This window comes from Streptomyces sp. NPDC104226, from assembly GCF_055584085.1.
On sequence record NZ_JBVJMS010000001.1, the window covers coordinates 396,139 to 618,384 of the forward strand.

The window sequence follows — 222,246 nt, forward strand, 5'->3', positions numbered from 1 at the left end:
GGGACGCTTCGCCCGCGGCGGGCCGGACCACCCGGTCGGCGGCGGAGCGCCACGGCTCCGTCGATCCCGGCATGGAACTCTTCGAGGACTTCCACACCCTCGCCCCCCTGCTGGAGCAGCTGGACGAACGCGACCGGCTCATCCTGCAGATGCGCTTCGGGCAGGAGAAGACCCAGGCGGAGATCGGCGCCGCGCTCGGCGTCTCCCAGATGCAGGTCTCCCGCATCCTGTCCCGCACGCTGGCACGGCTGCGCGACGGCATGCTCGCGGTGTAGGAACGGACCATGAACCCCCCATCGGGCGCGGAGGCGGGAGCGGGCGCGCGAGCGCCGCTCACCGCCCGTCCATGGCAGGAACGGGCCGGGGCGCGTCTGAGCGGCAGCTGCGACCTCGACACCCGGCCGTGCCTGTCCGCCGCGCTCGGCGCCGTGACCGCGGTTCCCGGACCCGTCGTCCACCTCGACCTCTCCGCCGTGGTCTTCCTGGACACGACCGCGGTCGCCGCCCTCGTACGGGCCGCGGCCGCCCTCGGCGGGCAGGGGCGGCGCCTGCTCCTCCACGACCCGCCGTACTCGCTCCGCAGGGTCGTGGAGATGTTCCCGGAGGAATGCGCCGCGCTGGAGGTCGCAGCATGATCACTGTTCCTGCGCCCGCCGAGCCCGGGGCCTTCGTCCACCCCGCCCTCTTCTACGAGGACCTCGACGCGTACGTGTCCAGGGTGGGCGGCTTCGTGCGCACCGCCGTGTCGGCCGGTGAACCGGTGCTCGTCGCGGTACCGGGCCCGCACCTGGACGCCCTGCGCGAGAGCCTCGGCGACAGCGCGTCCGCGGTCACCTGGACGGACATGGGCGAACTGGGGCGCAATCCCGGCCGCATCCTGGCCGGCCTGCAGGATTTCGCCGACCTGCACGTCAGCCGGGCGGTCCGGATCGTCGGAGAGCCGATCTGGCCCGGCCGCTCCCCCGCCGAGGTCCTGGAGGCCACCCGGCACGAGGCCCTCATCAACGCGGCCTTCGCCGGCCGGCCCGCCACGGTCCTGTGCCCGTACGACGTACGGGGGCTCGCGCCCGACGTGCTGGCCGGTGCCCGGCGCACGCACCCCACCGTCATCGAGGGGGGCCTGGACCTGCCGAGCCCGGCGTACACCGACGCCGTGCGGGTCTCGGCGGACTGCGACCTGCCGCTGTCCGAACCCGAGGGCGAGCCGCCCCGGTTCGCGTACGCCCACGGCGGACTGGCCGAGGTGCGCGAGTACGCCGACGCCTGGGCCCGCGGGACCGCTCTGGGCGCGGCCCGCCGCGGCGACCTGGTGCTGGCCGTCAGCGAGGCCGCGGCCAACTCCCTGTCCCACGGGGGCGGGAAGGGCATGCTGCGCCTGTGGACCAGCGGCGGTGCACGGGCGGAGGTCGTCGCCGAGATCCGTGACGGCGGCCGTCTGGCCGACCCCCTGGCGGGCCGCCGCCGCCCCTCCCTCGCTTCGGCGAACGGCGGCCGCGGCCTGTGGATGATCCACCAGCTCTGCGATCTCGTCGAGATCCGGGCCGTGGACGACGGCTTCACCCTGCGGCTCCACATGGCAACGCCCTGACACCCGAGGTCACCTACACTCGTGGGCGGGCCCAGGTGTCCTCGGGCCGCTCGGGGGCATACGAACAGTCCGGGACCCGACCACGACCTCGTCGTGCGGTCCCGGGAGCAGCGAACGAAGCAGCGTCGGCACGGGGGTGCGAGAGCACGGTGGAGACCATCGGACCGAAGACGGGAGACCCAGTGAACGGCGGCCTTCCCGGCGGCCTTCCCGGCGGAGGCCAAAGGCGTCGCCTCGCACTGGCGGGCGTCGGGGGCGCGGTGGCCAAGGGACGCGACTTCACGCGCCGGGCCCTGCACGACTGGGGCTGGGACGGAACGGAGACGGCCGAGGACGCCCTGCTCCTCGTGTCCGAGCTGCTGACCAACGCCTCCCTGCACGCGGACGGCTGCCGGGAGCTCGTGCTCACGTCCGGCGCATCGCTGCGCATCGAGGTCTTCGACGGTACGACGGACCTGCCCCTGCTCCACCCGGCCCCGCGGCGCGGCATGCCCGGCGGGCACGGTCTGCACATCGTGGAGCGCCTGTCCGACAGCTGGGGCACGCAGCCGCACGAGCACGGCAAGGCCGTCTGGGCCGAGATCGCGGCCTCCCGGCTGGTGTCCGGCAAGCCCGCACCGCGCTGACGGAGCCGGACCCGCCCCCGGGCCGGCTCCCGGCCCGCTCCTGCCGCCGGGCGGCCCCCGGCCGTCCCGCGAGGGAGGGCGTCGATCGGGCATCCGGGGGCAGGAGCGCGTCATGACCTCTCATCAGTTCACCTCCCTGTCCTTCGCCCCGGCGATCGGCCCGTCCTGGGTGCACCTGCTCGTCATCGCCTTCGCGCTGATCGTCCTCGTGCACACCCTCGTCCGGCACCGGTAGGAGCACGTCCGTACGGTCGTGACCGCCCCGTACGGGTGCTGCCCGCCGGGGAGTTCCCTCAGTGGGAGCGCCCGCCGGCCGTGCCGTGCACCGGCCGAGCCGGGTCCACCAGGATGCGGGGCAGGGCGCCAGGGTGCTTCTCCGCCAGCCAGGCGATCAGCTGCTCCCGTACGGCGCAGCGCACCGTCCACAGGTCGTCGGCGTCCTTGGCCGTGACGATGGCCCGCACCACGATGGTGGAAGGCGTCGTCTCCGTGACGGCGAGGTCCCAGCCCCGGCCGTCCCACTGCGGGCAGGCGTGCAGGATCTCGTGGACCTTGTCCCGCAGGAGGTCCACGGGTGCGCCGTGGTCGCAGTGGAGGAAGACCGTGCCGGTCATCTGGACTCCGCCGCGCGACCAGTTCTCGAACGGCCTGGTGGTGAAGTAGGAGACCGGCATGGTGATGCGGCGTTCGTCCCAGGTCCGTACGGCGAGGAACGTGAGGGTGATCTCCTCGACCACTCCCCACTCGCCCGCGACCACGACCGTGTCGCCTATGCGCACCATGTCGCCGAAGGCGATCTGGAAGCCGGCGAAGAGGTTGCCGAGGGTGGACTGGGCCGCCACGCCCGCCACGATGCCGATGATCCCGGCGGAGGCGAGGAGAGAGGTGCCGAGCGCGCGGAAGCTCGGGAAGGTGAGCAGCATCGCGGCGCCCGCGATCACCGCCACGACGACCGTCACGACCCTCGTGATCAGCGTCACCTGGGTACGGACCCGGCGTACGCGGGCCGGGTCGCGGGTGCCGGTGGCGTAGCGGGCGTACCCCGACTCGACGGCGGCGGAGGCCACGGCCACGATCAGCCAGGCCCCGGCGCCGATCAGGGCGAGCGAGAGGATCCGGCCCGTGGCGGCCGCGTTGTCCCGCAGCGGAGGCCACGCCGTGTGCCGGCGGGCGCCCTGGAGCAGTGCGGCGAGCAGGACGATCTGCAGGGCGTGGCGGCAGCGGCGCAGCAGGTTCCACAAGGGCGTTTCGGGGTGACGTGCGCCGGCGCGGCGGAGCAGTCGGTCGACGGCCCAGCCGGCCGCGGCGGTGAGCAGGATCGAGGCCCCCAGGAGGGCCAGGAGGCGAAGGGCGCTGTTCATGTGTCCCCAGTGGGTGGAAGCGGCACGGACATCCCCGCGCCTGCCCCACGGCAGGGACCTGACACGGGGAGGCCGGCCGCCCGGCTGGGGCGGGGGTCAGTTGCCGCGCTGGAAGGCCTTGCGCCAGCCCGCGCGGCTCGGCTTCGCGATCGGCTTCGTCGGCGGCTTCGCGAGCGGCGTCGGCGCGGGCGTGGGGGTGGGGGCGGGGGTGGGGGCGGGCGCCTGGGTGCCTTGCCGGGGGCGGCGGTGCCACCAGTGCCTGCGGCGGGGGTGCACGGCCCGGCCCAGGCGGCGGCCGATCAGCAGGTAGCCGAGGAGGGCTCCGGTGGTGTTGAGGATGACGTCGTCGATGTCGAAGACACGTCCCGTGACGAGGGCGCCCTGGATCAGCTCCACCAGCGTCATGAGACACACCGTCACCGCGGCGACCCGCAGCAGCCCTCGGGCCGGGGGCATGAGGACGGGCAGGAGCACACCGAACGGCAGGCCGAGCAGCAGGTTCCCGCCCAACTGGCGCACTGCCTGGGCCGTGGACGCGCCGTCCAGGTAGGCGTTGATCGAGTGGCCGGGCCGGACGTTGCTGTGCACCAGGTCCACCGAGGCGACCGAAGGTTCCAGCGTGAGCCGTGCCAGCACCACGCTGAACAGCACGGTCCCGACGAAGGCGGCCACCATGGCCAGCGCCCGGACGACCGGGTGCGCCGGACGGGGTCGTTGCCGGACGGCCGCCACGGGCCCGGTCTCGGGGCTCTCATCGCGCCGCAGCGCTTGTCTCCATGTCATGGCGGCTCGTCTGCCCTGCGCACGGTCCGGTACGCGCCCGGCGGGAGGGCCGGATTCGGACCGGCCCGTCGTCTCAACGTCGTTGCTACACAGGCGAATGAAGGCCCGGAGCCCGGGCAGGCGAGTCCGGGCGGGGCGCCGTCGGCGCCGCGTACGACATCGGAAGAGAGGGCCGGCCGGCACTGCCCCGCCGCCCCCCGTCTGGCGAAGGAGATGTTTCGCGTGACTGAGCATGTGTGGACCTACAGGTCGACCGCGGGCCACCTGACCGGCACCGATCTGATCGGCTACACGGTCGAGGCGACCGACGGCAGCATCGGCAAGGTCGACAAGCACTCCGACGAGGTCGGTGACGCCTACCTGGTCGTGGACACAGGGATCTGGATCTTCGGCAAGGAAGTGCTGCTCCCGGCGAGCACCGTGATCATCGTCGATGCGAACCGGGAGACGATCTACGTCGACGGCACCAAGGAGCAGATCAAGAACGCCCCGGAGTTCCACCGCGAGAAGCACCTGGACGACGTCGGGTACCGCGAGGAGATCGGGACCTACTACTCCATCGGCGGCTTCGGCGGCCGCATCATCTGACCCGTGGGCGGACCGGCGCGGAGCTCTCCTCGTGACCGGTCGGGGCACACGGCTCTGGGCCATACGGAGCAACGGGGGCGTGTTCCCTCCGGGCCGCCGGTCATCCACCGCCCGGGCGGTGGATAGTCGGTCGGGGCAGTCGGGGCGGTCGGCCGCACGGGCTGCCGACCCCGCGCCCGGGCGACAGAGGGAGAGAGTGGATCCGATGGTGAAGAAGGCATTGCTGACGTACGCATTGGCGGCCGGAGTGCTGATCGGGCCGCTGAGCACGGCCGGCTGGGCGGCCGACGGGCTCTCCGCCGGTCACGGCCAGGGCAGGTCCGGCCCCGTGGGCGTGGTCGAAACGCGCGCACCGCTCAACGTCCGCGAGAAGCCGACCGTGTACTCGGACGTGGTGAAGAAGCTGCATCCGAACGAGCGGGTGCTCCTGGTGTGCCAGAAGCGCGGGGGCTGGGTGGACGGCAACCCGGTCTGGTACCGCCTCCACGGCTCGAAGGGCTGGGTCTCGGCCCGCTACGTCCACAACCTCCAGCCGGTCCGCCCCTGCTGAGAGCGCGCCACGTGGTGACATGACGCGAAGGGAGCGGCCCCCTTGACCGGGGGGCCGCTCCCTTCGCGTCACGGGCGCCGGGGCTCAACCGCGCCGTGCCCGGCGGCTGCGACGGGCCACCAGGGCCGCCGCCAGTACTCCGACGCCGGTGATCCACGCGGTCCGGTGGCTCCGTACCGTGGTCGCGGCCCGCACGGCCTTGCCCCGTGCGGAGTCGAGCTTTCCGTCCTCCACGAGGCGGCCGAGCTCCTTCCGGGTCCGGACGGCCTGTCGGCGGAGCGCCTGTGCGCCGGGGAGGGTCTTCATTGCGTGCAATCCGGTCGTCGTCATCGCGGTTCCCTTCCTTCGAGTACTCCGCCCGCCCGCGGGCCGGCCGGGTGACGTGCGCCCCTGCGGCGTCTGCCTGTCGGGCGTGCTGCGCGGATACCCCGCAACGCGCCTACCACACAGCCGAGTTGCTCCGGAACGGGAGGGCCGTCAGGCCGACAGGTCGAGTTCGTAGACCTGGCCGATCAGATCGGCGCCGAAACTGTGGTGCGGCTCCTCCTCCACGAGCCGGAAGCCGGCGGACAGGTAGATCCCGCGTGCGGCCGCGAGGACGTCGTTGGTCCACAGCCGGATCCGCTCGTATCCCGCCTCGCGGGCGAAGTCCACGCACTGCGCGACCAGGCGCGAGCCCAGGCGGTGACCACGGGCGGCGGGGTCGACCAGGAGGATCCGCAGTTTGGCGGTGCGCGCGGCGCCCTCGCCGCCTTCCGCGCCTTCCGCGCCCTCGGCATCCTCGGCGTCTTCGTGGGCCACGCAGAACACGCTGCCGACCCGGCGCCCGTCCAGTTCGGCGATCCAGGCCGCCTCGCGGGCGGGATCGTGGCCGGCGGCGTAATCCGCGGCGATCCGTGCGACCAGGGCCTCGAAGCTGATGTCCCAGCCGAATTCCTTCGCGTACTGCTCACCGTGGGCCATCACCACCCAGCCGAGATCGCCCGGCTCCCCCAGCGGCCGGATCACCGCACGGACCTCGTTCATGGGGAACCTCTCTCCGAATCCTCGCACTGAAACGACTGTTTCAGTAAAGCATAATGTCCGGGTGACCCCTTCCGACCGCGCCGACTCCGCCCGCAAGCAGCAGCTCCTGGAGCTGGCCTACGCCCACGTGCTCGACCACGGGCTGGCGGACATGTCCCTGCGCCCCCTGGCCGAGGCGATCGGCAGCAGTCCGCGCGTACTCCTCTTCCTGTTCGGCAGCAAGGACGCGCTGGTGCAGGCGCTGCTCGCGCGGGCCCGGCAGGACGAGACGGACATGCTCGAAGCCGTGCACCGGGCCCGGCCGGAACACGGGCTCGCGCGCACGGGAGAGCTGGTGTGGGGCTGGCTCGCCGATCCTGGACACCGCAAGCTCCTCACCCTCTGGGTCGAGGGCTATGCGCGCTCGCTGGGCGGCGGCACCGGGCCCTGGGCGGGGTTCGCGGAGCGGACGATCGCCGACTGGCTGGAGGTCTTCGCCGCCGCCCAGCCGCCGGCCCGGCGCGACACGCCCGAGGGCCTCGCCGAGCGCACCCTGCTGCTCTCGGTCCTGCGCGGGGCACTGCTGGACCTCCTGGCCAGCCGGGACGCGCAGCGCACCACGGCGGCGGTGACCGCCCATCTGCGCACTCTCGACGCCCGTGCAGAGGACGCGCCGGCGGAGCGGGGCGGGCCCGGGGACCGGTCCGCCGACGGGGCCGACAGGACCGATCGCGCCGCCCGGACGGTCGCGGCGCCGCCGGCGGCCGTCTACGCCGCCCTCCTCGACCGCGCGTCCCTCGAAGCCTGGCTCCCGCCGGACGGGATGAGCGGGCGGATCGAGCGGTGGGACCCGCGGCCGGGCGGCGGGTTCCGGATGGTCCTCACCTACCTCGACCACCTCGACGCCGCCCTCGATCCCGCCGAGGGCCCCGGCAAGACCTCGGACGCGACCGACGTCGTCGACGTCTGGTTCACCGGCCTGATGCCCTCGGAACGCGTGGTGCAGCAGGCCGTGTTCGATTCCGACGACCCCTCGTACGCCGGCACCATGACGATGACCTGGCACCTCGCCGCCGCCGACGGGGGCACCGAGGTGACCGTCACCGCCACCGGCGTTCCGCCCGGCATCGACCAGGCGGACCACGAGGCGGGCATCGCCTCCTCACTGGCCCACCTGGCGTCGTACCTCGAGACGGCCCCGTGAAGCGACGCGGTGGCGTACCCCGCTAGTTGCTCACCGAGGTGGGGGCGGTTTCGGTCGTGGGCCCCGCCTGGTCCCGCAGTTCGAGCTGCTGCGGCCGGAGGGCGGGAATGAGGGCGGCAATGGCCCCGGACAGCAGGGCGAAGCCGCCACCCATGAGCAGGCCGGTGCGGAAGCCCGCCTCGGAGGTGAAGGTGAATCCGCCCGCCGTGGTGGTCATCCGGGCCAGGACGACACCGACGACGGCGGCTCCGACGGAGGTGCCCAGGGAGCGCATGAGGGCGTTGAAGCCGTTGGCGGCGCCGGTTTCCGTCAGGGGCACTGCACTCATGATCAGGGCGGGCATGGCTCCGTAGGCGAGGGCGACACCGCTGTTGATGACCATGACGGCGGCCATCAGTCCGACGGCCGTTCCGGAGAAGAGCAGCGCGACGCCGTAACCGGCGGCCAGGACGAGCGCTCCGCAGACGAGGGTGAGCTTCGGGCCGTGGAGGTTGGTGAGCTTGCCCCCGAGGGGGGACACGGCCATCATCATCAGCCCGCCGGGCAGCATCCACATGCCGGCCGCCAGCATGGACTGGCCCAGGCCGTAGCCGGTGGCGGCGGGGAACTGCAGCAGTTGCGGGATGACCAGCATGCTCGCGTACATGCCGAAGCCGATGGAGACGGAGGCGAGGTTGGTCAGCAGAACGCGCGGGCGGACCGTGGTGCGCAGGTCGACCAGCGGGTCGGTGGTCCGCCATTCGAACCACCCCCAGGCGGCCAGGACCACGACCGCGGTGGCGATCAGGCCGAGGGTGGTGGCGGATCCCCAGCCCCAGTCGGCGCCCTTGGACACGAACAGCAGCAGGGACACCAGGCCGGCCGCGAGGCCCAGCGCACCGATCACGTCGAAGCGCTGCCCCTTGGCGGCGGCCGGGACGTCGGGAATGAAGGCCACGATCATGACGGCGACGCAGCCGGCGAGCGCCGCGGACCCCCAGAACAGGAAGCGCCAGCTCGTGTACTGGGCGACGGCAGCGGAGAGCGGGAGGCCGATGCCGCCGCCGATTCCCATGGAGGCGCTCACGAGGGCGATGGAGGAACTGAGCTTCTCGGCGGGGAGGATGTCGCGGAGCAGGGCGATGCCCAGCGGGATCATGCCCATGCCGACGCCCTGCAGGCCCCGCCCGATGATCATCTGGACGACGCCGCCGGCCAGTGCGCACACCACCGAGCCGATGATCAGCGGTATGCAACAGGCCAGGAGCATGCGGCGCTTGCCGAGCATGTCGCCGAGGCGCCCGCTGATGGGTACGCACACGCCCGCGACCAGGAGGGTGGCCGTGACGACCCACGCGGAGTTGGAGTGGGAGGTGTGGAGGATGTTCGGCAGGTCGGCCAGCAGCGGCGTGACCAGCGTCTGCATGACGGCTGCGGCGATGCCCGCGAGTGCGAGCGTCGCGATCACCTTGCCGGTGCGGGGGGCGGCCGTGGGCGGCTGTTGCATGTGAGAGGTCCTAGCTGGTGTCGTGCCGGGGGTCGGCGCACCCCATATTCAGTAGTCAACTATCAGTTCGCCGCGGGCGACGTGTCAACCGGATCTGAGCGTCGACTATCAGTTGTATTGTCGGCAGCGTGCCGACCGACAGCCCCAAACCCCTGCGCGCCGACGCCGTGCGCAACATCGAGAAGATCGTGCGAGCGGCACGCGACGTGTACGCCGAGCTCGGACCCGATGCGCCGCTCGACGAGATCGCACGGCGGGCCGGCGTGGGCATCGCCACGCTCTTCCGCCGCTTCCCCGACAAGGCCGCCCTGCTCCGGGCCGTGATCGACCAGCAGTTCACCCAGGACGTGCTGCCCGTCATCGACCGCGGACTGGCCGACGAGGATCCTCGCCACGGCCTGACCGTCGTACTCGAGGCCGCCTTGGCCTCGGCGGCCGACGAGCACCACGTCCTGACCGCCGCCCGCAAGGCAGGCGTACTCTCCGCCGAGGTCAGCGCCCGGTTCTTCGATGCGCTCGACCCGCTGGTGGTACGGGGGCAGCAGGCCGGCGTGATCCGCGGGGACCTGGTGCCCGACGACCTGAAGAGGATCATGAGCATGCTGGTCAGCGTGCTGTGGACCATGGACCCCGCCGAGGAGGGCTGGCGCCGCTACGTGGCCCTGGTCATGGACGGACTGGGCCCGGCGGCGGCAAGCCCGCTCCCCCACCCGGCTCCCCCGCTCCTGCGCCGCCCGCAGGAGTGACCCCCTCCGGGCCGCAGACGGCCCGGATCAGTTCGTGCGGCGTGCGGCCCAGACGGTGCGCTCGGTCCGGACGGCGAGGTCCTCGCGGCGCAGGATGCTCTCGGGGCCGTCGGTGTCGAGCAGCCGGTCGAGTGCGGCGAGGTCCTCGGGCGGGAGGACCTCGGCGATGCTGCCGCGCAGGCGCTGCAGGCTGCCGAGGGCGTACGCGCCGACCGCCTCGCTGCGGGCGCCGTCGATGTTCACGTCGATCACCCGGTCGCCGTCGAGGAGGAATCCGGCCGCGGCGAGCTTGGGTCCCCAGTCGGCGCCCCGGTGGGGTACGTGCTCGGCGTGGTAGCTCTCGCTCGCGGTGTGGCAGCGCTCTTCCAGTCCGGGCCTGCCTTCGGGGGCGCCCTCGGGCAGGAAGCGGGGGAAGCCCGCCAGCTCGACGACGGCGAACAGCCCGCCGGGGGCGAGCAGTTCGCGGACCGTGCGCAGGGCCCGGTCCGGGTCGGCCATGTGGTGCATCGAGGCCGAGGCCCACACCAGGTCGGGCGCGCCGAGGTCGGGCCACTCGGCTTCGTCGAGGTCGGCCTGCACGGTGCGGACCCGGCCCTCGACGCCGCGGGCGCAGGCCTTCTCCCGCAGGCGCTGCAGGTGTCCGGCCGAGGAGTCGACGGCCGTGACGTGCGCTTCGGGGAACCGGTCGAGCAGGGCGAAGGTACCGGCTCCCGTGCCGCAGCCCAGATCCACGATGTGGCGAGGGGGCTCGGCCAGGGGCAGCCACGTGGTGATGTCGGCGATGTGCTCGGCGAGGACCTCCGCGTCCAGGTCGAGGATCTCCGCCTGGGCCTCGAGGTCCTGGCGGGTGTGGCCGTGATCACGGCCGTGCCCGGCATGGCCGTGGGGGGCATGCCCCTGGCTGCCGTGCCCGTGTCCGCCGTGACCGTGCTCGTCGTGCGTGTGTCCTGCGGGGCCGTGCCCGTCGTGGGCCTGCCCGTCGTGGCCGTGTCCGGTGTGGGCGATGCCCGGCTGGGGGGTGTGCTGTGCGTGGGTCATAGTTCCACGGTAGGAGGCTCATGCTCTTGCCGCATCGAGTCTTGCGGTTAAGGCAAGAAGATGGCCTCATCGCCCCCGGGACGCGCAAGACGGCCTAGCCCTGAGCAGGGCCTTCGCCGCCCCCGCCGCCTCCCGCGTCGCCGGCGGTGCCGTCCCGCTGGTGGCCGCGGCGGGCGTCGCGGTCGAAGATGCCCAGGATCTCGCACGGTCCCCCCTCGGCACCGATCGCGTGCGGCAGCATCGTGGGGAACTCCGCCGACTGGTTGGCCTCGATGCGGAAGCGGCGGTGCCCCAGCAGGAGGATCGCGGTGCCCGACAGGACCACGAGCCATTCCCGCCCGGGGTGCGCGCGCATGCGGGACGGGTTGTCCGGCGGCGGCTCGGTCATGCGCTGGCGGATGACCGTCATACCGGGCTCGCCCTTGATCGGCCAGCGCATCTGCCCGCGGGCGGCGTCGATCATCGGGCTGGTGACGACGTCGTCGGTCGCGGTCTCCACCAGTTGGTCCAAGGTGGTGTCGAGCGCGCGGGCCAGCGTGACGAGACTGTCCAGTGCCAGACGGCGCTGACCGTTCTCGATGCGGCTGAGCGTGGACTGACTGAGCCGCGCCCGCACGGCCAGTTCCTCCAGGGACCAGCCCTGCGCCACCCGCAGTGCGCGGATGCGCTTGCGCACGAGGCTGTCCAGGTCATCGTCTTCTTGCGTCATAGGCAACATTGTATGCCCGTGTTGCAAGTCGCGGTTAGCGTCGTGTGCAGACGGCCGGCCCAGGACCACCGGGCCGGCACGAAGGAAATCCGGGAAGGAAACCGAGGACATGACCGCGATGACTACCGCATACGCGACCGACGCGCTGCCGGACGGAACCGTCGACGCCGTGGTGATCGGCGGCGGCGCCGCCGGTCTGAACGGTGCGCTGATGCTCGCCCGCTCCCGCCGCTCCGTCGTCGTGATCGACAGCGGCACCCCGCGCAACGCGCCCGCCGGGGGCGTGCACGGCCTCTTCGCCCTGGACGGCACCCCGCCGGCGGAGCTGTACGGGCGGGGCCGCGAGGACGTACGCCGCTACGGCGGCCTCGTCGTCTCCGGGGAGGTCTCCGCCGCCGAGCACGCCGCCCCCTCCCCCGACGGCGACCTGCGCTTCACCGTCACCCTGGCCGACGGCCGGACCCTGACGGCGCGCCGCCTGCTGGTGGCCACCGGTCTGCGCGACGTACTGCCCGAGCTGCCCGGGCTGGCGGAGCACTGGGGCCACAGCGTGGTGCACTGCCCGTACTGTCACGGCTGGGAGGTGCGCGACGAGCCGATCGGGGTCCTCGCCACCGGCCCCGCATCGATCCACCACGCCCTGCTGTTCCGTCAGCTCACCGACGACCTCGTCTATTTCACGCACGGCACCGAGCTCGACGAGGAGACCCGTACGCGCTTCTCCGCACGCGGCATCCAGGTCGTCGACGGCCCGGTCGCCGAGGTCGTGGGGGACGGCGACGGCGGCATCGGCAGTGTCCGTCTCGCGGACGGCCGGGTCGTCGCCCGCCGCGTCCTCGCGGTGGCGACCACGCTCGTGGCCCGGACCGAGGGCCTGGCGGGCCTGGGTCTGCCGGTGGAGGACCTGCCCGGCGGCGGCCGCCGATTCGTCTCCGGCGCGGCCGGCGCCACCGACGTGCCGGGGGTGTGGGTGGCCGGCAACGTCACCGACCCGATCGCCCAGGTGGGAGCCTCGGCCGCGGCCGGGGCGCTGGCGGGTGCCCACATCAACGCCCTCCTCGCCGTCGCCGACACCGACGCGGCGGTCGCGGCGGCCGCCACCACCGTCTGACGCGGAGCGGGCCCCGCTCCGCCCCCTCCCCCACACCTCCCCACCGGCAGCGCCGGACCCGGCCCGGCGCTGCCTTCCGCATGCCCTTTTCCGAGAGGAAGCCATGAGTACGCACCAGCCAGCAGGGGCGGCAGCCCCCGACGCGCCCGGAGCCGTCCACAGTGAGGACGCCCCGGACCCGCGCCGTCTGCGCATCATCCTGATCACCGTGTGCATCGCGTTGATGGCCGTCATCGCCTCGGTCTCCGGGCTGAACGTCGCCCAGCCCGATCTCGCCGTCGAGTTCGGCGCCTCGCAGAGCACCGTCCTGTGGATCATCAACCTCTACACCCTGACCCTGGCCGCGCTCCTGCTCCCGCTGGGAGCGCTCGGGGACCGGCTGGGGCGCAAGCCCACCCTGATCGCCGGCCTGACCGTCTTCGGCATCGCGAGCGCCCTCGCCGGGCTGGCCCCGTCGGCCGAGGTCATGCTCGCCGCCCGCCTGCTCAGCGGTGTGGGCGCCGCGATGATCATGCCCGTCACCCTCGCCGTGATCACCTCCACCTTCCCCGAGGAGCAGCGCGGCCGGGCGATCGGCGTGTGGACCGGCGTCGCCGGAGGCGGCGGCATCCTCGGCATGTTCCTCTCCGCCGCGCTCGTCGACGTGGCCGACTGGCGCTACCTCTTCGTCCTGCCCTTGGTGCTGGTCGTCGTGGCCCTCGCCCTGGCGCTGCGATCGGTCCCCGACTCCCGCGAGGCACCGAGCCACTCCTTCGACACCGTCGGCGCAGTGACCTCCGTCGTCGCCGCGGTCGGCCTCATCTTCGCTCTGCAGGAAGGGCCGGAGCGCGGCTGGTCGGATCCCGCCACCCTGACCGGCCTCACGGCCGGGCTCCTCGCCGCCGTGGCCTTCGTGGCCTGGGAACTGCGGCTGCGGGACGCCGCGCTGCTCGACGTACGGCTGTTCCGCGAGCGCGGACTGGCCGGCGGCTCCCTCACCCTGCTCACGGTCTTCGGCGTGCAGGCGGGCATCTTCGTGGTGCTCTTCCCCTTCCTGCAGGCCGTTCTGGGCTGGTCGGGCATCAGGTCCACACTGGCGCTCATGCCCATGGCCGTGGCCATGATGGCGGCCTCCGGCCTGGCTCCCCGGCTGACTCCGCGCATCGGTGCGCGGGCGACCATGGCGACCGGCATCCTGCTGGCGGGCACCGGTCTCGCCCTCATGGCGGGCATCGTCTCCGTCGACGGCGGCTACCCGTCGGTCCTTCCCGGCATGCTCGCCATGGGCGTCGGCATGGGCCTGGCGATGACGCCCTCGACCGAGGCCATCACCGGCTCCCTGCCCCGGGAGCGCCAGGGCGTCGCCTCCGCGCTCAACGACGTCACCCGCGAGTTCGGCACCGCCCTGGGTGTGGCCCTGCTCGGAGCGCTGCTGTCGGCCGGCTACCGCGGCGCCGTCGACGGGCGGCTCGACGGGATCCCCCAGGGCGCCGCCGACGCCGCGAGGGAGGGCGTCGCCAACGCCGTCGCGGCCGCGGGCGGTGCGGGGCCCCGGGCACAGGCCCTCGTCGACGCCGCCCGGCAGTCCTTCGTCGAGGGCTGGCAGCAGGCCATGTGGGCGGGGGTGGCCGTCATGGGCGTCCTGTTCCTCTACGTCCTCACCCGCGGCCCGGAGAAGCCGGTTCCGGCACCCGCGCGGGAGTCGGTGGCAAAGGCGGAGTCGCACTCGAACTCGAACTCGGACCCCGACGTCCTTTCCGCGAGGTGACGAGCAGATATATCCCTCTATGTCATCATCCCTTGCATGAGTGAAGTCGAGATCCTCCCGCTGCAACTGCCCCACCTCGATGCCGTTCTCGACCTCGGCTACCGGTCCTTCGACGTGCAGGCGATGCCCTACACCTCCTGGTCCCTGTCCTCGGTGGCCGCTCACTGGGACGCGCAGCCGGACGCCTGCTGGATCGCCCGCGACGAGGAGGGGCTGCTCGGATTCGTCCTCGGGTCGCTGTCCTACGACGAGCGGGAGGACTGGGGCTACCTGGAGTGGATCGCGCTGGAGGAACGCGCCCGGGGCCGGGGCGTGGCGAGCTCCCTGGTCGAGCACTGCTGCGCCGCGCTCTTCGCGGCGGGGGCGTCACGGATCATCACCGACGTGGAGAGCGGCAACGCGGCCTCGGCGGCGATGATGCGGCGCAACGGGTTCGCCGAGAAGGTCACGGTCACCCTCTTCGTGCGCCCGAACCCGCGGGAACACACCGCCACGGCCTCGCACTCCTCCCAGGATCCGGCCCGTTCCCGGCTCCGCCGCGCCGCCCGGGCGAGCGGCGGCGCCAAGGCACCGTAGACGTGCAGACGTCCAGACATGCAGAGACGCACCCCGTCACGGGCCGACGCCCGGCGCGTGCGCGCCCCGACGTGCGCCTGCGCGCCTCCGCACGCCCCCGCAGCAGGGATGACCGCGGACCGGAGCCGACCCGAACATGAACTGCCCCATCATCCGGGGCAACTCGGCCATCACGGGGGAACCATGGGACGACGCTGGCTGGTTACGGGATGCTCCTCGGGGCTCGGACACGCACTGGCCACCGCGGCGGCCCGGGCCGGCGACGAACTGGCCGTCACCGCCCGCAAGACCGCCGACCTGGAGGATCTGGCCGCGGCCTGGCCCGGTCGCATCGTCCCGGTCCCGCTCGAACTGCGGGACGGGGCTTCCTGCGAGGAGGCCGTCCGCACCGCGGTGGAACGCCTGGGCGGCATCGACATCCTCGTCAACAACGCCGCCGTGGGTCTGTTCGGTGCGGTCGAGGAGGTCTCGGACGCCGAACTCCGCGATCAGCTGGAGACCCTGGTCGTCGGCCCCTGGCGGCTCGCGCGGCTCGTCCTGCCGCTGATGCGGGCCCAGGGGCACGGCCACATCCTCAACGTCTCGTCCGTGGTGGGCCGGATCGCCTTCCCCGGTCTGGCGGCCTACACCGCCGGGAAGCACGCCCTCGAGGGCATGAGCCGGACGCTCGCCATGGAGGCGGCCCCCCACAACATCCGCGTCACCGTCGTCGAACCGGGCATGTTCGCGACGCGTTACGGCACCTCCATGGCCGAGGCCGCCCATCGGGTGCCCGCCTACGACGTCACCAACCGCGAGATGCTCGAAGGGGCCCGGGGCCTCGCGGACAGCCCCGAGACCGGACGGCCCGAGTACTTCGCCGCGCGGGTCCTGGACATCGTCGGCGCCGAGGGCCCCACGCCGCTGCGGATCCCCGTCGGTGACGACGCATACGGCTACATCGACGCCTCGGAGGAGGTGGACCGTGCCGATCACGCCGCGGCCCGGCTCCTCGTACAGGGCCCGGCCGAGGGCTGACGGCCACCGCGGGCCGGGGCGTACGGACGTCGCCCGCCTCCGGAGGGTCTAGTGCAAGCCAGAATCGTCTGAAACTCGCCCATCTCATCGGAAACCGAGGCGAGGGACGGTTCGTTCGAGCATGTGCCAGAACCCTCAAGGAGCCCTGAGCGAGCGGTAATTCAGGGCTCCACCCAAGGAGTCATACCGTGCGCTTCCTTTTCACGGGCCCCGCCTCGGTGGGCCATCTGTTCCCGATGGTGCCGACCGCCCAGGCCCTTCAGGCCGCCGGGCACCAGGTGCTGTTCGCGGTCTCGGCCCCGTACGACCAGATGCGGCAGGCCGGTCTGCCCACCGTCGAGATCGGTGACGGCTCGACGCTGCTGGACGCCTTCAAGCGGGCCCAGAACGGCTCGGACCTCCAGTTCGTCTCGGACGGCAACAGCCCCGACGACACCGAGCGGCTCGCCGCGGCCGGTTTCGCCGAGCACGGCCGGGTCACCATCGACGACCTGCTGGCCCTGGCCGGCTCCTGGCGGCCGGACGTCATCGTCCACGCCGCCTTCCAGGCCGCCGCGCCCCTGGTCTCCGCCGCCCTCGGCATACCGGCCGTGGTCCACAACTTCGGCGTGATGTCCGGCTTCGGCATGGTCGGCCGGCTCGGCGGACTGCTGGCGGACGAGTACGCGGCCCGCGGGGTGGACGGTCCGGCCACCCACACCGTCCTCGACGTCATACCCGCCTCCCTGGGCGGGGACGGCACGGGCTGGCGCGTCCGCTACGTACCGCACAACGGCGGCGGCTCCGTTCCGCGCGATCTCGTGGCCCGCGGCGCGCGGCCCCGGATCGCCATCACCCTGGGCACCGTGGTGACCGCGTTCGCGGGCGTCAACCCGGTGGCCCGGGTCGTCTCCGAGGCCGCGTCCGTCGACGCCGAGTTCCTGCTCGCCGTCGGCGACACCGACTTGGGCCCGCTGGGCACGCTTCCGGACAATGTCCGGGTGCTGCCCTGGGTGCCCCTGGCGCAGCTGCTCGACACGGCGGACGCGATCGTGCACCACGGCGGCTCCGGCACCATGCTCACCGCGGCCGCCCGGGGCGTCCCGCAGCTGATCCTCCCGCAGGGCGCGGACCACTTCATCAACGCCGACGCCGCCACCGCCCTGGGCTTCTCCCTCCGTGCGACCAGCGCCGAGGTGGACGCCGCCCTGCTCGGCCGCCTGCTCGCCGACGAGGCCCTGCGCAAGGGGGCCGCCGCCACGCAGGCCGAGATCGACGCGCTGCCCTCGCCCACCGACCTCGTCGCCTCCTTCGAGGCCATCCGCTAGCACAGGAGCGGCGCGCGGACGGGCGCCTCACCGGCCCGGTCCCGGCCCGAGCCGGGGCCGGGGCCGGGGCCGGGGCCGGGGCCGATGGCGTCAGGGCTTCATCTCGTACGCCCCCGCCAGGGACTCCACCCGGGCCCACACGCGGGCCGAGCGGTCCGCGTCCACGGCCGGGCGGCGGACCGCGTCCAGGGCCCAGGCCTGCTGCTCCGCGGTGGCGGAGTCCTTGCCGTGCAGTTCGACGGCGTGCGCCGAGAAGTCCCGTACGAGGACTCCGAACAGCTCGTCGAGCACGTCCTCGTCCAGACCGGTCAGGCGGGCCTGTTCCAGGACGAGCTGGCCGTGCACGACCAGGGCGAAGAGCTGGCCGACCGCCAGCAGGAGGTCCAGGTCGCGGCTCTGCTGCTCGTCGGGGGCCGCCGTCTCGACGAACGCGCAGAGGGCGTCGGCCTGTGCGCGGAACACGGCGACGTTGGGCACGGCGGCGTACGCGTCGTAGGCGGGGCGCCAGTCGTGGAACCGTACGGATCCCAGGCCCCGGGCCGGGCCCTGGCGGAAGAGGAACGCGTCGTCGGCCGCGTCGAGGCGGGTCGGGACGGGGGCGTAGTCGGCCGGTTCCAGCAGGTGGTTGCGCATGAACTTGAGGATGAGCGCCAGGTTGACGTGGACCGTGCCCTCCAGCTTGGGCAGGCCGCGGATCTCGACGGCCGCCTGGGCGAAGTAGGTGTCCTTCTCGAAGCCCTTGGCCGCGATGACGTCCCACATCAGGTCGATGACCTTCTCGCCCTCCGTGGTCACCTTCATCTTGGTCATCGGGTTGAAGAGGAGGTAGCGGCGGTCGTCGGGGCCCGCGGAGCGGAAGTAGTCGACGGCGCGGTCGCTGAACAGCTTCATCCCGACGAGGCGGACGTACGCGTCGGCCAGCTCGCGGCGCACGTGCGGGAAGGCGGTGACGGGGCGGCCGTAGAGGATGCGGCCCTGGGCATGGGTGACGGCCTCGTACATCGCGTGCTCGCAGATGCCGATCGAGGCGGTGCAGAGGTTGAACTTGCCGACGTTGACCGTGTTGAGGGCGGCGTCGAAGGCGGCGCGGCCGGTGTGTAGGACGTCCTCGGCGCCGACCGGGTAGTCCGTGAGGCGGAACTCGCTGACGTACTTGGAGGAGTCGACCACGTTCTTCACCACCTCGTACGCGGGGTGGCGGCTGTCGGCGGCGAAGAAGACGTAGCCGTCCGGGCCCTCGACGTCGGTGCGGCGGCCGAAGACGGAGACGAGTCCGGCGGCGTTGCCGTTGCCGACGTAGTACTTCGAGCCGGTGGCCCGGAAGCCGCCCGCCCCATCGGACTCCAGCAGCATGTCGGTGTTGTAGATGTCCGCGCCGTGGGTCTTCTCGGACAGGCCGAACGCGAACACCTCGCCCGCGTCGAGGAGCTGTGCGGCGCGCTCGCGGGCGGCGGCGTTGTCGCTCTGCCAGACGGGGCCGAGGCCGAGGATGGTGACCTGCCACGCGTACCAGTAGTCGAGCCCGTAGAAGCCGAGGATCTCGTTGAGGGCGGCGATGCGCGCGGTGTCCCAGCGCTTGTCGGACCCGTCCCGGCCGGCGCCGGCGGCCGGCTCCGGGGTCAGGAAGGTCGCGAAGAGGCCCTCCTTCGCCGAGAACGCAAGGAAGTCCCCCAGCCAGGCGCGGGTGCGGTAGTCCTCGATCAGCCGGCGCTTGCCGCGCTCCTCGAACCAGTCGACGGTCGCGCGCAGCAGGCGGCGGGTCTCGGGGTCGAAGTGCGCGGGGTCGTAGGTGCGCGGGTTGAACAGCAGCTGGTCGCTCATGGGCGTTCGCCTTCCGGTCGGAGGATGAGGGGTGACGAAGGAGAAGAAACGGAGGAGAAGAGGGGACGGGAGACTGCTCGCGGGCGCCGGGTCAGGGGGAGGCCAGGCGGTGGAGGGTGGCCAGTACGTCTTCCAGCCAGGCGAGCTGCATGCGCTCGTAGGCGATGCCGCCGCGGAGCACGACGTGCTGGAGCTCCCGCCCGGCGTCGGCGGGGTCCGGAGCCGGGGCCTGCGGTCCGGTGAAGTCGCGGAGCTCGCCCGCCAGGTAGTGCGTGAGCCGGTCGGCGTGCGTGCGGTGGTGCCGCTCGACCTCGCGGATCAGGGCGGCCGGATCGTCGAAGGCCGCGCCGCGGATCTTCACGGCGAGCTCGTGGCGGACGGTGTCGGCCTGGATGGGCTCGTGGAGCCAGGCCGAGAGGGCCGCGCGGCCGGCCGCGGTCACGGAGTACTCCTTCTTGTCCGGCCGGGTCCGCTGCGGCACGTCGCGGACGTCGAGCCGTCCGTCGCCCTCCATGCGGCTGAGCACGCGGTAGATCTGCTGGTGGGTCGCGGTCCAGAAGTAGCCGATGGACCGGTCGAACCGGCGGGCCAGCTCATATCCGGACCCCGGCTGCTCCAGCAGGGAGACGAGGATCGCGTGCTCAAGTGCCATGCGCTGATCTTTGTATGCAACTCGTTGCATAGACAAGCGCCGCCGCGAGGGTGAGACACGGCTCACCCGCGCGCTCGGTTAGGGTCGGCGGGACAGCGCATCGCACCGCGAACCGACGCACCACCATGAGGAGCAACCGTGAGCCAGCCGGCGTCCACCGCCCTGCAGCAGGAGATCGCCCGGGAGCTCCTGGTGGCCGAAAACTTCGAGGCCGAGCGGGAGATCGAGCGCCGGGTGGCGTTCCTCACCGAGCGGCTCACGTCCACGGGCCTGCGCTCCCTGGTGCTCGGGATCAGCGGCGGGGTGGACTCCACCACGGCCGGCAGGCTCTGCCAGCTCGCCGTGGAGCGGGCCCGGGCGGCCGGCCACGAGGCGACCTTCTACGCCATGCGCCTGCCCTACGGGGTCCAGGCCGACGAGCACGACGCACAGCTCGCCCTCGGTTTCATCAACGCCGACCGGGTGCTGACCGTGGACGTGAAGCCGGCGAGCGACGCCGCGCTGGCCGCCTCCCTGGCCGGCGGGACCGTCTTCCGGGACGCCCACCACCAGGACTTCGTCCAGGGCAACATCAAGGCCCGCCAGCGCATGATCGCCCAGTACGCGGTGGCCGGCGCGCACGACGGCCTGGTCGTCGGCACCGACCACGCCGCCGAGGCGGTCTCCGGCTTCTTCACGAAGTTCGGCGACGGCGCGGCCGACGTGGTGCCGCTGACCGGGCTGACCAAGCGCCGGGTGCGGGCCTGCGCCGACGCCCTGGGCGCACCGGCCGAGCTGGTCTGGAAGACGCCGACGGCGGACCTGGAGACCCTCGACCCGGGCAAGGCCGACGAGGACGCGCTGGGTGTCACGTACGACGAGATCGACGACTTCCTGGAGGGCAAGCCGGTCGGGGAGCGTGCCTTCGAGACGATCGTGCGCCGCTACCGGCTGACCGAGCACAAGCGGCAGCTGCCGATCGCCCCGTAGGGGCGTCCGCGTCGGGGCGGCGGGCGTGAAGTCCGCCTCCTCCGGGTACTGGTCGGTCACGGCGAGCACCGCCTCGCCCGGCAGCGCCCCGGCGCTGCCGTTCCCACCCGAGGAGTCCCCGTGGCCGTCCTCAGTACGATCCTCGTCATCCTCGGCGCCTGGTGCGCCGCCAGCGTGGCGACTGCCGCCCTGTACACGGCTCTGCGCCGCCTCCACGTCCGCCGGCAGCGGGCGGCCGCGGCGGCCGCACCCGCTGCCGCGCCGACGGTACGGGGCTCCGTGCCGGGCGCCCGGACGGGACGGCCGGACCGCACCGGCAGCCCCGGCCGCCCTGTCAGCCCCGGCCGGGCCCACCGGCACCGCAGGCTCCCCCGCCTCCACCGGCACCACCGCCCCGCTCACCCGTCCGGCCGTTCCGGCGGGGGCCGGCGGATCCCACCACCGGATCTCCAGGCGGGCTGAACATCACGATCCGTGTTTCGCTGACTGCATGACGTCCGCCAGCGGAACCCCATCCGGCCCGATGTCCGACGCCGCAGCCCGGCCCGCCGGCGACGGCGCACCGTCGGCTCCGCCCGACCCCCGGCGCTGGTGGGCGCTGGCCGTCATCGGACTGGCCCAGCTGATGGTCGTCCTCGACGCGACGATCGTGAACATCGCGCTCCCCTCCGCCCAGCGCGATCTGGGGATGTCGGACGGCAACCGGCAGTGGGTGATCACCGCCTACGCGCTGGCCTTTGGCGGACTGCTCCTGCTCGGCGGGCGCATCGCGGACCTCATCGGCCGCAGGCGGGCCTTCGTCATCGGCCTGAGCGGTTTCGCCGTCGCCTCCGCCCTGGGCGGTGCGGCGAGCGGACCGGGCATGCTCTTCGCGGCCCGGGCGCTGCAGGGCGTCTTCGCGGCGCTGCTCGCGCCGTGCGCCCTGTCGCTGCTGGCCACCACCTTCGACACCCCCAGGGAACGCGCCAAGGCCTTCGGCGTGTTCGCCGCGATCGCCAGCGGCGGCGGGGCCGTGGGCCTGATCTCCGGAGGCCTGCTCACCGAGTACCTGAACTGGCGCTGGTGCCTCTACGTCAACGTGGCCATCGCCGCGATCGCGATCGTCGGTGCCTTCGCCGTCCTGCGGGCCACGGGGCGTACGGGCGCGAAGCTCGACGTCCCGGGAGCGGTCCTCGGGTGCGGCGGACTGGTGGCCATCGTCTACGGGCTGAGCGAGGCGGAACCGCGCGGCTGGTCCGACGGCCTGGTCGTCGGCCTCCTGGTCGGCGGGTCGGCGCTGCTCGCCGCGTTCGCCTGGTGGCAGGCGCGGGCGAGCGACCCCATGCTCCCGCCGCACATCATCGGGGACCGGACGCGGGCCGGCTGCCTCGTCACCATGGCGCTGGCGACCATCGCCCTGTTCGCCCTGTTCCTGTTCATGACCTACTACTTCCAGCTCGTCCTCGGCTACTCCCCCGTCAGGACCGGGCTGGCCTTCCTCCCCATGACCCTGGCGATCATCACCGGTGCGACGCAGGTCTCCGCACGCTTCCTCGACCGGCTCGCCCCCCGCGCGCTCATCGTCCCGGGGCTGCTCCTGGCCACCCTGGCCCTGGCCCTGCTCACGCGGCTGACGGTCGACTCCTCGTACGCGACCGACGTGCTCCCGGCGATGCTGGTCCTCGGGTTCGGGATGGGCCTGGTCTTCATGCCCGTGATGTCGACGGCCACCCAGGGCGTGGCGCGGAAGGACTCCGGGGTCACCTCGGCGACGGTCAACACCGCCCAGCAGGTGGGCGGGGCGATCGGGACGGCGCTCCTCAACACCATCGCGAGCACGGCCGCCACGGCTTACGTCGCCTCGCACCTCGCGGGACCGGCGCACGGCGCCCCCTCCTCCCCGGCGCAGCGGCTGATCGAGGCCCAGGGCGTGGTGCACGGCTTCGGCGTCGCGCTCTGGTGGGCGGCCGGCATCATGCTGCTGGGCGCGGCCGCGGCGGCCGTCCTGGTCACCGCCCCGGCGTCGGCCCGCCGCGACCCCCGGGGCCCGGCGGCCGCCGCCCCGACGCGCTGACGCGCTGACGGGGCTGACGGGGCCGACGCGGTTTACGTGCCCTGCCGTTCGGCGGGCGGGAGCAGGGTCACGGCGATGCCCGCGAGCACGGCCGCGAGGCCCGCTTCGAAGCCCGCGTCCTGATCGCGGAACATCTCCGGGCCCGCCTCGGCCGTGAGCGGGTACCCGGCGAGCCGGTCGGCGCGGGCCTCCAGGTCGTAGCCCTCGCCGCCCGTGCCGGGCAGCGGGCCCATCGACTGTTCCTCGATCACGTACCCGATGGTGTAGCTGTACGCGGTGAACCAGGCCCGGGCGGCACCCGCGGCCGTGAAACCGCCCGCGACGAGCGTCCGCAGATGGGCCTCCATCGGAGCGGCGTAGCTCATGTCGGTGAAGTGCGTGCCGCTGTAGACCTTGGCTCCGTCCCGGTAGCGCAGCAGGTGCTCCCTCAGTCCCCGCATCGCCTTTTCCAGCGCCTGTGACCAGTCGCCGGGCGGACTGGTCGCGTCCAGGTCGGCCGTCATCCTGCGGAACATCTCGGTGGCCATCTCGTCGAGCAGCGCCTGTTTGTCCTTGAAGTGCCAGTACAGGGCGGGTGCCTTGACGTCCAGCTCCTTGGCGATGGCCCGCAGGGTGAGCCCCTCCAGGCCCACGTCTCCGAGCAGCCGCAGGGCCGTGGAGGCCACCGTCGCGCGGTCGAGCCGGGCCCGTTCGGGCTTTGCTTCTCGTTCTTCTCTCACCACCTTGACAACTTAACAGCGTTAAGCGCAGTCTCGTACCCATGACCGCACTTAACAGCGTTAAGGAAATCGGGGCTCCCGACGTGCTCGTCGTCGGCGCGGGCCCCACCGGACTGACCCTGGCCCTGGACCTCGCCCGCCGCGGCGTCCACGCCCTGGTCGTCGAGCAGGCCGACACCCTGTTCCCCGGCTCCCGGGGCAAGGGGCTGCAGCCGCGGACCCTGGAGGTCTTCGACGACCTCGGCGTGGGGGAAGCGGTCCGCGAGGCGAGCGCCCACGCACCCATCGGGCAGATCTGGCAGGACGGCCGGCCCGTGGGCGAGCACGACATGCTCGGCGACAGCGGAGTCGGCGGCCCCACGGACACCGAGCCGCATCCGCGCGCCCGGCTGCTGCCCCAGTGGCGCACCCAGGAGATCCTGTTCGAGCGCCTCACCGGACTGGGCGGCCGGGTCCGCTTCGGTACCGCACTGACCGGCTTCGACCAGGACGCCGACGGGGTCACCGCGCATCTGTCGGACGGCAGTACGCTGCGCGCCGCCTACCTGGTCGCCGCCGACGGCGGCCGCTCGACCGTCCGCAAGGCCCTGGACATCGGCATGACCGGCGAGACCGTGGATCCCGCCCCCATGGTGGTGGCCGACGTCCGGCTGCGCCCCGGGGCACTGGACCGCGAGCACTGGCACCTGTTCCCGGGCCCGGACGGCGGTTACGCCGCGCTGTGCCCGCTGCCCGGAACCGACGAGTACCAGTTCGTCGCGCGGACGGATGACCCCGACATCGCCGACATCCCCGCCGCGGTCGCCGCCCGGACCCACCTCGGCGCGCAGGACGTCACCGAGGTCCGGTGGGCCTCCGACTTCAGGCCGCGGGCCGCCCTGGCCGACCGCTTCCGTGCCGGCCGGGCGCTGCTGGCGGGCGACGCGGCGCACGTGCACTCCCCCGCGGGCGGCCAGGGCCTCAACACCAGCGTGCAGGACGCCTACAACCTCGGCTGGAAGCTCGGACAGGTCCTGCGGCACGGCGCGGACCCCGCACTCCTGGACACCTACGAGCAGGAGCGCCTGCCCGTCGCCGCGCACGTCCTGGGCCTGTCCACGCGGATCCACCGCGGCCAGGAGGAACGCGGCGGCGCCACCCGCCAGCTCGGCCTGGGCTACCGGGGCGGCCCGCTCTCCGAGGGAGCCGCGGGCGCCCTGGAAGCCGGGGACCGCGCCCCCGACGGCCCGCTGCCGGACGGCCGCAGGCTCTTCGACCTGTTCCGGGGACCGCACTTCACCCTGCTCGCCGTCGGCACCGACACCGAACTGCCGCCCGTGGGAACGGAGTTCCTGCAGGTCCACCGGATCGGACCGTACGAGCCGTACGGCAAGGGGCTCTTCCTCGTCCGGCCCGACGGGTACGTCGGCTGGGCGGGCGAGGACGCGACCGGACTGCCCCGCTACCTCACCCGCCTGACCCGCCCCGGCTCCCCGGCGGCGGGGAGCTGAGGCGGATCCCCCGTCAGCGCAGAGTGGGGATCACATCGTTCGTCTCGTCGGCTTCCACGGGCCCTGTGGTGCGCCGGCCGAGTGCCTCCGGGGGCGTCTCGTCCGCGCAGACGGTGCCCCGTGCGGGCAGGGCCAGGGTGGCCAGGTAGTCGTTGACGAGGGCGCTGACGCACGCGCTCCGGTTGTAGGCGGTGTGCCCCTCGGCGGAGAAGGTCAGGAGCCGGCCGGCGTCCAGCGTGCCGGCCAGGGCCACGGCGTCCCGGTACGGGGTGTCCGGGTCCCCGGTCGTGCCGAGGACCAGGATCGGGGCGGAGCCGGCCGCCCGGTAGGAGCCCTCGTAGCGGCTGGGGCGTTCCGCCTGCCACTGCGCGCAGGCGGGCGCGTGGTTGTGGTCGTAGGTGGGCGGTCCCAGGCCGATGGGCGGGCCGAGCAGGGGCGAGGAGGCGGCCTCCGCGCCGACCAGGGCGCCAAGGAGGAGCTTGCCGGTCGGGTAGACGCGGTCGGCGCACTCGACGGCCAGGTTGACGTTGAGGAAGTCGAAGGACGCGGGTGAGGGGGGTGACAGCAGGAAGGAGGTCTTGCGGGCCAGGGCCAGGGCCAGGGCCTCACCCAGGTAGGGCCAGATCTCCTTGCCCGAGTTGATGTTGAACATCAGGCGGTAGGCGAGGGTGTAGCCGGTGGCCGGGCGTCCGCTCGCGGTGATGACGGGATCGGCGTCGAGGTCCCGCTTGAGCTGTTCGAAGGCCTGGCGGGGTGCGCCGTCACCGAATCCGCAGGCGGTGGCGTTCTGTGCGCACCAGTCGAGGAACCGGCCGACCGCCGTGTCCAGGGCGGTGAACTGCGCGGCGTCGTAGGCGTACGGCACGTCGGCGTAGCGGCGCGGGTCGTAGGCCCCGTCCAGGACCATGGCACGCACCCGCCGGGGGAACTGCGCGGCGTACACGGTACCGACGTAGCTGCCGAAGGAACGGCCGTAGAAGGTGAGCGTCTCCTCGCCGAGGGCCTGCCGCAGCAGGTCGAGGTCCTTGGCGTTCGAGCCGGTGCCGACGAACGGCACGAGGCCGCCCGAGCGTTCGCGGCAGGCGGCGGCGAACTCCCGGCCCTGCCGGACGGCGGTCTGCAGCGCGCCCGGTCCCGGGACACCGCGCGCGGCGTCGACGGCGGCCGAGTACTCCGCGTCGTTCCAGCACTCGACCTGGCCGCTGCGTGCCACGCCCCGCATGTCGTACCCGACGACGTCGAAGCCGTCGCGGAGGGCGGCGGGGAGTGCGGCGTAGCTGTTGCGGGCGAAGTCCACGCCCGAGTTGCCGGGACCCCCGGGGTGCAGCACCAGCACGCCGGTGCGGTGGGCCGGGTCGGCGGCGAGCCGGCGGGTGACGGCCAGCGGGATCGTGGCTCCGGTGGGCCTGCGGTAGTCGAGCGGTACCCGGGCGGTCGCGCACTCGAAGCCGTCGTCCTCTCCGCCGGAGCAGGGCCCCCAGGACAGGACGGGTACGGGCGGGGCGGGCACGGCGGTGGCCGTGGCGGCCCCCGGCCCGGCTCCGAGCAGCGCGGTGACGGCGATCAGGACGAGGGCTATCCCCCACACCACTCGCTTGCGCGCCTCATCGGCCAGGCCGTCTCTTTCGGATCTTGTCGGTCGAGCCCGCGGCGTCTGGTGCCGTGCCTGGGCGTGCCGCCGGGGCGCTCGCGTACTGGGCGTACGCGGTCGCCCCGGCAGTGCGGCCAGGTGCGGTACCAGACGCCGCGGGCCCGGCAAGATCCGAAAGAGACGGCCTAAACGGGTCTGCATGCAGTGCACTCCCTTGATGGCTGTTCGACGGCAGGGGCGGCCGGGTCCGGGGGGGGAAGGGTGTGTGGGCGCCCGCGCTCGGCTGAGCGGCAGGTTCAGGTTCGCATCCGTGGGGCGGGCGGGATAGACGGCGTCCTCGACGGGATGCGGAACGCGCGGCCCCGGCAAGCGGGTTCGGCCCGGCGGTGACCCCGTCCGGCTGGACCGACCGGATGACCGCGGGCCCGGGCCGCCGGTTCACGGGATTCGTGGGGACCACGCGGGAGCGGCCGCTGTCGGGCTGGGCCGGTTCCCGTGTTCCACACCGGACGGAGCCCCTCGGCGGCGGCGCTCCCCTGAGCGAGACCGGCCCGGTACGCCGGCTCCCACTGCGCCAGATCCCGCAGGTCCGGTCCGAACGCCCGCACAGCGTCCGGGGCGGGTCCGAGGGTCATCACGGTCCGGTCCCCTGCGGACTCCGGCCGCCCTTCACGCGGCCCACCGGGGAACAGGTGCGCGCCATGGGTGCTACAACGACCAGCGTGCGCGCCCCGGCCGCGAGGTCGGCGTTCGTCCCGGCACGCAGGGCGCCGTCCATGGACCGCCGCCCTCCGCCGGCGACGGCCGGTTCGGCTCCGGGGAAAGCGCTGCGCGCGGCCACGGCCTGCACCAGCGGAACACCGCTCGTACGGCCCCACACCACGGCCTCGCCGGTGGCCGCGTCCACCCCGGTGATCAGCAACCGTCGGTCCGGCCCGTCGGCAGCGCCGCGCCCCTCACCCGCGCGTCTCACCACCGGCGTCCGCCGTGTGGATCCGCTCACACACGGCGCGCCCCCTCGCCCCGGCCGCCCCGCACGATCCGCCCCCGGTCGCCGACTCCTCGTCAGGTCCGAGGTCCGGGCCTCTCACGGCGCCCACCTGCGCCTCGACCGTACGCGGCAGCGCCGCGACCCGCCCCGGACCGGCGGGCGGGGGACGGGATTTCACCCCAGACCTATCCGGACAAAACGCATTGATTGGGTTGATCAATCCGAGATGGCTCATACCACCTGATTTTCGACCCGACGGTGTGTCAGGCGCACGCGCGGAAGGCATAATCGGGCCCGGTCGTCTCCGAAAAGCGGTGGGGCCAACGGGGCAAGGACCCACCCCGCAGCCCATGTTCCGCACCCGACCGACCGAGCCCCGAGGCGTTGCAGATGTCCCTGGCCAGCCGCACCCGCATCGCGGGCCTGCTCGCCTCGCTCACCGTCGGCGCCGTCGGCGTGACCACCTGGGCCTACGGGTACGGGACGACGCCGGAGTCGGCGGGCCCCGAGGCGGCGCGCCGCCCGAGCGTGACCGAGGGCACGGTCCTCCAGGTCGTCGCACATCCCGACGACGACCTCTACTTCATGAATCCCGACCTGAGCCGTTCCATATCGACGGGCATCAAGGTCACCACCGTCTACCTCACCTCCGGCGAGTCCGACGGCCGCAACGAGGCGCACAGCCCCCACCTGCAGGACCCCGCGGGCCCGGCCGACCACGCCGCGTACGCGGAGGCCCGGCAGAACGGCATACGGGCCGCCTACGCGCAGATGGCCACCGGTGACCGCACCAGCGCCTGGCAGCGCCGCTCCATACCCACGGCCGGGGGCGGGAGCGCCGAGGTGGACGTCCTCATGGCGCGGCCCGAGGTCAATCTGGTGTGGATGCAGTTGCGCGAAGCCCGCACCATCTCCGGGGACAGCCCGGACAGCCTGCGCGGACTGTGGGACGGCCGGGTCCCCGCCCTGGAGGCCCAGCTCAGCTCGGGGACGCCGGTCGAGCCCGGGTTCTCGTACGACAGGGACCAGGTCGTGGAGGCCATCGCGGGGGTCCTCGCCCAGTACCGGCCGACCACCATACGGACCCAGGACCCGACTCCCGGCCGGGTGCGCGGCGGCGTCTTCTTCGATCACCAGGACCACATATACGGGGCCCGCTTCGTGCAGGCCGCCACCGAGCGCTACGCGAAGTCCACGGACCGGCCGCACTTCTCGGTCCAGAACTATGTGAGCTACCCCAACAGCTCCCTGCCCCCGGTGCTGGACCCGCAGGCCGCCGAGGAGAAGCTCGGCTACCTCAAGACCTACGCCTGGTCCGACCACGAGAACTGGTGCGGCAGCCCCGCCGGGTGCGGCGACCGCAAGACCGCGACCCGGCCCGCCGGCTCCGGCTGGAACCGGACCATCCGCTACGGCCGGGGCGATGGCACTTCCTGGATGACCGAGGGCGTGTCCGGCCGGCTGTGGGCCTTCGGCGTGCTGGACGGGCGGATGGCCTACTGGTCGCGCGGCGGCCCCAACGCCCCGTGGCAGGGGCCCCGGTTCCTCGACGGAACCGGAATGGACACGGGAGCGACTGCGGTCCGGCTCCCCGACGGCAGGGTCGCGGTCTTCGGCACCCGCACCACGCTGGGCGCCACAGCCCAGGAGTACCGGCGCGAGCTCGTGTACTCCGTCCAGGCGGCGCCCGACGGCGCCTTCGGCCCGTTGCTGTCGCTGGGCACCCCGGACACGGAGGACCTCTCCGGCACCTCGGCGATCAGCACTCCGGCGGTGGCTCTGGACGGTACCGGCCGGATGACCGTCTACGTACGCGATTCCCAGCGCACCCTGCGCGCCAGCACCCAGTCGGCGCCCGACGGCACCTTCGGAGCATGGGAGTCCCTGGGCGGCTCCGGCCTGCGGGGCGACCCGGTCACCGCGACGGACGCGGCCGGCCGCCGCCACGTGTACGCGGCCACGGGCCAGAGCGTGCTGGCCTGGGTCCAGCAGACCCCGGACGCCCCGCTCGGCGCTCCCGTCCCCACCGGGCTGCCGGCGATCACCGGACCGCTCTCGGCGGGCCCCAAGGGCGCCGGTGTCGCCCTGTACTTCCGCCGCCCCGGTACGGGTACCGTCGCCACGAGCCTGGCCACCGCCGGCGGAACCGCACCGGAGTTCTCCCCGGTCACCGAGGTGGGCGGCGAGGGAGGCTACGGCTCCGTCGGTGTCGCGGGAGGACTGCTCGCGGGCCGCGCGGGCGCGGGCACGGTCGGCGTGGCGAACACGGACGGCGGACCGTCCTGGTACGAGTCCCAGATGCACTACACCGGCGCCCCGGCGGCCCTGACCGCGCAGGACGGCACGGCCGTCGGCGCCGTACTCGGCCTGGACGCCGCTCTGCACGTCACGACCGCTCCCCCCGGCGGCTCCGAGCCCCTCGGCAGCCGTCCCGCCTCCTCGCCCTGGTACCCGGCCGTCCCGCCTGCGGCAGGCGGCGCGGGCTACCGCGCGAGCTCCGGGTGGCAGCGCTGAGCGGTGCGGGCGAGGATGGCGGCGGATCGCGCCGGGTCCGGCAGGGGCCGGCATCCGACACCGACCCACCCCACTCGACCTGCGATCGGGGCTCCCATGACGACCGCATGCAGCGCGGCTGAGCACGGATGACCGGTCCCGCCTCCGCCACGGCGCACCGCGCCGGGAGGGCCGGGCGGACCGGGCGGGCCGCTCGGGTCCGCGAGCTCCTTCGCGCCGAAGGGCCGGCCGCCGCCCGGATCGTGGTCACCGTTGCCGTGGCCTGGCAGGTCGCGCTGTGGCTGGGCGCCGACCAGCCGCCGGTGTTCGCGGCGATGGTCCCGCTCGTGGCGCTGCGCGGCGATCCGATGACGGCCCTGGGCACCTCGCTGCAGCGGATCCTGGGTGTGGTCGCGGGCGTGCTGATCGCGATCGCCGTCCTGAACCTGTGGCAGCCCTCCCCCCTCACCCTGGCCCTGGTGGTCGCCCTGGGCCTGGGCGTCGGCATGGTCCTGCGGGCCGGCGGCACGAGCAACATCCAGGTCGCTCTGTCATCGCTGCTGGTCTTCGCCAACACCTCCCCCGACGCCTACGCTCTCGACCGCATCTGGGAGACCGCGGCGGGTGCGGCGGTCACCATCCTCCTCGCTCCGCTGCTGTGGCCGCCCGACCCCCAGCGCATCCTGGCGGCCGTCGCCGGCGACTGCTCCGCGCGCCTGAGCCGTTCCCTCACCGGTACCGCGGCAGTGCTGGGCGGCGGTCCGGCCGCCGCCCGCGACAATCTCGCCCGGGTGCACGCCCACGTCGAAGCGGTGCACACGGGCGCAGCGCGCGCCCGCGAGGCCGAACGCTCCCTGCGGTTCAACCCCTTGCGCCGCCACCAGCGCGCCGCCGTACGCCTACGGGCCGAGCGCATCGCCACCGCCGACGGACTCGCCGTGCACGTGGCGACCCTGGCCGGTGAGGTGGACGCGTTCACCTGCCGCGACGAGCTCGCTCCCGAGCTCGCGCGGGCCCGGCTCCGGGTTCCCGAACTGGCCTCGCTCACCGCGCGGGCCGTCGAGGACGCCTTGGCGGGGGACGATCCCGCGGCCGCGGTGGCCGCCGCCCGCGACGGGCTGGCCGCCTACGCCCGCGCGGATCCCCGGCCCGTCGCCGTCGCCCTGCGCCGGCCCTTGCACCGGGTCCTGGACGTGCTGGAGCCCCGCCCACAGGATCTCAAAGGCTGACTTATGAATGGACACCCATAGCAATCTTCCCCTTATGATCACTCCATGAAGACCATCGGGTTGATCGGCGGTATGAGCTGGGAGTCGACCGCGGAGTACTACCGGATCCTCAACGAGCGGACCCGCGAACTCCTCGGCGGACTCCACTCCGCGCGCTGCGTGCTCTACTCCGTCGACTTCGCGGAGATCGAGCGGTTGCAGGTCCAGGGCCGCTGGGAGGAAGCCGGCGAGGTACTGGCCGGGGCCGCCCGGTCACTGGAAGCGGCGGGCGCCGACCTCCTGCTGATCTGCACCAACACCATGCACAAGGTCGCGGACCCGGTCGAAGCCGCCGTCTCCGTGCCGCTCCTGCACCTCGCGGACACCACCGCAGCCGCCGTCCGCACCGCCGGACTGCGCCGGGTGGGGCTCCTGGGCACCGCCTTCACGATGGAACAGGACTTCTATCGCGGCCGCCTGGCCGCGGGCGGGCTCGACGTGCTCGTCCCCGGCCCCGAGGGACGTGCGCTCGTCCACCGGGTGATCTACGAGGAGCTCTGCCTCGGCGTGGTCCGCGAGGAATCGCGCGCCGCGTACCGCCGGGTCGTCGAGGACCTCGTCGCCGAAGGCGCCGAGGGAGTCGTCCTGGGGTGCACGGAGATCGAGCTGCTCATCGGCCCCGCGGACAGCCCCGTACCGCTCTTCCCCACCGCCCGGCTGCACGCCGAGGCGGCGGTGGACGCGGCCCTCGCCCCCTGAGGCCCGTCAGGCGGGGACGAAGACGTCCTCGCGTGCGTCGTCGAGGATGAACCCGTTGTCGAAGCGCACCCGGACGGTCACCCGGAGCGGCTCCGCACGGTAGGCCTCCCACGCGGGCTCCAGGCCGGCGACCTTCTCCTCCAGCTGCTTCTTGCTCTCCGCCGGCATGCCCGCGCCGTAGGCGTCGAGGAGCGACTTGAGCCGCTCGTACTCGCGCGCATCGTCGGTCTGGAGGTCGTGCTCGACCACCCGCACCACGGTGCCCTCGGTGCCCGCCGCCAACGACAGCGAACCGGCGACGGCGGCCCCCTCGGAACCCGGAGGATCCTCCGTCATCGCGACCCAGTCGGTCAGCCGGGTGTCGGCCGCCAGCCTCACCCGGCGGCCCTCGTTCAGCGTCATCGGTCCTTCAACTCCCCGCTCGGTACGTGCCGTGCCATTATCCGTCCCGGTCCGCGCGGCCCTGCCGGCCGGCGGGCGTTTGTACGAACGATCTTGGGCGGGCAGCATGACCCGTCGACGGGGCGCCGCGGCCGACGGAGGCGCGCGGCGACCGGACGTGGAAGGGACACACCGATGATCCGGCTGACGCAGAGCCCCATGACCTGGGTGGCGACCGGGGACAGCATCACCCAGGCCGTGCTGCACACCCATGGAGCGCGCGGCTGGGTCGAGCACGTGCACGAGCGGATCCGGTGGCAGCTGAACCGGCCCACCGACATCGTGGTCAACACCGGGGTCTCCGGATGGGGTGCGTCCGACGTGCTCGCGCTCCACGACCACCTCATCGGCCGGTTCGACCCGGACGTGCTCTCCGTGTCCCTCGGCACCAACGACTGCATCGACGGCGAGGAGGGACTCCCCGCGTTCCACGAGGCGATGCGCCGCATCATCGCGGGAGCCGCTCCGCGGACGCAGGTCGTCCTGCACACCCCGGTGCTGGTCGGGCTGGCGGGCCGGGAGCGGCGCGCGTCCCTCCCCGCGTACTGCCAAGCCGTACGGGAGATCGCGAAGGACACCGGCGCGCTGCTCGTCGACCACGAGGCCCACTGGCTGGAGCACCACGGCACGTCGGACCCGATCTCCTGGCTGGACGACGCCGCCCACCCCAACGCGGTCGGCCATCTGCGGATGGCGAACCACACCCTGCGCACGCTGGGACTGGGAGAGCTGAACCCCCTCTAGCCAGCCCGCTGGGAGAGGCGGAGCGGCGATGCGGTAGCCCACGCCGGGGGTCGTCGTGATGATCGGGGGGCCGCCCAGTTTGCGGCGCAGGCGGCCCACGGTGACCGCGACCGTGTTGGTGAACGGGTCGGCGTTCTCGTCCCACACCTGTTCGAGCAGGTCTTCGGCGCTTAGCGCCTGTGGAGGCGGTTCCCGGTGGCGGCGCGGGAGCGGTGGGCTCCCGCGCCGTCGTCGTGCGTGCCGGCCGCCCCGGCCGCCGGCTACCGGCGGACGGTCCAGGCGGCGGTGGAGCGCAGCGTGCGGGCGATCTCCGGGTCGCGGACCGAGGGGGTCCGGTCCTCGGCGGTGATCGACAGGGTGTGGGTGCGGAGGTCGTGGAGCCGCAGCTCGGCGACCGTCACCTCGGTCCGGCCCGCCAGTCGCTTGACCTCCCGGCCGTCGAGGTACCAGCGCACCGCGAGCTGGCGGCCGTCACTGCCGGTGAGGCGGGGTACGGCCGCCTTCGCGGTGTGCCGGGTCCGCAGGGTGCGGTCCGTCGGGGTGAGCGGGGTGACGGTCCGCGCGTGCTGGTGGAAGCCAGCGATCATCGCCTCGACCCCGGGCAGGTTGAAGGGTTTGCCCAGGACCCGCATCAACGAGTTGTCGGTGGGCCGGTAGAGCCCGGTGACGAAGTATCCGCCGCCCTCGTAGGCGCCGACGGTGCCGCCGTCCGGGGAGGGCTCGCCCAGCCAGCGGTGCCACTTGGCCCGCCGGGCGGCCATCCGGTCGGCGGACAGCTTGGAGGTGTTGGACTCGGCGGGCTCGGGCCCGGTGTACGTCTCGTAGTCCGGAACACCGGGGTAGAAGTACTCGTCGGCGAGTTTGCCGAGCGAGTGGCCCGTCTCGTGGATGGCGACCTGGCCGGACTTGGCGTTGTCCGCCGAGGCGGTGGAGATGCCCTCGTAGCCGAGGGTGGCGCTGGGCTCGTTGTAGCCGGCGCCGCCGTACTTGGCGCTGTTGGCCAGGACGATGACCAGGTCGGCCTCCGGCGCCTTGGCCACGTAGGAGTCCACCTTGGGCTGGTCTATGCACAGGAGCCGCTCGATCTCCTCGCACCAGAAGTACGCGCCGAGGGCCGTGTCGCGGACGGTGGCCCGGTCGGGGTCGCCGGAGACGCCCGACTCCCGGGAGACGGCGTCGACCGTCCAGACGTTGAAGAGGTTGCGGTACGTGGCGTACGGCTCCACGGCCGTCAGTTCGGCCCATTTCGCCTGGGCGTCGGTGTGGAACTTCGCCAGCTCGGCCGCCGTGTAGCCGTCGCCCACCACGACCACGTCCAGCCGGTCGGCGGTGGGGCCGTTGTCGACGAGCTTGGCCACCTCGCCGTCCGCCGCGCGCTCCGCTTCGGAGAGCCGGGCGCCCGTCCCGGCCGCCCGGTCGCCCCGTGCGGGCACGCGGGTGTGGCCCGATCCGGCGTCATCGCCCTGCTCCGGGCCCGGAATCTCCACCACCAGCCGGGGCGCCACGGAGGCGTCGGCCGCGCGGACGGGACCGGCGGCCAGCAGTGCGGCGGTCGCACAGGCCGCCGCGACGGCTGCCCGCAGGACCGCCCGGGGAGCGGCCGGGCGTCTGACGTGGTGCATGAAGTCCTCCTGTGGCGACGGGAGTTAAACCTGGATGTAAGCAGATTGAATCGGTTGCTTAAATTAGGCGGCGCACGACGGGTGCGCAATCCCCTGCCGCCCCTGAATACTGGGCAGTTCGAGCAACCAGGGGGATCCCATGGACGAACCGGCCGAGATCGGCCGCAGGGTTCAGCGCATGCGCATCGAACTCGGCCTGACACAGCGCAAGTTGGCGGAGCCCGCCTACACCCCGGCCTACGTCTCCACGCTGGAGGCGGGCAAGGTGCGCCCCTCCGAGGCCGCCCTGCGCCACCTGGCCGGGCGACTGGGCACCTCCTACGAGGAACTGGCCACCGGACGCCCCGCCGGACTCGCCACCGAACTGCGCCTGGCCCTCACCGACGCGCAGCAGATCCTGGCCTCCGGCGCCGCCGACGAGGCCGCCGTCCACTACCGGCGACTGCTCGCCGAAGCGGAGGACCTCGGGCTCGCCGACGAACGGGTCGGGGCGCTGCTCGGACTCGGCGACTGCGCCCTGGAGACGGGTGAACTGGCCCAAGCCATAAGCCACTTCGAGGCGGCCGAACGACTTCTCGCCGACGAGCCGCTCCCCCGCCGGGCCCGCCCGATCCGCGGCCGCGCCGTGGCGCACCTGCTCGCCGGGGAACTGCGCTACGCCTGCTACCTGCTCGAATCCACCATCGACGAGCTGGGGTCGAGCGGGCTGGCCGACCCGGAGGCGCTGGTCCTGCTCTACGCCGCGGTCATCGGGCCGTACATCGACATGGGCGCCCACGCCCGGGCCGCCCACGCCGCCGAACTAGCCCTGGCGCTGGCCCCCCGGGTCACCGACCCGGCCCTGGTGGCGGGCATGCACCGGCAGGTCGCGCGGACCTTCCTGACGGAGGGGCGCGTGGCCGATGCCGACGCCTCCCTGGCCAAGGCCCAGGCGATCTACGGGCAGCTACAGCTGCGGACCGATCTGGCGCACTGCCACTGGATGCGCGGCTACGTCCACGCCCAGAACGGGGACCTGCCCTCCGCCGAGCGGGAACTGCGCACGGCCCGGGACATGCTCTCGGCCGGGCGGGCGGCCCTGTACACCGCGCAGGTGGAGGTCGAGCTGGCCGACGTACTGCGCCGGCTCGGCCGGTACGAGGAAGCCGCCGGGCTGCTCTCGGCACTGCTGGACCTCGGCGACAGCCACGGCGCGGTCCATGCGGGCGGGGCGCACCGGCTCCTCGGCCTCATGGCGGAGGAGCGGGGCGCGTACGACTCCGCCGAGGAGCACTACGTGCAGGCCCTGGCGCTGCTGGAGCGCAGCGGAGCGACGGGCGACCTCGCGGACCTGTGCCGGCTCCTGGGCGATCTGCTGCGCCGGGCCGGCCGCACCGAGGCGGCCCTGGACGCCTACCGCACGGGCCTGGGCCACCGCGCGGCTCCGGGGACGACCACCCTCGGCCCGGCACCGGCGGCGCCGGCGTTCCCGGCGCCGCGGTAGCGGGCCAGGCCGTCTCTAGAGATCGATCCAGTAGCGCCGCTTGGGGCCGACCAGGGTCTCGCGGACGTCCTCCAGCACGCCGCCGTTGCCCTCGATCGTGCGGATCGAGGCCTGGTTCTGCGGATCGCAGGTGAGCAGCACCCGGTCGATCCCCAGCAGCCGGGCCTCGTGCTTGACCTCGCCCAGGGCCCAGGTCGCCAGTCCGCGGCGGCGGGCCGAGGGGCGCACGCCGTAGCCGATGTGGCCTCCCGCATCGAGCAGGAATCCGTTCAGGTAGTGCCGCAGGTCGATGGCGCCCAGGTACTCGTCCCCCTCGGCGATCCACCAGTACGTGGCGTGGACGCGTCCGGGTTCGAGCGGCACCGTGCGGTCCCCGTAGCCCCGCAGCCGCCGCGTCCAGGCGGCGAAGCCCTCCGGGCTGTCGACGTCGTCGTCTGCGACGAGCCCCGCGCCGTCCATGTGGGCGTCGGGCCCCCATTCCTCCTGCGCGGCGAGCCAGGAATCGTGCAGACGGGGGGTGGGCGTGATCAGCTCGGGCATGTCCGGACGATAACAGTCCGCCGGAACCGGCAGCTTTTAGGCAATCGGCATCGATTATATTGGGTTCATGACCGAAATGCCCCGTGATGTGGATGTCCAGCGGGTCCACCAGGCCCTGGCCGTGCCGTCGCGCCTTCGCCTGATGGCCCTGCTGCGGGAGGCGGACGGCCTGCTGGGCGTCGATGACATGGCCGCCGCCACGGGGCTTTCGGTCGCCACCGTCCGCCATCACCTGGCCGCCCTGTCCGAGGCGGGCCTGGTCTCGGCCACCGCCTCGGCCGGGCCGGGACGGGGCCGCCCTCGGCTGCGGTACGCGGCCACCCGGCCCGATCCCCGGGAGGAGGCGGCGGACACCCCCTTCCGGGAGCTCGCCCAGGCCCTGGCCGAGGCGGTCGGAGGCGGCCCCGGTGCTTCGCGCGAGGCCGGCCTCGACTGGGGGCGCCGACTGGCGGGGAGCGGGCCCGCGGCCGAGCGGGTGTTCGCCGCGGCCGCCCGGATGGGCTTCGCACCCCGGGACGGAGCGGGGCCCGACCCCGACACCCGCCGGGTACTGCTGGACGCGTGCCCGTACCGGGAGCTGGCCCGGTCCCGGCCCGAGGTCGTGTGCGCCGTCCACCAGGGCGTCCTGGACGGCCTGCTGGAGGCCAGCGGGAGCACGGTCCGGCTCTTGCCGTTCATCGGCCCCGACCTGTGCGCGGCGGACCTGCGCCCGGCCTGACCAGGGCCCGGTCCTCCCGACTCAGGACTCAGGCGCGGGCGCTCTTGCGACGGCGGTACTCGTCGGTCGGCACGCCGCCCACGCCCCAGTCCTCCAGGGAGACTTCCTCGATGAGGACGAACGTGGTGGCCGGGTCCTTGTCGAGGACCTCGACCAGCAGGTCGGTGACTCCTGCGATGATCTCGGCCTTCTGCGACGCGGTGGCGCCTTCACGGGTGATCTTGACATTGACGTACGGCACGGGGATTCCTCTTCTCTGGACGGGACGGGACGGGACGGGACGGGACGGAACGGGCAGGGGCGTCAGATGCGGCGGCCGGTGACGTGGCCGCCGTCCACCCGCAGGGCGTGGCCGGTCACGAACCCGGCGCCCGCGAGGTAGAGCACGGCGTCCGAGATCTCGGCGACCTCGCCGACCCGGTCCTGCAGGGCGAGGCCGCCGAAGGAGTCCACGTCGGCGCCCGCGTGCAGGGGGGTGCGGATGATGCCCGGCGCGACCAGGTTGACGCTGATCCCGTCGGCGGCGAGCTCCGCCGCGAGGCTCGTCGTCAGCGCGTGCACACCGGCCTTGCTGACCACGGGCGCGGTGGCCGGGAAGCCCGCCAGCGCGTGGTCCACCAGGACGGTGCCGATGTTGACGATGCTGCCGCCCCGGCCCTGGGCCCGCAGGGCCCGTACGACCGCCTGCGTGGTGAGGTAGGTGCCCTTGAGGTTCCCCGTCAGATAGCCGTCGAGCTCTTCCTCCGTCACGTCGGTGAAGGGCTTCGGCTCGAAGGTGCCGGCGTTGTTGACGAGGACGTCGATCCGCCCGAACCGTTCCAGCGCCGTGCGGACGAGCGCTTCACCGGTCTCCCGGGCGGCGGTGCTGCCCGGGACGCAGGCGGTGCGCTCCGGATGGCCGAGGCCGGCGGCGGCCTTGGCGAGACGGTCGGCATCGCGGCCGTTGAGGACGACGTTCGCGCCGGCCGCCAGGAAGGCGCGGGCGATGTCGAGGCCCATCCCGCTGGAGGAGCCGGTGACGAGGGCGGTCGTGGTGCCGGTGACGCCGGCCGTGGTGCTGCTGGTGACGCTCATGGAAGGTGTCCCTTTCGTGGGCGGCGACGGGGGAGTTCCGGTGGCCGACACCAGGAACCTAGGAGCCCTCGATCCATAACACCACGACGGAATATGGAGCATGTGATAATCCAGCGTTATGGATGTGGACTTGCGCGACCTGGAACTGCTCGAGGCCACGGCCGAGGCCGGCTCGCTGACCGCCGCCGCCGAGCTCCTCTACGTCAGCCAGCCGGCACTGAGCCAGCGGCTCACCCGGCTGGAGGCCCGTCTCGGCATGCCGCTCTTCGACCGGAAGGGCCGCCGACTGGTCCCGAACGCCGCCGGCCGCCGGCTCCTCGTCGCCGCCCGCCACGTCCTCGGCGAACTCGAATCGGCCTCGCGCGACCTGCGGGAGCTACGCGACGGGCGGGACCGGCGCGTGCGGTTCGCCGCGCAGTGCAGCACGACCTTCCCGTGGCTGCCTCCCGTCCTGCGCGCCTTCCGGGCCCGCGAGCCGGACATCGAGGTCCGGATCGAGACCGTCGCGGACGACGCCCCCATCCCGGCTCTGCTCGCCGACCTGGTCGACGTGGCTCTGGTGACCAAGCCGGACTTGCAGATGGACCGGGTGTCCCTGACCAGGCTGTTCGAGGACGAGATGGTGGCGGTGGTGCCCGCCGGGCACCCGTGGGCGTCCCGCGCACACGTGACCGCCCGCGACTTCGACGGCAAGGACCTGGTCCTCTACGACTTCTACGACCAGAAGCGCATCCCGTCGATGCCGCTGCCGATCCCCGCCGGGGCGCGGCCGGCCCGCATCACCACGATGCCCGTGGTGACCGACCTGGTGATCGAGATGGTGGCGGGCGGCCAGGGCCTGGCCGTCCTGCCCAACTGGGTGGCCTCCCCCTACACGGCCTCGCACGGTCTGGCCCTGGTCCGCATGGGTGCGAAGCCGCTGACCCGCACGTGGTTCGTCGCCACCCGGACCGGCGTCCGCCCGCCCCATCTGGAGGCGTTCGTCGAGGAACTCGTCGGCCGCCTCGAAGCTCCGCGCACGGACTGAGGAGGATCAGCCGGCGGCCCGGCCCCGGAGGGAACGGCGCATCAGGAGCCCGTAGACGGAGGCCGACACGATGATCCCGGCGGGCAGGGAGAGGTCCACGCCGCCCAGGGCCCGGGCGACGGGGCCCGTGTACAGGGTGTCCACACAGAGGACGGACGCCCCGATGCCCGCCGTCAGGGCCAGTGCGCCCGCCCAGTTGACGCCTCCGGTGTACCAGAAGGGGCTGCCCGGGGTTTCGTCGGTGAGCGCGGGGCCGTCGTAGCGCCCGCCGCGCAGCAGGATGTCGGTGGCGTAGACGGCGGTGCTGGGCCCGAGCACGACGACGGTCAGCTGGAGGAGGTTGGCGACCGTGTCGAGGAAGTCGGAGACGAGGAGCGCGTACAAGGTCACCGCGACGCCGAGCGCTCCGTCGACGAGGACCCCGAGGGAGCGCCGGACTCGGACGCCGGCGGCCTGCAGGGCGAGGCCGGAACTGTAGACGGTCATGGCGTTGTTGGCGATCGTGCCGAGCACGATCGCCGCCAGGAACACGGGTGAGAACCAGGAGGGGAGGATGCCCTCCAGCCCGGCCTGCGGTTCGGCCATGTCCACGACGGTGGCGGCGAGGGCGCCCAGCGAGGTGAGGAGGACTCCGGGCAGGAACCCGCCGAGCGCGGTCCAGCCCGCCACCGCCAGCGGGGAGGCCGTGCGCGGCAGGTAGCGGGAGAAGTCCGCGCTGTTGGTGTACGAGAGCGGTCCCGAGGCGATGAGTGTGAGACCGGCCGCGAGGGTGGCCCACAGGTCGACGCCGGTCAGGGGTTCCGCGGCCTGGTGGCCGAGGTCGGCGCGGGTGCAGACGTAGCCGGCGACGACGGCGAACGTGACCGTGAGGGCGATCGCGATCGGCGGGTAGAGCTTCACCATGGTGGCGTGTCCGTAGACGCCGATGGCCAGGGTGAGGGCGGCGATGACCACCACGACGGCCACCTTGACACCGCTGTCGGCGTCGATGCCGGCCTTCTCCACGAGGACGAAGGCGGCGGCCGCGGCGGCGGCCAGGTTGAGGGCGATGTAGCAGATGCAGAGCAGCCAGCCGTTGACGGCGATGTTCACCCGGTTCCCGCGGATGCCGTACATCGCCCGGGCGACCACCTCGCTCGGTGTGCCCGAGGCCGGTCCCGAGACGGCGAGCAGGCCGATCGGGGCCCAGAACAGGCTGCCCGCCACGATGACCGCGACGGCCTGACCCAGGCTCAGGCCCATGAGGACCAGGGCGCCGCCGACCACCATGCTCAGGTAGTTCACGTTCGCCGCCGCCCAGACGGCGAACAGCTCGCGGGCCCGCCCGTGGCGTTCCCGGTCGGGCACGTGGTCGATGCCGTGGGCCTCGATGCGGCCGGGCCGGTCCGTCTCCGCGACCGAGCCCGCGCCCGCGCCCTCACCCGAGCCCGCGCCCTCACCCGAGCCCGCGCCCGCGCCCGTACCGGTGCCGGTGTCCCTGGATGCCATGGAGCCCTCCGTCTGCGGTCGTACCCACCTGCGATCTTCACGCACCCGGGGCGGGACGGCGTACGGCGACATCAGCGCACTCGGGCGCTCACAAGGCAGTTGTGGACGGCAGGTACGGTTTCGGCATGGACGATCACGCAACGAATTCGACATCCGACGCTGCGATCCTGTCAGAATTGATCAAGGACACCGCGCGGGCACACCTGCTGAAGCTGGGCGGTGCAGGACTGTCCCCGGACTCGGTCGCCCAGGACTGCGGTCGCGCCGCCGACGAGGTACGGGCGCTCTTCCCGCACCGGGACGACCTGCTGACCGCGCTCGTCATCGATGCCTACGACGCGTCCGGCGCGGCCATGGAGCAGGCCGACGAGGCCGCCGCCGGCGCGGGCGCACCGGCGGGGGCGAGGCTCCTCGCGGTCACGCGTGCGCTGCGGACGTGGTCCTTCGACCACCCCGCCGAGTTCACCCTGATCTACGGATCGCCCGTCCCCGGTTACCACGCCCCGCAGGACACCGTCCTGCCCGCCTCCCGCACGCCCGGAGTCCTCGCCCGCATCGTGGGCGCGGCCCTGGAGGGCGGCGAACTCACCCCGCCCCGGCGGACGGTGCCCGGGCCGCCGCTGCTGCTGCCGGCTGCCGTGGAGGCCTTCGGCGGCTTGCCCCCGGCACCGTACTCGGACGTCATCGAGCGCGGGATCGTGCTGTGGAGCAGCCTGATCGGCCTCCTGGTGTTCCAGGTCTTCAGCCGCACCCACGACAGCGTCCGGGACGAGGCCGCGTTCTTCGACTACGCCGTCGCCGTGACGGCCGAAGGCATCGGACTCGTGGTCCCTCTGGACGGGGACGCCCGCTAACGGCTTTGGCCAGGGTTTTTGCGGGAGTTACCGTAGCCCTTCATTCGAGGGGGAAACGCGATGTCGCATCACGCTGGGTGGGGTCACCACCCGGGTCAGCCCGTACCGCCGCAGTGGGGAGGTGGCTGGATGCCGCCTCCCGCGCCCCAGCCGGGCGTCATACCGCTGCGGCCGCTCGCCACGGGCGAGGTGCTGAGCGGTGCCTTCGCGACCTTCCGGCGGTACTGGAAGCCCCTGATCGGCGTCATGGCCGTCGTCCAGGGGATCGGGATCCTGCTGGTCGCCGCGACCCTCGCCGTCACCTTCGCGGCCGCCTTCGACCGGTTCTCCGCCGTCTTCGATCTCGCCCCGGGGGAAGACCCCCGGGGCTCGGACGTGGCGGCCCTCTTCCTGTCCTTCGTACCGGCGGCCGTGGTGCTGCTGATCGCGATGACGGTGGGCGCCGCGCTGTTCAGCGCCCTGTGCCCCGGGTTGGTCCAGGAAGCGGTGCTCGGCCGCGCCGTGACCTTCGGCTCGCTCTGGCGCCGCAGTTGGTCACGGCTGCCGTCGGTGCTCGGCACCGTGCTGCTCACGTCACTGGCCGCGGGCGGGCCGATGCTCGTGCTGTACGCGATCTGCATCCCGCTGATCGTCACGTCCACGGACCTGGACGGCTCCGGTCCGCCGGCCGCCTTCGGCCTGCTCATGCTGGGCCTGCTGCTGTGCGTGCCCTTCTCGGTCTGGCTCATGGTCCGCTTCAGCCTCGCGCCCGCGGCGGCGGTGTGCGAGGGGCTGGGCCCCGTCGCGGCCCTGCGGCGTTCTTCGCACCTGGTCCGTGACAGCTGGTGGAGGGTGTGCGGGATTTCGCTGCTCGGTTACGTCGTGGCGACGGCCGTGGGGTACGCCATCCAGATGCCGTTCGGCTTCGTCGGCATGTTCGGCCTCTTCCCGACCCTGCCGGGGGCGGACGATCCCACACCGGAACTCGGCACCCTGCTCGTCGGATTCGCGGTCTACACCGGGGCCATGCTGCTCGGCGGCGTCATCAGCGCGCTGTTCCAGTTCAGCTTCCCGCAGTTGGTCATCGCCCTGCTCTACGTCGACCAGCGGATGCGCAAGGAGGAGCTCGCGGCGGCGCTCACCGCCACCGCGTTCCCCGCGCCGGCTGCGGCTCCGTAGACCCCGGCGGGCTCACGCCTACAATGCTCGAATGATCTTCATTGTGGTCAAATTCCCCGTCAAGTCCGAGTACGTCGACCAGTGGCCCGAGCTGGTCTCGGAGTTCACGCAGGCCACCCGCGGCGAGGCGGGCAACCTGTGGTTCGAGTGGTCCCGCAGTCTGGAAGAGCCGGACACCTACGTCCTGGTCGAGGCGTTCCAGGACGACGCCGCCGAAGCGCACGTCACCTCCGCGCACTTCCGCAAGGCGCTGGAGACCATGCGCCCCCTGGTCACCCGGACGCCGGAGATCGTCAGCACCACCATCGAGGGCGCGACCGGCTGGAGCCGGATGGGCGAACTCCAGGTCGACTGACGCCGGACCGGCGCCACTTCACACCCGGCCCCTCCCCCGGCCCGCTCCCCCGCGGGTCGGCGGAGGGCGCATGTTGATTTTTCCCTCGGCCGCGGAGAACCGAACGGCCCCGTCCGGCGTGATACCCCACACCACACGCATGGGCATGGACACGAACGCGGGGGAACACGGGTGGGATTCACGAGGAAGGCCCGATCTGCGGCGCTCGCCGCAGCGGTGACGGGGACGCTGATCGCGGGGACGGTGTCGGTCGGCGTGACACCGGCGCTGGCCGCAGGCACCACCGCCCGGGACGGCAAGGGGGGTTCGGCCGAGGGCCGGGCGAAGAAGGAGTCGAAACCGTCGGCGACGGTGACCCTGATCACCGGAGACCGGGTCGTCGTCAAGGGCGACGGCAGCGTCGAGCAGGTGCTCCGCGGCGCGGGCCGTGAGGGGACCGCCTTCTCGGTGCGCCGCGAGGGCGCGCGCACGTACGTCATCCCGCAGGACGCCCTGCGGCTGGTCGCCGACGGGGTGCTCGACCGCAGGCTGTTCGAGGTCGCCGGGCTGGTCAGGGACGGGTACGACGACGCGCACCGCAGCACGCTGCCCCTGATCGCCGGCTACCGGAGCGACGCCTCGGGGGCCAGGACCTTCGGGGCCTCCGGGGACACGCTCGCGGCGGTCGCCCGTGACCGTCGCGAGCTGCCCGCGGTGGCGGGCGAGGCGTTCAACGCGCCGAAGACCGAGGCCGCGGCCCTGTGGACCGCGGTCACCGGCCGCAAGGACGCCCGGACGCTGGGCTCCGCGCCCGTACCGCCCGTCGCCCACCTGTGGCTGGACGGCAAGGTGAGCGCGACCCTGGACAAGAGCGTGCCCCAGATAGGCGCGCCCGCCATGTGGAAGGCGGGCTTCACCGGCAAGGGCATCAAGGTGGCGGTCCTGGACACGGGGGTCGACGAGACCCACCCGGACCTCAAGGGCGTCGAGACGCTGCAGAAGAACTTCAGCAGCTCGCCCGACTCCAAGGACCGGTACGGGCACGGTACGCACGTGGCCTCCACGATCGCCGGGTCGGGCGCACGGTCGGGCGGCCTGTACAAGGGCGTGGCACCCGGTGTGCAGCTCCTGGACGGCAAGGTCCTGGACGACGACGGCTTCGGCTCCGACTCCGAGATCATCAGCGGTATGCAGTGGGCCGTGGACCAGGGCGCGGCCGTGGTCAACATGAGCCTGGGCGCTCCCGACGAGCCCGGCGTCGACCCCAAGGAGGAGGCGGTCGCCCGGCTGTCCGGCAAGGCTCTGTTCGTCGTGGCCGCCGGGAACGAGGGCGACAAGCCCCGCACGCTGCGCTCGCCCGGCAGCGCCACGGCGGCGCTCACCGTCGGCGCGGTGGACAAGCAGGACCAGCTCGCGGAGTTCTCCAGCCGCGGTCCGACCGCCGATGGACTGGCCAAGCCGGACATCACCGCCCCGGGCGTCGACATCACCGCCGCCGCGACCACGCAGGGCACCTACCCCGGGCCCCCCGAGGGCTACGTCGCCATGTCGGGCACCTCGATGGCCACCCCGCACGTCGCGGGGGCCGCGGCCCTGGTCAAGCAGCAGCACCCGGACTGGAACGGGGACCGGATCAAGGCCCTGCTGACCGCCTCGGCCACACCCAACCCCAAGTACAACGCCTACCAACAGGGTGCGGGCCGCGTCGACCTGGTCCGGGCCGGCAAGGCCGTCGTCACCGCCGATCCCGGTTCCCTCGCCTTCGGTACGCAGCTGTGGCCGCACGCCGACGACAAGCCTGTGTCCAAGTCCCTCACGTACCGCAACCTCGGGACCAAGCCGGTCACGCTGAAGCTGAGCACGGCCGGCACCGACCCGTCGGGCCGGCCGGCTCCGGCCGGGATGTTCACCGTGAAGGACGCCCAGCTCACCGTCCCCGCCGGGGGTACCGCGACGACCACCGTCACCGCCGACACCCGCAAGGGCACGGTCGACGGCGCCTTCGGCGGCACCGTGCTGGCCTCCGGGGACGGGCAGCAGGTGCGCACCGGCCTCGTGGTCGAGCGCGAGGTGGAGTCCTACGACGTCACGCTGAAGCACCTGGACGTCAAGGGCGGGGCCCCGGCGACGTACTACACCACGGTCACCAAGCTCGGCGCCGGAACGGAGGGCCGCTTCGAGGTCCCGTACGACCAGAGCGGCACGGTCGTCCAGCGGCTGCCCAAGGGCGAGTACCTGCTGGAAGGCGTTCTCTGGGGCCCGGACTCCACCTTGGGCTTCTTCGTCCAGCCGATGCTGAAGCTCACCGGGAAGACCACGGTCACCTTCGATTCCCGCAAGGCCAAGCCGTTCGCCGTCACCCCGCCGGATCCCACCGCGAAGCTGGTGAGCGCCTACGCCGGGTTCTACGACGAGGCCGCGATGGTGTCCGACATGTGGGCCACGGACGGGTTCACGAAGATCCTCACCCAGCACCTGGGCCCGGCCGCGCCCACGCTCCGGGCGCAGTACAACGGCCTGTGGAAGACGCCGGGGGCGGCGGGCAGGAACATCGACCACCGGCTGGCCTTCAACCGTTCGGGCACCTGGTTCACCGGGCTCGACCGCAAGCTCACCAAGGCCGACGTCGCCGAGGTCAGACTCGGATTCGGCGCCTCGGTCACCGGAGCCAAGGGGATGATCTACGCGACCCCGACGGACTCCACCGGCTACACCTCCGGGGTGCAGGACCCCGCCGAGCAGAGCCTGCCGCTGGCGAGCACCCAGTACGTCACCACCGAAGGCGGGGTGCGCTGGTCCTGGGTCGCCTCGCAGATCAACCCCCAGGGCGAGCCGAGCATGATCTACACGCATGACGTCGGGTCGTACCAGCCGGGCCGCCGGTACACGCTGAACTTCAACACCGGCGTGGTCGGCCCCAACCTGGCGGCCGGGAGGGAGCAGGCGGCGACACGGACCGGTGACTACGTGGACTTCAACGTCGGGCTCTTCAACGACGGCGGCGGCCACCCGGGCTCGTCCGTGACCACCGGCGGCTTCACCCGGCTGGAGTCCGGCGGCCGGGTCATCGCCGAGACCGATCCGAACGGCTGGCTGAGCGCCGAGGTCCCGGCAGGCAAGGCGACGTACCGGCTGACCAAGGAGGCGACCCGGTCCCCGAAGGACACGGCGACCAGCACCAAGGTGAACGCGATCTGGACGTTCGCCTCGGCCCGTCCGGCCACGGACGGGGCCGTGGCGCTGCCGCTGTCCACGGTGCGGCTCGCGCCGAGTCTGAGCCTGCGCGGAACGGCGCCCGCGGGCGGCGCGCTGAAGGTGCCGCTGCGACTGGCCGGCCCGGCCGCCGGGGAGGGACAGGTCGCCGCGCTGGCGGTCAGGGTCTCCTTCGACGGGGGCGCCACCTGGCGGCTCCTCCCGGTGGCGACGGACGCGGACGGGGCGCGTTCGGTGACCGTGCAGCACCCGGCGGCGGCCAAGGCCGTGTCGTTCCGGGTGGACCTGAAGGACAAGGCCGGCAACTCCGTGCGGCAGACGATCACCAACGCCTACCTGCTCGCTCCCTGAGCCTGCCGTACACCGCTCCGGCCCGGCCCCGCATCGCGCGGGTGCCGGGCCGGACCGGTTCCGGGTCGCGTGCGGCGCGGAGCCCGGGGCGTCGTTTGACCCGGGGGTGTGCCGCTCGCTTTGATTGCAGCGGTCGCAGCGAGTAGATTCGTACGCTTGTTCGCTAAACCGGGTGCGCGAGAGAGCGAGGGCTGCACCGATCATGCCGATCACGAGGACCGGACGGTCGCTGGGACGGCAGTTCGGGTGGCTCTGGGCGGCGTACACGGTCAGCACGCTCGGCACCTGGCTCGCCTTCGACGCCTTCGCCCTGATCGCGATCCTCGCCCTGCACGCCGGGCCCGCCGAGGTGTCCGCGCTGGCGGCCGCGGGACCGGCCGTCGCCGCGGTGGTGGCGCTGCCGCTCGGCCCCTGGGTGGAGTTCCGCCGCAAGCGGCCGGTGATGATCGCCATGGACCTGATCCGGTTCGCGGCACTGATGAGCGTGCCCGCGGCGTACGCGCTCGGGCTGCTCGGCCTCACCCAGCTCCTGGTCGTCGCGGTCGTCGTCGGCGCCGCGGACATCGCCTTCACGGCGGCCAGTGGCGCCTGCCTGAAGGCGCTCGTCCGGCCGGAGGACCTGATCGTCGCGAACGGCCGCTTCGAATCCACCACCTGGACCGCGACCATGCTCGGCCCCCCGGTCGGCGGCGTCGCGATCGCCGCGTTCGGACCGGTGATGACGGTGGTGGGCAACGCGGTGAGCTACCTGCTCTCGGCGGCGGGGATCCGCGCGATCGGCGGCCAGGAGCCGCGCCCCGCCGCAGCGGCATCGCCCGCGGGAGGACCGGCGCGCCCGCGCTTCCGCGACCTGTTCGAAGGCTGGAGGTACATCCTGGCCGACCCCGTGCTGCGCCCGCTCTTCGCGAACACCATCCTGGTCAACGGCCTGATCATGGCGACCGCACCGCTGCTCGCCGTCCTCATGCTCGGCCCGCTCGGTTTCTCGCCCTGGCAGTACGGGCTCGCCTTCGCCGTGCCCTGCGCCGGGGGCCTGCTCGGCTCACGGCTGGCCCCGCGGCTCGTCGAGCGGTTCGGGCAGCACCGGGTCATGATCACCGCCGGGTGGCTGCGGGCGTGCTGGCTGCCCTGGCTGGCCTTCGTCCACTCCGGGCCCGGCGGGCTCGTGCTCGTCATGGCCGTCGAGTTCGGACTGATCACCTGCATGGGCGTGTTCAACCCGGTGTTCGCCACCCTCCGGCTCACCCGGACACCGACCGACCGGGTCGCCCGCGTCCTGTCCGCCTGGTCGGTGACCAGCAAGGCGTCCATCGCCGCACTGACCGCCCTGTGGGGCCTGCTGGCCGCCTTCACCGGACCCCGCACCGCCCTCGCGGCCGCCGGTGTCCTGGCCATGGCCACCCCGCTGCTGCTCCCCCGGCGCGATCGCACGTCCCGGGGGAAGCAGCGCGAGCCGCTGGGCTGAAGCCGGGCCACCGGCGTCAGGGCAGGGTGGAGGTGCCCGGTTCGGGCAGCCAGTCGCGGGCCGGGTCGTACTCCAGCCAGCGGCTGCGCCCGGCCTCCGCGGCGAAGGCTTCCAGCAGGGTGTCCAGCAACGGGTGCCCGGCGCCTTCACGGCGCCCGCCGTCTCCGTGCCCGACGTCTCCGTGCCCGACGTCTCCGTGCTCGCCGCCTCCGCCCCCGCCGTCCCCGCGCCACAGGAGCGACCAGGCGTAGAGCGGTGTGGGGTCCACCAGCGGAACGGACCTGATGCCCGGGATCCGCGGGAGCGGCACGTCGGCCGGCATCAGCGCGAAGCGGCGCGCGTCCCCGGACAGTCCGGCCAGGAAGTGCTCCGCTCCCAGGTTCGGGCCCTCGGCGTGCTCGCGGACGCCGAACCGCTCGGCGAAGCGGTGCAGGAAGTCGAGCCGGTCGAGGGCGCCGGGGGTCCACAGCACGCTCTCCGCCAGACGACCGGGCCGGAGCGAGGCTTCTCCCGCCAGGGGATGGTCCGCACCGAGGACCACGTCCACCGGCTCCAGCCGCACCAGACGGTGCGTCAGCCCTTCGGGCAGGGGCGGGTGGACCCGGCCGAACGCCGCGTCGACGTCCCCGTGGAGGAGGGCTGCGGCCACCGCGGGCAGATCGCGTCCGTGCCCCAGCTCCATGGCCGGTCCGGGGGCGTGCGCGGCCACCTGGGCCAGGGTCCGCATCGGTGCGTAGAGGTGGCCCCATACGTCGACCCGTAGCGGCCGCCGTTCGCCGCGTACGGCGGCCACGGCCCGTTCGGCGGCGGCCAGGGCCCGCCGGGCCGGGTCCAGGAAGCGCCGGCCGGCCTCGGTGAGCCGTACGCCGTGGCCGCCCCGGTGGAACAGCTCGGCGCCGAGCCCGGATTCCAGGCGGGCGATCCGCTTCGACAGGGCCTGCTGGGAAATCGACAGGGTCGCGGCCGCGCGTCCGAAGTGCAGCTCCTGGGCGGTCAGTACGAAGGCACGCACCTGTGCGAGGTCCAGATCCACGGCCCTCACCTTAGGCGACAACCTTTGATTGTCGCCCGGTCCCGGGGGTTGTTGGACGGTGCGCGAGTGCCGCCGCTTCCATGATCCGCATGAAGAGACTGATTCCCACGGGCGATCCGGCACGGCCGGTGGAGTTCGCCGACGTCGCGCAGCCCGTCCCGGCCGCGGACGAGGCCCTGGTCCGGGTGGAGGCGTTCGCGCCGAACCGCGGCGAGACCTTTCTGCTGGAGAACCCGCGGCCGGGGCTGCTTCCCGGGAAGGACGTCGCGGGGCTCGTGGTACAGGCGGCGGCCGACGGGTCCGGGCCGCCGGTCGGCGCCCGCGTCGTCGGCCATCCGCCGCTGGGCGGCTGGGCGGAGTACGTCGCCGTGCCCACGCACTCCCTGGCCGTGCTCCCGGACGGCATCGACGCCGTCCGGGCCGCGGCCCTGCCGCTGGCCGGGATCACGGCCCTCCGGCTGCTGCGCACGGCCGGCAGCGTGGCGGGCCGGCGCATCCTGCTCACCGGTGCGGCGGGCGGGGTGGGCCACTACCTGACCGAACTCGCCGCCGCCTCGGGCGCGGACGTCACCGCCGTGACCGCCACCGCCGCGCGCGGCGAGGGACTGCTCGAACGGGGCGCGACCGCCGTCGTGCGCGAGGTGACGGAAGCACGGGGGCCGTTCGACCTGGTGCTGGAGTCCACCGGCGGCACCGCCCTGCCGCAGGCGCTGGCCGCACTGGCCGCCGGAGGCACGCTGATCTGGTTCGGCCAGGCGAGCCGGACACCGGTCACGCTCGACTTCTTCGACTTCTTCGCGGGTCCGGCAGGCGCCTCGATCCGGCACTTCCAGTACGCCGGCGCCCCCTACGGCGAGGACCTGGCGACGCTGGTCCGCCTGGTGGACCGCGGGCGGCTGCGGCCGGAGATCGGCCGCGTCGACGACTGGGAACGGACCCCCCGGACCCTGGTGGACCTGCGGGAGCGCCGGATCCGCGGCAAGGCCGTCCTGACGACGGGAGCGGCACGATGAGCACACGGTCCACCGGCCTCGCGACCGCGTCCGCCTTCGCCGCCGCCCAGTTCACCCGGGCCACCGGGGCCGGGCTCGATCCCCACGCGTACCTGCGCGCCACGGACGGGGCCGACTCCGTCGGTGCATGGAGCGAGGCGCTGATCCGTACCGCCCGGGAGTACGTGGCGCGCGCACGGGAGGCGACTGCCGTCACCGCCGTCACTGCCGTCTCTGCCGTCTCCGCGGGCGAGTACGAGCAGGCGGCGGCACGGTGGTTCCACTTCGCCACCCTGGCTCCGCACGCGGGCGGCGCCGCGCACCACGCGGCCGCCGCCGCGGAGGCGGACGCCGCCATGGGCCGCGCCCTGGCCCTGCTGGAGCCCGGCGCCCGTCGGCTGGAGGGTCCCGCCTTCACCGGATGGCTGCGCGGCCCCGCCGACGCACCGTCCACGGTGATCGTGGTCCCCGGACTCGACTCCGGCAAGGAGGAATTCCACCGGGTCACCGCGGCCCTGCTGCGCAGGGGTTCGGCCGTGTTCACCATGGACGGCCCGGGGCAGGGCGCACTCGCGGCCTCCACGACCCTGCGCCCCGACTACGACCGGGTGATCGCCCAGGTCATCGACGCCCTCGGCGTCGAGCGCGTCGGCTTGATCGGCCTCAGCCTGGGCGGCTACTACGTCGCACGCAGCGCGGCCCTCGAACCCCGCGTGGCAGCCGCGGCAGTGGTGAGCGGCCCCCACCGCCTCGACTGGGACGCCCTGCCGCCGCCCTTGCGGGACCTGCTCGCCCAGCGTGCCGGAGGGACCGGCGCGGCACGCGCGTTCACCGCCGAGGTCGACCTGTCGACCCTGGCGTCGCGCATCGCGTGCCCCCTCCTGGTGGTCGACGGCGGCGAGGACCGGGTCCCCGGCGTCACCGCCGGCTCGGAACTGGCCCGCCGGGCACCGAAGGGCGAGCACCTCCTGGTTCCCCCGGGCGACCACCTTCTCGGCAACGCCCGGCCCGACTGGCTCCCCACCACGACGGACTGGCTCACCACAGCCCTCGCCGCCCCCGCGAAAGCCCCGTAGCACGGGCCCGCCCGGCCGGGGCGTGAAGGCTCCGGCCGGGCGGGTGGTGTGCGGTGTACGGGGTCGGGAGACGGTCAGGAGATGGTGAGGAAGCGGGCCGCGCTCGGTACTCCCTTGGCGTCGAGGGCGAAGAGCATGTAGTTCCCCGGCAGGACCACGCCCGGGTCGGCGGGGATGGACACCGTGTGGGTGCCGGTTCCCGTGGCCGTGGACGCGAGGGGGACCCGTCGCTGGTCGTTGTCGGTGGAGTGGGTCGCTGCCGCCGCACGCATCAGGACGAAGGATGCCGCCGGGGTGCCGGTGGCGGTGGTGAGCGTCAGGGTGGTGCCCGGGGAGGTTCGGGCGGGGACGTTCCCCGTGATCTCGGGGCGGGGTTTCGCGGATCCGTCCGGGTTGAGCAGGTACGGCGGGGTGAAGACGGCTCCGTCGGCGTGGTTGGTGGCGCAGTCGCCGCACAGGCCTCCGCCGCCGGAGAAGACCCGGCCGTCCGGCAACAGGTTCGCCACGCTGTGGTAGTTGCGCGGAACGGCCATCGTGGCGAGCGGGGTGAAGGCACCGGTCGCGGGGTCCCACAGTTCGGGGGTGAGGACCGAGGTCGCATCGCTGAACGGGACCGGGTAGCTCTGTCCGCCGAAGACGATCACCTTGCCGTCGGGCAGGACCACGCTGTTGGCGAAGGCCCTCGCGTACGCCATGTCTCCCGTACGGGCGGTTTCGACCTGGCTGCCGGCGATGCTCACGGTGTAGGCGCGGTTCGTGGCGGGGGTGTTCTGGTAGGCGGGCGAGCCGCCCAGGGTGAGCAGTTTGCCGATGTCGTAGGCGACGGCGTTGCCCGTCATGGCGTCGGCGCTGTCGGCCCGGGTGCCGGCAGAGGTGATGCTGCCCGTCCCGGTCGTGGTGATCCAGTTCATCTGCTTGCTCGGCCCGAGCTGCAGCACCTTGCCGCCCGAAGTGGCGTGCAGCCACATGTGGTTGTCGGCGCGGTAGGGTCCGGCCGGGTCGGCCGTGGAGGCCTGGAGTGCGGGGACTCCCGGGAGTCCGCGCCAGGTCCGGGTGAGCGGCGACCAGACCTCACCCGCCTTGTCTCCCGCGGGCCCGCTCCAGGATCCGCCCAGGACGAAGGCCTCGCCGGTGGAGAGGAGCGTCATGGCCTGGTAGCCGCGGGGGATGTTCATGGCGGCGGTGGCCGACCAGGTGTCGGTGGCGGGGTCGTAGATGCTGGCCTTCTCCGCGTTGCTGCCCCCGGTGACCAGCACGCGGCCGTCGGCCAGCATGGCTATGCCGGGACAGAACATGTCGTGCCCGGTGTTGTCGATGCGGCGCTGGGTGACCTTGCCGGTCTTCAGGTCGAGGATCGCGGTCTGGGTGTAGCCGTTGCTGCCGCCGAAGCGGTCCACCGCGTACGCCGACCAGGCCAGCAGCTTGTCGCCCGGGAGCACGGCCGTGGCCACGGGGACCAGGGGGAAGCCGGTGATCCGGCCCCAGGATCCGTGGACGGCGGGGGCGGCCGGCCCGCTCAGGCGGATCTCGGCGGCGGAGGTCCACGGACCGCGGGCGCCGGCCTCGGTGGTCACGGTCAGCCGCACGAACCGGGCGTTCGCGGTACGGGTGAAGGTGGCGGTCTTGACGGTGTCGTCGTCGCGCCAGGTCCCCGCGGCCACCGGAGCGCCGAAGGCGGTTCCGTCGGTGCTGGTGGTGACGGTGTACGCGCCCGCCCGGCCGTTGGTGCCGTTCGTGCGGGGGTGGTAGACGAGTGCGGAGACGGCGGCCGTGCGGTGCATGTCGATGGTGATGCTGTGCGGGAGCGGAGCCGGGGTGCCCGACCACCGGCTGTGCCAGATGGTGCCGGTGTCCCCGTCGAGGACCTGCGAGGCACGGCCGTTCTCCCGGGCCGTCTCCTCGTCGCTCGCCACCGCCGTCCAACCGGTCCGTGCCAGGTCGACGGTGGCTTCCGGGGTGCCGGGGTCGCCGAGCAGGTTGATCTCGGCGGCGGAGGTCCACGGGCCGCGGGCGCCGGCCTCGGTGAGCGCCGTCAGCCGGACGAACCGGGCCCCCTGCGGAGCGAACCCGAGCGTCTTGGCGCTCCCGTCGTCCGCGAGCGTGCCGCCCGCGACCGGGGCCGGCCAGTTCACCCCGTCCGCGCTGAGGCTGAGGCTGTACTCACCGACGCGCCCGTTGACCCCGTTGGTGCGCGGGGTGTAGACGAGCGCCGATACGACCGCCGTGCGGTGCATGTCGATGGTGATGCTGTGCGGGAGCGGAGCCGGGGTGCCCGACCACCGGCTGTGCCAGATGGTGGCGGTGTCCCCGTCGAGGACCTGCGAGGCACGGCCGTTCTCCCGGGCCGTCTCCTCGTCGCTCGCCACCGCCGTCCACCCGGTCCGGTCGAGGACGGGGGCCGTCGGCTCCATCGCGTTGGCCGGTGCGATGCCGTGGTGCGGCGACTGCTTCGCCGCCTGATCGCCGAAGGGCGCGGGGGACGGCACGGACGCGGATCGGGGATCCGGACCCCGGCCGGCCGCGGCCTGGCTCGCGACCCCGAGCCACGGCGTGAAGCCGATCAGCAGCGCGCCGAGGCCGAAGGCGATGAGCAGACGGGATCGGCGTAGTGCGCGGGGTAGGGCGAGGAAGCGCCTGGACTGCAATCTGACCTCCTGGGGCGAACCGGTATGCCCCATGGAAGATAGGTCAGCTGGGCGACAACTCACCCAAACGAGCGAAGAGTTGACGCAAAACCGCAGCCTTCCCAGGACACCCGCTAGACCGGCACGGTGTCGCCGGCGGCGAACGGGCCGCCGTGACCGGGGACGATCAGGTCCGCCGCGGCGAGCACCCGCAGCCGGGAGGCGCGCAGCACCTCGCGGTCCGGGGCCACCGGGTCGTCGGCGGGGCCCTGCGCGTGCCACCACAGATCGCCCGCGAAGGCCACCACACCCTCATCGGTCCCGGCCAGCAGGGTGATGTCCTCGTGGCTGTGCCCCGGCGTGCGGATCAGGCGCAGGGAGGGGGTGAGTTCGTACCCCTCGGCGTCCCGGTTCGTCCACTGGTCGCCCTGGTACTCGACCTTGTGGTCGTGCACCCGGGCCCCGCCGAACAGGCCCACGTTCATGGTGTTGTCGGGGTGGTGGTGGCTGAGCACCACGTCGGTGATGTCCTCGGGGCCCAGCCCCAGTTCCGCGAGCGGACCGAGGATGTCCGCGTGGCTCGCCACCATGCCCGGGTCGAAGACGAAGTGCCGGCCGGCATCCGATACGTAGGAGACGGTGGCGGCGACCCCGGGGCCGGTGGAGCCGACGTAGCCGGTGGTCAGGACCTTGTAGACGGCGCTGCGGCCGAGCGGTGCGTCGGTGCCGGTCGCGGTGCCGGTCGCGAAGTCCGTCGTGGTGTTCGTCGTGGTCGCGGTGTTCGTCGTGTTCGTCATGGCTGCAATCCTGCCGAGGCGGACGGGGGCGTACGAGTGGCACACCTGCCAGTGATCGCAGGATTCGTGCCAGGGGTGGCAGACTGCCCCCGTGCCCCCTTTCGCGACCGTCGCCGCGTACGTCCCGCCCGGTGTCGGCATGCTCGCCGTCGGGATCGTCTCCGAGGTCTTCGGCCCGCACGGGCAGGGCCTGCCCGGCTTCGACTTCGCCCTGTGCGCCGAGCGGCCCGGGCCGGTCCCCACCGACATCGGGGTGCCGCTGGCGATCGAGCACGGGCTCGACCGGCTGGCCGCCGCGGACCTGGTGATCGCCCTGCCGGGGGCGGGTTTCCGTACGCCGCCAGGTCCCGCGGTGCTCGGGGCGCTGGTCTGCGCGTATGAGGGCGGCTCCGTGCTCGCGGCCCACTGCGTCGGCACGTTCGCGCTCGCCGAGGCCGGGCTGCTCGACGGGCTGCGGGCCACCACGCACTGGCGGTTCGCCGAGCTGCTGGCCCGCCGCCATCCGGACGTCGCCGTCGAAGCGGACGCCCTGTACATCGACGAGGGGAGGATCGTCACGGGCGCCGGAGCCGCCGCCGGCTTCGATCTGTGCCTGCACCTGCTGCGCCGGGAGCACGGGGCCGCGATGGCCAACGGCGTGGCCCGGGACATGGTGCTGCCCTCGCACCGCGACGGCGGGCAGGCCCAGTACCTGGCCGCCCCCGTCCCCGAGGACTGCCGGGACGAGCGGCTCTCCGAGGTGCTCGCCTGGGCCCGTGACCACCTCCACGAGCCGCTTCCCGTCACGGAGCTGGCCCGCCGCGCCATGATGAGCAAGCGCTCCTTCGCCCGCCGGTTCACCGCCGCGACGGGCACCACCCCGCACGCCTGGCTGCGGAACCTCCGGCTGAGCAGTGCGGAGGAGCTCCTGGAGAGCACGGACCTGCCCGTCGAGGAGATCGCCCGCCGGGTGGGCTACGGCAGCGCAGCGGTCCTGCGGGAACAGTTCGTACGGCGCAGGGGTGTCCCGCCCCGCTCCTACCGCCGCTCCTTCACGAGCACGCCCTGACCGTTGCCGCGGGGCCCCTCTCGGCGGTAGGGCCCTGTCCTATGATCGTTCCCGTGACCTCCGCACTGATCCTCATCGACCTGATGCCCCGCATCATCGGCATGCCGGTCGCCCCGCACTCCGGTGACGAGGTACTGGCCCGCTGCCTCCGGCTGGCCGAGGCCTTCAGGGCGAACGGGCGCCCCGTGGTGCTCGTCCGGGTGGACCGGCCCGGCGTCGCCGAGCAGCCGCCGGGCAGTGGCTTCGCCGACGGTCTGGTGCGGCCGGGCGACGTACTGATCGTGAAGCACACCGTCGGGGCCTTCCAGGACACCGGCCTGGACGAGCGGCTGCGCGGCTTGGGCGTGGACACGCTGGTGCTCGGCGGACTGGTCACCACGATGGGGGTCGAGTCCACGGCGCGGGCCGCGAGCGACCTCGGCTACGAGCTGGAGTTCGTGGCCGACGCCATGTCCGGTTTCGCCGCCGACGAGCACGCGTTCGCGGTGGAGCGGATCTTCCCCAGGTTCGGCGACGTGCACAACACGGCGGATTACACCTGATCACGATGAAGGACCGGACCTGCCGAAGCACCGACCCAAGCGCGGCCCGAAGCACTGTGCGCAGCCTCCCGTGAACGAGGTGAGCGAACGGACCGGGCCCGCGACCGTCCGCGTGTTCATCGCCCTCGCCCCGCCCGACGACGCGAAGCAGGAACTCGAGCGCGAGCTGGGACCCGCGTACGCCGCGTACCCGCACATGCGGTGGAACCGCATCGAGGACTGGCACATCACCCTGGCGTTCCTCGGCGAGCTGCCCGTCGAGGCGGTCCCGCTCCTGCGGCCGCCGCTCGCGGAGCTCGCGGCGGCGCGCGGTCCCGTACGCCTGGCCCTGCGCGGGGGCGGCCACTTCGGTGAGCGGGTGCTCTGGAGCGGGATCGACGGGGATCTCGACGGGCTGCACCGGCTCGCCGCCGATGTCCGCACCGTGGTCAAGGAGTGCGGCATCCCCTTCGAAGACCGGCCGCTGCGACCCCATCTGACGCTGGCCCGCGCCCGCCGGAACGACGCCGACTCGGCGGTGGAGGCCGCCGCGGGACTCGCCGGGTTCTCCGGCCGCCACTGGCGGACGGAGCGCCTGCACCTGGTCGGCAGCAACATCGGCCGCGGTCCGGGGCCGATCCACTACCGCGACATCGAGGCGTGGAACCTCCGCGGCGGGGAGCAGCCCGGAGCGGACCACTGGGAGGACTGAGCGAGAGGCGGGCGGCCTCCGCTCGCGACCGCAAAGAAAATTCCCTTGACGCAAAGCTACTTAGCGCTAAGCTACTTCCTGGCAATCTAATCAGGGGGAGATCGACGTGATCAAGGGCATGCGCGAGGAACGGGTGGCGGGCGAACGGTCGCTGCTCCTCGGAGTGGGAATCAGCGCGATCGGGATCGGGATGTACATCCCCTTCTCGCTCGTCTTCTTCCACCACGTCACCGGCCTCTCCTTCGCCCTCGTCGGCATCGTGCTGACGGTGACCGGCCTGGCGGGGCTCGCGGTCATGCCGCTCGCCGGTTCGGCCGTCGACCGCTTCGGAGCCAGGAAGGTCAACCTGCTGCTCTACGCGGTACGGGCCCTGGGCTTCGCCCTCTACCCGTTCGCCGGGTCGCTCCCCGCCTTCGCCGCCGTCGCGCTGATCACGGCCCTCGCCGACCGCTCCTTCCCCATCGTGCAGCAGTCGCTCATCGGGGAAGTGGCCCGGGGCGGCGCACGCGACCGCCTCCAGGCCTCCATCCGGGCCCTGCAGAACGCGGGCATGGGCGCCGGCGCCCTGGTCGTCTCCGGGGTCCTGGCCCTGTGGGGCACGGAGGGGTTCACGTACACCGCCTGGGGCAACGCGGTCGCCTTCGCGCTCGCCGGACTGCTCGTCAGCCGTGTGCGGCCGGTACGGGACCTCGTGAACGGCGAGCCCGGCACGGGCGGCGGCGCACCCGCCTCGGCAAAGCGTCCGCCCGCGGGCTACCGGATGGTGATCGCCGACCGGCCCTTCCTCGGCCTGACCGCCACCAACTTCCTGACCGCGCTCGGGTACTCGGCCCTGTCCGTCCTCTTCCCCCTCTACATCACCACCTGGCTGCACGGGCCCGATTCCCTGACCGGTGCGGCCTTCACCGTCAACACCGCCCTCTGCGCCGGGATCGGCGTCCTGATCGCCGGCCGGGTCCGCCGCTCCGGAGCCCGGCGCACCCGCTCCGCGGCCCTCGGGGCACTGCTCTTCGCCGCGGCCTTCGTGGGGCAGATCGTGCTCGGCACGGTCCGGCCCGGCCAGACGGCGACCCTGGTCGCCCTGCTGGTGATCGTGGTGGTCTACACGGTCGGCGAACTGGTCCACAGCCCCTCGGGCGGCGCCCTGTCGGTCTCCGCCGCGCCCGAGGCCGTACGCGGCCGCTACCTCGCCACCTACCAGCTGTCGTACTCCCTGGCCACCGCGCTGGCCCCGTCCCTCTTCACGGGGCTGCTCGCACTCGACGGCCGCCTGCCCTGGGCGTTCCTGACGGTCGCCGCGCTGGGCGCCGCGCTCGCCCTGACCCGGCTGGAGCGCCACCTCCCGGCGGAGGCGGTCTACGCAGTCCCGCCGGCGCCGGCCTCAACTCCGGCCCCCGCGGCCTCCACCCGCGAGCCGGCCACCACGGCCTCCGCCTGAGGGAACCCCGCAGCCCGCCCGGTCACGGCCTTCCCCGGGAAGCCGCGCTCAGGCGGGCTGCCACAGTTCGATCCGGTTGCCCTCTGGATCGGTGACCCAGCCGAACCGGCCGACCCCGTCCATGTCCTGGGTCTCCGGGGCCACGTCCGCTCCCTTGGCGCGCAGCTGCGCGAGCATCGCGTCCAGGTCGCGGACGCGGAAGTTGAGCATGGTCTGCTGGGCGGGGGACCCGAAGTAGTCGGTCCCGGACTCGAACGGCGCGAACACCGTCGGCCCGGCCGCCTGACGCCACAGACCGTGCTCGTCCGAGTCCAGCCCGAGGCAGTCCCGGTACCAGGCGCCCAGGGCCCCCGGATCCGCGGCCCGCACGAAATACCCACCGATCCCCTGCACACGTTCCATGCCGCGATCCTGCCAGGGTCCCCCGCGCACAGGACCGCGAAAACGCCGAGTTTCCCGAAAGGCAGGTCCCACCCGTGCGACCGGACATCACGCTGACGGCTGCGGCGACAGCCACCTCCCCCGCCCTCCACCTTCGCCCCTGGCGGGCGCAGGACGTTGCCGCCCTCGTCGAGATCCACCGGGACCTGGGCCGGTGGGCGGGGACCCGGCTGGAGAGCGAGGACGACGGGCTGCGGTGGGTGCGGGACCAGGAGCGGCAGTGGGCCGGGGGTTCGCGGTTCGGCTTCGCCGTCCTGCGCGACGTGCCCGGCGGTCCGCAGCCGCGGTTGGTGGGCAGCGTGGCGGTGAAGGAGGTCTTCCCCGGCAAGGCTTCCGCCGAGGTCGGGTACTGGACCTCGGCTCCGGCCCGCGGGCAGGGGGTCGCTCCCCGGGCCCTGGAGGTGGTCACCGCCTGGGCCTTCGATGCTTTCCGGAGCCGGGGGCTGGAGCGGCTCGAACTCCTCCACCAGGTGGACAACGCGGCGTCCTGCCGGGTCGCGGAGAAGGCCGGCTACGGGTTCGAGGCCGTCCTCCCGGCCCTGCCGCCCGACTACCCGCTCGACGGTCACCTGCACGTGCGGCGCCCCGCGCACTGAGTGGGCTCAGCCGTGGGCGGGTCCGGCCGTCAGGGTGGCGTGGAAGCGGTAGCGGTCGGCTCGGTAGACGACGCGGTTGTACTCGCAGGGCCTGCCGTGCTGGTCGTAGGTGAGCTGCTCGATGTGGAGTACGGGAGCCCCCTCGGGCAGGTCGAGGAAGGGGGCCGTGTCCGGGGTGACGAGCGAGGAGTGGACGGTGTAGCTCGCGCGGGTGGGGACGATGCCGCGTGCGGTGAGCTCCGCGTACAGCGAAGCGGTGGTGTAGTCGGCGTCGCCGATGCCCGGGGCGCGCTCGGCCGGGACGAGGGTGACGGAGCGGCACATGACAGCGTCGTCGAAGAGCCGCACCCGGTCCAGCTCGAAGACCTCCGCCCCGGGCAGTACGTGGAGGGTGTCCGCCTCCTCGAAGTCCGCCGGGCGCAGCCTCGCCGCGAACACGCGCGCGGTCGGGGTGAACCCGAGCCGGCGGCCGTACTCCTTGAGCCCGCCGATCAGTTCCGAGGTGTGCTCGAACGCCGGGACCGCCGCCGCGCCGGCCGCGACGTGCCAGCCCGCCCGTTCCGCCGACCCGACCCGGCCCTCTTCCTGGAGCGCGTGCAGCGCTTTGCGGAGCGTGACGCGGCTGACGCCGAGGCGCTCGCAGAGGTGGCGCTCCGAGGGGAGGCGCGTACCGGGGGCGAGGCTCCCTGCGGCGAGGGCGTCGGCGAGCGCGTCGCGCGCCTGCACGTGGACGGGGCTCGACCCGTCCCGGAGGACGGGCCGCAGGTCGAGGGGCTGGTTCACCCCTCCAGTATCACCGCGGCAGACCGTAGCCGAACCAGAAACAGACCAGAGGGACTAGTCCCCTGACGGGACGATCCAGTCGTGGGGCCCGTAACCGCGGGACCTTCGACCGAGTTCGCGACTCTTCAGCGTGGTCTACTTTTGGTCTATATCTGGTTCATACACCACGGGAAGGAGCGCACGGGATGAGTGACCACGCGCCGCGGATCAGTCTGGCCACGGGCAAGCTGACCGCCCCGTCCCGGCAGCAGTGGATCGTCGAGACGGCATGCCGGGAGGGCTACGTCTCCCTCGAACGGCTCCTCCGCGACCTGGAGGTCAGCGCGATGACCCTCCACCGCGACCTGCGCCTCCTGGACTCCCGGGGCCATGTGCGCCGGGTCCGCGGCGGCGCGGTCGCCCCCTGGGTGACCCCGGGCTGACGAAGACGAACGCCGCCCGCGGCCCCCTCGGGACCACGGGCGGCGCATCACGCCCTGCTGCCGGCAGCGGCAGCGTCGGCGGCGACTAGTCGGTGCCGAATTCCATCGCGGCACGGTCCAGCAGCTCGTCGTCGCCGGAGGTCTCGCCGCGCGAGGCGATGGCCTCCGCTCCACCCTCGGGCATGGCGCCGATCAGGCCGGAGCCGGGCGCCTCGACGGCGCCGATCAGGGCGGGGTGCGTGGTGCCGACGATGCCGAGGCCCGCGTACTGCTCCAGCTTCGCGCGGGAGTCGGCGATGTCGAGGTTGCGCATGGTGAGCTGGCCGATGCGGTCCACCGGGCCGAACGCCGAGTCCTCGGTGCGCTCCATGGAGAGCTTGTCCGGGTGGTAGCTGAACGCCGGGCCCGTGGTGTTCATGATCGAGTAGTCCTCGCCGCGGCGCAGGCGCAGCGTCACCTCTCCGGTGATCGCCGCACCGACCCAGCGCTGCAGGGATTCGCGGATCATCAGCGCCTGCGGGTCCAGCCAGCGGCCCTCGTACATGAGGCGACCGAGGCGGCGGCCCTCGTTGTGGTACTGGGCGACCGTGTCCTCGTTGTGGATCGCGTTCACGAGGCGCTCGTACGCGGCGTGCAGCAGGGCCAGGCCCGGAGCCTCGTAGATGCCGCGGCTCTTGGCCTCGATGATGCGGTTCTCAATCTGGTCCGACATGCCCAGGCCGTGGCGGCCGCCGATGGCGTTCGCCTCCATGACCAGGTCGACGGCGGAGGCGAACTCCTTGCCGTTGATCGTGACGGGGCGGCCCTGCTCGAAGCCGATGGTCACGTCCTCGGTGGCGATCTCGACCGAGGGGTCCCAGAACCGGACGCCCATGATCGGGTCCACGGTCTCCACACCGGTGTCGAGGTGCTCGAGGGTCTTCGCCTCGTGGGTGGCGCCCCAGATGTTGGCGTCGGTGGAGTAGGCCTTCTCGGTGCTGTCGCGGTAGGGCAGCTCGTGGGCGAGCAGCCACTCCGACATCTCCTTGCGGCCGCCGAGCTCGGTCACGAAGTCCGCGTCGAGCCAGGGCTTGTAGATGCGCAGGTGCGGGTTGGCGAGCAGGCCGTAGCGGTAGAACCGCTCGATGTCATTGCCCTTGAAGGTCGACCCGTCGCCCCAGATCTGGACGTCGTCCTCCAGCATCGCGCGGACCAGCAGCGTGCCGGTGACGGCGCGGCCGAGCGGCGTGGTGTTGAAGTAGGCGCGGCCGCCGGAGCGGATGTGGAACGCGCCGCAGGCGAGAGCGGCCAGGCCCTCTTCCACGAGCGCCGCACGGCAGTCGACCAGGCGCGCGATCTCGGCACCGTACGCCGTGGCCCGCGCGGGCACCGACGCGATGTCGGGCTCGTCGTACTGGCCGATGTCGGCGGTGTAGGTGCAGGGGACGGCACCCTTGTCGCGCATCCAGGCGACGGCGACGGAGGTGTCGAGGCCTCCGGAGAAGGCGATTCCGACGCGCTCGCCGGTGGGCAGGGAGGTGAGAACCTTTGACATGGGATGAGTATGCGCGATGATGCATGATCATGCAAAATGCGGGGCCTACGACGCTCCGGGCACCGGGCGGGCGTGCGGTCATTCTGACGCGCTGCCGCCCGGGCGGCGAGTCCGGCGGAGCCCCCTGGGACCGCCCCGCCGGACCACGGCGCGAGGTGGTTCAGCCTCACGCCGACGGGGCGAACGGGCCCCCGGCGGCGAAGGCGTGGCGGGCGAAGTTCTCGGCGATGCGCACGTGACCCGCGGAGTCGGGGTGCAGGTCGTCCGGCAGTGGCAGCTCGGCGTGGTCCGAAGCCCCGTAGAGCTCGCGGCCGTCGAGGTAGTGCAGGTGCGGGTCCTCGGCCGCCCGCTGCGCGACGATGGCGGCGAGGGCCTCGCGGATGACGCCCAGCGCCAGGCGCCCGGCGGCCCGTTCGGCCGGGTCGCCCAGCGCCTTGAACCGCAGGGTCCCGGTGCTGAAGTCGGGGGCGAGGGGGCCCGGGGTGTCCTCCTGGATCGGGCACAGGATGGGTGACACCACGAGGAGCGGCGTCGTCGGATGGCCCTCGCGGAGGGTGTCCAGGAAGCCGTGGACCGCGGGGGCGAAGGCGCGCATCCGCATCACGTCCAGATTGACGATGTTGATGCCGACCTTGACGCTGATCAGGTCGGCGAGGGTGTCGCGCATGGCGCGGGCCGTGAAGGGGTCCAGCAGGGCGCTCCCGGAGAAGCCCATGTTGCGCAGGTCCACCGCACCCTGCGCCGCGGCCAGCGCCGGCCACGTGCCGGTGGGGCGCTCGGCGTTCGAGCCGTGGCTGATCGAGCTGCCGTGGTGCAGCCACACCCTGCGGCCGTCGTCCGGCGCCGGGGTGACGGGGGCGTCGGTGCGCAGCGCGATGAGCTCGGTGACCTCCGTGTGCGGCAGCCAGATCTCGACGTCCTTGTCCCGCGCGGGGAGATCCGCGAAGCGGGCGGTGCCGGGCGGCCCCTCTGCGAGTTCGACCGCCTGGGTGGCCAGGTCCTGGGTGCGGACCCGGCCGCCGGGCACGGTGGCCCGGGCCGTGAGCACGCCGTCGACCACGAGGTCGTACGAGCCGTCCGGCGGGACCGGGAAGCCCCGGTAGGCCCGCTTCGTCGGCAGGGCGTCCAGCTCGATGACGGTGGCGCGGGTACGGAAGGCCAGGCGCACGCCGGACGGTCGGGCCTCGGCCGTGGCCAGCTGGTCGTCGGGGATCTGCGGGCGGACCCGGGCGGGCAGCCGGTGGGGCAGCAGCCCGTGCGCGGTGCGTTCCACGTCGGCCGCGCCGCGCAGGAGGTCCTCGGTGACCGGGGTGGTGACGGATGGGGTGGCAGGTGTGTTCATCGCCTCGGCCTCGTGATCGGGGGATTGCGGGTCTCGGGGTGCGCCCCCGTGCCGGCGTGCCGGCGCAGGATGTCGCTCAGGACGTCGGCCAGTTGCGCAGCATCGCGTCGAGCGAGTCCACGATCCGGTCCCAGGACTCCTGCGGGTCCACGGCGGTGTGATTGAAGCCGCCGCCCAGCTCCAGGCTGACGTAGCCGTGGAAGACGCTGCCGAGCATCCGGACCGCGTGCGTCTGGTCGGGTTCCGTCAGGTCGTAGCCGCGCAGGATCGCCCGCGTCATCTGGGCGTGCCGGACGCCCGCGCTGGCGGCGGCCGTCTCGGGGTCGAGCCGGAGCCGGGCGGCGTCGTAGCGGCCGGGGTGCTGCCGGGCGTAGTCCCGGTAGGCGTCCGCGAAGGCGGCGAGGGCGTCCTTGCCGGCCCGTCCGGCCAGGGCGGCCGCGACCCGGTCGGCCAGCTCCTCCAGGGCGAAGAGCGCGATCCGGGTCTTGAGGTCCTGGGAGTTCTTCAGGTGCGAGTAGAGGCTCGCGACCTTGACGTCGAACCGTCGGGCGAGCGCCGAGACGGTCACCTGCTCGAAGCCGACCTCGTCGGCGAGCTCCGCCCCCGCCCGGGTCAGCCGCTCGGCGGTCAGTCCTGCTCGAACCATCATGTGCCTCCTAGCTGGCGATAGTCATTATGTATTTGCCTAAAACTTTTAGGCAAATTAGCCTGCCGCTCATGAAGCCGTTGACCGAGCAAGAGATCCGTTCCGCCTTCGTGAACTGCACCAAGGGCGAGGCCAAGCGCCTGTCCGTTCCCCGCGACCTGGCCGACCGCCCCTGGGCCGACCTGGACTTCCTGGGCTGGTGGGACCCCAAGGCCCCCGAGCGCGCCTACCTCGTCACCGAGCTGGACGGCCGCCCGGTCGCCCTCGCGCTGCGCTCCTCCGGCGTCGCCTCCTCCCAGGCGCGGCGCAGCATGTGCTCGCTGTGCCTGACCACCCACACCGGGGGCGTCTCCCTGATGGTCGCGCCGAAGGCGGGCAAGGCCGGGCAGCAGGGCAACACGGTGGGCGCGTACATCTGCGGGGACCTCGCCTGCTCGCTCTACGTACGGGGCAAGAAGGACGCGGGCCCGGACGGGCGGCTCCACGAGTCGCTCACCCTGGAGGAGAAGATCGAGCGGACGGTCGCGAACCTCGCCGGGTTCATCGCCAACGTCACGGCCTCCCAGAGCGTCACGGCTACGGCCTGAAGCGCGGCCTGGAGTACGGCCTGAAGCACCGCTCCCCCGCTCCGTTACTCCGTACGAGCCCTCTTCGGTGCCCGTTCGGCCCCATGGGCCGAGTTCATGATCATCGGGCTGGCCGGAAATCGTTTTGATGCTGCCATCCGGCCGAAGGCGATCTGGGAGGGCTGCGTGGCGCGCATGCTGTCATCGACACACCGTGGAGGACTCCGGCGACGGGGCAGGACGTGGAGCGTCGCCGGGGCGGTGGTCGGGGCGGTCTTCGTCGTCGCCGCCGCGCCACAGGCGGCGACGCGGTCCGGTGACGGACAGCAGGGCGGCGGCGCACCGGCGGGCTCCGTCGAGCTGCTGGTCGGCCGGGTGCTGGACGACGGGGGCCGGCGGTGCTCTATGGACGCCTTCCGGGCCGGCCTGTGCGGCGGACTGGAGCAGCAGCTGGTCCGGGCCACGGCCAGCGGAGCCGGTTCCGTGGTCCGTGATCCCTCGTCGCGCGGCGCGGCCCGGGCAGCGGCGCACACCGTCGTGCTGCCCACCGACGCGGCCGGCCCCCTGGAGATCGCCCTCGCCGGACCGGGCCTGCTCACCTACGTCACCGTCCACGACGGCCACGGCCGCTACGTGGGCGGCGCCCTGGGCGCCCACGGGCACCACTGGAGCAACACCGAGCCGCTGCGGGCCGGTGAGACCTACACCGTCCGGGTCGGCGCCCAGGACGCGGCGGGTACCCCGGTCGGCGTGACCATGGCGTTCCGGACCTCGGCGACGGCGTCGGCGACGGACGACCGGCTCACTGCCGAGTTCGGGCCCCGGCCCGGAACGTACGGGGCCGGACAGATCGTGACGGCCTCGCTGAGCCACCCCGTCCCGGCCACCGACCCGGCGGCGCGGGCCCGGCTGGAGCGGGCCCTGCAGGTCACCTCGGAACCGGCGGTGGAGGGGTCATGGCACTGGGTCGACGACTCGACCCTGCACTACCGGCCCCGTACCTACTGGCCCGCCCACGCCGTGGTGAACGTGGTCAGCGGTCTCGACGGGGTGGAGGTCGGGGAACGGCAGTACGGCGGTTCCTCGGAGTCCCTGCGGTTCACCGTCGGGGACCGGATCGAGGCGGTCACCGACGCCGCCGAGCACGAGATGACCGTACGGCGCAACGGCCGGACCGTGCGGACCATCCCGGTGACCACCGGCAAGGCGGGCTTCCTGACGCGCACCGGCATCAAGGTCGTGCTCGGCAAGGAGCGCAAGGTGCGCATGCGCGGGGACACGGTGGGCATCAAGCGCGGGACGAGCGAGTTCTACGACCTGCCGGTCTTCTACGCGACGCGGGTGACGTGGAGCGGGGAGTACGTGCACGCCGCGCCCTGGTCGGTCGACGCGCAGGGCGAGGAGAACGTCAGCCACGGCTGCACCGGAATGAGCACCGCCGACGCGGCCTGGTTCTTCGACACCGTGCGGGAAGGGGACGTGGTCTCGGTGGTCAACAGCGGCGGTGAGCCGATGGCACCCTTCGCCAACGGGTTCGGGGACTGGAACCTCGACTGGGACGACTGGCTGGCCGGCAGCGCACTGGGCGCGGCCACCGATGCCCCGCTCGCGAACGCCGCCGCGCTCGCGTCGGCGCACGGCCCGTCCCGGCTGTCCCCCCTCACCTGACGGCGCCCTCCCGACGGGGCTGCAGGCCATGCAGGACCCCCCAGGCCTCGGCCGGCGGGGGTCCTGCATGGCCTTCGCCTTGAAAGGATCACTTCAACGCGATCACGGCAGCGAGCAGGGAGCCGAACCCCACGACCACGCCGGCAACGGTCCAGAACAGGGTGCTTCGCCACCAGCGCGAGTTGAGCCGTCCGCCGGACCCGCCACCCTCAGAACCCTGAATCGAGGGGCTGCCTGGCGGCAGAGTGGTCCCGCCGGAGCTGGTCAAGGTGACCGGGGAATTGTCCCCGACCCGAATGTTGAACACCTGGACGTGACCCAGCTTGGCCAGATCCGATACGCGCTGCTCGTCGGCCTGCACGTGACCCTCCCCGAGACGGTTGGTGGCCGTCTGCTTCGGGAGGGGCCGCCTGCAACGAGGGCAGCAACCTCAACGAAGACAGACGGAGCTGCCTACAGACACAGCCCCGCCACTGTGCGCCGACGTATGCGTCAGCTGTCGTTGAGGTCGCAGAACATCACAACCAAGTATTGCCAGCGGGTCCCAGCGGTAGCTGGGTTCGAACGTGCACGAAAAAGCACGCTCGAGCAGAGAGGGACAGTGCGCCATCCCTCGACGCTCCCCTTACCACTCGGGGAGAGAGTACAACGAGCGCCCCCTTGGTCCAACTCTCCAGCTCAGAGCCCCAGTTACATCCCACGAAACATGACCAGAAGAAGGGTTCGGGTGGCCCCAACACGGTGCCCCGGCCCGCCGGGGTGGCTCAGGGGCCCGTGCGGCGGGCTGCGGCGTACGCCGTGAGGGCGGCCGCGAGGTGGCGGGCCCCCGCGGGGTCGGTGGCGTCGTGGCCGGTGAGCAGCCGGATGCGGCCCAGCCGGTAGGTCAGGGTGTTGCGGTGCACGGTGAGGGCTTCGGCGGCCTCGGCGCGCCGGTAGCCGGACGCGATGAACTCCCGCAGCGTGGCGATCAGATGGGGCTGGCCGTCCAGGGGTGCCAGGACACGGGCCAGGGCGTCGCGGGCGGGGCCGGGCTGCACGAGCTGGTACTCGACGGCGAGGTCGGCCAGCCGGTAGAGACCCGGCGGGCGCCCCAGGTCCTCGGCCAGGGAGAGCACTTCGGAGGCCTCGGCCTGGGCGCGCGGGATCGAGCCGTGGTCCTCGGCGACGGCGGCCGCCGCCGTGCACCGCAGTTCGGCAGCCGTGTCGAGCCGGGCGAGCAGCCGCCGGGTCGCGCCGTCCGGCCCGGAAGGGAGGGGAGGGCCTGGCGGGCCTGACGGGCCGGGAGGGGCGGCCGGGACCAGGAGGACGCCGCCTTCGCCCTTGAAGGTGGCCAGCACCTCGGGGTTGCCGTCCAGTTCGGAACGCAGGGCGCGCAGGATCCGGTTGGTCGCGCCGCCGGGTGCCTCGGGCAGCCGCAGGACGACCACCTCGTACCGTTCGGCGAGGGTACGGCCGTACCGTTCGGCCGCGCGGCGTGCCGGGCGGCCCGCGAGCAGGACTCCGGCGAGGTTCCGGCCGTGTTCGCGCTGTTCCCAGTCGAGGTCGGCCTGTTCGCGCAGGTAGGCCTCAGCGACCTTGGGCATGACCTCACCGAGGAACGCCAGCAGGCCCGTGACCAGGGCGTACGGATCGGCCACGGGGTCCGGGCCGGCCACGGCGAGCTCCCAGGCCCGGCGGGCGCCGAGCGGGTAGACCCGTAGCACCGCCTCCAGGGGGACCCCGTCCCGGGCCCGTTCGGCGCCCCAGGCGACGGGGGCGGCCAGCTCTGCTTCGGTGGGTGCCCGTCCTTCGGCGACCGTGGTGAAGAACAGGTTCAGTACGGCTTCGGTGTTCGCGACGAGGTCTCCGCCGAGGACGCTGTCGGGCAGCAGCCGGTAGGCGGGGATGTCGGCGGTCAGCCGGGCGACGGTCTCGGCCGCCATCTCCGGTATCCGGGGCAGCAGCGCGGCGGCGAGCTCCCTAGCGGCCGCGGCTTCCCCGTCCGCCGGCCCTCCCTCCGATCCGTCCGCCGACCCGCCCGATGCAACGCCAGATGTCCCGCCCGCGTCGTCCATCCCCGCATTGTCACCGCGCACAAACGCGGGAGGAAGCATTCTGCGCGTACCGCCAGGGGACAGGGGCGGCTCGCCGGAGCATTCTGTGCAGTCCGACCAGTGCTGACTTCTGGTCAGCCCCTCCGTCAGACCCCCGTCAGGAGATGTCGTATGGCTCGCCGTACCCGTGCGTCGCGCACCCGCACCCTGCTCGCCAGGGCCGCCCTCCCGCTGGCCCTCCTGCTCGGCGCCGCCTTCCCGGCGAACGCCGCCACCGAGGGCGTCACGGGAGGCGGGGTCAACGACTTCTCCTGCCGGCCGAGCGCCGCGCACCCCGAGCCCGTGGTGCTCCTCCACGGCACCTTCGCCACCTGGTACGAGGACCTCAACTTCCTCCAGCTCGACCTCGCCGCCCGCGGCTACTGCACCTTCGCCCTGACCTACGGCGCCTACGACGGCTTCCCGCTGGTCGGCGGCCTCAAGCCGGTGGCCGTCTCGAACCTGGAGATCAAGGAGTACGTGGAGAAGGTGCGCGGCGCGACCGGCGCGGACAAGGTCTCCGTCGTCGGCCACTCCGAGGGCGGGCTGCAGGCCCTCTACCTCGCCAAGATGCAGGGCATCCAGCCCCACATCAAGGCGGTCGTGGCCATCGCTCCCCCGACCCACGGCACGAACGCCGCCGGACTGCTGGACCTGGGCGACAAGCTGATCGGCCGGGCGACCATGGAGAAGATCGTGACCACGGTCGGCATCCCGGTGCTCGCCGACGAGGTCCCCGGCGGTCCCGCGATCCTGGCGCTGAACGACGGTCCGGTGGCCCAGCCCGGGATCGCGTACACCATCATCACCTCCCGCTACGACGAGCTGGTGACCCCTACCGAGACGGCGTTCGTCCGCGAGCCGGGGGTCAGGAACCAGTACGTGCAGGACTTCTGCCCCTTCGACCCGGTGGGCCACATCGGCGAGGCCTACGACCTGAACGTCTGGCACATGGTCCGCAACGCCCTCGACCCGCGCCGGGCCACCCCGATCCTGGTGTGCGCGGTCGGCTCGCCCGGCTAGGGGGTGTTTTAGGGAAGCGGTCCGCCCCGGGCCGTGAGCCACAGGGAGTACCACTCCTCGTGGCCCAGGTCCGGGGCGCGCAGCGCGGCGTCGCGGCAGGCCCGGATGCGCTCGGGGCGGCCGGTGCCGATCACGGGGGCGATCCGGGCCGGGTGGCGTTGCAGCCACCACAGCAGGATCGCCTCCGGCGTCGTGTCCTTCGCCTTGGCCAGCGCGCGCAGGTGCTCGGCGGTCGCGTGCTCCCCGACGCTCGACTCCCGTCCGGTGAAGCGCCCTTGGGCCAGGGCCCCGTAGGCCTGGAGGCGGACCGCGTTCGCCGTGCAGTACTCGACGGTGCCGGCCGGGAAGCCGACGGCCGCCGCGGCCGGGGTGTTCACGAGGACCCCGTCCTCGAGCCAGTCCCGCCGGTGCAGGCTCATCTCCAGCTGGTTGGCGACCAGCGGGAAGTCGAGGTGGCGTTGCAGGTGGGAGCACTGGGCGGCGTTCATGTTGGACACGCCGAACTGCCGCACGAGGCCCTGGCGGTGCAGCGAGGTGAGTGCCTCGGCGATGTCCGCCGGGTCGGCCAGCGGGTCGGGCCGGTGCAGGAGCAGGACGTCGATCACGTCGGTGCGCAGCCGGGTGAGGCTCTCCTCGACGCGGCGCAGGATGCTCGCGCCCCGCAGGTCGTAGATGCCGGGGCGGTCGCCTTCGGCGAGCCGGATCCCGCACTTGGTCTGCAGGGTGATGCGTTCGCGCAGGCCGGGAGTGCGGGCGAGCACTTCGCCGAAGACTCCTTCCGCCTTTCCGTGGCGGTAGATGTCCGCGTGGTCGAACATCGTGATCCCGCTGTCGAGGGCGGCCTCGATCACCGCCTCCGCCTCGTCGATGTCCTCGGCCCGGTACGGGCCGGGCTCCCAGCTCCCGCCGAGAGCCATGCAGCCGTAGATCAGCCGGGTGTCGCCTGTCACTGGTGCCGTGATCGCCATGCGGTCACCCTACGAGGCGGAGGCCTTCCACAGCACCCGCTTGCCGTCCACGATCACCAGCTCTCCGGAGGGACGCAGGAGCAGGCGCGCGCCGGGGTGGCCGCTGGTCCCGCTGGACCAGACGGCGGCGCCGTCGGCGTCGCGCACGAGCAGTTCGCCGTCCTGGGTGAGCACGGCGTCGTGCCCGACGCCACCCGTGTACGCGCGCCAGGTGCGGGTGCCCGCGGTGTCGAGCAGGGCGAGGTCGCCCGTGGCGTCGAGGGTCAGCCGGGCCTTCCCCCCGTCGAGGACGTCGCCGGGGCGCAGGACGGAGCCGGTGTGGAACTCGATGGAGGCGTCGAGCTCCCCCTTGGCCAGGCCGCGCAGGACGGGGAGGGAGGGGCTGAAGGCGTAGACCGAGCCCTCGGTGCGCACGAACCGGCCGAAGTAGAGGGTGTTGGCCCGGCTGCCGGTGCCGTCCGCCGAGGGGGTTTCGAAGGCGATGGGCGAGTCGGGGCCGATCACCGGGTCGCAGCCGGTGCGCGGGTTGCGGCCGGCGGGGAACTCGGGGTCGTTGATCCACTTGCGCATCACCAGCTCGAACTGTCCCACCAGGTCCGACTGGTGGCAGACGAAGACCAGCCCGCGCGGGGCCTGCGGACCGTGCTCCTCGCCGAGTTCGGGCTTGTAGACGGCGCCGTACGGGATTCCGCGCCGCATCAGGCGCCGCGCGTCGAGCTCCGCCTGGGTCACGGGGGGACGGCCCGGGGTGAGGACGAGGCCGCCGCGGGGGTTCCCCTTGCGGATGTGCGCGAACAGCGGCATCTGCCAGCCCTGCGGGTCCTGGCTGTAGTCGAGTCCGATGTCGGGGTGCTTGCCCGGCACGGGCAGTTCCTCTGCCGCGGGGCACAGGGCGACCGGCATGCCGCCCGGCCAGCGGCCCATCAGGCGGGCCCCGAGCCATTCCCGGCCGGCGTCGGCGGGAGCGGCTCCGGCGCGCTGGAGTTCGGCGAGGCGCAGGGCGACCTGGGTCCACCAGCCGGGCACGTCCTGCGCGAGGCGGCGTACCACCTGGAAGGCGCCGCCGGTGGCCCAGGCGGGCAGGCCCGTGGGGCGCTTGTTCACCCGCTCGGGACCCACGACGAACTCGCCGGCGGGGATCAGCCGGGTTCCGGGCTTGCCCAGCACGCTGGCGGGATCGGCGGGATCGGGCTCGTCGAAGCCCCGTACGCCGGGCTGGCTGATGCAGTCGAGGAAGCCGAAGTGCTCGTGCCCGCGCAGCGCGCCGGGGAGAGTGGCTCCGTCCTGGCGGAACAGGACCGTTCCGCCGGCCTCGGCCATGCCCGCGTGGTGCTCGGCGACGGCGACGGCGAGGCGTTCGGGCTGGTCGGCGGCGAGCGTGAGGACGGCGTGCACCGCGCGGCCGGGCTCCTCGGCGCCGAACAGCCAGGACTGCGGGGCGCTGGTGCCGGTGTCGCCGATCTGCTGCGCGCGGGCGGCGGACCCCTGGGTGAAGGCCTCGGCGCTGGAGCCGGGCGGAGCGGCGGGGAAGGGTTCCTTGCCCGCGAACAGGCGCAGCCCCGGATGGGTCAGGCCGATCCCGGTCCACAGGGTGGCCATGGAGGCGGGGTCGATGCCGCCGCTGCGTCGGCGGGCCCGGCTGAATGCCTGGTTGAAGCGGCCCACTTCCTCGGTGGTGGAGATCGACGGCAGCAGCCCGGTCAGCCAGTGCCTGGCCTTGTCGGCGTCGCCGAAGTGGAGGAACAGGAAGCAGGCGTGGTCCTTGCGGAACCCGGCGAGGATGTCGCCCTGCGCGGTGCGGTCGGTGCGCAGCGGAAGGGCCGCGGGGGCGGTGTCCCGCCGCGCGGGCTCCGCGGCCGGGGTCTCGGCGGCCCGGGCCGCGGGCGCGAGGCCCGTGGTCAGACCGGCGGCGGCGAGGGCCGCCGCCTGGACGACGGTCCTGCGGGCGGGTCCGGCGTGGGGGCAGCCCGGGGGCGGCGACGGGACGAGGGCCATCGGCTTGCTCCAAGTGGCGAGGGGGCGAGGGGAAAGAGGTACGGAGAGCGGCCGGGGTCAGCGCGCCGGCGCCGGGGGCGCTACGGAGCCGCTCGTGGTGACCTCGAAGCGGGTGCCGTGGCCGGCGGGGCCGGCGGGCACCCTGCCGAGGGCGCGGCCGGGCTTCCCGTTCCCGTGCCCGTAGTGGCGAAGGCCGAGGAGCGGGCCTGCGATCACGGCGCGGGCGACTCCGGGACGGGACATGGGCGCCCTTACGTGGGGAGAAGGGGGAAGCGGGAGGAGGGAATCGGAGAAGAGGGGTGGGTGTCTCGAACTCCGCGGGCCGTCATGAGGGCCGTCCGGGGCAGGGCCTCGGGGAAGGCGGTCCGCCCTGGCTGAGCGCCGCCCGGACCGGGCGCCGTGCGAACGGCCGCGCGGCGTCCTTCGCGAAGAGGGCGGCGCGCGGGAGGGAGAGGGCGGCGGCGACAGCCATGGGGACGGGGACTCCTCAGTGCGGGGGCCGACGGGCAGCACGTGCTGCCAGTGATCAACACACTCGGTGATCAACGCCGTGCGCGCGCGCCGGGGCCACCGATGGGGTGACGGATCCCTGGCGGACCGTCACCCGGACGCATCAGGGCGGGGGCTGTCGCCCCGTCGGGGGGCGCAGGGCCGGGGCACGGCACTCGGGGCGCGACGCAGGACCGTGCAGGACAGAGCCCCGGGGCAGAGGACTCCGGACGCGACGCAGGACCGCGCAGGAGGGAGGGCCAGGGCAGAGGACTCGGGACCCGACGCAGGACCGCGCAGGAGGGAGGACCGAGGCAGAGGACTCGGGACGCGACGGAGGGCCGAGGGGAGGACGCGTACGAAGGGAAGGGCCTGGCGGGGCGAGAGCCCGGCGCGGCGAGAGCCCGGCGCGGCGAGAGCCCGGCGTGGCGAGGGCCCGGTCAGGCCTCGGCCGTGAGCGTTCGCCGGTAGGTCAGCCCGGGGCTGCCGTTCAGGACGGTCTCCCCCACCACCGTGAACCCGGTCCGCCGGAGGACCGCCGCCGATGCCGGGTTGTCCAGGGCCGCGGACGCGGTGAGGACGCCGAGCCCGTACTCCGCGGCGGCGATCCGGCAGACCTCCCGGACGGACGCGGTGGCCGCGCCGCGGCCCGCCGCCCGTTCGCCGATCCGGTAGCCGAGGTCGGCGGCGCCGTCCGCCAGGTCCACCAGGTTGACGCGTCCGATCAGCTCCCCGGCACCGTCCAGCACCACGTGGAACCGGCACGCGCCCGTGTCCTGTTCCGCGAGCAGGGCCCGGTGCCGGTCGGCGAACTCCGCGAAGTACGCGTCCCCCCGGTCGGGTACGGAGCGGGCGAAGTACGTCCGGTTGTCCCGCTCGAAGGCCAGCAGGGCGTCTTCGTGATCGGCCCGCAGGCGTTCGAGTCGCAGCATGCCGGGCAGGATATACGGGCTGCTCGGACGGGTGCCGAGAGTTTCGGGGGCCTCCCGCGGGCCTCGCGGGGACATCGCGAAGGGGCGGTGGGGGCCGAAATCCGCGGCTGCTGTCCGGGTGTTGTGCGAGCGTAGGGGCGACCGGTCCTGTCCGGGGGGGCGGGGACGACAACCGAGCAAGGGGTGGGGAATGAAGGCAGGAACAGTCACCACGGGCATCGCGGCCGCCGTGGTCGTGACGGCGGGCCTGACCGGCTGTACGGCCGGGGCCTCCGTGGGCAAGAAGGCGGCGGATTCGGCGGAGACGCTGGTCGCGCGGCTGACGAAGGTCTCCGACGAGGCCTCCAAGGCGGGCTCGGCCGAGGTCGAGATGAGCGTGACGATGCCCGACACGGGCGGCAAGCCGGTCCAGGTCAACGGCACCTACTCCTGGGGCAACGGCCTGGCGATGGAGGCCGAGATGCCGGCCGCGGACCTGCAGATGCAGGACCTGGTCGCCGACGGCACGATCACGTACCGGCTGGTGCAGGGGGCGTACTACTACGGCATCGACCCGGCGCCGAGCGGCCCCTTCGCGGGCAAGACCTGGCTGAAGCTCGAGGCCTCGGCCGTGCTCGGCGAGCAGGGCGCCGCCGGGATGAGCGCGGGCAACAACGACCCGACGGCCGGGCTGAAGTCGCTCAAGTGGGCCAGCAACGTCACCGAGGTCGGCCGGGAGGACGTCAACGGGAAGAGCTCCGTCCACTACCGTGCCACGGTTCCGGTGGACAAGATGGGCGACTCCAAAGCGGTCTTCGGCGCCGTGGGCGGGGGCGGTGCGACCGAGCTCGTCTCGGACATCTGGGTCGACGACAAGGGCATGCCCTCGCGGCTGAACCAGGTCTTCGGGAACGTCACCGTCGACATCGACTTCCTGTCCTTCGGCGTGGCCAAGGACATCGCGATCCCCCCGGCCGCCGACACGGCCGACCTCACCGAGGCCGTCAAGAACGGCGGCGCGGCGCAGGGCTGAGGCGCCCCGGGGCCCGGCACGCGGTGCGTGCCGGGCGGTCCGTTTCCTACACTGGGCCTGCCCCGGCGCATCGCCCCCACGCCACCCCGCAGGTACGAAGGACTCCCCCATGGAAGCCGAGACGGCGAACGCCACCGACGCCTACGGCATCCCGGTCATCCCCGCTTCCTCCGACGCCGTCCGGCGCAAACGCCGGGCGATCGTGGACGCGGCCGCCGCGGAGTTCCTCGCCGAGGGGTACGCGGCCGCCTCCATGGACGCGATCACCGGCCGCTCGGGGGTCTCCAAGGCGACGCTCTACAAGCATTTCGGCACCAAGGAGCGGCTGTTCCTCGCCACCATCGGCGGCATCCTGCGCGAGACCTGCGCCGGACTCGAACCGGACGGCTCCGCCCTCGTGGAGGCCGCCGATCTGCGCGCCGCCCTGATCGCCGTCACCGGCGACTGGGCCGCGGTCCTGCTGCGGCCCGACGTCATGGCGCTGCGCCGTCTGGTGATCGGGGAGATCGGCCGCTTCCCCCAGCTGGGCCGGCTCTGGTACCAGGTCACGTACGACATGTTCAACGGCCCCCTCGTCGAGGCCCTCGCCGAACTCGGCCGGCGCGGAAGGCTCCACGTCGTCGACCCCGAGCTCGCCGTCCGGCAGCTCGTGGCCGCCACCGTCGGCGTCCCGCAACTGGTGCACACCTTCGCCCCCGGCACCGAGACCGACCGGGCGGAGCTGACCCGCGTCGTCACCTCGGGGGTCGACCTCTTCCTGGCCCGCTACGCCCCTCCCCGAGGGGCGTCGACAGGGTGAAGTTCCGCGGAATTTAGCCCCGGTGACGGATGCTGCGCCACGGACGGTCACCGGTCGCGTACAGACTGCTTCCGAGCGTGCGGGAGTTGGCCCGCCGGCGGATCGGGGGCGGGCCTGATGGAAGAGTTCGGCAGGCGCCGGTTCCTGGCCCGGGCAGCGGGAGCCGCCGGGGCCTTCGGCGTCAAGGCGCTCACCGGTACCGCGGCGGCCGCGACCGGCGCGGCCGAGGATGCCGCGAGCACGGCCGGGTACGTGGACGTGCAGCTGCTCCACATCACCGATCTGCACGGCTACCTCTCCGCCGCCCCGGCCCGGGATTCCGTCATCACCGGCGCCGGCGGCCGTACGTACGAGGTCGGCGGGGTCGCCTTCATGGCCACCCATCTGGCCCGGTTGCGGGCCGGACGGGCCAACTCCTTCTTCTTCGCGCCGGGCGACCTGTTCTCCGGCTGGGACTATCCCGCCTTCACCCTCGCCGACGAGCCGACCATCGAGGCCCTGAACCGGCTCGGCCTGGACTTCGCGACCGCCGGGAACCACGAGTTCGACCGCACGCCCGGCTTCCTGCGCCGGCACATGGAAGAGGGGATCCCCTACGACGGGGCGGGCGTGACCAACACGTTCCCCGACTCCGGCGGGGCACCCTTCCACGGCGCCGACTTCCGCTACTACAGCGCCAACGCCGTGTCCGCGACGACCGGGGAGACGATGCTGCCCCCGTACCACGTCGAGTACGTGGACGCGCCGGGCGGGCGGCGGCTGCCCATCGGGTTCATCCACCTGACGGTCGTCGGCACCGAGACCTTCGGGAACTCCTTCCAGCCGGGCCTGGCCACCGTGGACCAGCTGAGCTCCGCCAACCTCTGCGCCGCCCGGCTCAAGGCACACGGGGTGGGCGCCATCGTCCTGAGCATGCACGACGGGGCGGTGGCGGGCAGCGACTTCGATTCCGGCAGCGAACCCAGCGGTCCGGCCTACGAGCTGGCGCTGCGCGTGTCCCCCGACATCGACGCGATCGTCACCGGCCACTGGCACTGCGCCTTCAACATGATGCTCCCGGGCCCCGACGGACGGCCGAGGCCCTTCGTCGAGGCCGGCTGCCACGGGCAGATCATCGGCGAGATCAATCTGCGGCTCGACGCGGACACCGGTACGGTCGTGCGCGCGCTCACCAGCTCCGTCAACCACCCCAACACCCGTGACGTGGAACCCGATCCGGTGCTCAAGGAGGTCGTCGACCACTGGACCGGCTTCGCGCAGCGGCACGGGGCGCGCGTCATCGGACGCCAGCGCGCCTCCTTCCGCCGCCGGCTCTCCCCGGCCGGGGAGTCCACCATGGGCAACCTCGTCGCCGACTGGGCGCTGTGGGCGGCCCGTCAGGAGCCCGACTCCTTCGACACGAGCCCCCGGCCCGCGCGCTCGGGCGCGGACCTGGCGCTCATCGCGGTCGCCCCGCGCGTGGGCCGCAGCGTGATCAACACCGATCTGCTCGCCGGGCCCGCCCTGGACGATCCGGTCAGCTTCGACCGGGCCTGGCGCGCCGTCGGCTACGGGTGCCCGCTGGTCAGCGTCGAGGTGAGCGGACGCCGGCTCCACGACGCCCTGGAACAGCAGTGGGCGCTGGACGCCTCCGGTGTGCTCACGTACGCCCCGCTCGCGGTGTCGGACAACGTCCGGTACTCCTTCGACGCGGCGGGGCCCGTCGGGGACCGGGTGACGCCGGGCGACGTGCTCGTCGACGGCGCTCCGCTGCGGCCGGAGGCCTCGTACCGGGTCGTGACCACCTCGTACACGCTCACCGGTCAGGACGGCTACCCGGCCCTCGGCGACCACCGGGAGCCCGCCCGTCACCGGCGGGACACGGACAGCTTCCCGGCGTACGTCGCGGCGATCGGCACCCTGGAGGCCGTCTCCACGGGCCGGGTCTCCGTGAAGCCCTCCCCGCTCTCGGATCCCCCGGGCCGCGAGGGGCTGCTCGTGACCCCGGCCGATCCGGTACCGGGAGTGCCCGCGCCCGTCGCGGCGGAGGAGGAGGCCGCACGGGACGCCGGGCGCCGGCCGGTCTGCTGAGCGGGCGCCGCCAGGCGGCTCGGGCTCCGCTCCGTCAGGGGCCGAGCGGGAGCGTGGCGACCAGGCGGGCCCCCTTCGGGGAATCCCGGACGGCGAGGGTGCCCCCGAGGCGCAGGGCGATGTCGCGGGCGATGGCCAGGCCCAGGCCGGTGCCGCCCTCGTCGCGGGCGCGGGCGTCGTCGAGCCGGGTGAAGCGTTCGAAGACCCGTTCGCGGTCGGCGGGTGCGATGCCCGCGCCGTCGTCGGTGACTTCGAGGACGGCCTCGCCCCGGGACGCGTCCTCGCGTAGGACGACGGTGACGTGCTGCTCGGCGTGCCGGCCGGCGTTGTCCAGCAGGTTGGTGACGAGCCGCGACAGCCAGATCGTGCTGCCGCGGACCTCGATCCCGGGGGCGATGTCCGCCCGGACGGGGACCCGCTCTCCCCTGCGCGTACGGGCCGCTTCGCGGACCACCTCGGTGAGGTCGACGGCGGCGGCCGGCGGCGGCTCCGAGGTGTCCAGGCGGGCCAGCAGGAGCAGGTCGGCCGCCAGGTCCTGGAGCCGTACGGTGTCCTCCAGGGCTCCGCTGACCAGCTCGCCCCACAGCTCGGGATCCGGGTGGGCCTGCGCGACCTCCAACTGGGTGCGGAGCACGGTGATCGGGCTGCGCAGTTCGTGCGAGGCGTCCGCGATGAAGCGGCGCTGGCGGATGCCGGCGGCCTCCAGCCGGTCCAGGGTGGCGTTCATGGTGACGGCGAGCCGGGCCACCTCGTCGCGGGTGGCCGGAACGGGCACGCGGCGGTGCAGTTCGCGGTCGCCGATCTCGGCGACTTCGGCGCGGATGGCCTCGACGGGGCGCAACGCCCAGCCGGTGACCCGCCAGGTGATCAGGGCCACGACCAGGACGAGCAGCGGGACCACGACGGCCAGCACCGCCACGATGGTCTCGTCGGCGGTGTCGGCGTCCCGCAGCGAGGTCCCCGCGTAGACGGTGACCAGGCCGTTCGCGGTGACGGTGGTGACCTGCACGACGCGCTGGCGGTGTTCCTGCCGGACCCGGCCGCCCTTCCAGGTGCCGCGGACGGTCCCGGGTGCGACGGGCGGTTCGGGGACGAGGGCGGGGCGGCCGCGCAGGTTGGGGCTGGCCGCGATGACGCGGCCCCGCGCGTCGACGACCTGGACGAAGTCCGTGCCGCGCCCCGGGGGCGGTACGGGCTCCAGCCGGCCGGTGGCCGCCAGCGCGGCCACCTGGACGGCCTGCCGTTCGACATCGGCCTCGGCGCTCATGGTCAGGTTGGTCTCCAGGGCGCCGAGCAGGGCGAAGGAGGCCAGACCGAGGGCAAGGGCCACCACGGCGGACGCACCGAGGGTGGCCTGGGCACGGACGGACCGCGGACGGAGCCGTGACACGGCCCGGCGCAGCCGGCGGGCGAGGGACAGGCCGGGCTCAGCCACCGTCGGCCGCCAACCGGTATCCGGCGCCCCGGACGGTCTCCACCGCTGCCCGGCCGAAGGGCGCGTCTATCTTCCGGCGCAGGGCGCTGACGTGGACCTCCACGACGTTGAGGTCCCCTTCGTAGGCGGTGTCCCAGACGTGGTCGAGGATGTCCCGTTTGGGTACGACCTCTCCCGCCCGGCGCGCCAGGTGCAGCAGGACGGCGAACTCGCGCGCGGTGAGCCGGGCTTCGACGCCGCCGCGCGTGCAGCGCTGCCGGGCGGGGTCGACGTGGAGGTCGCCGAACTCCATGACCTGCGGGCTGCGGCGGCCGGTGCGCCGGATCAGGGCCCGCAGGCGGGCCACGAGGACCACGTAGGAGAAGGGCTTGGAGAGGAAGTCGTCGGCCCCGGTGTCGAGCGCCTCGGCCTCGTCGTACTCGCCGTCCTTGGCGGTGAGCATGAGGATGCCGGACTCGCAGCCGGCCGCGCGCAGCCGGGCGCAGACCCGGTAGCCGTTCAGGCCGGGCAGCATGATGTCGAGCACGATGGCGTCGTAGTCGTGTTCGCCGGCCATCCACAGGCCTTGCGGGCCGTCGTGTGCCGTGTCCACGGTGAAGCCCTCGGCCCGCAGACCACGTTGCAGGGCGGCGGCCAGCCGCCGCTCGTCCTCGACCACCAGTACGCGCATGGGGCAAGGTTCTCAGGTCGCGCCTCCGGCTTGCTGAAGGGTTCTTCAGCTCGCTTCAGCGGGGCTTCAGCATCCTGCTCGCAGGATCGGCCGAGCCGGGCACGCCGCCCGGAGAACGCGAGGAGCTTTCAGATGACTCAGTCCAGTCCGCAGCCGCCAGAATTCCCCCCGGCCGCCGTTCCCGGGGAGGGCGGCGGCGAGGGCGGGGGCACCGGCGACCCGGCCGGCAAGGCGGCGGGTCGCGGCGCCCGGACCGCACGCTTCACCCGGTTCGTCCGTGCGGGCCGGGGACGCTGGGTGGCGCTCGGGCTCGTGGTGGTGGCGGCGTCCGCGGGTGTGGGGGCGGTGGGGGCGGTGGCCGTGACGGACCACGAGCACGACGTCCGCCGCACGCGCGCGGAGCGGCTGTGGGACCGGTTCGACGTCGAGCGGGAGAGGGGCGGCGAGATGACGGCTCCGCTGCCCGCTCGCCCCGGGAAGCCGGGCGAGCCCGGCCTGCGGGGGCACAAGGGCGAGCGGGGCGTCGTCCCGCCGGGCGGACCGGGGATGCCCGGGGCGGCCGAGGGCGAGGAGGGGGTCGTCGTGGAAGGGCCCGGCCGGGCCCCCGTACCGCTGCCTGCACTGCCGGCTGCCCGGGCCCTGGAGAAGGCGGAGGCCGCCGTGCCCGGCGGCAAGGCCGAGGCGCTGCGCGTGATCGCCCAGGAGGGCGGCGGGAGCGCCTGGCGCGTGGTGGTCCTCGGCTCCGACGGGATCCGGCACGCCGTGACCCTGGCCGGCGCCGACGGCACGGTCACGAGCAACACGGTCGCGGGGAAGGGCGCAGGGGCGTCCCGCTGAGCTCCTGCGGGCTCCGCCCGCGCGGTCCCGTACCGCGGATACGGCGGTACGGGACACGGGACCGGCCGGCGCGACGGCCGGCCGGCCGGAGGGATGGCCGGACAGCCGGGCGGCCGGACGGAGGGATGGCCGGCGCGACGGCCCGACCTCGGGACCGGCGAACGGACGGACCACCGGACGGCCGCCGGTGAAGCTCCGTGGTGAAGCTCCGTCAGGAGGAAAGGCCCAGCAGCCGGGTCGCCGTCTCCCGCATCTCGATCTTGCGGATCTTGCCCGTCACCGTCATGGGGAACTCCTCCACGACGTGGACGTAGCGCGGGATCTTGAAGTGGGCCAGCCGGCCCTCGCAGTACGCGCGCACGGCCTCCGCGGTCAGCGGCTCGGCCCCCTCGCGCATCCGCACCCACGCCATCAGCTCCTCCCCGTACTTGGGGTCGGGCACGCCGATGACCTGGACGTCCAGGACGTCGGGGTGGGCGTGCAGGAACTCCTCGATCTCGCGCGGGTACAGGTTCTCCCCGCCGCGGATCACCATGTCCTTGATCCGCCCGGTGATGCTCAGGTACCCGTCCCCGTCCATGACGGCGAGGTCTCCCGTGTGCATCCAGCGGGCCGCGTCGACGGCCTCGGCGGTGCGCTCGGGCTCGGCCCAGTAGCCGAGCATGACGGAGTAGCCCCGGGTGCACAGTTCGCCCGGTTCGCCGCGCGGGACGGTCCGGCCGGTGGCCGGGTCGACGACCTTGACCTCCAGGTGCGGTCCGACCCGGCCCACGGTCGAGACGCGGCGCTCCACGGAGTCGTCCACGCGGGTCTGGGTGGAGACCGGCGAGGTCTCCGTCATGCCGTAGCAGATGGACACCTCCCGCATGCCCATCCGGTCGATGACCTCCTTCATCACCTCGACCGGGCAGGGCGAGCCCGCCATGATGCCCGTGCGCAGGCTGGAGAGGTCGTAGGTCTCGAAGTCCGGGTGTGCCAGCTCGGCGATGAACATGGTGGGGACCCCGTAGAGCGAGGTGCAGGACTCCGCCTGGACGGCGGCCAGCGTGGCGCCCGGGTCGAAGGCGGGCGCGGGGATGACCATGGCCGCGCCGTGGCTGGTGCAGGCGAGGTTCCCCATGACCATGCCGAAGCAGTGGTAGAAGGGCACCGGGATGCAGACCCGGTCCTGCTCGGTGTAGTGGCACAGCTCGCCCACGAAGTAGGCGTTGTTGAGGATGTTGTGGTGCGAGAGGGTCGCCCCCTTGGGGAAGCCCGTGGTCCCCGAGGTGTACTGGATGTTGACCGGGTCGTCGGGGCTCAGCGCGGCCTGGGCGCGCAGCAGTTCCGTCCGGTCGGCGCGGCGCCCGCGTTCGGCGAGGGAGTTCCACAGCGGCCCGTCGAGCAGGGCGGTGAATTCCAGGTCCGGACAGCGCGGCCCGACCTCCTCGATCATGGCCGCGTAGTCGGAGGTCTTGAACCGTTCCGCCGCCACCAGCAGCCGGATCCCGGACTGGCGCAGGACGTACTCCAGCTCGTGGGAACGGTAGGCCGGGTTCACGGTGACGAGGATCGCGCCGATCCTGGCGGTGGCGTACTGCACCATCGTCCACTCGGGGCGGTTGGGGGCCCAGATGCCGACCCGGTCCCCCTTGACGATCCCGAGGTCCAGCAGGCCGAGCGCGAGATCGTCCACGTCCGCGGCGAACTCCGCGTACGTCCACCGGCGCCCCGAGGCCATGTCGACGAGGGCATCGCGGCCGGGGAACCTGCGGACGGCGCGGTCCAGGTTCTCGCCGATGGTGTCGCCCAGCAGCGGCACCTCGCCGGCCCCGGAGGCGTAACTCGGCTCGACGGACGACGCGGACGACGCGGACCCCTCCGACGACTCCGACGACTCCGACGATGCAGACGCGAACGGCACGGACGGCACATGGACCCCCTGGGCTCGGTGGCGGGCACCGGGGCCCCGTTGCCCCGACGCACCCCCTCATGATCCACGCGGCCCGCGGCCGGGACCAGACCCGACGGCGCGCGATGCGGCCGCCCCGATTGGCCGCGCCCCCGGGCCGGGACTTCCATCGAAGGGTGAGCAACTCCGCGGCGCCGCCGCCCGTGCCACCGGTCGGGCGGATCGACCTGCACGCCCACCTCTGGACCCCTGCCCATGTCGCGTACTGCCACGGGCCCGCCCTGGTCGCGGCGGCGGCCTCCTTCGGCGCGGGCCGCCTCGTGCTCGGCACGGACTTCCCCTACGAGGACGGGGAGGTGTTCGTGCGGGCGGTCTCCTGCGTCGCCGGGTCGGGGCTGCCCCCGGCGGACGCCGCCGCGATCCTCGACACGAACGCGGCGGCGCTGCTCGGCGGGCCGTGAACCCCGCTGCCGGTGAACCGGGCCCCGGTGGACCCGGCCACCCGCCTGGGAGGTTCCGTACGCCCTACGCCCGCGCCGGGAGGGCGAGCAGGACCAGCGGGCTGGTCGTCGGCTGCGCCGATCCCCCGGCGGGCTCCAGCGTCAGCCCGACCGCCGTGGCCTTGCCCAGGTCGCCGTCCAGCACGGCCGCCCCGTCCCCGGTGAGGAAGCCGGCCGGGCGCATCGTTCCGCGGTCGGCCAGCCAGAGCTGGTACGTGCGCCCCTTCCCGGCGGCCGGCAGCCGGTCGGCGAGGAACACGGCCCGGTCCCGGGCGGCGGAGCTGATCACCGTCGCGGCGGCTCCGCTGCTGGTGCGGCCGTGGACGGTACGGGCGTCCGGGGCGGTGACCACGGCCCGCAGCTCCTGGCTGCGCGCCTCGGCCTGCCGGGCCTCCTGCCGGGCCCGGTCCGCCTGCCCGCTCTCGTGGAGCGCGGCGCCGCCGAAGAGGGCCGCCCCGATCAGGGACGCGGCGACGACGAAGGCCCCTGCCTTGCGCGGGAGCCGGTCGAGGAAGCCCGCCGCCCGGCGGACGCCGACCCGTGGAGGGAGCTGGCGGACGGTCTCGATGCGGGCGAGCACGTCCGCCTTCATCTGCGGCGGGGGCACGAGGGCCACGGCGGCGGCCAGCCGGCCGGCCGTCGCGGAGAACTCCGCGACGTCCCCGGAGCACGGCGCACAGCGGCCCAAGTGCCGGGAGAAGGCTTCGTGTTCACCCGGTCCGAGCGCGTCCAGTACGTAGGCCGCGGTGAGGGTGTGCAGTTCTTCGTCGTGCTTCACGTGGTCACCCCCATGCAGTCGCGCAGGCGGATCAGTCCGTCGCGCATCCGGGTCTTGATCGTGGGAAGAGGAGTCTGGAGGGTCTCGGCGACCTCACGGTAGGTCAGCCCCTGGTAATAGGCGAGGGTGACGGCCTGGCGCTGGAGCTCGGTCAGCCTCCGCAGGCAGCGGTTGACCTGATCGCGTTCCAGCCGGCTCTCCACCTGTTCGCTCACCTCGTCGAAGGGCCGTTCCTGGCCGCGTACGCCCACGTCGTGCTCGCGGGTGGCCGAGGCCTGGGCGGAGCGGACCCGGTCGACCGCCCGGCGGTGGGCGATCGTGGCCACCCAGGCCATGACGCTGCCCTGCTCGGGGCGGTAGCGGGCGGCCTGGCGCCACACGTCGATCATCACCTCCTGGGCGACCTCCTCCGACTGTGCGCGGTCGCGCACCACCTTGACCGCGATGCCGAATACGGTGCCGGCCACGGAGTCGTACAGGGCGGAGAAGGCGTCCTGGTCCCCCTGCGCGACGCGCGCCATCAGCTCCGCGAGTTCGGCCGCGGCCGATCCGGGTCCGGCGCCAGTGCCGGGGCTTGCGCCGTGCCCGTCCGGGCCCGGTCCGGGGAAGCGCAGCCTGTCGGGGCTCACCTGAGCGGCTCCCCTGTACGGCCGTGCCCGGGCGGGCACGGCGGCGCCGCGAGTGGTTCTCGCCGGTCCATCCATCGCATGAACGATCCTTCGTGGCAGGCACACCCGTTCCCCGTCCGCCGGGGTCGCGGTGCGCGCCGGGTCCTTGCTGTCTCACCTTGTCTTCGGAGCCGGTCCGCGTACGGATTGGCCGACATACACGCGAAAGCGAATCCGTTCGGGGGAACCGGCCCTCCAGGAGCAAACCGCGCCGGGGGTCCGGGCCGAAGGAGGGTCGCGGGCCCGGTCCAGGGCCCGTCGCTCGGCGGGTCATGGGGCTGATGGGCCCCGGAATCCGCCGCCGCACAGCCAGCAAGGAGATCTGTCGTGTCGCGTGTCCTCAAGAGTGCCGCACTCGCCCTCGCCTCGGGTGCCCTTCTCGTGGGCGGGGCCTCCGCCGCCTCCGCCGACGCCGGAGCCCAGGGCCTCGCCGCCCACTCCCCCGGGGTCGCCTCGGGCAATCTGATCCAGATCCCCATCCACATCCCGATCAACGTCTGCGGCAACTCGGTCAGCGTGATCGGGCTGCTCAACCCCGCGTTCGGCAACACCTGCGTCAACGCCTGACCCGGGCCCCGGACCGCAAGTCTCCGGCCCGCCGCCGCCGGCAACGGGGCGGCGGCGGGCCGGTGGTCCTCCGGACCGGCGGGGAGTGGGTCGCCACTCTTGAGCGCCGCCGGTGCCCTGGAGGACCCGCGCGGGCGGCGGCTGTCGGCGCTGCCGCCCGCGTGCGGGGGTCGCACCAGGATTCAGCCCCTGGGCCCCTCGCCGGCACCCCCCGCAACACCCGCGCAAAGGTCAACACACCAACCGATGTTCACGTGATCGGATGACCGACCCATCCGGGAGGGAGCCTGCGCCGAATGAGGTTCGTGAGCATCAACCGAAGGACAGTCGAACGCGGCGCCCTCGCCGCGGCGAGCGGTCTGCTTGCGGGATACGCGGCCCTGGCCGCCGCCGAGCTGACCGCGTCCCTGGTCCGGCCGCAGGCGGGACCGGTCACGGTGATCGGCGGAGCGGCCATCGACCGCACTCCGGCGGCGCTCAAGGACTTCGCCATCCGTACCTTCGGCGAGAACGACAAGCTGGTCCTCCAGCTCGGCATCCTCGCCACCGTCGCTCTGCTGGCGGCCCTGCTCGGGGTGGTGGCCCTGCGCCACCGCCGTACGGGCGCGGCCGGGGTACTGGCCTTCGGCGTCATCGGCGCGGCGGCGGCCCTCGGCCGGCCCGACGCGGCCGGGGCGGGCGACGTACTGCCTTCGCTGCTGGGGGCGGCGGCCGGGGCGCTGGTGCTGTACCTGCTGGTGGGCAAGGTGGGCGGCGCCGCCGCCCGGCCCGCCGGTGCGGACGTCGACGACACCGGCACCACTGCGCCCGCCGGATGGAACCGGCGGGGCTTCCTCCTGGCGGCCGGTGTCACGGCGGTCGCGTCCACCGGCGCGGGCGCCCTCGGCCGGGCCCTGACCGGAAGGCGCGGCCAGGGCGCCACCGCCTCCCGCGCCACCGTGCGCCTGCCCGCTCCCGCTTCGCCCGCCGCGCCGATCCCGGCCGGGGCGGCCCTGCGGATTCCCGGGGTCAGCGCCTTCACCACACCGAACAAGGAGTTCTACCGTGTCGACACCGCACTCGTGGTACCCAAGGTCGACGCCGACACCTGGCGGCTGCGCATCCACGGCAAGGGCGTCTCCCGCCCGCGCTCCTACTCCTACTCCGAACTCCTCCAACGCCCGCTGATCGAACGGGACATCACCCTCACCTGCGTCTCGAACGAGGTGGGCGGCCCGTACGCCGGCTCCGCGCGCTGGCTCGGCGTACGCCTGTCGGACCTGTTGCATGAGGCGGGTGTTCAGGCACCCTCGCGCGGCGGGCGGGCCGACCAGCTCATCGCACGCTCGGTGGACGGGATGACGCTGGGCACCCCCGTCGAGGAGGTCATGGACGGCCGGGACGCGATGCTGGCCGTCGGCATGAACGGCGAACCGCTTCCCTTCGAGCACGGCTTCCCGGTCCGGATGGTCGTACCCGGTCTGTACGGCTACGTCTCCGCCTGCAAGTGGATCCGGGAGATCGAGCTCACCACCTTCGACTCCTACGACCCCTACTGGGTCAAGCGCGGCTGGGCCCGGCGGGCGCCGATCAAGACGCAGGCCCGGATCGACACCCCCAAGCCCTTCGCCCGGATCCCGGCCGGGACCGTCACGGTCGCCGGGGTGGCGTGGGCCCAGCACCGCGGCATCGAGCGGGTCGAGGTCCAGGTCGACGACGGGCCGTGGCAGGAGGCCTCGCTCGCGGCGCAGGCCACCACCGACACCTGGCGCCAGTGGTCGTTCGACTGGAAGGCCCCCTCGGGCGGCCACCGCCTGACCGTCCGCGCCACGGACGGCCGGGGCGAGGTCCAGACCGAGGTGCGGACCCGCACCATCCCGGACGGCGCGAGCGGCCGGCACGGCGTCTTCGTCACGGTCGGCTGACCGAAGCGCCCTCGATTCCACACCATTTCACGACTTTCACCCTTTCCCCTTTCCTCATTCCGCAAGCACCAACCCCATCCCTGGAGAACACCATGAGCACCCTTCGTTTCCGCCGTACCGCCCTCGCCGTCGCCACCGCAGCCGTACTGCCCTTCGCGCTGGCCGCCTGCTCCGATTCCGACTCCGGCAAGGACTCGGCCTCCGGTGCCAACTCCGCGGCGAGCGCCGACACCTCCTCCCCGGCCGCGGACGCCTCGGCGCCGATGACCGCGGACGGGCCCTTCGGTGCCGCGTGCGCCGGTGTCCCGAAGGAGGGCGCGGGCAGCTTCGACGGCATGGCCAAGGACCCGGTCGCGACCGCCGCGTCCAACAACCCTGCACTGTCCACCCTGGTGGCGGCCGTCAAGCAGGCCGGGCTCGTCGACACGCTCAACAACGCCAAGGACATCACGGTCTTCGCGCCGACCAACGACGCCTTCGCCAAGATCCCGAAGGCCGACCTCGACAAGGTCCTCGCCGACAAGGCCACCCTCACCAAGATCCTCACGTACCACGTGGTCGGCGAGAAGCTGACGCCGAAGCAGCTGGAGAACGGCTCCTTCACCACGCTGGAGACCGGAAAGGTGACCACCGCCGGCTCGGGCGAGTCCTACAAGGTCAACGGCACGTCCAACGTGGTCTGCGGCAACGTCCCGACCGCGAACGCCACCGTCTACATCGTGGACACGGTCCTGATGCCCAAGTAGCCGTGGCAGCGAACCGGTGACCCGCACGGGCGCCGGTCGTTGTAGAAGCGGTCAGCGAAGTGGCCCCGGGAGCCCCGGACCCGCACTCAGGGTCCGGGGCTCCATGCTGCGTTTACCGGCCCATCACTTGGTCGGCACATGCGGCCACGGATTGGACAAGTGGTCGATGTTACTAACACCATGGCCCCGCAAGTCCGCGGCTGCGCAGGGGGGCAAACCGCTCGTTTTCCAGTCCCTCCGCACAAACCGCTCGTCCCCACCACACCCCTGGAGAGACTGCGCCATGAGCTTCGGCGACCCGAACAACCCCTACGGCCAGCAGCAGCCGCCGCAGGGTCAGCCCGGCTACGGCTACCCCCAGGGCCAGCCCGGCTACCCGCAGCAGGCGCCGCAGGGTGTCCCCCCGCAGTACGGGTACCCGCAGCAGCCCGTCGGCGGCGTCCCCCCGCAGCAGCCGTACGGCGCCTACCCGCAGGCCGGCATGCCGCCCATGCCGGGCACCGGAATGCCGCCGCTGGCGCACTGGGGCCTGCGCCTCGGCGCGACCCTCCTCGACGGACTGATCATCGCCGGCCCGATGTACGCCCTCGGTTTCATCGACCTCGCCATGAGCGACGACGCGGGCGCCTCCGGCCCGGGCGTCTTCTTCCTCATCGGCTGGCTGTACGCCGTCGGCATGGGCATCTTCCAGCTCTACAAGGAAGGCTCCACCGGCCAGTCGATCGGCAAGAAGATCGTCGGAATCAGCGTGCGCCGCGAGGCCGACGGCAACGTCCTCGGCTTCGGCATGGCCTTCGTCCGCAAGCTGGCGCACATCCTCGACGGCATCCCCTGTTACATCGGCTACCTGTGGCCGCTGTGGGACGCCAAGAAGCAGACCTTCGCCGACAAGGTGTGCAGCACCGTCGTCATCGTGGTCCCCAAGGGCTGACACGCCCTGATCAGGCCCGCCGTCGGGGCCCGTCCGGTTTCCGGGCGGGCCCCGACGCGTTCGCGCTAGGGCTTGGGGAGCGTGCAGCCGGGGCGGTTCAGGTCGATCGTGTTGCCGGGGCCCACGCAGGGGACGACGATGTAGGTCTGCTGGGCGTAGTTGATGCCCCGCCGGACCGTCACGGCTCCGCTCTCGGACACCTCGCACGGGTTGTTCACCGTGCAGGACCCGCCGTCCTCGTTGCCCGTGTTGTTGACGGCGACCACCTTGCCGGTCGTCGTGTCGATGACCGGGGAGCCGGAGGTGCCGCCGATGGTGTTGCAGGACGAGGTGTAGCGCAGGGAGTCCTTCCAGGTCCACTCCCCTTCCTTGAGCCGGTAGGCGAACCCGTCGACGTTGCAGCTGTAGGTCCGCTTCCAGTACCCGGACACCACCTTGATCGCGGTGCCCTGCACCGGGTGGGCGTCGTTCAGGGTGAGCGCGCTGATGCCGTACTGGCTGCTGATCTGCGCGTAGGTCTTGGTCAGCTGGTAGATCGATATGTCCGTGTCGGTCATCGTGGCGTACGAGATCTTGCTCGCGCGCAGCGTCGCGACCTTGGAGCCCGAGGCGTTCAGCAGCGAGAAGGAGCGGCTGGACGCCTTGTCCTTGACGACCTGTCCTGCCGCCGGCATGCCGGACTCCAGACAGTGGCCGTTGGACAGGACGAGCGCGGGGTCGGACGGCAGCGAGTTCGGCACGCGGACGACGGAGCCGGAGCAGTTGCTGAGCGCGACCGTGCCGGCGAAGTTGACCGCGACGGCGGGTGCGACCGTGTCCCGGGGTGCCTGGGCCACGGCCGGCGAGGCCGCCGCTCCGGCGAGGAGCAGGGCGAACGCGGCGCCGGCGAGAGGCTTGTTCATGTGGGGGTTCCCCTCTGGGTTGACAATGCGACCGAAGATCTTCCGGTTGTCATGCGCATTGTTAGGACCCGGGGGTCAACTCACAAGAGGGCCTTGGCAGTTCAGGCTATTCGAGGAAACGGCCGTAATCGGCCTTGCAACTCCGGGCCGGCGGTGAGCGGGCGGCCGGGAGAGGGGGCGCGCGAGCTCCGCGATCCCCGCGTCCCCGATCGGCGTGCGATCGACCGCGGGAACGGGTTCCTGCCACGGCTGCGGCGCGGGGATCCGCGGCCCGGGGTCGCCGAGAAACGGCCGGAGTGATCTTCGCGGCGCGATGCGTTCGTGGGCACCGGGCATCGCGTCCGTCCACCGAATGCCGTCCGCCGGATGCCGCCTGACCTGCCCGTCGTCGCCGTCCGGTCTAGTGTGGGAAGGGCCCCGTCCCCCGAGACCAGCAGATGAGGCCGGCAACTGTGTCGACGTCGAGCTGTGACATCCCCGGTACCCCGTGCTGGGTCAGCCTCCTGGCCCGGGATCTCGATTCCGCCCAGCGGTTCTACGGCGCCGTGCTGGGCTGGGACTTCCGTCCGACCCATCTCGGGGACGGCATCGTCGTCGCCTTCCGCTACGGGGCCCCCGTCGCGGGCATCGGCGCGCTCACCGGGAATTCCGGCGTGCCCGTGGTGTGGACGCCGTACTTCGCCGTCGAGGACGCGGACGCGACGGCGGCACGGATCCGTGAGCGCGGCGCGACCATGGCGGTCGGCCCGCTGGCCTTCGGCACCGGACGGGCCGCCCTGGCGGCAGACCCCGCCGGGGCCGTCTTCGGCTTCTGGGACGGCGAGGCCGTCCCCGACTGGTCGATGGGCCGCGGAAGCGCCCCTGCCTGGCTGGAACTGCGGACCCGGGACGCCTTCGCGGCCGCCATCTTCTACGGAGAGGTGCTGGACTGGGACAGCGAGCGACCGGGCAGCTGCACCGTCTCCTACGAACACGACCACGTCGTCCTGCGCCACGGCCACGACACGGTGGCCCGCATCAGCGGCGGCGCCCTGGAAGAGGCCCCGGACCCCCAGGTGCGCCCCCGCTGGCACGTCCACTTCCACGTGCCCGACCTGGAGAGCGCGATCGATGCCGCCCTCGGCCTCGGCGCCCGGGCCGCCTCACCCGTGGAGACCTCCGCCGCGAGCCGGTGGATGGTCCTCTCCGATCCCGAGGGCGCGCTCTTCACCTTGGTCACGCCTCAGGACGGCTTGGTCACGCCTCAGGACGGCCCCACCTGACCGGCTGAGCGGGGCGCCGCGGCCGCGGAGCCCCGGCCGCGTGACGGCTGGGGGGGATGCCATCACGCGGCTCGGGTCCGCTGGGGGCCCCGCACCGCTCACCGCCGCGGGCCCCTGTCCCTCCTTCTGGCCCGTCTCCGGGGTTCCAAACGGTCGGATCTCGGATTTCTTCCGGGCCCGGCGGGACGCCGCCGGGAGCGCTCTCAGCGATCGCGGCGGTACGGGTTACCCTGCTGTCCGACAGGGCCGGGGCTCCCAGGACCCGGGCCGCCGGCCCCGGACACGCACGAGGAGCGCCCGTGACCGAACAGGTTCCCGCCGGCCGGCCCACCCTGGAAGCGGTGGCGGCGCGCGCCGGGGTCTCCAGGGCCACCGCCTCCCGGGTCGTCAACGGCGGCGACGGCGTCCGTGCGCACTTGGTGGACAAGGTCCGCGCGGCCGTCCTGGACCTCGGCTACGTGCCCAACCACGCGGCCCGCACCCTGGTCACCCGGCGCACCGGCGCGGTCGCCGTGATCATCGCCGAGCCGGAGATCCGGATCTTCTCCGACCCCTTCTTCTCCCGGCAGATCCGCGGCATCAGCAAGGAACTGACCGCACACGACACACAGTTGGTGCTGCTCCTGGTCGAGGACCGCGGGGACTACGACCGGATCGAGCGGTACCTGGCGGGAGGTCACGTCGACGGCGCGCTCGCGTTCTCGCTGCACACCGACGACCCGCTGCCCGCGATCACCCGCCGCATCGGCATGCCCACCGTCTACGGAGGGCGGCCCGGCTGGACCGGGCAGGCCGACGGCGCCGCGCCCTACGGTCCGCTGTCGTACGTCGACGCCGACAACCGCGGGGGCGCGCGCGAGGCCGTACGGTACCTGCTGTCCCGGGGGCGGCGGCAGATCGCGCACATCGCCGGGCCGCTGGACCAGACCTCGGCGACCGACCGGCTCGACGGGTACCGGGACGTGCTGCTCGACGCGGATCCGGCGCTGGTCGCCGAGGGTGACTTCACCCCGGCGGGCGGGGCGCGGGCGATGACGGAACTGCTGGAGCGCTGCCCGGACCTCGACGCGGTGTTCGCCGCGAACGACCTGATGGCGACGGGCGCCCTGGGCGTGCTGCGCGAGCGGGGCCGGTCCGTGCCGGGGGACGTGGCGCTGGTCGGCTTCGACGATGCCGAGCTGGTGGCGGAGAGCGCCGATCCGCCGCTGACGACCGTGCGCCAGGACATCGAGGGCATGGGGCGCCTGATGGTCCGGCTGCTGCTGCGGTCCCTGGATCCGGCTCAGGGGGCGCACCGGGTGCCGGGATCCGTGATCACGCCGACCTCGCTGGTACTGCGCGGCTCGGCCTGAGGGGCGGCGGCATGGTGGCGGGCCCCGCACCCGGGTGGGTGCGGGGCCCGAGGCCTGCCGGTGGCGCAGGTCGCTCCGTACGGGCTAGCCCGTACGGGAGGCGCCCGGACGCTCCCAGCGGTAGAACTCCTGGGCCATGGCGTCCTTGGGGCTGCGCCAGGTCTCCGGGTTGTGCGGGCTGACGTAGGCGGTGAGCCGGTCGCTGAGCTCCCGGAACTCCGGGTGGCCGGTCACTTCGGCGATGGCCGGGCCGGGGGGCCGGTCCGACTCGATGAAGTGCATGTACACGTCGCCGAACTGGAACAGGCTGCGGCGGGTGACCCCGACGAGGTGCGGCAGCTCGCCCGCGTCCGAGGCGGCGAAGAGCTCGGCGATGTCGGGGGCGGACTGCGGCGCCATGCGGGCCACGATGAGAGCGCGGTGCATCCGGTGTGCTGCCTTTCGTCTCAGACGCGGTCGGCCGCGGGCGTGCGGCTCTCGCGTTCACGCTGTTCGATCTTGTCCCGGATCAGCTGCAGCTGGACCTTGGAGTTGCGGTTGATGTTCTCGGTCATCCAGGCGTCGTCGACGGGAGCCTGCGGCTTCATCGCGAAGTCCTGGGTCCACACCATCCGGGTGCCGCCGGGGACTTCGAAGTACTGCCAGTGGATGTTCATGTGCTCGAACGGGCCGGTCTCGACGCGGCGGGCGCGCACGGTGCGGGTGACGGGGTCGGGGGTGCGTTCGGAGACCCAGCTCCACACGGTGCCGTTCTCGTCGGGGTGCATGGTCAGGCGGAAGCGGGTGGTGGGCCCGTCCTCCTCCAGGACCTCCAGCGAGGCGTACTCGCTGAACAGTCCGGGCCAGCTGGGGAGATCGTTGGTCATCGACCAGACGGTCTCCATCGGCGCCTTGACGACGATTTCGTTCTCGGTGTGTCCTGCCATCTCAAGCTCCGGTCATCAGGCTGGTGTTGACGAGGTCGAGGAACTCTTTGGGGGTCTTGCAGCGGTCCGCGTCGGTGGGCAGGGCCCGGCCGCGCTGGTTCTCCAGCAGCCCGACGATGCCGAGCAGGCCCAGCGAGTCGAGGCCGTACTCGTCGAACAGGGAGTCCGGGCGGTTCTTCATGTCGGCCGGGTCCACGGTGATGCCGGCCCCGGACTTCATCAGGGCGGCCAGCTCCTCGACGGTCAGTCGTTCGGACATGAGCGGCTCCTTCTGTCTCTAGGAGGGGATCTTGATGACGAGCGCGGCGTTGGAGCCCATGAGGCCCCGGCTCAGTACGAGCGCGGTGCGCAGCTGCGCCGGGCGGGCGCTGCCGGTCACCACGTCGAGGTCGTGGCACACGTCGAACACGTTCGGCGTGGGCGGGACGATGCCGTGCTCCAGGGCGAGGACCGCGGCGGCGGTGTCGAGGGAGGGGGCCGCGCAGTAGGCCCGGCCCGTCCCGGTCTTGGGTGCCGTGACCGGCACGCTGCGCCCGTGTGCTCCGAGGGCGGAGACGATCGCGGCCGCCTCGGCCCGGTCGGCTTCCGGGGTGCCGAGCGCGTCGGCGAAGACCACGTCGATCTCCTCGGGGGCGCAGCCCGCGTCCAGCAGGGCGCCCTTGATCGCGTGGGCCAGGCCTTCGGCGGAGGCCTCGGCCCGTTCGGGGTGGTGCGGGCCGGTGAAGGTCGCCGCGTGCCCGGCCAGCAGGGCCCGGACGGAGGCGCCGCGGCGCAGGGCCGTCTGCTCCTCCTCCACGAGGAACATCGCGCCGCCCTCGGCGGGGACGAAGCCGCAGGCCTTCTCGGTGAAGGGCCGGTAGGCCCGCTCCGGGTCCTCGTGGGTGCTCAGGGACTCGTAGCCGAGCTGGCAGACGATGGAGTACGGGGCAAGGGGCGCCTCGGTGGCTCCGACCAGCATGGCCTTGCTGCCCTGGTGGATGGCCCGGGCGGCGTGCGCGAAGGCGTCGAGGCCGCCCGCCTCGTCGGCTGCGACGACCCCGCAGGGGCCCTTGAGGCCCCTGCGGATGGAGATCTGCCCGGTGCTGGCCGCGTAGAACCAGGCGATCGACTGGTAGGGGCCCACGTAGCGCGGTCCCTGACCCCAGAGGTGCTGCAGCTCGCGCTGGCCGAACTCGCCGCCGCCCGATCCGGCGGCGGTGACCACGCCGACGGAGAAGGGGTCGTCCTCGTAGTCGGCCCGGCCGAGCCGGCCGTCCTCCAGGGCGAGGTCGGCCGCGGCGAGGGCGTGGTGAGTGTAGCGGTCGGTCTGGACGAGGTAGCGCTCCTCGACCATGGAGGCCGCGTCGAAGCCCCGTACCTCACCGGCCACGCGCAGCGGGAGGTGCTCGCAGCCCTCCCGGGTGACGCGGCCCAGGACCGAGGCGCCCGACTCGGTCGCCTTCCAGAAGGCCTCGGCGCCGATGCCGTTGGGCGCGACGACTCCGATGCCCGTGATGACCGTACGGACGCTCACGAGACCACCTCCTCCTTGGGGCGGGTCATGACGACCGCGGACTGGAAGCCGCCGAACCCGCTGCCTACGGAGAGCACGTTGCGCAGGGTGCGTTCGCGGGCGACGCGCGGCACGTAGTCCAGGTCGCATTCGGGGTCGGGGGTCTCGTAGTTGGCCGTGGGAGGGACGACCTGGTGGGTCATCGCCAGGACGCAGGCGGCCAGTTCGATCGCCCCGATGGCGCCGAGCGAGTGCCCCACCATGGACTTGATGGAGGTCATCGGCGTCTTGTAGGCGTGGTCTCCCAGGACCTTCTTGACCGCCGCGGTCTCGTGGCGGTCGTTCTGCTTGGTTCCGGAGCCGTGCGCGTTGACGTAGTCGATGTCACGGGCGTCGGTGCGGGCCTGGGCGAGGGCGGTTTCGATGGCGCGGGCCATCTCCAGGCCTTCGGTGGTCAGCCCCGTCATGTGGTGGGCGTTGCCGAAGGTGGCGTAGCCGCCTATCTCGCAGTAGATGGTCGCGCCGCGGGCGCGGGCGTGTTCCAGCTCTTCCAGGACGAGGACGGCGCCGCCTTCGCCGAGGACGAAGCCGTCGCGGTCCGCGTCGAAGGGCCGTGAGGCGTGGGCGGGGTCGTCGTTGTTGGGCGAGGTGGCCTTGATGGCGTCGAAGCAGGCCACGGTGATCGGCGAGACGGGTGAGTCGGAGGCGCCCGCGATGCAGACGTCCATCTTGCCCTCGGCGATGGAGTGGAAGGCGTAGCCGATGGCGTCCAGTCCGGAGGTGCAGCCGGTGGAGACGGTCTGGACCGGTCCGCGTGCTCCCGTCTTCTCCGCCACGGCGGAGGCCAGGGTGGCGGGGGTGAAGGCGCGGTGCAGGTGGGCGCCGGCGAGCCGGTGGTCCACGTCCCACCAGTCGCCCTTCTGGCTGACGGCCACGTAGTCGTGCTCCAGGCGGGTGGTGCCGCCCACGGCGGTGCCGAGGGAGACTCCGGTGCGCCAGGCTTCGTCCGTGGTGAGGTCGAGTCCGGCGTCGCGCACCGCCTCGGCCGCGGCGACCAGCGCGAACTGGATGTACCGGTCCGCGCGGGCCGCCTCGTCGGCGCCGAGGCCGTGTGCGGCGGGGTCGAAGTCGACCTCCGCGGCTATCCGGGAGCGGAAGCCGGTCGGGTCGAAGAGGGTGATGCCGCGGGTCGCCGTACGCCCGTTGGACAGCAGCTCCCAGAAGGCGGGGGCGCCGATCCCACCGGGGGCGACGACGCCGACCCCGGTGACGGCCACGCGTCGGCGGGTCACGAGACCGCTCCCGCGCGGTCCGGGGGCCGCTCCCAGGCGGAGCCCTCCGGGTTCACCGCCTCCTCCGTGTCCACGTGCCCGAGCTTCGGGTCGGGGGCGAGCGGTCCGAGGTGGAAGACCATGCGGGCCTCGGTTCCGCCGACGTTGCGGAAGCGGTGGCGCACGTTCATCGGGACGAGGAGCCCCTGGTCGGTGAGGAGCGGGTGGGCCTCGCCGTCGAGGTCGACCTCCAGCTCGCCGGCGACCACGTACACGAACTCCTCGGAGTACGGGTGGTAGTGCTCGGCGATGTGCTCGCCCGGCGCCATGACGGCCAGGCCCATGAAGCCGCTGGTGCAGCCCACCGAGGTGGGGGTGAGGACGGCCCTCAGGTCGCCGCCGCGCCGCGTGTTGGGCTGCGTCTCGCTGAGGTCCACGATGTGCGGTGGGCGTTGTCTGGTCATGGCGGGGGTTCCTCCTGGCAGTGGGGGCCTGGACGGGGCTGGTGGGTGGGGGTCCGGGGTGCCGCTCGGGTGCCGGGGGCCGCTCGGGGGCCGGCTCCCGGCGCGGTCAGCTCTCGGCGGGTGCCCTGCGGTCGGTGACCGGGGTCATGGTGTGGCGGACGACGGAGTCGGGGGACCCGTCCGGGGTGGGGAGCATCAGGCGGGCGAGGACGGCCGCCTTGCGCGGTCCGCGGACGCCGAAGGCCGTTTCCAGCCCGGCGCCGTGCGGGCTGCGCACGTCGATGAGGCGTACGACGGTGTCGTCGCGCTGGAAGATGCTGCTGCTCACGGTGGCGGGGTCCGCCCGGTGGGCGGCCTCCTCGTCCTGCCGTGCCAGGAACCGGGCGAGCGCGGGTCCGCAGCCGGGCTTGGCCGGGTAGAACAGCGCGTGCCGGCGTACGTCGGGTCCGTCCGCGGCGCCGGCCTCCCGCGCGGCGACGTGGTGGACGGCGGGGAGCGCGGCCCGCATGAAGAACATCCGGGCGGACTCGGGGTCGCCGAGGTCGCGGTCCTGCTCCAGGTAGGGGTTGATGGCCTCTTCGACGGCCCGTACCTCGGGCTGTTCGGAGACGTGCCGCAGGGCCGCCATCAGGTCGCCGCGGACCTCCACCGTACGCACGACCCGGTTGCCGTGCATGAAGAGGGAGGTCCGCAGGAGCCGGGTGTGCGAGTCCACCTGCGCCGCCGGGGAGGCGTAGCTGGACAGCAGCGCCGCGACCTCCTTCTCGCTCCCGGGCTTGACCGTGAAGGTCAGGGCGTGGCGCACGACGCCGGCTCCGAGGCGGGGGGTCTCCTGCAGTCGCGCGCCGACGGAGCGGCGGTCGTCCTGGTAGCCGCGGCCGGTCTCGCGCAGGACGGTGTACTTGAGCGGGCGCATGGCGCGGGCGCAGGCGCCGAGCGGGCGCACCTGCTCGGCGTGGTGCTCGCTGTTGACCCAGGCGAGGTACTGCGGGGCGCTCTCCCACTCGCTGGTGATGAGCCACTGGGAGGGGTTCTCGAAGGACTGGCAGAGCTGGTCGCTGATGTGGCCCGGTTCGGACGCGATGTCGTGGCGCAGCTGCTCGTAGGCCTCGAAGAACCGCTGCTGGGCTCCTTCGTGGAGGTCCATCAGCAGGACGACGCGGAGCATGGAGCCGTCGAAGGCTGACTGTGACACCCGTTCGGACAGGGTGGTCGTCATCTGCTCACTCCTTCGTGAGGGCCCTGGGTGAGGGCGGGGATGTTCATCGCGTACGGACCCTCGTCCGTCTTCGGTGGTGGCGCCGGGGCCCGGCGGTCGTCGTGGGGGACGGCCGGGGCGTCTCGGGTGAACCGCTGTCGCTCATCGTCATCCGGGTGGGGACGTACCGCTACATCTCCGGATCAAGCGGGTGACAACCGGCGTATCTCCTGGGCTTGGCGGCCGATCAGGGGCATAAAGAGGACATTCCACCCACACAGAAACTCAGGAGCCGCAGCTGATGGAAGACACCGCAGATGTTCGCGTACCGGTTCTCGTCGTGGGCGGCTCCCTCGTGGGTCTGTCCACCTCGCTGTTCCTGAGCCGTCACGGCATCAGGCACCTGGTCGTGGAGAAGCACGCCGGGACCTCCGACCACCCCCGCGGCCGGGGCATCAACGCCCGGACCATGGAGTTGTTCAGGGTCGCCGGGGTGGAGGGACCCATCCGGCAGGCCGCGTCCGCGCTGGAGAACAACAACGGCATCCTGCAGACGCAGTCACTGCTGGGCGGCGACCACAAGTGGCTGGTCAAGGCGATCGACCCGGCCGGCGCGCTGAGCAAGTTCAGCCCGAGCGCCTGGTGCGTGTGCAGCCAGAACAACATCGAGCCGATCCTGGCCGCGCAGAGCCGCTCCCAGTGCGGCGACGTGCGGTTCTCGACCGAGCTGATGAGCTTCGACCAGGACGAGACCGGGGTGAACGCCCTGGTCAAGGACCGGGAGACCGGTGAGCACATCACCGTGCGCGCCGACTTCCTGATCGCCGCGGACGGCCCGCGCAGCCCCGTGCGCGAGCAGTTGCGCATCCCGCAGACGGGCAGCGGCGAGCTGTTCCACAACGTCAGCGTCACCTTCCGCTCGCGCCGGCTGATCGAGGTGCTGGGCGACCTGCGGTTCATCGTCTGCTACCTGATGAAGCCGGGTGCGGACGGGGCGCTGCTGCCGGTCGACAACGACACCCAGTGGGTCTTCCACCTCCCGTGGCACCCGGACCGGGGCGAGACCCTGGAGGACTTCACCGAGGAGCGGTGCGCGGAGCAGATCCGGGCCGCGGTCGGCGTGCCGGACCTGGACGTGGAGATCGGCGGCAAGGCGCCCTGGCACGCGGCCGAGCGGATCGCCGAGCGGTACTCGTCCGGCCGGGTGTTCCTGGCCGGGGACGCGGCCCACGAGATGTCCCCCACCGGCGCCTTCGGTTCCAACACCGGCATCCAGGACGCGCACAACCTGGCCTGGAAGATCGCCGCGGTCCTGAACGGGTCGGCGGGCCTCGGCCTGCTGGAGACCTACCAGGCCGAGCGGCATCCGGTGGCCCTGGCCACCGCGGCGCGGGCCTCGGCCCGTTCGGCCGAGCACAGCCACCCGGGGTACGCGCCGCCGCCCACCGCGGGCGGCGGACCGGGCAGCGGGGTCATGCCGACGGCGATGGCGTACCGGTACCCGAGCGGGGCGTTCCTCGGCAGCCCGCCGGACCGGCCGGTCATCCCGGAGGGGATGCGGATGAAGGGCGACCCGGGCACCCGGGCTCCGCACATGTGGCTGAAGCGGGCCGACGGCGAGCGGGTCTCGACGCTGGACCTGTACGAGCGCTCGTTCGTCCTGCTCTGCGGGGCGGGCTCGCCGTGGCGCGAGGCGGCCGGGCGGGTGGCCGAGCGGCTGTCCGCGAAGCTGGACGCCTACTCCATCGGGTCCGCCCCCGGGGCGGACCTGGTCCAGGAGGCCGGTGCCGACTGGACCGAGGTGCACGAGCTGTCGGAGGCGGGCGCCCTGCTGGTGCGGCCGGACGGGTTCGTCGCCTGGCGCTCCGAGGGGGCCGTGTCCGATCCCGAGGCCGCGCTGTCCGAGGCCCTGTCCACGGTGCTGCGCCGGTCCTGAGCCGCCCGTACACCGAGTGGTCCCCCTGCCGCCGGCCCGTGAGCGGGCCGGGGGCAGGGGCGTTCGTGGGTGCTGCCGGTCCGCGTCAGGCGCAGGCCCAGCAGCCCGCCCAGCAGCCGGAGCCGTGGTGTGCGGGGCGCCGTCGACGGGCGGTCTCGGCGTGGGCCGTTCGCGTTCCGGCGGAGTTGCGGCGGGCGAAGCAGGCGACGACCACCGCGATCGCGGCGAGCTCCTCCGGGGCCGCCACGCCCTTCTCCACGCGGATCAGGCTGGCCATCTGGGCCATCGGGGCTGTCTGGGCTATCGGAGCGTCCTTCAGCATCGGCTCGGCCTCTCGCACAGGCGGGACAGCAGGGCCCCCCTCGCGGAGTCCACGGACTCCGGATGCCGCCGACGCTAGCGGGGCGCGACACGCCCGGCACGCCGGGCAGTTGCGCGAAGGCCCAGGTCGCGGCCGCGCCGACCGGGTGACACCGGGGTGCGCGCGAGCGCGCGGCGATTGGGCCGTCCGAGTGGCGGGCCCCCGGAAATCCGGGTGCAGTCCGTTCAGGGGGCGACCTAGGCTGGGCCAATGAGTACCCGTACCTTCCGCATCACCGTCCGTGGGTCGTTCGACGGCCTCACCGAGGAGCAGCGCGCCGCGCTCCTCGCGGACGCGGCCCGGCACGACATGCTGACGGCCGAGTTCACTCCCGAGGGGCACCTCACGTACGACGTGGCGGCCCGGCCCTTCTTCACCTTCCGGTTCCTGGCCGAGGGCAAGGCCGAGGAGGACATCCTGGACGCGACCGCCCACGCCGAGCTCGCCGCGGAGACCTGGCTGACGGAGCACGGGTACGGGTTCAAGCGGATGAGTTCGCAGGCCCAGGACCTCTCGCTGGCTCCCTTGAGCAAGCGGCAGCGGCAGGCGGCCGCGCGCGAGGAGTCCTGAGCGGGAGCTCCCCCGTACGGCCGCCCGTGGGGAACGCGGCGGGCCGGCTCAGCGGGCCGTGCACTTCTTCCAGGCGAAGTGGTACACGCTGTTGATGCTGCCGTCGGTGGAGTCGAGCGCCATGTAGCTGGTCGTCGACGGGTCCGAGGTGCCGACTTCGGCGCGCAGTTCGGTGTTGATGTTGAAGTTGCGCAGTTCGCCGCAGGGTGCGAAGACCAGGGCCTCGATGCCCGTGGTGTCGGTGGCCTGCCAGTTGTCGTCGAGCCTGCCCTGGAACTTGTGGGTGCGGTAGTCGGTCTGCTTCATGCCCTGGAAGTAGTAGCTGGCCTTCTGGGTGCCGATCGCGCCCTGCTGGAGGCTGCCGAATCCCCGGTAGTCGACCTGGGCGACGGCGTAGGTGTATCCCTGCGGGACGTGGACGAGCAGGGAGAGCAGGCAGTTCTTGCGGCCGTCGGTCGCGGCGCTGTTGCCGCCCGCCATGGCCAGGTACTCGCTGTAGGTGACGGTGAAGGCCGAGTTGTCCTCGGCCACGGCGACGGTGGCGCTGCCCGGACGGCAGCCCGAGCCGTTGACCGTGGCGACGTCGACGGTCACCCGGTCTTCCGGCGCGGCGGGGGCCGCCGGGCCGCCCGCCGCCCCGGCGGCGGAGGCGGGCAGGAGGGCGAGGAGGCTGCCGGTCACGAGGGCGGCGCCGAGCGCGGTGCGCAGTGTTCTGATCATCCGGCCATGGAAGCGGTCCGTATCCCGCCGATCGGGGAACGGGTGCGCGGTCTCACTCCGATGGCCGGGCCCTTTCACCGGAGAAACGTTCGGGCAGTTCTTCGGTAAGGGCCGATCGGCTCATCGGCGGGGCGGCGAGCACGGAGGGTGCGCCGATTCATCCCGGTATTTCCTATGATGAGCGCCCTACGGAACCGCCCGCGCCGAGGAGCCCCCATGCGCCGCCTGCACCGGTCCGCCCTGCTCTCCGCGACCGCGGCCGTCTGCGCCCTGGTCCTCGCGGCCGCACCACCCGCCGCCGGAGCGCCGGGACACGGAACGGACGGCGGTACCGATCCGGCCGAGGCCGCCGTGATCGGCGCTGGCCACGCGCGCGCCCACGCCGAGCTGCGCCGCGCGGCCCAGGGGGCCGTGGAGTATCCGCAGTCCCGGCGGAACGCGAGCCTGGCCTCGCTCACCGCCTCGCAGAGCGAGGCCAACTCCGCTTTCCGGGCGGCGGTTTCGGGTCGGTTCGCCGAGTACTTCCCCTCCCCCGACTTCGGGGTGCACGTCGCTCAGCTGCCCACCGGCAAGGTGCTGCTCTTCTCCTTCTCGCGGGTGGAGACCGACCCGACCAAGGAGACCGGGCCCACGGACCGGATCGGCCCCTCGAACGCGGGCCGCGCCTACCTGTGGGATCCGGCGAAGGGGACCGGCGAGCGGGCGTTCAAGAAGGTCACCCCGCCCGTCGTGCTGATGCCCGACGGGACGCACGCCCCGCGCCCGGCCCCGTTCTTCTGTGCCGGGCACTCCTTCCTGCCCAACGGGATGCTGGGGGTGTTCGGCGGCAACACGGGGGGCAAGGACGGCAGCGGAGCGAAGCTGTCCTTCGTCTTCGACCCGTGGACCGAGGGCTGGTACCGCAACCGCGACATGGCGGTGGGCCGCTGGTACCCGTCGGTGGTGACCGGCGCGGACGGCCGCCAGGTCATCATGTCGGGCCAGTCGGAGCGCGGTACGGGGACGCCCACCCCGGTGGTGGAGCGGTTCCCCGCGCCGGGGCAGCCGGTGCCCTGGCGCCCGTACGACATCCCGCTGGACCTCTCCGTGGAGCGGATGCGCTCCGACGCACCCTTCCGCAACGACTACCCGCACCTGTTCTCGCTGCGCGACGGCATGATCTACGGGCTGGGGCGCGACGCCGACCAGCAGTGGCTCTTCGACCCACGCGCGCAGACCCGTACGGACCTGCCCAGGCGGCCCGCCGACTTCCGGGGCTACGGCTCCGCCGTGCCGCTGCCGGCGGGGTTCCGGGGGCCCGACTCGGTGCTGGTGCTGGGCGGAGATCCGCTGGACCCGAACACCTACCGGCTGTCGGGCGGCGCCTGGACCACGCAGGAGCCGCGCGCCTTCGGCCGGACCCAGGACGACACGCTGATCCTTCCGGACGGCACGCTGCTGACGGTCAACGGGGCGAAGGACACCCGGGACTACGGGTTCGGGCCGTTCAACCCGAAGGCCGACCTGAAGTTCCGCCAGACCGAACTGCGGGGTGCGGACGGCCGGTGGCGGCTGGGGCCGGCCCAGCGGCTGCCGCGGGGCTACCACTCCAACGCCCTGGTGCTGCCGGACGGCCGGGTCATGGTCACCGGGGACGAGCTCCAGCAGATCGCCAACGACCCGGACATCAAGGACGGCATGGACGGCTCGATCGAGATCTACGAGCCCGCCTACCTGCACCGGGGAGCCCGGCCCGTACTGGACCGGGTACCGGCGGGCGAGATCGCCCATGACGCGGAGTTCTCCGTGGAGAGCTCGACGGCCGCCGGTGTGCGGCGGGCCGTGCTGCTGGCGCCGACCACCGTCACCCACGCGGTGAACACCAGCCAGCGCCATCTGGAGCTGCGGATGACCGGCGTCCGCGGCCGCACGATCGGGCTGCGGGCGCCGGCCACTTCGGCCGACGCCCCGCCCGGGTACTACATGCTGTTCCTCCTCGACGCGAAGGGTGTCCCCGGCACGGCGAAGTGGGTCAAGCTCGGCAAGCGGTGAACCCGCCCGCCGTCAGCCCCAGTTGATCAGGAACTGCGATCCCGGCTCGATCAGGACGTCGCCCTGGGCCGATCCGGTGATGGTGACGTTGGTCAGGGTGGCGTTGCCGCGGGCTCCGCCCATGGCCAGGATGCCGGAGCCGTTGTTGGACTTGCTGATGGTGACGTTCGAGATCTTGACGTCGGACATGACCCCTCCGCCGGTCTTGAACTGGATGCCGTCGTAGGTGGAGTCGTGGATGTCGGTGTCACGGATGACGACGCCCGGGATGGGCAGGTTCGACGGGAACAGGGTGATCGCGCCGAACTCCTGGTCCTCGTTCCAGAAGGCTCCGCCGGTGCGGAAGAGGCCGTTGCCCGCGATCAGGGTCTGCCCGGAGAAGGGCAGCGGGTCGTGGTCGGTCGCCAGCATGATGCCGGGGTAGTTCATGGTGTCGTAGATCAGGTTGTTCTCGATGGTGTTGCCGTAACCGCCGTAGATGGCAATGCCGTTGGCGCGCCAGGGCAGCTGGATGGTGTTGTTGCGGAAGTGGTTGTCGTGGCCGATGTCGACGGACTGGTCCTTCACGTACTTGCTGGACCACACCGCGAGGGCGTCGTCACCGGTCGTGCGGAAGGAGGAGTTGAAGACGGTGGAGTTGCGCGTGCCGTTGGCGAAGTTGATGCCGTCGGCGTAGGTGTCGCGGATCCGCATGCCGTTGAACTCGATGCCGTCGCCGGGTCCCCACAGGGCCGGGATGTTGTCGTAGTCGCGGCCGACCCAGACACCGACGTTGGCGTGCTCGATCCACACGTTGGTGATCTTCGTGTTCTTGCCGAAGCGCCCGTTGAGGCCCACGCCGCCCTCGGCGTTGCCGTCGCCGCCGCGGATCCGGCCCGAGCCGAAGATGGCGATGTCGGAGATCTGCGTGTTGTCGTCGATCTCGAAGCCGAAGTTGCCCTCGTGCGGGTGGTTGATGCCGCCCGCGTTCTGCGGCTCGGTCAGCGTGTAGAGCTGGGAGTGCCACATGCCCGCGCCGCGGATGGAGACGTTGCTGATGCCCACCTGGTTGAACTGGCCCCGGTTCAGCGGGTCGTCGGTGAGGATCTTCTGCTCCTGGCGCCACTGGCCCTGCGGGATCCAGACGCAGGCGATCTGCCCGTTCTGGTCCGCCGTCACGGCCTTCTGGATGGCGAGCGTGTCGTCGATGCCGTCGTTCGGGATCGCGCCGTAGTCGGTGATCGAGGTGCACTCGGCGGGCTTGGGCGCCGCCGGGGCCACCTGCTCCAGGTCGATCAGGTCGATGACGTAGTACGAGGCCGTGTCGCCCGCGTCGCGCTGGAGCCGGAAGGTGGTGCCGGGCGGGTAGCTCTGCGCGAGCAGGGCGTGGGACTCGTCGAAGAGCCTGCGGGCGTCACCGCCGGGGGTGTTGGTCAGACCCTCGGGGCTGTCGGTGCTGCCGTAGAGCCAGCTGTGCTTCGAGGAGAGGTTCAGCTTCTGGGCGAAGCTGCCGTTGACGTACAGGCTGATCGTGGCGTCGGCGCCGCCGCCGTTCGGGGCGTCGGGGATCGAGTTGCGCACGACGATGGAGTTGGCCTGGTTGGTGGAGGTGAACTGGACGTACTGGCCGGTCGAGGAGAGGCGTACGGACTCGCGGCCCGAGGACTCGGTGGCGAAGTTCGTGTGCCCGAAGGTGCGCTTGGCGTCGCTCTGCAGCAGGGTGCCGGTGTAACTGCCGGCCTCCGCCTCGTACTCGGTGTACGGGAGCGCGGCCCCGCGGCCGACGACCACGGCGCGGGAGGTGCTGTTGTTGGTCTCGTTGGTCTCGGCGACGAGGCCGGTCCCGTCGGCGGTGGCGGTGAGGGTGGCTCCGCCGCTGACCGCCGTCCAGGTCCCGTTGATCGGCACGTTGACGGTCTCACCGGCGGCGATCGCCGGCGTGGGGCCGTTGAGGGTGGTGGCCCCGGCGACCAGCCGGGTGATGGTGCCCGCACTCACCCCGGTGGTGCCCCGGTTGCGCACGGCGACGGTGAAGGAGACCGGGGCGCCCACGGCCGGGTTGGCCGGGTTCGTGGTGATGGAGAGGGCTTCCAGGTCGGGGCCCGGTGCCTGGCCGACGACGAGCTTCGCGGCGGCCGTGCGGCTGTTGTTGGTGTCGTTCTGCTCGGGGACGGTTCCGGCCGGGTCGACGACGGCGGAGACGGTGTAGCTGCCCATCGGGCGCTTGCCGACGGAGACCGGGACGGTGGCCGAGGCTCCGGCGGCGAGGGCGCCGACGGGGGCGCTGCCGGCGACCGCGCCTTCGAGGCTGACGTTGACGGTGGTGGCCGGGGAGGCGACCGTACCGGCGTTGCGGACGGTCGTGTTGACCGTGACGGCGTCGCTCTCGGAGGGCGCGGCCGGGGACCAGGCGAGGTCCGTGACCGTCAGGTCCGGGTTCGGGGCGGCGGCGCCGATGACCTGGAACTCGGCGGCCTGGCCGCCGCCTGCCCCGGTGTTGCCGGAGAACTTCAGCTGGACGTCGGCGAGGCGGCCGGTGACGGGGACGGTCACGGTGTTCTGGTTGCCGCCCGGGCTGAAGGCGTAGTCGGCGCGGGCCTTCAGGGTGGTGAACCCGCTCGCCGACTGTTCGCGGCCCAGGACCTCGAAGCTCTGGGTGCGGTTGCCCCAGGCGGGGTCGGGGTTGAGCTTGAGGACCACTCCGGTGACGTCGGCGTTGGAGCCGAGCTTCACGGTCAGCGTGGACTGCTGGGCGCCCGCCTCCCAGTAGCTGGTGACGCTGTCGTCGTTGGCGTTGGCCGCGACGAACGACTGGGTGGTGGAGGAGGCCTCGATGGGCCTGCCCTTGGCGAGGTTCACGCCGACGGGGGGCGGAGTACCCGGGTCCCCGGGATCGCCCGGATCACCGCTGCCGTTGGCGGAGTACACCTCCAGCTCGGATATCTGCGCGGCCTGCCAGCCGGTGTTGGAGCTGACGCTGACCCGCACGTAGCGGACCGTCGCCGCGGTGAACCCGATGGTCACCGTGTTGGACTGGGCGGGGCTGAACACCCGCCCCGCCGAGGCGGACAGGGTGGTGAAGGTGTTCCCGTCGGTGCTGCCCTGGACGGTCAGCGTCTCGGTGCGCGCCTCCCACGGGGCGGGCAGCTTCAGCACCACCTGGTCGACGGCGACGCTGCTGCCGAGGTCCACCTGCACCCACGTCGGGAAGGTGCCCGAGGGGCCCTCCCAGTACGAGCCCTGGTTGCCGTCGGTGACCCCCGGGGCCCCGTACCCGCCGAGGGATCCGCTCGCACTGACCGACTTGCCCAGGGCGATGTTGGGTCCGCCCGCGGCGGCCGCGAAGGTGACGGGCAGGAGTCCGACCGACACCAGTCCCGCGACCACCGAGCCGGCCACCATCAGCCGGCCGCTTTGCTTCCATCTCATGCTGTCCTCTGTTCCATGAGGGGACCCGGCCCGACGCAACCGCGCCTGCCGCAAACTTGCGTAGCGTTATTAATTTTTTGAGTGATCTGATCGCTGTTATGCGGCCATGGCGCCACAGGTTTCTAGCAGATGACGACTTTGTCAACGCTTTGCGCACAGAGGGGAGTTCGGAAGGGGCCTCGGATCACCCTCCGGGGCAGCCGCGCTCAGGCGGCCGAAGGCGCCGTCCAGGGCGCGCCGCGGCTACGGACACGTGCTCAGGGCCTGCTCGCAGCAGGTCCGCAGCCGTTCCGCAGCCTTCGGGCGTGGACGTGCAGAGCCTCGGGGCAGAGTCGGCGGGGGGCCTGCGGGTTGCAGTCTTCTTGCGTTCGCGCCCCCCAGGGCCGACACCCTCTAGGACAGGGTGAGGCGGACCACCGCCGTGTGGCCGGCGCTCCGCAGGGCGGTCTCGGCCGGGCCCGTGACCAGGGCGGCGTCGTACGGGCCCAGTTCCGCGGAGCCCGGCAGCTCGGCCGTCCCCTCCAGTGCCACGATCAGCAGGCTCTCGCCGGGCCGGACGGTGAGCGCGAGGCCCCCCCGTACGACGGCGGTGTCGGCGCCGACCACTCCCCTGCGGTACATCACGTTGAAGTTCACCACCGGCCCGGCCAGCAGACGGCAGCCGGTCGGCTCGTCCCCGGGGAAGCGCTGGGGGACGTACCGCCGGTCCACGAGGCGTCGTACGCCGCCGATCTCCAGGTCCATGCCGGCGCCCTCCGCGAGGGTGAGCGTGCGGTCGACGCCGGGAAAGACGGAGAAGGCGCCGTCCCCCGTGACCTCCGCGAGGCTCACCCGCCAGCCGAAGTCGTCCATCCCGGAGCCCTCGGGTCCGGCGGCGATCTCGCGGGTCACTCCCCCGCCGTTCTTCCACGGGGCGGCCGGACGGCCGGCCGCCCGCAGGATCCGGATCGGTTCTTCGCTGGTCATGGCACCCTTCCGGGCCGGGGAGATCCTCACCGGGCCCGGTCGAGCCTATCCGGGCGACCGGGACCCGCGACGGTGCGGGGACGCCCGGCCCGCGAACGGACGAAGCCGCCCCCGGTTCCCACCGCGTGTGCGGCGGGAACCGGGGGCGGCCCGTCGGAAGCGTCGCTCCGTCGATGCGGTGCGTGCGGACCGGTCAGGCGTCGGCCTTCACGGCGGCGGCCGCCGCAGGCGCGGCGCCGGTCGAGGCGGTCACCGGCGCGGCTCCGCCCGTGGCGGCCGTCCGCGGCCCGTGGGTCCCGCGCAGGCCGATCCCGCTGATGAGAGCGACCAGGCCGAAGGCCACCGCACCGATGACGAAGGTGAGGGTGAAGCCGGATTCGGCCGGCAGCGCGGGAACTCCCGCCGGGAGGTGCTCGATCGTCTTCGAGGCCAGGATGGTGGTCACGATCGCGCTGCCGATCGCACTGCCCGTGGAGCGGGAGATCGAGTTGATGCCGTTGGCGATGCCGCTCTGGTGGTGCGGGACGCTCGCCATGATCACGGCGGGCATGGCCGCGTAGCCGAAGCTGACGGCCGCGCCGACGACGAGGCCGGCGCCGATCACCGAGAAGGTGTGGCCGTGGTCCAGGGCCAGCCAGCCGAAGCCGGCGGCGCCGAGGGCGGCGGCCACCGCCAGTGCGGCGCGCGGGCCGCGGTGGCGGACCAGCTGGCCGCCGACCGGCGAGGCGAGGAGGGAGACGATCGCGCCGGGCAGCAGGAACTGCACGGAGGCGCGCAGGATGGAGGCGTCGAAGCCGTAGCCGGTCAGGGCCTCGGGCATCTGGACGAGGTAGGAGACGCCCAGGAAGTTCGCGAACATGCCGAAGCCGACGAGGATGCCGGCCAGGTTGGCCATCAGGACCGGGCGGTGGACGAACATCTTCATGTCGACCAGCGGTTCGCTGACCTTGAGCTCGGTGAACACCCAGACGGCGGTCATGACGACGGCGCCCGCGAAGCTGCCCAGCGTGCGGCCGGAGGCCCAGCCCCATTCGTGGCCCTGGGAGATCGGCAGCAGGAGGAGGAGCAGGGCGATGCCCAGGGTGAGCGCGCCGAGGAAGTCCGTACGTCCCCCGGTCTTGTGCTTGGTCGCCGGGACCAGGAAGACGACGGCGAGCAGCGCGAGCACGGCGAAGCCGGTGGCCATCCAGAAGGCGTTGCGGTAGTCGGCGTCGCTGCCGGAGGTCAGCAGGCCGGTGGCGACGAGCGCGAGGCCGCTGCCGAACGCGAGGGTGCCGCTGACCAGGGCCATCGCTCCGGGGAGCTTCTGGGGGCGGACCTCCTCGCGCAGCACGGAGAGGGCCAGCGGGAAGATCGCGGTGGCGGCGCCCTGCAGGACGCGGCCGAGGAGGAGCAGGGGCAGCGAGGACGCCAGCGCCGCGATGACGGAGCCCGCGACCATGACGCCCAGTACGGCCACCAGCGTCGGCTTCTTGCCGTGCTGGTCGCCGAAGCGGCCCAGCAGCGGGGTGAAGACGGCGGCGGACAGCAGGGTGGCGGTGGTCACCCAGCTGACGTTGGCGGTGGTGGTGCCGAGATCGCTGCGGATCAGCCCCAGGATCGGGACCGGCAGCGTCTGCATCATCGACACGACCATGGCGGCCAGGCTCAGGGCGAAGACGATGACCGTCTCGTTCCGGTGGCCGCCGGCCCGGGTGGTGGCGGAGGTGGTGGTGCTCATGGCAGGGAAGACCTTCTCAGTGCTTCAGATCGCAGATGTTTGACGTCATCAAGTACTTCGACTCCAGCAGACGGTAGACCTCAATAGTTAAGGTGGTCAAGTAAAAGGTTGATAATGTGAAACACCTTGAGTACGCTCCGGGGCATGAGCGCCACCACCCCCCACGCCGTCCCGACCAAGCTGGAGCTGCTGGAGCTTCTCGCCGCGATCGGCACCGCCCAGTGGCGTGACTTCGCGGGGGCCGCGGCCCACCACGGCCTCACCTCCACCCAGGCGAAGGTCCTCGCCCAGCTGAACGGCCCCCTCCCGATGCGCGGCCTCGCCACCCTCCTGGTGTGCGACGCCTCGAACGTGACCGGCATCGTGGACCGGCTGGAGGCCCGCGAGCTGGTGCGCCGCGAGCCCGATCCCGCGGACCGGCGCGTCAAGAACGTCGTGGCCACGGACGCGGGCCGCGAGGTGATCCGCCGGGTTCGCGAGGAGATGCAGGCCACGCACGGCGCCCTCGACGTCCTGGACGACACCGAGCGCGCGACCCTCCACGCCCTGCTGGAGCGACTGCGCCCGACCCTGGAAAAGGACGCCTGAGACCGTCCCGGACCAGCTCCGGACCAGCTCCGGAGCCGACTCGCGGCCACTCCGCACGAACCCGTTGGCCAGGGGAAACGCCACCTGACAGACTGCAACGGCTTCAGAACGATCCAGGAGGACGCATGCCAGAAGAATCGGACACCCCGCAGAACGAATCGCCGGCCGAGGCGGCCAAGCGGAAGTTCAAGGAGGCCCTGGAGCGGAACGCCGCCAATGCCCAGTCGCAGCAGGCGCACCAGAGCCGGGCGAAGATCCAGGGCGCCGGCGGCAACCCGGGGGGCAAGAACAAGAAGGTCCGCCGCAAGACCGGCTGACCGCGGCGGCGCCGCATCGCCGCGGCACCGCCCCGCCGGCCCCGCCCGGGCCCGGGACCTGCACCAAGGTCCGGCTCCGGTCGGGGGCGGCACCTCCGCTCCGCGCACGGGGCGCGAGCCCGGGGCGCACGCGCACGTACGCACTCGGGGCCATGAGATCCGCCCGCCCGTCCGCGTTCGGTCAATCGGCCGACACGGGACCGCACCCCCGGAGTGCAAGGTTGAGCCACTCGGGTGATGGGTGATAACCCCCGGTGTCCACGGCAGTTGAGCAGCTCGTCCCGCCGAGGGCAGCTATCTCATGCGACAGTGCGACAGAAGAAGGATCTCCCACATGCTCAAGAAGTTCATGGCCACCGCAGCAGCCACCGCCGCCGTTCTGGGTGCCGGTGCCGCCGTAGCCTCCCCGGCGATGGCGATCGGCAACGACAACGGCGTCAACACGGTCAACGGCAACGAGTCCTCCCAGCTCTACGGCAACCAGGAGACCTCCGGCTCCATGAGCCCGCAGATGGCCGCGATCCAGGGCTCCCTGAACAAGCTCTGCGTCGGCCTGCCCGCGAAGGTCAACGCGCAGTCGATCCTGGCCCTGATCAACGTCGGCGTCCAGGACATCCCGATCGCGTCCAACCCGCAGAACCAGCAGTGCGCCGAGAACTCCACCCAGGCCAAGGGTGACGAGACGGCCTCGCACATCCTGGACAACATCCCGGTCCTCTCCGGCAACGTCTCCGCCGGTAGCTGACCCTCAACGGAGCGCCGGTGCACTGCCCTTCGGGGCGGCGCACCGGCGCTTCGTTTTGGTCTAGACCTTGACAGGTCCAGACCACCCTCGCTTCAGTGGGCGCAGGTGTCCGTAGCCCGTTGCCTCCCCACGGCAACTCCCCCCACTGAAGGAGAACTTCCGTGAAGCGCACCCTGCGCCGCCGCGCCCTCTCGCTGGCCGCCACCGCGGCCGTCACCCTCGGCCTCGCGATCGCCCTCCCCTCCTCCCCCGCCGCCGCGGCCCCCGCGTGCGCCGGCGCGTGGGCGTCCTCCACCGTCTACACCGGCGGCACGAGCGCCTCGTACGGGGGCCACAACTGGCAGGCCAAATGGTGGACCCAGGGCGAGACCCCCGGCACCACCGGCCAGTGGGGCGTCTGGTCGGACCAGGGCGTCTGCGGGGGCGGCGGGACCCCGGACCCGGACCCGACCAACCCCAACCCCTCCGGATTCGTGGTCAGCGAGGCCCAGTTCAACCAGATGTTCCCGAACCGGAACCCCTTCTACACCTACAACGGCCTGGTAGCGGCCCTGTCGGCCTACCCCGGCTTCGCCACCACCGGTGACGACACCGTCAAGCGGCGCGAAGCGGCGGCCTTCCTGGCCAACGTCTCGCACGAGACCGGCGGACTGGTGCACATAGTCGAGCAGAACACCGCCAACTACCCGCACTACTGCGACGCGAACCAGCCCTACGGCTGTCCCGCCGGGCAGGCCGCCTACTACGGGCGCGGGCCCATCCAGTTGAGCTGGAACTTCAACTACAAGGCGGCCGGCGACGCCCTGGGCATCAACCTCCTGGCCAACCCCTACCTGGTGGAGCAGGACCCGGCCGTCGCGATGAAGACGGCGCTCTGGTACTGGAACACCCAGAACGGTCCGGGCACCATGACCGCCCACTCCGCCATGGTGAACGGCGCCGGCTTCGGCGAGACCATCCGTTCCATCAACGGCGCCCTGGAGTGCAACGGCGGCAACCCGGCGCAGGTGCAGAGCCGCGTGAACAAGTACCAGAGCTTCACCCAGATCCTCGGCGTGACCCCGGGGAACAACCTGAGCTGCTGAGGCGGCTCTTCGCCCCGCCCGCTGCGGTCAGCCCAGCCGCAGCGTGGTGGCCAGCTGGGCCCGGGACCGGACGTCCAGCTTCTGGTAGATCCGGGTCAGCCGGGCCTCCACGGTCTTCACGCTGACGAAGAGCTTCGCGGCCGCCTCCTGGTTGCTGGCGCCCTGGGCCACCAGCACCGCGAGGCGGGTCTCCGCCTCCGTGAGGACCGCCAGGGGCCGGGCTCCGCCGCCGCCCTCGTTCCCGGACGAGGACGGCGACGGCTCCCGCGCCAGCTCGGCCCACGGGGTGGCGCCGGCCCGGGCGAAGGCCTCGGCCGCCGCCGCCAGTGCGGCGCGGGCGGGTGCGCGCCGCCGGCGGCGGCGTTCCACCCGGGCCAGGGCCAGCAGCGTACGGGCCCGTTCCAGGGGCAGTTCGAGGTGCTCGAAGCGCTGCGCGGTGTCCTCCAGCAGGGCCACCGCCGCATCGGCGTCGCCCTGCGCCGACAGGCACAGGCCCCGGGCCCGGTCGAGGGCTGCGATCACGCTGGTGCGGCCGAGCGCGAGGGCCGTCGTACGCACCCCGGCCTGGAGATCGGCAGCCTCCTCGGGCACGTCGGCGAGTATCAGGGCCTCGGCGAGCTCGCCGTGCCAGCGCAGGATCGAGGGGTCGACCACCTGCTGGGCGGCCTCCAGTTCGGCCACGCGGCGCAGGGTGGTGACGGCCTTCGCGGCCTCGCCCGTGGCCAGTTCGACCAGGCCGAGCACGTACAGGCCCCGGGAGAGGAAGACCTGGTCGTGCTCCTCCTCGGAGGCCTGGATGCCGCGCCGGGCGTATCCGGCGGCCCGCGCGAAACCCCCGCCCATGGCCTCGGCCAGGGCGGCCAGGTACCAGGCGGGGCCGGGCGAGAGGCCGGCCTCCACGGTCAGTTCCAGGGCGTCACGGGCGTGCGCGGTGGCGGCCGCGCACCTGCCCCGGCGCAGTTCCACCTCGGTGAGGCTGCGCAGCACCTCGAAGACGTCCTCGGCGGAGCCGGTGCGGCGGACGGCGGGCAGCAGCACGAGCAGCTGGCGCCGGGCGTCGGCGTTCCGGTCGTCGAAGAGGGCGTGGCGGACCGCGAGGTACTGCGGGGCGTTGCGCATGCCGAGGGGTACCTCGGGTGCGGGCAGGGCGAGTGCCTCGGCGAGGATCTCCTCGGCGTCCCGGTCCCCGAGGATGCGGCCCATGCGGGCCCGTACGGTCAGCGCCATGGCTTCGGCGACCTGGTCCCCGCCGCTGCGGGCCAGTGCGCCGGCCTCGGCGGCGGCGTCGCGGGAGCGGACGGGGTCGCCGTCGCTGAGGTTGTGCTTCCAGGCGGTCCGCAGCCGCACGGCGGCCTGGAGGGCGGGGTCGCCCTCGGCGTCGGCCATGGCGTACGCGAAGGTCTCGTCGAGGGCTCCGAGTGCCTGACCGGCGGCGTCGATGACGGCAAGGCGGGCACGCACCCGGTCGCCCGGCGAGGCGTCGCGGGCGAGCACGGCGCGCGTGGCGCGGCGGGCCAGGTCGGCGCGGCCGGCCCAGCCCGCGTCCTCGGCGGCGGCGACCAGCCGGGCGAGCTCTTCCCCGGGCAGGTGGTAGGGGGTGCGGTCGGCCGCGAGCAGACCGAGTTCGGCGGCCAGCGCCCGCTGGCCACGGCGCCTGCAGGACGCGGCGGCCTCGGTGACCTCGGCGGCGAGCGCCTGGTCGGGGGCGTCCACGGCCAGCGCGCGGTGCCGTACGGCCTGGACGGGGTCGTCGACGGCGGCGGCCAGTGCCGCGTGCCCGGCGGCGCGTTCGGGCCAGCCCGCGTCGGCGGCCAGTGCGGTCGGCAGGGCCCCGGCCATGAACCGGACCGTCCCGTCCTCTTCCACGGTGACCAGCGCGGCCCGCTCGGCCACCGCGAGCTCGGCCTCGGCGGCCAGCCGGCCGGCCCGGCGCAGCAGCGCGGTGGTGGGGCGTGCGGCGAGGGCGGCGTAGAGCAGGGTGCGCCGGGCCTGGGCGGGCACGACGCCGAGGAGCCGGCGGGCCACCTCGCGGGCCTGCCCGGAGACGGGCAGCGGATCGGCGTGGTGGGCGGCGCCGTCGCGGGACCCGGCGGCTTCGGCGACGGAGCGGCCGAGCGCCAGGGCGAGGCGCGGGTTGCCTCCGCTGGCCTGGTGGATCCGGCCGGCGAGGCGGGCCGGAAGGCCCCGGCGCATCAGCAGCTCGGCGATCTCGTCGGTGCCGAGCGGGGGCACCCGTATCTGCGGGGCGTCCGGTCCGCAGAGGGGCTCGGAGAGCGGCGTCCCGCCCTGGACGCATTCGGCGGCGAGGACCCGGACCCGGGGCGGGGTCAGGCCCAGGGCGAAGCGGAGCAGGTCGGAGCTCTCCGCGTCCAGCCACTGGGCGTTGTCGAGCGCGAGCAGGACGGGACCGCGGGCGGCGAGGGTGCGCAGCACCTCGACGACGGCGAGGCGCAGGGCGACGTGGTCGCGGCCGACGCGAGGCGCGTCGGTTTCCCGCCGCAGGAGGGCGATGGCGGTGCGCTGCGGTCCGGAGAGGCATTCCAGCGCGGCGGCCGGGACGGAGGCGAGGAGGGCGGCGGCAGCGGCCTCGGGTATCCACCGGTCGGCGGCTCCGGGGGCGAGATGGAGCACGGTCTCGTGGCGCAGCGCGGCGGCCTCGGTGAGGGCGCGCAGCACCTCGGTCTTTCCGGAGCCTGCGGGTCCGGTGAGCAGGGCGCGTCCGTGCGTGGTCAGCGCGCGGTCGACCGCCTTGATCAGTTCACCGTGTCCCACGGTCGTGTCGGCGTTCCCCGTCGCCACCACCACGCACAGCCACCAGCCTCTCGCTTGCCCGTTCTCTGTGCCCTTCCTGTGAGACGCGACAATACGAGGTCGGATGACCGGCTGGCCGGGATTGTGACGCAGAATTCAGTCACCTGACAGGAAAACCCGCCCGGCCTGCCGATACGCGGTGTATCAGCAGGTCGGACGGGCTGTTGGTCCGTACTATCGTGCCGTCAGGCCGAGTTGGACCGCGGTGGGGATCCGGCCCGGGGCCGGACGCGGCGGGCTCGGCTCAGCGGGCCCGGATCAGAAGGTCAGGCTCCAGGAGTCGATCTTGCCGGTGTCGCCGCCGGCGTTGTCGTTGACCCGCAGCTTCCAGGTGCCGTTCGCGACCTCGGAGGAGGCGTTCACGGTGTAGACCTGGTTGATGTTGTCGGCGCTGCCGCCGGTCCGGTTGTGGACCGTGTAGACGGTGCCGTCCGGGGCGACCAGGTCGACCTTCAGGTCACCGATGTAGGTGTGGACGATGTTGACGGCGACCTTGAGGGTGGCCGGGGCGTTGCCGGTGACACCGGTGACGGTGACCGGGCTCTCCACGGTGGTGTTGTCACCGATCGCGAAGTCCGTGGTGTTCTCGAAGCCCGGGGTGGGCGGGGTCGAGGTCACGGCCGCCACGGCCGCGGCGGCGTCGGCGAGGCCGGTGCCGCAGCCGCCGGTGCAGGTGCCGGCCAGCGGGCGGGCGTTCGTCTTGATCGCGGACTCGATCTGGGCCGGGGTCAGCGCGGAGTTCGCCGACTTCAGCAGGGCGGCGAGGCCCGCGACGTGCGGGGCGGCCATGCTGGTGCCCTGGTAGGGCTCGTAGTTCTCGGCGCCGGGGGTGGTGGCGCCGGTGTTCAGGGTGGACCAGATGCCGTTCTCGGGCGTGGTGATGGTGCCGGGCGTGTCGGTGGCGCGGCGGGTCTCACCGCCCGGGGCGGCGACGTCGATGATCGCGCCGTAGTTCGAGTAGAACGAGCGGTCGCCGGTGCGGTTGCTGGCGGCGACGTTGATCACGTTGTTGCAGCTGGCGGGCGAGAAGCCGGCCGCGTCGGCGTTGCTGTTGCCGGCGGCGACGACGACGGTCGTGCCGCGGCCGACGGCGGCGTTGATGGCGTTCTGGTACGTGGCCGTGCAGGCGCCCGAGCCGCCGAGGCTCATGTTGATGACCTTGGCCGGGGTCGCGTTGGCCGGGACGCCCGAGACGGTACCGCCGGAGGCCCAGGTGATGGCGTCGACGATGTCCGAGGTGGCACCGCCGCACTTGCCGAGCACGCGGACGGGCTGGATCTTCGCACCGTACGCGATGCCCGCGACGCCCTTGGAGTTGCTCGTGGCGGCGGCGATGGTGCCGGCGACGTGGGTGCCGTGCCAGGAGGAGTCACTGGCCTTGGAGCCGACGCCGCACTCGCCGGCCGCGCTCCAGTCACCCTGGTCGGCGGGGTTGTTGTCACGGCCGTTGCCGTCACGGGCGGCGGTGGAGCTGGAGATGAAGTCGTAGCCGGCGACCACGTTGGCGGCGAGGTCGGAGTGGGCGACGTAGCCGGTGTCGATCACGGCCACGGTGACGCCCGAGCCGGTGGTCGTGTCCCAGGCCGCCGGGACGTTCATGCCGGCGGTGGGCTCGAAGAGGTCCCACTGCTTCGCGTACTCGGTGTCGTTGGGGGTGACGGCGAGGGCGTAGGCGCGGGAGTCGGCCTCGACGTAGGCCACGTCGGGGTCGGCGCGGAACTGGGCCATGACGGCGGCGGCGTCGGCCGGGGTGCCGAGGGAGACGAGGGCGGCTCCGGTGCCGAGGCGGCGGTCGAACTTCGCCTTCTTCGAGGCCTTCTTGCCCTTGGCCTCCGCGTCCGCGGCGGCGGCCGTGTTGGAGCCGGCCTCTGCGGCCGAGGACTTGTAGCCGACGATGAGGTTCTCGACGGGGGCCACGGCGGTGGGGGCGCCGGCAGCCGGGAGGGTCGAGGCGGGGGCGGGATCCGCGGCGGTCAGCGCCAGGGAGGTGGTGGCGGAGCCGGCGAGCAGGGTGACGGACATCGCCACCACGGATATGAGCCTGCGTCGTCTGGATGCGTGCACGGTGTTCCCTTTCGCGGGCCGCCACGGAGCGCACCGGGCGGCCGGTTGGTGCAGTGTGGGAGGTTGACCGGCGGCGGCGGGACCGGAACGGGCTGGTCAAACCCGCCCGGCCACCGCTGCTGCACACCACGTGGTCGCCCGCCGCAGCGTCGGGGCTGGGCAACGGTGGCACCGGCGACGTCCGGCCTCGCAGCTTCACGCCATGTGGGGTGGGCGCGGGGGCTGTTCGGACGGGGAGGATCGCCGGTGGGCAGACAGTAGGCAAAGCGGGGATGAACGCGATACGGGGAAAACCCTTGTCACCACCCTGCCGGGCCCCCCGTAGGGTGGCCGGACCCCGACGGGGCCCCGGTGGAGGGGCGTTCGGGGCTGGGAGATGAGGAGGTGCGGGCGTGGGAGAGCTTTATCCGCCGGTCGAGCCCTACGACAAGGGGATGCTCGACGTCGGCGACGGGAACGTCATCTACTGGGAGGTGTGCGGCAATCCGGACGGAAAGCCGGCCCTCGTGGTCCACGGTGGTCCGGGGTCGGGGTGCAATGAGGCAGCCCGTCGGCTGTTCGATCCGGCACGCTACCGGGTCGTCCTGTTCGACCAGCGCGGCTGCGGCCGCAGCACCCCGCACGCGAGCGATCCGGCGACCGACATGCGGTACAACACCACCGGGCACCTGGTCGCCGACATGGAGCGGCTGCGCGAGCACCTCGGCATCGGCCGCTGGCTGCTGTACGGCGGCTCGTGGGGCTCCACCCTGATCCTGGCCTACGCCGAGCGGCACCCGGCGCACGTCTCGGAGATCGTCATCGCGGCCGTCACCACCACGCGGCGCTCGGAGATCGACTGGCTGTACCGCGGCGTCGGCCGGTACTTCCCCGAGCAGTGGGAGCGGTTCGTCGCCGGATCCGGTGGCACACCGCGTGACGGCGACCTCGTCGGGGCCTACGCCCGCCTGGCGGCCGATCCCGACGCGGAGGTACGGGCGAAGGCCACGGCCGACTGGTGCGCCTGGGAGGACGCGGTGCTGTCCGGGGAGACGAAGGGCGCCTCCCAGCCGTACACCGGCCGGCCGCCGGCGGCCCGCGTCGCCCTCGTCCGCATCTGCTCGCACTACTTCTCGCACGGAGCCTGGCTGGAGGAGGGCGAGCTGCTGCGCGGGGCCCACCGGCTGGCCGGCATCCCGGGCGTCCTGATCCACGGGCGCCTCGACATGGCCAGCCCCCTCGGCACGGCCTGGGAGCTGTCCCGTGCCTGGCCCGGCGTGGAGCTGACCGTGGTGGAGGAGGCCGGACACATGGGCGGAGCGGCCACCCTCGGCCATGTGCTCGGGGCCCTCGACCGGTTCGCGACCGCCGGCTGAGAGCCCTCGGACCGGGCCGGGCCGTCCGGCCTGCCGGGCTCGGGAGCCGGGCAGGCCGGGCGCAGGCTCAGGCGCCGAGCGGGCCCGCCGGTGGGTTCAGCCTGCGGAAGTAGGTCCAGCTGGTCTCGTTCGGCTCCGTCCACTTCTCGGGGGCGTGCGCGAACTCGGGGTGGTGGGCGGCCACGTACGCGCGGGTCCGCTCCGGGACCTCCGCGTAGGAGGCGAGTTTGCGGCCCCGGCAGTGGAAGGTGAGCCCGCCGGGGCGCTGCCCCTGTTCCATCCAGGGCAGCCAGGGCGACATCCGGGTCCAGGTCATGGTGGACGGGACGCTGGGCTCGGCGGTGGCGAGCACCGAGGCGGGGGCGAAGAACTGGAAGAGCTCCAGGGCGCGGTAGGTGTCGTCCGCCGAGTTCGCGGGGTACTGCGCGACGGGCAGCGGGGAGGGGTAGGCGAGCGGGATCTCCAGGCTGAAGCAGACCTCGTCGCCCAGTGCGGTCATGGGGACGGGGAACGGTCGCCACTTCTGGTTCGCCGGGTCGTTCCAGACGTGGACCACGGGCTTGTCCTCCCAGGTCTCCAGGATCTCCCGGGTCAGCGGGTCCAGGTAGAACGCGGCCTCGCGGGTGAGGAGCTGGTAGGTCCCCGGCGCCTCGTCCTCCACCAGCCGGGCCACGTTGAGGCCTTCGAAGCCGAAGAGGCGCCGGTAGGGCTCTCCCGGGGCCCAGGCGTGGACGTCGCCGGTCCACCAGAAGGTGACCTCGGATCCGTCGAGGGAGACGCGGGTACGGGCGAATGCCTGCAAGAGGTCTTCGGGTGTCATACCGGGCCACTCTGCGCGGTCGGCCGGTACCGGGCAAGCACCGGACCGGCCATGCGTGGCGGAACCGCCGCGGTCGGCGCCGGACAGCGGGTAGCGGGGCCAGCCGTGGCACCCGCCTTGCGGAAATCCCTTTCCGCTGCCCGGCCTTGTCGATCTAGCATGCGGCCCATGCCATCGACCGTTCGACTCCTGATCCTCATCACCACCCTCCCGGGCCGCGGCCGGGAGCAGATCGAGGCCTACGAGCGCCTCGCGCCGGCCGTACGGGCCGAGGAGGGTTGCATCCGCTACGACATGCACCAAGTGAGCGGCGATCCGGACCGGTTCGCCCTCGTGGAGGAATGGTCCTCCCGGGAGGCCCTCGCCGCGCACGACGTCACCCCGCACATGATCGAGGCGGACGCGGCGAGCCCGGCGTTCCGCGCGGGCCCCGCAGAGGTGATCGAGCTCGACGCGGCGCCGCTGGCCTGACCGTCCCGTGGAGGCCCGGTTGACGGGGACGGGGGTGGGCGGCAACCGTGACCCGCATGGGGAACGAACGCCGACTGCTCACGCTGCTGATATGTCTGGTGCTGGGCTCCGGGCTGACCGCCGCCGTGCTGGGGGCCGCGCGCACCGGCGGGCCCGGCGCACCGGCGACCGGAGCCGGTCCCGTGCCCGGCGACTTCGTGGACTTCCGGGAGGTCCCGGCCGGACCGGCCGAGGCCCCCGCCGCAGGTCCGCAGGCCTCCGCGGGCCGGGTGTCGGTGGATTGCGGCCGCAACGCGGAGGGCCACTACAACGAGGACAACCTCGTCGTCTCCCCGGGACTGCGCTCCGGCGCCCACCACACGCACGGCTACGTCGGGAACCTGTCCACAAACGCCTTCTCCACCGACGCCTCCCTGGACGCGGCCGCCACCAGCTGTGCGGGCGGGGACCGTTCCACGTACTACTGGCCGGTGCTGCGCCGCACCGACCGGCCGGGCGACCGGCCGCACGAGGGAACCGCGGGCCACGGGAACGCGGGCGCGATCCTCCCCGAGGCCGCGGTGTCGGTGGAGTTCCTCGGCAGTCCGGTGAGCAAGGTGGTGGCGATGCCCCGGTTCCTGCACGCGGTGACCGGCGACGCGGTGGCCCTCACCGCGGACTCCGACGCGGAAGTGCGGGCCCGCTGGGGCTGCTCGGGCTCCCCCGACCGGTCCACCACCCGCTACCCGCGCTGCCCGCGGGGCGAGCGGCTCACCCGTACGCTCGTCTTCCCCAGCTGCTGGAACGGCCTGGACACCACCGCGCCGGGACACCGCGCGCACCTGCGCTTCCCGGCAGCGAACGGAGTCTGTCCGCAGGACACCTTCCCCGTACCGCGCCTGCGGATCTCCCTCGCCTACGACGTGCCCGCGGGGGCGCCCATCGCCCTCGACTCCTTCCCCGAGCAGCGGCACAGCCCCCGGACGGACCACGCGATGTTCGTGAACGTGATGACCGGCCCGCGGATGGACGAGATCGTGGACTGCCTCAACCAGGGCCGCACCTGCCGGACCTGAGCGGCGCCGGCCGAGCGGCGGCGCACGCCCCACGGACCCCGGGGTGCCGCAGGTGACGCAGGTGACGCAGGTCACGTGAACCCGGTGCCCGTGCGCGGCGTGTTGTGACCGCACCACGCAAGCGAGGAAGACGGAGAGGGTGAGATGGCCGGACCACTGTGGCCCCGCACTCGGCGGGGCTCGACCGACGAGGCACTGATCAAGTCCGTGTACGAAGAGCACGGTCACGCCCTGCTCGCGTACGTGACCCGGCTGACCGGGGACCGGGCAGCGGCCGAGGACATCGTCCAGGAGACCCTGATCAGGGCCTGGCGCCACTCCGAGGTCCTGGTGAACGGGAAGGGCTCCGTACGCGGCTGGCTGCTCACGGTGGCCCGCAACATCGTCACCGACCGGTACCGGGCGAAGGCGGCCCGGCCGCCGGAGGTGTCCGGATCGCCGGCGCACCCGCCGGTGGAGGCGGACCACGCCGACGCGGTCGTGGACGCGATGACCGTACTGGGCGCCCTGGACCGGCTGTCGCCGGAACACCGGGACGTGCTGACGGAGTTGTACTACCGGCAGCAGAGCGTCGCCGAGGCGGCCGACGCCCTCGGCATCCCGGCCGGCACGGTGAAATCGCGCTCGCACTACGCGCTCAAGGCGCTCAGAGAAGTCTTCAGGGACAGCACGGGCGGCCCGTCACCGCGGCCCGGCGGACTGCAGGAGGTGGTGGCATGAACGGGCAGCGGCACGAGGAGGAACTGCTCGGCCCGTACGTTCTCGGCGTCCTGGACGACGCGGAGGTCCGCCGGGTCGAGGAACACGTGGACGGCTGCGTGCAGTGCCGTCAGGAGGTGACGGCTTTGCGCGAGATGGAGACGGCGCTGGGCGAGGTGCCCCCCGAGGCGTTCCTCGACGGTCCGCCGCAGGGCGGGGACCTGCTGCTCCAGCGCACTCTGCGCCAGATGCGCCAGGAGGTGGACGGGGCGCGCCGGCGCCGGACCGCGTTCGCGGGACTGGCGGTGGCGGCCTCGCTGACCGCGGTCTTCTGGGCCGGTACGCAGCTGGGCGGCGGGAACGCCGAGGTCGAGGCCCGGCCGCTGCCGACGGTCTCGGCCCAGCCGTCTCCCCCGGTGGCGGGGACCAAGGTGGCCTCCGCGACGGATGCGGGCACGGGCGCGCGGATGACCGTACAGGTGACGCCCGCGGCCAAGTGGGTGAGGGTGCACGCCGCGGTGTCGGGCATTCCGGCGGGCGAGCGCTGCCGGATCGTGGTGGTCTCCCGGGACGGCACGCGCACCACCGCGGGCGGCTGGGTGGTGGGCACCGCGGAGCACGGCGAGGGCAAGGGCGCGGCGCTGGACGGCTCAGCGGCGGTGGATCCGGCGGACGTCCGGGCGGTCCTGGTGGAGAACGAGTCGGGCACGGCGTTCGTCTCGGTGCCCATGTCCGCGTGACGCCGCCCCGCCGAACGTGACGGAGCCCGGGAGCATGTCCAGCTCCCGGGCTCCAGCTTGCCACCCATTTGCGCACACCGACGGCGTTTAAGAGTCGCGGGTCATATTGAGATCGACGTGTTCTGCCTTTGAACTACAGCGGCACGAGAGAGCCGCCGAGGGGACTTGAACCCCCATCCGTCGATGTTCGCCCGCGCCCGGTCGATCCGGTGTTCGGCGGCGAATACTGAGACTGGAGCGAGAATCTGAGTTTGACGGGGCCGCCTCTGCCGGACTTGGGCCACCCCCGCACGTGTGCGGGGGGAGGGATTCGAACCCCCACCTGACACCCCATGATCAGCTTCAACATCAGTTTCAGCTTGCGCTCATCGCGCACCCCCCGCTCGCGACGGGGGGCGAATGTAGGGGCTACCCGAAGAGGTAGCCGAATACCGCGTCGCCGATCCGCTGGTCGGTGACCTCGGTGTTGTTCGCCTCTTCCCGGGCGAACTTGACGGACTGCTGGAGCTTCTCGACCCGGTCGAGGAGCTCGTTGACCCGGCGGGCGGGCAGCGCTCCGGAGAACTTCACGGTGGTCCAGTAGCCGACCGCCACGTCCTCGTAGTACACCTCGACCTGCGCCGGGTGCTTCTCCGTGGCCTCGGCCTTCACGTGGTTGCGCGGGACCTTCTTCGTGCGGATGGTCCGCACCGCGTCCGTCTTCCACGCATCGGTCGAGGGGTCCAGGCTCCAGGACTCGGAGGCGTCGAGCACCGGCAGCTTGCGTACGAAGGTGTGCAGGTCGGTGAGCTGCTTCTCCAGGAACAGCAGGTACGGGACGGGCACCTGCGGCAGCAGGACCCGGCCGTCGACCACCACGTCCGCGGCCGCGGACCGGTTCGCCCAGTCCTTCGTCGCGGTCACGTCGAAGAGCCGGGTGAGCGTCGAGGCGGTGGCCCGCAGGGCGTCCTCGGCCTTGATCTGGACCCGGGTGGACTCGGGCGGGAGCTGCTCGCCCTCCTCGTCCTTGGGCTGGTAGGTCCGGGAGATGCCGGCGAGCAGGGCGGGCTTCTGCACGTCCTGATGAGCCTGGGTGAGCTCCTGGAGGGCCTTGGACTTGACGCCCTTTTCGACTGCGATGATCTGATTCAGCTTCGGCACACGCCGAACTTAACAACCGTCTCCCGTCAGCACATCCGATTAAACGGCTGCCCCGCCCGCTCTCGGTTCGAGGGGGCGGGGCGGTCGCGGATCAGGCCAGGCGGACCGGGAGGTCGAAGAGGTCGTTCTGGGTGAGGATCGGCTTGTTGCGGAGTTCGGTCGCGGGGACCGCCAGGGTGAGGTCGGGGAAGCGGGCGTAGAGGGCCGGCAGGGCGACCAGGGCTTCCAGGCGGGAGAGGGCCGCGCCGGGGCAGACGTGGGGGCCGTGGCCGAAGGAGATGTGCCGGTTCGGTGTGCGGGCCGCGTCGAACTCGCCCGCCGTCTCGCCGAACTGGGCCTCGTCGCGGCCCAGGGCGCCGAAGGAGACGATCAGCCCCTCGCCCTTGGGCAGGATCCGGTCACCGACCTCCACGTCCTCGGTGGCGAAGCGGATCAGGACGTGCGAGGTGGGGCTGGACCAGCGCAGGGTCTCCTCGATCACGTTCTCCCAGGAGACCTCGCCCTTGAGGACCAGGTCGCGCTGCTCGGGGTGGGTCTCCAGGGCGACGACCGCGTTGACGATCAGGCTGATGGTGGTCTCGTGGCCGGCGGCGACGATCAGCTGAAGGGTGTTGGTGATCTCCTCGGTGCTGAGGTGGTCGCCGTCCTCCGAGGCCTCGATGAGGGCGCTGGTGAGGTCGTCGCCCGGGTTCTCGCGCTTGGACTCGACGATGCGGGAGAACAGCGCGCCGAGGTCCGCCATCATCTGCGGCACCTCCTCGGGCAGCGTCTGCGTCGAGAAGAACTTCTCGAACAGGGCCTTCAGCCGCGGGTGTTCCTCGGCGTCGACGCCCATCAGGTCGCTGATGACGTTCATCGGCAGCGGGTACGCGAACTGCGCCTTGAGGTCGACCGTCTCGCCGGCCGGCAGCGCGGCCAGCTTGTCGAGCATCCCGGTGGTGAGCGCCTCGATGCCGGCGCGCAGCTTCTCGACCCGGCGTACGGTCAGGGCCTGCGCGACCAGGGTGCGCAGCCGGCGGTGGTCCTCGCCGTCCACGGTGAGCATGGAGCGGCCGGGGTTGGCGAGGCCGATCAGCGGCCAGTCCATCGGGATCTCACCGCGCTGCCAGGCGCCCCACACGTCGATGTCCTTGACGATCCGGGGATCGGTGAGCAGCTTGCGCGCCTCGGCGTGGTGCGTGACGGCGTACACGGTCACGTCGCCCGGGAGGACGACCTGGACCAGGGGGCCGGCGGCGCGCAGTGCGGCGCTCTCGGCGTCGAGGTCGGCGACGAAGGGGTCCAGGGCGATGGCCGCGGGGCCGCTGTGGTCGATCGGGCACGTCATCGGGTGGCTCCAAGGGCGGGGGTCGGGGTGTAGGTCACGGGCAGGGTGGTGAGGCCGCGCAGCCAGGGCGAGGGGCGGCGGGTCAGGTCCGCGGCGGGGACGGCGAGGTCCACGTCGGGCAGCCGGTCGAGGAGCACCTCGATGCCGGTGCGGGCGATGACCTCGGCGACCTCCTGGGCGGGGAAGGGGCAGCGGTGTTCGCCGTGCCCGAAGGAGAAGAAGGCGTTGTTGCCGCCGGTCAGCTCTCCGGCGTCGGTGCGCACGTGCGGGTCCCCGTTGGCTGCGCCGATGCCGAGCAGGACGAGGTCTCCGCTGCGGATGCGCTGTCCGCCGAGGTGGGTGTCGCGGGAGGTCCAGCGGCCGGCCACGTTCTGGGTGGGGGTGTCCTCCCACAGCACCTCGTTCATGGCTTCGCCGACGCTGTGCCGGCCGCCGGCGAGGGAGGCGGCGAAGCGGTCGTCGGTGAGCATGAGGCGCAGGGAGTTGCCGATCCAGTCGGCGGTGGGCTGGTGGCCCGCGGCCATCATGACCATGAGGTCCTGGGCGACCTCCTCCACGGTGAACCCGGTCCGGTTGGCGAGCATCCGGGAGACCACGTCGGGCCCGGGTTCGGTGAGCTTGGCGGAGAGCAGGGCGAACATCGACTCGGCGAGGTGGCGCTGGCCTTCCAGGGCGCCCTCCCGCCCGTTGATCATCTCGTTCATGGCGTGGACGAGGCCGGGGCCCTGGGCGTCGGAGAACCCGTAGAGGCGGGCGAGGACGCGCAGCGGGAGCAGCATGGCGTACTCGCCGACGATGTCGCAGGAGCCCTTGCCGCAGAGTTCGTCGATGAGCTCGTCGGCGAACCGCTCGGCGTGCCCCTTGAGTTCGAAGGGGTCGACTGCTTCGAGGGCTTCGGAGATGACGGCGGCCCGCTCGCGGTGGCGTTCGCCGACGGTGTAGAGGATCGAGGGCTGGCGCCGGCCGATCATCGGGAGCAGCGGCCAGTCGGCGGGGATGTGCTCCCACTGGTTCCACAGTTCGGAGTCCCGGGAGAAGAGCACGGGGTCGCTGGTGACCTGGTGCAGTTCGCGGTAGCCGAGGACCAGCCAGGCCGGTACGTCTCCGTCGAGGACGACCGGGGCGACGGCGCCGTGGTCGCGGCGCATCTCCCGGTACAGCTCGGCGGGGTCGGTCTGGAACCGGGGGCCGCCGAGGTAGACGGGCTGGTGCTCGGGGGCGGCGGGGCAGGTCACGGGGTGGGCTCCGGGGTCTGGGACAGGGGGCTCGGCTGGAGGCTCGGCCGGTTGCTCGACAGCGCGGCCGTCTGGAGGTGCTGGACGAGGGAGATCAGGACCTGCTTGCTGGACTCCCGGGAGCGGGCGTCGCAGAACACCAGGGGGATGCCGTCCGGCAGGTCCAGGGCGGCGCGGATCTGCTCCGGGGTGTGCTCGGGGCCGCCGAAGTCGTTGCAGGCCACGACGAAGGGCGTGCCGTGGTGTTCGAGCCGGTCGATGGCGTACCAGGAGTCCGCCAGGCGCCGGGTGTCGACGAGGACCACGGCGCCGAGGGTGCCGGAGAACAGCCGGTCCCACAGGAACCAGAACCGCTCCTGGCCGGGGGCGCCGAACAGGTAGAGCACGTTGCGGGCATCGAGGGTGATGCGCCCGAAGTCGAAGGCCACGGTGGTGGCGCTCTTCCCGGCGATCCCGTCGGTGTCGTCCACGGCCTCGCCGGCCTTGGTCATGGTCTCTTCGGTGTTCAGCGGGCGGATCTCGCTGACCGAGCGGACCATCGTGGTCTTGCCCACGCCGAAGCCGCCCACGATGACGATCTTCAGTCCGTTGTCGGCCGTGCTGCGCAGTGCCTGGCGGGGCCGGTGCGTTTCGGCCCCCACGGGCGCGCTCGCCGGTGACGCGGGTTCGGGGATCGTCGCGTCAGAGATTGCGGAGTCCAACGAGCACCTGCTCCAGGATGTCGGGGTCGGTAAAGCTGTACGCCGAGTTCGCCGTACGCGGGTGCCGGGCGCGGATCCGTCCGGTGGCGAGCAGGTCGGCCAGCAGGATCCGGGTGATCGACACCGGTAGTGCGAGCTCGGCCGCGATCTCCACGACGGCCGTCGGGAACTGGCACATCCGCAGGATCGCCGCGTGCTCGGACTGCATGCCGGGCGCCGGATCGCTTTCGGAGACGACCAGGGTGACCAGGTCGAAGACGTCCGAGCCGGAGCGGCTGCGGCCACCGGTGAGGGTGTAGAGCCGGTCCGGCGAATCGTCCCGGCCCGGCCGCGGCCGGCTCATCCCCGGGGCCTGGCGACGAGGTGTTCGCCGAGCTGCTCGACCAGCTCGGACATGTTGTGGCCGACGAGTCCGGCGTCGGCGTCCTCGCCCGCCACGAGCGCGAGGTGCGCCCCCTCGCCGGCCTCGACGATGAAGAGGATCCCGCCGTAGAACTCGGCCATGGCCGAGCGGACTCCGCCGGTGCCGTCTCCGAACTCGATGGACGCCCCGTGGGACAGGCTCTGGATCCCGGCGGCGATCGCGGCGAGCTGGTCGGCCTGGTCGACGGAGAGCTCGGGCGTGCGGCACAGCTTGAGGCCGTCGCGGGAGAGCACGAGGGCGTGCCGGGCGCCCGGTGTGCGTTCCAGGAGGCCTTCCAGGAGCCAGTTGAGCGTCTCGTCGGTGGTGAAGCCGGTCATGAGTGCGTGTTGCCTTCCGGGTCTGTGGTGTGCGCGGGCTGCTGCTCTTCGCCGGGGGTTCCGGCCGCGGCTGCGCCCGGTGCTGCCGCGCCGCGGACGGCCTGGCGGAAGCTGCCGAACCGTGCGGCCGACCGGGAGGCCCCGCCGGGCGCGGTTGCCGTGCCCGCGGCCGGGGTCGCGGCCGTACGGGGATCGGTGCCCGCGCCGTCCGGGCCCTCGGGGTGGGCGGCTGCCAGGGTCCGGCCGCGGCGGCGCTGGGGCAGGCCGCTGTCGCCGAAGTGCGGTTGCTCGCCGGTGGACTCGGACCCGGCGCCGGAGTCGGCGCCCTGGCCGGTGCCGGTGCCCGCCTCGCCGGCGGACCCGGTCGCGCGGTCCGTGGCCGTACGGTCCTGCGCGCGGACGGCGCCGTCCTGACCGGCGGCGGTGTCGTGCTCGGCCTCGGGCTCGGCGCCGGCGGGAGCGGCGGAGCCGGCGGGCGTCCGCGGCGCGACCGGGGCGGACGCCTGCGCGGGCGCGGCGAGCGGCGCGGCGGGGGTTTCGGCGGGCGTGCGGCTGATGAGCTCGTGCGGGAGCATCATCAGGGCGCCCGTACCGCCGCGGGCGGAGGGCCGGAAGGAGACGGTCAGTCCGTGCTTGCGGGCCAGGCGGCCGACGACGGCGAGGCCGAGCCGGGTCCCGGAGAGGCCGGCCAGGTCCAGGGAGTCGGCGGTCACGGCCTGTTCGGCGCGGCGCAGCTGGACCTCGCTCATGACGAGGCCGCTGTCCTCGACGGTGATGACGATCCCGGACGGCACCTCCTCCACGTAGACGTGGACTTCGGCGGTCGGCGGGGAGAAGTTGGCGGCGTTGTCGAGGAGTTCGGCGAGTGCGTGCATGACGCCTTCGGCCGCGTGCCCGGCGACGGCGGCGTCGCTGGTGGAGTGGAGCCTGACCCGCTGGTAGCCGCCGATGCGGCCCATCGCGCCGCGCAGGATCGATTCCATGACGATCGGCTTCGCCCAGCGGCGGCCCGAACGGGCGCCGGTGAGGACGGCGATGGAGTCGGCGAGGCGCCCGGCCTGGGCGGTGCGGTGGTCGAGGTGGAGCAGGTCGCCGAGGACGTCCTCGTCGGCGTGCCGGTGCTCCATGTCACGCAGGTCGGCGAGCATGCCCGTGGCCAGGGCCTGCATCCGTCCGGCGGCGTTGGCGGCCGCGGCCATGGCGGCGGCCCGGCCCGACTCGGCGCGGCGCAGCTCTCCGCCGAGCCGCTCGCGGGAGGCGTTCTGGGCGGCGGCCAGTCCGTCGAGTTCGGCGGCCTGCACGGCCGCGAGGTGTTCCAGCTCGGCGGCGTGGTCGCCCGTCAGCCGCTCCAGTACGGCGGCGTGTTCGGCGGTGAGGCGGGTCCGCTCGGCCGTGTGTGCGGCCGCTCCGCGGGTCGCGTCGGCGATCAGCCGGGCGATGTGCCCGTCACGGGCGACCAGTTCGGCGGTCAGGCCGGAGATCCGGGCGCGCTGGACCCTGGAGGTGCGTGCGCTCCAGGTGACGGCGAAGGCCGATACCGCGAGCAACAGGACGCCCGCGCCGGCGAACCAGCCGAGGGCGGTGGCGATGGACGACGGGGCCGCGGCCACCGCCGCCGTGGTGAGCGCGCCACCGGCGACTGCGGTGATCAGCAGGGCCAGCGCGGAGGGGCGAAGGGGGGAGGGCGACGCCGTCATCAATCAAAGCCTCATACCGGGCGTAAATGGAGGAGAAGGTTCCTGGCAACGAGGCATCACTATAGGAGAGTTGTTGATCGCTTTGGGCAGCCTCTGACAAGTTTTCCGCTGAACCGCGACCGGTAAGGGTCTTTCTGTAGCACTTTGGCCGGAAGGGAAATCGCGAGCCCGCGCCAACCGATCCACCGGCGTCCCAGTGGCCGGACAGCGACCGGAGGGCGGCCGGTGGGCAACCGGTGGGCGGCCGGGCCGAAACCCGTCCCGCCGGCATCCTCGCGGGTTGCTGCGTACGCGGACCGATCATCACATTGCGGACCATGACATCCTGTGACGTCACAACACGCCGGACGGATCGGCGGACGTCCGGGGAATATGGGGAAGGTCCATGAGGCTCTGCTTCCTGGTGGAGGAGCACTACCGCCACGACGGCATGCCGAACGAGGTGGTCCGGCAGCTGAAGGCCTGGGGCCACCGGGTGGAAGTGCTGCGGCCCGGGGGCTCGCTGCTGCGGATGAGCGAGGCGGTGGACGCCGGCGCCCATGACGCCTGGGTCCTCAAGACGGTGTCCGGCGGGCCGGGACTGACCCTGCTCGAAGCCGCCGCCGCGGCCGGGGCGACCACCGTCAACGACGCCCGCGCGATCCGGGGCGTACGGGACAAGGCGCTGGCCGCCGCCATCGGGCGCGGCCGGGGACTGCCGCTGCCGCCGACCTACGCCGCGGCCCGGCCGGAGCTGCTGGAGCAGATCCCGGCGTCGGAGTACCCGTTGGTCGTCAAGCCCGCCGACGGCAGCTCCGGGCGGGCCGTCCACCTGGTCTCCTCGCCGGAGCGGCTGGCCGCGATGCTCCCCGAACTGGCCGGCGAGGGCATGCTCGTGGCCCAGCCGTACGTCCCGAACTCGGGCACCGACCTCAAGGTGTACGCGGTCGGCGGGGAGCTCTTCGCCACCGAGCGCCGCTCTCCCCTGCACCCGGACAGCCCCGTCCCCGAACGCCTCGTCCCGCTGTCCGCGGAGATCGCGGAGATCGGCGCGCGGGTCGGGGAAGTCTACGGTCTCGACCTGTACGGGGTGGACGTCCTGCTGGGCCCCGACGGGCCGGTGGTCGTGGACGTGAACGACTTCCCGAGCTTCCGTCAGGTACCCGACGCCGCGGCCCGGGTGGCCCGCGCGGTACTGGACCTCGCGCGCGGCGCCGGTTCGCGACCCTGCCCCGCAGGCGGGACCGCCCTCTCGCACCGGCCCGTCCAAGCCGTGTCGATCCCCGTCCAGGTCACGGCCGTCACGGCGACCCCAGCTGCTACAGCGGCCCCGGCGGCCGTCGCCCCGATGCCGGCCGTGACCCCGCCGGCTCCCACAGGGGAGCCCGTATGAGGATCGGCCTGATCACGGACAACCCCGGGCACCCGCTGCTCTCGGCGACGGCCGGACTCCTGCGGGCCGGCGGGCACGCAGTGGAACTGCTGGATCCCGGCGCACCGGACACGGCACTCGGGACCCCCGCCGACGTATACCTCCTGAAGGCACACACCCCGTCCGGCCTGGAACTGGCCCGGCGCCTGGAGCGGCTCGGCGCGCCGGTGGTGAACTCCGCCGCCGCAACCGCGCTCTGCCAGGACCGCACCCTGATGGCGGAGCCCGCGCTCCGCGCCGGGCTTCCCTTCGCGGAAACCCGTACCGTCGGAGCGCTCGGGCCGTGGGCGGCCGGGGTCCGCCTGGACTCCCCCGTCGTCGTCAAGAGCCGCCACAACCGCCGCGGCGACCTCGTCGCCCGGGTCGACGACACGCCGCGCCTCGGGGAGTTGGCAGAGGCCTGGCCCGACGAGCCGGTGGTGGTGCAGGACTTCACCCCGAACAACGGCTGGGACCACAAGCTCTGGGCGATCGGAGACCGCGTCTTCGCGGCCCTGCGCCGTTCGGAACTCTCCCCGGAAGGCCGCGGCCCCACCCTGCCCCTGGCCCGGCTCCCGGAGGGATGGGCCGACCTGACCCGCCGGATCGGCGAGGTCTACTCCCTGGACGTCTACGGCGTGGACGTCATCGCCACGGCCGACGGTTCCCCCCTCGTCGTGGACGTCAACGCCTTCCCGGGCATCCGCCACCAGCCCGGCGCCCCCGAAGCCCTCGCAGACCTGACCCTGAGCCGCGCCAAGGCATAGACCGTCCGGTCACCGTCGAAAGAGCAACCGGTGCAGAACCCGGCAGCGAACACGCCGTCGCGGCGTGCGCGCAAGGGCCGGGCATCCGACAGGCCGCGCCGTGGGCGCGTCAGGGCCCGTCCGGGTGGGGTGTGTGGCCCAGTTCCTCGGACATCGACCGGGTGGCGCGCAGCAGCTCCGCCGCGAGGGCCGCGAGGGACTCCTCGGTGATGCCACGGCTCGGCATCACGAGGGTGACGACCAGCGGCAGTGACCCGGCGCCGGTCAGCACCGGCGCCGCCACGGAGGTGACACCGGGGATCACTCCGCCCGAGGTGGTGGACACACCACTGCCCAGGACGGCGGAGCGGATCTCGGCGACACGTTCCTCCGTGGCCGGGTCCAGCCGGTCCGCTTCGAGTTGGGCGCGCAGGACGGGATCGGTGAGCCGGTCCGGGAGATGGGCCAGGAAGGCGCCGCCCATGGCGCTGTTCAGCAGGGGCATCGTGGCGCCGATGCGCACGGTGATGGGGAGGGCGTGGGCGCCGTACTCCCAGCGCACCACGACCGGCCCGTGGTCTCCCCACACCGACAGGTTCACCGCGTGGGAGGTCAGGTCGCGCAGCGCGGGCAGGTGTTCGCTCACCAGCGACACCTCGTCCATCCTGCGCAGCGACTCGATGCCGAGCCGCCTCATGGCCGGGCCCAGGTCGTAGCGCCCGGAACTGCGCGACTGGGCGACGAGACCGGCCCGGCCCAGGCTGACGAGGTAGCGGTGGGCCTTGCTCGGCTGCATCCCGCTGGCCGAGGCGATCTGCGTGAGGCTCATCGGCCCGCGGCCCTCTTCCAGGGCGCGCAGTACGGTCATCGCCAGTTCGACCGACTGGATGCCCTGACGGGCCGGCGATGCCTCGTCGTTCTCGGGTTCCGGGGGATGCTGAGCTGTCACACGGGCGATCATAGTGACCGGCTGCCCGGGCCCGCTCAGCCGTTCGGCGCGGCCGCCTCCCCCCGCACCGTCCCCAACAGCTCGACGGCGAGGTCGACGGCCGCTTCGGGAGTGCTCGCGGTCCCGAACACGTAGAAGTCCGGGCGGACCGCGACGGCCGAGCAGCCCAGCTCCGCGAACCAGTCGCGGTAGGTGCCGTCGACGTCGTGGACGCGGAGTTCCCTCGGGCGCCCGGCCTCCCCCGCGCCGGTCGGCTCGGGACTGCTCGCCCCGGGTGCGACGACCCGGACTCCCGCACGGATCAGGTCGTCCAGCAGGGGGGACGGCTCCAGGGCGGCCAGGACGTCCTGCGCCACCAGCAGGTGGAAACCGCCGCCCACGAGCTGGTCCAGCCGGTCGCGGCGGTCTCCGTCGTCCACCACGCCCTGGACCGACAACAGCCCCCGCCCCTCGGCCGAGACGCGGGCGAACAGGCCGTCGCCGAGGCCCGGCAGCCGCATCGCCTCCGGTGCCCCGGCCTGCGCGCGCCGCGCAAGGAGCGTCCGGTCGCGCTCCGCGGCGCGCGCCGGGTCGCGGAGGGTCTGGAGGTGGCCGAGCTCGATGCCCTTCTCGGTCACCGCGCGCACGTGCGGCTCGCGCTCCGACTGGTAGGTGTCGAGGATCTCCTCCGGTGCGGCTCCGTGCAGGACGAGGTCCAGTTTGAAGGCCAGGTTCTGTGCGTCGCGGAACCCGGAGCACATGCCCTGCCCGAGGAACGGCGGCATCTGGTGCGCCGCGTCGCCCGCCAGCAGGACCCGGCCGCGCCGCCAGTGGTGGGCGATCAGGGACCGGAACGTGTAGGTGGCGACCCTGATCAGGTCGGCGTCCTCGGGGGTGAGGTGGGGGGCCACCCGCTTCCAGACGCGCTCCGGGGCGCGTTCGGTCTCGAACTCGTCCGCGGAGTCGAGCATGAAGCTGAACCGGTGGTGCGCGGGACCGAGCGAGATGATCGAGGTCGGACCGAGCGGGTCCCCGAGCTGCAACGCGTGCGGTACCCGCGTGGGCCGGCGGAAGCGGAAGTCGCACACCATCCACGGCTCCGAGAAGCCGTAGTCCTGCGTCCCGACGCCGAGCGCCGGCCGGACGAAACTGTTCCCGCCGTCGCAGGCCACGACGTAGCGGGCGGTGACGCGTTCGGGCCCGCCGGGTCCGTCGACGGTGAGCGTGACCTCGTCCGCGGTCTGTTCCAGGGCGACGACGGGGCTGGAGTAGCGGACCTCCACGCCGGGCAGGGACCGGCACACGGTGTCCAGGGCCTCTTCCAGGTCCGGCTGGTACATCATGTTCCATTCCGCCCAGCCGCTGCGCCCGGTCTCGGCGAAGTGCTGCTCGATCAGCAGGTCGCCGCCGGCGTTGCGCCACTCGTAGGTGCGCTGCACGCGCACCTTGGGCAGCAGGCTCTGCGCCGCGCCTAGGAGGGCCAGCGTGCGCATGGTCTCGTCGTCGAAGCTGGCCGCCCGCGGCAGGTTGTACGGGCCCGCGTACCGCTCCAGCACCAGGACCCGGTGTCCTGCCCGCCCCAGGAGGCCGGCCGCCACCATGCCCACCGGTCCGTATCCCACGACGACCACGTCCACGGCAGTGCCGTTCGGGGCCTGGTTCGGGGCGGGGTTCGGGGCGGGCTTGGGAGCCGTGTCATCCATGCCGTTCATCGGGCACCTCCATTGTCCTGAACGCCTTCCAGAGGGTTGACACCGACGGAACGTACGTTTCACTATCCATGAAGTCAATGCATATAAGTGAAATGGAGGGCGGGCTGAGATGCGCACCATCGGCCTTGAGGAACACTTCGTCACGCCTGAACTCGTGGGATACGGCGCCGGGTCGGCCTCGATCCTGCAGCCCGAGAAGTGGCGGGAGGCGTCCCGGCGGCTGCTCGACCTCACGGGAGAGCGGCTGGCGGAGATGGACGCGGCCGGCCTGGACATGCAGGTCCTGTCCCTCAACTCCCCCGGGATCCAGGCCGAGACGGACGCCGCCGTCGCCGTGGCCCGAGCGGCAGCGGTCAACGACCTGCTCGCCGGAGTCGTGGCGGACCACCCCGACCGGTTCGCCGGCTTCGCCGCCCTGCCCCTGCAGGACCCGCACGCGGCCGCCAAGGAGCTGGAGCGGTCGGTGAGCGAGCTGGGCATGCGCGGCGCCCTGGTGAACGCCCACACCCAGGGCCGGTACCTGGACGACCCCGGGCTGCGCGTGGTGTGGGAGCGTGCGGAGGCGCTGGACGTACCCCTCTACCTCCACCCCGCCAACGGCGTCGGGACGCCGCACGTCATCGACGGGCACCCCGAACTCGTCGGGCCGATGTGGAGCTGGGGCACGGACACCGCCTCGCACTTCCTGCGCTGTGTCTTCGGAGGCGTCTTCGACGACTTCCCCCGGGCGAAGCTCCTCCTGGGCCACATGGGCGAGGGGCTGCCGTACGTGATGTGGCGGATGGACTCGCGGTGGGAGTACCACGACCACCACGGCATCGAGCTGGCCCGGGGCAACCCCTCGGAGTACCTGCGGCACAACCTGTACATCACCACCAGCGGCGTCTGCTCGGCCCCTCCCCTGCTGTGCGCGCTGCTCGCCCTGGGTCCCGAGCGCATCCTCTTCGGCACCGACTACCCCTTCGAGGAGATGGCGACGGCCACCGCCTTCCTGCGCTCGGCCCCGATCAGCGAGGCGGACCGGGCGAAGATCGCCCACCTCAACGCGGAGCAGCTGCTCCACCTGTGACGGACACCCGACCTCCCCATCCGGGGGACGCCCCGCGCACCTGCGCACCCGCGTCCGCCCTCCTCTTGAGCAAGGAGCAGGAGACATGACCCCTGAGAGCTTCGAGAACCCCGGCAGCACCGCACGGCACTGGATCGACGGCGAGTGGGTCGGCTCCGCCCGTACCTCCGAGAGCGTCGATCCGGCGACGGGTCGGGTGATCGGTACGTACGCCGAGGCCGACGCCGAACTGGGCAGGACCGCCGTCGACGCGGCTGCCCGTGCCTTCGCGGCGGGCACCTGGCGGCTGGACCCGATGGTCCGGGCCGCCGCCCTCAGCCACCTCGCCGACGCCTACGACGCACGCATGGCCGAGGTCGTCGAGACCCTCTGCCAGGAGAACGGCAAGCTCCGTGACGAGGCGGGCTACGAGGCGCACTTCATCGTCCGGGCGCTGCGTTTCGCGGCCGGTCTGGCCCTGCACCCGCACGGCCGGGTCACCGACACCCAGCCGGGCCGCCAGTCGATGTCGATCCGGCAGCCCATCGGGGTGGTCGGCATCGTGGTGCCGTGGAACTCCCCCGCGTACCTCTGCATCCGGGCGCTGGCGCCGGCCCTCGCGGCGGGGTGCACGACGGTGGTGAAGATGCCGGGCCAGGCGGCCCGGACGGCGTCGCTGATGAGCGAGATCCTCGCCTCCGTTCCCGAACTGCCGAAGGGCGCGGTCAACGTCGTCATCGAGTCGGGCTCGGAGGTCGCGCGCCTCCTGGTCGATTCCCCCCGGGTACCCGCGATCAGCTTCACCGGCAGCACCGCGACCGGGCGGCTCGTGGCCCAGGGCGCGGCGGCCCGCTTCAAGCGGGTGGGGCTCGAACTCGGGGGCAAGACCCCGCACCTGGTCTTCGCCGACGCGGACCTCGACGTCGCGCTCGCCACCGTCGTGGCATCGTGCACCGTCTTCGCCGGGCAGTTCTGCATGACGGGCAGCCGGGTCCTGGTCCAGCGGGAGATCGCCGACGCCTTCACCGCCGCCCTCGCCCAGCGCCTCGAGGCCGTGCGCCCGGGACCGGCGTCCGATCCGGAGAGCGAGATCGGCCCCCTCATCGACAAGGCCGCGGTGGCCCGGGTCGACGCCGCCGTCGAGGCGGCGATCGCGGCCGGCGCCAAACCGGTCGTGCGCGGCGGGCCGAGCACCCTCCCCGAGCTGGCGGGCGGCGCCTTCTACCATCCGACCCTGCTCTCCGTTCCGGACTCCTCGCTCCCCATCGTGCAGGAGGAGACCTTCGGCCCGGTGCAGACCGTCCAGGTCTTCGACACCGAGGCGGAGGCCGTCGCCCTCGCCAACGACACCGAGTACGGCCTCAGCGCCTGCATCTGGAGCCGTGACGCGGACCGGCCGCTGCGCGTGGCACGGCAGCTCGACGCGGGACTCGTCTCCGTCAACAGCTGGGCCAACTTGACGGTCGAGTTCGAGGAGGGCGGCTTCAAGTCCAGTGGCGTGGGCCGCCTCGGCGGCCTCGCGTCGGTGGAGGACTTCCTGGAGTACAAGCAGATCACCCAGGACTACGCGCCGCCGATGGGATGACGGGGCGCTGGTGGTCCCGCGACGGCCCGACGCTCCCCCGCACTCACCGGCACGCCCGCGCACGACCGTGCTCGTAGGGGCTGCTCCGGGCGCCTCGCAGCGGACTTCCGCGGCACCTCACGACCCTTGCTGTTATCACATATAGCGCCTAGGCTCGCAGGGCCGGCACCGACCGAACCGGGCCATCGCGCCCACCGGTTCCCGGTGACCGGCCCCCGCGAGCCGCATGCCCGCGTTCCCCGTGCGCAGCCCCTCCCCGTGGCTCGCCGGCACCCACCCCCTGGCAGGAGGCCAAAGATGGCCCAGCAGCGCGACCTTCTGACCTTCGAGGTCGACGGGCACGCGATCACCGCGATCGCCGCCCGCCCCACCGAACCGAGCGGCAAGCCCCTGATCGCCGCCCTGCACGGCGGGACGTACACCGCCCGGTACTACGAGGTCGCGGGAGGACCCGAGGGGTCCTTCATCGACGTCGCCACCGCCCACGGCTATCCGGTCGTGGCCTTCAACCGGCCCGGCTACGGCGGCAGCACCGCCCTGACCCCGGACGCCAACACCTTCGACCGGCACGCCGAACTCCTGGCAGGAGCGCTGGCCCAGGCCGCCGAACGCCTCGGCGCGACCGAGTACTTCCTCGCCGGCCACTCGATCGGCGGCATGATCGCCCTGATGATCGCCGCGAGGGCGGAGGGGACCTCCCTGATCGGGGTCTCGGCGACCGGGATGGGCGCCGTCATACCCCCCGGCGGCGCGGCCGAAGCCCTCGGCTCACTCCCGCCGGACCAGACGGTGGACCTGCCGTACGGGGAACGCGACAGGGTGATGTTCGGGCCGGCGCACACCTACGGGCCGGAAGGACTGCGGGAAGCCCGGGGTTCCTACGCCCCCGTACCGGTACGGGAGTTGATCCAGGCACCCGCGTGGCCGAGGGAACAGCTCCCGGCCGTGGCGCCCCGGGTCGGTGTCCCCGTGCACAACGCGCTCGCCGAGTTCGACGCCCTGTGGGACAGCAGCCCGGAGAACGTCGCCCGCTTCGCCGCGATGTTCACCGCGGCCCCCTTCGTGGACGCGAGCGTCGCGCGCGGCACCGGCCACTGCATCGACCACCACACCCTCGGCTTCGCGACCCACCTGCGGCAACTGGCGTTCGCCGAGGAGTGCGCGGCCTGGGCCGCGGCGCGCCGGAGGGGCGAGAGCGGCAACTGATGTCCTCCGTACACAAGAAGGAACTGCCGCCGCGCACGGCGGTCCTGATCGCCGGCGGCGGCCCGGTCGGCCTGGCCGCGGCCATGGAGCTCGGCCGGCGCGGCGTGGACTGCCTGGTCGTCGAACCGCGGCTGACCGTCTCCCGGGCACGCCCCCGGTGCAAGACGCTCAACGTGCGCACGATGGAGCACCTGCGCCGCTGGGGGCTCGCCGACCGGCTCCGCGCCCGGGCTCCGCTGCCCGCCTCGTGGTCCCAGGACGTCGTGTTCTGCACCTCGCTGACCGGCTGGGAACTCTCGCGCTTCACCGGAGTCCTCGGGCTCGCCCCGGACGGCGACCGGTTCCCGGAACTCGGGCAGCAGGCGCCCCAGTACGTGCTGGAGGAGCTCCTGCGCGAGGCGGTGGAGGAGCTCGACGCGTGCCGGCTCGTCCTCGGGTCGCGGGTCGTCGCCGTGGAGCAGGATTCCGGCGCGGGCTCCGTGACCGTGACCGTGGAGGGCCCCTCCGGAGGCCTGAGCACGGTCGTCGCGGACTACGTGATCGGCTGCGACGGTCCGCGCAGCACCGTGCGCGAACAGATCGGCTCCCGGTACGTGGGCGGGGAGTCCCTGCGCCCCAACTTCGGCATGGTCTTCGAGAGCGCCGAACTCATGGACCACGTACGGCACGGACCGGCCGTCCAGTACTGGATCGTGAACCCCTCCGCTCCCGCCCTGGCCGGTCCGCTGGACCGGTCGGGCACATGGTGGGCGATCGCCTTCGGTGTCGACCGGGAGACCGGGGAACGGGAGGCGCACCGCATCATCGACGGGGTGGCAGGGCGTCCGGTACGGGCCCGGGTGCTCTCCACCGATCCGTGGACCGCGCGGATGCAGGTCGTCGACCGCATGCGCGACGGCAGGGTGTTCCTCGCCGGCGACGCCGCGCACCTGAACCCGCCGTTCGGCGGCCACGGGCTCAACACCGGCATCGGCGACGCGGTCGACCTCGGCTGGAAACTCGCGGCCGTGCTCGACGGCTGGGGCGGCGCCGACGCGCTCGACAGTTACGAGAGCGAGCGCCGCCCCGTACAGGAACGGATCGTCCGTGAGGCGACCGCCAACATGCGGGTGCTCTCCACGGAGCTGCTGGCCGACGATCTCGAAGCGGCCGACCGGGCGGGAGCCGAGGCCCGGGAGGCCGCCGGCGAACGCATCCAGGTGACCAAGCGTGCCGAGTTCCACTCCCTCGACCTGGTCCTCGGACTGCGCATCGAGTCCTCCCCGATCGTCCCGCCGCAGCGGGACGAGGACCCGTACGGATACGGGGACGCGGGAGAAGGGGAGCGCACGGCGCGGGCCGGGGCCCGGCTCCCCCACGTGTTCCTCGCGGACGGCCGGTCGCTCTACGACCTGCTCGGCGCCGGCCTGACGCTCCTCGTACGGGAACGCGGAGCGTCCGAGCGGGCCATCGAGGAGGCCGCGCGGGCCCGGGGCGTCCCGCTCCGCGTCGTGGACCTGTCGGAGGCGGGGCACCCCCACTCCGCGCGGCAGCTCGGAGCGCGCCTCGTACTGGTACGCCCGGACCAGGTGGTCGGCTGGCTCGGGGACGAAGCTCCCGAGCAGGTCCTCGCCCTCCTGGACACGCTGAGGGGCTGCCTCCTCCCCGGTTGAGCCGCCCGTCGGCCGGCCACCACCCCCAGACCCCGCCCCGGCCGCACCCCTGTCCGGAACTGCCACGCGGCCGGGGCGGACCAGCACCACCACCACCACCACCAGCACCACCACCCGGGCGCGCCCGGAATCCCCACCCCGACGGAAGCAGGAGAGAGATGAGCGCGCACAGCTGGACGAGACGGCAGGTCCTGAACAGGGCCGCGGGTACGGGAGTCGCGCTCGGCGGCGTCGCCGGGCTGATGGGGCCCGGGGTCGCGGAGGCCCACGACGGCGGCCCCGGACCGAGGAACCCGATGAAGATCATCGCCATCGAGGAGGCGGTCCTGCTGCCGGGCCTCGTCACTCAGGGCACGGCGCTGAACGGAGCGATCCCCTTCAAGCCGGAGGTCATCGCGCAGTGGATGAAGCGGCTCCCGGACATCACCGCCTACCGGCTCGCCGACATGGACGAGAACGGCGTCACCATGCAGGTGCTGTCCCTGGCACCGCCCGGGGTGCAGATGCAGCCGGACGCGGCCATCGCCGTGGCGGACGCCCGGCGCGCCAACGATGCGCTGGCCGGCATCATCGCCGCGCACCCCACCCGGTTCGGCGGCCTCGCCGCACTGCCCCTGCAGGATCCCGCGGCCGCCGTACGGGAGGCCGAACGCGCGGTGCGGGAACTGGGGATGGCCGGGTTCCTGGTCAACGGGCACACCTGCGGGCAGTATCTGGACGAGCCGCAGTTCCGGGAGGTGTGGGCCGCGCTGGAGGGCCTGGGTGCCCCGATCTACCTGCACCCGACACCGGCTCCGACCGGCGACTGGGGCCTCATCCGGGGGCGCCCGGAGCTCGTCGGCCCCCTCTACAGCTGGGCGGCCGAGACCGCGGGGCACGCCCTGCGGATCATCCTCGGCGGAGTCTTCGACGACTTCCCCGGAGCCAAGCTGATCCTGGGCCACATGGGAGAGTTCCTGCCCTTCCACACGTCCCGCCTCGACGTGCAGATCCAGAACATCACCACCCGCGTGGCGCTGAAGAGGAAGCCCTCCGAGTACCTGCGGGACAACATCGCCATCACCACCTCCGGGGTGATGGACGACACCATGCTGCGTGCCGCGGTGGCGACGGTCGGCATCGACAACGTCCTCTTCGCCATCGACTACCCCTTCGAGAAGAGCGCCCAGGCCGTCGGGTTCCTGCGGGACGCGAAGCTGCCGGCCGCCCAGATCAGGAAGATCGCCCACCGCAACGCCGAGCGCCTCCTGCTGCTGTAGGCCGCGACTGCGACCCGGTCGAGAACCGTCGGTCGAGAGCTGTTGCGCCCCCGTACGGAGACAGGTCTCCGTACGGGGGCGTCGCTATAGTTGATATCAACTGACGGACAACTGAAGCGAGGGACCGACCGTGGCGACATCCCGGGGGGCCGTGCAGCCCATCACGTCACGGTCAGTGGTGGAACAGGCCACCGACGAGCTGCGCCGGGCGATCCTGGCCGGCACGCTCGCACCCGGAGCGGAGTACTCGCTGCGCGAGATGGCGGGCATGCTCGGCATCAGCTTCATCCCCATTCGCGAGGCCCTGCGGAGCCTGGAGAGCGAGGGCCTGGTCACGCTGCGGCCGGGGCGGAGCGCCGTCGTGGCCCCGCTCGACCTCGACGACCTGCACGGCATCTACCGGCTGCGCCGCACGCTGGAACCGGAGATCGCCCGCCGGTCGTGCGGCCTGCTGACGGACGGTGAACTGGACCGCCTCGAAGCGCTGGCCGTGGACTTCGGCGGCAAGGACCACGGCATCGCCGACATCTACGACGGCCACCACGCCTTCCACCTGGCGCTGCTGGCTCCCGCCGCGACCGCCTGGGACATCCGTCTGCTGACGACGCTGTGGCGGGCGGCGGAGCGCTACATCCGGATCGGCTTCGGTCAGCTCGACCCCGACCCGGACGAGCACGCACGGCGGGGACACGCACACACAGCTCTCCTCGCCACCTTCCGCACCCGCGACCCGGACGCGGTCGCCGCCGCCGTCGAGGAGCACCTCGCCCGGAACGAGAAGATCGCCGTCTCGGCCCTCTCCTGAGCAGGCGGCAGCGGCCGGTCAGGACCGGCCGGAGCGCGGTCGGCCGGCCTGACGCCGGTCGGAGTTCAGTCCTGACCGGCCTGACGCCGGTCGGACCCCAGCCGGCCGATCAGGACCGCGCCCAGGAGGGCCGGGAAGACGAAGGCGTAGAAGCCGGCGCCGGGTGAGGTGACCAGTACGGCCACGGCCGCCAGGTAACTGGGCCCGACGATGGCCCCCACCCGGCCCACCCCGAGGCTGAAGCCGAGCGCGGTGCCGCGCAGCCGGGCCGGGTGGGCGTGGGCGACGAAGATGTTGATCAGGGCCTGCGTGCCGAGCGCCCCGAAACCGGCCACGGCGGAGGCCACCAGCAGCAGCGGGCGCGGCTGCGGGGTGCTGAGCGTGACCATCGCGACGGCCGCGAGGAGGAAGCCGGCCATCGTGGCGGCCTTCAGGTGTCCGCGGTCGGCGATCAGTGCGGCGCCCAACGTGCCTATGACGGCGCCGGCGTTGAAGGCTATGGAGAACTCGAGCGAGGAGCCGAGGTCGTAGCCCGAGCCGACCATCAGGGCAGGCAGCCAGGTGCTCGCTCCGTAGACGATCACGAGTCCGGCGAAGGTGGACGCCCAGAACAGCAGCGTCGTACGGCGGTACCGCGGGTCGAGCAGTTGGCCGAGCCGGTTCGCGTCCGGGGCGGCGACGGAGGGCTCGTCCGCCGCCCGCTCCGGGACCTCGCCGGGGACGAGCCGCCACACCACGGGGATCAGTACCAGCGGGATGGCTCCGAAGAGGAACAGCGTGCGGAAGTCCCACTCCGGCAGCAGGGCTCGGCCGACGACTCCGGTGAGGATTCCGCCCAGGGCCAGGCCGGTGGTGGCGGTCCCGACGTGGAGGGCGTGGCGTGCGGGGGTGGCCGCTTCGCTGACGTACGCGGTGACGAGCGGTATCAGGGCTCCGATGCCCATGCCGGTCAGGAAGCGCGTCACAGCGAACAGCGTCACGTCCCCCGCGACGGCGCTGAGGAACATGCTCGACGACAGCCAGGCCAGGCTCAGGGCCATGGGCAGGCGGCGCCCGTGGAGGTCACCGGCCCAGCCGGCCGCGATGGACCCCAGGGGCATGCCGAGCGCGGTGAGGCTGCCCAGCAGCCCCAGCGTCGACTTGGAGACGTACCAGTCGGGATGGGACAGGAGCGAGGGGCCGACGGCGCCCAGGAGGAAGAGGTCGTACCCCTCGATGCACAGGATGACGAGCCCGAGGGCAACGGCGCGTCCTGGGTGGGCCCCGGTCCGGGGCGTGCCAGAGGTGGAGTTCATGTGGGTGCTCCTCAAGGAACCGCGTGAGCGGGAGGCAGGCGGAAGTGCCGCACGGCGGCGCGGGTCCGCAACCGCGTCGTGCACCCCGGGCGTCACGGGCGCAGCTCCCCGTGAGGGCGCGCCAAGCCCCGGGATGGCGGCGTGTACGGCAGCAAAGAAGAACGGCAGGGGCGCTTCGGCCCGCTGCGGATGAGCCGCAGGGCGGCTGGCAGTGATGCTGGGGGCGGTCGCGTCGGCCTGTCAATGCCTACGACGCCGGGGATGCACCTCACGCGGGCCGGGAGGCAGGGGCCCGTGGCGCCTTCGCGCCGCAGAGGCTGTCGAAAGTCTTGCTGTTATCACATATAGCGGCTACGTTCGACCCGTCCTCCCGGCGTACGCCCCCTGGACCGAGCCCGCCCGCGCCGCACCGGCCGGCAGGGCCTCTCCGGCCGCAGCCGCGGAACCGAACCTCACCCCGCACGCATCGCACTCGCGAAACACCGCTGCGGCTTCGCCATGCCCGGAGCGACGAGCGCACCACTTCCCGCACCGCCACGCAGACAGAAGGGCACGAAGATGTGCATCGATCACGGAAACCGACGCGACTTCCTGAAGACGGCCGCCGTCGCCGGAATGGGCATGGCCGGGGTACAAGCCCTCGCGGTACCTGCGGTCGCACGGGCTCAGGACCGGGCCCAAATCGAGGACCAGGACCAGGCGTTCGGCTTCGGTGAGAACGTCGCGCTGACCAACGTCCGCGTCTTCGACGGCAACACGGTGACCACGCCGCGCACCGTCGTCATCGACAACGGCCGCATCGGCATCAACGCACTCGGTGCGCGCAAGATCGACTGCGGCGGCGCCGTACTGCTGCCCGGGCTGATCGACGCGCACCTGCACCTCCAGGACCTCGGCACCCTGGGCCAGTTGACCGCCTACGGGGTGACGACCGGTCTGGACATGGCCTGCTTCCCCGCGTCACGCGTCGATGCGCTGCGCCAGCAACCGGGCCTGACCGACATCCGCAGCGCCTGCACGCCGGCCGTGGCACCCGGCAGCCCCCAGAGCAACATCCCGACCTTCCCGGCGGACGGAATCGTGACCGGCCCCGAGCAGGCAACCCAGTTCGTACGGGCCCGGGTGGCGGAGAAGGCCGACTACATCAAGATCATCATCGATGAGCCCGGACTGTCACCGGAGACCATCAAGGCCCTGGTGAAGGCGGCCCACTCGGCAGGAAAACTCGTCATGGCACACGCCGTCACCGCGGCCATGGCGGACCGTGCGCTGACCGCCGGCGTCGACATGATCCACCACGTACCCCTCGACAGCCCCCTGTCCGCCTCCGTCGCCGGCAGGTACGCCGGAAGCGGCACCGTCGCGGTGCCCACCCTCACGATGATGGAGGGCTTCGCCGCTCTGGGCATCCCCGGATTCGACTACGCGGCCGCCGAAGGCAGCGTCACCGCGCTGCGCCGGGCCGGTGCGCGCATCCTCGCGGGGACGGACTCCAACCGGACCCCGGGCATACCGGTCCAGCCGGCTTTCGGCCTCAGCATGCACCACGAGCTCGAGCTGCTGGTCCGGGCCGGACTGAGCACCCGGGAGGTCCTGAACTCCGCGACCAGCCTGCCCGCGCAGGCCTTCGGCCTGCGGGACCGCGGCGCCGTCCGCATCGGGTACCGCGCCGACCTCCTGCTCGTCGACGGCGACCCCCTGGCCGACATCCGGACGACGCGCAACATCCAGCGCGTCTGGGTCGGCGGCATCGAGCACACCCCCGGCACCTGACCGACTGCCCCGGTCCGGGGCCCCGGCCCTCTGGTTCGGCCTTCGCAACAACCGTGAGGGAACGGGGCCCCGGCGTCGGCCGGGTCCTCCGCCCGGCGGCGCAGCGGGGACGTCAGTCGGTTGAGGCGAGGACTCGTCCGGGCTGCCCATGCAGCTGTGTCTCGCGGCCTGAACCACGACGACCGGTGGCCCTACGGACCCGCCCGTCCGGCCCACGCACCGTGCATAGTCTGCTCATGGATCGATTCATGAGTCACGGCCGCCTCGAATGGTGGGCCAATCAGTCGACTTGCCTTGAGACGTACGCCATAGACATCACCGTCACGGTCGACGCGGTCGGCACGTGGCGGGCAACCGGTCGGCATGCCGATGCCCTGGACACGACCCAGCGCGAGGGCTGGGACTTCCTCATGGAGATGGATCCCCACTTCTCCGTTGCGTTTCCCGGCGAGGACCGCGGCGCCATCATGGTGCGAGTCGTCGAGGCAGCGGATGGAACCCTTGCCCTCACGGAGGCACCGGACTGGGACGGTTCCGTGAACACCTCGTGCACCTGACGACGAGAGCGTCATCACCAGGCGAGGATGTGCCGTTAGGGATGGTCCTTCTTTCGATGGTTGGCGATGCTGGCAGGGGCGCCGCTGTAGTTGCAGTCGGTGCACTTCTCCCACGAGCAGTCCGGATCGGTCACGGCGGCGTGGCGGACGGAATGGTGCGAGCCGAAGCCGTGAGCGTGGAGCAGTTGAGCGACGGACCCGTCGTACTTGAGGGCCATGAGCGCTGCTTCGGCGATCTTGTCGTGGCCGGCGGCGAAGAACTTGCCCAGGCCGATGTCCTTCCCGCAGCCGCACCAGCACTTGCCGGTCGGGATGAGGCGAGGCTTCTCATTGCTTGACATGGACCCAAGATGGCAATCCTTGGGTTGAAGTCAAGGGGCGCACTCGAGGCGCTCAGAGAACTGGCCCGGTCTCACTGCGCGATCGATTCGGTCCGTATGCGGGCTGCAGGAGGGGGCAACGAACGGCAGGACAGCCTCAGTAGGACCGCACTCCTGGCTGGCCGACTGCCATCGGCTCCACCGCCGCCTCGTCCGTGTGGACAGGCAGGTCGAGTCAGCGTGATGCGGCTCCAACGCTGCTGACCCAGACCCGAAGGGGCACGGTCTCCGGCTCAGCGACCGTCTGGCCCACGTGAACGTCAACCAAGTGCGACCAGGCGACGACGCCGGGCTCACCGTCGGCCAGAAAACCTTCGACAATCGGGCTGAGATCGCCGGAAACCGTGTAGGCACCGCCGAACGGCAGGGCGTCCGGGGGGAGAGAGCAGGTCGAGCACCGGAGCTGTCCGGCCTGCTCGTCGTGCCACACGTAGAACGTCGCCGCCCCGGGAAATCCCAGCTCTCGAATGCGCCCCCGGAGGGCTGAAGCGGTCCGCTCGAAGGCTGTCACCACCTCCGCAACGCACAGCGACCTGCGGTCTTCGTCGTCCGCACCCAGGTGCCAGGTGTTGGTGTCCCGTTCCACCCGCCGGTCAGCCGGCTCCAGCACGAGGGGCTCGTCCGCCACCTCGGCGATCCACGTCAACAGCACCGGAGAAGTGCCCCTCCGTAGCCCTGACCTGCACGTGCCATAAGGATCGACGCCTCCGCTCGTTCTTTGTGGTCTGTCCTCTGCCGACGGCCAGAGGAGCTACGGGCCTCGGATCAGCCCCGATCGGACTGCGGCCTCAGCCCGTCCCACACCAGGTGGAAGAGGTGTTCCCGCCGCTCCGTGAGCGTCGGGGCCTGGTCTGCGATCCAGCTGAGGGCATTGGCCAGTGCGAACAGGTCGATGGGCCCCACGTCCGGCCGGATCCCCCCTGATTCCTGGGCCGCCTCCAGGAGCCGGCCACCGGCCTGGCGCATGGTCAGGCAGTCGGCGTGCAGCGGTGATTCCGGATCGTTCAGGGTGGCCATCAGGGTGGCCGGCAGGCCCTGGTAGGCGCCCGCGCCGAGGATGAACTCGTAGAGCCACTCGGCCAGCGCGCGCTCGGGCGGGGCGGTGGCGGCGAGCGCATCCGCCCGTTCTGCGAGGTGGGTGAAGCGCCGGTGCAGCAGTGCCTCCAGCAGTGCCTCCCGGTTCGGAAAGTGCCGGTAGAGCGTGCCGAGGCCGACCCCGGCGCGCCGGGCGATGTCCCGCAGGGAGGCCAGTGTCCCCTGCTCCGCGACGGCCTCCGCGGCCACTTCCAGGACGCGGTCGCGGTTGCGCCGCGCGTCAGTGCGTGGTGCGCGCGGTGTGCCGGGGCGCGACTCGATGGACATGAGGGATCCCTGCAGTTGACAACCGGAGCACTGCTCCGGTTGCCTGTTCCGGAACAGTGCTCCGGATTCTATCCGGGGTACTCCGCAGTGGGACTTGGGGAGGGACCCATGGGTACGGAGACGATGCGAGCTGTCCGCCTACACGCCTTCGGCGGGCCGGAGGAACTGGTCTACGAGGAGGTTCCCCGGCCCGCGCCCGGGCCGGGCGAGGTGCTGGTGCGGGTCCACGCGGCGGGTGTCAACCCGCCGGACCGGTACGCGCGGCGCGGCTTCGAGGACTTCCCGGCCGAGCTCCGGCCGAACTGGACGCCACCGCTCATCCTGGGCAGCGACATCTCCGGCGTGGTCACGGCCCTCGGCCCGGGTGTGACCGAGTGGCAGCCCGGCGACGAGGTCTTCGGCCTGGTCAACTTCCCCGGCCGCGGATCCGGGTACGCCGAGTATGCGGTCTCACCCGCCGCCCACCTGACCCCCAAGCCCGCAGCCCTCGGACATACGGAGGCCGCCGCCGTGCCGATGGCCGGGCTCACGGCCTACCAGTACGTCTTCACCCACCTGCGCGGCCGCACCGGCGCCACCGTCATGGTCAACGGGGCTGCGGGAGGAGTCGGCCACTTCGCCGTACAACTCGTGCGGGTGGCCGGCGCGCAGGAGGTGACCGCCGTCGCATCCGGGCGGCACGAGGAGTTCCTGCTGGGCCTGGGCGTGGACCGGTTCGTCGACTACACGCGGACACCCGCCGAGGAGGCCGTCCGCGATCTGGACCTCCTGATCGACACCGTCGGCGGTCCCGACGCGCACCGCCTGCTGTCCACCGTGCGGCGGGGCGGCCGGATCGCGCCGGTCTTCCTGGGCGACTACCGGCGCGAGCGCGCGGCCGAACTCGGCATCGTCCTCAGCGAAACCATGTGGCAGGTGCGGTCAAGCGGTTCGGATCTCGCCGAGCTGTCCGCCCTCATCGACGCAGGGCACGTACGCGTCGGCATCGACAGCGTCTTCCCCCTGCGTGACGCGGCCGCGGCCCACACCCACGCCGAGAAGGGCCACCTCCAAGGCAAGATCGTCCTGAACATCGAGGGCCAGGGGCCTTCAGCCCACAGGTGAGACACCAGTCCGCGTTTCGGACTCGCTGCTGGTCGACGCGCGAATGCGGGATCCGGCCGGTAGCTTCGCGTACCTGCGGGAAGGGGTGCTCGACGAAGCTTCGAACTCCGGACTCCGGAAGCCGCGGACCGGTGGACCTCAAGGAACGGGTTTGGCGCCGGTTGTCGTTCGGATGGTCCTCAACCCCTACTCGGTGAGGTCGAGCGCGGCGGCGACGATGCTGTCGGTGTCGATGCGGTGGTACCGGTAGACCTCCTCCAGGGAACCGGACTGGCCGAAGTCGGTGACGCCGAGGCGCCGGCTCGGAACCCGGTGGATGGTGGACAGGAACGCGAGCGTGTGCGGGTGGCCGTCCAGGACCGTGACCAGCGGAGTCGCCCGCTCCGCGGGGAAGGCCTGATCCAGGATCCAGTCCGGTGCCTCCCCGTGTCCGGCCCGCGCGTCCAGCGCCTTGTAGAGGAGTCCCGGGCTGGTCACGCACACGACGTCGGCCGGGACGCCGATCTGCTGGAGCCGGTCCGCGGCGGCGAGGGCCTCGGTGACCACGGCCCCCATGGCCGCGATGGTGACGCGGGCCCCGTCCTGCCGGCGCAGGGGGTAGGCGCCGGCCACCACCTGGCGCCGTCGGCGTTCGCGGGCGGCGGGGTCGGTGGGAACGCCCGCGAGGGTCTGGTCGACGGGGCGGGTCGACAGCCTCAGGTACGCGGAGCCGCCGTCCGGCCGGCCGAGGCGGGAGAGGGCGGCCAGCAGGGTCCATTCGGTGTCCAGCGCGAACGCCGGTTCCCAGGTGGTGCAGCCGGGCTGCTCGATGCCGAGCGAGGGCGTGGTGACGGACTGGTGCGCGCCGCCCTCCGGCGCGAGGGTGACGCCCGAGGGCGTACCGACCAGGATCGACTGTCCGCCGGCGTACATGCCGAAGGACCAGGGTTCCAGGGCGCGTTGCACGAAGGGGTCGTACACGACCCCGATGGGCAGCAGCGGTTCGCCCCAGCGGCTCCAGGTCGCGCCGAGCTCGCCCAGCAGTCCGACCAGATTGGTCTCCGCGATGCCCAGTTCGATGTGCTGGCCCGTCGGCCGCTCCCTCCAGTGGAGGATGGTCTCGGCGTCGTCGGCGAACCAGTCGACGCGCTCGGTCGGCGACCAGACGCCGACCTTGTTGACCCATCCGCCCAGATTGGTCGACGAGCTGACGTCCGGGCTGACCGTCACGACCCTGCTCGCCGTCTCGGGGGCGGTGCGGGTCAGGTCGAGCAGGACGCGCCCCAGGGCGGCCTGCGTGGTGGCCACACCGGCCGGCGTGCGGCCGATGTCCTGCGGAACGTCCGGTGACTTCGCCGCCGGAACGGCTCCGCGGCGCAGCCGGGCCGCGACGTCGGCGCACAGCAGCGCTGCCGGGGAATCGGCGGCGAAGCCCTTCCACGGGTCGTCGAGGTCGGCGCCCACCGCGTCCGCCAGCACCCGCATCTGCTGCTCCGTCAGCAGGGAGGAGTGGTTCTGCGGGTGCCCGTGGGTGGGCAGTCCGTACCCCTTGACGGTGTACGCCAGGATCACCGTGGGACGGTGGTCCTCCACCTGCGAGAGCGCGGCGTCGAGGGCCGCCAGGTCGTGGCCAGCCAGGTTGCCGACCGCTTCCGTCAGCGTCGCGTCGTCGACGTCCACGAGCAGTGCGGCGACTTCCGCGGCCCCGGGCCCGGTGCCGGGCAGCCGGTCCCGCAACTCCTCCGCCGTGCAGCGCAGCAGGCGCTGGTACTCGGCATTGGACATGCCGTCGATCCGGGCCCGCAGCGCCTCGCCTCCGGGCCGAGCGAACAACTCCTCCAGCAGGTTCCCGTACTTGAGCACGAGCACCTGCCATCCGGCCGCGGCGAACATGTCCCGCAGGCGGCCGGCGGCGATGGTGGGCACCACCCGGTCCAGTGACTGCCGGTTGAGGTCGACGATCCAGACGAGTTCGCCGAGTTCGGCGACCTGCGGATCCCCCACCGCCTCCCACACCGCGCCCTCGTCCAGCTCCGCGTCCCCGACCAGGGCGTACTGACGGCCGGCGAATCCTCCGTCGGCGTCCTTGTCCACGTACCGGCGGGCCAGGGCGCCCCAGATCGTGGCCGTGGCCCCGATGCCCACGGATCCCGTGGAGTAGTCGACGGGATCGGGGTCCTTGGAGCGGCTGGGATAGCTCTGCAGTCCCCCGAAGGCGCGCAGGGTGGAGAGGTAGGAGGCGTCGAGTTCACCGAGGAGGTGGTTGAGCGCGTGCAGGACGGGTGAGGCGTGCGGCTTCACCGACACCCGGTCCTCGGGGCGCAGGTGGCGGAACCACAGAGTGGTCATGATCGACACCATCGAGGCGCAGGAGGCCTGGTGCCCGCCGACCTTGAGCCCCGAGGGGTTCGGCCTGACGCGGTTGGCGTGGTGCACGATCGCGCTGGACAGCCACAGCGCACGGTCCTCGATCTGCTGCAGCACATCGAGGTCGGCGGCCGTGGACCGCCGGGGGTCGGCAGGTGCGGTGGACATGGTGAATCGGTCTCCTTGCACGGTGGCACACCCTGTCGGGCGGACATGCGTCCGGCGGAAGGGGCGGGCGGAATGCGACGGCGTACGGGAACGGCGCACCGGCGGTACGGGACGCGTCGGGCCGCGGCCGCCGACCGGGTCCCGGTCGGCGGTGGGGCGCCGGCGGCGGGGCCTGCGGCGGGAACGTTGCTGATGAGGAGAACACCGGGCGGGGACTCGCACAAGAACCTGTGGTGAGATGACGCAGAATGCTCAACCCCCCGCCCCCTCGGCCCCGGAAGGTGCGCACCATGCCCAATCGCGAGCGGATCGACTCCACCGACGCACGCCTGCTCCTCGCCCTCAGCGCGCACCCCCGGGCCACCACGGTCGCGCTCGCGGAGGCCAGCGGGCTGAGCCGCAACACCGTCCAGGCGCGCCTGGCGGCGCTCGACCGCAACGGAGCGGTGGACTCCTTCGAGCGGCGCGTCGACCCGTCGGCCCTCGGCTATCCGCTCAGTGCGTTCATCACCGCCCAGGTCGCCCAGCGCCGCCTGGAGGAGGTGGCGAACGCGCTCGCGGCGGTTCCCGAGGTCCTCCAGGTCCACGGGCTGAGCGGCGACACGGACCTCCTGGTGCACGTGGTCGCCACCGATGCCGAGGACCTGTACCGGGTGGCCGGCCTCGTCCTCGACATCCCCGGGGTGGAACGGACGAACACGGCCCTGGCCATGCGTCAGATGGTGGGCTACCGGATCGCGCCGCTCCTGCGCAGGTCCGCGGCGCGCTGAGGGCAGCGCACCGGCCGTCGGGCGCGGCCGGCCTCCCGTTCGGCATTTCCCTGCACTCCGAGCCTTGCTGTTATCACATATAGCGCTCTACTCTCTGATCAGCACCGCAGGCGCTGCGGGGCGGCCGTACCCCCGATCCACCGGCCGACCGGGCCTGCGAGAACGACGGACCGTGCCCCTCCGGCCCTCCGTACCCTCCCCCTCTCGCCGGCCACAGGCCCGCACCAGGAACCCAGGAGCAACTTCGTGCGCATCGCCAACCTCGCCGGCCGTCTGGCACTCGTCGTCGACGGCCTCGCCGTCGACGTCGAACAGGCCAGCGGCGGCCTCTTCGGCGCCGACCCGCAAGCCGTCTACGAGCGATGGGAGGAGTTCCGCGACTGGGCGGAGCACGCCCGGCTGCCCGAAGGAGCCGCCATCGACCCGGCTCGTCTGGGCGCCCCCGCGCCGGCTCCGCGCCAGGTCGTCGCGGCGGGCCTCAACTACCGCGACCACGCGGCCGAGGCCGGGTTCGCGCTTCCCGACACCATGCCGCCCGTGTTCACCAAGTTCGCCTCCAGCATCACCGGGCCGGTCACGGAGGTCACGCTCCCGCCCGAGGGCCACACCGACTGGGAGATCGAGCTGGTCGTCGTCATCGGGGCCCTAGCCCACCACGTCACCGCCGAAACGGCCTGGGAACACGTCGCCGGCCTCACCGTCGGCCAGGACCTCTCCGAGCGCATCACGCAGCTCGAGGGCCCGTCGCCGCAGTTCAGCCTCGGCAAGTCCTTCCCCGGTTTCGCTCCCACCGGTCCGTGGCTGGTCACGCCGGACGAGTTCGGCGACCCGGGCGACCTGGAACTGCGCGGCACCGTCAACGGCGGGGAAGTCCAGAAGAGCCGCACCAGCGACATGATCTTCCCGGTTCCCGAACTGATCGCCCGGCTCTCCGCCGTCATGCCCCTGCTGCCCGGAGACCTGATCTTCACCGGGACCCCGGCCGGCGTCGGGTTCTCCCAGGACCCGCCGCGCCGGCTCGCCCCAGGCGACGAGCTGGTCAGCACGATCGAGGGCATCGGCGAGCTGCGCCAGCGCTTCGTCTCACAGCCCTGAACCCACCCGCGGCGGCCCCGCCCCGAGCGAAGCCGCACGCACATGACGACGACCACCACCACGAGCACGCGCACGATCAAGGAGGATCGGATGACCGCCGCCCCGAAGTTCGCCCATGTCGTCTTCCAGACCAGCAACCCGACCGGCATGCGGGACTGGTACTGCGCCGTCCTGGACGGTCACGTGGTGTTCCAGAACGAGGCCCTGTGCTTCATCACGTACGACGAGGAGCACCACCGCGTCGCCCTGCTCACGCCGCCCGTCCCGCTGGAGCGCAAGAAGCCCACGACGGCCGGGGCCCATCACGTGGCCTACACCTTCGAGCACCTCGACGACCTGCTCGCCCGCTATGAACTCCTGCGCGACAAGGGCCTCTCCCCCGCGGTGTGCATCGCGCACGGGGTCACGACGTCCCTCTACTACCAGGACCCCGACGGCGGGTTCGTCGAGATGCAGATCGACAACTTCGCCGACCCCGACGAGGCCACCGGCTACATGATGGGGCCGGAGTACGGGGCGGACGCCGTCGGCCCCGCCTTCGATCCGGAGGCCATGCTCGCGGCGCGCCGCTCCGGTGCACCCGTGGACGAGCTGATCCACCGTTCCTGGGCGCTGCGCAGCGAGCTGCCCGACCCGATGCTCATCCTCACCGGATCCCTCTGAGACCGGGGGACTTCGTTGAGCGAGACCGTAACGGGCACGGCGAGCACGACCAGTGCGGCCAGTGCCCCCACCCATCGGCCCGACTGCTTCATGTGCGGGCTGGAGCAGAACGGGGAGGACGCGGTCGTCTTCCGCGACCCCCTGTGGTCGGGTGAATCGGTACCCGGCTACGACGTGCCCGGGTGGTTCGTCCTGCGGGCCCGCCGCCATGCCGAGCGCATCACCGGGCTCGACGGGGCCGAGCTGGCCTCGCTCGGACGCCGTGCCCGGGATCTGGTGGCGGCGGTGACCGAAGTGACCGGTGCTCCCGCGACGTACCTGCTCGTCTTCGGCGAGAACCATCCGCACTTCCACGTGCTCGTCACACCGCGTGGCGAGCACGTGCCCGAGGAACGGCGGAGCGGGGACATCCTGAAGCTCCGGCTGGAGCACGCCGATGCGGAAGCGGCGGCCCGGCTGGTCCCCGAGGTCCGCCGCGCCTACCGGCGGCTCGCCGCGGACGACACGTACGCGGTCGGCTCCTGAGGCTCGCGCTCCCTCCGATGCACGACAGCGGCCCAGCACCTCGGTGCTGGGCCGCATTGCGCTGCCGTCCGGTACGTCCCGGCCGGCCGCCCCGGGTCCCGGGGCGGCCGGCCCGCGGTTCACGGGGACACGGCCGACCGGACCTGCTCGGGTACGCGCAGCGGGGCGGCGGTGGCGGCGAGGACCTGCTCCGGCGTGACTCCGCAGGCCGTCTCCACCAGGACGAGTCCGTCGTCCGTGACGTCGAGTACGCCGAGGTCGGTGATGATGCGGTGGACGCACGCACGGCCGGTCAGCGGCAGGGTGCACTCGGGGAGGATCTTCGGGCTTCCGTCCCGCGCGGTGTGTTCCATGAGGACGATGACGCGGCCGGCCCCGTGGACGAGGTCCATCGCCCCGCCCATGCCCTTCACCATCTTGCCGGGGATCATCCAGTTGGCGAGGTCTCCGTTCGCGGAGACCTGCATGGCTCCGAGGATCGCCGTGTCGATGTGGCCGCCCCTGATCATGGCGAAGGACAGTGCGGAGTCGAAGTAGGCCGCGCCGGGCAGGACGGTGACGGTCTCCTTCCCGGCGTTGATCAGGTCCGGGTCGACCGCGTCCTCGCAGGGGTAGGGGCCCGTGCCCAGGATGCCGTTCTCGGACTGCAGGACGACGTGCACGCCCGCGGGCACGAAGTCGGGTACGAGGGTGGGCAGTCCGATGCCGAGGTTGACGTAGTCGCCGTCGCCGAGCTCGGCGGCGGCCCGGGCAGCCATCTCGTTCCTGGTCCACACCATCAGCGGGTCACCGTCCCGCGCGCCGCCGGTGCGGCGACGGTGCGCCGCTCGATCTGCTTGTCGGCGGCCTGCTGCGGGGTGAGGGCGACGACGCGCTGGACGAACACCCCGGGCAGGTGGACCTCGTCCGGCCCCAGGACGCCCGGCTCGACGAGCTCCTCGACCTCGGCGACGGTGACGCGGCCCGCCATCGCGGCGAGCGGGTTGAAGTTGCGGGCGGACTTGTCGAAGACGAGGTTCCCGTGCCGGTCCCCGCGCGCCGCCCGGACCAGGGCGAAATCGCAGGTGAGGGCCGTCTCCAGGACGTAGTCGCGGTCGCCGAAGGTGCGGGTCTCCTTGGCGGGCGAGGCCACGGCCACGGAGCCGTCCGCGTGGTGGCTCCAGGGGATTCCGCCGTGTGCGAGTGGTGTACCGACGCCTGCGGGCGTGTAGAAGGCGGGGATGCCCGAGCCTCCGGCGCGCAGCCGTTCGGCGAGGGTGCCCTGCGGGACGAGTTCCACCTCGAGCTCGCCGGTGAGGTACTGACGGGCGAACTCCTTGTTCTCGCCCACGTAGGAGCCGGTCACCCGGGCGATGCGCCCCGCGCCGAGGAGGATGCCCAGCCCGTGGTCGTCCGTTCCGCAGTTGTTGGAGACCACCCGCAGCGAACGCGTGCCCTGGACGTACAGGGCCGAGATGAGGGTGCCGGGGATGCCGCACAGCCCGAAGCCGCCGACGGCCAGGGACGCGCCGTCGGCGATGTCGGCCACGGCCGCGGCCGCGGAGGGGAATGTCTTGTCCATGAACGTCCTTCGGAGACATGTCAGGGGCCGTCCGGCGCCGTGTCGGCGCGGTGGGCACGGAGGGAGGCTTGCTCCATCCCCAAATCAGCATGATGATTACTCCGATGTTCCGCCGCGACGATCAGAGCGTCAAGACCTCGGCGAATAACCATCATGATGATTGTGATGAACAAGGAGACGATGTGAGCCCGAGCCCCGATCCCGTCGCCCGACCGAGGACGTCACCGTCCGGCCGTGCCGAACACGCGGCGGCGCGGGTCACGGAGCTGATCGAGAGCGTGGCCCCCGGATCCCGCCTGGGCACGAAGGAGGCCCTGCGGACCCTGTGCGGCGTGTCCGTGGGTACGTTCAACGAGGCCCTGCGCCTGCTTCAGTCGCGCGGCCTGGTCACGGTGAAACCCGGCCCGGGCGGCGGCCTGTTCAGTGCCGAGCAGTCCCCGATGGTGCGGCTCGGCAACTCCGTGCTCGCCCTGGACGCCGGGGTCGACGACGTCGCCGATGCCGTGCGCATCCGGGACGCCCTCGACCCCCTGCTGATCGAGGACGCGCTGTGGCACGCCTCGCCGGCCGACATCGCCGGGCTCCGGCAGCACATCACCGCGATGGAGGGCGCCGTGGACGCAGCGGACCCCGTCGCCTTCGTCCACGCCAACTGGCGCCTGCACGCCGCCATCGCCTCGATCAGTCCGAACCCGCTGCTGAGCTCCCTGTACACCCACCTGCTCGACGTGATCGAGAGCCACACGCTCTCCGTACTGCCCTCCGACGAACAGCCGTTGGGCGAGTACATCGCCCAGCGCCACGCGCTCCACCGCGACTTGGTCGACGCCCTGGACCGCCGGGACCGCGACGGCGCGCTGCGGCTCATCCACGAGCACAACACGACCCAGGAGGGCCCGCGGCGCCCCTGACGGGAATTTCGCCGCGGAGGCCCCGGTTGGCACGCAAGATCAACAACCAACCAACCTGGGAGCGGAAAGATGAGCGGAATGCAGTTCGGCATCTTCACCGTGGGCGACCGGACCGAGGACCCCACGACCGGACGGACGGACAGCGAGCGGGACCGCATCAAGGCGATGGTCACCATCGCCATGCACGCGGAGCAGGCCGGCCTCGACGTGTTCGCCACCGGCGAGCACCACAACCCGCCGTTCGTACCCTCCTCACCGACCACCATGCTCGGCTGGATCGCCGCACGGACCCGGAAGCTCGTGCTGTCCACGGCCACGACCCTGATCACCACGAACGACCCGGTGAAGATCGCCGAGGACTACGCAATGCTCCAGCACCTGGCCGACGGCCGGGTGGACCTCATGATGGGGCGCGGCAACACCGGGCCGGTCTACCCGTGGTTCGGCAAGGACATCCGCGACGGCATCGACCTGGCGCTCGAGAACTACGAGCTGCTGCGCCTGCTGTGGCGGCGGGAATCGGTCGACTGGGAGGGCCGGTTCCGTACGCCGCTGCGGTCGTTCACCGCGACCCCCCGGCCGCTCGACGGCGTCGCGCCCTTCGTCTGGCACGGCTCGATCCGCTCCCCGGAGGTCGCCGAGCAGGCCGCGTTCTACGGGGACGGGTTCTTCCACAACAATATCTTCTGGCCCAAGGAACACACCCAGAAGATGGTGCGGCTCTACCGCAGCCGCTACGCCCACCACGGCCACGGCACCGAGGAGCAGGCGATCGTGGGCCTGGGCGGCCACGTGTTCATGCGCGCCAACAGCCAGGACGCGGTAAGGGAGTTCCGCCCGTACTTCGACCGGGCCCCGGTCTACGGGAACGGCCCGTCGCTCGAGGACTTCTCCCGCGACACCCCGCTCACCGTCGGGTCGCCCCAGCAGGTCATCGAGCGGACGCTGTCCTTCCGCGACTACGCGGGCGACTACCAGCGCCAGCTCTTCCTGGTGGACCACGCCGGTCTGCCGCTGAAGACCGTGCTGGAGCAGATCGACCTCCTCGGGGAGCAGGTCGTTCCGGTCCTGCGCAAGGAGTTCGCGATCGGCCGGCCCGCCGGCGTCCCCGACGCACCCACGCACGCCTCCCGGGTCGCGGCGCACGCCGCCGGCACGCTCGAGAACGCCACGCACTCCGGAGACGGGCCGACCGGCGCATAGCCGGCGTACGGCGCCCGGGTGAGGCCGTACGTCATGGGCGCGTCACGGAACCGCCACAGCGGTGTGCGGCGGGAACCTGGCCGGGGCAGGGGGCCGTGTTCCTGCACGCGAGTGCCGGTGCGGGACCGGTCGTGAACCTCGGGAGCACCCCATGCAGTACACAGCGGGCATCGGTCGGACCACGGCGGCCCTGGCAGCGGCGCTGGTGGTCGCGGCCCTGACGACGGGCTGCACGCCGACCGGCGACGGTGGCGGGGCCGCCGCCCCCTCGGCGCCGAGCACGGCCTCGCGGCCGGCCGAGGCCACACCCACCGGCGGCGACAAGGGCGGAACGACGGGCGGCGGCGGGGCGCAGAAGCCCTGCACGGTCGGAGACGTCAAGGTCTCCAAGGGGCACCAGGCCGACGTCCGGCCGTCGGGCACGGGAACCGGCGCCGCCGTCGTCTCCGTGACCAACACCTCCGCGTCCCCGTGCAAGGTGTACGGGTACCCGACGGTCGCGGCGGCGGGCAACGGCTCGCCGGACAAGAACAAGCCGCTGGCCACCACCCACACCGGCCCCGACGCGACCAACGTGATGCTGGCCCCGGGCGCCCGCGCGTGGACGAAGCTCACCTTCGTCCAGGTCCAGGGCGAGGCGGACGGCTACTGCGAGTCCGGGGCGACCCCGGGCTCCTACCCGACGGTGGTGATCGGCGTGCTCGGTGCCGGGAAGCACCAGATCGCCATGGACGACGGCGTGTTCGCCTTCTGCGACGACAAGGTGACCGTCACCGCCTGGTCCTCCGCGAAGCCGTCCTAGCCTCTGCCCCTTCGGCCGGACTGCCGGCCGAAGGGGTGGTCGGCCGGTTCGCCCTAGAGGGGCTTCAGGCGGGTGCGCAGGAGGCAGAACTCGTTGCCTTCCGGGTCGGCCAGGGTGTGCCAGCTTTCGGCGCCGCTCTGGCCGACGCCCGCCGGACGGGCGCCGAGGGCGAGCAGACGCTGCAGCTCGGCGTCCTGGTCCCGGTCGACCGGGCTGACGTCGATGTGCAGGCGGAGCTTCCCCCGGCGCGGGTCGCTGCTCGGGCTGAGCACGAGGGTGGGCTGCGGCCCTCCGAAGCCGGCGCCGGGCGGCCCGATCTCGATGCTCCCGTCGTCCTCCCGGGCGAGTTCCACGTATCCGAGGACCCCACTCCAGAACGCGGCGAGGCGCTCGGGGTCGGCGCAGTCGAGGACCAGCTCACTGATGCGGCTCACCATGCCGGCCAGTGTACGAAGACCGCCCCGCTCCCGGCCCGGGAGCCGCGCCGGACGCCTGACCGGGAGCCGGTCCCCCTACGCGATGACCGCGGCCTCTACTCGATGACCCCGACCTCTACTTGATGACCTCGACCTTCTTGTCGCCCGCGGCCGCGTACGCCGACGCGCTCGCGCCGAGGGCGGTGACGGTGAGGGCGAGCAGGACGGATACGGCGGCGGCCGTGGTGCGCTTGCGCGTCGTCTTCCCGGTCGTCTTGCGGGTCATGGGGTCCCCCTGATGGTGTGTGGTGGTCGTCCCGGCAGCTTCGCATTCGGGTCCGGGGCCGACAAGTGGCCCGGGTCGGACGGATCAGGCGAGTGGAGGCGGTCGGCGTGCGCGCGGTGGTGTTCGAGCGGTACGGGGAGCCCGGCGAGGTCCGGGACGTGGCCGATCCGGCGCCCTCCGGCGGTGGGGTGGTCGTACGGGTCGAGGCGACGGGGCTGTGCCGCAGCGACTGGCACGGGTGGATGGGGCACGACCCGGACATCAGGCTCCCGCACGTGCCCGGCCACGAACTGGCCGGTGTCGTCGAGGCGGTGGGCCCGGAGGTCGCCAACTGGCGCGCCGGGGACCGGGTGACGGTGCCGTTCGTCTGCGCCTGCGGCAGCTGCGCCGAGTGCGCGGCCGGGCAGCACCAGGTGTGCGAGCGGCAGACGCAGCCGGGCTTCACGCACTGGGGGTCCTTCGCCGAGTACGTGGCTCTGGAGCATGCCGACGTCAATCTGGTGGCGGTGCCCGAGGAGCTCTCGTACGACACGGCGGCCGCTCTGGGCTGCCGGTTCGCGACGGCCTTCCGGGCCGTCGTCGCGCGCGGGCGGGTGGCGCCGGGCGAGTGGGTCGCCGTGCACGGCTGCGGCGGGGTGGGGCTGTCCGCCGTGATGGTCGCGGTGGCGGCGGGAGCCCGGGTCGTGGCCGTGGACACCGCGCCGGCGGCACTGGAACTGGCACGGGCCTTTGGGGCCGCGCACTGCGTGGATCCCGCGCGGGTCGACGCGGCCGAGGCCGTACGGGAGGTCACGCGTGGCGGTGCGCACCTGTCGCTCGACGCGCTGGGTTCCCCGGCCACGGCTGCGGCGTCGGTGGCCGGGCTGCGCCGGCGCGGGCGGCACGTACAGGTCGGGCTGCTCCCGGCGGCGCAGGGAGCCGCGGCGCTCCCGATGGAGCGGGTCATCGGCTGGGAGCTGGAGATCCTCGGCAGCCACGGCATGGCCGCGCACGCGTACCCGCCGATGATGGAACTGGTCCGCTCCGGGGCGCTGCGGCCGGACCTGCTGGTCACCTCCACGATCCCGCTGGACGGGGCACCGGCCGCGCTGGCGGCGATGGGGACGGCGCCGGTGCGCGGAATCACGATCGTCCGGCCGGGAGCCGACGCGCGGGACTGAGCCGGGGCAGCCGCGGGACCGAGCCGGGGCCCGGCCGCGGGCGGCTGCCCCGCCGCGGGGGCTTGTGGTGCGGAGAGGGCATGGCTACATTCACTGATTACACGTGTAAGCACGAGATGTGGCCACAACCAATCAGCCACGAGCGCGGCAGATGACACCCCTCTCCCTGCACCCTCCGCACGCACCCCTCGTACCCCTCGTTTCCTCCCCCTCCCCCTGTTTCCACCCTCCGCGAGAGGCAGCACCACCATGTCCACGACCCCCGCCGCCCCACCCGTCGAATCCCCCGCACCCGCCTCCCCGGCGGAGCCCGGCAGCCGCCGCACCAGCACCCTCGTCCTCGGAACCGCCCTGCTCGGGGCCGCCGCCGCGCTCGCGCTCGTCGTCCGGAGGGACGTGGAGCAGCCGCCCTTCCAGGGGCTCGACGACCGCTGGCTGACCTGGATGGGCGGACCGCACGACGGGTTCCCCTCCGTGGTGGCCGCGCTGCTGAACTGGTTCGGCGGCCCGTTGGGCTCCGTCGTCCCGCTCGGCCTGCTGGTCTTCCTGCTCGTGCGGCGGCGCTGGGTGTCGGCGGGCTTCCTCTTCGCCGTCTACATGGCCGGGAACATGCTCGTCGTGCAGGGTCTCAAGCACCTGGTGGACCGGCCGCGCCCGGAGAACCCGCTGGTCCGGGTCGACCACGGCTCCTTCCCCTCCGGGCACGCGGCCGGCGCGGCGCTCCTGGTCGTCATCGTCGGCGCGATCCTCGTCCCGGCCGCCCGGCGCCGGGCCTGGTGGATCGGCGGCGCGGTGTTCGTCCTGGCGATGATGTGGAGCCGCACCTGGCTGCACGCGCACTGGCTCAGCGACACCGCCGCCGGGGCCGTGGCCGGTGCGGGGGCCGGGCTGGTCGCCTGGTGGCTCTGCGCCCCGGCACTGGCCCGGGAGGCAGGGCGGGGCGCCGGACGTGCGCGCACCCGGCGCCGGTCGGCGGAAGCGGAATCCCCCGCCCGCTGACGGCAGCAGCCGCGCCGGTCACCCCTGCGGGCGACCCGGCCCGGCGGTCGCCGGGCCGCGGCGCAGCCGCAGCGCGGTGAGGACGGCCGCCAGGGCCGCCGCCGCGAGCACGCCTCCGAGCGTGAGGATCCAGACCGGGACACCGCCGGCCGTGAGCAGCTCGTCGCTGTACTCGACCCGGCGGTACGGGGCGTCCCCGGCGGCGGCGCGCAGTTCGTGGTCACCGTCGATCCGGGACGGGACGGGGAAGCTCTGGTCGATCGCCGTCAGGAACACCGGCTCCGAGCCCGCGAATGCGGCGACCGGCCCCGTCGGGGTGATCCGCCCGGCGAAGGTCACCTCGGGCGCGCTGCCACCGATCGCGGAGACGGGTTCCATGCGGTGCTCCGCCAGGACGTACAGGCCCAGGGACTGGGCGGTGGCGGCCAGCCGTGACAGCCGCATCGGGTAGACGAGCCGGTCGCTCTCGAAGCGGATCAGGAGCGGGTCCAGGGTGCCGCGCAGGGTGGCTCCCGGCTCCCGGGGGGCGAGCCGTACGGCGACGTACTCCCAGCGCTGGTCCACGTACGGCTTCAGCTCGGCGGAGAGCCGGTCGGGGAGTTCGAAGCCGTTGGCCTCCAGCCATCCGCCCAGCGCGCCCGGGTCGGTCGCGGTCAGGCGGGCCACGTCGAAGTCGCCGAGCCGCTCCCGGCCGATGACGCCGACCTGCCCCTCCGCGCTGCCGGGCATGGCCGCTCCGGCCGCGTCCCCCCGGCCGGAGCCGAAGGGCCAGTCCCCTCCGCGGGGCCAGAAGTAGCCGCGGGTGCGGTACTCGGGCCCGGTGAGGTCCACCAGCTGGGAGAACAGCCCGCCGTCGCCGAGACGCACCGTGGCCCGTCCCGGCACCGGCATCACCCAGGCGGCACGCTTGGCGTCGCCGCCGACGGTGAACCGCATGGCCACCTGCTCGGTCCTGCCGTCCCAGCGGACCACCGAGGCCTCCCGGGAGACGCCGATCCGCGAGGTCCCGTCGGGGACCATGGCCCCGCAGCCGCAGGCGTAGGCCGGGCTGACGAGGGATCCCAGCTGGGTCGCGAGCACCGCCATCAGCAGGAGCCCGACCCGGCGCCGGATCCACCCGGCCGTCCGCGCCCCCACGGCCCGCACCCTTGCGGTCGCCACCCTTGCCGTCCCCACGGTCCCCGCCATCCCCACCGTCTCCCCCACGCCCCGCACCCCTCGCTCGACCGGTTACGGGCCCTCCGGCCCGGGGCTCAGACGGGCGGCGCCGCGATCCGGTTCCGGTCATCCGTGCGCCATCTTCCGGTCACCTCCTCCTGTCACGCTGCGGGCGGCCCAGAGTTGTATATACAACTTTCCCGAGGATGGCAGGAGCCCCGATGTCCGTACCGGCGATCACCCGCCCGCCCGCGCCCTGGCTGCGCGACAACTGCCCCTGCGCCGAGTGCCGCGACCCGCGCACCGGCCAGAAGCTGTTCCAGATCACCGAGCTGCCCGCCGGGCTCGCCGTCGGCTCGGTGCGCGAAGCGGCGGCCGCCGACGGCGGACCGGGCTGGGAGGTGGTGTGGCAGCCGGACGGCCACCGCTCGCTGTACCCGGCCCGGTGGCTCGACGCCCACGGCCCGGGCGGACCGGCGTACCGCGCGGCCGGGGACGGCCGGACCGAGGCGGACAAGGAGCTGTGGGAGGCGGCGGACCTGTACGGGCGGATCCCGCAGGCCGGCTGGGAGGCGTACACCGGCTCCCGCGAGGTCCGCGAACAGGTCCTCGACAGCGTGGTCCGGCTGGGCTTCGTCCTCCTGCGGGAGGTTCCGTGCCGGGACCGGATGGTGCTGGACGTGGCCCGTACCTTCGGTTTCGTCCGCGAGACCAACTACGGGGAGCTCTTCGACGTCCGCGTGACGGCCGACCCCAACAACCTCGCCTTCACCAGCACGTCGATCACCCCGCACACCGACAACCCCTACCGGGATCCCGTACCGACCCTCCAGCTGCTGCACTGCCTGCGCAACGAGGCCCGGGGCGGCGACTCCGGGCTGGTCGACGGCTTCCGCGCCGCCGCGCTGCTGCGCGAGCGGCAACCGGCGGCCTTCGAGGTGCTGACCCGCGTACCGGCGGAGTTCGCCTTCGCCGACGCGCACTGCGAACTGCGGGCCCACCGGCCGCTGATCGACGTGGACCCGCTCGGGCGGATCCGCGAGGTCCGCTTCAACAACCGCTCCCTCGCCACGCTGCACCAGCCCGCCGCCGTACTGGAGGAGTTCTACGCGGCCTACCGGCTCTTCGGCGAGCTGCTGGAACGGCCCGGGCTCCGGCTCGACTTCCGGCTCGCGCCCGGGGACTGCGTGGTCTTCGACAACACCCGCCTGCTGCACGCCCGTACCGCCTTCGCCGAATCGGGGGGCCGCCACCTCCAGGGGACCTACGCCGATCTCGACGGGCTGCTCTCCACCCTTGCCGTCCTGCGCCGAGAAGGAGTCTCCGCATGAACGCCCACGCCCACGACACCGACGTGAACACCGACAGCACCAGCACCTCCGGCGCCATCGACGCGCTCGCCCGCCTCTTCGAGGGCGAGGGCAGCGCCGAGTACTTCGGCGAGGCCGTCACCCAGGCCGAGCACATGCTCCAGGCCGGGGCCCTCGCCGAGGCGGCCGGGGCCCCCGCGCACCTGGTGGCGGCCGCGCTGCTGCACGACATCGGGCACTTCCACGGAACCGTGACCGGCCGCGACCTGATGGAGGACGGGCAGGACAACCGGCACAGCCACACCGGGGCCGACCGGCTGGCCCGGTGGTTCGGCCCGGAGGTGACGGAGCCGGTCCGGCTGCACGTGGCCGCCAAGCGGTACCTGTGCACGGCCGAGCCGGGCTACTTCGGGCTGCTCTCCGAGGCCTCCGTGCACACCCTGCGGGTCCAGGGCGGCCCGATGACCGCCGAGCAGGCGCGCGCGTTCGAAGCGCTCCCCGGGGCGGCCGACGCGGTGGCCGTGCGGCGCTGGGACGAGCAGGCCAAGGACCCGGATCGGGCCACCCCCGGCTTCGACCACTTCCGACCGCTGCTGGAGTCCCTGCTGATCAAGAACGCCTGATCAGGGCGCGAGCAGTCGGCCCAGCGCGCCCGCGGCGGTGGTGTGCACGGTGAACGCCACCGTCCCCGGCAGGTAGCGGTCCTGCGACCACTCGACCGGGGTCCCCGCCGGGTCGGTGGCGCGGCGCCGTTCGCGCAGCAGGGCCTCGCCCTGCGGACAGCCCAGCAGCCGTGCGTCGTCGGCGTCGGCCGGCGCGATGTCGATGGTGTGGTGGGCATCGGCGAAGAGGACTCCGTGCCGGGCGAGTTCCTCGGAGTACGAGACCGTGTCGGGCGGCATGGCCGCGACCAGGGCTCCGACCGGCTCCGGGTACGTCGTGCGCTCCACCATCACGGGGGTCCCCGACAGGGTGCGCAGCCGCAGTACGCGGTACACGGGGGCGCCCGCGTCGATCCGCAGCTGCTCCGCCTCCTCGGCACCGGCCCCGCCCCGGTCCACGGTGACGGTCCGCCCTCCGGGATCCTCGCCGAGCGAGCGCGCCCACCGGGTGAAACTGCGGAGCTCCGCGACTCCCCCGGCCTCCCCCGCGCCGCCGCCGAGGACGACCCGCCGGGTGCCGCGCCGCGAGGTGATCAGCCCGTCCGTGCGCAGGGCGCCGAGGGCCTGGCGCACGGTGCCCCGGGAGACTCCGTAGCGGCGGGCGAGTTCGTCCTCGGCGGGCAGTCGCGCACCCGATCCGTACTCGCCCGCGGTGATGGCCGCCCGCAGGTCGCCGGCGACCTTCAGGTAGAGCGGGGTCCTGGGTGCCGGGTCGCGCGGTGCCTCGTTCACGGGGTCAGCCTGTCATGGGCCGGGCGGGGCGAAAGGCCCGGGAGGTCGGGACGTTTCACCCGGTATTGAGATGATGCCCGTCATCTAAATTCGAAGCGTGACCGGAAGGACCGGTGGCCGTGGCACGGCCCGCACGGCGGGAGCCGCGCACCAACGCGTAGAGGAACCACCCATGTTCGGCATGACCATCGACACCACCCCCGACACGAGCAGCGGCGGTCCGGCGCTGCGCCTCGACCCCGCGGGCGGTCCGTTCCGCGAGCTCGCCGCCGTCCGGATCCAGGTGCCGGCCGGCGGGACGATCCCGGCCCACGCGCACGGGGCGTCCGAGCTGCTGCTCACGGGCGTCGCCGGAACGGTGGAGGCCTCGTGCGGGTGCGGCGCCAAGACCGTGTCCGCGGGCACCTTCGCGATGCTGCCGGCCGGCAAGGAGATCACCCTGGTCAACCACGGCACGGAGCCGGCGACGGTCCTGGCGGTGTTCTCCCAGAGCGAGTTCACCGAGGGGCTGCCGCGGGCCGCGGCCAAGGGCTGCGGCTGCCAGGGACACGGCGCCTGATCCTCCGGTCCGCTTCGGGAGGGCCGCTCTGGACGGGCCACCGGCCTGATCCCATACTTCTCCCGTGAGAACGACGGACAAGCAGCCCCGCACCAGCCCACTGGTGCCCGACGCGGTGGCCCGGGAGATCGCCCGGCACGACTGGAACTCCATCGAATGCGGCTGCGGCCGCCCGGCGGATCATCTCGTGGACACTTTGTGGGACGCGGCCGAGGGACACCCGGCCGCGTTCCGCGCCCTGGAGGGCCACGCCTTCCACAACGGCGTACTGCGGCCGCCCGCCCCGGCGGTGTGCGGGGTCCTGATGGCCGTCTGGTCCGCCGGTCCGCCCCGGCAGTCGACGCGCGAGGGCCTGCTGTGGGCCCTGCTGCGCTTCCTCGGCTCCGAGGACGACGGCTCCTCGCACGAGGCCGGCCTGTACGGCCAGTGCGCCGCGCACATCCGCGCCTGCGCGCCCGGGCTGCGCGAGACGGCGACCCGGCGGCCGGGCTCCGAATCGGCCGCCTACGCGGAGGGGATCCTGAGCCTGCTCGACCTGGCGGTCTAGGCCGTCTCTTTCGGATCTTGCCGGGCCCGCGGCGTCTGGCACCGCGCCTGGCCGCACTGCCGGGGCGACCGCGTACGCCCAGTACGCGAGCGCCCCGACAGCACGCCCAGGCGCGGTGCCAGACGCCGCGAGCTCGACCGACAAGATCCGAAAGAGACGGCCTAGGCAGCGCCGTGCACGTCCGGCCACCGAACCCGTACGTATCGGGCCGGACCCTTGATGTCCGGCCCGACCGGCCGGTCCCGCGCTTGCGGGTGGCCCCGTCCGGCTGCCCCGTCAGACCCCCAGCGGTGCAGCCAGGCAGGCCCGCAGGGTGGCCGGGGTGACCTCCGAGAGGGAGGGCGCGAAGGTGCGTACCGGCGACGCGGGGACCTCCAGCAGGGACGGGACCACCAGCACGGCGCAGCCGGCCGCCTCGGCCGAGGCCGCGCCGTCCGGGGAGTCCTCGACCGCCACGCACTGCCGGGGCTCGGCGCCGAGGCGCGCGGCGGCCGCCCGGTAGGGGTCCGGGTGGGGCTTCGTCAGGGACGTGTCGTCGGCGGACAGCGTGAAGGCGAAGGGCACGTGGGCCAGCGAGCCGCCCACCACCGAGTCCACGACCACCCGCGGCGAGGCGCTGACCAGGGCGAACGGCAGGCCTTCGGCCTCCAGGGCGGCCAGGAGCCGCTGCGCGCCCGGACGCATCGGCGCGCCCTCCTCGACCCGGCCGAAGAAGCTGTCGGTCAGGGTCCGCGCCACCTCCTCCACGTCTCCCGTGCGGGCGACCCGTACGAGGTGGGCGGCGGTGTCCTCCACCGACCGGCCGACCACCTCGGGTGCGTCGGCTTCGGTCAGTGCGTACCCCAGGTCCGCGGCCGTCTCCACGGTGGTCTGCCACCACAGGACCTCGGTGTCGACGAGGGTGCCGTCCATGTCGAAGAGGACGGCGGCGAGTCCGGTCACAGGGCATCCCTTGTGGTGGGGGCCGCGGCCGAGGTGGTCGCGGCGACGACGAGTACGGGGCGTTCGGCCAGTCCAACGGCGGCCCGCGCACCCGGTCCGAGGGCTCCGGCGTCGCGCGAGGGCAGGTCGGCCTTGATCCGGGTGCCGTCGGGCAGATCCAGGTGGAGCCGGGTCACCGAGCCGAAGAACGAGGCCGATACGACGGTGGCCGTGGGTTCGGAGCCCTCTGCGGCCGCCGTCACCGTGATGTTCTCGGGGCGTACGAGGACCTCGACGTCCGGGGTCGAAGGCACCGGGCCGTCCACCGGCAGCCGGGAGCCGGCCACGTCCACCGTGCCGGAGCCGGCCAGCCGTCCGGGGAGCCGGTTCATGGTGCCGACGAACTCGGCGACGAACGGGGTCGCGGGCCGCTCGTACAGCTCGGCCGGGGCGGCGCACTGCTCCAGGCGGCCCGCGTTGAGCACGGCGACCCGGTCGGCCATGGACAGCGCCTCCTCCTGGTCGTGCGTGACGAACACGGTGGTGATGCCCAGGGAGAGCTGGAGCCGGCGGATCTCCTCGCGCAGTCCGGCCCGCACCTTGGCGTCCAGCGCGGAGAGCGGCTCGTCCAACAGCAGGACGCGGGGGCGCAGGGCGAGGGCGCGGGCGAGCGCGACGCGCTGCTGCTGTCCGCCGGACATCTGGTGCGGGTACCGGTCGCCGTGGTCGGGCAGTCCGACCAGGTCGAGCAGTTCGGCGGCGCGCTCGCGGCGGGCGGCCGCGCCGACCTTGCGGACGCGCAGGCCGAAGGCGACGTTGTCGCGTGCGCTGAGGTTGGGAAAGAGGCTGTACGACTGGAACACCATGCCGGCGTCACGGCGGTTGGCCGGGATGCGGGTGATGTCCTGGCCGTCGAGGAGGACTTCGCCGGAGTCGGGCTGTTCGAAGCCGGCGACGACGCGCAGGGCGGTGGTCTTTCCGCAGCCCGACGGGCCGAGCAGGGCGACCAGTTCGCCGGGCTCGATGGTGAGGTCGAGTCCGTCGAGGGCGACGGTGGAGCCGAACGCCCGGCGCAGGCCGCGGAATTCGACGCGCGCTCCGCCGGGGGCAGCTTCGCCGTCCGCGGACTTCCTGGCCTCGGGAAGGGTGAGGGACATGCGGGTCAGGACTCCTTGCCGGAGGTGCGGGAGGTACGGGAGTGACGCGAGGTCCCGGGGGACACGGTAGCGGGGGCGGTGCCCGCCCGGGAGAGGAGGAGCAGCAACAACCAGGTGATCAGGAGGCTGAGGACGGAGACGGCGACCGACATGCGGGCGTGCGCTCCGGAGATCGACACGATCCACACCGCGAAGGGCTGGAAGCCGAGCAGCGAGGCGATGGTGAACTCGCCGAGCACCAGGGCCAGCGTGAGGAAGCCGGCTCCGGCGAGGGCGGCCCGCAGGTTCGGCAGGATCACGCGCAGGACCACGTACGGCCAGCTCGCGCCACAGCTGCGGGCGGCCTCGACCAGGGTAGGGACGTCCACGGCCCGCAGGCCCGCGTCGAGGGACCGGTAGACGAAGGGCAGCGCGAGCACGGTGTACGCGAGGACCAGGACCAGGGGGAAGTCCGGGTTCTGGACCGCGAGGAAGGTCTGGTAGAGCGGGGTCCTGGAGAGGTGTTCGGGACCCCAGCGCAGCACCGTGGAGATGCCGGTGACCAGCGCGATCGGCGGTACCACCAGCGGCATCATGCACATCACCTCCACGACCGGGCGCAGCCGCGGCGAGCCGATGCGTACGGCGACCAGGGCGGGCACGGCGAGGAGCAGCGAGGCGGCGATGGTCGCGGCGGCGAGGCCGAGCGAGAGCAGCAGGCTCCGGGTGAACCCTTCGGCGGAGAGCAGCTGGGTGTAGGCCTCGAAGCTGATGCCCTGGCCCGGGACGTGCACGGTGAACACGAAGGAGGCGAGGAGCGGGAGGAGGAAGTACGCGCCCGCGAGCGCGAGCACCGCTCCGCGCCACACCCGGGGCCGGGGCCGCGGGCGCAGCCGGCGCGGCGCCCGGTCCCCGGGATCCGCGGCGGCCGGGGTGGCCGTGGCCGCCGGGGCGTGTGCGGCCGCCGCAGAGCTCGAAGTCGCCTGGGCGGCCTCGTCGTTCACGGCGGCCTCGTCGTTCGGGGCGGGCGTCGGGGTCATCGCAGCCATCGGGCGCTCCGTCGCTGGAGGGGCAGGTAGACCGCCATGACCAGGCCGGCGATCACGATCATGTCGAGGCCGAGGGCCAGGGCCACGTTCTCCTGGCCGGTCAGCACGTTCCCGGACAGGGCGTCCGCGATCTTGAGCGTGACCAGCGGGACGGAGCCGCCGACGAGGGCGGCGGCGGTGGCGTGCGCGGCGAAGGCCGTGCCGAAGAGCAGCACGAACCCGCCGAGCAGGGAGGGTGCGAGGACGGGCAGGCCGACGTGGCGCCAGAACTGCCATCCGCTCGCCCCGTTGTTCTGGGCGGCCTCGCGCCACTGCGGGCGCAGTCCGTCCAGCGCGGGGACGGTCACCAGCACCATGAGCGGGGTCAGGAAGTAGAGGTAGACCACGGTGAGCCCGGTGAAGGAGTAGAGGTTCCAGCCGAGGCCGGTCAGGTCGGCGAGCTGGGTGACGACCCCGGAGATCCCGACGGTGGCGATGAACGCGAAGGCGAGCGGGACCCCGCCGAAGTTGGCGAGGACGCCAGAGGCGGTCAGCGTCGCTCCGCGCAGGGCTCGGGAGGGGGAGGTGACGACGGCCTGCGCGATGAGGACGCCGAGCACCCCGGCCACGAGTGCGGTGAGGCCGGAGAGCTGGACGCTGCCGACGAGGGAGCCGAGGTAGGGCCCCTGGAGGGAGCGGGCCAGGTGCTCGCCGGTCGCTTCGGTGGCGCCGCTCACCGGGTCGGTACGGGTGACCGCGCCGAAGGCGATGGCGCCCAGCGGGACGCCGAAGCACAGTCCGGTGAAGACGAGGAGCGGGAGGGCGGCGAGCCAGGTGCGCGGGCCGCGCCGCCGGCGGCGGGTGGTGCTGCCGCCGGCGGTCCCCGTCGAGTGGGGGAGGGTGGTGGAGGCGGACATCAGCTGAGGGCCTTGTCCCACTTCTCGGCGAGCGCGGCCTTGGCCTTGTCCAGCTCCGGGGAGGCCGGGAAGGCCGGGGTGCCCTGGACCTGCGGGAGCTTGGCGAGGGCGTCCTTGTCGACGGTGCCGGCCTGGATCATGGCGGGCAGCAGCACGGGGCGGGCGTAGCCCTTCAGCCACAGGTTCTGGCCCTCGGTGCCGTACAGGAACTCCATCCACAGGCGGGAGGCCGCGGGGTGGGGGGCGTCCTTGTTGATGGCCTGCGAGTAGTACTGGGCGTAGACGCCGTCGGTGGGGATGGCCACCTTCCAGTCGACGCCCTTGCCCTTGAACTGGTCGGCGTAGCCGGCGTTCAGGTAGTCCCAGTCGATCGAGATGGGGGTCTCGCCCTTCTCGACGGTGGCCGGGGTGGACTCGACGGGGATGAAGTTGCCGCTCTTCTTCAGCCGGCCGAAGAAGTCGATGCCGGGCTGGATGTCCGCGAAGGAGCCCTTGTTGGCGAGGGCCGCCGCGTAGACGCCGCCGAAGGCGGAGCCGGACTTGGTCGGGTTGCCGTTGAGGGCGACCTTGCCCTTGTACTCGGGCTTGGCCAGGTCGGCGAAGGACTGCGGGCAGGCCGGGATGCGGGCGGCGTCGCAGCCGATGGAGACGTAGCCGCCGTAGTCGTTGTACCAGCGGGCTTCCGCGTCCTTCTGGGAGGCGGGGATCTGGTCCCAGGCGGCGACCTTGTACGGGGCGAAGAGGTTCTCGGCGGCGCCGCTGCGGGCGAAGGCGATGCCGAGGTCCAGGACGTCGGGGGCGCGGGTCTGGCCCTTGCGGGACTTGACGGCGGCGATCTCGTCGGCGCTGGAGGCGTCCGGGTTCTCGGCGTTGATCTTGATCTTGGGGTACTTGGCCGCGAAGGCCTTCTGGATCTCGCCGTAGTTCGCCCAGTCGGCGGGCAGCGCGATGACGTTGAGCTCGCCCTCCTTCTCGGCGGCCGCGACGAGGCCCTCCAGGCCGCCGAAGTCGGCGATCGAGGTGGCGGTGCCGGGCTGGGTCTTGTTCTTGCCGTCACCACCGGCGGAGCCGGCGGACTGGTCGGGTGCGGCGCCGCACGCGCTGAGGGTGGTGAGCACGGCGGCGCTGAGCAGGACGGCCGCACCGCGACGGGCGGAGGAACTGAGCACGGTCTCTCCCGGAGACGAAAACGCATGAAGCACGCGTGGAGGGGGTTTCACTTGTCTGAACAAGTTGGCTCCAGTTCGCCCTGGGTCCCTGTACGGACGGTGAACGGCGGCTGTCCCGTGGAGCACGTCTCGACGAAGACCGGAGACTGGCCGGATACAGACGTGACGGAGCGCCCTCATGATGATCTTCGGGCCGAGCGCACCCCCTAGGCTTGAGGGAGGGCGCGACGCACACCGGGCGGCAGGGCGGCACCGCCGCAGGGCCGGTGGACACATCCACGCGAGGGGGAACGGGACGGCATGGCTACGGTGCGGTATCTGGAGATCGCCGAGGCGCTGCGCCGGGCGATCCTCTCCGGGCAGTACCCGGTGGGGGCCCAACTGCCCTCGGAGAGCGATCTGGCGGCCCGCTGGTCGGCCTCCCGCGGCACCGTCCGGCAGGCCGTGGCGACACTCGCCGCCGAGGGGCTGATCGGTTCCCGGCAGGGGGCCCGCAGGATCGTCCTGCGCCACGAGCGCAAGCACAGCTTCGGCGAGCTCAACAGCTTCGCCCAATGGGCCGAGGGGGTCGGCCACCAGGCCGCGAGCCGGTTCCTGTCGCGCACCCGCCGCCCGGCCACCGCCGAGGAGGCGGACCGGCTGGCCCTGCCGCCCGGCACGGAGATCCTCGCCGTGCTGCGGCTCCGGCTGCTCGACGGGGAGCCGACGATGGTCGAACGGACGGCCTACGCCGACTGGGTGGCGGCGGCGGTCGAGGCGATGCCCGAGGACTGCCGCTCGGTGATGGACGGGCTGGCGAACGACTCGGGGATCGTCGCCCACTACGGCGAGCACCTCATCGACGCCCTTCCCGCCGGCAGCGAGGACGCCCGGCTGCTGGAGATCCGCCGCGGGAGCCCGCTTTTGCGCCAGCGGCACGTCTCCGCGACCCGCACGGGCCGCCCCATCGAGTGGTCCGACGACCGCTACCGGGCGGGCAGCGTCACCTTCAGTGTGAACAACTCGGCAGTAGCAACTCCGTTGGAGCGCCGGGCCGGGGACCGATAGGTGGTCAAGGGCCGACCGGGCTCGCTACGACGCGAGCGCGGCGGCGCTCTCCGCGATGGCCCCCGGGAGCCAGTCGGCGAGCCGACCGAAGCGGAAGCCGAGTGCCGCGGCCCGGCCGTTGTCCATCGCGTAGGCCCGGTCGAAGGAGAACGGCGAGGCCTCGGCCCCGGCCTCGACGGTCCGTAGGAGCGGTGCCCGCCCGACCTGCTCGCCGACGGCTCCGGACAGCCCGATCACGTCCAGCTCCCCGTGCGAGGCGGCGTCCACCGGCCCCGTGAACTCCTGCTGCCCGGCCCAGTGCAGGAACCGGGCGATCTCGTGGTGGTGGATGAAGGAGGTGGCGTACGGGGCTCTGTGCACCGCCACCGGAATCCCGGCGCCGATCCGCTCCACGTAGTGCGCGAGGCGGCCGGTGAACTCCGCTCGGCCGCCTCCGAGTACGTGCGCGGCGCGCACCGCCACGTGCCCGAAGGCGGGCTCCGCCCCCAGGACCGCCTCGGCCCGCCTCTTGCCCTCGGCGTAGGCGCGCGCCTCGGGGGTGGGCGGGGCGGGGTCGTGGACCTCCATCGTCGAGGTCATCACGTACCGCCCGGTGCGGCCGGCGAAGACGCGGCGGGCGGTCTCCGCCTGCCCCGGTGTGTAGCAGACCTGGTCGAAGACCACGTCGAAGGTGCGCTCCCCCAGCGCCGTCCGGAGCGCCGCTTCGTCCTCCCGGTCGGCGATCACGTGGCCGACGCCCCGGGGCGGGACGGCGGAGCCCCGGTTGAGGACGGTCACCTCGTTCCCGGCGTCCCGCTCCAGGGTGACCAGGTGCTTTCCGAAGTAGCGGCTGCCGCCGATGACGAGAATCTTCTTCATGTCCGCGACTCTGCCGCGGTACGGTCCCCAGCGGAACTACCGGAATGCTGTCCGCGTCGTAAGGGAAACTGATGATCGATGTGCAGCGGCTGCGCATCCTGCGCGCCGTGGCCGAGCACGGCAGCTTCAACAGGGCCGCCGCCGCGCTGCTCCTGACGCCCTCGGCCGTGTCCCAGCACATCGCGGCCCTGGAGCGCGGCCTCGGCCACCCCGTCGCCGTGCGCAGTACGCGCGGGATCACGCTCACCGAGCCGGGCCGGCTGCTGGTGGAGGCGGCGGAGGCGGTGGCGGCCGAGCTCGACCGGGTGCGCCACGAGATCGACCGGGTCACCGCCGAGCGGCCGCAGCTGACGGTCGCCACCTTCGTGAGCGGCGGCCGCAGACTGCTGCCGGGCGCGCTCGCCGGGTTCGTGGCCGCGCATCCCGAGGTGGAGCTGACGGTGCTGGAGGCCGAGCCGGAGGAGGCGGTGCCCATGGTGGCTTCGGGCACCGCCGACCTCGCGCTGACCTACCACTTCGACGGGCCGCTGCCGCTCCGGCCGGGGGCAGCGCTGGACTGGCTGCCGCTGATGGCGGATCCACTGGCGCTGGTGCTGCCGCCGGGGCACCGGTTCGCGGGGCGCGAGTCGGTCGCCCCGGCCGAACTCGCCTCCGACCGCTGGGTGCTGGGCTGCCTCAAGACGGAGGCGTACCTGCGCAGATACGCGGAGCGGGCCGGTTTCGACCTCAGGGTGGCGGCTTCCACCACGGACTACTTCTTCGCGCGCTCCCTCGTCGAGGCGGGCGTCGGCGTCGCACTGATCCCCGGGGTCGCCCTGACCCCCGGCGCGTCCGTCGTACCGGTCGAAGCGCCGTGCCCCGCACGGCACATCGGCGTACTGACGCCGCGCCTGCGGCGTCCGCACCCCTACGCCGCGGCCCTGACGAGGGCCCTGACGGAGGCCCTGGCCGACGGCCCGGGGCCGCTCCTCAGGGAGCGGCCGTCATCGGGCCCTCCAGGGGCGTCGCCTGCTCGCCCTTCGTGACGGCGACGGGGATGCCCCCGGTGAGCTTCTCCAACTGCGCCTTGAACTCCGCCGAAGCAGCACCCTCCTCGGTGGTGGTGACCTCCACCGCCGCTCCGTGGCTGCCGGAGACGCTGTAGATCGGGAACTTCGCCTTCAGGTCGATGAGCTTCTCACCGGCGGCTCGGAGGGTCCGGTGCGTGTACTTGCTCAGGTACAGGTCGGCGCGGGCCGGGTCCGCCTCGGGATCGGCCGCGTGCGCGGCCTCCACCAGGAGCCGCCCGCGGGCGAGGTCGGTGACGCACAGGGCGACCCGGCCCGCCGGGTGGTCGACGATCTGGGTGGCGTACACGTCGGCGAAGGCTCCGTAGCCCTGCGCGCCGATGGCCTGCGAGAGCCGCTCGCCCTCGGGGGTGTTGGCCGGGGAGTCGTCGATCAGCACCGGCGGGGACTGCGGCGCGGTGGGGTCGATCACGGGGCACGTGCGGTCCGCTCCGGGGGAGGCGGCCACCGCGCCGGGAGCGGCCGGAGCGGCCGGATCGGCCACGGCTGCCTCGGCCGGGCCCTTCCCGCAGCCGGTGAGCAGCGCGAGGGCCAGTCCCGCGGCCACGGCGGCAGCCGCGCCGCCCCTCAGCCGAGCCCTCGCCTGCGCCGTCGCCGTCTCCTTCACCATCGCCTTCGCCTTCGCCTTCACGACTCCGAGGTCCCCCCGGCCGGTTCGACGCACCATCAGCAGCTCTCCCTCGTTCTCCGTTGCCCGAGCGGCACGCCTGTGACGTACGGCCGGCTCCCCCGGTTCCCCGGGGCGCCCGGCCCACACAGGAGGACGGCCTGCTGTGTGACCGGCCGCCATGGCGAGGGCGGGCCGGCCGTTCCTAGGGTCGGTCGGGCGGGCCCGGTCGCACGCCGGCCCGGTCGGGTGGCCGGTGGCCCGGGGCCGGGCGACGGAGGGTGTGCGATGGGACTGGACAAGGAGGTCGCGAGTGCGGCCGGGGCGGTGGCGGACATCCCCGCCGGAGCCTCGCTCGCGGTGGGCGGCTTCGGTTTGTGCGGGGTGCCGGGCGTGCTGATCGGCGCGCTGCTGGAGCGTACGGAGGTACGCGGTCTGGAGGTGGTGTCGAACAACTGCGGGGTGGACGACCGGGGTCTGGGACTGTTGCTGCGCGAGGGCAGGATCGCCCGGATGACCAGCTCGTACGTGGGCGAGAACAAGGAGTTCGCCCGGCAGTACCTGAGCGGCGAACTGGAAGTGGAGCTGGTTCCGCAGGGCACCCTGGCCGAGCGGCTGCGGGCCGGTGGCGCGGGGATCCCGGCGTTCTACACGCCGGCCGGAGCCGGTACGCAGGTGGCGGAGGGCGGCCTGCCGTGGCGCCACCGCGCCGACGGCGGCGTTGCCGTGGCCTCGCCGCCCAAGGAGCTGCGCAGCTGGGGAGGCCGGGAGTACCTCCTGGAGGAGGGCATCACCACCGATTTCGCCCTGGTCCGGGCGGCGGCCGGGGACCGGCACGGCAATCTCGTCTTCCCTTCCTCGGCGCGCAATTTCAATCCCCTCGCCGCGATGGCGGGGCGCATCACGATCGCCGAGGTGGAGGAACTGGTGGAGCCGGGAGAGCTGGATCCGGACGCCGTCCACCTACCGGGCATCTTCGTCCAGCGCCTGGTCCGCGTGCGTCCCGGTGATCCGGCGGCGGAGCGGCACATCGAGCGACGCACGGTCCGGACTCCCCTCCTCCCCGCACGGCAAGGCGGTATCTGACATGGCGCTGACCCGCGAGCAGATGGCGGCCCGAGCCGCCCGCGAGCTGACGGACGGCACGTACGTGAACCTGGGCATCGGGCTGCCCACGCTCGTCCCCGGCCACGTTCCGCCGGGGGTCGAGGTGGTGCTCCAGTCGGAGAACGGCATCCTCGGCGTGGGCCCGTACCCGCTCCCCGACGAGGTGGACCCGGACCTGATCAACGCGGGCAAGGAGACGGTCACGGTCCGGCCGGGGGCCTCGTTCTTCGACTCCGCCCTGTCATTCGGCATGATCCGCGGCGGGCACGTGGACGCGGCCGTACTGGGCGCCATGCAGGTGTCGGCCTCGGGCGACCTGGCGAACTGGATGATCCCGGGGAAGATGGTCAAGGGGATGGGCGGCGCGATGGACCTCGTGCACGGTGCGCGCAGGGTGATCGTCCTCATGGAGCACACCGCCCGGGACGGCACGCCGAAGCTCGTGGAGCGGTGCTCGCTGCCGCTGACGGGGCGGGGCGTCGTCCACCGGGTGATCACCGACCTCGCGGTCCTCGACATCACCCCGGAAGGCTTCCTGCTCCGCGAACTGGCCCCCGGGGTGCGCCTGGACGAGGTCCGCAGGGCGACGGCCGCGGAGCTGGTGGTGGCGGCGACGATCACGACGGCGGCGTAGGCCGTCATCGGTCCGCCGGCAACAACCCCCTGATCGTGGCGACGGCGGTCCGGGGGTCGTCCGCGTGGAAGCGGACCGTACCGACCTCCCGGCACCGCCCCCACAGGTTCACGGCGGTGACCGGTTCGGTCAGCGTGACGGTGATCGAGGTCTGCGAGGCGACGGCCACGTCCAGCACCCCGTCCTCGAACCTGTTCGCGTCGGGGAAGCGGAGGTCGTGGTGGACGGATTCGATCCGGTCCAGGGGTATCGGCAGGTCCAGCCGGGCGCCGCGCCTCACCCGCAGCTCCCCCGGCCCGACGACGTGGGGGCGGGTGACGGCGGCGGTGTGCAGTCCCAGGACCAGGAGCACCGTGTAGAGGTCGAGGAGCAGCATGACGAGGTGGGCGACGGGATACTCGGCGAGCATGAAGGACACGCCGACCGTCTCGACCGCGAACACGAAGACCAGCCCGTACGCCGTCGGCGCCTGGGCCCGCGCGTACCCGACGGCGACGGCTCCGTCGTCGATGCCGTGCACGCGCCGGGTCACCCACAGGCCCAGGCTCGCCATCCACCTGCGTTCGTGTGCTGCCAGTCGCCGTGCTCGCGCGATGAGTTCCCCGATGCTCATGTGCCCCAGTAGATCAGGCCGTTAGCAGCGGACGGGAGCCGCCCGCAACCCTCGTGGTCCCCGCAACCGGGGGCCGAGTATGGCGCTCCGCGCCATGCCGGAGCGGAGGGAGCCGGTCCTACGGTGGCGGGCACCGCAGGCCGCCCCGCGTGACGGGGCCCCGCCCTGCCCGTCACCTCAGGGAGCCGCCATGTCCTCGCGCAGCAGACCGTCCGCATGCAGGTCCACCGGCCGACGGCGCACGCCCGGGCCGCCGCCCGGGCTTCCGTGGCGCGGGCGGACGTACGGGTGGGCGTACGGGTGGACGCGCCGGGTTCTCGTGCGGGTGCTCGCGCTGGCGCTGCTGGCGGTGGGGGGAGTCGTGGCCGGGCCCGCCTCCCCCGCCCGCGCGGCCGTCGCGCTCCAGCGGGTGACCGGGTTCGGGGCCAATCCGGGGCAGCTCGCCATGTACGTGTACCGACCGGCCTCCCTCCCGGCCGACCCGCCGGTGGTGATCGCCCTGCACGGCTGCACGCAGAACGCGCAGACCTACGCCGACAACTCCGGTCTGCCCGAACTCGCCGACCGTGCCAAGTTCTTGCTGGTCTTCGCGGAGACGAGCTCCGCGAACAACCCCAACAAGTGCTTCAACTGGTTCCAGTCCACGGACAACCGGCGCGGCCAGGGCGAGGCCGCGTCCGTCCGGCAGATGGCCGCTCACGCCGCCTCCGCCTACTCCGCCGACCCCGCCCGTACCTTCGTCACCGGCCTGTCGGCCGGCGGGGCCATGACCGCCGTGATGCTCGCGGCCTACCCCGACGCGTTCGCGGCCGGGGCGGTGATCGCCGGGCTGCCCTACGACTGCGCCAAGGGGAGCAGCCCGTACACGTGCATGAACCCCGGGGTGGACAAGTCACCCGCGGCCTGGGCGCAGTTGGTGCGCGACGCGTATCCGGCGTGGCCCGGCCCCTGGCCCCGCGTGGCGATCTGGCAGGGCGACGCGGACAGCACCGTCGTCCCCCGGAACGCCGATGAACTGCGCGACCAGTGGACGGCGTTGCACGGGCTCTCCCAGACCCCCTCCCGCACCTCCGTCATCGGGCCCGACGCCACCCGGCAGGAGGAGTACCGGGCGGCCGACGGCACGGTGGCCGTCGAGGTGGACCGGGTCCCGGGCATCGGGCACGGCACCCCGGTCGATCCGGGCTCCGGTCCCGGGCAGTGCGGGCACACGGGGGCGGCGTACTTCCTCGCCTCGATCTGCTCCGCCCACTGGATCTCGGAGTTCTTCGGCCTGGACGGCTCCGGAACCGACCCCGACCCCGACCCCGGCACCTTGCCCGCGCCTTCCGGCCTGGCCGTCTCCGCCGTCGGGGACACCAGCGTCACCCTCACCTGGGACCGGGTGCCGGGCGCCGTCGACTACGCCGTCCACCGGGACGGAGTCCAGGTCGCCACCGCGGCCGGGCCACCCTTTACCGACGGCGGCCTCGGCCCCGGTACGGGGCACACGTGGACCGTGGCGGCCCGCGACGGCGCGGGGGCGGCCGGGGCCCGCTCGGCGCCGGTGACGGCGAGCACGACCGGCGCGCCCGCCGCGTGCTGGAAGGCGAACAACTACCAGCAGGTGCAGGCCGGCCGGGCCACGACCGACGGGAGCTACGCCTACGCCAGGGGCTCGGGGCAGAACCTCGGCCTCTACAACCTCTACGTCACGCACACGCTGAAGGAAGCACCCGCCGGCTACTTCGTCATAGCCGACGCCGGCTGCCCCTGATCCACCCTGACGGACCCCGCTGACGGCCGTTCCCCGGCCCTCCGGCCGCATCCTCCCCACCCCGTACCGACGCACCTCCTGGAGCCTCCCCATGCCACCGGCCCTCCGTTCCGCCACCGTCACCGCCACCGCGGCCGTCGTCCTCCTGGCTTCGGCTCTGCTGGCGCTCCCCGCTCCCCCGGCCGCCGCCGGGACCGACGCCCACTGCGCCCGCCGCGCCCACCTCCGCGTACCGGGGGCCGAACAGCAACAGGCGGCTTGTCTGGATGAGTTGACGACCGCCGGCACCGTGGCGTCCGGGCACACCGATCCGGCCGACTGGGCCGGTCTCACCCCCCGGTACCTCGCCGTCCCGACCGGCGTGCCGGGCATCCAGATCGACGGGTACTTCCCCGACGCGGCCGCCCCGGCCGCCCTCCCCAACACGAACCACGGCTGGAACCACGACGCGCAGTTCGTCATCCGGCTGCCCGACCGCTGGAACGGCGGTCTCGTCGTCGCCGGCTCCCCCGGCGTGCGCGAGCAGTACGCCAACGACCGGGCCATCGGCGACTGGGTGCTCTCGCGCGGCTACGCCTTCGCCGCCACCGACAAGGGCAACACCGGAGTCGCCTTCCACCGGGACGGGCGGGAGCCCGGCGACGCCGTCGCCGAGTGGAACACCCGCGTCACCGAGCTCACCCGGGCCGCCCGCGCGGTCGTCGCCCAGCGCTACCACCGGGCCCCCTCCCGCACCCTCGCGACCGGCATGTCCAACGGGGGCTACCTGGTGCGCTGGCAGCTGGAGAACCACCCGGAGCTGTACGACGGCGGGGTGGACTGGGAAGGCACCCTGTGGCGGGCCGACGGCCCCAACCTGCTCACCTTCCTGCCCCCGGCGCTGGCCGCCTACCCCGCCTACGCGGCCGGCGGCCCGGGCGCCGGGCCGGCGCACGAGGCGATGCTCGCCGCCGGGTTCCCGGCCGGCTCGGAGTTCCTGTGGCCCTTCCACCACGGCTCCTACTGGGACCTCACCCAGCGGATCTACCGCGAGGAGTTCGATCCGGGCTTCGACGGTCCGGCCGAGGCCGGGACCCCCTTCTGCATCCCCGGCGCCCCGGCCTGTGACGCCGACTACGCCTACGCCGACCGGCCGGCGGAGGTCCGGCGCGCCGTCCGGCGGGTGGCGCTCACCGGCCGGATCGGCAAACCGCTGATCACCCTGCACGGCACCCTCGACGTCCTGCTCCCCATCTCCCGGGACTCCGACGTGTACGCCGAGATGGTCCGGCGGGCCGGCCGAGGGGACCTGCTGCGCTACTACCGCATCGAGGGCGGCACCCACGTGGACTCGCTCGTCGACGCCTTCCCCGACCGGCTGCGCCCGCTCACACCGTGCCATCGTGCCGCCTTCACCGCGCTGGAGGACTGGATCGGCCGCGGTGTGCGGCCTCCGCTCGGACACACCGTCCCCCGGGACCCGTCGGCCACCGCGGGGGCCCTGCTGACCAGCTGCCCGCTCGGCTCCTGACCGGGCACCGCCCCCGGCACGCACGCCGCGGGCGGCATGGCGACCGTCTCCATACGGGCGGCCGCGAGTATGGGGTGCGGCACCGTGGGCCCCGCCCGCGGCCCTCCCTAGGCTTCGGGCCATGACGAGCGAACCTCCTTCCCCCAACGGTCCGCGAGGGCGCGTCGCCCTGGTGACGGGCGGCGGCAGCGGCATCGGCCGGGCGTGCGCGGTGGCCCTGGCCGACGCCGGGGCCGTCGTGCACGTGGCCGATGTCGACGCGAAGGCGGCCGGGGCCGTCGCCACCCTGGTCGGCGGGTACGCCCACGCCGTCGACCTGGCCGATCCCGCCGCCATCGGGGAGCTGCCCGCCGCCGTCGACATCCTGGTCAACAGCGCCGGGATCCAGCACGTCGCCCCGATCACCGAGTTCCCGCCCGAGCGCTTCGCCCTGATCCAGCAGGTGATGGTCACCGCGCCCTTCCTGCTGCTGCGCCACGTGCTGCCGCACATGTACGCCGCCCGCTGGGGCCGGGTGGTCAACATCTCCAGCGTGCACGGGCTGCGCGCCAGCGCGTACAAATCGGCCTACGTGGCGGCCAAGCACGGGCTGGAGGGGCTGAGCAAGGTCACCGCGATCGAGGGGGCCCCGTACGGGGTGACCAGCAACTGCATCAGCCCCGGCTACGTCCGCACCCCCCTGGTCGAGGGGCAGATCCTGGACCAGGCCGCCGCGCACGGCATCCCCGCCGCGGACGTCGTCTCCGAGGTGCTGCTGACCCGGTCGCCGGTGAAGCGGCTCATCGAGCCCGAGGAGGTCGCGGCGGCCGCCCTGTGGCTGTGCGGTCCGCACACCGGGTACGTGACGGGCACCTCGGTCCCGCTGGACGGCGGCTGGAGCGCCAACTGACCCCGTCCGGGTGACAGCCCGTGCGCCGCGCCGCGGGGACCCCCGGCGGGTCCCGTACGGTCCCGCACGTGACCGATGCGAACCAGCCCCAGAGCCCGAAGTTCCCGACGGATCCGGCCGCCCCGGATCCCCTGGGCGGCGCCGCCGCACCCGGCCCGCTCAGGGTCCTCGTCCTCGCGGGATCCTCCCGCGAGGGCTCCGTGAACGCCCGGCTGGCCGCGCTCGTCGCCGGTCAGGTCGAGCGCTCGGGCGCCGTCGCGGACCTCGCCCGGATCGGGGACTTCGTGATGCCCACCTACGACGGAGACTCCGAGGAGGCGGACGGCCAGCCCGCCGGATCGGCCGCCCTGCGCGAGCGGCTGCTCGCGGCGCAGGCCCTGGTGATCGCCTCGCCCGAGTACAACGCCTCCGTGCCCGGTGTCGTGAAGAACGCCGTCGACTGGGTCTCCCGGTTCCGGCCGCAGCCCTTCAAGGACAAGCAGACCCTGCTGGTGTCGGCCTCCCCGTCGATGGTCGGCGGGAACCGCGGGCTCTGGGCGCTGCGGGTCCCGCTCGAACACCTGGGGGCCCGGGTGTACCCGGACATGTTCAGCCTCGCCGCGGCGCACTCGGCCTTCGGCGAGGACGGCGAGCTGACCGATCCGGGCCTGCGCGAGCGCCTGGCCGACACGGTGGATTCCTTCCTCGCGCTCGCCGAGGCGGACACCCGGTACCTGTGCCTCCAGCGCCGCTGGTACGAGTTCCTGGGCGACGAGAGCAACGCCCCCGTCACCCAGCGGGCCGAGGGCTGAAGGACTGCTCAGGGGGTGCCTGAAGTCCCGAATCGGGCACGGGTTAGCATATGAGCGCCGCCTAGCTCGAAAGATATGATCTGTGACTGTCAAAGACGACGACTCGTTCACCAACTGGAAGAACCGCGAGGAGATAGCGGAGTCGATGATCCCGATCATCGGGAAGCTGCACCGTGAGCGGGACGTCACGATCCTGCTCCACAGCCGCTCCCTGGTGAACAAGTCCGTGGTCAGCATTCTCAAGACCCACCGCTTCGCCCGCCAGATCGACGGCGAGGAGCTCTCGGTCACCGAGACCCTGCCGTTCCTGCAGGCGCTCACCACGCTGGACCTCGGTCCGTCGCAGATCGACCTCGGCATGCTCGCCGCGACGTACGCGACCGACGAGCGCGGGCTCTCGGTGGAGGAGTTCACCGCCCTCGCCGTCGCCGGTGCCACGGGTGCCAACAAGATCGAGCGCGGCGAGGGCCGCGACGTCGTCCTCTACGGCTTCGGCCGCATCGGCCGCCTCGTCGCCCGCCTGCTGATCGAGAAGTCCGGCTCCGGCAACGGCCTGCGCCTGCGTGCCATCGTCGTCCGCGGCGGCGGTGAGGCGGACCTCGTCAAGCGCGCCTCGCTGCTGCGCCGCGACTCGATCCACGGCCAGTTCCAGGGCACGATCACCGTGGACGAGGCGACCAGCACGATCGTCGCCAACGGCAACGAGATCAAGGTCATCTACGCCAACGACCCCTCCGAGGTCGACTACACGGCGTACGGGATCAAGGACGCCATCCTGATCGACAACACCGGCAAGTGGCGCGACCGCGAGGGTCTGTCCAAGCACCTGCGCCCCGGTATCGACAAGGTCGTCCTGACGGCTCCCGGCAAGGGCGACGTCCCGAACATCGTGCACGGCGTCAACCACGACACGATCAAGCCGGACGAGCAGATCCTGTCCTGCGCCTCCTGCACCACCAACGCGATCGTCCCGCCGCTCAAGGCCATGGACGACGAGTACGGTGTCCTGCGCGGTCACGTGGAGACCGTCCACTCGTTCACGAACGACCAGAACCTGCTGGACAACTACCACAAGGCCGACCGTCGTGGCCGCTCCGCGCCGCTGAACATGGTCATCACCGAGACGGGCGCCGCCTCCGCCGTCGCCAAGGCGCTGCCGGACCTCAAGGCGCCGATCACCGGCAGCTCGATCCGCGTCCCCGTCCCGGACGTCTCGATCGCCATCCTGAGCCTGCGCCTGGGCCGTGAGACCACCCGCGAAGAGGTCCTCGACTACCTCCGCGACGTCTCGCTGCACTCGCCGCTCAAGCGTCAGATCGACTTCACCACGGCTCCCGACGCGGTCTCCATGGACTTCGTCGGTTCGCGCCACTCCTCGATCGTCGACGCGGGCGCCACCAAGGTGGACGGCGACAACGCCATCCTCTACCTCTGGTACGACAACGAGTTCGGCTACTCCTGCCAGGTCATCCGCGTGGTCCAGCACGTGTCCGGCGTGGAGTACCCGACCTACCCGGCGCCGGCGGCCTGATCCGCAGGGCCCCGTAGGACCGGACGTACCGAACGCCCCCCGGGTGACCCCAGGTCACCCGGGGGGCGTTCGTCCGTCCCGGCCCGGACCTCGGTCGGGGCCGGGCGCCGCGGCGGCGCGGGCCGCCGCGAGCTGGGTGCGCGAGCGGACGCCGAGCTTGCGGTAGACGCGGCTCAGCATCCCCTCGACGGTCTTCACCGAGATGAACATGTGCTGGGCCGCCTGCTGATTGGTCGCCCCCTGGCAGATGAGGTCGGCCAGCCGCGACTCCGACTCGGTCAGCCTGCCCGCACCCGGAGCCGGACCCGTGGCCGCAGCCGGCCCGCCCGCCCGGTCGAGGAGCTCCCGGGTGAGCTCCTGCCAGGGGCGGGCGCCGGTCTCGTCGAAGACGGCCCGGGCCGCCTCCCAGGCCGCGCGGGCGGCCGCCTGGCGCCTGCGGGCCCGCTCGACCCGGCCCAGGGCGAGGAGCGTGCGGGCCTGCTCCAGGGGCAGTCCCAGCCGTTCGAAGGCGGCCGCCGTGCGGTGGAGCAGAGCGCTCGCCTCCTCCACGGCTCCGCCGCGGGCCAGCAGGATTCCCTGGGCGCGGTCCAGTGCCGCCCCCGGGCCCGAATCCGCTCCGGCCCCGCCCGGGGCGGACCGCGCCCGCTCCAGCAGGGCCTGGGCCAGGTCGAGCCGGCCCGCGCAGGTGAAGGCCTCCACGGCGTCCGGCTGCCAGCGGAACATGCCGGGGTCGGCGAGGGGGACGTGCCGCTCGGCCTCGGCGACGGCCGTCAGGGAAGCCACGGCGTCGGCGACGTCCCCGGTGTGCAGCTGGACGGCGCCCATGACCCAGAGGTTGCGCGACACGTACAGTCCGTCCCCCTCCTCCTGGGAGGCGCGGGCCCCGCAGGAGGCGGTGCGCAGGGCGGCCGCGAAGGATCCGGCGGCGCTCTGCGTCAGCGCCGCGGTGTACCAGGCGGGGCCCATGGACAGCCCCGCCTCCGTGGACAGCCGTACGGCCTGGTCGGCCCAGGCGAGCGCCGGGGCGCACGCCCCGAGCCGGGTGTCGACCTCGGCGAGGCTGCGCCAGATGTCGACCAGGTCCTCGGCGTCGCCCTCGTGCTCGGCGAGCGCGAGCAGTTCCACGAGCCGTTCGCGCGCCTCGGCCAGCCGGTCGTCGAAGACGGCGTGCCGGGCGGCCAGGTACTGGGCGCTGTTGCGGATGCCGGAGTGCTGGGCCGGTATCCCCAGGGCAAGGGCCTCCGCGAGGGTGCCGGGTGCGTCGGCGGTGCCGAGGACGCGTTCCATCCGGGCCCGCATGGTCAGTGCGGCCGCCTGCAGGGGGCGGTGGCCGCCGGCCGCGGCGAGTTCGGCGGCCCGGCCCGCCGCGCGCAGGGCCCGCTCCGGGGCGGCGTGGGCCACGTTGGCGGCGATGGCCGCGCGGAGCTCGACGGCGGCGAGCAGGTCGGGGTGTCCCGCCCCCAGTTCCCGGCAGCGCGCGAGCAGCGGCTCCAGATCGGAGACGGCCTGGCCGTGGGCGTCGACGACGGCGAGCAGCGCGGTGACCTGGTCGGCGGGCTCGGCCCGGCCTGCGGTCAGCGCGTCGGCGGCCTGTCGGGCGATGTCGACGGAGCCGGCGCAGGCGGCCTCCTGTGCCGCGTACGAGAGTCTGCGGATGCGCAGGGCGGAGCGGGCCGGCGGTGTGAGCTCGGCGGCGAGCAGGAACAGCTCGGCGGCCAGGGACCGCTCGCCCGCCTCGCGGGCGGTGGCCGCGGCGGTCTCGGTGTCCTCGGCCAGTCCCTGGTCGGGCAGGTCCGCGGCCAGGGCCCGGTGGCGCACCTCGTGGACGGGGTCGCCGACGGCCCGAGCGAGCTTCAGGTGGGCGGCCGCGCGCAGGGGCCTGGCCCCGGACCGGGCGGCGGCCCGCGCCAGGGCCGCCGCGGTGAAGTGGACGGCGCTCGCCGGGTCCACGCCCAGTACCCCGGCGGCCTGGGCCTGGGCCAGGTGTTCCTCGGCATCGGAGCGGCCGGCCCGCAGGAGGAGCGGCAGCGAGGGCCGGCTCGTCAGGGCGGCCAGCATCAGGGTGTGCCGGGCGGGTTCGCCGAGGGTGGCGTGCAGCCAGGCTCCGGCCGCGTCGACCGTCTGCCCGGCCATGGCGGGCCGGTGCCGCTGGGACGCGGGCAGCCGCGCAAGTGCCGTACAGGACACGGAGGTCAGCAGGGGATGGCCGCCGCAGTGGCTCTGCAGGGGGCCCGCCCAGCGGGTGGGCAGGCCGTGCGCGTCGAGCAGGGCGGCCGTCCCCTCCGCGTCGAGCGGATCCACGTCGACCTGGACGGGATGCCCGCCGAGCAGCCGGGCGGCGGCCTGCGCGCGGCCGTGGACGCGTTCGGTGACGAGCGCGGTGAGCCCGGGTGCGGTGAGGGTGCGCAGGGCGTAGCCGAGGACGTCGGCGCTGGCCGGGTCGAGCCATTGGGCCCCGTCCACGGCCAGGATCCAGCGGCCCGGGGCGAGCAGCGCGGTCACCGCGAGGCGGGCGGGCAACTGCTCGGAGGCGGCGAGTGGTTCGTCGGCTTCCCGGTGCAGGATCCGGTCGACCACCTCCTTCTGCCGGGCGGAGAGCACGGCGAGGTGGGCCGTACCGCAGTGGGACAGCATCTGGGCGAGTGCGCCGAAGACGTGGTCGCGGTCCTCTTCCACGGTCGTGACGCGCAGCACCGTACGGCCGGGGCCGGGGCCGGGGCCGGGGCCGGGGGGCAGGGTGCGCAGCACCTCCTCCAGGGCGGTGGTCTTGCCCGCGCCCCAGGGGCCGGCGAGCGCGACCCGACCCTCGCGCTCCAGCACCGCGGCCGCGCGCCCGGCGGCGGCCGAGGCGCCGTACCTTCCCCTGGTGACGGGCACGGGGATGGCGGGGTTCGCGGGGTCGGCGGGGTTCGCGGGGTAAGTGTCCGGCGTCACGAGGAGGCACCGTAGGCGGCGTCGGTGCGCGTGACAACACCGAGTGCGGCCGGGCCGGGGGATCAAGGGTTTCCCCTGATGCCAAGGGGTCCGGCTCCCGGCGATGGTGGTGCCACGGCGGGCCGTCCGCGCTCCGGGTGCGGGGTGGCAGACCCGGAGCACCGCACCCTCCACGGGAGGAGCGGGGCGCGGTCCGGACGGCCCGCCGCACTGCGCCCCGGGCCCGCCGCGTCGGGCCCGGGGCGCCGTACCCGCGCCGGCGCGGTCCGCCGTCCGCGCCGCGCGCGCCCGCTCCCCGGCCGGTCGGTGCGATGGGACGACACGGCCGGGGCGGCGCGGGTTCCGCCGTAGGCCAACGCGCCACCCTGCTGGGCGGGATAAGCGCAGGACTACGCGCGTCGCGGCATGGCCGGCTGAACCGTAGGCCGACGCGCGTCGCGCCAAAGCGGGTTGAGCAAGGTCCCAACACACCCTGATGCAAGGCGGGTTCAGTCGGGGGCCGTGCGTGACGGGGCAGCCCGAGGCCGTCGGTCGGCCGGTTCGGCAGCAAGGGATTCCTCCGATGCTCGCGGCACCGGCCCGGGATCACTCTGTTGGCCATCCCGGAGGGCGAAGGCGCGGCTCCCCCGACTTCCGCACTCCGGGGACGTGAAGCGTCCCGTGCTCCCCCACGGGACGTTCATCCGTACCGGCCACCCCTCCGGTCCACCCCCCATGAAGGGATTTCCGTGCGCAATCTCCCCACCAGGTCCAAGTGGGCCTCCGTTGCGGCCGCCTCGGTCACGGCCGTCGTCGCCCTCGGCGGCCTCAGCGCCCTGCCCGCCCAGGCCACTGCGGCCTCCCCGCCCGGACCGTCCGTCTCCCCGCAGGTCTTCGAGGCCATGCAGCGCGACCTCCACCTCACCCCCGGACAGGCCCGCGACCGGATCGCCGACGAATCGGCGGCCGCCAGGTCCGCCACCCTCGTCCGGGGCCGGGTCGGCGACCGGGTGGCGGGCCTGTGGTTCGACTCCTCCACGGGGCGCCTGAACGCGGCCGTCACCAACGCCGCGGACGCCGCGGTGGTCCGGGACGCGGGCGCCGTGGCCCGGCAGGCCCGGTACGGCCCGGCCGAACTGGCCGCCACCGTGCGGACGGTGACGCGCGACATCGGGTCCGGGATCGCGGGTGTGGTGTCGTGGGGTCCGGACGTCCGGAACAACCGGATCGACGTCACGGTCGACCGGACGGCGCGCAACGCGTCGACCGACGCCTTCGTGGCCCGCCTGGCCGCCATGGGCGACATCGTCCACGTCACCGAGACCACCGGCAGCCCGCGGCAGCAGGCCGACGTGACCGGTGGCGAGAAGTGGGTGCCCGGCAGTGAGAGCCCGTGCTCCATCGGGTTCCCCGCCACCCGGGTCACCGGCGGCGCCAAGACCTTCCTGACGGCCGGTCACTGCACCAACGACGTCAACCAGCCCGCCTACGGCAAGGACGGGACCCGTGTGGGAACGTCCAACAAGGACGGGCAGAGCAGCATCAACGCCTGGGAAGGCGACATGGGCGTCGTCGACGTGGACCAGTCGGGATGGAACCTCTCCCCGTACGTCGCGGGCGACTCGACCCACAGCGCCATCGCCGTCACCGGCTCGGCCGATGCCGTGGTCGGCACCGCGATCTGCCGCTCCGGGCAGACCACGGGCATGCGGTGCGGCGAGGTCACCAAGGTCAACCAGAGCGTGGACTACGGGAACGTGGTCATCGACGGACTGTCGTACTCCAACGCCTGCTCCGCGGGCGGCGATTCGGGCGGCGCATACGTCACCGCGACCGGCGGCAAGGCCGTCGGCCTGCACTCCGGCGGCGGCAGTGCCACCTGTACCTCGGGCAGCGGCGAGAAGTTCACCATCTTCCAGCCCGTGGTCGAGGCCCTCACCCGGTTCAAGCTGGCCCTGGCCGTCACCACCCCGCAGCCCGGCAACGTCACCGTCGCCGCGGTCTCGGCGCAGAACGGCGTCATCGGCGCCCGGATACCCGAGCTGCGCAACAGCGCCGAGGGCGGCACGGCCCCCTACGCCTGGTCCGCGACGGGCCTGCCCGCCGGGCTGGCCATCGACTCCTCCACAGGCACCATCACGGGCACACCCACCACGGCCGGAACCTCCAACGTGACCGTCACCGCCACCGACAACGCCGGCAAGACCGGCTCCACCTCCTTCTCGTGGACGATCACGACCGCGGGTACGGCCCTGTCCGTGACCAACCCCGGCAGCCAGAGCTCCGCCGTCGGCTCCGCGGCCAACCTGACCGTCAAGGCCGTGGGCGGCACCGCGCCCTACTCCTGGTCCGCGACGGGCCTGCCCGCCGGCCTGAGCATCGGCTCCACGACCGGCACCGTCACCGGTACCGCCACGACCGCCGGCACCTCCAACGTGACCGTCACCGCCACCGACAACGCCGGGAAGAGCGCGTCCGCCACGTTCTCCTGGACCGTCAGCACCGTCACCGGCACCAGCCCCGTCCTGACGAACCCGGGCAACCAGACCGTCTACATCGGCAAGCCCGTCAGCCTGGCCCTCAAGGCCACCGGCGGCACCGCGCCCTACGCCTTCAAGGCCACCGGCCTGCCCGCCGGCCTGAGCATCAACGCCACCACGGGTGTCATCACCGGCTCCCCCACCACCTGGGGCTTCGGCGGCAGCACCCTCACCGTGACCGACGCCGCGGGCAAGTCCTCCTCGGTCGGCGTCACCTGGAACGTCTACTTCTAGGCACCATCCGATTCCGCCCGTGCCGCCCCTCCACACCCCGGAGGCATCCGGCACCTCCCCGCGGGGCCCCGGCCGACACCCCGGCCGGGGCCCCGCCCCGGTGCGGGGCCGTACCCCGCCCCGGGTCAGAGCCAGGCGGCCCGGTCCGTCCCCCACCGGGAAGGGGCCCGGTCCCAGGCCCGGCCCCCGAGCGGCGAAGCCGCGTACCGCAGCGGCCCGTATCCCGATGCGGTCTCGCGCAGCCACGGTTCCGGGGCGTACCCCGGTTCGGCGGGCCCGGCCTGCGGGACCTCGCGGACCAGCCACGACGCCGTCCCCGCCAGGGAGAACCGCAGGGCCTGCCCACCGCCCTCCGCGAGGGCCCGTAGCACCCCGGCGGCCGCCAGGTACCCCGTCCCGTGGTCCAGTGCCTGCGCCGGCAGCACCCCGGGGGCGTGCCCGTCCCCGCAGGCCGCGGAGATCCCGTACCCCGCCTGCACGAGCGAGTCGAAGCCCCTGCGCCCCGCCCAGGGGCCCCGCGGGCCCCACGCGCACAGCTCGGCCACCACCAGCCCCGGCCGCCGCGCCAGCAGTTCCGCCGCGCCCAGCCCGTACCGCTCCAGTGCTCCCGGCCGGTATCCCGTGACCACCACGTCCGCTCCTGCGAGCAGCCCGTCGAACACCGCCCGGTCCCCCGCCTCCCCCAGGTCCAGGAGCGCGGAGCGCTTCCCGAATCCGGTGTCCGCGTACGCGTCGTCCGACTCCGGGATCCGGGGCGAGTCGATCCGCAGGACGTCCGCGCCGAGCAGTCCGAGCGTCCTGGTGGCCACCGGCCCCGCGATGACCCGGGTCAGGTCGAGCACCCGGACCCCGGCCAGCGGCAGTCCGGTGCCCGCCCCGACCGCCTCGAGGGGCCGCCCGCGCCCGCCCGACTCGGTGCGTTCCACGAGGGGTTGCGGCGCGCCGTACCCGTTGGTCAGCACGGCCACCGCGAGCCCGCCCGCCGCGTAGACCTCCTCCTGGACCTCCACGGCCGGGCGCCGGGCGATCGCCGCCGCCACGCCCTCCCGGGTCCCGGCAGCCAGGACGCGCACCAGTGCGGTCTCGTGGTGCGGATAGTTGGCGTGCGTCCGTACCCATCCGTCGGCCGCCCGCCAGAAGCCGGACAGCGGCGCGAAGGAGACGGGTGCCCGGCCGTCCACGAGCAGGTGGCGTTCGCTGACGAACGCCGTGGCCACGGCCCCTTCGTCGACCTGCAGCGGAGCCACGTCGTCCGTGTTCCCCCCGGCCCGTACGGCGGCCAGCTCGGCGGCGGCCAGCGCGCACGCGCCCACCGTGGCCCGCGCGAGTTCCCGTACGGGCAGCGGCCCGTCCCCCAGCCCGCCGGGCCCCCGGTACCCCACCCGTTCCGCCAGCTCCGCGGGGCCGCCCAAAGCGGCCCATGCCTGTCGGGTCCCACCGTCACTCGTCGTCATGCGCCCATCCTCCACACCCTTCCCCGGCCCGGGCGGGGCGGGGCGGGCCCCCGATCGGGCGATGTAGCGCACCAGGGCGTCTCGAATTCCCCCGTACGGCGTTACACGACCCGGAACATGAACACCGCCTCGGCTGCCTCGTCTTCCGTCGCGGCGCAGCCGGCGCGTGCGGTCCGGGGGCGGCCGGTGGCCCGTACGAGGGAGCACGATGACCGACCCGACCGCGGTGGACACCTGGCGTGGAAGACTTGCCGCACCTTGCCGTGACGTGTGCGAGGCGCCCGCGTTCTCGCTCACCGTTTTCGCGGTGATCCTCTTCAACGCCGCGCTCCTGGGGGCCGAGACGTACAGCGGCCTGTCCGCCGAGTACAGCGGCCTCCTGTCGGCGGCCGAGCGCACCTGCGTGATCGCCTTCACCCTGGAGATGCTGATCCGCCTGGGAGCGCACGCCGACCGGCCGAAAGCTTTCTTCCAAGACCCCTGGAACGTCTTCGACCTGCTGGTCGTCTCCTCGGCCTTCATCCCGTTCCTCCGGGAGAACACCACGCTGCTGCGGCTGCTGCGGCTGGCACGGGTCCTGCGCACCGCCAAGTTCATGCCCCAGCTGCGGGTCCTGCTGGTCGCGGTGGGCCGCAGCCTGCCCGGGACCGTCAGCTTCCTGTTCGTGGGCGCGCTGATCGTCTACGTGTACGCGATGATCGGCTGGATCTGCTTCGCCGGCCACGACCCGCAGCACTACGGGTCCATCGGCCGGGCCGCGCTGACCCTGTTCCTGCTCATGACGCTCGAAGGGCTGGGGGACGCCGTCCACGCCGGGCTGGCCATCTCCCCGCTGAGCCTCCTCTACTACGCCTCCTACGTGCTCTTCGGCTCCTTCGTCCTGGTCAACGTGCTGATCGGCGTGGTCCTCAACGCCCTCGAAGAAGCGCGGGAGATGGAGGACGAGGCCGAGAAGGAGGAGAAGCGGGCCGCGCTCCTGGCGAGCCAGTCGCCGCCCGACGCGGCGGACGAGCTCCTGCTGCGGATCGCGGCGGTGCGCAGCGCGCTCGACGACATGGAGGCCCAGCTCGACACCGTGCACTCCACGTCGGCCGTGCCGGCCCCTGCGGAGCCGGCCCGCGCCGCGGCGGGCGCCCGCTAGCTCGGGGCGGCCCCGTCGGGAACGCCTCCGGCCGGTCGGGCGCCGCCCGGCCGGAGGTCCGCCAGCCAGGCGTGCCCCGGATGCTGCCGCTCGACGAGCGCGGCCAGGTTCGCGCGCCGGGTTTCGTCCAGCAGGGGCAGCGCGCGGGCGAAGTCCTGCTGGTCCTTGGGGCGGACCGCCTTGGCCTTGAACAGCAGCGCCAGCTCGGGCGCGAGGTAGGGGATCCCGTCCGGCGTCCGGCACACGACGGCGGTGTACGGGAGCCGGACGGAGGGGTCGCGCCGGTAGATCCAGGTCTCCCCGTCGTGCGGCTCGCGGAACACGTCCACGAGGAAGTTGCCGGTAGCCGGGTCCCGCAGCCAGGTCTGGTGGCTGAGTTCCGAGGCGTCCGGCGTGAGCTCCCAGAGGCGGTCGTACGCCACGACGTCGAAGGCGAACTCCGGGAACCTGGACCGGATCTCGGGGAAGCACCCCGCCGGGACGGCGATCTCCAGGTCGCCGTGGGGCCGGGGCGGCCCGCCCGTGAACAGGTCGACGGCCCAGCCTCCCGCGACGCACCAGGGGGCGCGAACCCCCTCCAGCCGGGCCGCCACCTCGGCGGGCGTCCAGGCGCGCACCCACCTGGCCTCGGCTTCGGCCTGGGTGATCTCCACTCCGCCCGGGGGCGGTTGCACGCTCATCGGGTCAGGCTACCGAGCGGCACCGTCCCGCGGGGCCACCACGGCGTTGCGGCGGGCGTCGAGGATCTCGGCGAACTCGGCGAGGGTCACGTCACGGAGTTCCCGCTCGTCGACCTTGATGCCCAGCTTTTCCTGCAGGACGATGGCCATCTCCACCACCATGAGCGAATCGGCCAGAAGGTTTTCCATCAGCGCATCCGCGCGCACTTCTTCGGCCGGAGATTCCATCGTCGAAACGACGATCTCGCTGATCAGATCGATCATCGATTCGGGTGCGGATGTGGTCATGACGACTCCTGTTTGCGTTGGTGCGGCCATTGCGCCAAGGTGGCGCCGATGACCCGCGAGAGAAATGAGGATATCCGTGTCGGAGAACGGGACCGCTGTTTCGGATCCGGTGGCGACCGAGTTCCGCTACGCAAGGGAGCGGCTCGACGAGGCCGGGACGGACGCCTTCGACCGGCTGCTCGACTGGATGATGGAAGACTACTTCCGCCTCGAAGTGAGCGGTTGGGAGAACATTCCGGAGGAAGGCCCGGCGATGATCGTAGCCAACCATTCAGGGGCCTGGGGACTCGATGCGTTCGTCCTCCTCAAATCGCTCACGCGCCTGGTGAACCGGCCTCTGAACGTTCCGGCCGCATCCCTGACCTTTCGATTTCCGGTGCTCGGTTCGTACGCCAGGAAAATGGGCGCCTTTCCGCTCGATCCGACTCTCGGGCTGGAACATTTGACCGCCGGGGAACTCGTCGGGATGTTTCCCGAGGGAATCTCCGGTTTGCAGAAGTCCTTCCGCAACCGCTACCGGCTCCGCCCGTTCAGTCCCGGGTTCGCCGCGACCGCCGTCCAGGCCGGGGCCCCCGTCGTACCGGTCTCCGTGATCGGCGCCGAGGAGACCTACCCCAAGTTCGGTGACGTCCCCGCCCTGGCGCGGCTGTTCGACCTTCCCTACTTCCCGCTCACCACGCTCCTTCCGCTGCCGGCCAAATGGCGCATCACCGTGGGCGATCCGATCCCCGCACCCGCCCGGCCGGAGTCCTACTCCGCCCGCAAGGCCGCGGCACTCCGGCTGTGCGACGAGGCTCAGGAAGCAGTGCAGTCCCTGGTCCACAGGGAGCTCGGCAGGCGCGAGACGCCGTTCTGGTGACCGGGCGGCGGCCGCACGCCGCCCGGCCGGGCCGCTTCTGCCGTCCGGGCCGGCGCCTCAGTCCGCCAGCCGGACTGCCGCGTTCCGCACGCCGTCGGCCGCCCGCTCACACCGTCCCGCGTGATCGAGCAGGACCAGGCGGAACTTCTCCCCCGCCTCGTCCTGTTCCCATCCCTCGGCCTCGGCACAGGCCGCGAGGCTCACCGCGTGCTCCGCCAGCCGGTCGGCACTCGTCTGCGCCAGGGCTCCGTAGGACGCGGGTGCACAACCGCGCACCGGGACCGGCAGTGCCGACGGCCTGCCGACCGTCACGCGGCCGTCCCCGCGGCCGCCTGGGAGTTCCCGGAGGGCAACGAGGAGCGAGCGCGCCTCGAGCACGCCCGGCAGCCTGCCGGCGGTCAGCCGCGGCGAGACCACGAAGGGCCGGGCGACCGCGGTGATCGCGCGGACGAGCTCCTCGGCGACCAGCACCGCGAGGCGGCTCGCTGCGCACGGGCCGGGCGCTCCGCACAGCGCCGAAGGCCAGGCGCCCGGTCCGGGGCCGCCCTTCGGCGCGGGGAGCCAGCCGGGCGCGCACAGGATCTCCGTACCGGCGTCGATCTCAAGGCCCTCCCAGACGAACGGCGCGCTCACCCGGTGCACGGCGGCGGACACCGGCGGGTAGTGGTACAGCGCCAGGGCGACTGCCTCCTCCGGGGAGGCCTGCGATGTCACCGTGTGCAGGGCCAGGGCCTGCAGGGTCGTGGTCGTGGCGGCTCCGGTCACCACGGCGAGCGCGTGCGCCACCGCAACGGCCGCGGTCTCCGCGGTGTCCGTGCACGCCTCCGCCGCGACCAGCCGGCCCAGCAGGGAATCCGGGTCCGGGTCGTCCAGGTACCGGGCCGTCCTGCGCCGGAGGGCGGCCTCCAGCTCCGCGCGGGCACCCCGGCCCTCCGCCGCTGCGGCACGGGTGACGATCTCACTCAGCAGGGTGTCCTCCGCGGCCGCCCCGCCCGCCACCAGGCAGCGGCCCAGCTGTGCCATCGCCTGGCTCCAGGACTGCCACTCCAAGGTGCCGTCCCCCCGCCGACCCTCGACGGCCTCGTCGACGTGCCGGGCCACGAGCTCCGCCAGTTCGCCTCCCGGCGCCACTGCCTCCCACACCTGCGCCGAGTGCGGAGGCAGCCCGTACCGCCGCCCGGCGGCCGTGAGTCCGACCGCGGGCTCCAACGCCTGCTCCTCGCCGGCCCGGACCAGGAGGGATTCGGACGCGGCGGGGGTCAGCGCCACGAGGAAGTTCCCGAAAGGTGTCCGGAGCCGGACCGGGCTCCCGGAGCGGGTGCGCCGCAGGTGCTCCAGCAGGGCGCGCCGCACCCCTTCACGGGTCAGTGGCTCCAGGCCGAGCGCTCGGGCCGCGGCGTCCGTCCAGGGCAGCCGCTGGGCGACCATGGCCGCACTGAACACGGCGTTCTCCAGGGCCCAGGCCGTGCCCGGGCGTCGCGGGGCGGTCTTCGCCGTGGACTCGCCGCCGTCGTGGACAGAGGTCATCTCTGCTTCTCCCTGGGTCACTTGTCGCGCAGCATGTAGGGCTGGTTGCCGACGATGCGGCCGTCGTAGGCGCCGATGAGCGCGTTGACCTTCTCCCGGTGGTGCGCCATGGGCCCGCGCAGGGTGTCCGAGTAGGCCTACGGAGCGTGCGACAGCGGGTAGTCGTACGACTCGTCCAGCCAGGCCAGTTCGATCCAGTCGGCGGGGATGCCGTTGGGCGAGGCCGGGCCGCGGCCGTCGATCATGGGGATCACGTCGTGGTTGTTGACCAGGCTGATCACCTGTGTGGTGTGGTCCGCCGGCCGCTTGCCGTCGATGGGCGAGCCCACCGCGATCACGTGCGTGAGCTGGTACCGGGAGGAGACCTCCACGTCCGCGGCGAGGTTCATCGCGGTCATGCCGCCCAGACTGTGGCCGACGATCATGAGTTCCGACCCGGCCGGCACCCCGGCCCGCACCAGCAGCTTGCGCGCGGCTCGCGTGTAGGTCGTATCGGTGCGCAGCAGCCCGTCGAAGGCTCCGACCAGGTCCTGCGGGGTGCTGTTGCTCAGGAGGCCGAAGCTCGTTCCGGGCAGCAGCAGGACGTGCCGTACGGCGCCGTCGGCACACTCGACGCGGCGGAGCAGCACCAGCCCGTGGTTGCCCAGGGCGCCGATGTCGTTGACGTAGCTGACGATGTCGTTTCCGGACGTGGCCAGTACTTTCGCCAGGATGGAGTCCGCGTCCACGCGTTCGGCCCGGCCCGGGCCCGGATTGAGGTACTTCAGAAGGGCGCTCGGCAGCCCCAGGAACGGATCCGTGGTCGGCACCCCGCCTGCCAGGGTCACCCAGGAGAATTCGTCGTTGACCGGGTTCTCGTCGAGGAGGCCGAGCAGTGCGGACAGTTCCATGACCACGGGGCTCATCGTGGTCAGGGCCCGGGTGACTCCCAGGCGCTCGACGAGGGCGTGGGTGGCGCACAGCGCCTCCAGCCGGTCGCCGGCCACCATGGCGTCGGTCAGCCGCCTGGCGAGCGGCGAGTCAAGATTGGAGTGGTCGGAGGCGATCGCCCTGATCCGCAGGGCGAACGCGTCCACGGCCATGGCCACGGCAGCAGGCCTGCGGTACGTCAAGTTCCCCGCGATCCGGGCCAGTTCTCCGGCAAGCCCTCCGTTGGCGCCGAACCCTAGCCCCGCCGGACTGGTGAGCGCACGCGCGCAGGACACCGCCGCACCGAGGGCCCAGGCCGGGCGGCGCAGTGCCTCCATCCCCAGGCGCCAGCTGCTGAGCGCGCCGGTGAGTTCGGCGCCGGCCTGCTTCGCCGTGAGGGCCGCGTCCGCCAGCAGCACCGAGGCCGCGAGCAGCAGTTCCGGATCCGTTCGGCGCGGACCCCTCCCGACGGCCGCTTCCGCCACACCGGCGGGGTCCGCGGGTGCCTCCGCAGCCCTGTGCCCTTCGGGCGTCGAGCGAGCCGTCGTACCCGCCGCTTGAGCAGTCACGTTCCCACCTCCCGTTCCTGTGCAACGGATCCGCCTGGTTCCGTTGCCCGAACGGGCATGCTGGCATCACGTACGGGCCGCACGGCGCGGTGATCACCCCTCCTCCCGCGCCCCGCACCCGCGTCGTGGACGCGGGGAACCGCCGGATGCCCGTGGGGACCGTGGCCCTCGGGGCATCCGGCGGTGTGGCGGCACCCCCCCGGGCCGCCGTCCATTCGGTGATCACCAGAGGATGAGCCCGGCGCTCACGCGTTGACGCGGGCGCGGATCATCCCCGGGTGGACCACCGGGTCTCGTCTCCCGTCAGAGCGGCCGGGAGGGCTGGTCGCGCCAGAAGTCGCACTGGTGCGCGGCCGAGAAGGTCCGGTCGAGCCGGTCCCCCGTGGGCGCCAGGGTCAGCACGGTGCCGCCCGGCCCGGTCGCGGGCCAGGGGGTCTGGCCCGCGACCGCGGGAACGCCGTGGCGGGCGAAGGCGCCCCAGTAGCGCTTCATCCGTGTCGCCAGGGCGACTTGGACGGAGGTCAGGGGCCGCTCGCCCATGGTGAAGTCGTGCAGGTAGGCGAGCTCGGCACTGTGTGCGTTCGACTCGTCCAGGCCCGGGACCTGTGCGCCCGCCAGCGTGGGCGAATCGGGATCGTCGAACTCGTAGGCGAAGGTGGGTACCTGACGGGCGAACGTCTGCGCCGTGCGGGCCGTTTCACAGGCGAAGGTCGAATCGGTCATGACCGCCGAGAGCGCCAGGTACGCGGATCCGTGCGCGGCGACCGGGTAGCGGGTGAGGACCTCCGGACCGGCCGCGCCGTACCCCGCGAGGACCTGCTGCGCGTACTGCTCGGCCGTCAGGGAGGGCTGGGTCAGCGCGACGAAGAAGCGCGCCTCGGAGCGGGTGCTCCCGATCAGGACGGGGACCTTGTTCCAGGACCCGGCCGAGATCGCGGCGGCCGGATCCCGCGGCAGCACCCCGTCACCCGACGCGGGGCCCGAAGTGGCCTGCGTGCGGGCCGCGTTCACGAGCGAAGGTCCGGGCACGGCTCGCAGGCACGCCACGACCTGGGCCGGATCGGGGCAGCCCGCGCCGGCGGCGAAGGCCCGCGCCTCGGACTCGGCCCGGGGGCGGTCGGGGGTACGCAGCAGCGTGCACGGCCCGCTCTGCAGCACGGCCCGGTGGAACAGGCCGGCCGCCGAGCGGGCGGCCAGCAGCCCGCACACCGAACCACTGCCCGCGGACTGGCCGGAGACGGTGACGTTGCGCGGATCCCCGCCGAAGGCCGCGACGTTCTCCCGCGTCCAGCGCAGCGCCTGGATCTGGTCCATCAGCCCGAAGGATCCGGAGCGCAGCGCGTTCTCCCGCGCCAGTTCGGGCAGGCCCAGGTAACCCAGCTGACCGAGGCGGTAGTTGATGCTGATCACGACGGAGCCCGTCAGCTCCGCCATCGTGCGCCCGCCGAACTGGGTGCCGGTGCCCTGGCTGTACGCACCCCCGTGGATCCAGAGGATCACCGGCAGCCGGGCCTCGGCGCGGGTCCGGCCGGGCCGGTACACGTCCAGGTACAGGCAGTCCTCGCTGACGGCCGAGGGATCGCTCAGGCCGAACGGCGAGAACTGCAGGCAGGCGGGAGCCTGCTCGGCGGCCTCGCGCACTCCGCTCCAGCGCCCGGGTGCCTGCGGGGCGCGCAGCCGGTTCTGTCCGACCGGCGGGGCGGCGTAGGGGATGCCGAGGAACTCCTGGGCACCGTCGTGGGCGCGGCCGCGCAGCGCGCCCTGCGCGACGGAGACGACCGGGCGGGGCTGGGCGGACGGCCGGCCGGCGGCGGGCGTGCCGGGAGAGGCGGACGCCGGGAGAGTGCCGGCGATCAGGGCTGAGATCAGCCAGGTGATCAGCGCGGCGAGGCCGAGTGCCGTGCGGGATAAGGGACTTGACGAGGGGTTCCGGGCGATCCGGCGCGGGGGCCGTGGCATGCGTGCTCCTGGGTTCGGGACGATCCGGGGACGGGAAGGGCGCGAAGGCCCGACCCGCCCCCGGAGGACCGGCGGGTGCGCAGACCTACGGGCGGAGCCCGGCGAGCAGGGCCGCGGTGGAGACGAAGTCGACCGTTCCGGTGTTCCAGTCGGCGTTCATCGGGCTGACGGCGATCTTCCCGGCACCCACGGCTTCCACGTCACTGCCCCGGGCGGGCTTCTTCAGGTCCACCGCCACGCCGACCCTCCACGTGCCGTCACCCGCGTCGGTGTAGTCGACCTTCAGGACAGGCTGCGCGTCCTGGAAGGTGGTGGCCACACCGGACGGGGTCCCCTTGCCGTCGGCTCCTATGACGGGGTGGTTGACGTTGAGGCCGACCCCCTTGGGCAGCAGGGGACCGGAGCGCGCCCGCGAGCGCAGCCGGTCGATCAGCTTCACCGCGAAGTCGAGCGTCGGCCCCATGGCGTTGACCGTGGTCACCGGGTCGGGAACCGTGAGGCCGCCGGTGCTCAGGGCGATGGAGGGGATGCCCGCGTCCAGTCCGGCTATCGCGCCGCCGACCGTACCGGAGTGGTTGGTGATCGCGGCCAGGTTCGGACCGAAGTTGGTGCCCGACACGACGAGATCGGGCGCCCGGTCCGCGAACACCTCGGCGAGCCCGAAGCTCACGGAGTCACCGGGGGAACCGTCCACCGCCCAGACCTTCGGCTCGGGGTGGCGCACCGTGACGGACGTGGCGTTGGACGTCTTCGTACCGGCGCCGCTCTGGTTGGTGAGCGGAGCCACGATGGTGACGTCGTGTCCGGCGGCGGTCAGGCGTGCGAAGGCCAGCCGGATGCCGGGGGCGTTGTAGCCGTCGTCGTTGGTGAGCAGGATCCGCAGCGGGGCCGCGGGTACCGGTGCGGGCGCCGGACCGGCCTGCGGCTCGGCCGCGGCGGCGGGCACCGTACCGGCGAGGGCCGGCGCGCAGAGCAGCAGGGCGGCCAACGGCAGAACTCGCTTGCGTTGCACGGAACGCTCCTTTGGGGAGGAAGAAGGAGATGAACGGGGTGAGGGTCGGCAAGGGTGGTGCCCGGCGGGCTCGCGACCCTCGGCGCGAGCCCGCCGGAGTGCGGACCGGGCCGCCGCCCGGGAGGGGCGGCCCGGCGGTTGAGGGGAGGGGGCCCGAGCGGGCTCAGCGCACTCCGCGGATGGGGAGGATGGCCAGGGCGCCGATCAGCGAGAGCGCGCCGCCGACGAGGAACAGCGGGGTGTAACCGCCCAGCGCGGTGACCACGGCGGAGGCGACGAACGGGGCGATGATCTGCGGCCCGGCGTTCGCGATGTTCAGTACGCCCATGTCGCGGGCGGCGTCCTCGGCGCGCGGCAGCACCAGGGTGACGACGGCGGTGTCGACCGCCATGAAGCATCCGAAGGCCAGGCCGTTGAGCGCGCTGAAGACGAGCATGCCCGGCCACGTCGGACTGACGACGGGGACCACCATGACCAGCCCGGCGAGCGCCGCCGAGACTCCGACGAACACCTTGCGGCGGTTCCAGCGGTCGGACAGCAGCCCGCCGACCACCGTGGAGACGGCCATCGCGATCATCGACACGGGGGTGAGGATCGCCATGGCGTCGGGCGCGCTCAGATCCGCGGGGAGCGCGATGTGGTCGTCCAGGATGTAGAGCTGGTAGCCGACCACGGAGAAGTACCCGAGGACCATGAGGGCGCGCCCGATGAAGGCCCACCGGAAGTCGTGGTTGGCGAGCGCGGACAGGAAGGCCTTGAGCTGGGCCCCCTTGGGGGCGGCGGGCGCGTCCGGGTCGGGCTCGGACTTCGGTACGTCCCGGCAGAAGACGCTGAGCAGCAGCGCGGCCGCGGCGATGATCCCGCCGAAGACGAGGTAGCCGGTGCGCAGGTGGTCCGCGGTCTGGGAGGCGATCAGTACGCCGACCGTGCCACCGATGGGCAGACCGAGCCCCACCAGGGCGGACGCGGTACCGCGCCGGGCGGCGGGCACCCGGTCGGGGACGATCGCGGTGACGGCGGCCTGGTAGATGTTCATGGTCGCCTGCACCAGGCACCAGCCGATGCCGACGAGCAGTGCGGTGGTGACGCTGCCGACGACGGCGAGACCCACGAGCGAGCCGAGCGCGCCGCCCAGGATCCAGGGGTTGCGGCGGCCGCTGCGGTCGGAGAGGGCTCCGGCGATCGGGTTGAAGGCGGTGGCGAAGATCGCGCTGATGCCGCCGATCAGGCCCAGCACGGCGACCTTGTCGTCGCCGGCGATGTCGGCGATCTGGGTGGGCAGGAGGACCGAGCCGACGCCCATGTAGACGGCCATCATCGCGGAGTTCGCGACCAAGAGGAGGAGCAGGAGCCCGCGTTGGCGGGAGGGTTCGGGATCCGCCGGGACGGGCGGGTCGATGATCTCGTTCGTAGCCATGACGACTCCTCGGGGACGGAGCGGGGAGGTGGCGTGGGGGAACCGCCGGTGCGGTGCGCGGGAGGGCGGCGACGCCGGGGGCGCTGTCGCCCCATGGGGGCGTCGCCGGGGGAATGCCGCGCCGAGCGCGAGGCGGCCGGCGCGGTGGCTATTGCTCGGTGCGGTGCAGTGCCTGCGGTGCGGTGCGGTGTGGCGGGGATGCGGTGCTGCGTGGGGCGGGGGTGCGGGGTGGGGCGGAGGTGCGGGGTGCGGGTGCCCTGCGGTGCATGGTGTGGCGCCGTGCGGTGTGGCGCGGAGCGGTGCGGTTGTGGCGCCGTGCGGTGCGGTTGTGACGCGGTGCGGTTGTGACGCGGTGCGGTTGTGACGCGGTGCGGTGCGGCGCCGTGCAGTGACACGAGGCCGAAATGTCGTTGTTACACGTGTCACTTCACGTGCATGGACACTGTGTAGCACTCGTCCCCCGGTCTAGCCAAGGGTTGACGCAGGTCTCCGTACAGATCGTGACCCCTGGACGAAGTCCAGGTGGATCACGTGTAACCAGGTAAATGCAGCCCCCGCACGGATTCAGCCCGGCCGAGAACCCTCTTGCCCTTGTGGCGACGGTCACGCTTCCGCAATACTCCGCACCGCACCGCCGCACCCCGGCGGACCCCACCCGCCCCTGCGCCTCGACCGCCCGCCGGCATGCCCGGGGGCGGCGCGCCCCGGGGTGATGCGTCGACCGCCTCGGGCCACCCCCGACGGCGCGGGCTGCCCCGAGGGCGGCCGGGAACCCCGCGAGCTCGGGCGACCCGGACGGCTCCGTCCACCACCCTCGGCGCAGCCGCCGCCCATCTCCGCCCACCCCCTGCGCACACCCGTCGGCGCTTCCACCCCTCCCCGCCCTCCCCGCGCTCCGCGCTCTCCCCGCTCTCCCCGCGCTCCGCGCCCGTCAGCCGCCTTCCCGCGCTCCCCCCTCACCCGGGGAGGCGGCCTCGAAAGGTTCCACCGTGTCCGGTTTCCCGGGTTTCCCCGATCGCACCGCCACCCCGCCTCCGATCCCCGCCCGGCCGCCCCGACGGCCCGTCCCCGCACCTCCGCCCCGCTACGCCCTCGCCGGGGGGCTGGCCCTGACCCTGCTGTCCGTGCTCACGGGGCTGCTCCTCCGCGTGGACGAACGGCCCTTCTTCCAAAGCCTCGACGACGCCTGGGCCGCTTCGCTGGAGGGGAAGCCCACCGACACCGCCAGCAGTTACGCCACCGTGCTCGACCGCTTGGGCGGGCCACTGGGAACGGTCGTACCGCTGCTGGTGATGGGCTGCCTGTGCATGTACGGGCGCTGGCGGTCGGCGCTCTTCGTCTTCAGCACGACCGTCCTGGCCAACGTGCTCGTGGTCCTACCGCTCAAGCAGTTGGCCGACCGCCCGCGCCCCCCGCACACCTGGACCCTGGTCAACGACGGCTCGTATCCGTCCGGCCAGGTCTTCAGCGCGGTGGCCCTGGTGATCGCGGCCGCGGTGGTGCTGTTCCCGCCGGGCGGCCGGCGCTGGTGGTGGCTGTTCGGCGCGGGCTACACCGGCGCCATGATGTGGAGCCGCACCTGGCAGCACGCCCAGTGGCTGAGCGACACCTTCGCCGGCGCGCTGGCCGCCGCGGGGGCCTGCCTCCTCCTGTGGCGGGCGTTCGCACCCCTTCTGGAAACGGAAGCGGAACGCATGGCCTCCGACACCCTCTGGACGTAACGCCGCTGCGCCGGGCCGGTCCGACCGGGTCACCCCTCCGACGGGCCGTACGGGCCCCCGCGGAGGGGAGACCCGGCACGCGGCCCTGCCCGCCCGATCCCTAACCTCGCCCCTCTCGGACCTGACGGTCCAAGAACTCGACCACCCGCGTCTCCGAACGAAGAACTCGCTCCCGTTGCTCGGGAGGCAGAGCGGCGAAGAGGTCGACGAGGATCCGCGTGCGCGGGACGTGGACCATGTTTCCGGAGTAGACCCTGCAACCGGAACACCAGACGAGTCCGATGCAGCGCTCGAACATCGAGGATTCGGGCGGATGGAAGCGGTACTGGTAGGAGCGGACAGCCATTCCGCAGGCGGCACACACGCGCCGGTCGGCATCGAGAACCATGTCCCACATCCCGACCTTCCGCCAATGCTGCCGCCCCGCCGGTGCTCTTCAAGTCGTCATGCCGAGCATTGTCCCGCAGGTGAGCCAACGCGGAGCCGAATTTCGGAGCGAAGCACCGTGCCACCTCGAGCCACCCGACTCCGCACACCCACCCATCCGGATATCTCGAAACATTGACGGTCGCAGAATTGGCGGCATATCGTCGACGGGTCGGCACGCGTTCGGCGCGCGGCCCAGGAAGGATCGACTCATGGCACCCACCCCAGAACCCGCTCACCCCGTGGCACATCCGCCTGCGGGCCCGCTCCGCGGCGCGTTCGAGGACGGGCTCGCCGTCTTCCGGGCCGTGCCCTACGCCGCACCGCCGGTCGGCGAGCTGCGGTGGCGGCCCGCGCAGCCGCATCCGGGCTGGAGCGGGACCCGGGAGGCGACCGCCGACGGCCCCAGCGCCCCGCAGATGTTCATGGAGGGCGGCGACCCCGTCCTCGGCGGGCACGGCTCGCCGCCCTTCGACGAGGACTGCCTGACCCTCGACATCTGGACCCCCGCCGTCGACGACGCCCGGCGGCCGGTGCTGCTCTGGATCCACGGCGGCGGCTTCGTCTCCGGCTCCGGGTCGCTGCCCAACTACTCCGGCGCCACCTTCTCCCGCAACGGCGACCTGGTCGTCGTCAGCATCAACTACCGCATCGGGCCGCTCGGTTACCTGTACACCGGCACCGAGGACGAACCGGAGGGCTCCGGCGCCAACCACTGGCTGACCGACCAGCTCGCCGCCCTGCGCTGGGTACGGGAGAACATCTCCGCCTTCGGCGGCGACCCGGACTCGATCACGGTCGCGGGCCAGTCGGGCGGAGCCGTGTCCACGGCCGCCCTCGCCGGACTGCCCGGGGCGCGGGAGTCGATCCGCCGGGTGATCCTGATGAGCCCGCCGTTCGGCCTGGACCTCCCCGCGCCCGACGCCTACCGGGAGCGCACCGCCGCGTACCTGGAGCTCGCCGGGGTCAAGACCCTGGCCGAGCTGAGCACCGTGCCCTGGCCCGAGCTGATCGGGGCCATGGGCGGGCTGTTCGCCCGGACGACGCGGTGGGGGTACTGGCCCACGCCGTTCCTGCCCGTGGTCGACGGCGTCACCCTGCCCCGCCACCCGGCCCAGGCCCTGCTGCACGGCGCCGCCGCCGGCATCGACGTGATGATCGGATGGACCCGCGAGGAGGCCAACTTCGGATTCGCGCTGAACGAGGCCTACCGCGCCGCCGACCGGGAGCAGGTGACCGCCCGGATCGCGGACACCTTCGGCCCCGAAGCCGCCCCCGGCGTCTACGCGGCGTACGAGCGCGCCCGGCCGGGGAGCGGCCCGGCCGGCGTCCTGATGGACCTCATCACCGACGAGCTGTTCCGTGTCCCCGCCCTCCGGCTGGCCGAAGCGCGGGCCACGGCGGGCCGTCCGGTGTGGGCCTACCAGTTCGATCTCCCCGCGGCCGCCTACGACGGCCGGCTCGGGGCCGCCCACTGCCTCGAACTTCCCTTCGCCTTCGCCAACTTCGACCAGTGGGCCCACGCACCCCTGACGGCCGGGCTCGACCCCGCCGTCCGGGACGGCCTCGCGCACACCATGCACGAGGCCTGGATCGCCTTCGTCCGTACCGGCGACCCGAACCATCCGGACATGCCGGCGTGGGCCCCGTACGAGAAGGACACCCGCACCACGATGCGCTTCGACTCGGTGGTCACCGCGCTCGACGACCTCGCCGGGGACTCCCGGCGCCTGCACGAGGGGGCGCTCGCCCGGCCCGAGTAGCACCGCCCGCGCATCCGGGCGGGCCCGCGCTCCCTTGATCTAACTCGTGTAACCTTCGAGGGGAAGGAACCGAGCCGATCACAAGGAGCGTCGATCGACGTCATGGCCAAAGACACTGCGGTTCCGGCGTCCCCGACCAGCGCCGACGTGGCCCGCCTCGCCGGGGTGTCCCGCGCCACGGTCTCCTTCGTCCTCAACGACACCCAGGGCCACCGCGTCGGCGAGGCCGCCCGCACGCGCGTCCTCGACGCCGCCAAGCAGCTCGGCTACGTCCCGCACGCCGCGGCCCGGTCCCTGCGGGCCGGCCGCAGCAACCTCGTCCTGATGCCCTCGTCGATCTCCGCGGTCGGCCGCCTCGTCAGCGACTGGGTCGACGACCTGCACAGCGAGCTGGAACGGCACGGCTACACCTCGGTGCTCCACGCCGGGCGCTTCACGGATCCCCTCGACGCCGCCCGCGCCTGGGCCGAACTGCGTCCGGCGGCCGTGATCGCCCTCGACGGCGACCGCCTCACCGTGCCGGCCGCCGAGCTGCTGCGGCGCGCCGGGGTACGGGGCCTGATCGCCTTCGCCTCCCGTCCCGTACCGGGCGTACACACCATCGGCCTGGACCACACCCTCATCGGCGCCACCGCCGCCGAGCATCTGATCGCGCGCGGCCGGACCCGGATCGGTGTGGTCATGCCCCAGGAGCGCGGACTCGGCCTGTTCGCCGCGCCGCGGCTCGCCGGCGCCGAATCGGTCGCCGCCCGCCACATGGCCACCGTGACCCCGGTGGAGCTCTCCTACACCCGGGAGTCCGCGACGGCCCTGGCGCGGCGCTGGCGCGAGCTCGGGCTGGACTCCGTGTTCGCCTACAACGACGAGTACGCCGCCCTGCTCCTCCACGCGCTGCGGGCCGAGGGGATCTCCGTACCGCAGGACGTGGCGGTCGTGGGCTCCGACGACCTGATCCTCTCCGCTCTCCAGGATCCCCCGCTGACCTCGATCCGCCTGGACGTGGTCTCGCCGGCCACGGTCGCCGACGCCGTGCACGAGCTGATCGAAACGGGGAGCACGGGGCCCCTGCCCGACATCGAGGCGATCCTGGTCCCGCGCGCGACCTCCTGACGGCGACCGGCACTCGACCGGGAGTCCTTGGCCCGGAGTCCTTGATCGAGGCGCCCTGGTCTGTCCGTGTCTCCTTCACGCACCCTTACCCCGCCGCGCCTCTTGGGCCGTTCGCACGCCCGCGTGCCCCGTCCGGGCTGTCCGCGCGCCTGTGCGGATCAAGCCGGGAAGCCGGGTACGAGCGCGCGTGGTCGGCTGGGCGCGGCCGGTCCGCTTCGCCCAGGGCGACGGCATCGACAACCCGACGGCGGGAGCCTGACGGCCCGGGACAACAAGATCCTGCGCAACACGGCCACGGCGAAGGACGGCGCCGCGCAGGACGGCGGGCTGTACTACGCCGACGGGCCGGAGTCGCTGGGCCGTACGGCGCTGGAGGGCAACACCCTCACGCACAACCGGGCCGGGGACGGCGGCGGCACCTTCGAGGTGTCCGGCGTCCTGACCCTGAACGGCGACGGCGTCCGCGCCAACCGGCCGAACAACTGCAGCCCGACCGGCACCGTCCCCGGCTGCACCGGCTGACGGGCCGACCGTCGGCCAAGGCAGCCAGTGCGGCCGGTGCGGCCGTCAGCCGGTGCGGTCGGAGCAGGGCCGTCGGACGGCCGGGTCCCCCTTCCCCCCGTGGCGCGAGGGGGATCCGGCCGTCCGTCGGCGGTATCGGGCGCCCGGTGCCGGAACGCCCGCCGCAGGTAGCCGGCGATGCCCCCACTCGCCGGCTACCGGACCTCAGGCGCCCAGGTGCCGGGCGAGGAAGGCCACGCTGTCGGCGACGATCCGGCCGATGTCGGGCGAGCCCAGGAAGATGTGGTCGGCGCCTTCCACCGGGGTCAGCACGACCTCGCCCCCGGCCTTCACGAGGGCCTCGGCGAGCTCCTCGCTCTGGCTGTAGGGAACCAGCCCGTCCTGGGTTCCGTGGATCAGGAGGAACGGCGGCGGGTCGCACCCCTCGACGGCGTACGTGACCGGGCTCGCGGCCCGCGCCAGGTCGGGCCGCTCGGCGACGGACGCGCCGAGGAGGGCCAGGTACGGGTCGGGAAAGGCCTCCGCGCCGGGCGGCAGCGGGAAGTCCGGCATGGGGTGCTCGGAGAGGGTGACCAGGTCGGAGACCCCGTACCAGTCGACGACGGCGCGGACGGCGGTGTCACCGCTGCCCACTCCGTGCGTGCCCTCCAGCGCCTCGACGCCCGGGGTGGCCGTGCCGACGACGCCGGCGAGGGCCGCGAGGTGGCCGCCTGCGGACTCTCCCCAGACCCCGATCCGGTCCGGGTCGATGCCCAGTTCGGAGGCGAACTTCCGGACGTAGCGGATCGCGGCCTTCACGTCGTGGAGTTGCGCCGGGAACGGGGCCTCCAGGCTGTGCCGGTAGTCGATCGAGACGAGGGCCAGCCCCGCCGCCAGCACCGTGCCGTGCAGCAGCTCGACGGGCACGGTCGGCGGCGGATAGCGCCGGTCGCCGTCCAGCCAGCCGCCGCCGTGGATCCACACCACCGCCGGGAAGGGCCCCTCACCGGCGGGCACCTGGACGTCGAGCAGCCGGGGGCGGTAGCCGGGCGAGGTCGCGTAGGTGATCCCCTCGAAGCGGCGGACCCCGTCCGCGTCCACGACGGCGGACACGGGGGTCCGGAACGGGGGCGGCGGCCAGGTCATGTCCGCGGTGTCGATCGCGGCGGGGGGCGATTGCGTCATTGCGGCCCTTCCAATCTGCTCGGCCCGGGGGGCCGACGGGTCCAGGTGCGGGTCTGTGGGTCCAGCCGCGGCCGCACGAGCAGGACGGACAAGGCTTCGTAACGTATGTCCGAAATGCTTGCGCGGGTCGCGGAGGAGGCTTAGCGTGTTACACGTGTAATCACGACTCTAGCGACGCGTTTCCGCAGACCACAAGAGCACGGGCAGTCCCAGTTCCCCGGCAGTTACACGAGCCACCGCGCGAATGTCGTCGCCTTCCCCTCCGGGAGCACGCCATGCTCACCTCCACACCCCCCACCGCCCGGCCCGCCATCCGGCCCGTTGCCGCCCCGGACGCCCCGGTCGATCCGGACGCCCTGACGGATCCCGGCACCCCGGCCGACCCCGACACCCCGGGCTCCGCACCCGCCTCCCGGGCCCGCGGCTTCGGCCGCTGGGCCGCGGAGCCCACCGCGGCGACGGTTCCCTTGATCCGCTCCCGCGTGCGCTCGATGCTCGCAGGGTGGGACATCGCCGCCGAGATCGCGGACGTCCTCCTGCTGGCCGTGAGCGAGCTCGTCGGGAACGTGGTCCTGCACGCAGCCGCCGCGGGCCGCCTGCACGTCGAGGTCTCCCTGCGATGCGGGTGGCTCCAGCTGGAGGTCACCGACGGCACCTCCCCCCTGCCCCGGCTGCCGCACCCGCGGGACGAGGCGGACGAGGACGCGGAGAGCGGGCGCGGCCTGCTGATCGTGCACCTGATGGCCACCGAGGCCGGCGGCCGACTCAGCATCCAGGCCGACGAGTTCGGCAAGTCCGTACAGGTACGCGTGCCGGCCGCCTGACCCGCCGACCGGCGCGACCGTCGGCGCCGACCGGGCCCGAAGGAGGCCCGGGGGCGAGGTGGACCCGGGGAGGGGCCTGAAGCAGGCCCGGGGGGCGAGGCGGGCAGGCCCCCGAGGCCGACCCCAGGACGGGGTCCGAAGTAGGCCCAGGGCGGGCCCGAAGGGTGCCCGAGACGGGCCCGAGGGATGCCCGGGGCAGGCTCCGAGGCGGCCCCCCGGGGGGGGACCGTCGGAGGCGCCGTGAGGGCGTCGGAGGAGAGCCCCACACCTCACAGAAATATGGCGGGGAATTGACGTCCGCCAAATTATCGAGATACTTGCCCCATCTCCCCCGCTGCTCCCTGATTGAGGTGCCGCCCCATGGAGCTCTCCCCTTCGGCGCACGCCGACACCTTCTGCCGCGACCGGCTTCCACCGTTCGACCTCTGGCCCGAACTCCACTTCGATCTACCGGAGTTGGACTATCCGGACCGGCTCAACTGCGCCCGCAGCCTCCTCGACGACGCCGTCGAGCGCTGGGGACCCGACCGCCCCTGTCTGCTGACCACCGAAGAGCGCTGGACGTACGGCGAACTGCACCACCGCGCCAACCAGATCGCCCAGGTGCTCACCGAGGACCTGGGCCTGCTCCCCGGGAACCGCGTACTGCTGCGCGGCCCGAACAACCCCTGGCTCGTCGCCGCCTGGTTCGGCGTGCTCAAGGCCGGCGGCGTGGCCGTCACCACGGTTCCGCTGCTGCGCGCCCCGGAGCTCGCCGCACTGTGCGAGATCAGCCGCCCCGCCGTCGCCCTGTGCGACCACCGCTACCTCGGCGAGATCGAGGGGGCCGCGGCCTACGGAGACGGCCCAGCCGGGTACACCGCTCCGCGGGTGATCGCGTACGGCGGCCCCGGCGAGGACGACCTCACCGTCCGCTGCTCCGCCAAGGACGGTGACTTCACCACCGTCGACACCGCCGCGGACGACGTGGCCCTGATCGCCTTCACCTCCGGCACCACCGGGCGCCCCAAGGCGACCCTGCACTTTCACCGGGACGTGCTCGCCAACGCGGACACCTTCTCCCGGCACGTGCTGCGGCCGCGGTCCGACGACGTGTTCACCGGAACCCCGCCGCTCGCGTTCACCTTCGGGCTCGGCGGTCTGGTGGTCTTCCCCCTGCGCGTCGGGGCCGCCACCCTGCTCGTCGAGACCGCGACGCCGGGGCAGTTGGCCGACCTCGTCGCCGAGCACGGGGTGACCGTCCTGTTCACCGCGCCCACCGCCTACCGCGCCATCCTGGCCGCGGGTGCGGCCGACCGGCTGGCCGGGCTGCGCCGCTGCGTCTCGGCGGGCGAACCCCTGCCCGCCGCCGTGTGGGAGGAGTTCCGCGCCGCCACCGGGCTGCGCATCATCGACGGCATCGGCGCCACCGAGATGCTGCACGTGTTCATCTCCGCGGCCGACGAGGACATCCGTCCCGGCTCCACGGGCCGACCCGTCCCGGGCTACCGCGCCGCGGTGGTGGACGGGAACGGGGTGCCCGTTCCCGACGGGCAGCCCGGCCTGCTGGCCGTCACCGGACCCACCGGCTGCCGTTACCTGGACGACCCGCGCCAGTCCACGTACGTCCGCGGCGGCTGGAACATCACGGGCGACACCTATGTCCGCGATGCCGAGGGCTACTTCTGGTACGTGGCCCGCAGCGACGACATGATCGTCTCCTCGGGTTACAACATCGCGGGTCCCGAGGTGGAGAAGGCGCTCGCCGACCACCCGTACGTGGCGGACTGCGGCGTCGTCGGGGTCCCCGACGAACGGCGCGGCATGCTCGTCAAGGCGTACGTGGTCCTGCGCACGGGCGTCCCGGCCGCCCAGGAGACCGTCCGCGAGCTCCAGGAGCACGTCAAGGCGGCGATCGCGCCGTTCAAGTACCCGCGTGCGGTGGAGTTCGTCACCGAGCTCCCCCGTACGGAGACCGGCAAGCTCCGGCGCGGCGAACTGCGCGCCCGGGGAGAACGACCGGCGGAGGCCGTCGCCGCCGCCACGGCCCCGGACGACGGCGGGTGCGCCGCCGGGTGCCCCGAGGCGCAGGTGCCGCACCTGCCCAGCGTCGTCGTCGAGCGCCGGGTCGAGTGGACCGACACCGACGCGGCGGGCCACTACCACCACTCCACCGTGATCCGCTGGGTCGAGGCGGCCGAGGCCGTGCTGTTGCGCCGTCTGGGCCTGTCGCACCTGTTCGGCAGCACGCCCCGTGTCCACTTCGAGGCCGACTACCGGGCCCGGCTCTGGTTCGGCGAGGCCGTGCGGACCGAGCTGCGGGTCACCAAGGTCGGAGCGAGCTCCCTCCACTACGCCTTCACCGTCCGCGGCGAGCCGGGCCCGGCAGGCCCGGACGGCACGGGTCACACTGCGACCCCGGACGGTGCTGCGACCCCGGACGGCACGGTGGCCGCCACCGGCCGCATGGTCATCGCCCACTCCGCCGCCCGTGCGACCGGGACCACCCCCTGGCCGGCCGAGGTCCGCGAGGTCCTCACGAAGGCCGGACGGCAGGCCCCCGAACTGATCGAGAACAACCGAGGAGGCGCCCCGTGCGCATAGCAGTCATCGGAGGCGGGCCGGGCGGCCTGTACTTCGCCGCCCTGGCCAAGCAGATCTCCCCGCACTGGGAGGTGACCGTCTGGGAGCGCAACGCGCCCGACGACACCTTCGGCTTCGGGGTGGTCTTCTCCGACGAGACCCTCGACGGCATCGCCCAGGCCGATCCCGCCGTCCACGCCGCGATGTCGGCGGAGTTCGCCCGCTGGAGCGACATCGACGTACGCCACCGCGGCCGGACCCTCACCTCCGGAGGGCACGGTTTCGCCGCTCTGGGCCGCCGCCGGCTGCTGCAGATCCTCCAGGAACGCTGCGCCGCCCTGGAGGTGGACGTCCGCTACCGCACTCCGGCTCCTCCGCCGGAGCAACTGGCCGCCGAGTACGACCTGGTGGTCGCCTGCGACGGTGTGCGCTCGGCCACCCGGGCCGCCTACGCCGACGCCTTCGGCGCCGATCTCGACGAGCGTGCGGGCCGCTACATGTGGCTCGGCACCGACAAGGTCTTCGAGGCCTTCACCTTCATCGTCGAGGAGCGGGACTTCGGCACGCTCCAGGTGCACGCCTACCCGTACGACGACACCCGCTCGACCTTCATCGTCGAGATGGACGAGGACACCTGGCAGCGCGGCGGCTTCGCCGGGTCCGCCGGCGCAGACCTCGCCCCGGGCGCCAGTGACGAGGAGGGGATCCGCCGCTGCGAGGAGATCCTCGCCGGGCACCTGGACGGCCACCGGCTCATCCCCAACAACTCCAAGTGGCTGCGCTTCACCACCGTGCGCAACCGCACCTGGCGCCGCGGCAACACCGTGCTGCTCGGGGACGCCGCGCACACGGCCCACTTCTCCATCGGCTCCGGCACCAAGCTCGCCATGGAGGACGCCCTCGCGCTGGCCGCCTGCCTGCACGAACACCCCGACGTGGAGAGCGCGCTGGCCGCCTACGAGGACGAGCGCAGGCCGGTGGTGGAATCCACGCAGCGGGCGGCGCAGGCCAGCCTGGAGTGGTTCGAGAACATCGACCGGTACACCGGCCAGGACCCGCAGCAGTTCGCCTTCAACCTGCTGACCCGCAGCCGCCGGGTCACCTACGACAACCTGAGGGTGCGCGACGAGGAGTTCACCACCGCCGTCAACTCCACGGCGCCGGTCCCGCCCATGTTTCGGCCCTTCCGGATCGGCGGCCTGCGGCTGCGCAACCGGATCGTCGTCCCGCCGATGGCCCTGTCCACGGCCGTCGACGGGGTCCCGGGCGAGTTCGACCTCGTCCACCTGGGCACCCATTCCCTCGGCGGTGCGGCCCTGGTCATCGCCGGGATGACGGCGGTCAGCGCCGACGGCCGGACCGATGCGGGCTGCCCCGGTCTGTGGACCGACGAGCAGGAGGCCGCCTGGCGGCGGATCACCTCCTTCGCGCACGGCCAGTCCGACACCTGCCTCGGCATCCAGCTCACCCACGCGGGCCGGCGGGCCGCCGGAGGGCCGCTGCTGGCCGCCTCCCCGCTGCCCTGGGACGAGAACGGGCAGGTGCCCCGCGAGGCGACCCGCGCCGATATGGACCTGGTCGTACGGGACTTCGTGCGCGCGGCCGAGCGCGCCGACCGGGCCGGCTTCAACGTGCTGGAACTCCAGTACGGGCACGGTCATTTGATGTCCGGGTTCCTCTCCCCGCTGACCAACCGGCGCACCGACGAGTACGGCGGGCCCGTGGCGGGCCGGCTGCGCTTCCCGCTCGAAGTGCTGGGCGCGGTCCGCGCGGTGTGGCCGGCCGGGAAGGCCCTCCTGGTCCGCGTCTCGGCCGCCGACTGGGCCGAGGGGGGCCTCGACGAGGCGGACGCGGTACACATCGCGCGCGCCCTGGCCGCGGCGGGGGCGGACGCGATCGACGTCTCGACCGGTGAGGTCGTCGCCCACGAGCGGCCGGCCTTCGGCCGCAGTTACCAGACCCCGTACGCGGACCTGATCCGCAACACCACGGGGGTGGCGACCATCGCCGTCGGTGCGATCTCCACCTACGACGACGTGAACTCGGTGATCCTGGCGGGCCGCGCCGACCTGTGCGCGGTGGGCCGCGCCCAGCTCCACGACCCCCTGTGGACCCTGCACGCGGCCGTGGCCCAGGGGTACCGCGGGCCCGCCGCGCCGTGGGCCCGCTCCTGGCGGGCCGGCAGCGCGCGACCGCCGGCCGCGCGCACCGACCGGGTGCCGCCGCGCCTCGAACTGCTGCGGCAGCCCGCCGCACCGGTGCACCAGCGATGGCTGCCGCGCGTCGCCGCGCCGGCCCTCTGAGCGGAACGGCCCGGACCACATGAACCAGCGCGACAAGCACCACACCAGCGACATCCGTGACACCCGCCCCCCGAACGGCCTGCCCCGCTTCACCGCGGCCGCCGTCCAAGCGGCTCCCGTCTACCTCGATCCCGCAGCCACCGTCGACAAGGCCGTGTCCCTGATCGCCGAGGCCGCCGGGAAGGGTGCCGAACTCGTCGTCTTCCCCGAGGCGTTCGTGCCCGGCTACCCGTACTGGAACTGGACGATGAACCCGGTCCAGGGCTCGCCCTGGTTCGAGCGCCTGCAGCGCGCGTCCATCGACGTGCCCGGACCGCACGTGGACACCCTGCGCGCGGCGGCCCGCCAGTACGGGGTCGTGCTGGTCATCGGCGTCAACGAACGCGCCCCGCACAGCCTGGGCGTGCTCTACAACACGCTGCTGACCATCGGCCCCGACGGCGAACTGCTCGGTGTGCACCGCAAGCTGGTGCCCACCTGGGCGGAGAAGCTCACCTGGACCGGCGGCGACGGGAGTTCCCTGCGCGTCCACCAGACCCCCGTCGGCCCGATCGGGGCGCTGGCGTGCGGGGAGAACACCAACACCCTGGCACGCTTCACCCTGCTGGCGCAGGGCGAACTCGTGCACGCCGCCTGCTACATCGCGCTTCCGGTGGCTCCGGCCGACTACGACATGGCCGAAGCCATCGCGGTCCGGACCGCGGCCCACAGCTTCGAGGGCAAGGTCTTCTCCGTCGTCGCCTGCTCCGCCGTCTCCCCGGAGATCGTCGATGCGGTCGCCGGTGAGGACGAGGCGGTCCGGGCCCTGTTCGCCCGGCCGCGCAGCGCCCTGTCGGGCATCTTCGGGCCCGACGGCCGCCCGGTCACGGAGCCGCTCGTCGACGCCGAGGGCATCGTCTACGCCGAGATCGACCTGAACCGGTGCATCCAGCCGAAGCAGATGCACGACATCACCGGGCACTACAACCGCTTCGACGTCTTCCGTCTCGAAGTGGACAACCGGCCCCGCACGCCGGTCACCTTCACCGCCCCGCCCACGGCCCTGCCGGCCGCCGCCGCTCCCGAGGAGGACGCATGACCACCACCGACCAGGACGACACCGCACTCGGCCGCGCCCGGGTCTCCGACACCCCCGAACTCACCGCTTACTACGGCGAGCTCGAAGCGCTCGAAGCCGGTGCTCTGTGGACGGTGGCCAACGACATCGAGCCCTGGTACCCGCAGCCCAAGTCCGTTCCCGTGCTGTGGCGTTACGAGGAACTGCGGCCCCTGGTGCACAAGGCGCTCGGCCTCGTCCGGGCCGATGACGCGGGCCGCCGCGTCGTGATGCTGGTCAACCCCGGCCGCAGGGAGGTCAGTGCCGCCGCCGGACTCCTCTACACCGGCCTGCAGATCATGGGCCCGGGGGAGGCCATGACCGCCCACCGCCACCAGGCCGCGGCGCTGCGCTTCGTGCACGAGGGCACCGGAGCGTGGACGATCGTGGACGGCCAGAAGCTGAAGGTGGGGCCCCGCGACTTCGCCATCACCCCGAACGGCACCTGGCACGAGCACGGCAACGACGCCTCCGACGCCCCGGTGATCTGGCAGGACGGCCTCGACATCCCGCTGGTCAACGCCTTGGACGCCGGGTTCTACGAGGTGCACCCCGAGCTGTACCAGAAGCCCGGGAAGGTGGTGAACTCCTCGGTCCTGACCTACGCCGCGAACCTGCTCCCGTACGGCTCCGAGAAGTGGACCCGCCCGTACTCCCCGCTGCTGGCCTACCCCTGGGAGCAGACCTACGAGGCCCTGCGCGGTCTGGCCAGGGCCACCGAGGGTTCCCCGTACGACGGGGTCATCGCGGAGTACACCAACCCGGTGACCGGCGGCTCGGTCATGCCCACCATGAGCGCCCACATGCAGTTGCTGCGCCCCGGCCAGGCCACGCGGGCCCACCGCCACACCGGGTCGGTGATCTACACCGTCGCCAAGGGCCTCGGGTTCTCGGTCGTCGCCGGGCAGCGCTTCGAGTGGAAGCAGGGCGACGTCTTCTGCGTCCCCTCGTGGGCCTGGCACGAGCACCGCAACCTCGACGAGTCCGAGGACGCCTGCCTGTTCTCCTTCAACGATTTCCCCGTCATGCGGTCCCTCGGCTTCCACCGCGAAGAGGCGTACCCGGACAACGGCGGGCGCCAGCCCGCCTCCTGAGCCGCGCCGCCACACCGGACCGCCGGCCCTGACACCGGTCCCGGTGCGGCGGCGCACCGGGAGGGGCCGGACCTGGCACCGGCCCCTCCCCACCCCACTTCCGCCCTCCCTCCCTTCTCCCCCCTTCTCCCCTAGGAGCCACCGATGCGACTGGTGACGTACACGCCCGCCGGAACGACCGACACCACCGACCGCCTGGGCGCCCAGGTGGACGGCCTGGTCTACGACCTCGCGGCCCTCGCGGAGCACGCGGGCGTCGAACTCCCCGGAGACCTGATCTCCTTCGTCCGGGCCGGCGCCGCCGCCCGTGAAAGCGCCGCCCGTCTGCTGGAGGGTGATCTCACGGACCTGCCCGCCGGAGCCGTCCACCGGCTCGAGGAGGTCACCCTGCGTGCCCCGCTGCGCCCCGGCAAGATCATCGGGGTGGGGCTGAACTACGTGGAGCACGTCGAGGAGTCCAGCCGGAGCCTGGACACCGACAAGGACCTGCCCCCGCGTCCGGTGCTCTTCAGCAAGCCCGCCACCGCCGTCACCGGCCCCGGGGCGCCGATCCTGCACAACGCCGACCTCACGGCGCAGCTCGACTGGGAGTGCGAGCTCGCCGTGGTCATCGGTACGACCGCCTTCCGGGTGACCGAGGAGGAGGCGTACGAGCACGTCTTCGGCTACAGCATCGTCAACGACATCAGCGCCCGCGACCAGCGCCGCTCCGGCCAGTGGTTCTTCTCCAAGGGCCAGGACTCCTACGCCCCCTTCGGCCCGGCCGTGGTCACCGCGGACGAGGTCCCGGACCCGATGGGCCTCGACCTCGAACTGCGGGTGAACGGGATCACCAAGCAGAAGTCCAACACCCGCCACATGCTGTTCCCCATCGCCCGGCTCATCGCCGACATCAGCTCGGGCGTGACCCTGGAGCCCGGCGACGTCATCGCTACCGGCTCCCCGTCCGGCGTCGGCGCCGGGATGGTCCCGCCGGAGTTCCTCGTGCCCGGCGACACCGTCGAGGCCACCGTCGAGATCATCGGAACCCTCGCCAACCCGGTCGTCGACGCCCGCTGACCCGGCCGGAAGCCCGCGCCGCCACCACCCCGGCACCCCCGCCGCAGACCCGAGGAGCCATCGTGCCGCCCCGTACCCATCGCATCGGGCAGATCGTCCCGAGTTCCAACGTCACCATGGAGACCGAGGTCCCCGCGATCCTGCGCGCCCGCATGGAGATCGCGCCCGACGACCGCTTCACCTTCCACTCCAGCCGGATGCGCATGACCCACGTGACGCCGGAGCAGCTCAAGGCCATGGACGCCGATTCCGACCGCTGCGCCGTGGAACTCTCGGACGCGCGGGTCGACGTGCTCGGCTACGCCTGCCTGGTCGCCATCATGAGCACGGGCCTCGGCTACCACCGTGCCTCCGAGGAACGCCTGCACGCGCGCACCGTGGAGAACGGGGCCCCCGCACCCGTGGTGACCAGTGCGGGCGCCCTGGTCCACGGGCTGCACACCATGGGCGCCAGGAAGGTGGCGCTGCTGGCCCCGTACATGCGCCCGCTCACCCAGACCGTCGTGGACTACCTCACCCACGAGGGCATCGAGGTCATCGACTTCCAGGCCCTGGAGATCCCGAACAACCTCGACGTGGCGGCCCACGACCCGGCCAGGCTCCCCGGGCTGGCCCGCGCCCTGGACCACGCGGACGCGGACGCGGTCGTCCTGTCGGCCTGCGTGCAGATGCCCTCGCTCGGCGCCATCGAGGAGGCCGAGCAGCTGCTCGGCAAGCCGGTGGTCTCCGCGGCGGTCTGCACCGCCCACCAGATGCTGCGCGCCCTCGACCTGCCGGCCCTCGCCCCCGGCGCGGGCCACCTCCTCTCCGGGGCGTACGCGCAGGCCCCCCTGCACCCCGGGAGGCCGGCCGCGGGGTGACCTGCGGCGGCCCGGCTGCCGCTCCTCGATAGGATCACCACCCCACACCACGGGAAGGTGATCATGTCGGACAGCCCCCTCAGGCCCAGCTCGTTGATCAGTACGGTCTACGGGGCCTTCGTGCGCGGGAGCGGCGGGTGGATCTCCGTCGCCGACCTGATCACGCTCATGTCGGAGCTCGGGGTCGAGAGCCAGGCGGTGCGCTCGGCCATCTCCCGGCTCAAGAAGAAGGGCGTGCTGGAGCCGGAGCGCCGCGGTGCCACGGGGTACCGGCTCAGTCCGGTCGTGCACCCCGTGTTCGACGCCGGCGACCGGCGCATCTTCGCGAGCCTCGAACCGGCGGACCTCGCGGACGGCTGGGCCATGGCGGTCTTCTCCGTTCCCGAGTCCGAGCGCGCCCACCGCTACCAGCTGCGCACCAGGCTGACCTGGCTCGGCTTCGGCAACATCGCCCCCGGCGTGTGGCTGGCGCCGGGCCGGCTCCTGGAGGACGCGCGCGACATGCTCGTCCGGCTCGGCCTGAGCGAGTACGTCCACCTGTTCGCCGCCGCCGACTACGCCGCGTTCAGCGACCTGCCGGAGGCGGTCAGTTCCTGGTGGGACTTCCCCGCGATCCAGGCCCAGTACGCCACCTTCACCGGTGCGTACGCACCGGTCGCCGCGAAGCTCGCCCTCCAGGACGGCATCGACGCCGCCGAGGCCTTCCGCCACTACGTGCCCATGCTGACCGAGTGGCGCCGGCTGCCCTACCTCGACCCGGGCCTGCCCGCCGAGCTGCTCCCCGCGGACTGGAACGCCGTGGGCGCCCGGCAGGTCTTCCAGCAACTGCACGAGGTCCTGGCGGGGCCGGGCCTGCGGCACGTACAGGACGTGACGGGCACGGCGCCCGCCCCGAGCCCGGCCTGACCCGGCGCGGGGAGCGCTCCCCGAGCTACGTCTCCCTCAGGACGACTCGCGGACCACGAGGGCGTTCGGCATGACCACCCGGTCCCTGGAGCCGCCCTCGATCAGGCCCAGGAGCAGCCGCACCGTGGCCGTGGCCTGATCGGCCATGGGGCTGCGCACGGAGGTGAGCGCCGGGACCGTATATGCGGCGGCCTCGATGTCGTCGAAACCGACGACGGCCACGTCCTCGGGGACCCGCAGCCCCACCTGCCGCAGGGTCCGCAGGGCGCCGATGGCCATCAGGTCGTTGGCCGCGAACACCGCGTCCAGCTCCGGGTCGTCCTCCAGCAGCTGCCGCATGGCCTCCGCTCCCGAGGCCCGGGTGAAATCGCCCAGCGCCACGATGGAGCGGCGCCCGGTGCCGCGCAGGGCGGCGCGGTAGCCGTCGAGGCGCTCGCGGGACTCGAAGAGGTCCAGCGGTCCGGTGATGGTGGCGATCCGGCGCCGTCCGCGTTCCAGGAGGTGGCGTACGGCGAGCGCGGCGCCGGCCTCGTTGTCCAGTTCCACGTACGGCACGTCCGGGGCGCAGGTGCGGTTGAACGAGGCGACCGGCAGGCCCGTCCTGGCCAGGGCGGCGGGCAGCGGGTCCGTACCGTGCAGGGCGACGAGCATGACGCCGTCGACGTGTCCGCCGGCCACGTACTCCTCGACGCGGGCCCGGCTGCGGTCGGATTCGGCGAGCATGAGCACGACCTGTTTCCCGGCGGCCTCGAGTTCCCTGCTCACGGCGCGGACCACGGTGGAGAAGAGGGGGTCGTCGGAGACGACGCCCTGGGGAGGGTCGGAGACGACCACGGCCACCGCGTGCGTCCGGCGGGTGACGAGGTTGCGGGCTGCCGCGTTGGGCACGTAGCCCAGTTCACGGACGGCCCGCATGACGACCTCGCGGATCTCGGGCGCGACCGTGGCCTCGCCGTTGACGACGCGGGAGACGCTCGATCGGGACACGCCCGCGCGGGCGGCGACCACTTCCAGCGTGGGTCTTCTCATGGCGGCCCGTTCCGTTCGGCGGCGCGACCCGCGGGGAGCGTTCTCCCGCGATGGTGGACCGACGCCTGATCGACTGTCAACAGGACCTGATTTTTTCACAGTTGAAGACGACCGAGAGCCTTTCCACAGACCTCGGAGCCTTCTTCCTGGTCACCGCGGTCCGGTGTGTGGCGGGCAGATCTTGGGAGAGCGCTCCACCGGTGGACGAACCGGTACCGCCGAGGTTTCCAGCAGGTGACGGGACACCTTGACAGCCCTGGGGGGCCACCCCATCCTCACCCCTCAGGGAGCGCTCTCTGAGTTCCCTGATCTTCAAGTCCGTTTGTTTTCAGCGCCGTTCCCGCCTTCCCTCTCGACCCGCTCCCCCACTCCCCCCTCGCCCTCTGGAGCCGCCGTGCCCCCCTCGCTGCGCCGCCTCGGCTTACTGCTCGCCGTCGCGATCACCCTGTTCACCTTCAGCACCCTGCCCGCCTCCCCCGCCCGCGCCGCCGAATCCCTGCTGTCGCAAGGCAAATCCGTCACCGTCTCCGGTAGCGAGCCCGGCTACAGCCCCGCGAGCGCCGTCGACGGAAACGGCGGCACCCGCTGGTCCAGCGCCTTCTCCGACCCCCAGTGGATCCAGGTGGACCTGGGAACGAAGGCCACGCTCACCCGGGTCTCCCTCGTCTGGGAGGCCGCGTACGCCAAGGCCTTCCAGATCCAGGTCTCGGACGACGCCGCGAACTGGACCACGGTCTACGGGACCACCACCGGCCCCGGCGGCACCCAGAACCTGACCGTCTCCGGCACCGGCCGCTACGTCCGGATGTACGGCACCCAGCGCGCCACCGGATACGGCTACTCCCTCTGGGAGTTCCAGGTCTACGGCACTCCCGGCACCGGCAACGGCGGCGACGCGCTCCTCTCGTACGGCAGGACGGGCGCGGCCTCCTCCTCGCAGGCCGACGGCCAGTGCTGGGAGTGCACTCCGGCCAGGGCCTTCGACCGCGACCCCGCCTCCCGCTGGGCGACCAGCCCCACCACCGGCTGGACGGACCCGGGCTGGATCTCCGTCGACCTCGGGGCCCCGGCGCAGATCAGCAAGGTGGTCCTCCAGTGGGACCCGGCCTACGCCAAGTCCTTCCAGATCCAGGTCTCCCCGGACGGAAACACGTGGACCCCGGTCTACTCCACGACGGCGGGCACGGGCTTCAAGCAGACCCTGGCCGTCTCGGGCTCCGGGCGGTACGTGCGGATGTACGGCACCGAGCGCGCCACCCCGTACGGCTACTCCCTGTGGGAGTTCCAGGTGTACGGGACCGGCGGCGCGCCGATCACCCCGCCGCCGCTGCCCGCCGATCCGGCGAACCCGCCGCGGCTGGTGTGGAGCGACGAGTTCAACGGCCCGGCCGGCAGCAAGCCCGACCCGGCCAAGTGGAAGGCCGACCCGGGCACCGGTCAGAACGCCGAGCTCCAGTACTACACCGATCACCAGAACGCCTCGATGGACGGGGCCGACCACCTGGTCATCGAGGCCCGTAAGGAGGCCACGCCCGGCAAGGGCTGCCCGCCCGACCCGCTGACCGGCAGCACCACCTGCCAGTACACCTCCGCGCGGATGAACACCGGGGCCACGTTCCAGTTCACGTACGGACGTGTCGAGGCGCGGATCAAGGTCCCCAAGGGCAACGGGCTGTGGCCGGCGTTCTGGATGATGGGCGGTGATTTCCTGACCGGCCGGCCGTGGCCGTACAACGGCGAGGTCGACATCATGGAGGTCCTCGGCAAGGACGTGAAGACCTCGTACTCCACGGTCCATGCGCCCGCCTACAACGGCGGCGGCGGCATCGGCGCCCCGTACACGCTCCCGGGCAACGCCGACTTCTCCGACGACTTCCACGTCTGGGCCGCGGACTGGAACAGCAAGGGCATCACCTACAGCCTCGACGGGCGGACCGTCTTCACCCTCGACAAGGACCAGGTGGAGCGCACCCGCGGGCCGTGGGTCTTCGACCACCCGCACTACCTGATCCTCAACCTCGCGGTGGGCGGCGACTGGCCCGGTCCGACGGACCCCAGCACCCCCTTCCCCGCCCGGATGCTCGTCGACTACGTGCGCGTCTACCAGTGACCCGCCGGGGCTGCCCGGCCCCCACGGGCAGCCCCTCCCCCCACCCCTGTGAGGAATCGCCATGAGAAGACCCCGAATACCCCGCTCCCTGCTCGCGTGCGGGCTGGCGACGGTGCTCGCCGCCAGTCTGAGCGCCACGCTCGCGAGCGCGCCCGCCGGAGCCGCCACCGTCCTGGTCCAGGCCGAGTCCCACGCCGCGCAGAGCGGCGTCGTGTTCGAAGCGACCGCCGACGCGGACGGCGGGCAGAACGCCGCGTACCTCGCCGACGGCGACTGGCTGCGCTTCGACAACGTGGACCTCGGCGCCGCCGGCCCCCTCACGGTCTCGGCCCGCGTCGCCTCCGCCGTCGGGGGCCCCGGCGCCGTGGAACTGCACACCGGGTCCGCCGACGGACCGCTGCTCGCCCGGATCGAGATCGCGGCGACCGGCGGCTGGCAGAGCTGGGCCACGCGCACCGCGGACGTGACCGCCCACCCCACCGGCCCGCAGACGGTGTTCGCGGTGATGCGGAACAGCGCCACCGGGGACTTCGTCAACATCAA

The 222,246-nt window shown here is 73.0% G+C and carries 206 protein-coding genes and 3 pseudogenes (2 of these 209 cut by a window edge); 115 read left to right on the forward strand and 94 right to left on the reverse strand.

Features of this window, described 5'->3' with window-relative positions:
- The 5 genes from ACZ60J_RS01775 to ACZ60J_RS01795 all read left to right on the forward strand — a co-directional run.
- Window positions 1–275, forward strand: the end of a protein-coding gene (locus ACZ60J_RS01775) for a SigB/SigF/SigG family RNA polymerase sigma factor (protein ID WP_469678070.1). Its footprint begins 652 nt before the window's first position; 275 of the gene's 927 nt are visible here — the last part of the coding sequence; its start codon lies beyond the left edge, outside the window; the stop codon is at window positions 273–275.
- Window positions 276–284: 9 nt separating this feature from the next.
- Complete coding sequence (locus tag ACZ60J_RS01780; protein ID WP_469678072.1) at window positions 285–635, forward strand: STAS domain-containing protein; 351 nt, start codon at window positions 285–287, stop codon at window positions 633–635.
- Window positions 632–1,588: an anti-sigma factor RsbA family regulatory protein gene (locus ACZ60J_RS01785; RefSeq protein ID WP_469678074.1), complete on the forward strand. Its 957-nt coding sequence runs from the start codon at window positions 632–634 to the stop codon at window positions 1,586–1,588. Before ACZ60J_RS01780 ends, ACZ60J_RS01785 begins: the two co-directional genes overlap by 4 nt.
- 260 nt (window positions 1,589–1,848) lie before the next feature.
- A complete protein-coding gene (locus ACZ60J_RS01790) occupies window positions 1,849–2,214 on the forward strand; it encodes an ATP-binding protein (protein ID WP_469678076.1) in 366 nt (121 codons plus the stop codon).
- A 112-nt stretch (window positions 2,215–2,326) separates the two neighbouring features.
- Window positions 2,327–2,449, forward strand: coding sequence for a hypothetical protein (locus ACZ60J_RS01795; protein WP_469678078.1), 123 nt, complete (start codon window positions 2,327–2,329; stop codon window positions 2,447–2,449).
- 58 nt (window positions 2,450–2,507) lie between these two features.
- Here the strand turns inward: ACZ60J_RS01795 and ACZ60J_RS01800 are convergent, their stop codons facing one another.
- Complete coding sequence (locus ACZ60J_RS01800; protein WP_469678080.1) at window positions 2,508–3,575, reverse strand: mechanosensitive ion channel family protein; 1,068 nt, start codon at window positions 3,573–3,575, stop codon at window positions 2,508–2,510.
- Window positions 3,576–3,671: 96 nt separating this feature from the next.
- Window positions 3,672–4,358, reverse strand: coding sequence for a VanZ family protein (locus tag ACZ60J_RS01805; RefSeq protein WP_469678082.1), 687 nt, complete (start codon window positions 4,356–4,358; stop codon window positions 3,672–3,674).
- A gap of 222 nt (window positions 4,359–4,580) precedes the next feature.
- Between ACZ60J_RS01805 and ACZ60J_RS01810 the strand changes: the two genes are divergently transcribed.
- Window positions 4,581–4,946 carry a PRC-barrel domain-containing protein gene (locus ACZ60J_RS01810; protein WP_469678084.1) on the forward strand — a complete coding sequence of 122 codons (366 nt, stop codon included), beginning with the start codon at window positions 4,581–4,583 and terminating at the stop codon, window positions 4,944–4,946.
- 205 nt (window positions 4,947–5,151) lie between these two features.
- A complete protein-coding gene (locus ACZ60J_RS01815) occupies window positions 5,152–5,496 on the forward strand; it encodes an SH3 domain-containing protein (protein WP_469678086.1) in 345 nt (114 codons plus the stop codon).
- Between the two features lie 84 nt (window positions 5,497–5,580).
- Here the strand turns inward: ACZ60J_RS01815 and ACZ60J_RS01820 are convergent, their stop codons facing one another.
- Complete coding sequence (locus ACZ60J_RS01820; protein ID WP_469678088.1) at window positions 5,581–5,826, reverse strand: hypothetical protein; 246 nt, start codon at window positions 5,824–5,826, stop codon at window positions 5,581–5,583.
- A gap of 147 nt (window positions 5,827–5,973) precedes the next feature.
- Window positions 5,974–6,522 (reverse strand): GNAT family N-acetyltransferase, encoded by a 549-nt coding sequence (locus tag ACZ60J_RS01825; RefSeq protein WP_469678090.1) that lies wholly within the window; start codon window positions 6,520–6,522, stop codon window positions 5,974–5,976.
- 61 nt (window positions 6,523–6,583) lie between these two features.
- On the opposite strand from ACZ60J_RS01825, the gene ACZ60J_RS01830 reads away from it, so the two are divergent.
- Complete coding sequence (locus tag ACZ60J_RS01830) at window positions 6,584–7,705, forward strand: SRPBCC domain-containing protein (protein ID WP_469678092.1); 1,122 nt, start codon at window positions 6,584–6,586, stop codon at window positions 7,703–7,705.
- A 22-nt stretch (window positions 7,706–7,727) separates the two neighbouring features.
- On the opposite strand, the gene ACZ60J_RS01835 is transcribed toward ACZ60J_RS01830, so the two are convergent.
- Window positions 7,728–9,191, reverse strand: a complete 1,464-nt coding sequence (locus ACZ60J_RS01835) for an MFS transporter (RefSeq protein WP_469678094.1) — start codon at window positions 9,189–9,191, stop codon at window positions 7,728–7,730.
- Between the two features lie 128 nt (window positions 9,192–9,319).
- Between ACZ60J_RS01835 and ACZ60J_RS01840 the strand changes: the two genes are divergently transcribed.
- Window positions 9,320–9,937 (forward strand): TetR/AcrR family transcriptional regulator, encoded by a 618-nt coding sequence (locus ACZ60J_RS01840; protein ID WP_469678096.1) that lies wholly within the window; start codon window positions 9,320–9,322, stop codon window positions 9,935–9,937.
- A gap of 27 nt (window positions 9,938–9,964) precedes the next feature.
- Here the strand turns inward: ACZ60J_RS01840 and ACZ60J_RS01845 are convergent, their stop codons facing one another.
- Window positions 9,965–10,975 carry a class I SAM-dependent methyltransferase gene (locus ACZ60J_RS01845; protein ID WP_469678098.1) on the reverse strand — a complete coding sequence of 337 codons (1,011 nt, stop codon included), beginning with the start codon at window positions 10,973–10,975 and terminating at the stop codon, window positions 9,965–9,967.
- Between the two features lie 94 nt (window positions 10,976–11,069).
- Entirely contained in the window at window positions 11,070–11,693 is a 624-nt protein-coding gene (locus tag ACZ60J_RS01850; protein WP_469678100.1) for a helix-turn-helix domain-containing protein, read from the reverse strand.
- Window positions 11,694–11,793: 100 nt separating this feature from the next.
- Between ACZ60J_RS01850 and ACZ60J_RS01855 the strand changes: the two genes are divergently transcribed.
- The 5 genes from ACZ60J_RS01855 (at window position 11,794) to ACZ60J_RS01875 (ending at window position 17,442) form a co-directional block, all read left to right on the forward strand.
- Window positions 11,794–12,795 (forward strand): NAD(P)/FAD-dependent oxidoreductase, encoded by a 1,002-nt coding sequence (locus tag ACZ60J_RS01855; RefSeq protein WP_469678102.1) that lies wholly within the window; start codon window positions 11,794–11,796, stop codon window positions 12,793–12,795.
- A 103-nt stretch (window positions 12,796–12,898) separates the two neighbouring features.
- A complete protein-coding gene (locus tag ACZ60J_RS01860) occupies window positions 12,899–14,542 on the forward strand; it encodes an MFS transporter (RefSeq protein WP_469678104.1) in 1,644 nt (547 codons plus the stop codon).
- Window positions 14,543–14,578: 36 nt separating this feature from the next.
- On the forward strand, window positions 14,579–15,118 hold the full coding sequence (locus tag ACZ60J_RS01865) for a GNAT family N-acetyltransferase (RefSeq protein ID WP_469678106.1): 540 nt from the start codon (window positions 14,579–14,581) through the stop codon (window positions 15,116–15,118).
- Between the two features lie 183 nt (window positions 15,119–15,301).
- Window positions 15,302–16,135, forward strand: a complete 834-nt coding sequence (locus tag ACZ60J_RS01870) for an SDR family oxidoreductase (protein ID WP_469678108.1) — start codon at window positions 15,302–15,304, stop codon at window positions 16,133–16,135.
- A 188-nt stretch (window positions 16,136–16,323) separates the two neighbouring features.
- Window positions 16,324–17,442 carry a glycosyltransferase gene (locus ACZ60J_RS01875; protein ID WP_469678110.1) on the forward strand — a complete coding sequence of 373 codons (1,119 nt, stop codon included), beginning with the start codon at window positions 16,324–16,326 and terminating at the stop codon, window positions 17,440–17,442.
- 90 nt (window positions 17,443–17,532) lie between these two features.
- Here the strand turns inward: ACZ60J_RS01875 and ACZ60J_RS01880 are convergent, their stop codons facing one another.
- Together ACZ60J_RS01880 and ACZ60J_RS01885 are read right to left on the reverse strand one after the other, a co-directional pair.
- Window positions 17,533–19,263, reverse strand: a complete 1,731-nt coding sequence (locus tag ACZ60J_RS01880) for an acyl-CoA dehydrogenase family protein (protein ID WP_469678112.1) — start codon at window positions 19,261–19,263, stop codon at window positions 17,533–17,535.
- 91 nt (window positions 19,264–19,354) lie between these two features.
- Window positions 19,355–19,915, reverse strand: a complete 561-nt coding sequence (locus ACZ60J_RS01885) for a PadR family transcriptional regulator (protein ID WP_469678114.1) — start codon at window positions 19,913–19,915, stop codon at window positions 19,355–19,357.
- A 138-nt stretch (window positions 19,916–20,053) separates the two neighbouring features.
- Between ACZ60J_RS01885 and nadE the strand changes: the two genes are divergently transcribed.
- The 3 genes from nadE (at window position 20,054) to ACZ60J_RS01900 (ending at window position 22,937) form a co-directional block, all read left to right on the forward strand.
- Window positions 20,054–20,884, forward strand: a complete 831-nt coding sequence (gene nadE / locus ACZ60J_RS01890; protein WP_469678116.1) for an ammonia-dependent NAD(+) synthetase — start codon at window positions 20,054–20,056, stop codon at window positions 20,882–20,884.
- 120 nt (window positions 20,885–21,004) lie between these two features.
- Window positions 21,005–21,346: a hypothetical protein gene (locus ACZ60J_RS01895; protein ID WP_469678118.1), complete on the forward strand. Its 342-nt coding sequence runs from the start codon at window positions 21,005–21,007 to the stop codon at window positions 21,344–21,346.
- A gap of 28 nt (window positions 21,347–21,374) precedes the next feature.
- Window positions 21,375–22,937 (forward strand): MFS transporter, encoded by a 1,563-nt coding sequence (locus tag ACZ60J_RS01900; RefSeq protein WP_469678120.1) that lies wholly within the window; start codon window positions 21,375–21,377, stop codon window positions 22,935–22,937.
- 32 nt (window positions 22,938–22,969) lie between these two features.
- Here the strand turns inward: ACZ60J_RS01900 and ACZ60J_RS01905 are convergent, their stop codons facing one another.
- Entirely contained in the window at window positions 22,970–23,656 is a 687-nt protein-coding gene (locus ACZ60J_RS01905; protein ID WP_469678122.1) for a TetR/AcrR family transcriptional regulator C-terminal domain-containing protein, read from the reverse strand.
- Between the two features lie 41 nt (window positions 23,657–23,697).
- Here ACZ60J_RS01905 and ACZ60J_RS01910 point away from each other — a divergent pair, with 41 nt between their 5' ends.
- Entirely contained in the window at window positions 23,698–25,146 is a 1,449-nt protein-coding gene (locus ACZ60J_RS01910; protein ID WP_469678124.1) for an FAD-dependent monooxygenase, read from the forward strand.
- Between the two features lie 13 nt (window positions 25,147–25,159).
- Here ACZ60J_RS01910 and ACZ60J_RS01915 read toward each other — a convergent pair whose 3' ends face one another.
- Both ACZ60J_RS01915 and ACZ60J_RS01920 read right to left on the reverse strand, forming a co-directional pair.
- Window positions 25,160–26,737 carry an alpha/beta hydrolase gene (locus ACZ60J_RS01915; RefSeq protein ID WP_469678126.1) on the reverse strand — a complete coding sequence of 526 codons (1,578 nt, stop codon included), beginning with the start codon at window positions 26,735–26,737 and terminating at the stop codon, window positions 25,160–25,162.
- A 634-nt stretch (window positions 26,738–27,371) separates the two neighbouring features.
- On the reverse strand, window positions 27,372–27,710 hold the full coding sequence (locus tag ACZ60J_RS01920) for a hypothetical protein (RefSeq protein ID WP_469678128.1): 339 nt from the start codon (window positions 27,708–27,710) through the stop codon (window positions 27,372–27,374).
- Between the two features lie 408 nt (window positions 27,711–28,118).
- Here ACZ60J_RS01920 and ACZ60J_RS01925 point away from each other — a divergent pair, with 408 nt between their 5' ends.
- The 3 genes from ACZ60J_RS01925 (at window position 28,119) to ACZ60J_RS01935 (ending at window position 32,188) form a co-directional block, all read left to right on the forward strand.
- A complete protein-coding gene (locus ACZ60J_RS01925) occupies window positions 28,119–30,242 on the forward strand; it encodes a PIG-L family deacetylase (RefSeq protein WP_469678130.1) in 2,124 nt (707 codons plus the stop codon).
- 128 nt (window positions 30,243–30,370) lie between these two features.
- Window positions 30,371–31,450 carry an FUSC family protein gene (locus ACZ60J_RS01930; RefSeq protein ID WP_469678131.1) on the forward strand — a complete coding sequence of 360 codons (1,080 nt, stop codon included), beginning with the start codon at window positions 30,371–30,373 and terminating at the stop codon, window positions 31,448–31,450.
- 45 nt (window positions 31,451–31,495) lie between these two features.
- Window positions 31,496–32,188: an aspartate/glutamate racemase family protein gene (locus tag ACZ60J_RS01935; protein WP_469678133.1), complete on the forward strand. Its 693-nt coding sequence runs from the start codon at window positions 31,496–31,498 to the stop codon at window positions 32,186–32,188.
- 6 nt (window positions 32,189–32,194) lie between these two features.
- Here the strand turns inward: ACZ60J_RS01935 and ACZ60J_RS01940 are convergent, their stop codons facing one another.
- Window positions 32,195–32,590 (reverse strand): hypothetical protein, encoded by a 396-nt coding sequence (locus ACZ60J_RS01940; RefSeq protein WP_469678135.1) that lies wholly within the window; start codon window positions 32,588–32,590, stop codon window positions 32,195–32,197.
- 174 nt (window positions 32,591–32,764) lie between these two features.
- Here ACZ60J_RS01940 and ACZ60J_RS01945 point away from each other — a divergent pair, with 174 nt between their 5' ends.
- Window positions 32,765–33,373 (forward strand): SGNH/GDSL hydrolase family protein, encoded by a 609-nt coding sequence (locus ACZ60J_RS01945; protein WP_469678137.1) that lies wholly within the window; start codon window positions 32,765–32,767, stop codon window positions 33,371–33,373.
- Between the two features lie 15 nt (window positions 33,374–33,388).
- Here ACZ60J_RS01945 and ACZ60J_RS01950 read toward each other — a convergent pair.
- Together ACZ60J_RS01950 and ACZ60J_RS01955 are read right to left on the reverse strand one after the other, a co-directional pair.
- Window positions 33,389–33,547: pseudogene (locus tag ACZ60J_RS01950) on the reverse strand (winged helix-turn-helix domain-containing protein); the annotation flags it as partial.
- An 86-nt stretch (window positions 33,548–33,633) separates the two neighbouring features.
- Entirely contained in the window at window positions 33,634–34,995 is a 1,362-nt protein-coding gene (locus tag ACZ60J_RS01955; protein ID WP_469678139.1) for a M64 family metallopeptidase, read from the reverse strand.
- 139 nt (window positions 34,996–35,134) lie between these two features.
- On the opposite strand from ACZ60J_RS01955, the gene ACZ60J_RS01960 reads away from it, so the two are divergent.
- A complete protein-coding gene (locus tag ACZ60J_RS01960; protein WP_469678141.1) occupies window positions 35,135–36,478 on the forward strand; it encodes a helix-turn-helix domain-containing protein in 1,344 nt (447 codons plus the stop codon).
- 15 nt (window positions 36,479–36,493) lie between these two features.
- Here the strand turns inward: ACZ60J_RS01960 and ACZ60J_RS01965 are convergent, their stop codons facing one another.
- Window positions 36,494–37,018, reverse strand: coding sequence for a GNAT family N-acetyltransferase (locus tag ACZ60J_RS01965; protein ID WP_469678143.1), 525 nt, complete (start codon window positions 37,016–37,018; stop codon window positions 36,494–36,496).
- A 67-nt stretch (window positions 37,019–37,085) separates the two neighbouring features.
- Here ACZ60J_RS01965 and ACZ60J_RS01970 point away from each other — a divergent pair, with 67 nt between their 5' ends.
- Complete coding sequence (locus tag ACZ60J_RS01970) at window positions 37,086–37,736, forward strand: helix-turn-helix transcriptional regulator (RefSeq protein WP_469678145.1); 651 nt, start codon at window positions 37,086–37,088, stop codon at window positions 37,734–37,736.
- A 28-nt stretch (window positions 37,737–37,764) separates the two neighbouring features.
- Here the strand turns inward: ACZ60J_RS01970 and ACZ60J_RS01975 are convergent, their stop codons facing one another.
- On the reverse strand, window positions 37,765–37,977 hold the full coding sequence (locus ACZ60J_RS01975; protein WP_469678147.1) for a tautomerase family protein: 213 nt from the start codon (window positions 37,975–37,977) through the stop codon (window positions 37,765–37,767).
- A 62-nt stretch (window positions 37,978–38,039) separates the two neighbouring features.
- Entirely contained in the window at window positions 38,040–38,810 is a 771-nt protein-coding gene (locus ACZ60J_RS01980) for an SDR family NAD(P)-dependent oxidoreductase (protein ID WP_469678149.1), read from the reverse strand.
- A 118-nt stretch (window positions 38,811–38,928) separates the two neighbouring features.
- On the opposite strand from ACZ60J_RS01980, the gene ACZ60J_RS01985 reads away from it, so the two are divergent.
- Window positions 38,929–39,837: a LysR family transcriptional regulator gene (locus tag ACZ60J_RS01985; protein WP_469678151.1), complete on the forward strand. Its 909-nt coding sequence runs from the start codon at window positions 38,929–38,931 to the stop codon at window positions 39,835–39,837.
- Window positions 39,838–39,843: 6 nt separating this feature from the next.
- On the opposite strand, the gene ACZ60J_RS01990 is transcribed toward ACZ60J_RS01985, so the two are convergent.
- Window positions 39,844–41,325, reverse strand: a complete 1,482-nt coding sequence (locus ACZ60J_RS01990) for a purine-cytosine permease family protein (RefSeq protein WP_469678152.1) — start codon at window positions 41,323–41,325, stop codon at window positions 39,844–39,846.
- Window positions 41,326–41,501: 176 nt separating this feature from the next.
- Here ACZ60J_RS01990 and ACZ60J_RS01995 point away from each other — a divergent pair, with 176 nt between their 5' ends.
- From ACZ60J_RS01995 to ACZ60J_RS02015, 5 genes are all read left to right on the forward strand, one after another.
- The gene (locus ACZ60J_RS01995) at window positions 41,502–42,179 is read left to right on the forward strand and encodes a TetR-like C-terminal domain-containing protein (RefSeq protein WP_469678154.1); all 678 of its coding nucleotides are present in this window, start codon (window positions 41,502–41,504) and stop codon (window positions 42,177–42,179) included.
- A gap of 129 nt (window positions 42,180–42,308) precedes the next feature.
- Window positions 42,309–43,337 (forward strand): DUF7847 domain-containing protein, encoded by a 1,029-nt coding sequence (locus ACZ60J_RS02000; RefSeq protein ID WP_469678155.1) that lies wholly within the window; start codon window positions 42,309–42,311, stop codon window positions 43,335–43,337.
- 31 nt (window positions 43,338–43,368) lie between these two features.
- Window positions 43,369–43,692 carry a putative quinol monooxygenase gene (locus ACZ60J_RS02005; protein WP_469678157.1) on the forward strand — a complete coding sequence of 108 codons (324 nt, stop codon included), beginning with the start codon at window positions 43,369–43,371 and terminating at the stop codon, window positions 43,690–43,692.
- 171 nt (window positions 43,693–43,863) lie between these two features.
- A complete protein-coding gene (locus ACZ60J_RS02010; protein ID WP_469678159.1) occupies window positions 43,864–47,235 on the forward strand; it encodes a S8 family peptidase in 3,372 nt (1,123 codons plus the stop codon).
- A gap of 202 nt (window positions 47,236–47,437) precedes the next feature.
- The gene (locus ACZ60J_RS02015) at window positions 47,438–48,700 is read left to right on the forward strand and encodes an MFS transporter (protein ID WP_469678161.1); all 1,263 of its coding nucleotides are present in this window, start codon (window positions 47,438–47,440) and stop codon (window positions 48,698–48,700) included.
- Between the two features lie 16 nt (window positions 48,701–48,716).
- Here ACZ60J_RS02015 and ACZ60J_RS02020 read toward each other — a convergent pair whose 3' ends face one another.
- Entirely contained in the window at window positions 48,717–49,733 is a 1,017-nt protein-coding gene (locus ACZ60J_RS02020; RefSeq protein ID WP_469678163.1) for a LysR family transcriptional regulator, read from the reverse strand.
- 89 nt (window positions 49,734–49,822) lie between these two features.
- Between ACZ60J_RS02020 and ACZ60J_RS02025 the strand changes: the two genes are divergently transcribed.
- Together ACZ60J_RS02025 and ACZ60J_RS02030 are read left to right on the forward strand one after the other, a co-directional pair.
- Complete coding sequence (locus ACZ60J_RS02025; RefSeq protein ID WP_469678165.1) at window positions 49,823–50,746, forward strand: zinc-binding dehydrogenase; 924 nt, start codon at window positions 49,823–49,825, stop codon at window positions 50,744–50,746.
- Window positions 50,743–51,801, forward strand: a complete 1,059-nt coding sequence (locus tag ACZ60J_RS02030; RefSeq protein WP_469678167.1) for an alpha/beta hydrolase family protein — start codon at window positions 50,743–50,745, stop codon at window positions 51,799–51,801. Before ACZ60J_RS02025 ends, ACZ60J_RS02030 begins: the two co-directional genes overlap by 4 nt.
- A gap of 74 nt (window positions 51,802–51,875) precedes the next feature.
- Here the strand turns inward: ACZ60J_RS02030 and ACZ60J_RS02035 are convergent, their stop codons facing one another.
- Window positions 51,876–54,446 carry a discoidin domain-containing protein gene (locus ACZ60J_RS02035; RefSeq protein WP_469678169.1) on the reverse strand — a complete coding sequence of 857 codons (2,571 nt, stop codon included), beginning with the start codon at window positions 54,444–54,446 and terminating at the stop codon, window positions 51,876–51,878.
- A 113-nt stretch (window positions 54,447–54,559) separates the two neighbouring features.
- Window positions 54,560–55,222 (reverse strand): MBL fold metallo-hydrolase, encoded by a 663-nt coding sequence (locus ACZ60J_RS02040; protein WP_469678171.1) that lies wholly within the window; start codon window positions 55,220–55,222, stop codon window positions 54,560–54,562.
- A gap of 139 nt (window positions 55,223–55,361) precedes the next feature.
- Between ACZ60J_RS02040 and ACZ60J_RS02045 the strand changes: the two genes are divergently transcribed.
- The 4 genes from ACZ60J_RS02045 (at window position 55,362) to ACZ60J_RS02060 (ending at window position 58,941) form a co-directional block, all read left to right on the forward strand.
- A complete protein-coding gene (locus tag ACZ60J_RS02045; RefSeq protein WP_469679086.1) occupies window positions 55,362–56,270 on the forward strand; it encodes a GlxA family transcriptional regulator in 909 nt (302 codons plus the stop codon).
- Window positions 56,271–56,323: 53 nt separating this feature from the next.
- The gene (locus ACZ60J_RS02050; protein ID WP_469678173.1) at window positions 56,324–56,812 is read left to right on the forward strand and encodes an isochorismatase family protein; all 489 of its coding nucleotides are present in this window, start codon (window positions 56,324–56,326) and stop codon (window positions 56,810–56,812) included.
- Between the two features lie 79 nt (window positions 56,813–56,891).
- The gene (gene thpR, locus ACZ60J_RS02055) at window positions 56,892–57,503 is read left to right on the forward strand and encodes an RNA 2',3'-cyclic phosphodiesterase (RefSeq protein ID WP_469678175.1); all 612 of its coding nucleotides are present in this window, start codon (window positions 56,892–56,894) and stop codon (window positions 57,501–57,503) included.
- Window positions 57,504–57,609: 106 nt separating this feature from the next.
- A complete protein-coding gene (locus ACZ60J_RS02060) occupies window positions 57,610–58,941 on the forward strand; it encodes an MFS transporter (protein WP_469678177.1) in 1,332 nt (443 codons plus the stop codon).
- A gap of 48 nt (window positions 58,942–58,989) precedes the next feature.
- Here the strand turns inward: ACZ60J_RS02060 and ACZ60J_RS02065 are convergent, their stop codons facing one another.
- Complete coding sequence (locus ACZ60J_RS02065) at window positions 58,990–59,343, reverse strand: VOC family protein (protein ID WP_469678179.1); 354 nt, start codon at window positions 59,341–59,343, stop codon at window positions 58,990–58,992.
- A 74-nt stretch (window positions 59,344–59,417) separates the two neighbouring features.
- Between ACZ60J_RS02065 and ACZ60J_RS02070 the strand changes: the two genes are divergently transcribed.
- Window positions 59,418–59,978, forward strand: coding sequence for a GNAT family N-acetyltransferase (locus ACZ60J_RS02070; protein ID WP_469678181.1), 561 nt, complete (start codon window positions 59,418–59,420; stop codon window positions 59,976–59,978).
- Window positions 59,979–59,984: 6 nt separating this feature from the next.
- Here the strand turns inward: ACZ60J_RS02070 and ACZ60J_RS02075 are convergent, their stop codons facing one another.
- On the reverse strand, window positions 59,985–60,761 hold the full coding sequence (locus ACZ60J_RS02075; protein WP_469678183.1) for a GntR family transcriptional regulator: 777 nt from the start codon (window positions 60,759–60,761) through the stop codon (window positions 59,985–59,987).
- Between the two features lie 185 nt (window positions 60,762–60,946).
- Between ACZ60J_RS02075 and ACZ60J_RS02080 the strand changes: the two genes are divergently transcribed.
- Window positions 60,947–61,183, forward strand: coding sequence for a DeoR family transcriptional regulator (locus tag ACZ60J_RS02080; protein WP_469678185.1), 237 nt, complete (start codon window positions 60,947–60,949; stop codon window positions 61,181–61,183).
- An 85-nt stretch (window positions 61,184–61,268) separates the two neighbouring features.
- Here ACZ60J_RS02080 and argG read toward each other — a convergent pair whose 3' ends face one another.
- The 3 genes from argG to ACZ60J_RS02095 all read right to left on the reverse strand — a co-directional run bounded on the left by argG (window position 61,269) and on the right by ACZ60J_RS02095 (window position 64,705).
- The gene (gene argG / locus ACZ60J_RS02085; RefSeq protein ID WP_469678187.1) at window positions 61,269–62,717 is read right to left on the reverse strand and encodes an argininosuccinate synthase; all 1,449 of its coding nucleotides are present in this window, start codon (window positions 62,715–62,717) and stop codon (window positions 61,269–61,271) included.
- Between the two features lie 166 nt (window positions 62,718–62,883).
- The gene (locus tag ACZ60J_RS02090; RefSeq protein ID WP_469678189.1) at window positions 62,884–64,059 is read right to left on the reverse strand and encodes a GDSL-type esterase/lipase family protein; all 1,176 of its coding nucleotides are present in this window, start codon (window positions 64,057–64,059) and stop codon (window positions 62,884–62,886) included.
- Between the two features lie 76 nt (window positions 64,060–64,135).
- Complete coding sequence (locus ACZ60J_RS02095; protein ID WP_469679087.1) at window positions 64,136–64,705, reverse strand: TetR/AcrR family transcriptional regulator; 570 nt, start codon at window positions 64,703–64,705, stop codon at window positions 64,136–64,138.
- 71 nt (window positions 64,706–64,776) lie between these two features.
- Between ACZ60J_RS02095 and ACZ60J_RS02100 the strand changes: the two genes are divergently transcribed.
- Both ACZ60J_RS02100 and ACZ60J_RS02105 read left to right on the forward strand, forming a co-directional pair.
- Entirely contained in the window at window positions 64,777–65,292 is a 516-nt protein-coding gene (locus tag ACZ60J_RS02100; protein WP_469678191.1) for an FBP domain-containing protein, read from the forward strand.
- Window positions 65,293–65,532: 240 nt separating this feature from the next.
- On the forward strand, window positions 65,533–66,939 hold the full coding sequence (locus tag ACZ60J_RS02105; RefSeq protein WP_469678192.1) for a L,D-transpeptidase: 1,407 nt from the start codon (window positions 65,533–65,535) through the stop codon (window positions 66,937–66,939).
- Window positions 66,940–67,027: 88 nt separating this feature from the next.
- Here the strand turns inward: ACZ60J_RS02105 and ACZ60J_RS02110 are convergent, their stop codons facing one another.
- Both ACZ60J_RS02110 and ACZ60J_RS02115 read right to left on the reverse strand, forming a co-directional pair.
- Window positions 67,028–67,300 (reverse strand): hypothetical protein, encoded by a 273-nt coding sequence (locus ACZ60J_RS02110; RefSeq protein ID WP_469678194.1) that lies wholly within the window; start codon window positions 67,298–67,300, stop codon window positions 67,028–67,030.
- A 403-nt stretch (window positions 67,301–67,703) separates the two neighbouring features.
- Window positions 67,704–69,032, reverse strand: a complete 1,329-nt coding sequence (locus ACZ60J_RS02115) for a PucR family transcriptional regulator (protein ID WP_469678196.1) — start codon at window positions 69,030–69,032, stop codon at window positions 67,704–67,706.
- 111 nt (window positions 69,033–69,143) lie between these two features.
- On the opposite strand from ACZ60J_RS02115, the gene ACZ60J_RS02120 reads away from it, so the two are divergent.
- On the forward strand, window positions 69,144–70,034 hold the full coding sequence (locus ACZ60J_RS02120) for an esterase/lipase family protein (protein ID WP_469678198.1): 891 nt from the start codon (window positions 69,144–69,146) through the stop codon (window positions 70,032–70,034).
- An 8-nt stretch (window positions 70,035–70,042) separates the two neighbouring features.
- Here ACZ60J_RS02120 and ACZ60J_RS02125 read toward each other — a convergent pair whose 3' ends face one another.
- The 4 genes from ACZ60J_RS02125 to ACZ60J_RS02140 form a co-directional block, all read right to left on the reverse strand.
- Complete coding sequence (locus tag ACZ60J_RS02125; protein WP_469678200.1) at window positions 70,043–71,002, reverse strand: aldo/keto reductase; 960 nt, start codon at window positions 71,000–71,002, stop codon at window positions 70,043–70,045.
- A 9-nt stretch (window positions 71,003–71,011) separates the two neighbouring features.
- The gene (locus tag ACZ60J_RS02130) at window positions 71,012–72,997 is read right to left on the reverse strand and encodes a Dyp-type peroxidase (protein ID WP_469678202.1); all 1,986 of its coding nucleotides are present in this window, start codon (window positions 72,995–72,997) and stop codon (window positions 71,012–71,014) included.
- 57 nt (window positions 72,998–73,054) lie between these two features.
- Window positions 73,055–73,240: a hypothetical protein gene (locus tag ACZ60J_RS02135; RefSeq protein ID WP_469678204.1), complete on the reverse strand. Its 186-nt coding sequence runs from the start codon at window positions 73,238–73,240 to the stop codon at window positions 73,055–73,057.
- 686 nt (window positions 73,241–73,926) lie between these two features.
- Window positions 73,927–74,418: a GNAT family N-acetyltransferase gene (locus tag ACZ60J_RS02140; protein ID WP_469678206.1), complete on the reverse strand. Its 492-nt coding sequence runs from the start codon at window positions 74,416–74,418 to the stop codon at window positions 73,927–73,929.
- Between the two features lie 190 nt (window positions 74,419–74,608).
- On the opposite strand from ACZ60J_RS02140, the gene ACZ60J_RS02145 reads away from it, so the two are divergent.
- From ACZ60J_RS02145 to ACZ60J_RS02155, 3 genes are all read left to right on the forward strand, one after another.
- Window positions 74,609–75,430, forward strand: a complete 822-nt coding sequence (locus ACZ60J_RS02145; protein WP_469678208.1) for an SCO4651 family lipoprotein — start codon at window positions 74,609–74,611, stop codon at window positions 75,428–75,430.
- 109 nt (window positions 75,431–75,539) lie between these two features.
- Window positions 75,540–76,229 carry a TetR/AcrR family transcriptional regulator gene (locus ACZ60J_RS02150; RefSeq protein WP_469678210.1) on the forward strand — a complete coding sequence of 230 codons (690 nt, stop codon included), beginning with the start codon at window positions 75,540–75,542 and terminating at the stop codon, window positions 76,227–76,229.
- 117 nt (window positions 76,230–76,346) lie between these two features.
- Entirely contained in the window at window positions 76,347–78,299 is a 1,953-nt protein-coding gene (locus ACZ60J_RS02155; RefSeq protein ID WP_469678212.1) for a bifunctional metallophosphatase/5'-nucleotidase, read from the forward strand.
- Between the two features lie 34 nt (window positions 78,300–78,333).
- Here the strand turns inward: ACZ60J_RS02155 and ACZ60J_RS02160 are convergent, their stop codons facing one another.
- Together ACZ60J_RS02160 and ACZ60J_RS02165 are read right to left on the reverse strand one after the other, a co-directional pair.
- Entirely contained in the window at window positions 78,334–79,734 is a 1,401-nt protein-coding gene (locus ACZ60J_RS02160) for a sensor histidine kinase (RefSeq protein ID WP_469678214.1), read from the reverse strand.
- Complete coding sequence (locus tag ACZ60J_RS02165) at window positions 79,727–80,404, reverse strand: response regulator transcription factor (RefSeq protein ID WP_250743198.1); 678 nt, start codon at window positions 80,402–80,404, stop codon at window positions 79,727–79,729. The genes ACZ60J_RS02160 and ACZ60J_RS02165 overlap by 8 nt, the downstream gene beginning before the upstream one ends.
- Before the next feature lie 132 nt (window positions 80,405–80,536).
- Here ACZ60J_RS02165 and ACZ60J_RS02170 point away from each other — a divergent pair, with 132 nt between their 5' ends.
- Complete coding sequence (locus ACZ60J_RS02170; protein WP_469678216.1) at window positions 80,537–81,241, forward strand: PepSY domain-containing protein; 705 nt, start codon at window positions 80,537–80,539, stop codon at window positions 81,239–81,241.
- 211 nt (window positions 81,242–81,452) lie between these two features.
- Here ACZ60J_RS02170 and ACZ60J_RS02175 read toward each other — a convergent pair whose 3' ends face one another.
- On the reverse strand, window positions 81,453–83,042 hold the full coding sequence (locus ACZ60J_RS02175; RefSeq protein ID WP_469679088.1) for an AMP-binding protein: 1,590 nt from the start codon (window positions 83,040–83,042) through the stop codon (window positions 81,453–81,455).
- A gap of 266 nt (window positions 83,043–83,308) precedes the next feature.
- Between ACZ60J_RS02175 and ACZ60J_RS02180 the strand changes: the two genes are divergently transcribed.
- Window positions 83,309–83,593, forward strand: coding sequence for an amidohydrolase family protein (locus tag ACZ60J_RS02180; RefSeq protein WP_469678218.1), 285 nt, complete (start codon window positions 83,309–83,311; stop codon window positions 83,591–83,593).
- 64 nt (window positions 83,594–83,657) lie between these two features.
- Here ACZ60J_RS02180 and ACZ60J_RS02185 read toward each other — a convergent pair whose 3' ends face one another.
- Window positions 83,658–84,410 (reverse strand): anti-sigma factor, encoded by a 753-nt coding sequence (locus ACZ60J_RS02185; RefSeq protein WP_469678220.1) that lies wholly within the window; start codon window positions 84,408–84,410, stop codon window positions 83,658–83,660.
- Window positions 84,407–85,024, reverse strand: coding sequence for an ECF RNA polymerase sigma factor SigK (sigK, locus tag ACZ60J_RS02190; protein ID WP_469679089.1), 618 nt, complete (start codon window positions 85,022–85,024; stop codon window positions 84,407–84,409). Before sigK ends, ACZ60J_RS02185 begins: the two co-directional genes overlap by 4 nt.
- Before the next feature lie 381 nt (window positions 85,025–85,405).
- Between sigK and ACZ60J_RS02195 the strand changes: the two genes are divergently transcribed.
- The 4 genes from ACZ60J_RS02195 to ACZ60J_RS02210 all read left to right on the forward strand — a co-directional run bounded on the left by ACZ60J_RS02195 (window position 85,406) and on the right by ACZ60J_RS02210 (window position 89,226).
- Window positions 85,406–85,645 carry a chaplin gene (locus ACZ60J_RS02195; RefSeq protein WP_469678222.1) on the forward strand — a complete coding sequence of 80 codons (240 nt, stop codon included), beginning with the start codon at window positions 85,406–85,408 and terminating at the stop codon, window positions 85,643–85,645.
- A 296-nt stretch (window positions 85,646–85,941) separates the two neighbouring features.
- Window positions 85,942–87,549 (forward strand): molybdopterin-dependent oxidoreductase, encoded by a 1,608-nt coding sequence (locus ACZ60J_RS02200; RefSeq protein WP_469678224.1) that lies wholly within the window; start codon window positions 85,942–85,944, stop codon window positions 87,547–87,549.
- A gap of 92 nt (window positions 87,550–87,641) precedes the next feature.
- Window positions 87,642–88,295 carry a fasciclin domain-containing protein gene (locus tag ACZ60J_RS02205; protein ID WP_469678226.1) on the forward strand — a complete coding sequence of 218 codons (654 nt, stop codon included), beginning with the start codon at window positions 87,642–87,644 and terminating at the stop codon, window positions 88,293–88,295.
- 283 nt (window positions 88,296–88,578) lie between these two features.
- The gene (locus ACZ60J_RS02210; protein ID WP_469678228.1) at window positions 88,579–89,226 is read left to right on the forward strand and encodes an RDD family protein; all 648 of its coding nucleotides are present in this window, start codon (window positions 88,579–88,581) and stop codon (window positions 89,224–89,226) included.
- Between the two features lie 65 nt (window positions 89,227–89,291).
- Here the strand turns inward: ACZ60J_RS02210 and ACZ60J_RS02215 are convergent, their stop codons facing one another.
- The gene (locus ACZ60J_RS02215) at window positions 89,292–90,128 is read right to left on the reverse strand and encodes a S1 family peptidase (protein ID WP_469678230.1); all 837 of its coding nucleotides are present in this window, start codon (window positions 90,126–90,128) and stop codon (window positions 89,292–89,294) included.
- A gap of 503 nt (window positions 90,129–90,631) precedes the next feature.
- Between ACZ60J_RS02215 and ACZ60J_RS02220 the strand changes: the two genes are divergently transcribed.
- On the forward strand, window positions 90,632–91,390 hold the full coding sequence (locus tag ACZ60J_RS02220) for a VOC family protein (protein ID WP_469679090.1): 759 nt from the start codon (window positions 90,632–90,634) through the stop codon (window positions 91,388–91,390).
- A 299-nt stretch (window positions 91,391–91,689) separates the two neighbouring features.
- Window positions 91,690–92,742 (forward strand): LacI family DNA-binding transcriptional regulator, encoded by a 1,053-nt coding sequence (locus ACZ60J_RS02225; RefSeq protein WP_469678232.1) that lies wholly within the window; start codon window positions 91,690–91,692, stop codon window positions 92,740–92,742.
- 84 nt (window positions 92,743–92,826) lie between these two features.
- Here ACZ60J_RS02225 and ACZ60J_RS02230 read toward each other — a convergent pair whose 3' ends face one another.
- The 7 genes from ACZ60J_RS02230 to ACZ60J_RS02260 all read right to left on the reverse strand — a co-directional run bounded on the left by ACZ60J_RS02230 (window position 92,827) and on the right by ACZ60J_RS02260 (window position 98,114).
- Window positions 92,827–93,168: a TcmI family type II polyketide cyclase gene (locus ACZ60J_RS02230; protein ID WP_267040642.1), complete on the reverse strand. Its 342-nt coding sequence runs from the start codon at window positions 93,166–93,168 to the stop codon at window positions 92,827–92,829.
- A 20-nt stretch (window positions 93,169–93,188) separates the two neighbouring features.
- Entirely contained in the window at window positions 93,189–93,668 is a 480-nt protein-coding gene (locus tag ACZ60J_RS02235) for an SRPBCC family protein (protein ID WP_469678234.1), read from the reverse strand.
- Window position 93,669: 1 nt separating this feature from the next.
- Window positions 93,670–93,927: a phosphopantetheine-binding protein gene (locus ACZ60J_RS02240; protein ID WP_469678236.1), complete on the reverse strand. Its 258-nt coding sequence runs from the start codon at window positions 93,925–93,927 to the stop codon at window positions 93,670–93,672.
- An 18-nt stretch (window positions 93,928–93,945) separates the two neighbouring features.
- Window positions 93,946–95,181 (reverse strand): ketosynthase chain-length factor, encoded by a 1,236-nt coding sequence (locus tag ACZ60J_RS02245; protein WP_469678238.1) that lies wholly within the window; start codon window positions 95,179–95,181, stop codon window positions 93,946–93,948.
- Window positions 95,178–96,452 carry a beta-ketoacyl-[acyl-carrier-protein] synthase family protein gene (locus ACZ60J_RS02250; protein WP_469678240.1) on the reverse strand — a complete coding sequence of 425 codons (1,275 nt, stop codon included), beginning with the start codon at window positions 96,450–96,452 and terminating at the stop codon, window positions 95,178–95,180. The genes ACZ60J_RS02245 and ACZ60J_RS02250 overlap by 4 nt, the downstream gene beginning before the upstream one ends.
- Window positions 96,449–96,895 (reverse strand): cupin domain-containing protein, encoded by a 447-nt coding sequence (locus ACZ60J_RS02255; RefSeq protein WP_266912169.1) that lies wholly within the window; start codon window positions 96,893–96,895, stop codon window positions 96,449–96,451. Before ACZ60J_RS02255 ends, ACZ60J_RS02250 begins: the two co-directional genes overlap by 4 nt.
- Window positions 96,896–97,001: 106 nt before the next feature.
- Window positions 97,002–98,114, reverse strand: coding sequence for a SchA/CurD-like domain-containing protein (locus ACZ60J_RS02260; protein WP_469678242.1), 1,113 nt, complete (start codon window positions 98,112–98,114; stop codon window positions 97,002–97,004).
- Window positions 98,115–98,394: 280 nt separating this feature from the next.
- Here ACZ60J_RS02260 and ACZ60J_RS02265 point away from each other — a divergent pair, with 280 nt between their 5' ends.
- Complete coding sequence (locus ACZ60J_RS02265) at window positions 98,395–100,029, forward strand: FAD-dependent oxidoreductase (protein WP_469678244.1); 1,635 nt, start codon at window positions 98,395–98,397, stop codon at window positions 100,027–100,029.
- 85 nt (window positions 100,030–100,114) lie between these two features.
- Here the strand turns inward: ACZ60J_RS02265 and ACZ60J_RS02270 are convergent, their stop codons facing one another.
- Window positions 100,115–100,351: an acyl-CoA carboxylase epsilon subunit gene (locus ACZ60J_RS02270; RefSeq protein WP_469678246.1), complete on the reverse strand. Its 237-nt coding sequence runs from the start codon at window positions 100,349–100,351 to the stop codon at window positions 100,115–100,117.
- Window positions 100,352–100,600: 249 nt separating this feature from the next.
- On the opposite strand from ACZ60J_RS02270, the gene ACZ60J_RS02275 reads away from it, so the two are divergent.
- A complete protein-coding gene (locus ACZ60J_RS02275) occupies window positions 100,601–100,960 on the forward strand; it encodes a DUF6204 family protein (RefSeq protein ID WP_469678248.1) in 360 nt (119 codons plus the stop codon).
- A 48-nt stretch (window positions 100,961–101,008) separates the two neighbouring features.
- On the opposite strand, the gene ACZ60J_RS02280 is transcribed toward ACZ60J_RS02275, so the two are convergent.
- Window positions 101,009–101,680 (reverse strand): DUF4360 domain-containing protein, encoded by a 672-nt coding sequence (locus ACZ60J_RS02280; protein ID WP_469678250.1) that lies wholly within the window; start codon window positions 101,678–101,680, stop codon window positions 101,009–101,011.
- A 216-nt stretch (window positions 101,681–101,896) separates the two neighbouring features.
- Here ACZ60J_RS02280 and ACZ60J_RS02285 point away from each other — a divergent pair, with 216 nt between their 5' ends.
- Window positions 101,897–103,711, forward strand: coding sequence for a galactose oxidase-like domain-containing protein (locus ACZ60J_RS02285; protein WP_469678252.1), 1,815 nt, complete (start codon window positions 101,897–101,899; stop codon window positions 103,709–103,711).
- Window positions 103,712–103,723: 12 nt separating this feature from the next.
- Here the strand turns inward: ACZ60J_RS02285 and ACZ60J_RS02290 are convergent, their stop codons facing one another.
- From ACZ60J_RS02290 to ACZ60J_RS02300, 3 genes are all read right to left on the reverse strand, one after another.
- Window positions 103,724–107,119: a CARDB domain-containing protein gene (locus ACZ60J_RS02290; RefSeq protein ID WP_469678254.1), complete on the reverse strand. Its 3,396-nt coding sequence runs from the start codon at window positions 107,117–107,119 to the stop codon at window positions 103,724–103,726.
- A 393-nt stretch (window positions 107,120–107,512) separates the two neighbouring features.
- Entirely contained in the window at window positions 107,513–108,085 is a 573-nt protein-coding gene (locus tag ACZ60J_RS02295) for a HutD/Ves family protein (protein WP_469678256.1), read from the reverse strand.
- Window positions 108,086–108,278: 193 nt separating this feature from the next.
- Complete coding sequence (locus tag ACZ60J_RS02300; protein ID WP_469678258.1) at window positions 108,279–109,805, reverse strand: MFS transporter; 1,527 nt, start codon at window positions 109,803–109,805, stop codon at window positions 108,279–108,281.
- A gap of 144 nt (window positions 109,806–109,949) precedes the next feature.
- Here ACZ60J_RS02300 and ACZ60J_RS02305 point away from each other — a divergent pair, with 144 nt between their 5' ends.
- The 4 genes from ACZ60J_RS02305 to ACZ60J_RS02320 all read left to right on the forward strand — a co-directional run bounded on the left by ACZ60J_RS02305 (window position 109,950) and on the right by ACZ60J_RS02320 (window position 112,540).
- Complete coding sequence (locus tag ACZ60J_RS02305; protein ID WP_266875140.1) at window positions 109,950–110,393, forward strand: MarR family winged helix-turn-helix transcriptional regulator; 444 nt, start codon at window positions 109,950–109,952, stop codon at window positions 110,391–110,393.
- Between the two features lie 125 nt (window positions 110,394–110,518).
- On the forward strand, window positions 110,519–110,710 hold the full coding sequence (locus ACZ60J_RS02310) for a DUF5302 domain-containing protein (protein ID WP_469678261.1): 192 nt from the start codon (window positions 110,519–110,521) through the stop codon (window positions 110,708–110,710).
- A gap of 334 nt (window positions 110,711–111,044) precedes the next feature.
- The gene (locus tag ACZ60J_RS02315) at window positions 111,045–111,455 is read left to right on the forward strand and encodes a rodlin (protein WP_469678263.1); all 411 of its coding nucleotides are present in this window, start codon (window positions 111,045–111,047) and stop codon (window positions 111,453–111,455) included.
- A gap of 173 nt (window positions 111,456–111,628) precedes the next feature.
- Window positions 111,629–112,540, forward strand: coding sequence for a glycoside hydrolase family 19 protein (locus ACZ60J_RS02320; RefSeq protein WP_469679091.1), 912 nt, complete (start codon window positions 111,629–111,631; stop codon window positions 112,538–112,540).
- A 27-nt stretch (window positions 112,541–112,567) separates the two neighbouring features.
- On the opposite strand, the gene ACZ60J_RS02325 is transcribed toward ACZ60J_RS02320, so the two are convergent.
- Both ACZ60J_RS02325 and ACZ60J_RS02330 read right to left on the reverse strand, forming a co-directional pair.
- Window positions 112,568–115,345 carry a helix-turn-helix transcriptional regulator gene (locus ACZ60J_RS02325; RefSeq protein ID WP_469678265.1) on the reverse strand — a complete coding sequence of 926 codons (2,778 nt, stop codon included), beginning with the start codon at window positions 115,343–115,345 and terminating at the stop codon, window positions 112,568–112,570.
- A 264-nt stretch (window positions 115,346–115,609) separates the two neighbouring features.
- Window positions 115,610–117,373 (reverse strand): S8 family serine peptidase, encoded by a 1,764-nt coding sequence (locus ACZ60J_RS02330; protein ID WP_469679092.1) that lies wholly within the window; start codon window positions 117,371–117,373, stop codon window positions 115,610–115,612.
- Window positions 117,374–117,807: 434 nt separating this feature from the next.
- Here ACZ60J_RS02330 and pip point away from each other — a divergent pair, with 434 nt between their 5' ends.
- Entirely contained in the window at window positions 117,808–118,770 is a 963-nt protein-coding gene (gene pip, locus ACZ60J_RS02335) for a prolyl aminopeptidase (protein ID WP_469678267.1), read from the forward strand.
- A gap of 67 nt (window positions 118,771–118,837) precedes the next feature.
- On the opposite strand, the gene ACZ60J_RS02340 is transcribed toward pip, so the two are convergent.
- Window positions 118,838–119,590, reverse strand: coding sequence for a DUF1838 family protein (locus ACZ60J_RS02340; protein ID WP_469678269.1), 753 nt, complete (start codon window positions 119,588–119,590; stop codon window positions 118,838–118,840).
- 168 nt (window positions 119,591–119,758) lie between these two features.
- Here ACZ60J_RS02340 and ACZ60J_RS02345 point away from each other — a divergent pair, with 168 nt between their 5' ends.
- The 4 genes from ACZ60J_RS02345 to ACZ60J_RS02360 all read left to right on the forward strand — a co-directional run bounded on the left by ACZ60J_RS02345 (window position 119,759) and on the right by ACZ60J_RS02360 (window position 122,555).
- On the forward strand, window positions 119,759–120,061 hold the full coding sequence (locus ACZ60J_RS02345) for a putative quinol monooxygenase (RefSeq protein ID WP_382975472.1): 303 nt from the start codon (window positions 119,759–119,761) through the stop codon (window positions 120,059–120,061).
- A 56-nt stretch (window positions 120,062–120,117) separates the two neighbouring features.
- Window positions 120,118–121,116 carry a DUF1996 domain-containing protein gene (locus ACZ60J_RS02350; RefSeq protein WP_469678271.1) on the forward strand — a complete coding sequence of 333 codons (999 nt, stop codon included), beginning with the start codon at window positions 120,118–120,120 and terminating at the stop codon, window positions 121,114–121,116.
- A 144-nt stretch (window positions 121,117–121,260) separates the two neighbouring features.
- Complete coding sequence (locus ACZ60J_RS02355) at window positions 121,261–121,836, forward strand: sigma-70 family RNA polymerase sigma factor (RefSeq protein WP_469678273.1); 576 nt, start codon at window positions 121,261–121,263, stop codon at window positions 121,834–121,836.
- The gene (locus ACZ60J_RS02360) at window positions 121,833–122,555 is read left to right on the forward strand and encodes a zf-HC2 domain-containing protein (protein ID WP_469678274.1); all 723 of its coding nucleotides are present in this window, start codon (window positions 121,833–121,835) and stop codon (window positions 122,553–122,555) included. Before ACZ60J_RS02355 ends, ACZ60J_RS02360 begins: the two co-directional genes overlap by 4 nt.
- Window positions 122,556–122,850: 295 nt before the next feature.
- On the opposite strand, the pseudogene ACZ60J_RS02365 reads toward ACZ60J_RS02360, so the two are convergent.
- The 8 genes and pseudogenes from ACZ60J_RS02365 to ACZ60J_RS02400 form a co-directional block, all read right to left on the reverse strand.
- Window positions 122,851–122,938, reverse strand: a pseudogene (locus ACZ60J_RS02365).
- Between the two features lie 25 nt (window positions 122,939–122,963).
- Window positions 122,964–123,695, reverse strand: coding sequence for a DUF7873 family protein (locus ACZ60J_RS02370; RefSeq protein WP_250743246.1), 732 nt, complete (start codon window positions 123,693–123,695; stop codon window positions 122,964–122,966).
- A 91-nt stretch (window positions 123,696–123,786) separates the two neighbouring features.
- Window positions 123,787–125,022 (reverse strand): cytochrome P450 family protein, encoded by a 1,236-nt coding sequence (locus ACZ60J_RS02375; protein ID WP_469678276.1) that lies wholly within the window; start codon window positions 125,020–125,022, stop codon window positions 123,787–123,789.
- Window positions 125,019–126,257: a cytochrome P450 gene (locus ACZ60J_RS02380; RefSeq protein WP_469678278.1), complete on the reverse strand. Its 1,239-nt coding sequence runs from the start codon at window positions 126,255–126,257 to the stop codon at window positions 125,019–125,021. The genes ACZ60J_RS02375 and ACZ60J_RS02380 overlap by 4 nt, the downstream gene beginning before the upstream one ends.
- Entirely contained in the window at window positions 126,254–126,958 is a 705-nt protein-coding gene (locus ACZ60J_RS02385; protein WP_469678279.1) for a GTP-binding protein, read from the reverse strand. Before ACZ60J_RS02385 ends, ACZ60J_RS02380 begins: the two co-directional genes overlap by 4 nt.
- Window positions 126,939–127,301 carry a DUF742 domain-containing protein gene (locus tag ACZ60J_RS02390; RefSeq protein WP_469678281.1) on the reverse strand — a complete coding sequence of 121 codons (363 nt, stop codon included), beginning with the start codon at window positions 127,299–127,301 and terminating at the stop codon, window positions 126,939–126,941. Before ACZ60J_RS02390 ends, ACZ60J_RS02385 begins: the two co-directional genes overlap by 20 nt.
- Window positions 127,298–127,699, reverse strand: a complete 402-nt coding sequence (locus tag ACZ60J_RS02395; RefSeq protein ID WP_469678283.1) for a roadblock/LC7 domain-containing protein — start codon at window positions 127,697–127,699, stop codon at window positions 127,298–127,300. The genes ACZ60J_RS02390 and ACZ60J_RS02395 overlap by 4 nt, the downstream gene beginning before the upstream one ends.
- Window positions 127,696–129,396 (reverse strand): sensor histidine kinase, encoded by a 1,701-nt coding sequence (locus ACZ60J_RS02400; protein ID WP_469678285.1) that lies wholly within the window; start codon window positions 129,394–129,396, stop codon window positions 127,696–127,698. The genes ACZ60J_RS02395 and ACZ60J_RS02400 overlap by 4 nt, the downstream gene beginning before the upstream one ends.
- A gap of 385 nt (window positions 129,397–129,781) precedes the next feature.
- On the opposite strand from ACZ60J_RS02400, the gene ACZ60J_RS02405 reads away from it, so the two are divergent.
- Window positions 129,782–130,768, forward strand: coding sequence for an ATP-grasp domain-containing protein (locus ACZ60J_RS02405; RefSeq protein ID WP_469678287.1), 987 nt, complete (start codon window positions 129,782–129,784; stop codon window positions 130,766–130,768).
- Window positions 130,765–131,553, forward strand: a complete 789-nt coding sequence (locus ACZ60J_RS02410; RefSeq protein ID WP_469678289.1) for an ATP-grasp domain-containing protein — start codon at window positions 130,765–130,767, stop codon at window positions 131,551–131,553. Before ACZ60J_RS02405 ends, ACZ60J_RS02410 begins: the two co-directional genes overlap by 4 nt.
- Window positions 131,554–131,662: 109 nt before the next feature.
- Here the strand turns inward: ACZ60J_RS02410 and ACZ60J_RS02415 are convergent, their stop codons facing one another.
- Together ACZ60J_RS02415 and ACZ60J_RS02420 are read right to left on the reverse strand one after the other, a co-directional pair.
- Window positions 131,663–132,481, reverse strand: coding sequence for an IclR family transcriptional regulator (locus tag ACZ60J_RS02415; RefSeq protein WP_469678291.1), 819 nt, complete (start codon window positions 132,479–132,481; stop codon window positions 131,663–131,665).
- 35 nt (window positions 132,482–132,516) lie between these two features.
- On the reverse strand, window positions 132,517–134,172 hold the full coding sequence (locus ACZ60J_RS02420) for a bifunctional 3-(3-hydroxy-phenyl)propionate/3-hydroxycinnamic acid hydroxylase (RefSeq protein WP_469678293.1): 1,656 nt from the start codon (window positions 134,170–134,172) through the stop codon (window positions 132,517–132,519).
- Window positions 134,173–134,281: 109 nt separating this feature from the next.
- On the opposite strand from ACZ60J_RS02420, the gene ACZ60J_RS02425 reads away from it, so the two are divergent.
- From ACZ60J_RS02425 to ACZ60J_RS02450, 6 genes are all read left to right on the forward strand, one after another.
- Window positions 134,282–135,241 (forward strand): amidohydrolase family protein, encoded by a 960-nt coding sequence (locus ACZ60J_RS02425; RefSeq protein WP_469678295.1) that lies wholly within the window; start codon window positions 134,282–134,284, stop codon window positions 135,239–135,241.
- 85 nt (window positions 135,242–135,326) lie between these two features.
- Window positions 135,327–136,805 (forward strand): aldehyde dehydrogenase family protein, encoded by a 1,479-nt coding sequence (locus ACZ60J_RS02430; protein WP_469678297.1) that lies wholly within the window; start codon window positions 135,327–135,329, stop codon window positions 136,803–136,805.
- Between the two features lie 297 nt (window positions 136,806–137,102).
- Window positions 137,103–138,011 carry an alpha/beta hydrolase gene (locus ACZ60J_RS02435; RefSeq protein ID WP_469678299.1) on the forward strand — a complete coding sequence of 303 codons (909 nt, stop codon included), beginning with the start codon at window positions 137,103–137,105 and terminating at the stop codon, window positions 138,009–138,011.
- Window positions 138,011–139,663, forward strand: coding sequence for an FAD-dependent monooxygenase (locus ACZ60J_RS02440; protein WP_469678301.1), 1,653 nt, complete (start codon window positions 138,011–138,013; stop codon window positions 139,661–139,663). Before ACZ60J_RS02435 ends, ACZ60J_RS02440 begins: the two co-directional genes overlap by 1 nt.
- A 158-nt stretch (window positions 139,664–139,821) precedes the next feature.
- A complete protein-coding gene (locus ACZ60J_RS02445; RefSeq protein WP_469678303.1) occupies window positions 139,822–140,922 on the forward strand; it encodes an amidohydrolase family protein in 1,101 nt (366 codons plus the stop codon).
- A 178-nt stretch (window positions 140,923–141,100) separates the two neighbouring features.
- Entirely contained in the window at window positions 141,101–141,727 is a 627-nt protein-coding gene (locus tag ACZ60J_RS02450; protein ID WP_469678305.1) for a GntR family transcriptional regulator, read from the forward strand.
- A gap of 65 nt (window positions 141,728–141,792) precedes the next feature.
- On the opposite strand, the gene ACZ60J_RS02455 is transcribed toward ACZ60J_RS02450, so the two are convergent.
- Entirely contained in the window at window positions 141,793–143,022 is a 1,230-nt protein-coding gene (locus tag ACZ60J_RS02455; RefSeq protein WP_469678307.1) for an MFS transporter, read from the reverse strand.
- A 558-nt stretch (window positions 143,023–143,580) separates the two neighbouring features.
- Between ACZ60J_RS02455 and ACZ60J_RS02460 the strand changes: the two genes are divergently transcribed.
- Together ACZ60J_RS02460 and ACZ60J_RS02465 are read left to right on the forward strand one after the other, a co-directional pair.
- On the forward strand, window positions 143,581–144,795 hold the full coding sequence (locus ACZ60J_RS02460; RefSeq protein ID WP_469678309.1) for an amidohydrolase family protein: 1,215 nt from the start codon (window positions 143,581–143,583) through the stop codon (window positions 144,793–144,795).
- Window positions 144,796–145,031: 236 nt separating this feature from the next.
- Window positions 145,032–145,352, forward strand: a complete 321-nt coding sequence (locus ACZ60J_RS02465) for a hypothetical protein (protein WP_469678311.1) — start codon at window positions 145,032–145,034, stop codon at window positions 145,350–145,352.
- A gap of 35 nt (window positions 145,353–145,387) precedes the next feature.
- On the opposite strand, the gene ACZ60J_RS02470 is transcribed toward ACZ60J_RS02465, so the two are convergent.
- The 3 genes from ACZ60J_RS02470 to ACZ60J_RS02480 all read right to left on the reverse strand — a co-directional run bounded on the left by ACZ60J_RS02470 (window position 145,388) and on the right by ACZ60J_RS02480 (window position 147,094).
- Window positions 145,388–145,693 (reverse strand): hypothetical protein, encoded by a 306-nt coding sequence (locus ACZ60J_RS02470; protein WP_469678313.1) that lies wholly within the window; start codon window positions 145,691–145,693, stop codon window positions 145,388–145,390.
- Window positions 145,694–145,907: 214 nt separating this feature from the next.
- Complete coding sequence (locus tag ACZ60J_RS02475; protein ID WP_469678315.1) at window positions 145,908–146,384, reverse strand: hypothetical protein; 477 nt, start codon at window positions 146,382–146,384, stop codon at window positions 145,908–145,910.
- Between the two features lie 113 nt (window positions 146,385–146,497).
- The gene (locus ACZ60J_RS02480; protein ID WP_469678317.1) at window positions 146,498–147,094 is read right to left on the reverse strand and encodes a TetR/AcrR family transcriptional regulator; all 597 of its coding nucleotides are present in this window, start codon (window positions 147,092–147,094) and stop codon (window positions 146,498–146,500) included.
- Between the two features lie 108 nt (window positions 147,095–147,202).
- On the opposite strand from ACZ60J_RS02480, the gene ACZ60J_RS02485 reads away from it, so the two are divergent.
- Window positions 147,203–148,198: an NADP-dependent oxidoreductase gene (locus ACZ60J_RS02485; protein WP_469678318.1), complete on the forward strand. Its 996-nt coding sequence runs from the start codon at window positions 147,203–147,205 to the stop codon at window positions 148,196–148,198.
- 186 nt (window positions 148,199–148,384) lie between these two features.
- On the opposite strand, the gene ACZ60J_RS02490 is transcribed toward ACZ60J_RS02485, so the two are convergent.
- The gene (locus tag ACZ60J_RS02490; protein WP_469678320.1) at window positions 148,385–150,712 is read right to left on the reverse strand and encodes a transketolase-like TK C-terminal-containing protein; all 2,328 of its coding nucleotides are present in this window, start codon (window positions 150,710–150,712) and stop codon (window positions 148,385–148,387) included.
- A 290-nt stretch (window positions 150,713–151,002) separates the two neighbouring features.
- On the opposite strand from ACZ60J_RS02490, the gene ACZ60J_RS02495 reads away from it, so the two are divergent.
- The 4 genes from ACZ60J_RS02495 to ACZ60J_RS02510 all read left to right on the forward strand — a co-directional run bounded on the left by ACZ60J_RS02495 (window position 151,003) and on the right by ACZ60J_RS02510 (window position 153,765).
- Entirely contained in the window at window positions 151,003–151,482 is a 480-nt protein-coding gene (locus ACZ60J_RS02495) for an Lrp/AsnC family transcriptional regulator (RefSeq protein ID WP_469678322.1), read from the forward strand.
- 246 nt (window positions 151,483–151,728) lie between these two features.
- Entirely contained in the window at window positions 151,729–152,577 is an 849-nt protein-coding gene (locus ACZ60J_RS02500; protein WP_469678324.1) for a fumarylacetoacetate hydrolase family protein, read from the forward strand.
- A gap of 42 nt (window positions 152,578–152,619) precedes the next feature.
- Entirely contained in the window at window positions 152,620–153,240 is a 621-nt protein-coding gene (locus ACZ60J_RS02505) for a VOC family protein (protein ID WP_469678326.1), read from the forward strand.
- Between the two features lie 15 nt (window positions 153,241–153,255).
- Window positions 153,256–153,765, forward strand: a complete 510-nt coding sequence (locus ACZ60J_RS02510; protein ID WP_469678328.1) for a hypothetical protein — start codon at window positions 153,256–153,258, stop codon at window positions 153,763–153,765.
- A 119-nt stretch (window positions 153,766–153,884) separates the two neighbouring features.
- Here the strand turns inward: ACZ60J_RS02510 and ACZ60J_RS02515 are convergent, their stop codons facing one another.
- Both ACZ60J_RS02515 and ACZ60J_RS02520 read right to left on the reverse strand, forming a co-directional pair.
- A complete protein-coding gene (locus tag ACZ60J_RS02515) occupies window positions 153,885–154,544 on the reverse strand; it encodes a CoA transferase subunit B (protein WP_469678330.1) in 660 nt (219 codons plus the stop codon).
- Window positions 154,544–155,326 (reverse strand): CoA transferase subunit A, encoded by a 783-nt coding sequence (locus tag ACZ60J_RS02520; protein WP_469678332.1) that lies wholly within the window; start codon window positions 155,324–155,326, stop codon window positions 154,544–154,546. The genes ACZ60J_RS02515 and ACZ60J_RS02520 overlap by 1 nt, the downstream gene beginning before the upstream one ends.
- Before the next feature lie 182 nt (window positions 155,327–155,508).
- On the opposite strand from ACZ60J_RS02520, the gene ACZ60J_RS02525 reads away from it, so the two are divergent.
- The 3 genes from ACZ60J_RS02525 (at window position 155,509) to ACZ60J_RS02535 (ending at window position 158,242) form a co-directional block, all read left to right on the forward strand.
- On the forward strand, window positions 155,509–156,237 hold the full coding sequence (locus ACZ60J_RS02525) for a FadR/GntR family transcriptional regulator (RefSeq protein ID WP_469678334.1): 729 nt from the start codon (window positions 155,509–155,511) through the stop codon (window positions 156,235–156,237).
- 78 nt (window positions 156,238–156,315) lie between these two features.
- A complete protein-coding gene (locus ACZ60J_RS02530) occupies window positions 156,316–157,440 on the forward strand; it encodes an LLM class flavin-dependent oxidoreductase (protein WP_469679093.1) in 1,125 nt (374 codons plus the stop codon).
- 151 nt (window positions 157,441–157,591) lie between these two features.
- Window positions 157,592–158,242 (forward strand): DUF4232 domain-containing protein, encoded by a 651-nt coding sequence (locus ACZ60J_RS02535; RefSeq protein ID WP_469678336.1) that lies wholly within the window; start codon window positions 157,592–157,594, stop codon window positions 158,240–158,242.
- Window positions 158,243–158,295: 53 nt separating this feature from the next.
- On the opposite strand, the gene ACZ60J_RS02540 is transcribed toward ACZ60J_RS02535, so the two are convergent.
- Window positions 158,296–158,679: a VOC family protein gene (locus tag ACZ60J_RS02540; protein ID WP_469678338.1), complete on the reverse strand. Its 384-nt coding sequence runs from the start codon at window positions 158,677–158,679 to the stop codon at window positions 158,296–158,298.
- A gap of 115 nt (window positions 158,680–158,794) precedes the next feature.
- Complete coding sequence (locus ACZ60J_RS02545; RefSeq protein WP_469678340.1) at window positions 158,795–158,944, reverse strand: hypothetical protein; 150 nt, start codon at window positions 158,942–158,944, stop codon at window positions 158,795–158,797.
- Window positions 158,945–159,051: 107 nt separating this feature from the next.
- Between ACZ60J_RS02545 and ACZ60J_RS02550 the strand changes: the two genes are divergently transcribed.
- The gene (locus tag ACZ60J_RS02550; RefSeq protein WP_469678342.1) at window positions 159,052–160,104 is read left to right on the forward strand and encodes a zinc-dependent alcohol dehydrogenase family protein; all 1,053 of its coding nucleotides are present in this window, start codon (window positions 159,052–159,054) and stop codon (window positions 160,102–160,104) included.
- A 249-nt stretch (window positions 160,105–160,353) separates the two neighbouring features.
- Window positions 160,354–161,103: a phosphatase PAP2 family protein gene (locus tag ACZ60J_RS02555; protein WP_469678344.1), complete on the forward strand. Its 750-nt coding sequence runs from the start codon at window positions 160,354–160,356 to the stop codon at window positions 161,101–161,103.
- A gap of 18 nt (window positions 161,104–161,121) precedes the next feature.
- Here ACZ60J_RS02555 and ACZ60J_RS02560 read toward each other — a convergent pair whose 3' ends face one another.
- Window positions 161,122–162,189 carry a DUF2330 domain-containing protein gene (locus tag ACZ60J_RS02560; RefSeq protein WP_469679094.1) on the reverse strand — a complete coding sequence of 356 codons (1,068 nt, stop codon included), beginning with the start codon at window positions 162,187–162,189 and terminating at the stop codon, window positions 161,122–161,124.
- Window positions 162,190–162,482: 293 nt separating this feature from the next.
- Between ACZ60J_RS02560 and tmpA the strand changes: the two genes are divergently transcribed.
- Entirely contained in the window at window positions 162,483–163,592 is a 1,110-nt protein-coding gene (gene tmpA / locus ACZ60J_RS02565) for a 2-trimethylaminoethylphosphonate dioxygenase (RefSeq protein ID WP_469678346.1), read from the forward strand.
- A complete protein-coding gene (locus tag ACZ60J_RS02570) occupies window positions 163,589–164,194 on the forward strand; it encodes a phosphonate degradation HD-domain oxygenase (protein WP_469678348.1) in 606 nt (201 codons plus the stop codon). Before tmpA ends, ACZ60J_RS02570 begins: the two co-directional genes overlap by 4 nt.
- Here the strand turns inward: ACZ60J_RS02570 and ACZ60J_RS02575 are convergent, their stop codons facing one another.
- A complete protein-coding gene (locus ACZ60J_RS02575; protein WP_469678349.1) occupies window positions 164,195–164,965 on the reverse strand; it encodes a GntR family transcriptional regulator in 771 nt (256 codons plus the stop codon).
- A 172-nt stretch (window positions 164,966–165,137) separates the two neighbouring features.
- Between ACZ60J_RS02575 and ACZ60J_RS02580 the strand changes: the two genes are divergently transcribed.
- A complete protein-coding gene (locus ACZ60J_RS02580) occupies window positions 165,138–165,524 on the forward strand; it encodes a cupin domain-containing protein (protein WP_469678351.1) in 387 nt (128 codons plus the stop codon).
- A 64-nt stretch (window positions 165,525–165,588) separates the two neighbouring features.
- Entirely contained in the window at window positions 165,589–166,071 is a 483-nt protein-coding gene (locus ACZ60J_RS02585) for a hypothetical protein (protein WP_469678353.1), read from the forward strand.
- Window positions 166,072–166,347: 276 nt separating this feature from the next.
- Here ACZ60J_RS02585 and ACZ60J_RS02590 read toward each other — a convergent pair whose 3' ends face one another.
- Genes ACZ60J_RS02590 through ACZ60J_RS02610 form a run of 5 tightly spaced genes read right to left on the reverse strand, consistent with a single transcriptional unit; the run spans window position 166,348 to window position 171,242 of the window.
- Entirely contained in the window at window positions 166,348–167,013 is a 666-nt protein-coding gene (locus ACZ60J_RS02590; protein ID WP_469678355.1) for an HAD family hydrolase, read from the reverse strand.
- A complete protein-coding gene (locus ACZ60J_RS02595; RefSeq protein ID WP_469678357.1) occupies window positions 167,010–168,149 on the reverse strand; it encodes an ABC transporter ATP-binding protein in 1,140 nt (379 codons plus the stop codon). Before ACZ60J_RS02595 ends, ACZ60J_RS02590 begins: the two co-directional genes overlap by 4 nt.
- 5 nt (window positions 168,150–168,154) lie before the next feature.
- Window positions 168,155–169,177: an ABC transporter permease gene (locus ACZ60J_RS02600; protein WP_469678359.1), complete on the reverse strand. Its 1,023-nt coding sequence runs from the start codon at window positions 169,175–169,177 to the stop codon at window positions 168,155–168,157.
- Window positions 169,165–170,073: an ABC transporter permease gene (locus ACZ60J_RS02605; protein WP_469678361.1), complete on the reverse strand. Its 909-nt coding sequence runs from the start codon at window positions 170,071–170,073 to the stop codon at window positions 169,165–169,167. Before ACZ60J_RS02605 ends, ACZ60J_RS02600 begins: the two co-directional genes overlap by 13 nt.
- Window positions 170,073–171,242, reverse strand: a complete 1,170-nt coding sequence (locus ACZ60J_RS02610; protein WP_469678363.1) for an ABC transporter substrate-binding protein — start codon at window positions 171,240–171,242, stop codon at window positions 170,073–170,075. The genes ACZ60J_RS02605 and ACZ60J_RS02610 overlap by 1 nt, the downstream gene beginning before the upstream one ends.
- Before the next feature lie 300 nt (window positions 171,243–171,542).
- On the opposite strand from ACZ60J_RS02610, the gene ACZ60J_RS02615 reads away from it, so the two are divergent.
- Window positions 171,543–172,289: a GntR family transcriptional regulator gene (locus tag ACZ60J_RS02615; protein WP_469678365.1), complete on the forward strand. Its 747-nt coding sequence runs from the start codon at window positions 171,543–171,545 to the stop codon at window positions 172,287–172,289.
- Window positions 172,290–172,313: 24 nt separating this feature from the next.
- On the opposite strand, the gene ACZ60J_RS02620 is transcribed toward ACZ60J_RS02615, so the two are convergent.
- A complete protein-coding gene (locus tag ACZ60J_RS02620) occupies window positions 172,314–173,147 on the reverse strand; it encodes a Rossmann-fold NAD(P)-binding domain-containing protein (protein WP_469678367.1) in 834 nt (277 codons plus the stop codon).
- A 71-nt stretch (window positions 173,148–173,218) separates the two neighbouring features.
- Between ACZ60J_RS02620 and ACZ60J_RS02625 the strand changes: the two genes are divergently transcribed.
- On the forward strand, window positions 173,219–174,172 hold the full coding sequence (locus ACZ60J_RS02625) for a LysR family transcriptional regulator (RefSeq protein ID WP_469678369.1): 954 nt from the start codon (window positions 173,219–173,221) through the stop codon (window positions 174,170–174,172).
- Here the strand turns inward: ACZ60J_RS02625 and ACZ60J_RS02630 are convergent.
- Window positions 174,117–174,881 (reverse strand): hypothetical protein, encoded by a 765-nt coding sequence (locus ACZ60J_RS02630; RefSeq protein WP_469678371.1) that lies wholly within the window; start codon window positions 174,879–174,881, stop codon window positions 174,117–174,119. The genes ACZ60J_RS02625 and ACZ60J_RS02630 overlap by 56 nt on opposite strands.
- A 228-nt stretch (window positions 174,882–175,109) precedes the next feature.
- Between ACZ60J_RS02630 and ACZ60J_RS02635 the strand changes: the two genes are divergently transcribed.
- Window positions 175,110–175,907 (forward strand): CoA transferase subunit A, encoded by a 798-nt coding sequence (locus tag ACZ60J_RS02635; protein WP_469678373.1) that lies wholly within the window; start codon window positions 175,110–175,112, stop codon window positions 175,905–175,907.
- Window position 175,908: 1 nt separating this feature from the next.
- Entirely contained in the window at window positions 175,909–176,562 is a 654-nt protein-coding gene (locus tag ACZ60J_RS02640) for a CoA transferase subunit B (protein ID WP_469678375.1), read from the forward strand.
- Between the two features lie 4 nt (window positions 176,563–176,566).
- Here the strand turns inward: ACZ60J_RS02640 and ACZ60J_RS02645 are convergent, their stop codons facing one another.
- Window positions 176,567–177,175 (reverse strand): hypothetical protein, encoded by a 609-nt coding sequence (locus tag ACZ60J_RS02645; RefSeq protein ID WP_469678377.1) that lies wholly within the window; start codon window positions 177,173–177,175, stop codon window positions 176,567–176,569.
- 445 nt (window positions 177,176–177,620) lie between these two features.
- Here ACZ60J_RS02645 and ACZ60J_RS02650 point away from each other — a divergent pair, with 445 nt between their 5' ends.
- The 5 genes from ACZ60J_RS02650 to ACZ60J_RS02670 all read left to right on the forward strand — a co-directional run bounded on the left by ACZ60J_RS02650 (window position 177,621) and on the right by ACZ60J_RS02670 (window position 183,652).
- Complete coding sequence (locus ACZ60J_RS02650; RefSeq protein ID WP_469679095.1) at window positions 177,621–178,931, forward strand: extracellular catalytic domain type 1 short-chain-length polyhydroxyalkanoate depolymerase; 1,311 nt, start codon at window positions 177,621–177,623, stop codon at window positions 178,929–178,931.
- A 91-nt stretch (window positions 178,932–179,022) separates the two neighbouring features.
- Window positions 179,023–180,441: a 3-hydroxybutyrate oligomer hydrolase family protein gene (locus tag ACZ60J_RS02655; protein WP_469678379.1), complete on the forward strand. Its 1,419-nt coding sequence runs from the start codon at window positions 179,023–179,025 to the stop codon at window positions 180,439–180,441.
- 121 nt (window positions 180,442–180,562) lie between these two features.
- On the forward strand, window positions 180,563–181,330 hold the full coding sequence (locus ACZ60J_RS02660) for a 3-hydroxybutyrate dehydrogenase (protein ID WP_469678381.1): 768 nt from the start codon (window positions 180,563–180,565) through the stop codon (window positions 181,328–181,330).
- A 68-nt stretch (window positions 181,331–181,398) separates the two neighbouring features.
- Entirely contained in the window at window positions 181,399–182,121 is a 723-nt protein-coding gene (locus tag ACZ60J_RS02665) for an NADPH-dependent FMN reductase (protein WP_469678382.1), read from the forward strand.
- 82 nt (window positions 182,122–182,203) lie between these two features.
- Window positions 182,204–183,652 (forward strand): glyceraldehyde-3-phosphate dehydrogenase, encoded by a 1,449-nt coding sequence (locus ACZ60J_RS02670; RefSeq protein WP_382975381.1) that lies wholly within the window; start codon window positions 182,204–182,206, stop codon window positions 183,650–183,652.
- Window positions 183,653–183,706: 54 nt separating this feature from the next.
- On the opposite strand, the gene ACZ60J_RS02675 is transcribed toward ACZ60J_RS02670, so the two are convergent.
- Window positions 183,707–186,586 carry a helix-turn-helix transcriptional regulator gene (locus ACZ60J_RS02675; RefSeq protein ID WP_469678384.1) on the reverse strand — a complete coding sequence of 960 codons (2,880 nt, stop codon included), beginning with the start codon at window positions 186,584–186,586 and terminating at the stop codon, window positions 183,707–183,709.
- Between the two features lie 728 nt (window positions 186,587–187,314).
- On the opposite strand from ACZ60J_RS02675, the gene ACZ60J_RS02680 reads away from it, so the two are divergent.
- Entirely contained in the window at window positions 187,315–189,339 is a 2,025-nt protein-coding gene (locus ACZ60J_RS02680) for a putative Ig domain-containing protein (protein ID WP_469678386.1), read from the forward strand.
- A 125-nt stretch (window positions 189,340–189,464) separates the two neighbouring features.
- Here the strand turns inward: ACZ60J_RS02680 and ACZ60J_RS02685 are convergent, their stop codons facing one another.
- A complete protein-coding gene (locus ACZ60J_RS02685) occupies window positions 189,465–190,793 on the reverse strand; it encodes a CoA transferase (protein WP_469678388.1) in 1,329 nt (442 codons plus the stop codon).
- A gap of 208 nt (window positions 190,794–191,001) precedes the next feature.
- Here ACZ60J_RS02685 and ACZ60J_RS02690 point away from each other — a divergent pair, with 208 nt between their 5' ends.
- Window positions 191,002–191,934, forward strand: a complete 933-nt coding sequence (locus ACZ60J_RS02690) for an ion transporter (RefSeq protein WP_469678390.1) — start codon at window positions 191,002–191,004, stop codon at window positions 191,932–191,934.
- Here the strand turns inward: ACZ60J_RS02690 and ACZ60J_RS02695 are convergent.
- Window positions 191,931–192,614 (reverse strand): nucleotidyltransferase domain-containing protein, encoded by a 684-nt coding sequence (locus ACZ60J_RS02695; RefSeq protein WP_469678392.1) that lies wholly within the window; start codon window positions 192,612–192,614, stop codon window positions 191,931–191,933. The genes ACZ60J_RS02690 and ACZ60J_RS02695 overlap by 4 nt on opposite strands.
- Window positions 192,615–192,623: 9 nt before the next feature.
- The gene (locus ACZ60J_RS02700; RefSeq protein WP_469678394.1) at window positions 192,624–192,902 is read right to left on the reverse strand and encodes an acyl carrier protein; all 279 of its coding nucleotides are present in this window, start codon (window positions 192,900–192,902) and stop codon (window positions 192,624–192,626) included.
- A gap of 109 nt (window positions 192,903–193,011) precedes the next feature.
- Here ACZ60J_RS02700 and ACZ60J_RS02705 point away from each other — a divergent pair, with 109 nt between their 5' ends.
- Window positions 193,012–193,761 carry a lysophospholipid acyltransferase family protein gene (locus ACZ60J_RS02705; RefSeq protein WP_469678396.1) on the forward strand — a complete coding sequence of 250 codons (750 nt, stop codon included), beginning with the start codon at window positions 193,012–193,014 and terminating at the stop codon, window positions 193,759–193,761.
- Window positions 193,762–193,818: 57 nt separating this feature from the next.
- Here the strand turns inward: ACZ60J_RS02705 and ACZ60J_RS02710 are convergent, their stop codons facing one another.
- The 5 genes from ACZ60J_RS02710 to ACZ60J_RS02730 all read right to left on the reverse strand — a co-directional run bounded on the left by ACZ60J_RS02710 (window position 193,819) and on the right by ACZ60J_RS02730 (window position 201,154).
- Window positions 193,819–195,288 carry a cytochrome P450 family protein gene (locus tag ACZ60J_RS02710; protein WP_469678398.1) on the reverse strand — a complete coding sequence of 490 codons (1,470 nt, stop codon included), beginning with the start codon at window positions 195,286–195,288 and terminating at the stop codon, window positions 193,819–193,821.
- Between the two features lie 137 nt (window positions 195,289–195,425).
- Window positions 195,426–196,766, reverse strand: coding sequence for a lipase family protein (locus ACZ60J_RS02715; RefSeq protein WP_469678400.1), 1,341 nt, complete (start codon window positions 196,764–196,766; stop codon window positions 195,426–195,428).
- Between the two features lie 303 nt (window positions 196,767–197,069).
- Complete coding sequence (locus ACZ60J_RS02720) at window positions 197,070–198,725, reverse strand: carboxylesterase/lipase family protein (RefSeq protein WP_469678402.1); 1,656 nt, start codon at window positions 198,723–198,725, stop codon at window positions 197,070–197,072.
- 85 nt (window positions 198,726–198,810) lie between these two features.
- Window positions 198,811–199,737, reverse strand: a complete 927-nt coding sequence (gene surE / locus ACZ60J_RS02725) for a 5'/3'-nucleotidase SurE (RefSeq protein ID WP_469678404.1) — start codon at window positions 199,735–199,737, stop codon at window positions 198,811–198,813.
- Window positions 199,738–199,900: 163 nt separating this feature from the next.
- Window positions 199,901–201,154 carry an MFS transporter gene (locus ACZ60J_RS02730; protein ID WP_469678406.1) on the reverse strand — a complete coding sequence of 418 codons (1,254 nt, stop codon included), beginning with the start codon at window positions 201,152–201,154 and terminating at the stop codon, window positions 199,901–199,903.
- Window positions 201,155–202,143: 989 nt separating this feature from the next.
- Between ACZ60J_RS02730 and ACZ60J_RS02735 the strand changes: the two genes are divergently transcribed.
- From ACZ60J_RS02735 to ACZ60J_RS02750, 4 genes are all read left to right on the forward strand, one after another.
- On the forward strand, window positions 202,144–202,875 hold the full coding sequence (locus tag ACZ60J_RS02735) for a phosphatase PAP2 family protein (RefSeq protein ID WP_469678408.1): 732 nt from the start codon (window positions 202,144–202,146) through the stop codon (window positions 202,873–202,875).
- Between the two features lie 638 nt (window positions 202,876–203,513).
- Window positions 203,514–205,064 carry a carboxylesterase/lipase family protein gene (locus ACZ60J_RS02740; RefSeq protein ID WP_469678411.1) on the forward strand — a complete coding sequence of 517 codons (1,551 nt, stop codon included), beginning with the start codon at window positions 203,514–203,516 and terminating at the stop codon, window positions 205,062–205,064.
- Between the two features lie 102 nt (window positions 205,065–205,166).
- Entirely contained in the window at window positions 205,167–206,174 is a 1,008-nt protein-coding gene (locus tag ACZ60J_RS02745; protein ID WP_469678413.1) for a LacI family DNA-binding transcriptional regulator, read from the forward strand.
- 123 nt (window positions 206,175–206,297) lie between these two features.
- A complete protein-coding gene (locus tag ACZ60J_RS02750; protein ID WP_469678415.1) occupies window positions 206,298–206,696 on the forward strand; it encodes a hypothetical protein in 399 nt (132 codons plus the stop codon).
- Window positions 206,697–206,900: 204 nt separating this feature from the next.
- Here the strand turns inward: ACZ60J_RS02750 and ACZ60J_RS02755 are convergent, their stop codons facing one another.
- Window positions 206,901–207,860 carry an alpha/beta hydrolase fold domain-containing protein gene (locus tag ACZ60J_RS02755; protein WP_469678417.1) on the reverse strand — a complete coding sequence of 320 codons (960 nt, stop codon included), beginning with the start codon at window positions 207,858–207,860 and terminating at the stop codon, window positions 206,901–206,903.
- Between the two features lie 275 nt (window positions 207,861–208,135).
- Here ACZ60J_RS02755 and ACZ60J_RS02760 point away from each other — a divergent pair, with 275 nt between their 5' ends.
- The 9 genes and pseudogenes from ACZ60J_RS02760 (at window position 208,136) to ACZ60J_RS02800 (ending at window position 218,564) form a co-directional block, all read left to right on the forward strand.
- Window positions 208,136–208,684: an ATP-binding protein gene (locus tag ACZ60J_RS02760; protein WP_469678418.1), complete on the forward strand. Its 549-nt coding sequence runs from the start codon at window positions 208,136–208,138 to the stop codon at window positions 208,682–208,684.
- Between the two features lie 360 nt (window positions 208,685–209,044).
- A pseudogene (locus ACZ60J_RS02765) lies at window positions 209,045–210,673 on the forward strand (AMP-binding protein); the annotation flags it as partial.
- A complete protein-coding gene (locus tag ACZ60J_RS02770) occupies window positions 210,662–211,267 on the forward strand; it encodes an acyl-CoA thioesterase (protein ID WP_469679096.1) in 606 nt (201 codons plus the stop codon). The pseudogene ACZ60J_RS02765 and the gene ACZ60J_RS02770, both read left to right, overlap by 12 nt.
- Entirely contained in the window at window positions 211,258–213,549 is a 2,292-nt protein-coding gene (locus ACZ60J_RS02775; protein ID WP_469678419.1) for an oxidoreductase, read from the forward strand. The genes ACZ60J_RS02770 and ACZ60J_RS02775 overlap by 10 nt, the downstream gene beginning before the upstream one ends.
- A 19-nt stretch (window positions 213,550–213,568) precedes the next feature.
- Entirely contained in the window at window positions 213,569–214,627 is a 1,059-nt protein-coding gene (locus ACZ60J_RS02780; RefSeq protein ID WP_469678421.1) for a carbon-nitrogen hydrolase family protein, read from the forward strand.
- Window positions 214,624–215,739 carry a cupin domain-containing protein gene (locus tag ACZ60J_RS02785; protein ID WP_469678422.1) on the forward strand — a complete coding sequence of 372 codons (1,116 nt, stop codon included), beginning with the start codon at window positions 214,624–214,626 and terminating at the stop codon, window positions 215,737–215,739. Before ACZ60J_RS02780 ends, ACZ60J_RS02785 begins: the two co-directional genes overlap by 4 nt.
- Window positions 215,740–215,883: 144 nt before the next feature.
- A complete protein-coding gene (locus ACZ60J_RS02790) occupies window positions 215,884–216,798 on the forward strand; it encodes a fumarylacetoacetate hydrolase family protein (RefSeq protein ID WP_469678424.1) in 915 nt (304 codons plus the stop codon).
- 116 nt (window positions 216,799–216,914) lie between these two features.
- Entirely contained in the window at window positions 216,915–217,658 is a 744-nt protein-coding gene (locus tag ACZ60J_RS02795; RefSeq protein ID WP_469679097.1) for a maleate cis-trans isomerase family protein, read from the forward strand.
- Window positions 217,659–217,721: 63 nt separating this feature from the next.
- Window positions 217,722–218,564, forward strand: a complete 843-nt coding sequence (locus ACZ60J_RS02800) for a PaaX family transcriptional regulator (protein ID WP_469678426.1) — start codon at window positions 217,722–217,724, stop codon at window positions 218,562–218,564.
- 36 nt (window positions 218,565–218,600) lie between these two features.
- On the opposite strand, the gene ACZ60J_RS02805 is transcribed toward ACZ60J_RS02800, so the two are convergent.
- On the reverse strand, window positions 218,601–219,593 hold the full coding sequence (locus ACZ60J_RS02805) for a LacI family DNA-binding transcriptional regulator (protein ID WP_469678428.1): 993 nt from the start codon (window positions 219,591–219,593) through the stop codon (window positions 218,601–218,603).
- A gap of 394 nt (window positions 219,594–219,987) precedes the next feature.
- Here ACZ60J_RS02805 and ACZ60J_RS02810 point away from each other — a divergent pair, with 394 nt between their 5' ends.
- Both ACZ60J_RS02810 and ACZ60J_RS02815 read left to right on the forward strand, forming a co-directional pair.
- Window positions 219,988–221,703: a discoidin domain-containing protein gene (locus tag ACZ60J_RS02810; RefSeq protein WP_469678430.1), complete on the forward strand. Its 1,716-nt coding sequence runs from the start codon at window positions 219,988–219,990 to the stop codon at window positions 221,701–221,703.
- A 61-nt stretch (window positions 221,704–221,764) separates the two neighbouring features.
- A protein-coding gene (locus ACZ60J_RS02815) for a DUF1996 domain-containing protein (protein ID WP_469678432.1) crosses the window boundary here: on the forward strand, window positions 221,765–222,246 show its start. 883 nt of this gene lie beyond the right edge of the window; only the first 482 of its 1,365 coding nucleotides appear in the window; it begins with the start codon at window positions 221,765–221,767; its stop codon lies beyond the right edge, outside the window.

What these genes read in the sequence shown, in the direction of transcription:
- ACZ60J_RS01780 (WP_469678072.1), top strand. Translation starts at nt 285, where the DNA reads ATGAACCCCCCATCGGGCGCGGAGGCGGGAGCGGGCGCGCGAGCGCCG.
- ACZ60J_RS01785 (WP_469678074.1), top strand. Translation starts at nt 632, where the DNA reads ATGATCACTGTTCCTGCGCCCGCCGAGCCCGGGGCCTTCGTCCACCCC.
- ACZ60J_RS01795 (WP_469678078.1), top strand. Translation starts at nt 2,327, where the DNA reads ATGACCTCTCATCAGTTCACCTCCCTGTCCTTCGCCCCGGCGATCGGC.
- ACZ60J_RS01800 (WP_469678080.1), bottom strand. Translation starts at nt 3,575, where the DNA reads ATGAACAGCGCCCTTCGCCTCCTGGCCCTCCTGGGGGCCTCGATCCTG.
- ACZ60J_RS01805 (WP_469678082.1), bottom strand. Translation starts at nt 4,358, where the DNA reads ATGACATGGAGACAAGCGCTGCGGCGCGATGAGAGCCCCGAGACCGGG.
- ACZ60J_RS01815 (WP_469678086.1), top strand. Translation starts at nt 5,152, where the DNA reads ATGGTGAAGAAGGCATTGCTGACGTACGCATTGGCGGCCGGAGTGCTG.
- ACZ60J_RS01820 (WP_469678088.1), bottom strand. Translation starts at nt 5,826, where the DNA reads ATGACGACGACCGGATTGCACGCAATGAAGACCCTCCCCGGCGCACAG.
- ACZ60J_RS01825 (WP_469678090.1), bottom strand. Translation starts at nt 6,522, where the DNA reads ATGAACGAGGTCCGTGCGGTGATCCGGCCGCTGGGGGAGCCGGGCGAT.
- ACZ60J_RS01835 (WP_469678094.1), bottom strand. Translation starts at nt 9,191, where the DNA reads ATGCAACAGCCGCCCACGGCCGCCCCCCGCACCGGCAAGGTGATCGCG.
- ACZ60J_RS01845 (WP_469678098.1), bottom strand. Translation starts at nt 10,975, where the DNA reads ATGACCCACGCACAGCACACCCCCCAGCCGGGCATCGCCCACACCGGA.
- ACZ60J_RS01850 (WP_469678100.1), bottom strand. Translation starts at nt 11,693, where the DNA reads ATGTTGCCTATGACGCAAGAAGACGATGACCTGGACAGCCTCGTGCGC.
- ACZ60J_RS01855 (WP_469678102.1), top strand. Translation starts at nt 11,794, where the DNA reads ATGACCGCGATGACTACCGCATACGCGACCGACGCGCTGCCGGACGGA.
- ACZ60J_RS01860 (WP_469678104.1), top strand. Translation starts at nt 12,899, where the DNA reads ATGAGTACGCACCAGCCAGCAGGGGCGGCAGCCCCCGACGCGCCCGGA.
- ACZ60J_RS01865 (WP_469678106.1), top strand. Translation starts at nt 14,579, where the DNA reads ATGAGTGAAGTCGAGATCCTCCCGCTGCAACTGCCCCACCTCGATGCC.
- ACZ60J_RS01870 (WP_469678108.1), top strand. Translation starts at nt 15,302, where the DNA reads ATGGGACGACGCTGGCTGGTTACGGGATGCTCCTCGGGGCTCGGACAC.
- ACZ60J_RS01880 (WP_469678112.1), bottom strand. Translation starts at nt 19,263, where the DNA reads ATGAGCGACCAGCTGCTGTTCAACCCGCGCACCTACGACCCCGCGCAC.
- ACZ60J_RS01885 (WP_469678114.1), bottom strand. Translation starts at nt 19,915, where the DNA reads ATGGCACTTGAGCACGCGATCCTCGTCTCCCTGCTGGAGCAGCCGGGG.
- ACZ60J_RS01900 (WP_469678120.1), top strand. Translation starts at nt 21,375, where the DNA reads ATGACGTCCGCCAGCGGAACCCCATCCGGCCCGATGTCCGACGCCGCA.
- ACZ60J_RS01910 (WP_469678124.1), top strand. Translation starts at nt 23,698, where the DNA reads ATGACCGCACTTAACAGCGTTAAGGAAATCGGGGCTCCCGACGTGCTC.
- ACZ60J_RS01925 (WP_469678130.1), top strand. Translation starts at nt 28,119, where the DNA reads ATGTCCCTGGCCAGCCGCACCCGCATCGCGGGCCTGCTCGCCTCGCTC.
- ACZ60J_RS01930 (WP_469678131.1), top strand. Translation starts at nt 30,371, where the DNA reads ATGACCGGTCCCGCCTCCGCCACGGCGCACCGCGCCGGGAGGGCCGGG.
- ACZ60J_RS01935 (WP_469678133.1), top strand. Translation starts at nt 31,496, where the DNA reads ATGAAGACCATCGGGTTGATCGGCGGTATGAGCTGGGAGTCGACCGCG.
- ACZ60J_RS01940 (WP_469678135.1), bottom strand. Translation starts at nt 32,590, where the DNA reads ATGACGCTGAACGAGGGCCGCCGGGTGAGGCTGGCGGCCGACACCCGG.
- ACZ60J_RS01945 (WP_469678137.1), top strand. Translation starts at nt 32,765, where the DNA reads ATGATCCGGCTGACGCAGAGCCCCATGACCTGGGTGGCGACCGGGGAC.
- ACZ60J_RS01955 (WP_469678139.1), bottom strand. Translation starts at nt 34,995, where the DNA reads ATGCACCACGTCAGACGCCCGGCCGCTCCCCGGGCGGTCCTGCGGGCA.
- ACZ60J_RS01960 (WP_469678141.1), top strand. Translation starts at nt 35,135, where the DNA reads ATGGACGAACCGGCCGAGATCGGCCGCAGGGTTCAGCGCATGCGCATC.
- ACZ60J_RS01965 (WP_469678143.1), bottom strand. Translation starts at nt 37,018, where the DNA reads ATGCCCGAGCTGATCACGCCCACCCCCCGTCTGCACGATTCCTGGCTC.
- ACZ60J_RS01970 (WP_469678145.1), top strand. Translation starts at nt 37,086, where the DNA reads ATGACCGAAATGCCCCGTGATGTGGATGTCCAGCGGGTCCACCAGGCC.
- ACZ60J_RS01980 (WP_469678149.1), bottom strand. Translation starts at nt 38,810, where the DNA reads ATGAGCGTCACCAGCAGCACCACGGCCGGCGTCACCGGCACCACGACC.
- ACZ60J_RS01985 (WP_469678151.1), top strand. Translation starts at nt 38,929, where the DNA reads ATGGATGTGGACTTGCGCGACCTGGAACTGCTCGAGGCCACGGCCGAG.
- ACZ60J_RS01990 (WP_469678152.1), bottom strand. Translation starts at nt 41,325, where the DNA reads ATGGCATCCAGGGACACCGGCACCGGTACGGGCGCGGGCGCGGGCTCG.
- ACZ60J_RS02000 (WP_469678155.1), top strand. Translation starts at nt 42,309, where the DNA reads ATGCCGCCTCCCGCGCCCCAGCCGGGCGTCATACCGCTGCGGCCGCTC.
- ACZ60J_RS02005 (WP_469678157.1), top strand. Translation starts at nt 43,369, where the DNA reads ATGATCTTCATTGTGGTCAAATTCCCCGTCAAGTCCGAGTACGTCGAC.
- ACZ60J_RS02015 (WP_469678161.1), top strand. Translation starts at nt 47,438, where the DNA reads ATGCCGATCACGAGGACCGGACGGTCGCTGGGACGGCAGTTCGGGTGG.
- ACZ60J_RS02025 (WP_469678165.1), top strand. Translation starts at nt 49,823, where the DNA reads ATGAAGAGACTGATTCCCACGGGCGATCCGGCACGGCCGGTGGAGTTC.
- ACZ60J_RS02030 (WP_469678167.1), top strand. Translation starts at nt 50,743, where the DNA reads ATGAGCACACGGTCCACCGGCCTCGCGACCGCGTCCGCCTTCGCCGCC.
- ACZ60J_RS02040 (WP_469678171.1), bottom strand. Translation starts at nt 55,222, where the DNA reads ATGACGAACACGACGAACACCGCGACCACGACGAACACCACGACGGAC.
- ACZ60J_RS02045 (WP_469679086.1), top strand. Translation starts at nt 55,362, where the DNA reads ATGCTCGCCGTCGGGATCGTCTCCGAGGTCTTCGGCCCGCACGGGCAG.
- ACZ60J_RS02065 (WP_469678179.1), bottom strand. Translation starts at nt 59,343, where the DNA reads ATGGAACGTGTGCAGGGGATCGGTGGGTATTTCGTGCGGGCCGCGGAT.
- ACZ60J_RS02080 (WP_469678185.1), top strand. Translation starts at nt 60,947, where the DNA reads ATGAGTGACCACGCGCCGCGGATCAGTCTGGCCACGGGCAAGCTGACC.
- argG (WP_469678187.1), bottom strand. Translation starts at nt 62,717, where the DNA reads ATGTCAAAGGTTCTCACCTCCCTGCCCACCGGCGAGCGCGTCGGAATC.
- ACZ60J_RS02090 (WP_469678189.1), bottom strand. Translation starts at nt 64,059, where the DNA reads ATGAACACACCTGCCACCCCATCCGTCACCACCCCGGTCACCGAGGAC.
- ACZ60J_RS02095 (WP_469679087.1), bottom strand. Translation starts at nt 64,705, where the DNA reads ATGGTTCGAGCAGGACTGACCGCCGAGCGGCTGACCCGGGCGGGGGCG.
- ACZ60J_RS02100 (WP_469678191.1), top strand. Translation starts at nt 64,777, where the DNA reads ATGAAGCCGTTGACCGAGCAAGAGATCCGTTCCGCCTTCGTGAACTGC.
- ACZ60J_RS02115 (WP_469678196.1), bottom strand. Translation starts at nt 69,032, where the DNA reads ATGCTTCCTCCCGCGTTTGTGCGCGGTGACAATGCGGGGATGGACGAC.
- ACZ60J_RS02120 (WP_469678198.1), top strand. Translation starts at nt 69,144, where the DNA reads ATGGCTCGCCGTACCCGTGCGTCGCGCACCCGCACCCTGCTCGCCAGG.
- ACZ60J_RS02125 (WP_469678200.1), bottom strand. Translation starts at nt 71,002, where the DNA reads ATGGCGATCACGGCACCAGTGACAGGCGACACCCGGCTGATCTACGGC.
- ACZ60J_RS02130 (WP_469678202.1), bottom strand. Translation starts at nt 72,997, where the DNA reads ATGGCCCTCGTCCCGTCGCCGCCCCCGGGCTGCCCCCACGCCGGACCC.
- ACZ60J_RS02135 (WP_469678204.1), bottom strand. Translation starts at nt 73,240, where the DNA reads ATGTCCCGTCCCGGAGTCGCCCGCGCCGTGATCGCAGGCCCGCTCCTC.
- ACZ60J_RS02140 (WP_469678206.1), bottom strand. Translation starts at nt 74,418, where the DNA reads ATGCTGCGACTCGAACGCCTGCGGGCCGATCACGAAGACGCCCTGCTG.
- ACZ60J_RS02145 (WP_469678208.1), top strand. Translation starts at nt 74,609, where the DNA reads ATGAAGGCAGGAACAGTCACCACGGGCATCGCGGCCGCCGTGGTCGTG.
- ACZ60J_RS02150 (WP_469678210.1), top strand. Translation starts at nt 75,540, where the DNA reads ATGGAAGCCGAGACGGCGAACGCCACCGACGCCTACGGCATCCCGGTC.
- ACZ60J_RS02155 (WP_469678212.1), top strand. Translation starts at nt 76,347, where the DNA reads ATGGAAGAGTTCGGCAGGCGCCGGTTCCTGGCCCGGGCAGCGGGAGCC.
- ACZ60J_RS02165 (WP_250743198.1), bottom strand. Translation starts at nt 80,404, where the DNA reads ATGCGCGTACTGGTGGTCGAGGACGAGCGGCGGCTGGCCGCCGCCCTG.
- ACZ60J_RS02170 (WP_469678216.1), top strand. Translation starts at nt 80,537, where the DNA reads ATGACTCAGTCCAGTCCGCAGCCGCCAGAATTCCCCCCGGCCGCCGTT.
- ACZ60J_RS02200 (WP_469678224.1), top strand. Translation starts at nt 85,942, where the DNA reads ATGAGGTTCGTGAGCATCAACCGAAGGACAGTCGAACGCGGCGCCCTC.
- ACZ60J_RS02205 (WP_469678226.1), top strand. Translation starts at nt 87,642, where the DNA reads ATGAGCACCCTTCGTTTCCGCCGTACCGCCCTCGCCGTCGCCACCGCA.
- ACZ60J_RS02210 (WP_469678228.1), top strand. Translation starts at nt 88,579, where the DNA reads ATGAGCTTCGGCGACCCGAACAACCCCTACGGCCAGCAGCAGCCGCCG.
- ACZ60J_RS02215 (WP_469678230.1), bottom strand. Translation starts at nt 90,128, where the DNA reads ATGAACAAGCCTCTCGCCGGCGCCGCGTTCGCCCTGCTCCTCGCCGGA.
- ACZ60J_RS02230 (WP_267040642.1), bottom strand. Translation starts at nt 93,168, where the DNA reads ATGCACCGCGCTCTCATCGTGGCCCGCATGGCGCCGCAGTCCGCCCCC.
- ACZ60J_RS02235 (WP_469678234.1), bottom strand. Translation starts at nt 93,668, where the DNA reads ATGGCAGGACACACCGAGAACGAAATCGTCGTCAAGGCGCCGATGGAG.
- ACZ60J_RS02240 (WP_469678236.1), bottom strand. Translation starts at nt 93,927, where the DNA reads ATGTCCGAACGACTGACCGTCGAGGAGCTGGCCGCCCTGATGAAGTCC.
- ACZ60J_RS02255 (WP_266912169.1), bottom strand. Translation starts at nt 96,895, where the DNA reads ATGACCAGACAACGCCCACCGCACATCGTGGACCTCAGCGAGACGCAG.
- ACZ60J_RS02260 (WP_469678242.1), bottom strand. Translation starts at nt 98,114, where the DNA reads ATGACGACCACCCTGTCCGAACGGGTGTCACAGTCAGCCTTCGACGGC.
- ACZ60J_RS02265 (WP_469678244.1), top strand. Translation starts at nt 98,395, where the DNA reads ATGGAAGACACCGCAGATGTTCGCGTACCGGTTCTCGTCGTGGGCGGC.
- ACZ60J_RS02270 (WP_469678246.1), bottom strand. Translation starts at nt 100,351, where the DNA reads ATGCTGAAGGACGCTCCGATAGCCCAGACAGCCCCGATGGCCCAGATG.
- ACZ60J_RS02275 (WP_469678248.1), top strand. Translation starts at nt 100,601, where the DNA reads ATGAGTACCCGTACCTTCCGCATCACCGTCCGTGGGTCGTTCGACGGC.
- ACZ60J_RS02280 (WP_469678250.1), bottom strand. Translation starts at nt 101,680, where the DNA reads ATGATCAGAACACTGCGCACCGCGCTCGGCGCCGCCCTCGTGACCGGC.
- ACZ60J_RS02285 (WP_469678252.1), top strand. Translation starts at nt 101,897, where the DNA reads ATGCGCCGCCTGCACCGGTCCGCCCTGCTCTCCGCGACCGCGGCCGTC.
- ACZ60J_RS02290 (WP_469678254.1), bottom strand. Translation starts at nt 107,119, where the DNA reads ATGAGATGGAAGCAAAGCGGCCGGCTGATGGTGGCCGGCTCGGTGGTC.
- ACZ60J_RS02295 (WP_469678256.1), bottom strand. Translation starts at nt 108,085, where the DNA reads ATGACCAGCGAAGAACCGATCCGGATCCTGCGGGCGGCCGGCCGTCCG.
- ACZ60J_RS02300 (WP_469678258.1), bottom strand. Translation starts at nt 109,805, where the DNA reads ATGAGCACCACCACCTCCGCCACCACCCGGGCCGGCGGCCACCGGAAC.
- ACZ60J_RS02305 (WP_266875140.1), top strand. Translation starts at nt 109,950, where the DNA reads ATGAGCGCCACCACCCCCCACGCCGTCCCGACCAAGCTGGAGCTGCTG.
- ACZ60J_RS02310 (WP_469678261.1), top strand. Translation starts at nt 110,519, where the DNA reads ATGCCAGAAGAATCGGACACCCCGCAGAACGAATCGCCGGCCGAGGCG.
- ACZ60J_RS02315 (WP_469678263.1), top strand. Translation starts at nt 111,045, where the DNA reads ATGCTCAAGAAGTTCATGGCCACCGCAGCAGCCACCGCCGCCGTTCTG.
- ACZ60J_RS02330 (WP_469679092.1), bottom strand. Translation starts at nt 117,373, where the DNA reads ATGTCCGTCACCCTGCTCGCCGGCTCCGCCACCACCTCCCTGGCGCTG.
- ACZ60J_RS02340 (WP_469678269.1), bottom strand. Translation starts at nt 119,590, where the DNA reads ATGACACCCGAAGACCTCTTGCAGGCATTCGCCCGTACCCGCGTCTCC.
- ACZ60J_RS02345 (WP_382975472.1), top strand. Translation starts at nt 119,759, where the DNA reads ATGCCATCGACCGTTCGACTCCTGATCCTCATCACCACCCTCCCGGGC.
- ACZ60J_RS02350 (WP_469678271.1), top strand. Translation starts at nt 120,118, where the DNA reads ATGGGGAACGAACGCCGACTGCTCACGCTGCTGATATGTCTGGTGCTG.
- ACZ60J_RS02355 (WP_469678273.1), top strand. Translation starts at nt 121,261, where the DNA reads ATGGCCGGACCACTGTGGCCCCGCACTCGGCGGGGCTCGACCGACGAG.
- ACZ60J_RS02360 (WP_469678274.1), top strand. Translation starts at nt 121,833, where the DNA reads ATGAACGGGCAGCGGCACGAGGAGGAACTGCTCGGCCCGTACGTTCTC.
- ACZ60J_RS02375 (WP_469678276.1), bottom strand. Translation starts at nt 125,022, where the DNA reads ATGACGTGCCCGATCGACCACAGCGGCCCCGCGGCCATCGCCCTGGAC.
- ACZ60J_RS02390 (WP_469678281.1), bottom strand. Translation starts at nt 127,301, where the DNA reads ATGAGCCGGCCGCGGCCGGGCCGGGACGATTCGCCGGACCGGCTCTAC.
- ACZ60J_RS02395 (WP_469678283.1), bottom strand. Translation starts at nt 127,699, where the DNA reads ATGACCGGCTTCACCACCGACGAGACGCTCAACTGGCTCCTGGAAGGC.
- ACZ60J_RS02400 (WP_469678285.1), bottom strand. Translation starts at nt 129,396, where the DNA reads ATGACGGCGTCGCCCTCCCCCCTTCGCCCCTCCGCGCTGGCCCTGCTG.
- ACZ60J_RS02405 (WP_469678287.1), top strand. Translation starts at nt 129,782, where the DNA reads ATGAGGCTCTGCTTCCTGGTGGAGGAGCACTACCGCCACGACGGCATG.
- ACZ60J_RS02410 (WP_469678289.1), top strand. Translation starts at nt 130,765, where the DNA reads ATGAGGATCGGCCTGATCACGGACAACCCCGGGCACCCGCTGCTCTCG.
- ACZ60J_RS02420 (WP_469678293.1), bottom strand. Translation starts at nt 134,172, where the DNA reads ATGAACGGCATGGATGACACGGCTCCCAAGCCCGCCCCGAACCCCGCC.
- ACZ60J_RS02425 (WP_469678295.1), top strand. Translation starts at nt 134,282, where the DNA reads ATGCGCACCATCGGCCTTGAGGAACACTTCGTCACGCCTGAACTCGTG.
- ACZ60J_RS02430 (WP_469678297.1), top strand. Translation starts at nt 135,327, where the DNA reads ATGACCCCTGAGAGCTTCGAGAACCCCGGCAGCACCGCACGGCACTGG.
- ACZ60J_RS02435 (WP_469678299.1), top strand. Translation starts at nt 137,103, where the DNA reads ATGGCCCAGCAGCGCGACCTTCTGACCTTCGAGGTCGACGGGCACGCG.
- ACZ60J_RS02440 (WP_469678301.1), top strand. Translation starts at nt 138,011, where the DNA reads ATGTCCTCCGTACACAAGAAGGAACTGCCGCCGCGCACGGCGGTCCTG.
- ACZ60J_RS02445 (WP_469678303.1), top strand. Translation starts at nt 139,822, where the DNA reads ATGAGCGCGCACAGCTGGACGAGACGGCAGGTCCTGAACAGGGCCGCG.
- ACZ60J_RS02455 (WP_469678307.1), bottom strand. Translation starts at nt 143,022, where the DNA reads ATGAACTCCACCTCTGGCACGCCCCGGACCGGGGCCCACCCAGGACGC.
- ACZ60J_RS02460 (WP_469678309.1), top strand. Translation starts at nt 143,581, where the DNA reads ATGTGCATCGATCACGGAAACCGACGCGACTTCCTGAAGACGGCCGCC.
- ACZ60J_RS02465 (WP_469678311.1), top strand. Translation starts at nt 145,032, where the DNA reads ATGGATCGATTCATGAGTCACGGCCGCCTCGAATGGTGGGCCAATCAG.
- ACZ60J_RS02470 (WP_469678313.1), bottom strand. Translation starts at nt 145,693, where the DNA reads ATGTCAAGCAATGAGAAGCCTCGCCTCATCCCGACCGGCAAGTGCTGG.
- ACZ60J_RS02480 (WP_469678317.1), bottom strand. Translation starts at nt 147,094, where the DNA reads ATGTCCATCGAGTCGCGCCCCGGCACACCGCGCGCACCACGCACTGAC.
- ACZ60J_RS02485 (WP_469678318.1), top strand. Translation starts at nt 147,203, where the DNA reads ATGGGTACGGAGACGATGCGAGCTGTCCGCCTACACGCCTTCGGCGGG.
- ACZ60J_RS02490 (WP_469678320.1), bottom strand. Translation starts at nt 150,712, where the DNA reads ATGTCCACCGCACCTGCCGACCCCCGGCGGTCCACGGCCGCCGACCTC.
- ACZ60J_RS02495 (WP_469678322.1), top strand. Translation starts at nt 151,003, where the DNA reads ATGCCCAATCGCGAGCGGATCGACTCCACCGACGCACGCCTGCTCCTC.
- ACZ60J_RS02505 (WP_469678326.1), top strand. Translation starts at nt 152,620, where the DNA reads ATGACGACGACCACCACCACGAGCACGCGCACGATCAAGGAGGATCGG.
- ACZ60J_RS02515 (WP_469678330.1), bottom strand. Translation starts at nt 154,544, where the DNA reads ATGGTGTGGACCAGGAACGAGATGGCTGCCCGGGCCGCCGCCGAGCTC.
- ACZ60J_RS02520 (WP_469678332.1), bottom strand. Translation starts at nt 155,326, where the DNA reads ATGGACAAGACATTCCCCTCCGCGGCCGCGGCCGTGGCCGACATCGCC.
- ACZ60J_RS02530 (WP_469679093.1), top strand. Translation starts at nt 156,316, where the DNA reads ATGCAGTTCGGCATCTTCACCGTGGGCGACCGGACCGAGGACCCCACG.
- ACZ60J_RS02535 (WP_469678336.1), top strand. Translation starts at nt 157,592, where the DNA reads ATGCAGTACACAGCGGGCATCGGTCGGACCACGGCGGCCCTGGCAGCG.
- ACZ60J_RS02540 (WP_469678338.1), bottom strand. Translation starts at nt 158,679, where the DNA reads ATGGTGAGCCGCATCAGTGAGCTGGTCCTCGACTGCGCCGACCCCGAG.
- ACZ60J_RS02545 (WP_469678340.1), bottom strand. Translation starts at nt 158,944, where the DNA reads ATGACCCGCAAGACGACCGGGAAGACGACGCGCAAGCGCACCACGGCC.
- ACZ60J_RS02555 (WP_469678344.1), top strand. Translation starts at nt 160,354, where the DNA reads ATGTCCACGACCCCCGCCGCCCCACCCGTCGAATCCCCCGCACCCGCC.
- ACZ60J_RS02560 (WP_469679094.1), bottom strand. Translation starts at nt 162,189, where the DNA reads ATGGCGGTGCTCGCGACCCAGCTGGGATCCCTCGTCAGCCCGGCCTAC.
- tmpA (WP_469678346.1), top strand. Translation starts at nt 162,483, where the DNA reads ATGTCCGTACCGGCGATCACCCGCCCGCCCGCGCCCTGGCTGCGCGAC.
- ACZ60J_RS02570 (WP_469678348.1), top strand. Translation starts at nt 163,589, where the DNA reads ATGAACGCCCACGCCCACGACACCGACGTGAACACCGACAGCACCAGC.
- ACZ60J_RS02580 (WP_469678351.1), top strand. Translation starts at nt 165,138, where the DNA reads ATGTTCGGCATGACCATCGACACCACCCCCGACACGAGCAGCGGCGGT.
- ACZ60J_RS02595 (WP_469678357.1), bottom strand. Translation starts at nt 168,149, where the DNA reads ATGTCCCTCACCCTTCCCGAGGCCAGGAAGTCCGCGGACGGCGAAGCT.
- ACZ60J_RS02600 (WP_469678359.1), bottom strand. Translation starts at nt 169,177, where the DNA reads ATGGCTGCGATGACCCCGACGCCCGCCCCGAACGACGAGGCCGCCGTG.
- ACZ60J_RS02605 (WP_469678361.1), bottom strand. Translation starts at nt 170,073, where the DNA reads ATGTCCGCCTCCACCACCCTCCCCCACTCGACGGGGACCGCCGGCGGC.
- ACZ60J_RS02615 (WP_469678365.1), top strand. Translation starts at nt 171,543, where the DNA reads ATGGCTACGGTGCGGTATCTGGAGATCGCCGAGGCGCTGCGCCGGGCG.
- ACZ60J_RS02620 (WP_469678367.1), bottom strand. Translation starts at nt 173,147, where the DNA reads ATGAAGAAGATTCTCGTCATCGGCGGCAGCCGCTACTTCGGAAAGCAC.
- ACZ60J_RS02625 (WP_469678369.1), top strand. Translation starts at nt 173,219, where the DNA reads ATGATCGATGTGCAGCGGCTGCGCATCCTGCGCGCCGTGGCCGAGCAC.
- ACZ60J_RS02630 (WP_469678371.1), bottom strand. Translation starts at nt 174,881, where the DNA reads ATGGTGCGTCGAACCGGCCGGGGGGACCTCGGAGTCGTGAAGGCGAAG.
- ACZ60J_RS02635 (WP_469678373.1), top strand. Translation starts at nt 175,110, where the DNA reads ATGGGACTGGACAAGGAGGTCGCGAGTGCGGCCGGGGCGGTGGCGGAC.
- ACZ60J_RS02640 (WP_469678375.1), top strand. Translation starts at nt 175,909, where the DNA reads ATGGCGCTGACCCGCGAGCAGATGGCGGCCCGAGCCGCCCGCGAGCTG.
- ACZ60J_RS02645 (WP_469678377.1), bottom strand. Translation starts at nt 177,175, where the DNA reads ATGAGCATCGGGGAACTCATCGCGCGAGCACGGCGACTGGCAGCACAC.
- ACZ60J_RS02650 (WP_469679095.1), top strand. Translation starts at nt 177,621, where the DNA reads ATGTACGTGTACCGACCGGCCTCCCTCCCGGCCGACCCGCCGGTGGTG.
- ACZ60J_RS02655 (WP_469678379.1), top strand. Translation starts at nt 179,023, where the DNA reads ATGCCACCGGCCCTCCGTTCCGCCACCGTCACCGCCACCGCGGCCGTC.
- ACZ60J_RS02660 (WP_469678381.1), top strand. Translation starts at nt 180,563, where the DNA reads ATGACGAGCGAACCTCCTTCCCCCAACGGTCCGCGAGGGCGCGTCGCC.
- ACZ60J_RS02685 (WP_469678388.1), bottom strand. Translation starts at nt 190,793, where the DNA reads ATGACGACGAGTGACGGTGGGACCCGACAGGCATGGGCCGCTTTGGGC.
- ACZ60J_RS02690 (WP_469678390.1), top strand. Translation starts at nt 191,002, where the DNA reads ATGACCGACCCGACCGCGGTGGACACCTGGCGTGGAAGACTTGCCGCA.
- ACZ60J_RS02695 (WP_469678392.1), bottom strand. Translation starts at nt 192,614, where the DNA reads ATGAGCGTGCAACCGCCCCCGGGCGGAGTGGAGATCACCCAGGCCGAA.
- ACZ60J_RS02700 (WP_469678394.1), bottom strand. Translation starts at nt 192,902, where the DNA reads ATGACCACATCCGCACCCGAATCGATGATCGATCTGATCAGCGAGATC.
- ACZ60J_RS02710 (WP_469678398.1), bottom strand. Translation starts at nt 195,288, where the DNA reads ATGACCTCTGTCCACGACGGCGGCGAGTCCACGGCGAAGACCGCCCCG.
- ACZ60J_RS02720 (WP_469678402.1), bottom strand. Translation starts at nt 198,725, where the DNA reads ATGCCACGGCCCCCGCGCCGGATCGCCCGGAACCCCTCGTCAAGTCCC.
- ACZ60J_RS02730 (WP_469678406.1), bottom strand. Translation starts at nt 201,154, where the DNA reads ATGGCTACGAACGAGATCATCGACCCGCCCGTCCCGGCGGATCCCGAA.
- ACZ60J_RS02740 (WP_469678411.1), top strand. Translation starts at nt 203,514, where the DNA reads ATGGCACCCACCCCAGAACCCGCTCACCCCGTGGCACATCCGCCTGCG.
- ACZ60J_RS02745 (WP_469678413.1), top strand. Translation starts at nt 205,167, where the DNA reads ATGGCCAAAGACACTGCGGTTCCGGCGTCCCCGACCAGCGCCGACGTG.
- ACZ60J_RS02755 (WP_469678417.1), bottom strand. Translation starts at nt 207,860, where the DNA reads ATGACGCAATCGCCCCCCGCCGCGATCGACACCGCGGACATGACCTGG.
- ACZ60J_RS02760 (WP_469678418.1), top strand. Translation starts at nt 208,136, where the DNA reads ATGCTCACCTCCACACCCCCCACCGCCCGGCCCGCCATCCGGCCCGTT.
- ACZ60J_RS02780 (WP_469678421.1), top strand. Translation starts at nt 213,569, where the DNA reads ATGAACCAGCGCGACAAGCACCACACCAGCGACATCCGTGACACCCGC.
- ACZ60J_RS02785 (WP_469678422.1), top strand. Translation starts at nt 214,624, where the DNA reads ATGACCACCACCGACCAGGACGACACCGCACTCGGCCGCGCCCGGGTC.
- ACZ60J_RS02790 (WP_469678424.1), top strand. Translation starts at nt 215,884, where the DNA reads ATGCGACTGGTGACGTACACGCCCGCCGGAACGACCGACACCACCGAC.
- ACZ60J_RS02795 (WP_469679097.1), top strand. Translation starts at nt 216,915, where the DNA reads ATGGAGACCGAGGTCCCCGCGATCCTGCGCGCCCGCATGGAGATCGCG.
- ACZ60J_RS02800 (WP_469678426.1), top strand. Translation starts at nt 217,722, where the DNA reads ATGTCGGACAGCCCCCTCAGGCCCAGCTCGTTGATCAGTACGGTCTAC.
- ACZ60J_RS02805 (WP_469678428.1), bottom strand. Translation starts at nt 219,593, where the DNA reads ATGAGAAGACCCACGCTGGAAGTGGTCGCCGCCCGCGCGGGCGTGTCC.